Raw genomic sequence first — 228,540 nt, forward strand, 5'->3', positions numbered from 1 at the left:
CTCCACCACTCGGCTGACGCCGAGCGGTCCCCCTCCCCCTTGCGGGGGAGGATTTAAGCAAACCGCCCCGCGGCATAGCGCGCGACGTCGACCCCCTCGAACCCCGCCGGCAGGCCCGTCCCCAGCAACAGGCTCGCCGCAATCGCCGCGTCACTCGCCAGTTTGTCGACGCGTTCGTTGTCGGCGTTGCCGGCGTGGCCCTTGACCCAGATCCATTCGATCTCGTGCTTCTGCGTCTCGGCGAACAAAGCCTGCCAGAGTTCGGCATTCTTGACCGGCTTCTTGTCGGCGGTGCGCCAGCCGTTCTTGCGCCAGCCGTGGATCCAGCGGGTCAGGCCGTCCATGACGTATTTGCTGTCGGTGCTGAGCTTGATCCGGCACGGGCGGGTGAGCACGCGCAGCGCCTCGATCGCCGCGGTCAGCTCCATGCGGTTGTTGGTGGTCAGCGTCTCGCCGCCCGACAATTCCTTCTCGTGGCCGCCGAAGCGGAGCAGCGCGCCCCAGCCGCCCGGGCCGGGATTGCCCTTGCAGGCGCCGTCGGTGGCGATCTCGACGAGCTGGGGGGCGGCGGGGTCGGTCATGCAAAGGCCTCCGGATGGGCGTCGTACCAGTCGAGCCGGCGCAGATAGGCGAGCGGGTCCTTGCGCGTCACCAGCGCATCCGCCGGCGTGTCGAGCCAGTCCCATGCGCGGGTGAGCAGGAAGCGGATGCACGCGCCGCGCGCGAGCACCGGCAGCGCGGCGCGCTCGGCGGCGGACAGGCCGAGCGCCCCGGCATAGCCGGCGAGCAGCGCCGGGCCGACGCCGGCGAGCGGCGCGCCCTGCGGATCGAAGGCCCAGGAGGTGTGCATCACGGCGACGTCATAGGCGCGTATGTCACGGCAGGCGAAGTAGAAATCGATGAGTCCGGTCACCCGTGCGCCGAGCATCAGGACATTGTCGGGGAACAGATCGGCATGGATGACGCTGGTCGGCAGATCGTGCGGCCAGGCCACCTCGACCGCGGCGAGCGCGGTATCGACGCGCGCGAACAGGCCCGGCGCGATGGCGTCGAGATCGCTGCCGCAGCGCATCAGCAGCGGCCGCCAGTCGGCGATGCCGAGGCTGTTGGGCCGGCCGCCGTCGAAATCGGCGACCGCGGCGTGCAGCGCGCCGAGCGCGGCGCCGGCGGTGGCGGCCTGATCCGGCGTCGGGCGGGTCACCGAGACGCCGTTGAGGAAGCGGATCAGGCAGGCGGGGCGGCCCTCCAGCGTCTGGATCGCGACGCCGTCGCGGTCGCGGATCGCGGGTGGCACCGGCAGGCCGCGGTCCGCCAGATGATCGAGCAGGTCGAGGAAGAAGGGCAGGTCGCCGGCGTCGACGCGCTTCTCGTAAAGCGTCAGGATGAAGCGCGCGGTCGTCGTATCGACGAGATAGTTGCTGTTCTCGACGCCCTCGGCGATGCCCTTGGCGGAGACGAGCTCGCCGACCTCGGCGTAGCGGCGCAGGAACGCGGACAGCGCCTCGGCCGAGACGTGCGTGTAGACGGCCATGATCCCTCCCCAGTCTCCACGTCCCCCGGACGTGCGCCGGGGGACGGTCAGCCTATGCCGCGGCGTCGAGGCCGCGTGGCAGTTTGAATGCGATCGTCTCGCGCGTCGTTTCCTCCTCGCGCTCGGTGATCGCGAAGCGGGTGGAGAGCAGGTCGACCAGCTCGCGGACCAGCAGCTCGGGCGCGGAGGCGCCGGCGGTGATGCCGAGCGTGCCGACGCCGTCGAGGAACGTCCAGTCGAGCTCGCCGGCGCGCTGGATCAGCCGCGCCGGAATGCCCTCGCGCTCCGCCACTTCGACCAGCCGCACCGAGTTGGACGAATTGGGGGCGCCGATCACCAGCATCGCGTCGCACGCCGCGGCGATCGCCTTGACCGCCGCCTGCCGGTTCGAGGTGGCGTAGCAGATGTCCTCGCCGCGCGGCGGCAGCATGTTGGGGAAGCGGCGCTGCAGCACCGCGACCACCGCGGCGGTGTCGTCGACCGACAGCGTCGTCTGGGTGAGGAAGGCGAGATTGTCGGGATCGACTGGCGCGAAGATCTCGGCGTCGGCGGCGGTCTCGATCAGCGACATCGCGCCGGCGGGCACCTGGCCAAAGGTGCCGACGACCTCGGGATGGCCGGCGTGGCCGATGAAGATGATATGGCGGCCGGCGGCGACGAGCCGCTCGGCCTGACGATGGACCTTCGACACCAATGGGCAGGTTGCGTCGAGATAGTCGAGGCCGCGGTTCTGCGCGTCGACCGGCACCGACTTTGGCACGCCGTGCGCGGAGAAGACCACCGGCGCGCCGTCGGGCACCTGGTCGAGCTCCTCGACGAACACCGCGCCCTGCGCCTTCAGCGTGTCGACGACGAACTTGTTGTGGACGATCTCGTGGCGGACGTAGACGGGCGCGCCGTGCTTCTCGATCGCGAGTTCGACGATGCGGATCGCGCGGTCGACGCCGGCGCAGAAGCCGCGCGGTGCGGCGATCAGCAGTTCGAGGACGGGCTTGCCGCCGTCCGCGGGGAATTGGGAGGCCATGCCGGCGGTTCTACGCGATTGGTGCGGCGCACGGAAGTACGCGATTGGCTCACCGCGCGGAAGTACGCGATTGCTTGCACGCGGGAAAGCCGGTTCCTATGGTACGCCGCGCATCGCCCGGGTTCTCCGGCGGCGCATCACTGTCCGTTCGACAAAGGTACGCGTCCTCGTGAAAACCCCGGCTTTAGGCCTGTCCGCCCTCGCGCTGATCCTCTCGGGCTGCGCCAGCAAGGGCGAGATCGTCGAAGGCGGCATCTCCGCCGTGCGCTCCGCCTGCCCGACAGTCGGCGTCGCCGCCGGTACCGGCGACATCACGCTGTTCGATCCGGCGACGAGCCGCGACGCGAGCGCGATCGACGTCGTCGCCAGCATGACCAACGTGCGCGGCGCCTGCAACGACGCCGGCGAGCAGATCGCCACCAGCGTCACCTTCGACGTGCTCGCGCGGCGGACGCGTACCGAGGGCCCGCGCGACGTGGTGCTGCCTTATTATATCGCGATCGTCCGCGGCGGCTCGGCGGTGACCGCCAAGCGCAAGGGGCAGATCGCGGTGCATTTCGACGCCGGGCAGGCGCGCGCGCAGGCGCAGGGCACCGCCTCGACGCAGATCGCGCGGGCGGCGGCGACCTTGCCCGACGAGGTGCGCAACCAGCTCACCCGCAAGCGCAAGGCGGGCGACGAGGATGCCGCGACCGATCCGCTGGCGCGGCCGGAGGTGCGCTCCGCGGTGCTGCGCGCGACCTTCGAGGCGCTGGTCGGCTTCCAGCTCACCGACGACCAGCTGAAGTATAACGCGCAACGCTGATTCTCTTCCCTTCCCGCGCAGGGAGGGGAGGGCGTTTCCGCATTGACTAAGACCCCGCCGCCCGTCACAGCACCACGCGTCGATGCCGGGCGACCGGCATGGGCGGGCGCGGGAGAGAGCCTCTTCACAAGGAGGCCGCCGAAGGAGCAACCACCCCGGAATCTCTCAGGCAAACGGGACCGCGCGCTGCCTTATCGACACTCTGGAAAGCGTTCCTTTGAGGAGCCACCGAAGGGGTAAGCCCGCCGCGGACACGCGCCGGGTCAAAGCTCTCAGGTCACCGTGACAGAGGGGGTATGACGGATCGATTGCGGCCCCGTGCCGTCTTTGGTCCCGTGCCTTTCTTGGAGACGGTTGATGAGCGATTCGCTGCCAGACACCTTGCCCGACCCGCTCGACGACCTCGACGGCGACGAGCCCGCAATCCAGCTGCTGCCGCTCGACGGCTGGCACCGCGCCCGCGGCGGCCGCATGGTGCCGTTCGCCGGCTATGAAATGCCCGTCCAATATGAGGGCATCATGGCCGAGCATCTGTGGACGCGCGAATCCGCCGGCCTATTCGACGTCAGCCATATGGGCCAGGTCGGCTTCACCGGCGACGGGCTCGACGCCGCCGGCGTCGCCAGGGCGCTCGAAGCGGTGCTGCCGGGTGATATCGCCGGGCTCGCCGCGACCAAGATCCGCTATTCACTGCTGCTCAACGACGAGGGCGGCATCCTCGACGACCTGATGGTCACGACGCTGCCCGCCGAGGGCGCGCATCCGTTCGGCGCGGCGAGCCATTACGTCGTTGTCAACGGTGCGACCAAATATGACGATCTCGCCTATCTGCTCGACGTGCTGCCCGACGACCTGACGATGAACCTGATGGAAGATCAGGCCTTGCTCGCGGTGCAGGGGCCCAAGGCGGTCGCCGCCGTGTCGCGCCTGATCCCCGGCGTCGAGGACCTCGTGTTCATGACCGCGGGCGCGTTCGACTGGAACGGCCATGCGCTGTGGATCAGCCGTTCGGGCTATACCGGCGAGGACGGCGTCGAGATTTCGATCCCCGCCGAAGCCGCCGCCGATTTCGCCGATGCGATCTGCGCTGAGCCCGAGGTCAAGCCGATCGGCCTGGGTGCGCGCGATTCGCTGCGGCTCGAAGCCGGACTGCCGCTCTACGGCCACGATCTCGATCCCGAGACGACGCCGGTGATGGCCGACCTCGGCTTCGCTCTGTCGAAGCGCCGCCGCGAGGCCGCCGATTTTGCCGGCGCCGCGCGCATCCTCGGCGAGCGCACCGACGGTCCCGCGGTCAAGCGCGTCGGCCTGTCGGTCGCCGGGCGCCAGCCGGTGCGCGAGGGCGCGAGCGTCGTCGACGCCGAGGGCGCGGTGATCGGCCGCGTCACCAGCGGCGGCTTCGCGCCGAGCGTCGGTGCGCCGATCGCCATGGCCTATGTTCCCGCTGCGCTCGCCGAGGTCGGCACGCCGCTGCGCCTCGTCCAGCGCGGCAAGATCCACGAGGCGACGGTCGCACCGATGCCGTTCGTTCCCCACCGCTATGTCCGCGCAGGAGGCAAGTGATGAGCCGTTATTTCACCGAAGATCATGAGTGGGTCGATGTCGATGGCGACACCGGCACCGTCGGCATCTCCGATTATGCGCAGGGCCAGCTCGGCGACATCGTGTTCGTCGACGTTCCCGAGGCGGGCAAGCAACTCGGCAAGGGCGACGAGGCCGCGGTGGTCGAATCGGTCAAGGCCGCGTCGGACGTCTATTCGCCGGTGTCGGGGACGGTGACCGAGGGCAATGCCGCGCTGTCGGACGATCCCAGCCTGGTCAACTCGGATCCGGAAGCGGAGGGCTGGTTCTTCAGGATCACGCTCAGCGATCCGGCCGAGCTGGAGACGCTGATGGACGAAGCCGCCTACGCGGAGTTCGTCGCCAAGCTGTAACGATCAGCCTCGCAATTGGTGCTCCGCTCTGGTCGATGCTTCGCCGCGCTTGATACGTCACCCCGGACTTGTTCCGGGGTCCACGCGGCGGCGAGGAGGATGGTCTGAAACGATAGGGCGCCCCTGCTGCCCGGTGGACCCCGTAACTGGTCCGGGGTGACGGGACCTGCGGGGATGATCGATCGAACCTCAGCCCGTCGCCATAGGTAAAGGCCCTTCCCACAGGCGGGGCTCTCAAGGGAATGATGATGCGCTACCTGCCGCTTACCCAGCCCGACCGCGACGCGATGCTCGCGGTCATCGGTGCGGGATCGATCGACGATCTGTTCGTTGACGTGCCCGAGGCCGCCCGCCTGTCCGGCCCGATCCATGACCTGCCGAACCACGCCTCCGAACTGGCGGTCGAGCGGCACATGACCGCGCTCGCCCGCCAGAACACGGTCGCGGGCGAAGTGCCGTTCTTCCTCGGTGCGGGCGCCTATCGCCATCACGTGCCGGCGAGCGTCGATCACCTGATCCAGCGTGGCGAGTTCCTCACCGCCTATACGCCGTATCAGCCCGAGATCGCGCAGGGCACGCTGCAGATGCTGTTCGAGTTCCAGACGCAGGTCGCGCGGCTGCTCGGCACCGACGTGGCGAACGCGTCGATGTACGACGGCTCGACCGCCTGCTGGGAAGCGATCGGCATGGCGCGGCGCATCACCCGCAAGGGCAAGGCGATCCTGTCGGGCGGGCTCCACCCGCATTATGTCAGCGTCGCCAAGACGATGGCGAAATACACCGGCGATCATCTCGAAACCTCCGCGCCGGCGCTGACCGCCGAAACGGATATCGATGCGCTGATCGCCGCGATCGACGGCGATGCGTCATGCGTCGTCGTGCAATATCCCGACATCCTCGGCCGCATCGCCGACCTGACGCCGCTCGCCGATGCCTGTCACGCCAACAAGGTACTGCTGATCGCGGTCGTCACCGAGCCGGTGGCGCTGGGCGCGATCACCTCGCCGGGCGAGATGGACGCCGATATCGTCGTCGGCGAGGGCCAGTCGCTCGGCGTCGGCCTGCAGTTCGGCGGCCCGTACGTCGGCCTGATGGGCTGCAAGGAGAAGTATATCCGCCAGATGCCGGGCCGCTTCTGCGGCGAGACGGTGGATGCGGAGGGGCGCCGCGGCTTCGTGCTGACGCTGTCTACGCGCGAACAGCATATCCGTCGCGAAAAGGCGACGAGCAACATCTGCACCAATTCGGGGCTCTGTGCGCTCGCCTTCTCGATCCACATGACGCTGCTCGGCGAGGCGGGGCTGCGCCGGCTGGCGGGGATCAATCACGCCGCGGCGTGCCGCGCCGCGGATCGCCTCGCCAAGGTGCCGGGCGTCGAGCTGGTCACCGAGACCTTCTTCAACGAATTCACGCTGAAGCTGCCGGTCGAGGCGCGCCCCGTGGTGCGGACGCTCGCCGATCGCGGCATCCTGGCGGGCGTGTCGCTCGGCCGGCTGTATCCGGACGAGGCGGGCCTCGCCAACGGGCTGATCGTCGCGGTCACCGAGACGACGACCGCGGAGGACGTCGAAACCCTTGCCGCCGCACTCGAGGAGGTTCTGGCATGAGCATCAATCAGAGCGGCTGGCGTCCCGAGATGACCGCCGGCGGCGGCAATGGCGCCGCACCGACCTTCACCGGCAACAAGGCGCTGATGCTGGAAGAGGCGCTGATCTTCGAGATCGGTGATACGCAGACCACCGGCGTCGATTTCGCCGAGGGCGACGTCGCGGGGTCGCGGCTCGGCGATCTTAGCCGCAAGGCGCCGATCGGGCTTGCCGGCCTGTCCGAGCCCGAGACGATCCGTCACTATACGCGGCTCAGCCGCCAGAATTACGCGATCGACCTCGGCCTGTTCCCGCTCGGCTCGTGCACGATGAAGCACAATCCGCGGCTCAACGAGAAGATGGCGCGCCTTCCCGGTTTCGCCGACGTGCATCCGTTGCAGCCGGTCGACACCGTGCAAGGCGCGCTCGCGGTCATCAACGAACTGGCGGTGTGGCTGATCAAGCTCACCGGCATGCACGGCGTCGCCATGTCGCCGAAGGCCGGCGCGCACGGCGAATTGTGCGGCATCCTGTGCATCAAGGCGGCGCTGGAGAAGCGCGGCGAGGGCCATCGCAAGGTCGTCCTCGTGCCCGAATCGGCGCATGGCACCAATCCCGCCACGGCGGCCTTCGCCGGCTTCACCGTCGAGGATATCCCCGCCACCGCCGATGGCCGCGTCGATACCGCGGCGTTGAAGGCACGGCTGGGGCCGGACGTCGCCGCGGTGATGATCACCAACCCCAACACCTGCGGCCTGTTCGAGCGCGACCTGAAGTCGATCAGCGATGCGGTCCATGATGCGGGCGGCTACGTCTATTGCGACGGTGCCAATTTCAACGCCATCGTCGGCCGGGTGCGGCCCGGCGACCTCGGCGTCGACGCGATGCACATCAACCTGCACAAGACCTTCTCGACCCCGCACGGCGGCGGCGGACCGGGGTCCGGGCCGGTGGTGCTGTCGGAGGCGCTCAGCCCCTTCGGACCGCTGCCGTTCACCGCGCGCATGGCCGACGGGCATATCCAGCTCATCGAGGAAGAGACTGCGGGCGACGATCATCCCGACACGTTCGGCCGGATGACCGCCTTCCATGGCCAGATGGGGATGTTCACCCGCGCGCTGACCTATATCCTCAGCCACGGTGCCGACGGCCTCAAGCAGGTCGCCGAGGATGCGGTGCTCAACGCCAATTACGTGCTGCGCTCGCTGGAGGGAACGCTCGACGCGCCCTTCGCCAAGTCGGGGCCGTGCATGCACGAGGCGATCTTCTCCGACGCCAATCTCGCCGAGGGCTTCTCGACGCTCGACGTCGCCAAGGGGCTGATCGACGAGGGCTTCCACCCGATGACGGTCTATTTCCCGCTCGTCGTCCACGGCGCGATGCTGGTCGAACCGACCGAGACCGAATCGAAGGCGGCGCTCGACCAGTTCGTCGGCGCGCTGCGCAGCGTGGCGGAACGGGCCAAGGCCGGCGACGCCAGCCTCAAGACCGCGCCGCATTTCGCGCCGCGTGCGCGGCTCGACGAGACGCAGGCGGCGCGCAAGCCGGTGCTGGTGTGGAAGGAACAGCCGCTGGCGCAGGCGGCGGAGTAAAGGCAGCTCGCTCGTCACCCGGCCTTGAGCCGGGGTCCCGCTACCTTCGCGCTTCGGGCGTAGCGGGACCCCGGGTCGAGCCCGGGGTGACGGAGGTTGGGGTCAGTATGCCCCTTTCGTATCGATGCCGGCATCTGTAGTTTCTGCTCCGTAACGGGCGGGCGGGGACACGGACATATGCAGGGACAGCAACCGGGCGGGTGGATCAGCTATGCGATCCCGCTCGTCGTCGTCGCGGTGGTGATGGCGATCCGCTGGAAGCGGATGAGCCGGGTGCGGCCGCTCAAGCTCGAACATCTGTGGATCCTGCCGGCTTTCTATGCGGTGGTGATCGGCTTCACCTTCACGCGCTTTCCGCCGCGTGGCTGGGGCTGGGCCTTCTGCCTCGCCGCGGTCGGTCTCGGTGCGGCGCTGGGCTGGCAGCGCGGCAAGATGATGCGGATCACGCTCGATCCGGAGACGCATACGCTGGGCCAGACCTCGTCGCCGGCGGCGTTGCTGTTCATCGTGCTGCTGATCGTCGTGCGCAGCAGCGCGCGCGGCGCATTGAGCTATGCGGGGCCGGCGGGGCTCGATCCGATGGCGATCACCGACGTGCTGATGGCGTTGGCGCTTGGCCTGTTCAGCGCGCAGCGGCTGGAGATGTATCTGCGCGGCAAGCGAATGCTGGCGGCCGGCCCGGTCGTGACTCCGTAGCCCTTCCCACGTCGCGCGATCACGGATCGCGGCCAGTGCGCGAAGGGGGTGACGCGCCGAAGCGCTTTGGCTAGGCGTCCACCCCATGAAGCACGCTCTTTCCGTCACGCGCGACGCCGACTTCGCCGCCTGGTATCAATCCGTCATCGCCGAGGCCGATCTCGCCGAGGAATCGGGCGTGCGCGGCTGTATGGTCATCCGGCCGTGGGGCTATGGCATCTGGGAGCGGATCCAGCGGCTGCTCGACGACCGGATCAAGGCGACCGGCCATGAGAATTGCTATTTCCCGCTGTTCATCCCGCTCTCTTATTTCGAGAAGGAGGCGGAGCATGTTGAGGGCTTCGCCAAGGAGATGGCGGTGGTCACCCACCACCGGTTGATCCCCGACGGCAAGGGCAGACTGATCCCCGATCCCGCCGCCAAGCTGGAGGAGCCTTTGGTGGTGCGGCCGACTTCGGAGACGGTGATCGGCACGGCGTTCGCGCGCTGGGTGCAGTCGTGGCGCGATCTCCCCGTGCTGATCAATCAGTGGGCAAACGTCGTGCGCTGGGAGATGCGCACCCGCATGTTCCTGCGCACCAGCGAATTCCTCTGGCAGGAGGGCCATACCGCCCACGCCACCGCCGACGAGGCGCGCGAGGAAACGCTGAAGATGCTCGAAGTCTATCGCAGCTTCGCCGAGGACTGCCTCGCGCTGCCGGTCGTCGCCGGCGAGAAGCCCGAGAACGAGCGCTTCCCCGGCGCGGTCGCGACCTACAGCATCGAGGCGATGATGCAGGACGGCAAGGCGCTGCAGGCGGGCACCAGCCATTTCCTCGGCACCAATTTCGCGCATGCGCAGAACATCCGTTTCCAGAACGCCAGCGGCGAGCTGGAACTCGCCAATACGACGAGCTGGGGGGTCAGCACCCGGATGATCGGCGGCGTCATCATGGTGCATGGCGATGACGACGGCCTGCGCGTGCCGCCGCGGATCGCGCCGTGGCAGATCGTGATCGTGCCGATGCTGCGCGACCAGCCCGAGGACGAGGCGCTGATTGCCTATGCCAAGGACATCCAGTCGAACCTCGCCGGCCTGTCGGCGCTCGGCGAGCCGGTACGCGCGTTGCTCGACCTCAAGCCGGCCAAGGCGGCGACCAAGCGCTGGGGCTGGGTCAAGAAGGGCGCGCCGATCGTCATCGAGATCGGCGGGCGCGACATGGCGGGCGGCAACGTCTCGGTGATCCGCCGCGACCGGCTGTATCGCGAGGACGGCAAGCTCGATAGCCAGGTGATGGCGCGCGGCGATTTCGAGGCGGAGGCGCCGGCGTTGCTCGCGGCGATCCAGCAGGCGCTGCACGACGAAGCGCGGGCGCGGATGCAGGCGGCGATCGTGCCGGCGGCGGACTTCGCCGCGGTCGAGGCGCATTTCGCCGAGGGCGTGAAGAATCCCGGCTGGGTCGAGGTGCAATGGGCACGGCCGACCGGCGCGGCGCTCGACGCGGTGGTCGAGCGGCTCAAGGCGCTCAAGCTGACGATCCGCAACGCGCCGTCCGATGCGGCGGCGGCGGATGGCGCCTGCGTGTTCACCGGTGAACCGGCGGTCGAACGGGTGCTGCTCGCACGGAGTTACTGAGGCGTCTCGCTAAGCTGCTCAGCCCTCCTAAAGGAAGGGCGGGAGGATGAGGCTCGCTCGGGCTCGTCCAAAACTCGTCACCCCGGACTTGTTCCGGGGTCCACCGAGCCGCAAGAGGATGGTTTCCCCTCAAGCCGGTCTCCTCGCCGCGGCGTGGACCCCGGAACGAGTCCGGGGTGACGGAATATGCTTGGCGAGCGGGGGAGCGACATGCGACGGTGCGACGCACGGTCGTGAGACGTATCTCCAACGCGGGACCCCGGCCGCTGAGTTTCAGGAAGGAGAGGCGTCCTCTTCGTACCGCCGCCCGACATGCGCCTCGCCGCGTGCCTCGGCGAGCAGCGCCTGGCGGTGCCGTTCGGCATAGCGGGCGCGATCCGTTTCGCTGCGCGCGGCGTGGCAGCGTGGGCAGCTGACGCCCTCTTCGAACAGCGGCGAGGCGCGGTCGGCTGGCGACACCGGCATCCGGCAGGCGCGGCACAGGCCGTGGGTGCCCGGCGTCAGGCCGTGACCGACCGCGACGCGTTCGTCGAAGACGAAACATTCGCCCTGCCAGCGGCTCTCTTCCGCCGGCACGTCCTCGAGATATTGCAGAATGCCGCCCTTGAGGTGGAAGACGTCGTCGACACCCTCCGCCTTGAGGAAGGCGGTCGCCTTCTCGCAGCGGATGCCGCCGGTGCAGAACATCGCGACCTGCTTCGTGCCGGCGAGCAATTCGTCGCGATGCTCCCGGAACCACGCCGGGAATTCGCGGAAGGTGCGCGTCTGCGGATCGACCGCGCCGGCGAAGCTGCCGACCGCCACCTCGTAATCGTTGCGCGTGTCGATCACCAGGGTCGCGGGATCGGCGATCAGCGCGTTCCAGTCGGCCGGATCGACGTAATGGCCGGCGTCGAGCGGATCGATCGCGGGTTCGCCCATCGTCACGATCTCGCGCTTGAGCCGCACCTTGGTGCGGTGGAACGGCATCGCGTCGGCGCGCGCCTCCTTGACGTCGAGCGTCGCGCAGCCGGGCAGCGCGCGGATATGCGCCAGCACCGCCTCCATCCCCGCATCCGGCCCGGCGATCGTGCCGTTGATCCCCTCGCGCGCGAGCAGCAACGTGCCGCGCACGCCGGCCGCCTCGCAGGCGGCAAGCAGTGGTGCCTGCAAGGCCGCCGGGTCGGGGAAGGGGGTGAAGCGGTAGAGCGCACAAACGCGGATCGGCGGCATGGCGCGCCTGTAGACCCTCCGGCGCGTCCGCGCAAAGTTGGGGCATGACGGCGGCGGGTGCAGTCCCTATCTCTGGTCTGTGAAAAACAAGACCAGACCCGGCCTGCCGACGCAGGCGCAGATCCTCCAGTTCATCGAAACCTCGGACGTTCCCGCCGGCAAACGCGAGATCGCCAAGGCGTTCGGCTTGACCGCGCAGGAGAAGATCGCGCTGAAGGCGATGCTCAAGGACATGGCCGACGAGGGGCTGATCGACGGCGCCCCCGGCCGCGCCTTCCACAAGATGGGCGGCCTGCCCAAGGTCACGGTGCTGCGCGTCGCCGACGTCGACGACGGCGGCAACGTCTGGGCGGTGCCCGATCGCTGGGAGGCGGAGACGCCGCCGCCGCGGCTGCGTGTCCGCGAACGCAAGCGGGGCGCGCTGGGGATCGGCGAGCGCATCCTCGCGCGGACCGAAGAGGCCGGGAACGGCTGGATCGCGCATCCGATGAAGGTGCTCGCCAAGGCGTCCGAGCAGGTGCTCGGCGTGCTGCGCCGCGAGGGGGAGCGGTTCTGGCTGACCGGGGTCGAGAAGAAGGATCGGCGCGAATTTCCCGTCTCCGACACCGGCGGCGCCGAGGCGGGCGATCTGGTGATGACGGAGATGACCGGGCGGCCGCCCCGGATCAGCGTGCGCGTCGTCCAGCGGCTGGGTGATCCGTTCGCGCCGCGCAGCTTCTCGCTGATCGCGATCCACAAGCTCGGCATCCCCGACGTGTTCACCGCCGATACGCTCGACGAGGCGGCACGCGTGTCGCAGCAGCCGCTCGGCGACGATCGCGAGGACCTGACGCATCTGCCGATCGTCGCGATCGATCCGGCCGATGCGCGCGACCATGACGATGCGGTCTGGGCGGCGCCCGACGACGATCCCGCCAATGCCGGCGGCTGGCAGGCGGTGGTGGCGATCGCCGACGTCAGTTTCTACGTGCGGCCGGGGTCCGAGATCGATCGCGAGGCGCGGCGGCGCGGCAATTCGGTCTATTTCCCCGACCGCGTCGTGCCGATGTTGCCCGAGATCCTGTCCGCCGAAGTCTGTTCGCTCAAGGAGGGCGAGGATCGCGCGGCGCTGGTCTGCCATTTGCGGGTCGGCAAGTCGGGTGCGCTCAAGAGCTGGCGTTTTACGCGCGCGCGGGTGCGGATCGCGGCGAACCTGGCGTATGAGGATGCGCAGGCGATCGCTGACACATTCCTCCCTGGCACGGGGAGGGGGACCGTTGGCGAAGCCAATGGTGGAGGGGGGCTTCCACAAACGATGTCGTCTGAGGACGCCCCCCTCCACCATCCTGCGGATGGTCCCCCTCCCCGTGCCGGGGAGGAATTGAAGGAGTCCCTCCGCCATCTCTGGGCCTGCTGGCGTGCGCTCGCCAAGGCGCGGGATGCGCGCGAGCCGCTCGATCTCGACCTGCCCGAGCGGCGGGTGGTGCTCGACGAGACGGGGCGGATCATGTCGGTGGCGCCGCGCGAACGGCTCGACGCACACCGGCTGATCGAGGATTATATGATCGCCGCCAACGTCGCCGCCGCCAAGGCGCTGGAGGCGAAGAAGGCGCCGGTGATGTATCGCGTCCACGAACCGCCGAGCCGTGAAAAGCTGGTCGCGCTCAAAGAGTATCTGGAGACGTTCGACGTGCCGCTGGCGCTGGGGCAGGTGATCCGCCCGGCGACGTTCAACCACGTGCTCGATCGCGTCGGCGACGCCGATTTCCGGCCGCAGGTGATGGAACAGGTGCTGCGCACCCAGACGCAGGCCTATTATGCCCCGGCCAATCAGGGGCATTTCGGCCTGTCGCTCGGTTCCTATGCGCATTTCACCTCGCCGATCCGGCGCTATGCCGATCTGCTCGTCCACCGGTCTTTGGTGTCCGCCTATCGGCTCGGCGAGGGCGGGCTGGGCCAGACCGACGCGGCGGCGATGGACGTGATCGGCGAGACGATCAGCGGCCTCGAACGCCGCGCGATGGAGGCGGAGCGCGACACGATCGACCGCTATGTCGCGGCCTATCTCGCCGAGAAGGTCGGCGAGACGCTGTCGGCGCGGATCACCGGCGTGCAGAATTACGGCTTCTTCGCCACCGTCGAGGGGATCGGCGGCGACGGGCTGATGCCGGTGCGCGATCTGGGCGGCGAATATTTCCGCTTCGACGAGGCGGCACGCAAATTGGTCGGCGAACAGACGGGCGAGGAATATACGCTTGGCCAGCGCATCGACCTGCGGCTGGCGGAGGCGAATCCGGTGTCGGGCGCGCTGCGCTTCGAACTGCCCGGCGGCAAGGGCGCGGCACCCGGACCGCGACACGTCGGGTCGGGGCGCAAGGATCGCGTCATCAAGCATCGCGGCCGCCCGGCGAACGTCCGCCACCAGGGCAAGCGGCGATGAGCGGCCGGCTGACCCGCGTCGAGCCACGCGGCACGGTGCGCGACCGTTATCTGGTCCACGGCACGATCGCGCCGCGCTTCGTCGAGGCGCGGGCGGTGACCGCGTCGGATGCGATCCCCTTCACCCCCGCCGCGGGCCGCGAGGCGAAGGCGTTCGCGGCGATGATCGCCGATGGGTCGATCCGCATGCCGGCGGCGGGGCGCTTCTATTTCGACATGGATGCCTACGAAGCCGCCGCGGCCGGCCGTAGGGCGCGGCGCGTGCCGGTGCTGCTGATCGTATCGTTGCTGATCGTCGTAGTCGCGTTGGTGTTCTACCGCGGATAATCGCCGACATCGTCAAGTTTCGGCGCTGAACTGTCCTGCGCGAACAAGACGATCGCACAATCGATTTGTCACCTCGTCTTTCGCTCCATAGTCTTCGTCTTTCGGCGCGGGCGGCGGGGAAGGTCGGGGGGGGATGGCGGTCGGGAGAGGATATCGGCTCGCCGGCGTGGTGCTATTGGCGACCGCCCCGGCCGTGCAGGCACAGGAGGCTGCGGCGCCGGCAACCCAGAACGAAACGCCGCAGGACATCGTCATCACCGGCGAACGGCTGCGCGGGTCGGTGATCGGCGATGCCGCGCCGGTCGCGGTGCTCGACGCGCAGGCGCTCAAGGCGCTGGGTGCGACGCGGATCGACGACATCCTCAAATTGCTCAAGCCGCTGACCACCTCCAACAGTGGCGCCGACCCGGTGTTCCTGCTCAACGGCCGGCGAATATCGGGCTATGGCGAGTTGCGGACGCTGCCGCCCGAGGCGATCGAGCGGACCGAGATCCTGCCCGAGCAGGAATCGGCGCGGTTCGGCTTTCCGCCGACGGTACGGGTGACCAACTTCATCACCAAGAAGCATTTCCGCTCGCTCGCGGTCGAGGAGGGCGCGGGCACCACCACCGATGGCGGCGCGAGCACCGCCGCGCTCGAACTCGGCTCGACGCGGCTCGACGATGCGCGCCGCACCTCGGTGACGATCAATTACGACCGGCAGGACCCATTGTCCGGGGCGCGGCGGTCGACGGTGCCGGATGCAAGCAACCTGTTCGACCTGACCGGCAACGTCACCGGCATCGGCGGCGGTGCGATCGATCCGGCGCTCGATGCGCTGGCGGGCAGGGCGGTAACCGCGGCGGCGGTGCCGGGGGATCCCGTCGCGCGCGGCACGCTCGCCGGTTACGCCGCGGGGGTTCCCCGGGTCACCGATCTGGCGCCCTATCAGTCGCTCGCGAGCCGCGATCAGTTGCGGGTCGACGGCACGCAGTCGGTGCCGATCGGCAAGACGGTGACCGCGTCGCTCAACCTGACGATGGAGGCGCAGCGCGGCGTCGGGCTGGCGGGCCTGCCGACCGCGGTGCTGCGGGTGCCTGCAGGCAATCCGGCGTCGCCCTTCGCCACCGACGTGCTGCTCTATCGCTATCTGCCGGAGGCGGGGACGCTACGTCAGCGGACGCAGGCGCTTTCGCTTCATGCCGGCAGCACCGTGCAGGGCAGTCTGAAGCGGTGGATCTGGACGGTGACCGGCAGCTACGATCGCGCGCGGACCACCGCCGCGGTCGATCGCGGCATCGCGACCGACGCGATCCAGGCGGCGATCGACGCCGGCGCCGATCCGTTCCAGCCGCTCGGCGCGAATGCCGTCGTCGACCGGCTGGTCAGCCGCAGCCGCACGGTGGTGCAGACGCTGGTCGGCAAGGCGACCGTGGTCGGGCCGCTGCTGGCGCTGCCCGCGGGCGATGCGCAGATGACGTTGACCGGCGATTTCGCCCGTTCGTCCAGCGGCGGCGTCGCGACCGACACGCCGGCGGCGCTGCTCGACCTGCGCCGGGTGACCAAGAGCGGCAGCGTCGCGCTCGACCTGCCGATCGCCTCGGCGAGCCGCGGCGTGCTCGATGCGATCGGGTCGCTTTCCGCCAATGCATCGCTCGGCGTGTCGGCGGTGTCCGATTACGGCAGCCTCGCGAGCCGCAATCTCGGCCTGATCTGGACGCCGGTCGCGCCGTTGCAGGTCTCCGTCTCGACCAACGTCAGCCAGACGGCGCCTGATATCGCGTTGCTGACCAACCCGGTGGTCATCGTTCCCAATGCGCCGTTCTTCGATTTCGTCACCGGCACCAGCGGCCTCGTCGCGGTGACCGCGGGCGGCAATCCCGCGCTGGGGCCGGAGCGGCGGCAGGTCGATACCGCCGGGCTGGCGTGGCAGCCGATCAAGGGCAAGGAGCTGCGCTTCAACCTCGACTATATCGCGACGCGGATCGACGGCCAGATCGGCTATCTTCAGGCGGTGACGGTGGCGCTGCAATCGGCGTTTCCGGACCGGTTCGTCCGCGATGCGGCCGGGCAATTGACCAGCGTCGACGTCCGCCCGGTCAATCTGGCGCGCGAACGCGAACGCAAGATCCAGGGCAAGATGTCGCTCTGGACGATGATCGGCCCGGAGCCGAAACCGCCCGCCACGCCGCCGGCCAAGGACGCGCCGCCACCGCCGCCGCCCAAGCCGCGGCCGTCGCTCTATGCCTTCGCCACCATGACGGCACGGATCGACGACCGGCTGCTGGCGCAGCCCGGTCAGCCGACGCTCGATCTGCTCGACGGCCAGTCGATCAGCGGCAATGGCGGCCGGCCCCGCTACGAGGCGCAGGGATCGTTCGGTGGGGCCTACGGTCCGGTTCAGGGCGGCATCTTCTGCATGTGGCAGGCGCCGACGCGCATCCGCAGCACGATCGCGGCATCGGACCTGCGCTTCTCGGCGCGGACCTTCCTCGCGCTCTACAGTACGATCGACGCGGAGAAACTGACCAAGGCGAGCTGGGCGAAGAGCCTCAGCTTCCAGCTCCAGGTGAACAACATCCTCAACGACCGGATCGCGGTGCGCGACCGCAACGGCGTGACGCCCTATCGCTTCCAGCCGGCGTTCCTCGATCCCTATGGGCGGATCGTGAAGCTATCGGTGCGCAAGCTGTTCTGAAGCGGGCGCTGCGCCTTGTTCGCCAATCCGACGGTCGCGACACCCTACGAGCTCCACCAGTGCTCCCGCGTAGGCGGGAGCCCAGGGCCAAGTGAAACAACGTCTGATGGCGTGCGTGACTCCAGTGCTCCCGCCTGCGCGGGAGCACTGGAGGGGGGCGGGGGTAATCGCGCGTTCCGTATCGGTCCCGGCGCTTGCCGGGCTAACGGCCGCCACGAAAAAGGGCGGCCCGTTGCCGGACCGCCCCTTTCGGAACCGTGGTTCGCGAACCGCTTAGCGCTTCGAGAACTGGAAGCTGCGGCGTGCCTTCGCACGGCCGTACTTCTTGCGCTCGACGGTACGGCTGTCGCGGGTCAGGAAGCCTGCCGCCTTGACCGGGGCGCGCAGCACCGGCTCGAAGCGGGTCAGCGCCTGGCTGATGCCGTGCTTGACCGCGCCGGCCTGGCCCGAAAGGCCGCCGCCCTTGACGGTGCAGATCACGTCATACTGACCTTCGCGCTCGGTGATGCCGAACACCTGGTTGATGACGAGACGCAGCGTCGGACGCGCGAAATAGACTTCCTGATCGCGACCGTTGATCGTGATCTTGCCCGAACCCGGCTTCAGCCAGACGCGGGCGACGGCGTCCTTGCGGCGGCCGGTCGCATAGGCGCGGCCGTATTTGTCGAGGACCTGCTCGCGCAGTGGGGTGACCGGGAGCACCTGCGTCGGGGCGGCGGGCGCCTCACCGTCGGTGGTGATCGCGGGCGCGCCGGCGGCGGCCGGAGCGGGCTGCTGCGTCAGCGACGCGAGATCGGAAAGCGACTGGCGATTGTCGGTCATTACGCGCCCACCTTGTTCTTGCGGTTCATGCCGCCAATGTCGAGAACGTCCGGGTTCTGAGCTTCGTGCGGATGCTCGCTGCCCTTGAAGATGCGCAGGTTGCGCATCTGCTCGCGACCGAGCGGACCGCGCGGGATCATGCGCTCGACGGCCTTTTCGAGGACGCGCTCCGGGAAGCGGCCGTCGAGGACCTTGGCGGCGGTGATGCCCTTGATGCCGCCGGCATAGCCGGTGTGCTTGTAATAGACCTTCTTCGCGGCCTTGTTGCCGGTGAAGCGGATCTTGTCGGCGTTGATGACGATGACGTTGTCACCGCAATCGACGTGCGGGGTGAACGACGTCTTGTGCTTGCCGCGCAGGACGTTGGCGATGATCGTCGCCGCGCGACCGACCACCAGGCCGTCGGCATCGACGATATGCCACTTCTTCTCCACCTCGTGCGGCTTGGCCGACTTGGTGGTCTTCATGAGCGCCTTCATGGCGTTGGACCTTCCAGTTTGAAACGATGCACGCCGCCCCGGAGGACGGCGTGATTGACCGCGCTACTGCTGGATGGCCCCCCGAAAGTCAAGCAAAGCGCGGCGTTGCTGACGGGTAAAATAATACCATGGGCTCGTTCAGGCGGTCTGGCGGCCCACCGCATGGGCGGCGAAGACGGTGGCGATCAGCAGCAGGGCGGCATTGGCCTGATGCGCCACGGCGAGGTCGATCTGCACGCCGCTGAGCAGCGTCGCGATGCCGAGCACGATCTGCAACGCGACCAGCACGATCACCCACCAGCCCGCCTTCGCGCCGGTGCGCGTCGCGCGCACCGCCAGCCAGACCAGCCCGGCGGCGGTGACGAACGCCCACCAGCGGTGGATGAACTGCACGACCACCGGATTGTCGACCGCGTTGCGCCAGCCGGGATCGACCATCGGCACGTTGGCGGGGAACAGCGCATCGCCCATCAGCGGCCAGCTCGCGAAGGCATAGCCGGCGTCGAGCCCGGCGGTGAACGCGCCATAGAGGAGCTGGACGACGAGCAGCGCCAGCGCGGCGATCGCGACGCCGGTCAGCCGCGCCGGATGGGCGAGGGGGCTGCGATGCAGCGCGCGCAGGTCGAGCGCGGTCCAGACGATGCCGGCGAGGATGGTGAGCGCGGTGAGCAGGTGGATCGCGAGCCGCACGTGGCTGACGTCGGTGCGCACCGACAGGCCGGAGGCGACCATCCACCAGCCGATCGCACCCTGGAAGCCGCCGAGCGCGAGCAGGGCGACCAGTCGCCAGCCGTAGCCGGCGGGGATCTGCTTGCGGATCGCGAACCACAGCAGCGGCGCGGCGAAGGCGAGGCCGATGATCCGGCCGAGCAGGCGATGCGCATATTCCCAGAAGAAGATGTGTTTGAAGCCGGTCAGCGTCATCCCCTGGTTGAACGCGGCATATTCGGGGATGCGGCGATAGCCGGCGAATTCGGCCTGCCATTGCGCCTCGGTCAGCGGCGGGACGATGCCGCTGATCGGCTTCCACGAGGTGATCGACAGGCCCGATTCGGTGAGCCGGGTGATCCCGCCGACGACGACCATCGCGACGATGAGACCGGCGACGACGAACAGCCACCGCGCGACGCTGCGTGGCCGGGCACGCGAGAGGAAGGCGGCACTGGGCTGGAGCATGGCGCCGCCATACGCGCTTTGCGCGGGCGTCGCCAGCGCGTTGGGGGCTTGCCTGTCGAAGCGCGGTGGGACTCACCCGCCCTTCGACAGGCTCAGGGCTAACGGGGATTGATATTCAGGGGCTAAAGAAAAATCCTCCCCCGCCAGGGGGAGGTGGCAGGCCGAAGGCCTGACGGAGGGGGAGGACACGAAACAGACGTGGTCGCTTACCCCCCCTCCGTCACGGCTTCGCCGCGCCACCTCCCCCTGGCGGGGGAGGACTTTGAAAGAATGCCGGTTGATCCGATGGGGGCAGTAGCCGCGCCGGATCGATCGCCCTCACACCACCAATGGCGCGTGGTCGATGCGGGGGAGGACGTGGCGGGCGAACAGGTCGGCTTCGGCGGCATGCGGGTAGCCCGACAGGATGAAGGCATCGATCCCCGCGTCGCGATAGGCCGCCAGCTTGGCGAGCACCTGGTCGGGGTCGCCGACGATCGCCGCGCCGCAGCCCGATCGGGCGCGGCCGATGCCGGTCCACAGATTGGCCTCGGCATAGCCGTCCTGCCGCACCGCTTCCTCGCGCAGCTCGGCCTGGCGGCGGACGCCGGCCGATTGCGAGTCGAGCGAGCGGGCGCGGATCGCCGCGCCGGTGTCGTCATCGAGCTTCGACAGCAGGCGGTCGGCGGCAGCGCGTGCCTCCGCCTCGGTCTCGCGGACGACGACGTGGACGCGATAGCCGAAGCGCAGGGTACGGCCATGCCGCTCGGCCCGCGCGCGGAGGTCGGCGACGATCGCGCGGACGCCCTCCATTGTGTCGGGCCACATCAGATAGACGTCGCAGCCTTGCGCCGCCGCCTCGCGCGCCGCCTCCGACAGGCCGCCGAAATAGAGCGGCGGGCAGCGGCCCGAGACCGTGCCGATCCGCGGCGGATCGATCCTGAGTTGCCAGAATTCGCCCTGATGATCGAGCGGCTTGCCGTCGAGCAGGGTACGCAGGATGGTCATCGCCTCCAGCGTGCGGGCGTAGCGCGGGCCGCTCGCCAGCGTCTCGCCGGGCAGGTCGCTGGAGATGATGTTGATCGCCAGCCGCGCGAGCCCGCCGGCGCCGGCGCCGAGCATCCGGTCGATCGTCGCAATCTGGCGGGCGAGCTGCGGCGGCCAGCATTCGCCGATCCGCACCGCCATCAGCATCCGCATCCGCCGGAGCAGCGGCGCCATCGCCGCGGCGAAGGCGGTGGTGTCGATGCCGAGCGCATAGCCCGACGGCAGCAGCACGTTGTCGAAGCCGCCGCTCTCCGCCTGCAACACGATGTCGCGGCAATGGTCGAAGCTCGATTGCAGCCGGGGATCGGGGACGCCGAGGAATTCGTAATCGTCGTCGCACAGGGCCGAGAACCAGCTGATCTCGCAGGGGCCGCGCGCGGTCATGGCAGCCGCTCCGCCATGCCGGCCTGCAACACGTCGTACCAGGCGGTGCGCGTCCATTCGACCTTATAGGCGTCGGCGGAGGCACGGATGCGCGCCGGCGTCTGCGAACCGACGATCGGGATGATCCGCGCCGGATGCGCCATCGCCCAGGCGAGCGCGGTCGTCGCGGCGTCGACCCCGAACTGCGCGCCGTGCGCCGCCAGCGCCTGTGCCGCGGGATGGCTGCCGTCGGCGAGCCGGCCGCCGCCGAGCGGCGACCAGGCGAGCACCGCCAGATCGTGCCGCATCGCCTGGTCGAGCGTGCCGTCGAACAGCGGCGCGACGTGCAAAGGCGAGAATTCGGGCTGGACGCTGACGATCGGCCGGCCGAGAAAGGCTTGCAGCGTATCGACTTCGGCAGGGCTGTGGTTGGAGACGCCGATCGCGCGGACCTTGCCCGCGTCGACCATCCGGTCGAGCGCCGCCGCTACCTCTTGCGGGTGGGTGAGCAGGTCGCGCCGGTGGATCTGATAGAGATCGACGCGGTCGATCCGCATCCGCGCGAGCGAGTCGTCGAGCGCGGCGGCCAGATAGGGCGCGCTGCTGTTGTAGGGAATGCCGGGGCGGATGCCGCTTTTGGTCGCGATCACCATCGTGTCGCGCAGGGCTGGCGCCTCGGCGAGCGCGCGGCCGAACAGCGTCTCGGCCGAGCCGAAGCCGGCGGGCTGGTCGGCGCCATAGATGTCGGCGGTGTCGAACAGGGTGATCCCAGCTTCGAGCGCGGCGTCGATCCGCGCCCGTACCGCGGCAAGGTCGTCTCCGGCCAGCCGCCACATGCCCCAGGCTATCGGCGAAACGAGGATATCGCTCTTGCCGAGCGGGCGGGGTTGGCTTGAAAGGCGCAGCGTCGTCATGACCGGCGACATGGCATAGGGAGGCAAGCGATGGTAGCCGCGATCAGATACGCCGTGGTCGGCACGGGGATGATGGGCGTCGAGCATCTGCGCAACATCGCGCTCGTTCCCGGCGCGGAGGTGGTGGCGATCGTCGATCCGGTGGCGACCTCGCTCGGCTGGGCGCGCGACGCACTCGGCGAACACGCCGCCGGTGTCGCCGCCTATGACGATGTCGCCGTGTTCGCGCGCGAGGCGACGGTCGACGCGATCGTCGTCGCCGCGCCCAACCACACCCACCGCGCCGTGCTGGAGCCCTTGTTCGGCATGGATGCGGCGATCCTGTGCGAGAAGCCGCTGGCGACGACGATCGCCGACGCGCTCTGGATCGTCGCGCAGGCGGCGGGACGCGCGCGGCCGTTCTGGACGGGGATGGAATATCGCTTCATGCCGCCCGCCGCCGCGTTCATCGACCAGATCCATGCCGGCCGCGTCGGCCGGCTGCACATGCTGTCGATCCGCGAGCACCGCTTTCCCTTCCTGCCCAAGGTCGGCGACTGGAACCGCTTCGCGCGCAACACCGGCGGCACGATGGTCGAGAAATGCTGCCATTTCTTCGACCTGATGCGGCTGATCGTCGGCGCGGAGGCGGTGCGCGTCCATTGTTCGGGCGCGATGGACGTCAACCATCGCGACGAACGTTACGCCGGCGAGGCGCCCGACATCATCGACAACAGCTTCACGACGGTCGATTTCGCCAATGGCGTGCGCGCGATGCTCGATCTGTCGATGTTCGCCGACGGCGCCGAGCATCAGGAAGAGATGAGCGCGACCGGCGATGCCGCGCGTCTCGACGTGCTGATCCCGCCGGGCGAGCTGGTGTTCTCGCCGCGCGTCGGCTTCGGCAGCCCGAAGCGGGTCGAGCGGACGCGGGTCGCAATTGACCCGACCGCGCGCGCCGCCGGATCGCACGAGGGCGCGACCTATTACCAGCATCTCGCCTTCGCCGCGGCGGTGCGCGGCGAGGGGCCGGTGCTGGTCAGCGCCGAGGACGGCCTGCGCGCGGTCGCGATCGGCACCGCGGCCGAGATCAGCGCGCGCGAGCATCGCGTGGTGGAGATGACCGAGATCGCGTGACGGGAGGCGTGCATGACGTGGTTCGATCGGTTCGGATGTTCGGTGCCGCTGATCCAGGCGCCGATGGCGGGCGTGTCGACGCCGGCACTGGCTGCGGCGGTGTGCGAGGCGGGAGCGATGGGGTCGATCGGCGTCGGCGCGACCGATGCCGCGCGCGCGCGCGCGATGATCGCGGCGGTGCGGGCAGCGACCGGGCGGCCGTTCAACGTCAATCTGTTCGTCCATCGCACGCCGCGGGCCGATCCGGCGCGCGAGGCGGCATGGCTGGCGGCGCTCGCGCCGTTGTTCGCCGAATTCGGGGCGACGCCGCCGGCGACGCTGCGGACGATCTACCGCAGCTTCGCCGACGATCCCGGGATGCTCGCGATGTTGCTGGAGGTGGCGCCGCCGGTGGTCAGCTTCCACTTCGGCCTGCCTTCGGCGGAGGCGATCGCCGCGTTGCGGGGGCGCGGCATCGTGCTGCTCGCGACCGCGACGAGCCTCGCCGAGGCGCGGGCGATCGAGACGGCGGGGATCGACGCCGTCGTCGCACAGGGGATCGAGGCCGGCGGGCATCGCGGCATCTTCGACCCCGCGGCGCCCGACGACGAACTTGGCACGGTCGCGCTGACCCGGCTGCTGGTGCGCGAGACGCGTCTGCCGGTGATCGCGGCGGGCGGGATTATGGACGGCGCCGGGATCGCCGCGGGGCTCGATCTCGGTGCGCTCGCGGCGCAACTCGGCACCGCGTTCATCGGCTGCCCTGAATCGGCGGCGGACGACGCCTATCGGGCGGCGCTGGCGGGGCCGGGGGCCTATCACACGCGGATGACCGCGGCGGTTTCGGGGCGGCCGGCGCGGGCGCTGGCCAATCGCTTCACCGCGCTCGTCACCGATCGGCGGCCGCCCGATTACCCCATCGCCTATGATGCCGGAAAGGCGTTGCATGCCGCGGCGCGGGCGCGGGGCGAGCACGGCTTCGGCGCGCAATGGGCCGGGCAGGGTGCGCCGCTGGCACGGCCGATGCCGGCGGCGGCGCTGGTCGCCACGCTGCGGGCGGAATTGCAGGCGTGCCGCGCAGCTTACGCCGCCACGGCGTGATCCGCGGCGAGGCCTTCCTCGACGATCGCGATGAAATGGCGGCAGGGCAATGTGGCGGACTGGCGGTGGTGGATCAGCCACATGTCGGTGCGCGCCTGCGGGTCGAGCAGCGGCAGATAGGTGAGGCCGGTCGACTGCAAGGCGCATAGCGACGCGGCGACGATCGTCACGCCGACCCCCGCGGCGACGAGGCCGAGCAGGGTCGAGGCTTCGCCGACGCGCTGCGCGACCACCGGCTCGCCGCCGCCCTCGCGGATCATCGCGAAGATGCGGTCGCTGAAACAGCCGCTGCGGTCGCGACCGTAGACGACCATCGGCTCACCGGCGATATCCGTCAGCCGCAGCGCACTGCGCGTCGCGAGCGGGTGATCGGCGCGCATCGCGACGAACAGCCCCTCACTGAGCAGGCGTGTCGCCGCGACCCCCTCGGGCAGCGCCGGCGGCCCGAAGTGGCGGACGAAGCCGATGTCGAGCGCGCGGCTCTCCACCGCGGTGATCTGGTCGGGCGCGCCCATCTCGGTCAGCGACAATTGCACGTCGGGATAGGTGCGGCGGTAGGCGTTGATCGCCAGCGCGACCGGCGGGATGAACGGTGCCGACGGATTGAAGCCGATGCTCAGCGCGCCGATGTCGCCGCGCGCCGCCCGGCGGGCGATCTCCACCGCACGATCGGCCTGGCGGATCGTCTCGCGCGCGGCGTCGAGGAACAATGTGCCCGCGGGGGTCAGCGCGACGCGGCGGCTGGTTCGCTCGAACAATCGCACGCCGATCTCTTCTTCGAGCTGGCGGATCTGCTGGCTGAGCGGCGGCTGCGAGATGCCGAGCCGCGTCGCCGCCCGCGCGAAATGCAGATCGGAGGCGACCTGGATGAAATATCGGAGATGGCGAAGTTCCATGATCCATATCTACTACGTCTCGATCCGGCGTAAACCGATATTGGACAAGCGCATGGTTAACCGCGCAATCGCTGCGGTGCAGCAAGGGTTGCGCTGCGGTTCGAAGCCGATGGAGCAGGTCGTGTCCCACGCTGCGTTGAGAATGCCCGCCGCCCCGGCGCAGGGTCGGCCATGATCGGTCTCGTCCGCACCGCGCTGGCGCGCCCGCTCACCTTCGTGGTGATGGCGATCGTGATCGGCATCGTCGGCGTGCTCGCCGCACTGCGCACCCCGGTCGACATCTTCCCGGACATCCGCGTGCCGGTGATCGCCACCGCGTGGCAATATAGCGGCCTGTCGCCGGACGAGATGTCGGGACGGATCATCACCCCGTTCGAACGCGTGCTGACCACCACGGTCAACGGCATCGATCATATCGAAAGCCAGTCGCTGCCCGGCATCGGCGTGGTGAAGATCTATTTCCAGCCCGGCGCCGACATCCGCACCGCCACCGCGCAGGTGACCTCGGTCTCGCAGACCGTGCTCAAGCAGCTCCCGCCCGGCATCACCCCGCCTCTGGTGCTCAACTACAGCGCCTCGACCGTGCCGATCGTCCAGCTCGCGCTGTCGGGCAAGGGCCTGTCGGAGGGGCAGATGTTCGATCTGGCCAGCAACCAGATCCGCCCCGGCCTGGTGACGGTGCCGGGCGCGGCGATCCCCTATCCCTCGGGCGGGCGGCAGCGGCAGGTTCAGATCGATCTCGATCCCCAGGCGCTGCAGTCGAAGGGGCTGTCGGCGCAGGACGTCGGCAATGCCATCGCCGCGCAGAACCAGATCAACCCGGCGGGCTTCGCCAAGATCGGCGGCTTTCAATATGCGGTGCGGCTCAACAACGCGCCGGGCAGCGTCGAGGAACTGAACAATTTGCCGATCAAGGTCGTCGGCGGCGCGACCATCTACATGCGCGACGTCGCACACGTCCGCGACGGCTCCGCGCCGCAGACCAACGTCGTCCACGTCGACGGCGCGCGCTCCGTCATCATGACCGTGCTGAAGAACGGCGCGACCTCGACGCTGGCGATCGTGCAGGGGATCAAGGACGCGCTCCCCAAGCTGGAGGAGACGCTGCCGCCCGGGCTCAAGATCGTGCCGATCGGCGACCAGTCGTTGTTCGTGAAGGCGGCGGTGGAAGGCGTGGTCAAGGAAGGCGCGATCGCCGCCGCGCTGACCAGCCTGATGATCCTGCTGTTCCTCGGCTCGTGGCGCTCGACCGTCATCATCGCGATCTCGATCCCGCTGGCGATCCTCGCCGCGATCATCGGCCTGGCGATCACCGGCAATACGCTCAACACGATGACGTTGGGCGGCCTCAGCCTCGCGGTCGGCATCCTCGTCGACGATGCGACGGTGACGATCGAGAACATCAACTGGCATCTCGAACAGGGCAAGCCGGTGCGGACCGCGATCCTCGACGGCGCCGCGCAGATCGTCACGCCCGCCTTCGTCTCCCTGCTCTGCATCTGCATCGTCTTCGTACCGATGTTCTTCCTGCCGGGGGTCGCCGGCTTCCTGTTCGTGCCGCTGGCGCTGGCGGTGGTGTTCGCGATGATCGCCAGCTTCATCCTGTCGCGCACCTTGGTGCCGACGATGGCGATGTACCTGCTGCGCCCGCACGGCAGCGGCGACGACCACGACCAGCATAGCGCCGGCACGCCGCAGACGCGCAACCCGCTGGTCCGCTTCCAGCGTGGGTTCGAGGCGCGGTTCGAGGCGATCCGCACGCGCTACGGCGGGCTGCTCGAACGCGCATTGGCGACGCCGCGGCCGTTCGTGATCGGCTTCCTCGCGGTGACCTTGCTGTCGTTCCTGCTGGTGCCGTTCCTCGGCCAGAACTTCTTCCCGGCGGTCGATGCCGGACAGATGGCGCTGCACGTCCGCGCGCCGGTCGGCAGCCGTATCGAGGACACGTCGGCGCAGTTCGACCGGATCGCGCGCCGCATCCGCCAGATCATTCCGGCGAACGAGCTCGTCTCGGTGGTCGACAACATCGGCCTGCCGGTCAGCTCGATCAACACGACCTACAACAATTCGGGTACGGTCGGACCGCAGGACGGCGACATATTGATCCAGCTCGCCGAGGATCACGCGCCGACCGCGGATTACGTCCGCCGCTTGCGTGAGCAGCTGCCGCGCGACTTCCCCGGCGCGACCTTCTCGTTCCTGCCTGCCGACATCACCAGCCAGATCCTCAACTTCGGCGCGCCGGCGCCGATCGATATCCAGGTGGCGGGCAAGGATGCGGCGGCCAATGCCGCTTATGCGCGGCTGATCCTGCGCCGCATCCAGGCGATCCCCGGCGTCGCGGACGCGCGCATCCAGCAATCGGCGCGCTATCCGCAGCTCGACGTCGCGGTCGATCGCAGCCGTATAGGCCAATACGGCTTGACCGAGCGCGACGTCACCACCAGCGTCGCCAACTCGCTCGCCGGCACGTCGCAGACCGCGCCGGTGTTCTTCCTCAACCCAGAAAACGGCGTGTCCTACCCGGTCGTCGCGCAGGCACCGGAATATCGCGTCGGCTCGATCGACGATCTGTCGAACATCCCGGTGTCGGGCAGCGCGGGGCCGGCGCAGGTGCTCGGCGGGCTGGGCACGATCCGGCGCAGCACCGCCGCGGCGGTGATCTCGCACTATAACATCGCGCCGGTGGTCGACATCTTCGCGACCCCCAACGACCGCGATCTCGGCGCGGTGTCGGCCGATATCAACGCGGTCCTCGCCTCGCTGAACGATCAGGCGCCCAAGGGCGCGACGGTGACGCTGCGCGGCCAATATGCGACGATGAACAGCGCCTTCTCCGGCCTCGGCTTCGGGCTGATCGGCGCGGTGCTGCTGATCTACCTGCTGATCGTCGTCAATTTCCAGAGCTGGCTCGACCCCTTCGTGATCATCACCGCGCTGCCCGGCGCGCTCGCCGGGATCGTGTGGATGCTGTTCGTCACCGGCACGACGCTGTCGGTACCGGCGCTGACCGGCGCGATCATGTGCATGGGCGTCGCCACCGCCAATGCGATCCTCGTCGTCAGCTTCGCGCGCGAACGGCTCGCGGACCTGGGCGATGCGACCGCGGCGGCGCTGGAGGCGGGGATGACCCGCTTCCGCCCGGTGCTGATGACCGCGCTGGCGATGATCATCGGCATGCTGCCGATGGCGCTGGGACTGGGCGAGGGCGGCGAGCAGAATGCGCCGCTCGGCCGCGCGGTGATCGGCGGGCTGGTCGTCGCGACCTTCGCCACCTTGTTGTTCGTACCCGTCATCTTCAGCCTCGTGCACCGCCGCCGCGCCGCGGCCGCCGCACCCGAGGCAAATCGTCTGGAGGAAGTCCATGGCTGAGCAGGAGGCCGTGCAGCGCGCCGGCAAGCCGCTGCGCCCGATCGTGATCGGCGCGGCGTTGCTCGCGGTCGGCGTCGCCGGGGCCGGCATCGCGATCCGCTCGCGCGCGGAGCATCGGCTCGCGAGCTGGACCGACGCGCAATCGACGCCGGCGGTCACCGTGCTGCATCCGGCAGCGGCGACGACGCAGGGCAATCTGTCGCTGCCGGCGGCGTTGCAGGCGCTCAACAGCGCGCCGATCTTCGCGCGCACCAGCGGTTACGTCCGGCGCTGGTACGTCGATATCGGCGATCCCGTGCGGGCGGGGCAGGTGCTCGCGGTGCTCGACGCGCCGGAGGTCGACCAGCAGCTCGCCGCCGCGCGCGCCAACCTGCAGACCGCGCAAGCCAATCGCCAGCTCGCCGCCTCCACCGCGACGCGCTGGCGGACGATGCTCGCCGAGGATGCGGTCTCGAAACAGGAGACCGACGAGAAGATCGGCGATCTCGCCGCCAAGACCGCGGTCGCCGAGGCGGCGCGCGCCGACGTGTCGCAGCTGCGCTTCACCCAGGGGTTCACGCGGCTGGTCGCGCCCTTCGCCGGGGTGGTGACGAGCCGCGCCACCGATGTCGGCGCCTTGGTCACCGCCGGCACCGCGGGATCGACGCCGCTGTTCACCGTCGCCGATGTCAGCCGCATCCGCGCCTATGTCCGCGTGCCGCAGAGTTATTCGGCGCAGGTCCATCGCGGCCAGCACGTCACGCTGGCGCTGCCCGAATATCCCGGCCGCCGCTTCGACGCCGAGCTGACGCGCACCGCAGATGCGGTCGATCCCGCGTCAGGGACGGTGCTTGTCGAGGTGCAGGCGGCCAATCCCGATCGCGCGCTCAAGCCCGGCGCCTATGCGCAGGCGAGCTTCCCGCTGGCGAGCGGCGGCAATGCGCTGACGCTGCCGGCGAGTGCGCTGATCATCGGCCAGAAAGGCACGCAGGTCGCGATCGTCGGTGCCGACCGTCGCGCGCATCTGCGCACGATCACGATCGGTCAGGACCGTGGCGCGACGGTCGAGGTCAGCGCCGGGCTGAACCGGGGTGACGACGTGATCGACAACCCGCCCGATTCGCTCGCCGAGGGTGATTCGGTACGCGTGACGGGGACAGCCAAGGCGCCGGTCGATGCCAAACACTAGGAGCCTCTTCGCCGCCGCCGCCGCGCTGGCGATGGCCGCCTGTTCGACGGCGCCCGACTATCACCGGCCGACCGCGGCGACGCCGCCCGCATTCAAGGAAGCGGCGGGTTGGCAGACGGCGGGCACCGCGGTGCCGCCTGCGGGCAAATGGTGGCAGGCGTTCGGCGATGCGACGCTCGACGGCCTCGAAGAGCAGGTCGCGGGGGGCAATTTCGATCTCGCCGCCGCCACGGCGCGCTACGAACAGGCGCGCGGGCTGGTCCGTCAGGCCCGGTCCGATCTGTATCCCGAGATCGGCGTCGGCGCATCGGCGGGGCGCCAGCGCGTCTCGGCGGGACGGCCGCTGTCGCCGACCGATTCCGCCGCGACCTATACGGTGGCGACGGTCGGCCCTTCGCTCGATTACGAGGTCGATCTATTCGGCCGGGTGCGCAATTCGATCCGCGCCAGCACCGCCGCCGCGCAGGCCAGCGAGGCCGATGTCGCCGGGCTGCGGCTCGGCTTGCAGGCGCAACTCGCCACCGCTTATTTCGACATGCGTGGGCTCGACGCGCGGATCGTGCTGCTGCGCGAGACGGTGACCGCGTTCGAGCGCGCCTTCCGCCTCACCGACACGCGCCACAGCGGCGGCATCGCCTCGGGCATCGACGTCAGCCGCGCGCAGAGCCAATTGTCGAGCGCACGGGCGGAATTGTCGTCGGTGGCGATCGCCCGCCAGCGCGACGAGCATGCGATCGCCGTCCTCATCGGCCGCCCGCCCGCGGAGGTGACGATCGCGGTGGTCGATCGCCAGCTCGCACCGCCGGCGATCCCCGCCGGCCTGCCCTCGACGTTGGTCGAGCGCCGCCCCGATATCGCCGCGGCCGAGCGCCGTGTCGCCGCCGCCAATGCGCGGATCGGCGTCGCCCGCGCGGCGCTGTTCCCGTCGCTGACGCTCGGCGCGTCGGGCGGCTTCCAGGCGGCGACCGGCGCCTTGTTCAGCGCCTCCAACACCTTCTGGGCGCTCGGCCCGGTGTCGGCGGCGCTGGCGGTGTTCGACGGCGGCCGGCGTCGCGCGGGCGTCCGCATCGCCCGTGCCGACTATGATGAGACCGTCGCGACCTATCGCCAGACCGTGCTCGATGCGTTCCGCGAGGTCGAGGACGACCTGTCCGCCCAGCGCCTGCTCGCCGCGCAGGAGAAGGATCAGCATGTCGCGGCCGACGCCGCGGCGCGCACCCGCGATTCCGCGCTGACGCGCTATCGCGACGGTGCCGCGGACTATCTCGATGTCGTCACCGCGCAGACCGCCGCGCTCGACGCGCAGCGCGCGCTGCTCGACCTGCGCAGCCGCCAGTTGCAGACCGCGACCGACACGATCCGCGCGCTGGGCGGCGCATATTGACCCGGACCGACCGACCTATCGATCCGCCCCATCGCCCCCACGCTCCGCGGCACTCGCATCGCGGAGCGCCTTGAACTCCGAACCGGGCCGCCATGCCGAGCCGCCGCGCCGTCGAGGCGAAACGCACTGGTATTTTTCTCAATCGCCGCATTGCCGGATGGTAGCGCTATCGATAGGTCTGTGAAAACAAAGACATAACGATCTGCCGGCGCAAGACCGGCTCGACATCTGGAGGGATGCTTGTGGCACGAATGATCTGGAATGCCTTGCTCGGTTCGGTGAGCATCGGCGTCATTGCCGGCGCGGTCCACGCGCAATCGCTTACCGTCACGCCGTCGGAGACGCTGGAGACGCAGGGGCTGACGGTCATCGTCGACCAGAACCACTTCAGTCCGATCTTCTTCGACGAGAAGAACGCCGGCATCCAGATGGTGCTGCACGGCGAGCGCATCGCCACCGACGGCGCCGTGCGGCTCGACCGTACGCCCGAGCAATGGGCGCCGGTCCCCGCCTTCGTCGGCCGGACGCGCGGCAGCGAACCCAATCAGTTGGTCGTGCGCTCCGCCTACACGCAGCAGAAGCTGTCCTATAGCGTCAAGGTCACCGCCGAACCTGGCGGCTTCCGCATCGCGGTCGATCTCGATCAGCCACTGCCGGCCAGCCTCGCCGGCAAGGCGGGGTTCAATCTCGATTTCCTGCCGACCGCCTATTTCGGCAAGACCTATCTCGTCGATGCCGCGCCGGGGCTGTTCCCGCGCCATCCGACGGGGCCGATGGCCAAGGACGGATCCGGCGATCCGCTGCCGCTCGGGAGCGCTACCAAGACGATCACGCTCGCACCCGAGGACCCGCTGACGCGGGTCAGCATCACCTCCGACACCGGGCCGATCGATCTGTACGACGCCCGCGCGCGCGCGCAGAACGGCTGGTTCGTCGTCCGTTCGCTGATCGCCGCCGGCGCGAAGGAGAATGCGATCGTCTGGCACGTCCGGCCGAACGTGGTGAAGAACTGGACGCGCCAGCCGGTCGTCTCGTTCAACCAGGCCGGCTACACGCCGGGGCGGCCCAAGGTCGCGCTGATCGAGCTCGATCCCAATTTCAAGGCGCCGGGCGAGGCGGAACTGGTCCGGCTCACCGCGGACGGCGGCAAGCAATCGGTGTTCCGCGCCAAGGTGCAGTCGCGCGGCCACTGGACGCGCTACGATTATGCCGCCTTCGACTTCTCGTCGGTGCGCGAGCCCGGCCTGTATGCGATCAGCTATGCCGGGCAGACGACCAACCCGTTCCGCATCGCCGCCGACGCCTATCAGCGGATCTGGCAGACCTCGCTTGACACGTTCATCGCCGAACAGATGGATCACGTCGGCATCCGCGAGCAATATCGCGTCTGGTCGGCGCCCTCGCATCTCGACGACGCGCGGCAGGCGCCGCCGAACATCACCCATTTCGACGGCTACAAGATGGGGCCGAACCTCGATTCGCCGTTCAAGGCCGGTCAGCACATTCCCGGCCTCGCGGTCGGCGGCTGGCAGGATGCCGGCGATTACGACATCCAGACGCCGGAGAATGCGGCGGTGACGCGCGACCTCGTCTGGGCGCGTGAATTGTTCGGCCTCGACTGGGACGAGACGAGCATCGACGAGGCGGCCCGCAAGGTCGAGATCCGCAAGCCCGACGGCGTCGAGGACGCGGTGCAGCAGATCCGTCACGGCACGCTGCAATTGCTCGCGCAATACAAGGTGTTCGGCCACGCGATCGTCGGCATCGTCGATCCGGCGCTGCGCCAATATGCCCATCTCGGCGATGCCGGATCGCAGACCGACAATCGCCTCTACGACGCCAGGCTCGGCGCGGAGGAGATCAAGGGCGGTGCGTCGGGGACGCCCGACGATCGCTGGGCGTTCACCACCGATCTGCCTGCCAACAACCTCGCGGTGGCCGGTGCGCTCGCCGCCGCCAGCCGGGCGCTCGCCGCGAGCGATCCGAAGATGGCGGCGGAGGCGCTCGCCGCGGCCAAGGCGTTGTGGAGCAAGCAGCAGGGCGGGGTGGTCAAGGCCGGCGACGGGCGCGACGATTCGTCGTCGCCGCGTTCGGCCGAGGCCGCGAACGTCGTCGCCACCGTCGAGCTGCTGCTGACCAGCCGCGGCGATCGCGTCTATGCCGACCGGCTGCGCCAGTTGCAGCCGGTGATCCGGCAGAACTTCCCGTGGCTTGCCGGTGCCGCGGTGCGCGCCATTCCGCTGATGGGCGCGGACTATCGCGCCGCCCTCGTGCCGCTGGTGCAGGACATGAAGGCCAAGGCGGACGGCGGCATGACCAACAATCCGTTCGGCGTGCCGATCGCCGACGGCACCTGGGCGGGCTCCAACCAGGTGGTCAGCTTCGGCACGACCATGTACCTGTTGCACAAGGCGTTCCCCGAGATCGTCGGCACCGCCTACACGCTGAATGCGATCGATTACGTGCTCGGGCGGCATCCGGCGAACAACCTGTCGCTGGTCTCGACCGTCGGCACCGCGTCGAAGTTGATCGGCTATGGCCACAATCGCGCCGACTATAGCTTCATCCCAGGCGGGATGGTGCCGGGCGTGCTGATCGTCAAACCCGACTATCCCGAGGCGAAGGTCGACTGGCCGTTCCTGTGGTTCGAGAACGAATATACCGTCAGCACCACCTCCGCCTACATCCTCGCCGCGCGCGCGGCGATGGCGGTCGCCGCCGAGACGCAGTGAGGGCAGGGGCTGGCAACGGGACGCGGCGAGGAGACGAGATGCGGCAGTATCGGGCGCTGACGGTCGCGGCCGTCGTCCTCACGGCCATACCGGCGGCCGCGCAACTGCCCGCCGGGCCGGTGCTGCCGCGGGTCGCGCCGCCTGCCACCCAAACCGGGCCGCACCGGATCGTCATCCCCAACCGGCCCGATCCGGTGCCGATCGTCCTCCACGTGGCGCCCGAGGGGTCGGACGACGGCGACGGGTCGGCCGCGCGGCCGTTCGCCAGCCTGACGCGGGCGCAGGCGGCGGTGCAGCAGCGCAACAAAGACCATGACGTCACCGTGCGGATCGCCGCCGGCACCTATCGGCTGGCGGCGCCGCTGCGCTTTACGGCCGACGACGGCGGGCAGAACGGCTTCACCGTCCGCTGGGAGGGGGCGGCGGGCGCCTATCCGACGCTGTCGGGCGGCGTGCCGGTCGAGGGCTGGCGGCTGGCGGATCGCAAGCGTGGCATCTGGGCGGCGCCGATCCCGCCGGGCAGCGATCCCTTGCAACTCAGCGTCGGCGGCCGGCTCGCGCAACGCGCGGCGATCGAGATCCCGCGGGCGGCGGTGACGTTCGCGCCGTGGGGACTGACGATCACCGACCCGGCGTGGCGGACGCTCGCGCAACTGCCCGACCAGCGCCGCATCGCGGTGGAAGGGATGAGCTGGTTCACTCACCGCCACGCGATGGTCGAGCGGATCGAGGGCGACCGGATCGTGATGCAGCAGCCCGGCTGGCGCAACAATCTGGTCGGCTACGACACGTTCGCGCGTCCGGTCTCCGCGGAGGTGGCGCGCATGTTCCTCGTCAATGCGCTCGCCTTCCTGCGGGAGCCGGGCCAGTTCTACGCCGATCCCGCTGCCGGGCGCCTCTATTACAAGCCGCGCGCGGGTGAGGCGATGGACCGGATCGCGGTGGTGCTGCCGCGGCTCGACCATCTGCTGTCGATCGCCGGCAGCTACGATCGACCGGTGCGCGACCTTCAGTTTCGCGGGCTGGACTTCCGCGACACGAGCTGGCGGCAGCCCGCCGGGCCGGAGGGCTATGCGAGCCAGCAGAGCGGCTCCTATCTCGCCGGCGAACTGCCCGATTATCCCGGCGATCCCATCCGCGATTGCAGTTGGGGCTGCCGCCCGTTCGAGGCGATGCGCAACCGCTTCCACCAGCAGCCCGCCGCGGTGCAGGTCGCCGCGGCGAGCCGCATCATCTTCGACGACGACCGGTTCGCACAGCTCGGACAGGTCGCGCTCGGCATCGGCAACAACGCCGACGCCAATGCCGCCGGAGTCGGTCTCGGTACCAGCGCGATCGAGGTGACGCGCAGCCGCTTCGACGATCTCGCCGGCGGAGCGATCATGGTCGGCGGCGTCCAGCCCGACGCGCATCATCCCGCCCGGCCCGAGATGGGGCTGCGCGACATCCTGATCCGCAACAACCGGATCAGCGGCGTCTCGCGCGATTATAAGGAGCAATCCGCGATCCTCGTCACCTACGCCTCCGGCACCGTCATCATGAACAACGACGTGTCCGATGCGCCCTATGACGGGATCGACGTCGGCTGGGGCTGGGGGACCAACGATCCGGGCGGCAGCGCCGAATATTGGCGCGCGCAGCGCGGCTATTATGACGCGCCCGGCAACCGCATCTACGATACGCCGACGACGCTGCGCGACACGGTGATCGTCGGCAACCGCGTGTCGCGGGTTAAGCAATGGTTCCCCGACGGCGGCGCGATCTATCATCTCTCCGCCGATCCCGGCGCGCTGATCGCGGGGAATTACGTATCCGACATCGCCGGCTCGGGCGGCATCGCCATCTATCTGGACGAGGGATCGCGCTACGTCACGGTGCGCGGCAACGTCGTCGACCGGGTGGGGGGCGTCTGGCTCAACCTCAACACGCAGGATCATATCGCGCCCAAGCGCACCGCGATGGACAATCGCGCGATCGGCAATTGGTACAATTCCGGCCGGCTGCAGGGGAATTGGACCGACTATCTGAACAACGTCGCCGAGCAGAACGTCGCCATCGTCGGCGATGCCTGGCCGGAGGCGGCGCGCAAGGTGATCGCCGACAGCGGGGTGCAACCCGAGCCGCGGCGTCCCTGACTGCCCGTCTGGCGAAGGGATGGTGCGGTGCAACGATCGCAAGAGCGCTTCGTTCGTGCCGGCATCCCCTTTGATCGACTAGAAAGGCCGAAACATGTTCGGACACACCAAGAAGGTGCGCTACGCCGTCGTCGGCGGCGGCCAGATCTCGCAGCAGGCGTTCATGCCGGGCGTCGCGCGCACGAACAATTCGGAACTGGTGGCGCTTGTCACCGGCTATCCGGTGAAGGCCGACAAGCTCGCCAAGCTCTACGGCATCAAGGCGTGGACCTACGAGCAATATGCCGAACTGCTCGCCTCGGGCGAGATCGATGCGGTGTACATCGCGACGCCCAATTTCCTCCACATGCAATATGCGGTGCCGGCGCTCGAGGCGGGCATCCACGTCCTGCTCGAAAAGCCGATGGCGTCGAGCGTCGCGGAGGCCGAACAGATCCTCGCCGCGCAGAAGACCCGCGGTGCGAAGCTGATGATCGCCTATCGCCTGCACCACGAACCCGGCACGGTCGAGATGATCACCCGCGCACGCAACAACGAATTCGGCGAACTGCGCAGCTTCGTCTCGGCCTTCGCGCAGAACGTCGCCGAGGCCAATTCGCGCGGCCACAACGGCTATTGGGGCGGGCCGGTGCCGGACATGGGCACCTATCCGCTCAACGCGGTGCGTAACCTGTTTGGGCTGGAGCCGATCGCGGTCCACGCCGTCGGCACCAAGACGCCCGACCGCGGCTTCAACTTCCACGACACGGTCGCGGTGACGCTGCGCTTCCCCGGTGAACGCGTCGCGCAATTCACGGTAAGCTACGCCACCGCTTCGTCGGAATTCTTCGAACTGGTCGGCACCAAGGCGAGCATCCATGCCTCGCCGAGCTTCATGTTCGGCCCGAAGATCGGCATCCGCTACGTCGAGAAGACCAGCGAGGGCAGCAAGGAGCATAAGTTCGATCCCGTCGAGCAATTCGGCAACGAGACGCAGTATTTCTCGGACTGCATCCTCAACGACGCGCATCCCGAGGCGGATGGCGAGGAAGGCCTGCTCGACATGCGCGTGCTGGCCGCGGTCGAACGCTCGCTCGAAACCGGCGAGACGGTGACGCTGGAGCCGATGACGCGCAGCCGCCATGTCGAGCCCGATCAGGCGCTCAAGCTCAAGCCCGCCAAGGAGCCGGGCGAGGACGACATGATCAGCATTATCCCGCAGTCGGCGTAGGCGGGGCGGGCGGCGCCCGTCCATCCACCCGTCATGCCGGACTCGTTCCGGCATCCACCGACCCGCAGGAGCGGAAGGCGTTGCTCCTGCGCAACCGTGGACCCCGGAACGAGTCCGGGGTGACGGGGTATTCTGGGATGGGTCAGCGCGAAACCCTTCGCGCTCAGCCCCGCCGGGTCGGCGACGTAACTGCATCCGAAGCCTTTCCCCGTCGCGCGACACCTGCTTAACTCGCTGCATGCGCAACGCTTTCCTTCTCGCCCTGCTCCTGTCCGGCCCCGCTTTCGCACAGAGCGCGGGGGCGCCGATCGACGCGGTCGATCCGATGATCGGGACGGCGGGGGAGGGCCATACCTTCCCCGGCGCGACCGCGCCGTTCGGCATGGTCCAGCTGTCCCCCGACACCGATACCGGCTGCGAGATCCGCGCCTGCTACGGCCACGCCGCCGGCTATCGTTACGAGGATCCGACGATCCAGGGGTTCAGCCACACCCATTTCTCCGGTGCCGGCCATTCCGACCTCGGCGATGTGCTGGTCGCGCCACAGGCGGGGACGGTACGGCTCGATCCGGGCGATCCGGCGAAGCCCGGCTCGGGCTATCGCTCGCGCTTCGATCACGCCAGCGAGACGGCGCGGCCCGGCTATTATGCGGTGACGCTTGCCGACGGCGGCATCCGTGCCGAGCTGACCGCCGGCACCCGCACCGGCGTCCACCGCTACACTTTCCCCGCCGGCACGCCCGCGCATCTGGTCATCGACCTGCGCTCGTCGCTCTACAATTATCCCGGCAAGATCCTGTGGTCGGGGCTGCACCTGCGCCCCGACGGCACGCTGACCGGCTTTCGCGAGACGCGCGGCTGGGCGCCGGGCCGCAAGCTCTATTTCGCGATGCGCTTCTCCGCACCGCTGACCGGCCATGGCTTCGTCGATCGCGACGCCGCGGTGACCTACAAAGGCTTTCAGGGGCCGGGCCGGGGCAGCGAGGCGGTCGCCGAGAAACTCGGCAAGGCACTGGAGGCGCGGCTCGATTTCGGTACGCTCGCCGCCCCGCTGGAGGTGAAGGTGGCGCTGTCCGGCGTCGACGAAGCCGGCGCCGTCGCCAATCTCGAGGCCGAGGCGGGCGGCTTCGACGCGATCCGCGCGCGCACCGCCGCCGCGTGGACGCAGGCGCTCGGCGCGGTCGAGATCGCCGCCCCCGCGCCGATGCGCCGCACCGTCTATACCGCGCTCTACCATGCCCTGCTCGCGCCGAGCGTATGGAGCGATGCCGACGGTCGCTATCGCGGGCCGGACGACCAGGTGCATCGCGCCGACGGCTTCACCTTCCGTTCGACCTTCTCGCTGTGGGATACGTTCCGTGCCGAGCATCCGCTGCTGACGCTGGTCCAGCCGACGCAGACCACGGTCGACGTCGTGCGATCGCTCGTCGCCAGCCGCCGGTTCAGTCCCGACGGCATCCTGCCGGTATGGCAATTCGCCGGGCGCGAGACCTGGACGATGATCGGCTATCATGCCGCGCCGGTGATCGCCGACGCCTATCTCAAGGGCATCCGCGGCTTCGACGCCGATGCGGCGCTCGACGCGATGGTCGCGAGCGCAGACTATGCCCCCTATGGCGGGCTCGGCGACTATATGGCGCGCGGCTATGTGCCGATCGACAAGGAGCCCGAGGCCGCGTCGAAGACGGTCGAATATGCCTATGACGACTGGACGATCGCACGAATGGCGCGGGCGATGGGGCGCGACGCGATCGCCGCGCGCTTCGAGAAACGCGCCGCCAACTGGCGCAACAGCTTCGACACCAAGACCGGCTGGCTGCGCGCGCGCCTGTCGAGCGGCGCGTTCCGCACGCCCTTCGATCCCACCGCGATCAACTACGGCTCGGATTATACCGAGGGCAATGCCTGGCAATATAGCTGGTTCATGCCGCAGGATCAGGCTGGGCTGTTCCGCCTGCTGGGCGGCGACGCCAAGGCGATCGCCAAGCTCGATGCGATGTTCGACTATGACAATTCGAAGCTCGACTATAGCCATGCCGAGGATATCGCCGGGCTGATCGGCCAATATATCCACGGCAACGAACCCAGCCATCACGTCGCCTATCTCTACGACTACGCCGGGGCGCCGTGGCGGACGCAGGAGCGGCTCGCGCAGATCGTCGCGTCGCAATACAAGCCGACGCCGGACGGTCTGGCGGGCAACGACGATCTCGGCCAGATGTCGGCGTGGCTCGTCTTCACCGCGCTCGGCTTCTATCCGGTCGCGCCGGGGTCGAACGAATATGTCATCGGCCGGCCGTTCGTCGATCGCGCGACGCTCAACCTGCCCGACGGCAAAAGCTTCGTCGTCGTCGCCGACGGCTTGTCGACGACCAACCGCTATATCGCTGCGGTGACGTTGAACGGCGTGCCGCTGGCGCGCAGCTATCTGCGCGACGCGGAGTTGCGGGCGGGCGGCGAATTGCGCTTCACGATGGCGGCGGTCCCGAACAAAGGCTGGGCGACCGGGCGGGCGGCACGGCCCTTCTCGATGACCGCGCGGTGACGGCAGGGCGGCGGCGACGGGCCACTACGGCCTTGTTTGACCGCGGTTATGGCATAGATACTGGAGACGTCGTCCTCCCCGAGTGATGGCTCGGACGCGATAGGAGTAGGCGGTGGCCTGGTACGAGAAGCTGGCCGTGGTTGTCGGCATGGTGCTGTTCATGGAGTGTTTCGCCTGGGCGACGCACAAATATGTCATGCACGGCTGGGGCTGGGGTTGGCACCGGTCGCATCACGAGCCGCACGAGGGCGCGTTCGAAAAGAACGATCTCTACGCGATCACCTTTGCGGTGATCGTCGTCACCTTGTTCGTCGTCGGCCTGCGCTGGGAGCCGTTGTGGTGGGCGGCGCTGGGCATCACCGTCTATGGCGGTATCTACGCCTTCGTCCACGACATGATGGTCCACCAGCGGTTCGGCATGCGCTGGGTGCCGCGGCGCGGCTATTCCAAGCGGCTGTTGCAGGCGCACCGGCTGCACCATGCGGTGAAGGGCAAGGAAGGCGGCGTCAGCTTCGGCTTCCTGTTCGCCCCCGATCCGGCGAAGCTGAAGCGCAAGCTCGCCGATCGCGTCGGGCGATGAGCCCCGATCGGGGCAATACGCGCCACAGCCTGCTGCTCGCCGCCGCGATCGGCGCGGCCTGGCTCGCCATCCATATCGGCGGCATCTTCTTCTGGCAGTGGCGCGCCGCCACGGTGCCGGTCGCATTGCTGCTGATCGTGGTGCAGGCGTGGCTGAGCACCGGCCTCTTCATCGTCGCGCACGATTGCATGCACGGCTCGTTCGCCCCCGGACGCCGGGCGTGGAACGTCGTCGTCGGCACCTTGTGCCTCGGCGCCTATGCCGGCCTGTCCTATCGCGCGCTCTACCCGATGCACCACGCGCATCACGCCGCGCCCGGCACTGAGCACGATCCCGACTTCCACGCCGCCGCGCCGCGCCGCGCGCTGCCGTGGTTCGTCCATTTCTTCCGCGGCTATTACACCCACGGCCAGATCCTGCGGATCACGCTGGCGGCCATTGTCTACATGCTGCTCGGCGCGTCGCTGCTCAACATCGTGCTGTTCTGGGCGGTGCCGGCGCTGCTCGCGCTGGCGCAATTGTTCCTGTTCGGCACCTATCTGCCCCACCGTCACGGCGAGACGCCGTTCGCCGACACGCACAATGCCCGCAGCAATTCGTTGTCGCCGCTCGCCTCCCTGGCGACCTGCTTCCACTTCGGCGCCTATCACCACGAGCATCACCTCAGCCCGCAGACCCCGTGGTGGCAGCTCCCGCGCATCAAGCGCGGCTGACCGGCAAGGGGCTATCCCGACGGCAGACCGACGAGCCGGAAACCGTGATCGACGATACGACGGGCGAGCGCGTCGCTGCCGCCATATCGGCCGGCGTCGAGGATCACGCCATGCAGCGCGTTGAACAGGAAGATGGCGGTGAACCGCGGGTCTTCGAGCCGCCATGCTCCCGCAGCGTCGCCGGCGGCGAGCAGTTGCGTCAGACCGTCGATCAACGGATTGTCGGCCAGACCGGCGTTTGTCGGCGGCGGGACATCGCGGAACACCATGTCATGCAACGAGGCGAACGTCGCATAGCCCTCCGCACAAGCGGTCAGCCAGGTGGCCAGCCGTTCGCTGCAGTCATCCATGGCGACGCGATCGACCGCGCTGGTGATGATGCCGCCGACGCGCTCGGCGAAGCGAAGGCGTAACGCCGCGACGACATCCTCTTTGGCGGTGAAATGCAGATAGAAGCTGCCTTTCGCCACACCCGCCCCGGAGGTGATCTGCTCGATCGTCGTCGCGGCGACGCCCTGGTCGAGGAACAGGCGCTCGGCAGCGTTCATCAGATCGTCGCGCCGTTGATCGGCAGGCTTGGTGCGGGGTTTACTCGCCACGTCGGCTCCCATGATGGTGCAGGCGACGATCCCTGCCGCGAAACCGAGAGCAAGAGAAGAGCTCCGCGTATTGACTGACCACCAGTCATATCGGTAATTCGGTTTCACGGGCGCGGGTTTGATCGCGCCGATGATCGAGGAGCCGCGAATGACCAGCATGCCGAAATGCCGTCAGGTACGCCTTGCGCGCCACCCGGAGGCGATGATCCAGCCGTCCGATCTCGTGATCGCGGAAACGCAATTGCCGGCACCGGGGCCGACGGACGTCGTCGTGCGCAATCGCTGGTTCCGGGTTTCGATCTCGACGCGGCTGATGGCCGATCGCGACGCGCAGGCGGTCGAGGGGATACCTTTCCCGGCGCTCAGCCCCGGCGATACGCTGGCGGACGGTGCGATCGGTGAGGTGCTTGCCTGTCCGCCCGGCAGCGGCTTTGTGGTCGGCGAATTCGTCTCGCATCCGTTCGGCTGGCGGGACCATGCCGTCGTGCCGGTCGGGCAGTGCGTGGCGCTGGGACGCGGGCCGATCGAACCCGCGGCCTATCTCGGCCATGGCTGGACGGCCTATGCGGCGCTGACCCGCGGTATCCGGATCCGCCCCGGCGACACCGTCTTCGTGTCGAGCGCCGCCGGCGCGATCGGATCGATGGCCGGCCAGATCGCGCGGCGGCTCGGCGCGGCGCGGGTGATCGGCAGTACCGGGAGCCGCGACAAGGCGGACTGGATGCGCGCCGACCTCGGCTACGATGCGGCGGTGCTGCGCAACGGCGGCCCGCTCGCCGACCAGCTGGCGGCCGCGGCGCCCGACGGCATCGATGTCTTCGTCGACATGGTGGGCGGCGACCACCTCGTCGCCGCGGTCGGCGCCGCGCGTGAGGGCGCGCGCTTCGTGCTGCTCGGTGCGTTGACCGCGGAACTGGACCGGCAGGGCGCCAGCATCGTCGCTCCCGCGGCGCTCGACTCGTTCCAGCTCATCCTCAAGGACATCACGCTGCGCGGCTATAGTGCCGATCGCGACATCGCCGCCTTCGCCGAATGGATCGCGTGGCAGCGCGACGCCGGGCTCCACTTCGCCCGGACGATGGTGGCGGGCTTGGACGCTGCGCCGCAAGCTCTGCACGATGCCTGCGAAGGGCGGCTGCGCGGCGTCGTCATCGTCGCGCTATAGCAAGAGTGACCGCCTCACGGCGTCGTCTTCACCTCGCGGCCGCGCTCGTCGATCGGGGCCTTGGGCGCTTCGGACATCGGGCTCGAACTGCCGGTACCGCGGCCGCGGAGATGGTCGATCTCGGCCTGGCGGCGCTGCAGGTAGAAGGTGCGGGTGTTGGCGTAGGGATCGGCGGCGTCTTCGTGCAGCGTGCGCAGCGTGTCGTCGAACTCCGACCGGTGATCGAGCACGCCGAGTACCGCGGCGGGGATGACGAAGGCGGGCCTGGTCACGCGGCGGCCCGCGGCGATCGGCAAGACGAGCCGGTCGACGCCGCCGCCGATCAGGTCGCGCACCGTCGTCGGGCCGACCAGCGGCAGGAACATGAACGGTCCCGGCGGCACGCCGTAGAAGCCGAGCGTATCGGCGAAGCCGTTGCCGCGGCGGGGAAGTTTGAAGGGCTTGCGCTTGGCGATGTCGAAGGCGCCGAGCAGGCCGATCGTCGTGTTGATCCCGAAACGGCCGACCGTCTCGACCGCCTTGCCGATCTTGTGCTGGAGCAGGAAATTGATGAACACGACCGGCTCGCGCAGATTGTAGAGCACATTGTGGACGCCGTCGCGGAACGGCTTGGGCGCGGTCTTCTTATAGGCGCGCGCGATCGGCGCGACGAGCGCCTTGTCGACGGCCTGCGTCGCCTCGAACGAGCGCTCGTTGAGCGCGCGCAGCGGATCGATCTTGGCGGAATTCTCCCGTGCGGTGACGACGATGTCGGCGGAATCGGTGATCGTCGGCTCGACGCGGCGGGTGTCCTGCGCAGGCTCGGGTGCCGGCACCGCGGTCTGGACGGGCAGGGGCGCGATCAGCGGGGCCGCGACGGGATCAGCGGGGAGGGCGACGTCCTGCATCACGGGCGCAGGGGCCAGTGCCGATACCGTCGTCCACAACACTAGGCTCAGCATACCACCCCATCAGCCGCTTTCGACAATTGTAGGCGGACGAAGGACGATCAACCACAGCCGGACTTAACAAGCCACCAAGAAGCGGCAGGGCGCGTGACGATCTGCGCAAAAAGTACCGCTCCCGCCCGTTGTCGGCGGGAGCGGCGGGGTTATTAGAGGCGCGAGCCGGTCGTGTAGCGCGCGCGCTCCTCATGCACCTCGTCGGCGGTATAGGCCGGGGCGGTGTCGTCGAAGCTGGTCCAGCCGGACTCGCGATAGCTCGCGCCGCGGCTCTGCGCGTCGACCGAGCGATTGCGCTCGAGCGCGGCTTCCGCTTCGCTCACCAGCTCTTCGGGTACCTTGGCGCTGACCAACGAACCGCCGCGACGGACGCCCTCGGCATAGACGTGCGCGTCATTCTCGTCATGGCCGGCGTTCTTGAGCGCGCCGACGATGCTGCCGGTCGCTGCGCCGCCTGCCGCGCCGATGCCGGCACCGGCTGCGGTCGCGGCGAGCCAGCCGGCCGCGACGATCGGGCCAAGGCCGGGAATGGCGAGCAGGCCGAGACCGGCGAGCAGACCGCCGGCACCGCCGAGCACGGCGCCGGTCGATACGCCGCGGCTGACGTCGCCATGATCGTTGATGCTGTCATCGTCCTGGTCGACGTGCTCGCCGTGGCGCTTGTCGGCATTGCTGGCGACGATGCTGAGATGGTCGTGGGGGACGCCGATCGCTTCGAGCTCGCGGATCGCATTGGTCGCGTCGGCATAATCGTCGAACAGGCGCGTGATGGTCTGGGTCATGAAATCTCTCCTGGAAACAATGGGCTCGATCAGCGGCTGGTGACGTTGCCCTTGTAGTCGAGCATGACGGTCGCGCGCTTGCCGGCCTTCATCGCGGTGCCCTGCCAAAGGCCGTCGCGCTTGGTCAGCTTGGTGATGCCGGTATAGCCGGCCTTGGCGAGACGGCCGCGTGCCTGATCCTCGGTGAAGGAGTTCGCGCCCTTCGCGGGGGCGGCGATCGTGTGCGGCGCGCCATTCTTCACGGCGGGGTTGTGCGAGCCGGTCTGGGCGGTCTGCGCGACGGCACCGCCAGCGAACAGGGTCATGGCGGTTGCCGCGATCACATAACGAAACATGGACGTCTCCTCTTCAGATGCCGGCCAACGCGCGGCACCGAGAAAAGGGGACAAGCCCCTGAAAAGGAACGTTAGCGCTCGATCGCTGGTTGGCGGTGGGACGAGGTGGCCGATCGCGCCGCCGATTTTTTCCCCAATCATCGGACGCTTCATGCCCAAGCAGATCAAGGCCATCCTCTTCGACATCGACGGCACGCTGGTCGACAGCAATGATTTCCACGTGCTCGCCTGGGAAGAGGCCTTCGCCGGGATCGGCGCCCGCTTCGACCGGCAGACGATCCACGACCAGATCGGCAAGGGCACGGACAATTTGGTGCCGACGCTGCTTCCCGATCTCGACGACGACGCGGTCGAGAAGCTCGGCGACGCCCACGGCGCGGCGTTCAAGACCAAGTATCTCGATCGCGCCAAACCCTTCGCCGATGCGCGGGCGCTGCTCGCGCACGCTCATGGCAACGGCCAGCAGGTCGTGCTCGCCTCATCCGCGTCGGGCGAAGAGCTCGACCATTATCTCGGGCTGCTCGATGCCCGCGCGCTCGTCGGCGAGACGACCAGCGGCGACGACGTCGAACAGACCAAGCCGGCGCCGGACATCTTCGCCACCGCGCTCGCCAAGCTCGACGGGCTGGCTCCCGACGAGGTGATCGTCGTCGGCGACACCCCCTATGACATCGAGGCGGCGGCGAAATGCGGCATGGCCGCGGTCGCGGTGCGCTCCGGCGGCTTCCCCGATGCGGTGCTGACGCGCGCCGGTGCGGTGGCGATCTACGACGATGCCGCCGCGTTGCTGGCCGATTATGCGGCGTCACCGCTCGGCGCCGGTAACCCGACCGCCTGAAATTCGCCGGTCCGATGTAACCCATATGGGTCAGCGCGCGTTACATAGTATTGCTGATCCGAAGGACATCGATGCCGACACCCCGTCCCGCCGAACGCGGCGCCATCCTCGAAGCCAAGCGCAAGTTGAAGATGGCGCGTTCGACCCATGCCTATGTCCGGGGTAACACGGTCAAATTCTACGAATGGCTGGCGGAGTCGCGAGCGTCGCGGCACGTGCCCGAAGGACCGGCGATCTGGATCTGCGGCGATTGCCACCTCGGCAACCTCGGGCCGATCAACGACGGCGACGGACGGATCGCGATCCAGATCCGCGACCTCGACCAGGCGGTGATCGGCAATCCCGCGCACGACCTCATCCGCCTCGGCCTGTCGCTGGCGACCGCGGCGCGCGGCTCCGACCTGCCCGGCGTCACGACCGCGCATATGATCGAGGAGATGGTGACCGGCTATGCGCGGGCAATGCGCGATCCCGGCGGCGACGACAGCGGCCCCGAACCCGAGGTGGTGCGCAGCGTCAGGCGGCGCGCGCTCGGTCGGCGCTGGCGCCATCTCGCCAAGGAGCGGTTGCGTACCGAGGAGCCGACGATCCCGCTCGGCGACAAATTCTGGCCGCTCGACGGCGAGGAGCGCGGCGCGCTCGCGGCGGTGCTCGCCGAGCCCGACGTCACCGCACTGGTCCTCGCGCTCGACGACAAGGATCGCGATCGCGCGGTGCGGCTGGTCGATGCGGCCTATTGGATGAAGGGGTGCAGCTCGCTCGGCCTGTTGCGCTTCGCGGCGCTCGCCGGATTGAAGAACGCCAAGGGCCGGTCGGATTACGCGCTGATCGACCTCAAGGAAGCGACCGCGCCGATCGCACCGGCGGCGCGGGGCGCGACGATGCCGGCCGATCAGGCGGTGCGGGTGGTGACCGCGGCACGTGCGCTGTCGCCGCATCTCGGCAGCCGGATGGTCGCGGCGCGGATGCTCGACCGGTCGCTGTTCGTGCGCGAACTCTCGCCGCAGGATCTGAAGCTCGAGGTCGAGCAGTTCAGTGCCGGCCAGGCGGTGAAGGCGGCGCATTATCTCGCCTTCGTCGTCGGCAAGGCGCATGCGCGGCAGCTCAGCCGGGACGAGCGCGCCGATTGGACGCGGGTGCTCGATGCCGACCGGCGCGGCGCGATCGACGCGCCGGGCTGGCTATGGGAAAGCGTCGTCGCGCTGTCCGGGCTGCACGAGGCGGGCTATCTCAACCATTGCCGGCAATATGCGATGGGCGCCTGACGGCGCCCTTCGGATCACCGGAGCAGGCGCTGGAGCCGGGGGCGGATACGCAGGAAGCGGCGATACGCCCGTTCCATGACCCGCAACGCCAGCGGCCGGCGGGCGAGCAGGCCGAGTGGGCGCAGCAGCGGGATCGCACGCCACATCGCGGCGAAAGCGGCTGCGCCGGAGAGCAAGGTGCCGTTCTCGCTGGCGTGGAACCGGTCGAGCAGCGCGCCGCGGTCGATCGGGCAGATGCTGTCGGTGTCGGCCGCATCGACGAAGGTGATCGCGCCGCGACGGTCGAGCCGGCGCATCAACGCGATCTCCCGCCGGCATAACGGACAATTGCCGTCATGCCAGACGGTGACGCCGGTAGCGGGAATGGGGGGTGTCATTCCCCCTCAATGGCTCGGGCGTCGCGTCGTTCCTCCGGCCGCGGGACGCCGGCGTTCAAAAACGCCCCGTCATGCCGGATCATGTCCGTCATGACGGGGGAGGTGGGGGACGCCTTTAAAGGCTTAGTCCAGGTCAGAACCGCGCGCGGACACCCAGACGGTAGAAGCGGCCCAGCGTGTCATACAGCGCCGGATTGACGTCGAGGCCGGTGTTGGTCTGCGGCGAGGCCTCGGGATCGTGATCGAACAGATTGTCGACCTTGAAGAACATGCTGACCTGCTTGGTGACGTTGAGCGAGCCGCCGATGTCGAAGTAGAAGGCGCCCTTCATCTTGTTATAGTCGATCGTCGGATTGTTGGCGGTCGAGACCGGGCAGGCGGTCGAGCAGACGACATATTGATTGCCGAACACGCCGTCGCTGAACCAGCGCTCCTGCAGCAGCAGGCTGAACTGGTCGTTGTCGTAGCTTTGGATCGCCAGCCACTTCCAGCTCGGCGTCGCGCCCGAATTGGCGCCGGCGCTGTCGACCGGGATGGTACCGGGCAGACCGGGATCGGTGATGAAGTTGATGACGTGGGTGCCGAGGCCGCGCAGCGTGAAGTTGCCGCCGAGGCCCAGCGGATTGCGCCACTGGTAGCTCGCCTCGATGTCGAAGCCCTCGGTCTTGATCGAGGCGAGGTTGAACGACTGGACGTTGACGAATGCGGTCTGGTTGCTGCCGGGCGCGATGTCGAGATTGAACGCGCCGCAGGTGTCCGGCAGGTTCGAGATGTAGCACAAATTGACGATCTGCTGTGCCGACAGGCTGGAGACGACGTCGCTGACCTTGATCTTGTAATAGTCGAACGACAGGCTGAGCCCCGGCAGCCAGGACGGGCGCGCATAGACGATGCCGGCCTCGGTGCTGCGCGCGGTCTCGGGGCGCAGATTGGGATTGCCTATCGTGTTCTGGATGATGAGCAGCTGGCGCCCGTTGGGATTGGCCGCCGTCGTGCGCGGATCGGTGAAGTTGGGGACGGTGGTCGTGGTCGGTGCGGCGAACAGTTCGGACAGGTTCGGCGCACGTACGTCGCGCGACGTGACGGCGCGCAGGCGCAGGCCGTCGAGCGGGGTTTCCCAGGTGCCGCCGACCTTCCAGGCGTAGATGACGCCCGAGGTCGAATATTTGGTCGCGCGGCCCGCGCCGTTGATGCTGGCCTTGCCCAGCGCCGCCGAGTCGAGGATCGGCAGGTTGAGTTCGAGGAAGCTTTCGTAGACGTGATATTTGCCCGAACCGTTCTTGTAGTTCCCGGCGTACCAGTTGCTGCCGATCGTCGAGTTGAGGATCGGATCGGCCGGATAGTCGGCCGAATTGGGGCTGATCGCCGATACCCCGGCGCCGTAAGGATCGGCGTTCACGCGATAGGCCTCGCGCCGGTATTCGACGCCCATCGCGATCGCGAGCGGACCCGCCCACAAATCGATCGGCGTGCCCGAGATGCTGGCCGCGGCGGCATCCTGCGTCTGGCGGGTATGCTGGAACGGGCCGTTCTCGGGCACGACATAGGCGAGCGCCGCGGCCGACGGCGCCGCGCCGCCGAAGATGTTGATCGGCTGGCAGCCGTTGGCACGCGCGGTCGCATTGGCGCAGACGATCTGGCCGTTGAGCGTCGTCGCGTTGATCGCCTGATTGTACCGGCCGTTCAGGCTGATGTTGTCGACATTGATGTCGGTGATGTTGATGCCGTGTTCGTAATAGATGTCATAGGTCCAGTTGGACCCGAGCACATCGGCCTTGCCCTTCAGGCCGCCGACGAAGCGGTACTGGCGGCGATCGGTATTGACCTTGATGTTCGGCAGGATCGCGTTGCTGAGGCCGTAGCCGAAGGTGGTGATGCCGTTGGCGGCGCAGGCGGCGCTGACCGACGCGGGCAGATAGGGGTTCGAACACTGGATGGTCAGGCCGGTCTTCGAGGCACCGGGGTTGGGCTGGTTGCTGGTCTTGACCTGCGCGATATTGGCGGTGACGTACAGCTCCGTGTCCGGCGCGATGTCGTAGCCGACGCGGGTATAGCCGTTGATCCGCTCGAGCGCCGATTGCAGCGACGTGCCCGATCCGACATGGCCCGACTGATCGCCGCCGACGCAGAAGCCGACGTAGCAACCGATGACGTTGCCGCCCGCGGTCTTCGACGGCACGCCGTTCGATCCGTACTGGAACGGGAAGGGGTTGCCGTTGAAGTCGAATGCCGTGCCTTGCAGCGGGCCGCTGCTGATCAGGCCATATTTCGTATATTGATAGGCCTGGGCATGGTCGCGGTAGAGGAATTGCGGCGTGCCGCCGGCGCGGTTGCCGGTGTCGACCAGCGTCGAGGCGCGATACCAGTCGCGGCTGCCGGCGAGATCCTCGCCGAAATTGCCGGGGCCGACGCCCTGATCCTTGGCATATTCGCCGCTGAGGATGACGTGCAGCTTGTCGCCCGCGAACGCCTTGCCGACCGCGAGCTGCGCCAGCACCTGACCGTCGTCGCCGTACGTGGTGACGCCGGTCTGAAGGTTGCCCTTGACGCCGGTAAAGCGGGTATCGGTGATGAAGTTGACGACGCCGCCGACCGCATCCGATCCGTAGGAGGCGGAGGCGCCGCCGGTGACGATGTCGACGCGCTTGATGAGCAATTGCGGGAACTGGCTGATGTCGGTGACGCCGGTGACGTTGGCGCCGATGACGCGCTGTCCATCGAGCAGCGTCAGGGTGCGGATCGTGCCGAGGCCGCGCAGCGACAGCGAGCTCAGCCCCTGCTGGCCGCTCGACGTGCTGAACGTGCCCGTCGTCGCACCGGTCGATCCCTGCAGCGAGGGCAATTGCACGACGGTGTTGAAGATGTTCGCCTGGGCATTCTGCTGGATCTGCTGTTCGCCGATCACCGTCGTCGGGGTCGGCGCGTTGAAGCCGTTGGCGGTGATGCGCGTGCCGGTCACGACGATGTCGCTCGCCGGCGCCTCGGCCTGCGGCGCGTCGGCGGTGCCGTCGGTGGTGGTGGTCGGCTTGGTCAGCTGATCGGGCGCGGCGGGGTCGGCCGAACGGGTCGAATCGGGCACCGCCGACTGGTCCTGCTGCGGCAGCGGCCGCGCGAAGGCCGGCACCGACACCAGCATCACCGCAAGTGCCGCGACGCTGGTAACGTTACCTGAAATGCCTGCAAGCCGTCGCCGATCGCGCGTGACCATCTTCATCATCCATCCCCTTTTTCCGCAGGGTCCGCGCCGGGCTCCACCGGTCTGATTCCCTGATACCGCGATCATTCTAGCCAAAGACGGGCGCCGCGGCATCTACGACCAAAGTCGATTCGTACCGCTTCGGCAGGACGTCAGGGGCGTGCCGTGTAGAGCGCGTAGTGGGTCAGGATGAACAGCGTGCGACCGTCGGCGCCACCGAACAGCAGTTGCAGCGGCCGGTCGGGCACGTCGATGCGGCCCTGCTCGCTGCCATCGGCGGCATAGACGAACACCTGCCCGTTGGCGACGTAGACGCGCCCGTCGGGACCGGCGACGACGCTCTCGCCGCCGCGCGCCGCGAACGGCTTGAGATCGGTCACCGCACCGCCGGCACCGACCAGACCGCTGTAGGTGCGATCCTCCGAACCATTGGCGAGATAGACGCGCGTGCCCGGGCTGGCCGTGATGAGGCCATAAGTGTCGAGCGTATCCGAGAAGCGCCAGCCGCGGTGATCCGCCGGCCCCTGCTGCCAGACGCGGAAGGCGGGGAGGGCTAGGCTGCCGTCGGGCGAGACGTATTCGCGGGGCTTGGCGATCGCCATGTCGCGCGCGAACATCTCGGCGAGCGTGGTGAAGCGGTCGGTCGCCGGATCATATTGGTCGCGGAACTCGCCGTTGTTCCACAGGCTGCCCGGCAGGACGATCCGCGGGTGGGCTGCGGCCGGACGGGCGGCCAGCACGTCGACCGCGGCGGGGCGCCGGGGATCGAGGCTGTAGACGGTCGCGGCGGCTCCGGCGGAGGACAGCACCATCAGCCGGTCCGACCCGTCGACCGCGAGATTGACCGCATCGAGCGGCGCGTCGGACACCACCGACAGGCCCTCGCCGGCGCTCCAGCCGTGGATGCGTTGCATCGGCCGGTCGACGAAATAGAGCTTGCCGGCCCGGTCGACCGCGCCGCCGCCGAGCGCGTGAAAGCCGCCCGCGACCCGTGTCACCGGGATCGCGGTGGAGGGGGCGACGACGGGCGCGTCGGTGACGTCAAGCACCGCGAATTCGCGCTCGCGCACCTCGGCGCCGCGCGTGATGTCGCGAATCGCGTTTTCATACGGATATTTGCTCGCGCGCAGATAGGTGCCGCAGCCGGCGGCGTCGCAGGTCGAAAAGCCGCTTTCGGCATTCACGTGCACGTTGCGGAAGCGGATGCTGGTCGAGCCGGTCAGCGTGATCGCCGCCGGCGCGCCCTGCAGCGAGCGGGTGACGCGATAGGCGTGGAGGTTGGCGAACAGGATGTCGCGCGAGTTGCGAATCTCGAACGCCACCGTGTCGCGGCTCTCGCCCGCCTCCTCCTCGGTCTGCGGCGCGAGGAACTCCCAGTTGCGCACCCGGTCGAGCACGATCTCGGCGCGGCGGTGATGCTCGGCGGACATCTGGTAGACGTGGCCCGGCGTATCGGTGTCGGAGACGAGCAGCCCGGCGGCGGCATAGGTGCTCGGCGTCCACAGGCTGTTGAACGTGCCGCCGCCGCCGTCGGTCACCCACAGGCTCGCATATTGGCCGTCCCAGCGCTGCTTGGGATCGGCATCGCCGCTGTGATCGGCATTGTAGGGATCGAAGCGGCTGCCGTCGGCGCGGAAGGTGCCGTGACCGCCCTGGAACTTGACGTCGTCGACCAGCGACCGCTCGCCGGCGCGCCACAGCAAGGCGGTGGCGCGCGGGTTGCGGCCGCCGGTGGCGAGACCGAGGCCGGAGACGATCGCGTCGCCACCCTTGGCGCTGGTGAGCAGCGCGCGCGGGCTGCCGACGCCGCGGAAGGCGGGGCTGTCGTCGGCGAGGACGATCTGGGTCAGGCTGGGGTGGAGGCCGATCAGCACGCTGTCGGCGCGCAATGTCAGCGTATCGCTGACCCGGTAGAAGCCGGCGGGGAAATAGAGCACGCGCCGGCTGGCGATCGCGCGTTGCAACGCCGCGGTATCGTCGGTGCTGCCGTCGCCGGTGACACCGAGGTCGCGCACGTTGGTCCAGGCCGCGACCGGCGGCAGCGCGCGGATCGCCGGGGCGGGGCGTTTCGGATCGCGCGCGAGGGGGGCGGCGTCCATCCGGGTCGCGAAGCTGCCCGTCGCGCCGAGCGCCGGTACGGTGAGCCCGTAGTTGAAGGCGCGGACGCGATAGCGGGCACCCGATCCCGCCACCGTCCTGCCGCTGTCGCGGAAGCGCGCGAACACCGGCGTGCCGACCGCGGTCGCATCCTCGAAGCCGATCTGCGTATAGGCATTGCCTTCGTTGCTGATGACGACGCCGGCCTGCGAGACGTTCTCGAACCGGACCTGCTTGCCCCACAGCCAATCGCCATAGCCGCGGTCGATCTCGACGCCGACGGGCACGTTGCGGAACACGGTGTTGACCAGGGTCAGGCCCGCCTCATGCTCGCGGATCGCGGCGTCGCGCTGGCCCTCGAAGGTCGCGTCGAGCAGCGTATATTGCCACGCCGGCGAGGGCTTCTCGGTGAGGATACCGTAGCGGCCGCCGAAGAAGCGCAGATCCTGGCCGATGTTGCCGACCTGATAGATGCCGGCGAGGCCCGAGCCGAGATGGAAGTCGATATGGCTGAGATAGGCGTGCTGCGCGGCGTGGAAGCGCACCGCGGTCGCCGCCGGATTGCCGTCGCCGATCTCGAAATCGACGTTGGCCATCGCCGAATAGAAAGTGCCCGAATTGGCGTCGGCGATGCCCGGATCGAACGGCACGCTGGTCGGCGGCGGCACGGGCACCGGCGGGCGCGGCGGCTCGCCGGGGCGGACGGGCAGCGTGCCGGTGAAGAACACCATGCTGCCGACCCCGCGCTCGAAACCGGGCGTCTGCGGCGCAAGCAGGATGACGGGGCGGCGCTTGCCGACCCCGAACAGCCGCACGCCGGGCCGCATGAACAATGTGCGGGTGATGCGGTAGCGGCCGGTCGGCAGGAAGACGAGCCCGCCGCCGCCCTGCGCCGCGACCGAATCGATCGCGCGCTGGATCGCGGCGCTGTCGTCGGCCGTACCGTCGCCCTTGCCCGCGACCGTCACCGCACGCGGGTCGGCCGGTGCGGTCGCGAAGGTCGAGATCGACGGCGTTGCCGCAAGCGACGGCGTCGCGACGCCGGCGAGCAGCAACGCCGCGAGGAGGCGGAAGCGGCGTGCCGCGCGGGATTTGGCTGTCATCACGGCGTTATCCTTGAAGAAGTCGTGGGGCATCCGGCTATCGAACGGGAGTAGGATCGCGCGCGCGACGCGACGATTGCGACAAAGGTCGTAATGGTCAGCCGGGCACGGACGCGGGATAGCGGCGTTATCGTCACGCCGGCAGCTCGGCCGGCCTCGAACGCAAGGGTAGCGCGTGCAGGGACAAGCAGGGACCGATCGCGCATATGCCGTCGTCGTCATGGGCGTGAGCGGCAGCGGCAAGTCGACGCTGTCGACGCGGCTCGGCGCGGCGCTCGCCTGTCCGGTGCTGGAGGGCGACGCGTTCCACTCGCGGGCCAATGTCGCCAAGATGCAGGCGGGGCATCCGCTCACCGACGAGGATCGCTGGCCGTGGCTCGACCGGCTCGGCACGGCGCTCGGCGAGGCGGCGCAGGCGGCGCCCGGCCACGTCGCGGTCGCCGCCTGTTCGGCGCTCAAGCGCAGCTATCGCGAGCGGCTGTCCGCCGCCTCGGCGGTGCCGCTGCTGTTCGTGCTGCTCGACACCGGCGCAGCCGAGATCGCCCGCCGGATGGAGACGCGCTCGGGCCATTATATGCCGCCCAGCCTGCTCGGCAGCCAGCTCGCCACGCTCGAACGCCCGGCGGCGGACGAACCTGCGGTGACGCTCGACGCCGCCCGGCCGGTGGAGGTGCTGACCGCGGAGGCGCTGGCGTGGATCGGCAACCGGCAACCTTCGGTCGCAGATGCAGACCACCACATATCCCACCGTTCGCCCTGAGCCTGTCGAAGGGCAGGTGAGTCTCAGGCCCCTATACCGGCTGAAGGCGAACGGCGAGGATAGGGAAACGCTCGGCGACTGAGGAAACCCGGCCTGCCTCACGGCATCAGCCGCTTGCGCCCCTGCGACAGATGCCAGCGCATCGCCAGCGCGGCGCCGTCGGCATCGCGGGTGCGGATCGCATCGACGATCGCGTCATGCTCCGCCATCATCGCGCCGATCACCTCGGGCGGTCGCGAGCGCGAGATGTCGACGCCGGCACGCAGGATGCGCATCACCTCGTCCTGCAGATGGTCGAACACCGGCACGAAGGCGGAATTGCCCGTCGCCTCGACGATCGCGCGGTGGAGCAGCCAGTCCTCGTCATGCGCTGGCGCGTTCGACAGCAGGGCGCTGCGCAACGCCGCCAGCGTGCGTTCGATCTCGTCGAGCTGCTGCGGCGAGCGGCGCTGCGCCGCGAGCCTCGCCGCCTCCGATTCGAGCACGAAGCGGACCTCGTAGGTGCCGAGCGTCTTGGCGAGCGCGTCCATCGGCATGTGCGTGCTGAGCCGTTCGGACGGCCGCCGCTGCACGTAGGAACCGGCGCCGCGCCGCGCCGCGGTGATCCCGTCCGAGGCGAGCCGCGCCAGCGCCTCGCGGACGATCGTCCGCGACACGCCGAACGACGCGGCGAGCCGCGATTCGGAGGGCAGGCGGTCGCCGATCGCGAGCCGCTCGTCGTTGATGATGGCGACGATCGCGGTGTACGCGCGATCGACCAGCCGAACTTCGCTCATGGCTGTCTTCCCCCGCACGTGTCAGACGACATAACTGAGTGCGACCACCAGCGCGAGCCCGACCACCGAAATCGTCGTCTCGAGCAGCGACCAGGTCCTGAACGTGTCCGCGGTGCTGGTGCCGACATAGCTTTTCACCAGCCAGAAGCCGGGATCGTTGACGTGGCTGAAGAACACCGAGCCCGCGCCGATCGCCAGCACCACCAGCTCCGGCGAGACGCCCGATCCGGCGACGACGCCCGGCATGATGCCGACCGCGGTGATCGTCGCCACCGTCGCCGACCCGGCGGCGAGGCGGATGCCGACCGCGACCAGCCAGCCGAGCAGCAACGGCGACACCGCATACATCAGCACCAGCCGCGCGAGCAGATCGGACAGGCCGGCGCTGACCAGCACCTGCTTCAACGCGCCGCCGGCGCCGATCGCCAGCAGGATCGCGCCGGCGGCCGCCATCGTCTCGTGCCACACCGCATCCTGGATCTTCGCCTCGCGCAGCCGCCGGCCGAACAGCAGGGGGAGCGCGAGCAGGTTGGTGACGAGCAGCGCGATCACCGGATTGCTCGCCGCGACCAGCCAGCCGGTGCCCTTCAGCCCCGGCGCCAGCTGGCCGAGTTCGCCGGTGGCGATGAGCAGCACCGGCAGCAGCACGATCGCCAGCGACGCCAGCCGCCCCGGCGTCGCGAGATCGAGCCGGTGGTCGTGGAGCAGCGGCGGCGCGAGGCGGACCCCCGGGGTGACGAAGCGGGCGAGCACCGGCCCGGCGAGGATCGCGGTCGGGATGGCGATCAGGATGCCGTACAGCATCGTCTTGCCGAGATTGGCGCCGAGCGCCTCGACCGCGAGCAGCGGACCGGGATGCGGCGGCACCAAAGCGTGGACGACGCCGAGCCCGGCGAGCGCGGGCATGATCAGCCGCAGCTTGGCGGCGTCGCGATCGGCGTCGTCCGTGCCGGCCATCGCCTCGGCGGCGGCGACGACGATCGGCAGCAGCAGTACGAGCCCGGTCTCGAAGAACAGCGGCAGGCCGATGACGATCGCGATGCCCAGCGTCGCCCATGGTGCGGCGCGCGCGCCGGTCAGCCGCAGCGCGCTCTGCGCCAGCGCCGCGGCGGCGCCCGACAGGTGCAGCATCGCGCCGAGCGACAGGCCGAGCGCGACGACCAGCCCGGTGCCGCCGATGATGTCGCCGACGCCTTTCTGCACCGCCTTGGCGATATCGGGCAACGGCAGCCCGGCGAACAGCCCGACCGCGAACGCGCCGCACAACAGGCCGATGAAGGGATGCAGCCGCCCGCGCACGATCATCAGCACCGCGAGCAGGATGCCGGCCAGCGCCGCGACGACGAGCCGGATGTCCGCGCCGGTCATCGCGACACCGCCGCGGCGGGGGGGCGGTTCGACTGGGGGAGTGTGCCCACCCATCTCGTCACCCCGGACTGGTTCCGGGGTCCACTCCGCGGCGAGGAGAATGGCTTGAAGCGGTACGATGAGCCTGCGGCCCGGTGGACCCCGGAACCAGTCCGGGGTGACGGCGCGCGGGGGGAGGGCGTGGGAGTGCCACGATCCCGTGCGCGCGACGTCGCCTCACGTTCCAACCGCGGCGACATGCGCACTTCGGCGCTGGCCTGCCTGTGCCGCATCGACACCCTCCCTCCGTTTCGGCGACGCCTTCGTCTGCCGTTCTCCTTCTATCTGTAGGACAGGTTTTTGCCGTCCGCCAAGAAAAAAGGCTTGATCCCCACAGGTTGTCGAGATCATACAGGAAATCTGTCTAACCGAATCCGCCCAAACACCGGATCGATCGACCAAAATGGAGCGTCCGACACGGGCGACCGCCGGCTTATGGCCACCAGAGGAGGATGACGATGGAAGGGACTTCCCCGATCGCCCGCCAGCCCGCGATCAACGCCGCTGCGGCGCCGGTTGCGGCCTGTGCGCTCGACCAGTTGACGCCGACGCAGATGAAGGTGCTGCGCGGTGTCCACTCCGGCTTGCTCAACAAGCAGATCGCCTACGATCTCGGCATCGCCGAGGCGACGGTGAAGGCGCACATGACCGCGCTGATGCGCAAGCTCAACGTGCGCAACCGCACGCAGGTCGCGCTGGCCGCACAGACTTTGGGCCGCCGCGCCTCCTGAGCCTCTTCCGCCGGTCCGGCGGACCGTGCGGCACGACCGATCCCGGGGAGACCTTCATTGAAGCATATCTGGCTGCTCGGCGCAGCGGCGCTCGTCGCGCCTGCGCCCGCTCTGGCGGCGACGACGTCCGTCTACCTGACCGCGCCCAAGGACGCGCGGGCGATCACCGTCCGCGGCGTCGGCGACGGCCGCGCCGACGACAGCGTCGCGCTCCAGCAGGCGATCGACGCCGCGGCGCAGGGTGGGAAGGGCGGGATCGTCTTCCTGCCTTCGGGCCGCTACCGGATCAGCCGGACGATCTTCGTGCGGTCCGCGGTGCGCATCTTCGGCATCGGTGCGACCCGGCCGGAGATCGTGCTCGGCGACAATAGCGAGGGCTTCGGCGCAGGCGTGGCGGCGATGCTCGCCTTCACCGGCGAGGATCAATATCGCGTCGGCAAGGCGCCGGTGCCGCCGCGCACCAGCGTACCGTTCGATCCCGCCATCTTCGACGCCACGTCGAGCACCTTCTATTCGGCGCTCGCCAACGTCGATTTCCGCATCGGCGAGGGCAATGCCGGCGCGGTGGCGGTGCGCTTCCGCGTCGCGCAGCACGGCTATATCCGCCATGCCGACTTCCACATCGGCTCGGGCCTCGCCGGCATCTATCAGGCGGGCAACGAGTGCGAGGACCTGCGCTTCTTCGGCGGCCGCTACGGTATCATGTCGGAAAAGACCTCGCCCGCGTGGCAGTTCACGCTGATCGACTCTGACTTCCAGGGCCAGCGGGATGCGGCGATCCGCGAGCATGAGGTCGACCTGACCCTGGTCAACGTCGCGATCCGCGACACGCCGGTCGGCATCGAGATCGACCGCGGCTATTCCGATTCGCTGTGGGGCAAGGACGTCCGCTTCGAGAACGTATCGCAGTCGGCGGTGCTGATCTCGGAAGAGAAGAGCGTCTTCACGCAGATCGGCTTCGACAATGCGATCGGCATCGACACGCCGACCTTCGCGCGCTTCCGCGACAGCGGCACAACCGTCGCGGGCAAAGGCGCGCGCTACCGCGTCAGCGATTTCTCCTACGGCCTCAAGCTGGCGGGGCTGGGAACGATCGGCGATTATTCCACCGACGTGACGATGGCGCCGCTCGCCCGCGTGCCGGCGCGACCGCGGCCGGCGATCGCCGCGCTGCCGCCGGTCAAGGCGTGGGCGAACGTCCACGATCTCGGCGTCAAGGGCGACGACACCACCGACGACACCGCCGCGCTGCAACGCGCGATCGACACGCATCGGGTGCTTTATCTGCCGATGGGCCGCTATCGCGTCACCGATACGCTGAAGCTGCGCCCCGACAGCGTGCTGATCGCGCTCCATCCCAGCCTGACCCATGTCTATCTGCCCGACGAGACCCCCGCCTTCATGGGCGTCGGCGGCGCCAAGGCGCTGATCGAGAGCGCGAAGGGCGGCAATGCCATCGTCCATGGCCTCGGCCTGTGGACCGGCGGGGTCAATCCGCGCGCGACCGCCTTGCTGTGGAAGGCGGGCGAGGCGTCGATGGTCAACGACGTTAAGATCCAGGGCGGCGGCGGCACGCTGCTGACCAAAGGCAGTGCGATCGGCTTCGGCGATCCGCGCGCGCGCTTCGACGGCCAATATCCCAGCATCTGGGTGACCGACGGCGGCGGCGGCACCTTCTCGGCGCTCTGGTCGCCCAACACCTTGGCCTCGGCGGGCTTCTACGTCTCCGACACCAAGACGCCCGGCCACGTCTACCAGCTGTCGGCGGAGCATCACTACCGCCACGAGATCGTCCTCGACCATGTCGAGAATTGGGAGTTCCTCGCACCGCAGACCGAGCAGGAAGTCCGCGACGGCGTCAACGCGATCTCGACCGAATTCCGCAACTCGCGCAACATCCTCTTCGCCAATTACCATGCCTATCGCGTCACCCGCTCGATCAAGCCGATGGACACCGCGGTGCGGCTCTACGATTCGGGCGACATCCGCTTCCGCAACGTCCATGTGAACGCCGAGAGCGGCTTTGCGAGCTGCGACGCCAAGGGCTGCGGCACCTATTTGCGCGCGAGCAAATATCCGTTCGAGAATGCGATCAAGGACATGACGCGCCAGCAGGAGGTGCGCGAGCGCGAGTTCGCGAAGCTCGACGTGCCGGCCGCGCCAGCGACCGCGGCCGCCGCCTCGGCCATCCCGGTCTCACCGGGCGTGCGCAAGCTGGCCGACGGCTTCTATTCGATCGCGGGCGCGGCGACCGACAAGGTCGGCAAACTCTATTTCATCGACCGCTTCTTCCAGCGCATCCATGGCTGGTCGCCGGCGGAAGGACTGACGACGCTGGCCGACGCGCCGCTCGACGCGGTCAATCTCGCGGTCGACCGATCGGGATCGCTGCTCGTCCAGTCGTCGGCGGGGCGCGACGGCAGCGTCTACAGCATCGATCCCGCCAGGCCCGCCGAGGTCCGCGTCATCGCGCCGACCCCAGTGCGCGCCGGCCGCAAGGCGACGACGCTGCTGCCGGTCAACGTCTGGGCGAACGGCGAATTCGCCGATCGCATCGATCCCAAGACCTATACCTATCCGACGATCGCCGACTTCTTCACCGGCAAGATGGGCGAAGCCAAGGCGCAGGAATATGTCTCGCCCGACGGATCGCTCGCGCTGCCCGCGTTCCGCGTCTGGAACCAGGGGCCGGACGATCACCAGGGCTGGCGCTGGTCCGACACGCTCGATTCCTACGGCTTCGTCGCGGCGGCGCCGGGCAGCCGGGTGACGCTGACCAACGGGTCGGAGAACCGCACCTACAGCGGTCTGGTCGGCGAGGGCGGGCAGGTCACCGACCTCAAGGTCGTCGCCGACCGCGGCGGCGAGAGCGCCGCACGGGATGATGCGGGCAACCTCTACGTCGCCAACGGACAGGTGTTCGTCTACGGCGCCGACGGCGCGCTGCAGCGGCGGATCGACGTGCCCGAACGCCCGCTGCAACTGGTGATCGGCGGCACCGACCGCAAGACGCTGTTCATCCTGACGCACCACACGCTGTACGCGACGGACCTCTGATCAGCGGCCGGGGTGGGCGGGGGTTGCCTGCCCACCCGGTCAGACGCAGGCCGTCACCGCTCCATCTCTGGCGGTCGCTTCGATACCAATGTCGGATGTAGCCGCTGGTGACCCCTACGAGAATCGAACTCGTGCTTTCGCCGTGAGAGGGCGACGTCCTAACCGCTAGACGAAGGGGCCGTGTGCGGTGAGCGAGCGCCTCTAGGCCGCGGGGGCGGGGGCGTCAAGCGGCAATCGCCGACGCCCCCATATTCAACCGGCTTAGGCCGCGGCCTTGCGGCGTTCGGCCATTTCCTCGTTGAGCATCTCGGCGAGCAGGAACGCGAGTTCCAGGCTCTGGCCGGCGTTGAGGCGCGGGTCGCAATGCGTGTGGTAGCGATCGGCGAGGCTCTGCTCGGTGACGTCGATCGCACCGCCGGTGCATTCGGTGACATTCTGGCCGGTCATCTCGGCGTGAATGCCGCCGGCGTGCGTGCCCTCGGCGCGATGCACCGCGAAGAAGCCGCGCACCTCGGCGAGGATCCGGTCGAACGGCCGCGTCTTGTAGCCGGTCACCGCCTTGACGGTGTTGCCGTGCATCGGGTCGCAGCTCCACACCACCGGATGGCCTTCACGCGTCACCGCGCGGACCAGCTTCGGCAACGATGCCTCGATCTTGTCGTAGCCGTAGCGGGTGATCAGCGTCATGCGGCCCGGCACGCGGCCGGGATTGAGCGTGTCGAGCATGCGGAGCAGCGCGTCGGGGTCGAGGCTCGGCCCGCACTTCACGCCGATCGGATTGCCGATGCCGCGCAGGAACTCGACGTGCGCCGATCCTTCGAAGCGGGTGCGGTCGCCGATCCACAGGAAGTGCGCGCTGGTGTCGTACCAGTCGCCGGTCAGCGAATCCTGCCGGGTCAGCGCCTCTTCGAACGGCAGCAAGAGCGCTTCGTGGCTGGTGTAGAAATGCGTCTGCGCGAGCTGCGGCACCGTCTCGGGATCGATGCCGCAGGCCGCCATGAACTCGAGCGCCTCGCCGATGCGGTCGGCGGTCTCGGCATATTTCTTCGACCACGGGCTGCGGCCCATGAAGTCATGCGTCCAGCGATGCACCTGATGGAGGTTGGCATAGCCGCCCTGCGCGAAGGCGCGGAGCAGGTTGAGCGTCGCTGCGGACTGCGAATAGGCGCGGATCATCCGCTGCGGATCGGGGATGCGGCTTTCGGGGGTGAAGGCGATGTCGTTGACGTTGTCGCCGCGATAGCTCGGCAGCTCGACGCCATCGATCGTCTCGTTCGGGGCGGAGCGCGGCTTGGCGAACTGGCCGGCCATGCGGCCGAGCTTCACCACCGGCAGCTTCGACGCATAGGTCAGCACCACCGCCATCTGCAGGATGACGCGGAAGGTGTCGCGGATGTTGTTGGCGCTGTGCTCGGCAAAGGATTCGGCGCAATCGCCGCCCTGCAGCAGGAACGCCTTGCCGGCGGCGACATCGGCGAGTTCGGCGGTGAGATTGCGCGCCTCGCCCGCGAAGACGAGCGGCGGAAAGGCCGCCAGCGTGTCGGTCGCGCGGGTCAGCGCCGCGGCGTCGGGATAGTCGGGAAGCTGGCGGGCCTCTGCCTTGGTCCAGCTGTCGGGGGCCCAGTTCGCGGCCATGATCTGTCGTCCTTCGGGTCTAAACGCGTCGCGACATGCGCCCAAAACGGCCTTGACGCAATGAAGGAAGGCTTTGGCGTCGCATGGCGGGGGCTTTGTCGGTGCCGTCGGCGGCGACGGATGCTGGCGGAGTCGACCGCCGGTCTGCTAGCAGGCTGATCCGGTTTGGGGCCATGGGGGACGGGCGATGAGACGGGCGATGATGATCCTGGCGCTGGCGACCGCTGCGCCAAGTGCCGCGCGCGATTTGCCGGTGCCGCCGGACAAGAGCTGGCAACATGCGGAGACCGGATTGATCCTGCGGCCTCAGCTCGCCGGCCTGCCGCGCGGCGCGCTGACCGACGCCACGCAGAGCGAACACGATGTCGCCGCGCAATTCGAAGCGCCGGATGGCAGCGTCAGCGCGACGGTCTACCTCTTCCATCCGGCGGTGGCCGACGTCGCGCTGTGGTTCGACCGGTCGCGTACCGCGATCGAGAGCCGCGACCTGTTCCGCAATGCGGCGCCGGCGTCCGCGGACCCGATCGCCTTCGCCGCGCCGGGTGCGACCGCCGCGTCGTCCTTGCGGCAGGTGTATGCCAATGCCGGCAAGGGCTATCGCAGCACCGCGCTCGCGGTCGTCCCGGTGGGTGAGTGGATCGTCAGCATCCGGATGAGCGCCAAGGCGCTGACCGCCGAGCAGCTCGATGCGCAATTGCAGCAGGCGATCGCGACGATCCACTGGCCACGGCCGGCCGGTTCCGTGGCGCGTGCGGCGACGCCGATCAGGGCGTGCGCCACGCCGCTCGTCTTCGCGCACGCCAAGCCGATCAAAGCCGCGGGCGGCGACATGCTGATGGCGTTGCTCGCCGGGGGGATCGCGGCGAAGGCGAAGGCCGATCCCAAAACGCCGCCCGACCCGCGCATCGTGTGGTGCCGCGAAGGCGAGGCGCGCCTCGAATATGGCGTCTATCGCGCCACTGGGGCGGGCTATGAGATGGCGTTGTACGATGCGGGCCGGACGGTCAGCGTCTATCCGTCGCTGATGGGCCAGATCGACAAGAGCGGAACCTATACGGTGGCGCTGACCGACGTCGACGGCACGGTGTCGAGCTTCCCCTCCTTCGACGGATTGCCGACCCCCAAACAGGTGTGGGAGCTGGTCGCCAGCGGCAAGCGCACCGGCGTGTCGAAGGGCAATCAGGTGACCATCGATGCCAAGGCCGTTCGGTAGACGAAGCGTATCGAAGGTTTCGCAGGCGAACGCGCTGTTCTAGGGCGGCGGGATGAATAAGGCTCTCCTGTGCATCGCGTCCATATTGCTCGGAATCGGCAGCCCGTCGCCGGCCCAGGCGCAGGATAGCGCCGCGACCTTCACGGCGCTGCGCGCGGTGGACGGCCGGATGGCGGGGATCGCCTATCGGCTGACCACCGCCAACGTCACGCTGTGCCGCGAGACGGCGCCGACGCCGGGCTGGGCGATCCATGCGATCGACCAATATGACGCGCCGCTGCGCGACCAGGCGCGTCGCAGCTTCGGGTTCGAGACGCCGATCGCGGTCGAGGCGGTGGTGCCGGGCTCGCCCGCGGCCGCCGCGGGGGTGCGCGAGGGCGATTCGATCGTCGCGATCGACGGCAAGCGGGTCGATGGCGCGGCGCCGGGCAAGACCGCGACCAGCGCCGCGCGCGACGCGGTGACCGCGACGATCGCCGCCTTGCCCGCCGACCGGCCGCTGCGCGTCGACCTGTTGCGCGACGGCAAGCCGCGCAGCGTCAGCATCGCCGCGTCGCCGGGGTGTCGCAGCGCGTTCGAGGTACTGCTCGGGCCGGGGATGGACGCCTCGGCCGACGGGCGGATCGTGCAGATCGCGGTGCGCTTCTTCGAACGCTATACCGACGACGAGGTCGCGGTGGTCGTCGCGCACGAACTGGCGCACAACATCCTCCATCACGCCACGCGGCTCGATGCCGCCGGAGTGAAGCGCGGCTTGCTGTCGGAGGTCGGCCGTAACGGCCGGCTGTTCCGCCTGACCGAGGATCAGGCCGATCTGCTCGGCATGTATCTGCTGCGCAACGCCGGTTACGACCCACGGATCGCGGTGCGCTTCTGGCGCGACCATGGCGGCGACGTCGATGGCGGGCTGTTCCGCAGCCGCACGCATCCGTCCTCGGCGGCACGCGCTAAGGCGCTGGAGGCGGAGATCGCGCGCATCCCGGCGAATGCCCCGAAGCCGTACGTGCCGCCGATCATCGCGACGGTGGATCAGCCGCTGGAATAAGCGGTGCGAACCGTCTCCGGTTACGGCGCCACCTTCCAGTCCCAGCCGAGCGGATCGCCGTCCATCACCTCGACCCCAAGCGCGGCGAGTTCGTCGCGGATCGCGTCGGAGCGCGGAAAGTCCTTGGCCGCGCGCGCCTCGCGACGATCCGCGAGCCGTGCCGCGATGCCCGCTTCGTCGATGCCGGCGCTCGCCGGGCGGACGCGCAGGTCCTCGCGCGACAGCGTCGTCAGGCCGAGGCCGAGCACCGCATCGAAATCGCCGAGCGCAACCAGCCTGCCGGCGGGGCTGATCGCCTTGTCGGCGAGCAATTCGTCGAGCACCGGCAACGTCTTGGGCGTGTTGAGATCGTCGGACACCGCCGCATCAAGCCGCTCGATATAGGGCGCGGCGGACGCGGCGCCCTTGCCCTCGCCGCGCGCGCGGAGCGCCGCGACGGTCTGCACGTAGCGTTTCAGCCGCGTCTGCGCCGCGGCGAGATTCTCCCACGAGAATTCCAGCTCGCTGCGATAATGCGCCTGCAGGCACATCAGGCGATAGGCGAGGGGGTGGAAGCCACGCTCGACCAGCGTCGGCAGGATGAGGAACTCGCCCGACGATTTGGACATCTTGCCGGTGCGGTCGACGAGGAAGTTGTTGTGCATCCATAGCGTCGCGCCGGTGTCGGCGGTGCCGCTGAACGCCTGATTCTGCGCGATCTCGTTGGGGTGGTGGATCTCGCGATGGTCGATGCCGCCGGTATGGATGTCGAAATGCGCGCCGAGATACTGGCGGCTCATCACCGAACATTCGAGATGCCAGCCGGGCGCGCCGCGGCCCCAGGGACTGTCCCATTCCATCTGGCGGTGCTCGCCCGGTGCGCTGGTCCGCCAGATCGCGAAGTCGGCGGCGTGGCGCTTGCCCGCCACCGTCTCGATCCGGCCCTCGGCGGGGCCGTCGTCGCGCGTCCCGGCGAGCCGGCCGTAATCGGGGACGGTCGAGGTGTCGAAATAGAGGCCGTCGGGAAGCCGGTAGCAATGCCGTTCGGCGATCGCCTCGCCGAAGGCGATCATGCCGGCGACGTGATCGGTGGCGAGCGGGAAGCGGGCGGGATCGCGGACGTTGAGGTCCTTGAGGTTCGCCTTGAACGCCTGCGTATAATGCGCGGCGACCGCCCAGATGTCGCGACCGCTGGCGCGCGCCGCCGCCTCCATCTTGTCGTCGCCGGCGTCGGCGTCGCTGGTCAGATGGCCGACGTCGGTGATGTTGATGACATGGGTCAGGCCATAGCCCTTCCACGTCAGCACCCGGCCGAGCGTGTCGGTGAACAGATAGGCGCGCAGATTGCCGATATGCGCATAATGATAGACCGTCGGCCCGCACGAATAGATGCGGACGTCGGCGGGGTCGGCGGGCTGGAACAGCTCCGCCATGCGGGTCAGGCTGTTGTGGAGCGTCAGCGGCGTCATGCGGGCGCTCTAGCCCGGCGGAGGCGTCCGCGCCAAGGGGCCTGCGATCAGCGCCGCAGCGGCAGATCGTCGCGCAGATAGACGAGCAGATGCGCGTCCTCGCGCGGGACGGTCAACACGCGGCGATAGCTGGCGGCGACCGCCTGCGTCATCGCCGCCTGGCTGTCGCGGTTCCACGGCGCCATCGGCGCGTCCATCGTCACGATCACCGGCGGCCGCCCGGCGAGAATGCGGCGGACCTCGGCGGCCTCGTCGATGCCGGTGGCGCCCCGTTCGGCTTCATAGGCCAGCGTCGAGGGGAAGGCGTAGGCGGTCGGGATGCAGGCGTCGGCGAGATGGTAGAGGATGGCGTCGCCGGCAAAGACATAGGGACAGCCGCCGCGGTCGTTCGCGGCCATCACCCGCGCCACTGCGCGCGCCGATGCGGCCTCGGTGGGCACCAGCGCCACCCGTACGACGAACAGCAGCAGGCCGTAGCCGAGCAGCGCCACGGCTGCCGCCCGGTAACGGCCGAGCGCCACGCCGGCGATCATCGCCAGCGGCACCATCAGCGGCAGCGCATAATGATCGAAGAAGGCGCCGATCATCGCGAAGGCGACGAGCGCCGCAGCGAGCCAGCCGAAGGCGATCCCCATCTCGGGCCGGCGCGGCCGCACGCGCCACGCGAGCGCTGCGCAAGCGATGAACGGCAGCAATTGCGCGGTGGTGCCCGCGAGCCGTGCGGCGATCTTGGCGGCGGGATAGCCCTTGCGCAGCGACACCGAGGCGAAATTGGCGAACCAGAAGGCGTCGAACGCCGCCGGCCCCTGCCAGTGATAGACCAGCACGACCGCCGCGGTCGGCAGAATGCCGAGCACCGCCCAGACCGCCGCCGCCGTCGCGACTCGCGCCAGCGAAGCATCCGCGCGGCGAAGATACCAGAGATGGACGAGCCCGAAGAACGCGCCCTCGACCACCGGCGTATATTTGGTCTGGATCGCGAGACCCGCGAGCAGGCAGGCGGCGCAGCCATTGGCGACGATCGCGCCGCCGGCGCCACGCGCGGCGAGCTGCGGCAGGCGCAGCGTCAGCACCGCGGCGGCGGCGACGAACAGATTGTAGAAGACCGGCGACTGCCCGCCGCGCCCGCTGAGCAGCGACAGCCACAGCACATAGGCGAGGCCGGCGACCAGCGCCCCGCGCGGCGTCGCGCCGAGCCGCCGGCTGCTGCGCGTGACCAGCCAGGCGGTCGCCGCGGCGAACAGCGTCGCGACGAGCTGATAGGCGAGGATGCCGTCGCCGGGCAGCAGCCGCATCGCCGCGAAGATCAGGAACAGCCCCAGCGGCTTGCGGTCCCATAGATCGACATAGGGCAAGGCGCCGTGGAGCAGGCGGTCGCCGACGAGCAGATAATATTGCTCGTCGACGTGGATGATCGGATTGCCGAAGTCGCGACCGCGCAGCAGCAGCGCCCAGCCGAGCAGCAGCAGGAAGGTCGCCACGGCGCCGGGCCGGCTGGCGGGGACGCTCGTCGCTGCGGCCGGGGAACGCGCCATGGAGATCATGGCGCCCCCTTAATTCCGGCGATCCCTACCGTCATGCAGCATTTTTTTCGGGGACAGGTGTGGAATGTCCAGATCGGCATCGTCTGTCATTCGGGGCATCGCAGCGACTGACGCGCGGCGCCGACATGGCCTTCCGGGGGGTAGACCATGTCGGCATGCGTCGCAGTCCGCGATGCCGCCAGGACCGTCTGCCGGGGGCATCATGTTTCTGATCAACGACCACGATCCGATGTCCCGCAGCGCGGCGGGGTCGTCGATCGCCGCGCGGCGGCTGGATCGCCGGCCGACGCCGCTGTGGACGGTGCTGATCCCGTTCTTCAACGAACGCGACTATCTCGCCGCGACGATCGCCAGCCTCGCCGCGCAGAGCGTGCGCGCGATCGTGATCCTGGTCGACAACGGGTCGACCGACGGCAGTGCCGAGGTGGCACGCGCCGCGGTCCGCGCGCACGGGCTCGTTGCCCTCGTCATCACCGAGACGACGCCGGGCAAGGTCGCGGCGCTGCGCACCGGGCTCGGCTGGGTGCGGACACGCTATGTCGCGACCTGCGACGCCGACACGCTCTACCCGCCCCACTATCTCGCCGAGGCGGAGCGGCTGTTGCAGCGCGACCGCTGCGTCGTCGCCGGCGCCTATTTCGTCGACCCCGGCGCCGATCAGGCGGCGCTCGATGCCGAGGCGCGCAAGATCCTGTCGGCGGCGAAGCTGCTGCCGCGGCAATGTCATGCCGGCGGCGCCGGCCAGTGTTTCGACGTCGAGACGCTGCGCGCGGTCGGCGGCTTCGATGCCGCGATCTGGGGCTATATCCTCGAGGATCACGAGGTCATCCACCGCACGATGGCGCGGGGCCGGATGCTCTATTCGCAGGATCTGTGGTGCATGCCCTCGCCACGCGAGCGCGACCGCGATTCGATCCGCTGGACGCTGTTCGAACGGCTGGTCTATTCGGCGACCGCGCCGTGGGCGGGCAGCTGGTTCTTCTATCGCTTCCTCGCGCGCCGGCTGCAGCGCCGCAAGCTGCTCAGCGTCCAGATTCGCGAGCGCGCGCATCAATGTGTGGAGGGTGCGGCCGTTGCGTAACCTGGTCCTGTGCGCCGACGATTTCGCTTATTCCCGCGGCGTGAGCGAGACGATCGCCGAGCTGGCGGCGAACGGCAAGCTCAACGCGACGAGCTGCATGACGCTGATGCCTGGGTGGATGGACGATGCCGCATTGCTTCGCGACCTGCCGGCGCACGTCTCGATCGGGCTGCACCTGACGCTGACGCAGGAACGGCCGCTGACCGACATGCCGCTGTTCGCACCCGACGGCAGATTGCCCGAGATCGATCCGCTCGCCGGCCGCGCCGCACGCCGGCAATTGCCGCTGGAGGAGATCGCGGCCGAGATCGCCGCGCAGTTCGACGCCTTCACCGCGGCGATGGGCCGCGCGCCCGATTTCGTCGACGGCCACCAGCATTCGCACGCCTTGCCGGGCATCCGCGACATCGTGCTGTTCGAGACGGCGAGCCGCGCGCCCGATGCCTGGGTGCGCGACTGCACCGATCGGGTCGATGCGATGCTGGCGCGGCCGTTCGTCGGCAAGGCGATCGGCAGCGCCTTCCATTCGCGCGGGCTGCGCCGGGCGGCGGCGCGCTATCGCCTGCGCTGCAACGACAGTTTCGCCGGCCACTATGATTTCTCGACGGATTACAAGCGGTTGTTCCCGCGCTTCCTGCGGCGGGCGGCGGGCATGCATCTCGTCATGTGTCATCCGGGGGCGGGCAAGCGTGCCGGCGACGCGATCGCCGAGGCGCGGCCGCGCGAAGCGGACGTCTTGCGGAAATGGCCGATAGCGGACATGGCGGCGGCGGAAGGGCTGGCGTTTCCAGCCTGACGGGAGCGCGGACGCAGATTGGCCGACGGCGGACTTCGCGCCATCTTCCTCGAACAACGCGCGATGTTGTCGCGACTGTTGACGGCGCGGCTCGGGAACCGCGACGATGCGGAGGATGCGCTGCAGGACATGTGGTTGCGGATCGACCAGCTCGCCGATCAGCCGATCGCGCAGCCGGCCGCCTTCCTGTATCGCGTCGCCAGCAACCTGGCGACCGACCGGCGGATCGCCGCCGCGCGTCGCGGCGCGCGCGAGGCGGCGTGGCTGGAGGAGCAGCCGACCGCCGACGACCTGCCCGATGCGGAACGGACGCTGGTGATGCGCGACGAGCTGCGCGCGATCGAGGCGGCGATCGCCGACATGCCCGAACGGATGGCCACCGCATTGCGACTCTATCGCGTTGAAAACAGGCCGCAACGCGCCATCGCCGAGCAATTGGGGATCAGCGTCAGCGGTGTCGAGAAGCTGTTGCAGCGGGCGTACCGGATTATTCATGCCCGCGCCGAACAGAATGCTGCGGATATGCCGGTGGCGCATCGTCATGATGATGGAAGGGGGCAGCGCCTGTGAGCCGTGACGCACCGAACATCATCGACCAGGCGATCGCCTGGCATCTGCGCCAGGAGCATATGGCGGCGGAGGATTGGGAAGGCTTCGTCGCCTGGCTCGAGACCCCGGCCCATGCGCGCGCCTATGACGCGGTGGCGATGCGCGACCGGCTGGTCGCCGCGGCGGCGTTTCCCGAACCCGATGCGATGCCGATCGCGGCGAACGACGACCAGCCGGCCTCGCGCGGCTGGTGGCGGTTGGCGGGCGGCGGCGCGATCGCCGCGGCACTCGCCCTTTGGCTGGTGCCGACGACGTTCGGCTCGCACGCGGCCGAGACCGTCTATGCCACAAGCGACGGCGAGCGGCGCGACGTCCGCCTGGCCGACGGGACGCAGATTGCGCTCAACGGCGGCAGCCTGCTGCGGGTGAGCGGAACCGATCCGCGCAGTGTCGCGCTCGATCGCGGCGAGGCGATGCTTCACGTCGTCCACGATGCCGCGCATCCGTTCGAGCTGCGCGCCGGCGACCAACTGATCCGCGATCTCGGCACTACATTCGACGTGCTGCACACCGGCGAGCGCCTCTCGGTCGCGGTGGCGGAGGGGTCGGTGCTGTTCCAGCCCGACGGCGCCGGGCTGCGGCTCGGCGCCGGCGACACGGTGACGATGGCCGCCGACCGCCGCATCGTCCGCGGCACGCTGCCGACCGCCGCGGTCGGCGGCTGGCGCAGCGGCGATCTCAGTTTCGAGGGGATACCGGTCGGCGAGGTTGTGGCGAGCCTGCGCCGGCAACTCGGCGTCGACCTGCGCATCGTCGGCGACTTGTCGCGCCGCCCGTTTACCGGCATGATCCACGTCACAGGCGCTGCCGATCGCGACGTACCGCATCTGGCCGAACTGATCGGGGCGACATGGCGGCGTAATGGCGAAGGCTGGGTATTGGCGGAGCGCGCTACCGCGACACGTTAAGCTCGTTTCCGCCGCCTTCGCGGCCGCCGCTTGCCTGCCGTCGGTCGCGCGCGCGCGCGATGCGGCGATCACGGTCGCCATCCCGGCGACGACGCTCGACGTGGCGGTGTTGACGCTGGCGCGGAGCAGCGGCGTCGAGATCGTCAGTACCGAACCGGGGCTCCACGCCATCCGCTGCCGTGCTCTGCGCGGAACGATGCCCGTCGCGCGGGCGCTCGCGCGGCTGCTCGCCGACACCGGTTATCGCGCGGTGCCCGGGCCGGGCGGCGTCTATCGCATCGTCGCCGCGCCGCGTCGCGTGCGGCCGCCACGGCCGACGCCGCCTCGCCCCGTCCCGCCGGCCGACGTGCCCGCCGACATCGTCGTCACTGCGAGCAAGCAGCGCGTCCCCTTGCTGCGCTATCCCGGCAGCCTGACCCTGGTCGGCACGACGGCGCAGCCCAATGGCGCGACCGGGGCGATCAGCGACCTCACCAATGCGGTGCCGGTGCTGCAGAGCACGCAGCTCGGGCCGGGGCGCAACAAGGTGTTCATCCGCGGCATCGCCGACAGCAGCTTCAACGGCACCACCCAATCGACCGCCAGCGTCTATCTCGACGACGTCCAGCTCAACGCCTCCGGTCCCGATCCCGGCCTGCGCCTCTACGACATGCAGGCGGTCGAGGTGATGGAGGGGCCACAGGGGACCTTGTACGGGGCAGGCGCGATCGGTGGCGTGCTGCGGCTGACCTCGAACGCGCCCCTGCTCGACCGGGTCGCCGCGGCGATGAGCGGCGGCGTCGTCGCCACGCATGGCGGCGCGGCGGGCTACGATCTGTCGGCGATGGTCAACGTGCCGCTGCTCGACGAGCGGCTGGCGCTGCGCAGCGTCGCCTATGTAGTGCGCGACGGCGGCTATATCGACGATCCGGCACGCGGGCGCGACGTCAACCGCGTCGGCACCGTCGGTGCGCGCCTCGCGCTGCGCGCCGAGCCGGGCGGCGGCTGGCGGATCGACACCAGCGGCGTCGTCCAGCGCATCCGCGCCACCGACGGCCAATATGCCGAGGTCAGCGACGGCAGCTACCGGCGCAGCAGCCGGATCGCGCAGCCGTTCGCGGACCGCTTCCTGTTCGGCCGCGTCGTCGTCGCCAAGGACTGGGACAGCGGCCTGCGTCTCGTCTCGGCGACCGGGGTGGCGGATTATCACACCGGCGAGGTGTTCGACGCGACGCCGCGCGGCGTCGGACGGCCGGTCGCCTATAATGTCGACAACGCCAAATTGCTGCTGTCGCACGAGATGCGGCTGTCGCGTTCGACCGCGGCGGGCAATTCCTGGCTCGCCGGCTTCACCCTGGTCAGCGACCGGTCGGCGCTGTCGCGTGCGCTCGGCCTAGCCGGCAACCAGATGGACATCGTGGGCGTCACCAACGTCACCCGCGCCGCCTCCGCCTTCGGCGAAACGACGCTGGCGGTAACCCCCGACCTGTCGGTCACGCTCGGCGGACGCTTCACCAGCGCGCGGATCGACGGCGAGCCGTCGGCGACGCGGCGGCCCGGCGCCTATATCCGCGGCCGCTCGACGCAGCGCGCCGATCCGACGCTTGCCTTGTCCTACCGGCTCGCGCCCGATCTCGCGCTGTTCGCGCGCTACCAGACGGGGTTCCGCACCGGTGGGCTGGCAGTCGCGCAGGGGATCGGCCGCGTCGCCAATTATCAGGCCGATTCGATCGCGGTCGGCGAAGTCGGCATGCGCCGGCTGCGGCGCGGCACGACCGGCCTCGGCCTGTCGGTGAGCGCGTCGACCGCACGGTGGCGCGGCATCCAGGCCGATCTGCTCAACCGGCGCGGCCAGCCGTTCACCACCAATCTCGGCAACGCCAATATCCAGACGCTGGAGGCATCGCTCGACTGGGTGCCGCTCGCCGGACTGCGCCTCGATGCGGCGGCGCTCTACACCTACAATCGGGTGCGCGGGCCGGTCGCCGACCAGTCGCGCGAGGACAATCGCCGGCTGCCCGAGACACCGCCGTTCGCGGGTCATGCCGCGCTGAGCTACGCCTGGGGGCAGGGGCGAAGCGTCGCGCCGCGGGTCGGCGCGACGGTCGACTATGTCGGGCGGTCGGTGCTCGGCACCGGCGATCTGCTCGACGTCAGCCAGGGCGATTACACCACCTTCGGTGCCTCGGCCGGCGTGCGCTGGCGTAACCTCGACCTGACGCTCGGCCTCGACAATCTCACCGATGCGGCGGCCAATCGCTTCGCGTTCGGCAATCCCTTCGGCCTCACCGCGCGCAATCAGGTGACGCCCTTGCGGCCGCGCAACGTGCGTCTCGGCGTGTCGGCGGCCTGGTGAGCGGCTATCGCGCTGGCTCGGCGCGGTCGAGCAGGCGGCGCGCCTGTTTGAGATGCGGTGCATCGACCATCCGGCCGTCGACCTGCAACGCCCCCGCGTCGGGCGCCGCGGCGAAGGCGGCGACGATGCGCTGCGCCGCCTCGACCTGTTCGGCGCTGGGGGTGAAGGCGGCGTTGATCGCGGCGACCTGCGTCGGATGGATCGCCATCATCCCGGTGAAGCCGTCGCGCGCCGCACGCCGCGCATAAGCGGCGAGGCCGTCGAGGTCGCGGAAGGCGGGATAGACGGTGTCGATCGCCGCCACGCCGGCGGCATGCGCCGCGAACAGCGTCAGCGACCGCGCCATCTCATAGGGCGGCGTGTAGCGGCCGTCGTCCTCGCGGCTGGTCGCCGCGCCGATCGCGGCGGGCAGATCCTCCGCCCCCCACGTGATCCCGGCGAGTGCCACGCCCGCCGCCGCATAGCTGCCGAGCGCGAAGATCGCCGCCGGCGTCTCGGTGGCGATCGGCAGGATCGGCGCGTCGATACCGGCCGCGGCGAGCCGCTGCGCGAGCTCGCGGACGCTGGGTGCGCCCTCCGCCTTGGGCAGCACGATTGTATCGGGGGCGAGGCCGTGAAGCGCAGCGATATCCTCGGCGCACAATGCGGTATCGAGCGGATTGACCCGCACGAACAGCCGCACCGCGCCGCGCGGTTCGCGCAAGTGCGCCGCCACCGCCTCGCGCGCCGCCGCCTTGGCGGTGGCCGCCACCGAATCCTCGAGATCGAGGATCAGCGCGTCGGCGCCGCTCGCCGCCGCCTTGGCGAACCGCTCCGGCCGGTCGCCCGGCACGAACAGGAGCGAGCGCAGCCTCATGCCGCCGACCGTTTGAGCAAGGCGGTGCGCAGGCACTGGCAGACGATCTCGTCGCGCTGGTTGAGCATGCGATGCGCAAAGGTGACGATGCCCGCGTCGGGCCGCGAGCGGCTGTCCTTCAGCTCGACCACCTCGGTTTCGGCGCGCAACGTATCGCCGAGGAACACCGGCTTGGGCATCACCAGCTTGTCATAGCCGAGATTGGCGACGAGCGTGCCGAGCGTCGTGTCGCCGACCGACAGGCCGACCATCAGCGCGAAGGTGAAGGTGCCGTTGACGAGGATCTGACCGAATTCACTCGCCCGCGCTGCCTCGGCGTCGAGGTGGAGCGGCTGCGGATTGTGCGTCATCGTCGAGAACAGCAGGTTGTCCGTCTCGGTCACCGTGCGGCGGATGTCGTGGACGATACGGTCGCCGACCTGCCATGCGTCGAAGCTGCGTCCTGCCATCAAACCTCCTCCACTGCGATCCGCGCGAGCAACGTCCCCTCGGGCACCTGCGCGCCCTCCGTGACCTTGAGCTCCGCCACGACACCGTCGAACGGCGCGACCAGCGCCTGTTCCATCTTCATCGCTTCCAGCACGAGCAGCCGCTCGCCGCGCGCGACGGCCTGTCCCGCCGCGACCAGCACCGCGATGACGCGGCCCGGCATCGGCGACAGGATCGCGCCGTCGCCTTCGCCGCCGCCGGCGATCACATCGGCGCGCGGGGCGCCGAACGGCCACGCCTCGCCGTCGAGGAACAGCACGCCATCGGCGACGATTCCGCCGGCGACGGGATGCTCGACGCGATAGGGCTTGCCGCCGACCTCGACGTCGATCGCAGTCGCAATCGCACGATTGGCACGGAAGCCGCGCAGCGCCACCCACGGATCGTCACCCTGCGGCAGCAACGCCGCCGCCGCCGCGCCCAATAGGGCGGGGGAGGGTTCCGCCGCCGGGATCAGGTCGGCGGCATGGCGTTCGATGAAGCCGGTATCGACGCGCCCCGCGACGAAATCGGGATGCGCCGCCGCGCGCGCGAGGAAGGCGGCGTTGGTCTTGACCGGCCAGACCTGCGTGCCGCGCGCCGCCGCGGCGAGCCTCGCCGCCGCCTCTCGCCGCGAACCGCCATGGACGATCAGCTTGGCGATCATCGGGTCGTAGAAGGGCGTCACCGCCCCGCCTTCCTCTACGCCGCTGTCGACACGCACGTCGGCGGGGAAGCGCAGCCGGTCGAGCGGTCCGGTCGAGGGCAGGAAACCGCTCGCCGGATTCTCGGCATAGAGCCGCGCCTCCATCGCCCAGCCGTGTATCGACAGTTCATCCTGCCGGCGCGGCAGCGGTTCGTCCGAGGCGACGCGGAGCTGCCATTCCACCAGATCCTGCCCGGTGATCGCCTCGGTGACGGGATGCTCGACCTGCAACCGCGTGTTCATCTCCATGAACCAGATGCGGTCGGCGCGGAGCCCGTCCGAACCATCGGCGATGAACTCGATCGTGCCGGCCCCGACATAGTCGACCGCCTTCGCCGCCCGCACCGCCGCATCGCAGACCGCGGCGCGCGTCGCGGCGTCCATGCCGGGGGCGGGGGCCTCCTCGATCACCTTCTGGTGGCGGCGCTGGAGCGAGCAATCGCGCTCGAACAGATGGACGACCTGCCCGTGCGTATCGCTGAACACCTGCACCTCGATATGGCGCGGCGACAGGATGTACTTTTCGATCAGCACTTGCGTGTTGCCGAACGAGGCGGCCGCCTCGCGCTGGCAACTGGCGAGCAGTTCGGCGAAATCCTCGCGCGCATCGACCTTGCGCATCCCCTTGCCGCCGCCGCCGGCGACCGCCTTGATGAGCACCGGATAGCCGATCGCATCGGCCTCCGCCTGCAGGCGTTCGGGCGACTGGTCGGCGCCGAGATAGCCCGGCGTCACCGGCACACCGGCGGCGATCATCCGTTGCTTGGCGGCATCCTTGAGGCCCATCGCGCGGATGCTGGCGGGCGGCGCGCCGACCCAGACGAGGCCCGCGGCGACCACCGCCTCGGCGAATTCGGCATTCTCCGACAGGAAGCCGTAGCCGGGATGGATCGCCGCCGCGCCCGTCTCGCGGGCGGCGGCGAGGATGCGATCCTGCCGCAGATAGCTGTCGGCGGCGAGCGCGGTGCCGATGCACACCGCCGCATCCGCCTCGCGGACGAAGGGCATGGCGGCATCGACGTCGGAATGGACCGCGATCGTGCGGATGCCGAGCCGCCGCGCGGTGCGGATGATGCGGCGGGCGATTTCGCCGCGATTGGCGATGAGCAGGCTCTCGATCATGGCCATCACATCCGGAACACGCCGAAGGACGGCGATTGGGGAATGGGCGCGTTGAGCGCCGCGGAAAAGGCGAGGCCGAGCACGTCGCGGGTCTGGACGGGATCGATGATGCCGTCGTCCCACAGCCGCGCGGTGGCGTAATAGGGGTTGCCCTCGTCCTCGTATTTCTGGCGGATCGGCGCCTTGAACGCCTCCGCCTGTTCGGGCGTCCAGCCATCGGCGTCGCGATGCACGGTGGCGAGCACGCTCGCCGCCTGCTCGCCGCCCATCACCGAGATGCGCGCATTGGGCCAGCTGAACAGGAAGCGCGGGGAATAGGCGCGCCCGCACATGCCGTAATTGCCCGCGCCGAAGCTGCCGCCGATCAGCACGGTGATCTTCGGCACCGAGGCAGTGGCGACCGCGGTCACCAGCTTGGCGCCGTTCTTCGCAATGCCTTCCGCCTCATACTTCCCGCCGACCATGAAGCCCGAGATGTTCTGGAGGAAGAGCAACGGGACGCGGCGCTGGCAGGCAAGCTCGATGAAATGCGCGCCTTTCAGCGCACTCTCCGAGAACAGCACGCCATTGTTGGCGAGGATCGCCACCGGCATGCCCCAGATGCGCGCGAAGCCGCAGACGAGCGTGGTGCCGTACAACGGCTTGAACTCGTGGAAGTCCGAACCGTCGACGATCCGCCCGATCACCTCATGCACGTCATAGGGCGCGCGCACGTCCTGCGGCACGATGCCGTATAGCTCCTGCGGGTCGAGCTTAGGCGCCCGCGGCGCGGCGATCTCGATATCGACCGCCTTGGGCCGGTTAAGCGTCGCGACGATATCGCGGACGATCAGCAGCGCATGCTCGTCATTCTCGGCGACGTGGTCGACGACGCCCGACTTGCGCGCATGCGTGTCGGCGCCGCCCAGCTCCTCCGCCGAGATGACCTCGCCGGTCGCCGCCTTGACCAGCGGCGGGCCGGCGAGGAAGATCGTCCCCTGATTGCGGACGATGACGGTCTCGTCGGACATGGCGGGCACATAGGCGCCGCCCGCGGTGCAGCTGCCCATCACGCAGGCGATCTGCGCGATCCCCTCCGCCGACATCTGCGCCTGGTTGAAGAAGATGCGGCCGAAATGATCGCGGTCGGGAAATACCTCGGCCTGATGCGGCAGATTGGCGCCGCCCGAATCGACCAGATAGATGCACGGCAGCCGGTTCTCGCGCGCGATCTCCTGCGCGCGAAGATGCTTCTTCACCGTCATCGGGAAATAGGCGCCGCCCTTCACCGTCGGGTCGTTGGCGATGATGAGGCATTCGCGACCCGAGACGCGGCCGATGCCGGCGATCATCCCCGCGCCGGGGGCATCGCCGCCATACATGCCGTTCGCCGCCAATGCGCCCACCTCGAGGAACGGCGAGCCGGGATCGAGCAGCCGCTCGACGCGGTCGCGCGGCAGCAGCTTGCCGCGCGCGACATGGCGGGCGCGATGCTGGTCGGAGCCGCCGAGCGCGCTGGTCGCAACCGTCTCGCGCAGCGTTTCGGCGAGCGCGCGATTGTGCGCGTCATTGGCGGCGAAGTCGGTGGAGGCCGCGTCGATCGCGGTACGCAGCACCGTCATTGCGCGCGCGGCGCGTCATGGCCGATCAGCTCGCGGCCGATCAGCATGCGGCGCACCTCGTTGGTGCCGGCGCCGATGTCGAGCAATTTGGCGTCGCGCCAATAGCGTTCGACCGGCCAGTCCTTCGTATAGCCCGCGCCGCCCAGCGCCTGGATCGCCTCGCCGGCGACCTTCACCGCGCTTTCCGAGGCGAGCAGGATGCAGCCCGCCGCATCGAAGCGCGTCGTCCGCCCCGCGTCGCACGCCTTGGCGACGGCGTAGACATAGGCCCGCGCCGAGTTGAGCGCGACATACATGTCGGCGACCTTGGCCTGCATCAGCTGGAACTCGCCGATCGGCCGGCCGAACTGCTTGCGCTCGCGGACATAGGGCAGGACGACGTCGAGGCACGCCTGCATGATGCCGAGCTGGATGCCCGACAGCACGACGCGCTCGTAGTCGAGCCCCGACATCAGCACCTTCACGCCGCCGTTGAGCGGCCCCATCACCTGATCGTCCGGGACGAAGCAATCGTCGAACACCAGTTCGGCAGTCGGCGAGCCGCGCATGCCGACCTTGTCGATCTTCTGCCCGATCGAAAAACCGGCGAAATCCTTCTCGATCAGGAAGGCGGTGATCCCCTTCGATCCGGCATCGGGGATCGTCTTGGCATAGACGACCAGCGTGTCCGCATAAGCGGCGTTGGTGATCCAGAATTTGGTCCCGTTGAGCCGCCAGCCGCCGTCGACCTTGTCGGCGCGCAGCTTCATCGAGACGACGTCCGATCCCGCGCCCGCCTCCGACATGGCGAGGCTGCCGACATGCTCGCCGGAAATCAGCTTCGGCAGATACTTGGCCTTCTGCTCGGCGTTGGCCCAGCGGCGGATCTGGTTGACGCACAGATTGGAATGCGCACCGTAGCTGAGGCCGATCGCGGCGGACGAGCGGCTGATCTCCTCGCAGGCGATGAGATGTTCGAGATAGCCGAGGCCGAGTCCGCCATCCGCCTCCTCGACGGTGATGCCGTGCAGGCCCAGCTCGCCCATCATCGGCCACAATTCGCGCGCGAAGCGATCCTCGGCGTCGACCGCGGCGGCGATCGGTTCGATCCGGTCGAGCGCGAAGCGGCGCGTCGTCTCGCGGATCGTGTCGGCCATCTCGCCGAGCGCGAAGTCCAGTTCAGCCATCAGTCTCTCCACCGTCTTTTGCGGCCTTGTAGCCGCTCGTCCGTCACATGGAAAATTGAAAGACGTGCAAGAACATCATAGAAACCGTCTATGATCGATCGCTACCATCTTCGCTATTTCCTGTCGGTGGTCGACACCGGCAATTTCTCGCGCGCCGCGGCGGCGTGCAACGTCTCGCAGCCGACCCTGTCGGTCGGCATCGCCAAACTGGAGAAGACGCTGGGCCGAAGCCTGTTCGACCGCACCAACCGCCGCGTCGCGCTGACCGACGCCGGCGCGCGGCTGGTCGCCTCGGCCCGCGCGATCGAGGCCGGTTTCGCCGAGGCGGAGCGCGCGGTGGCGGAGACCGCACCGGTGCGCACGCTGCGGCTGGGCGTGCTGGTGACGACGCCGCGGCGCTGGATCGAACGCCTGCTCGCCGACCAGCGCAGCGCGCCCGGCGGCGACCGGCTCGAGATCGTCGAGGGCAAGGAGCGCGACCTGCGCGAGCGGCTCGCGCGCGGCCGCATCGACCTCGCCCTCACGCTGCTGCGCGACGGCGACCCGCCCGAGGCGCGGCTGAAGTTGCTCGGCGAGGGCTATGCGCTGGCGCTGGGTCAGGCGCATCCGCTCGCCGGCACGCCGGTGATCCGCGCCGAACAGCTCGTCAACGATCCGATGATCGTCCGGCGCCATTGCGAATTGCTCCCCGAAACCAGCCGCTTCTTCACCACCCGCGGCGTCCGCCCGGTGTTCGCCGCGCGCACGACCAGCGACGACAAGGCGTTGAGCTACGTCCGCGCCGGGCTCGGCGTCACCGTCATGCCCGAGGGGTTCCGCGAGGATGGCGTGGTGCTCGCACATCTCGACGGCTTCGATTTCAGCCGCGACATCGGTCTGGTGTTCGCCGCGCATGCCGATGCCGAGGCGCTGCGCCACGGCTGGCTGGCGACGTCGCTGGCGCGGGCGGTCGAGCCGCCCGCGCTGGACTGACTTTCAATACATCGGCATGCCGCCGGTCACCGGCACGATCGCCCCGGTGATGTAGCTGCCCTCGTCCGAGGCGAGCAGCACATAGGCCGGCGCGAGTTCGCCCGGCTGCCCGGCGCGGCCGAGCGGGGTCGATTCGCCCAGCGTCTCCAGCTCGTCGCTCGGCTTGGCGATCGGCTGGATCGGCGTCCACACCGGTCCCGGCGCGACCGCGTTGACGCGGATGCCCTTGGGCGCGAACAGGTTGGACAGGCCGATCGTCAGGCTGCTGATCGCACCCTTGGTGGTCGCATAGACGATCATGTTCTCGGTCGCGGTCTTCGCCTGGATGCTCGTCGTGTTGACGATCGCGGAGCCCGGCTTGAGGTGCGGCGCCGCCGCCTTGGCAAGGCGGATCATCGCGAAGACGTTGGCGGCGAAGGCGCCCTCCATCTCGGCATCGTCGATACTGTCGATATCCTCGTTGATCGTCTGCGCGGCGGCATTGTTGACGAGGATGTCGAGCTTGCCGAGCTCCGTCACCGTCTGGTCGACCAGGGCGGTGCACTGCGCGACGCTGCGGATGTCGCCGGGCAGCAGCAGGCAACGCTTGCCCGCCTTCTCGACCCACGCTTTGGTATCCTCGGCGTCGACCTGTTCGTCGGCGAGGTAGGAGATGGCGACGTCGGCGCCTTCGCGGGCATAAGCGATCGCCACCGCCTTGCCGATGCCCGAATCGCCGCCGGTGATCAGCGCCACCTTGCCGTCGAGCAGGCCCTTGCCGCGATAGCTGTCCTCGCCGTGATCGGGACGGTTGCGCATCTTCGCCTCGACACCGGGGGCGGGCTGCTGCGGCTCGTCGGGAAAACGGGTGGGGGCGCTGGTGCGGGGATCGTTGGTCATCGGGGTTCCTGTCTGGGGCGTGTCGCAGCAGGAACGAGGCAGGCCGGCGTTCGGTCCGTGCCCCGCGCGATCACGTCTGCCAGCCGCCGCCGAGCGCGAGGAACAGCTGTACCTGATCGGCGGCGAGCCGGCTTTCCGCCGCGGCGAGCGTCTGTTCGGCACCGATCGCGGTGCGCTGCGCGTCGAGCACCGGCAGGAAGCCGGTCCGCCCGGCGCGGAACAGCGTCTCGGCATCGCGTGCCGCTTTGCCCGCCTGACGGCTCGCCTCGCGCAGCGCCGCCACCCGGTCGAGATCGCGCGCATAGACGGTCAGGCCGCTCTCGGTTTCGCGCAGCGCGGTCAGCACCGCGCCGTCGAACCGCCCATAAGCGGCATCGCTCTCCGCCTGCGCCGCGGCGATCCGCGCCCGCACCCGCGTCCGGTTGGGGAATTGCCAGCTGATCAGCGGTCCGAGCGAGAATTTGAACGTGTCGCTGCCCAATGCCCGCTCGGCAAGGCCGACCGAACCGACCGAGGCGCCGAGCGCGATGCGCGGATAGAGATCGGCGGTGGCGACGCCGATCCGCGCGGTCGCCGCGCGCAGCTCCCATTCGGCGCGGCGCACGTCGGGGCGACGGCGCAGCAAGGCGGCCCCGTCGCCGATCGGGATCGGCCGGTCGAGATGCGGTTCGCCGGTACAGGCGGCGACATCGCGGTCGAATTCGGCGGGCGGTCGGCCGGTCAGCGTCGCCAGCCGGTACAGCGCCAGCCGCTGCGCCGCCTGCAAGCCTGGCATCGTCGCACGCACCTGCGCCTCCTGCGTCGTCGAGCGCGTCGCATCGAGCGAGCCGCTGCGCCCGGCGCGGACCAGCCGCTCGGTCAATCGCGTCGTCCGGCTTTGCAGATCGAGCGCGCGCTGCGCGACGCCGATCTCGCGTGCCGACGAACAGGCGTCGAGATAGGCGCGGGTGGTGTCCGCCGCGACGGTGATGCGGACGCTGTCATAGGCGGCGCGGGTCGCGGCGACATCGGCATCCGCCGCCTCGATCGCGCGGCGCACCTGCCCGGCGAGATCGAGCTGATAGGAGATGCCGGCGCTCGCCGCATAGACGAAGGAGCGGGGCAAAGCGGCGCCGGGCCGCAATTCCTCCTCCGCCGAACGCTGCGCATAGCCGGGCGACGCCTGCACCTGCGTCTGGACGCGCCGGCCATCCTCGGCGACGTCGAGCGACGCTTGCGCGCGCGCGATATTCGCCGTCGCGACGCGCAGGTCGGTGTTGGCGGCGAGCGCCTGTTCGACCAGCCGGTCGAGCCGCGGATCGCGATAGAGCTGCCACCAGCGGTCGGGCACCGGCGCCATCGCCGCGAACGCCGCCTCGTCGCCGCCGACGAACGGTGCGGTGGCGCTCGGCCGCGCGATCACCGCGGCGCCGGGCCGATGGTAATCGGGTCCGGCGGTGGTGCAGCCGGCGAGCAGCGTGGCGGCCAGCAGCGCGAGGCGGCGCGTCATGCCCGCGCTCCCGCCGCCACCGGCCGGGCGCGCGGCAGCACCTCGACCGTCGCGGTACGTCCGACCACCAGCATCTCGTCGCGCGGCAGCCGGTCGATCGCCACCCGCACCGGAATGCGCTGCGCCAGCCGCACCCAGCTGAAGGTCGGGTTGACGTTGGCGAGCAGATTGGCGCCGGCGCTGCGATCGCGATCCTCGATGCCGCCGGCGATGCTCTGCACATGGCCGGCGATGATTTGATCGTCCCCCATCAGCCGGACGCGGACGGGATCGCCGACATGCACGCGTGGCAGCTTGGTCTCCTCGAAATAGCCGATGATGTGCAGCGAGCCGCGGTCGATGATCGCAAATTCGGGATGGCCCGCGGTGGCATAATCGCCGGGCCGCAGATCGAGGTTGCTGACCGTGCCGGCGACGCTCGCGCGCACCTCGGTCCGGGCGAGGTTGAGCTGCGCGGTCTGCAACGCGATCTGCGCCTGCGACACTGCGGTGGCGAGCTGCGCCACCTTGGCGTCGCCCTGTTCGCGCACCTCGCCCGCGACGAGGTCGCCGAGCGTGCGGTTGCGCTGCGCCTCGCGCCGCGCCTGCGCCAGTTGCACCCGCTGCGCCGCCACCGCCGCCGCCGCCTGCGCCACCGCCAGCCGGTAGCGCGGCCGGTCGACGCGGAACAGCGGCGTCCCCGCCGCGACCGGCTGGTTGTCGCGGACCAGCACCTCGGTGACGAGGCCGGAGACGTCCGGCGCGACCTGGACGATATCGGCGCGCACGCGGCCGTCGCGCGTCCACGGCTCGGTCTCGTAATGCGCCCAGAGCCGGCGACCGGCGACCACCGCGAGCAGCACGACGGCGAGCGTGACGCCGATCCGCAGGACGACGCGCAGGGAAGGATGTGGAGTCATGGTCTTTCTAGCTGAAAAAAGCCGCGGCGGGGTCGCCGCCGGTGATCAGGCCGGCGATCCCGGCCCACAGGACGATGGTCAGCGCGACGTCGAACAGGCCGCGATGCCAGACGAAACGATACAGCCGGGCCCGCGCCAGCGCCCAGCCGATCGCCTCCGCCAGCACGAAGGCGAGGATCGCGGCGAGCAGCAGCGGGTGGACGAACACGCCGCCGATATCCAGGTCGGCGGTCATGCCGCCGCCTGCGCTTCGTGCCAGTCGGGCGCGGCGGGGAAGACGTTGCGCCGCAATCCGACGAGATTGACCAATTGCCCGCGGCGTTCCTCGGGATCGGCGATCGTGCGGCCGGCGGCGATCGCGCCGTCGATCCGGTCGAGCAGCTCGGCCGGCGGCGCGACATCGTCGCCGCTCGCCAGCATGCGGAAGTGGCGGGCCAGCGCGGCGCGCAGCGCGGCATGGTCGGCGACCGGCGCGATCTGCGCGATGCTCAGCCCCATGCGCAATTCGCGCAGCGTCGCGGCGGCGGCGTCGCGCTCCTCGTCCTCCACCTCGCCGATGCGGCTGGCGAGCAGGCCGACGCGGTCGAGCATGCGGCTGCGCCATGCCGCGATCTGCGCCACCGCCGGGTCCGCTGGGTGTTCGGCGAGCGCGGCGAGGTCGCGCCAGCCGGCGCGGCGCAGCCGGCGGATCGCGGTGCCGGCGCCGATGCTGCGGATCAGCCGCGTCATTACCATCGCCGCGGCGATGCCGATGATCTGCGCGACATTGGCGTTGAAGAAGCTCGCGGCGTCGACGGTGAAGCTGTTGGTCAGCGCCAGCCCGCCCGCAAAGCCGAGCATCATCGGCACCATCCGCCCGTACCAGCTCGGGTTCGCCATCACCGCGCCCATCACGAGCAGCGGCGGCGCCATCGCCAGCGTCAGCATCGCAAAGCCGTCGATCGCCGGCAGGATCGCGAACAGATAGAGCGCGGCGAGCGGCAGCGACGCGATCGTCCACAGCAGGAAGCCGCGCTGCGCCGGCACCGGATCGTCCAGCGTCGCGAAGAAGCAGCAGACCACCGCCGCGATCATCGCCGCGACCGCCCCCTCCGGCCAGCCGGTGACGATCCAGAACAGGCAGCAGCCGAGCACGGTCAGCAGCGTCGCGGTCGCGGACAGCAGTGCCAGCCCGTAATCGCGATGCAGCGGCCGTGCGGCAACGGCGCCGACCGCGGGCGGCGGACGGCCGGCGGGATCGGCGACCGCCGCCACCAGCGTCCGCGTCTCGGCCAGAGCGAGCACCAGCTCCTCCAGCCGGGCGAGCAGGTTGAGCGCAAGCAGGTCGCGCCAGCCGTCCGCCGCCACCGCGTCGCGCGCAATCCGGAGCGTGGCGATCACCGGCGCGGCGGGCAGGGCGGGGGTCGTCACCCAGTCGCGCACCGTCGCCACCGCATCGGCCAGCGGCGCGGGCAGCGGCCCGGCGGCGATCAGGCTGCGCCAGCGGTCCTCGACCGCGGAGACCAGCGGGATCAGCAGCACCAGCCGGTCCTGCATCCCGGTCAGCAGCGCGCGCGTCGGGCGGATGCGCGCGGTGTCGAACGGAATATGCGTCGCGGTGACGTGCAGGTCGGTGATGTCGCCGGCGAGCTTGCGCCGCTCGCGTCCGGTGCTCGCCACCGGCGCGGCGGCGAGCACGTCAGCGATCCACGCCTCCGCCTCCGCCAGCACCCCGGCGACGCGGCCGCCGAACACCTGGCTGACGCTGCGCGGCCATATCACCGCATGGATGAACGCGGCGCAGAGCACGCCGATGCCGATCTCTTGCACGCGCAGCACCGCGGTGTCGAAGATCGCCTCGGGATGCGTCACCGACGGAAAGCCGATCAGCGCCGCGGTATAGCCCGCCAGCATGAACAGATAGGATCGCGGCGTCCGGTCGAGCAGCGAGACGAACTGGCACAGCGCCACCCACGAAGCGAGCGCCAGCGACAGCAGCACCGGCGCATTGACCAGCGCCGGCACCAGCAGCACGGTGACGATCCCGCCGACCGCGGTGCCGGCGAGCCGGAACACCGCCTTGGACCGGACCGCGCCGCTCAACGGCTGGCTGGTGATATAGACCGTCGCCATCGCCCAGAACGGCCGCTCCAGCCCGAGCGAGAAGGACACGAACAGCGCCAGCATCGCCGCCGCGAAGCAATTGACCGAGAATACCGTCTCGCGCAGCCCGATCCGCATCGCCGTGGCTCAGCCCTGATCGTCGAGGCGCGTCATCGTCGCATGGAGCCGGTCGAGCACCCGCGTCGCGACCACCAGCTCCTCCGCCTCGATACAGGCGAGCAGCGTCTGGCGGATCTCCGCGGTACGCGACTCGACCTGCGCGGCGAGCGTCGTGCCCGCGGCGGTCAGATGGAGCAGGCGCGCGCGCTTATCGGTGGTGTCGACGCGCCGCTCGACGAGGCCGCTGCGTTCGAGCTGGTCGATCAGCGGCACCACCGAGGGCGCCTCGACGCCGAGCTGGTCGGCGAGCGCGCCCTGGCGCAGCCCTTCGGCGGCGCGGCCGATCAGCATCACCGCCAGCGCCGGCGTATGCGACAGCGACAGGCCGGCGAGGCCGTCGTCGAGCGCGCGCCGATAGCGACGGCCGAGCGGCACGAGGTGCGCCGAAAAGGCGCGCATCTGGGCAGGGGTAGGACGGGTCACTCGGTTCAGATAGATAGGTATCTAACTAATCGCAAGGGTTATGTTGCGGCGCGGTAGGCGTCGCGCACGTTTCACAATCGCATTGCATGGGCGGCGCAACGACACCGGAGCACCATCATGATTCTCGATCGCCGCATGCTTATGAAGACCGCCATGATCGGGCTGGGCGCCACCGCGCTGCCCGGCGGCGCGCTCGCGCTCCAGGCACTGGGCAACGCCCGCGGCTTCACCCATGCGGTGGCGAGCGGCGAGCCCGCCGCCGATTCGGTGCTGCTGTGGACCCGCTTCGTCCCCGCCGACGGCGGCCCCGTCGAGCTGCGCGTCGAGGTCGCGGAGACCCCCGACTTCGCCCGCGTCGTCACCGGCGGGGCGCAGATCACCGGCCCGTGGCGCGACCATACCGCCAAGATCACCGTCGACGGCCTCCAGCCCGGCCGCAGCTATCACTATCGCTTCGTCGCGCCGGACGGCAGCCACTCGCCGGTCGGCCGTACCGCGACGCTGCCCGAAGACGGCATGAAGACCTGGCGCGCCGCGATCTTCTCCTGCTCGAACATCGGCTTCGGCTGGTTCAACGCGTATGCGCACGCCGTCGCGCAGGGCGGCTTCGACTGCGCCATCCATCTCGGCGATTATCTCTACGAATATGCGCCGGCGCATTATCCGCTGCCCGCCGACGCCGTCCCCGGCCGCACCCCGGCGCCGCAGAGCGAGATCATCCACCTCGCCGATTATCGCCTGCGCTACGGCAGCTACCGCGCCGATCCCGATCTGCAGGCGCTCCACCGCGCCATGCCGATGATCGTGCAATGGGACGATCACGAGAGTGCCAACGACAGTTGGGAGGGCGGCGCCGAGAACCATACGCCCGAGACCGAGGGCGACTGGAATGCCCGCCGCGCCGCCTCGATCCAGGCCTATCGCGAATGGATGCCGGTCTCCGACGAGCCGTGGAAGGCCTATGACATCGGTGGCCTCGCGACGCTGTTCCGCACCGAGACGCGGCTGCTCGCGCGCACCCGCCAGCCCGATGTCGCGCCGCTGTTCCGCGCCGCCGACCCCGTCGCCGCGCTCAAGGCGTTCCGCGACGGTCCGTGGCAGGACCCGGCGGTGACGATGATGGGCAGCCAGCAGGAGGTGTGGCTGAGCCACGCGATGCGCGCCTCGGTGCGCAGCGGCCGGCCGTGGCAGATCGTCGGCTTCGGCACGATCATGGGTGCCACGGTGATGCCGCCCGAGACGCAGGGCTGGCTCGCCGCGATGAAGCCGGAGGCGCGCGGCTACGTCAGCGCCGGCGTCGCCGCCGGGGCGCTGGGCCTGCCGTTCAATTACGACAATTGGGGTGGCTATCCCGCCGCCCGCGCGCGCTTCCTCAAGTCGGTGCAGCAGATCGGCGGCAACACCGTGCTGATCTCCGGCGACAGCCACAACGCCTGGGCCTACGACCTCGTCCAGGACGGCCGCCCCGCCGCGGTCGAATTCGCCGGCCACAGCGTCACCTCGCCCGGATTCGAGAGCAGCGTCGGCACCGATCCCGCGCAGGTCGCCGCCGCGCTCGTCCGCGCCAATCCCGAGCTGAAATGGTGCGACACGTCGCGCCGCGGCTATATGGCGATGACCGTCGCCGCCGATCGCGTCACCAACGAATGGATCATGGTCGACGGCATCAAGGCGCGCAACGCCCGCGGCACGGTCGGTCATCGCGCGACCGTGTTGCGCGATCGCCACACGATGGCATGATCCGTACGGCCACCTCACAAACGTTTGCGACAAACTTGATACCGCAATCAAAACGACGCCGAAGCGTCACACCCTGCCCCTAACCGCACGGTCGACCGCGGTCGTGCGGTCGCATTGGGGAAAGTCATGTCATTGCCGTTCATCGCCGCGCGCCATCGCCGCGGCGCGTTGTTGCTCGCCGTCTCCATCGCCGCGCTCGGCCAGGCCTCCGCCGCCGCGGCACAGACGGCGCCGGATGCCGCCGCGCCTGCCGCCGCGGCGCAGGGTGACGATCAGGACGGCGTGGTCGTCGTCACCGCCGCGCGCACCACGCGCTCGGCGGTGACGATCGACGGTGCCGAGATGCAGAAGGTGCTGCCCGGCGTGAACCCGGTCAAGGCGATCCAGACGCTGCCCGGCGTCCAGTTCGAGACCGCCGATCCGTGGGGCAACAACGAACAGAACATCTCGCTGATCGTCCACGGCTTCAACCAGAACCAGCTCGGCTTCACCCTCGACGGCGTGCCGCTCGGCGACCAGTCCTACGGCAATTACAACGGCTTGTCGCCGCAGCGCGCGGTGATCAGCGAGGATGTCGGCTCGGTCCGCCTGACCTCGGGCGCCGCCGATCTCGCCACCGCCTCGGCGAGCAACCTCGGTGGCGGGCTCGAGACCTATACCAGCCAGCCGACCGCGCGCGCCGGCCTGCGTTTCGCGCAGACGCTCGGCAGCTATGACGCGCAACGCACCTATCTGCGCCTCGACAGCGGTGATGCCGAGGCGTTCGGCGGCACCAACAGCGGCTATCTCTCGATCGTCCGCCAGAAGGCGCGCGCCTGGGAATTCCCGGCGCGACAGGGCGGCTGGCAGGCCAATGCCAAATTCGTCCACAAGGGCGAACACGGCACGCTGACCGGCTATGCGGCGCTGTCCGACAAGGCCGAGCCCAATCAGGATTCGGTCGCGCACAATGCCGGCGGGCTGGAGCCTTATTACCGCTCGTTGCTGTATCCCGATTGGCAGGCGGCGCTGCGCTACGTCGACGCCAACGGCAAGCCGCCGGCGAACAACCCCAACAATTACGCCAATTATTACGGCGACGCGCAGCGCACCGATTACCTGTTCTACGTCAAGTACGACTATCGCTTCAGCGATGCCGTCACCTTCAGCAACCAGGTCTACGGTCATCACGACGAGGGGCAGGGGCAGATCGTCGGACCGGTGTCGGCGGCGGGGCTGCCGGCGCTGTTCTCCGTCTATTTCCCCGGCCAGAACCTCAAATCGGTCTTCGGCAATTCGGGCTATGCGCTGCGCACGACCGAATATGGCATCGATCGCAAGGGCGTGCTCTCGTCGCTGGCGATCACCGCCGGCGATCACGAGATCGGCCTCGGCGGCTGGTACGAGCACAATCGGAATACGATCTTTCGCAATTGGTATGCGGTGCCGGTCGATGCGCCGCCGCCGTCACCCTATGAATGGGCCGACCCGGCGCTGCTGAAGCTGACGCAATATGCCAGCGTCACGAGCTACGACGTCGTCCAGCTGCATTTGCAGGATCGCTGGCACGTCACGCCGACGCTGACGATTGAGGGCGGCTTCAAGTCGAGCCTGCAATTCGCCAATGGCCGCGTCCTCGTCCAGCCGCTGCCGAACGCCATGCCGCTGCCCGGCGGCACCTCGACGCGCTATCCCGAAGGGCAGCTCAACACGCGCAAATGGTTCCTGCCGGCGATCGGCGCGGTGTGGGACGTGACGCCCGACGATCAGCTCTTCGGTCACATCCAGCGGAACGTCCGCCAGTTCCAGGCGTCGATCGCCGGCGGCCTGTCGCCCTATAACGTCGGCAGCCAGGACCTGTTCGACGCGATCAGGAAGAACACCCAGCCGGAAAGCTCGTGGACCTACGAAGCCGGCGTGCGCGCCCGGCATCACGTCGATGCCGGCCCGCTGACCGCGATCGAGGGCCAGATCAGCGCCTATCACGTCGACTTCAGCAACCGGCTGCTGCAGATCAGCTCTACGCAGGTGATCGGCTCGGTGCTGGGCGGCGCGAGCATCCTCCAGAACGTCGGTGCCGTGCGCACCAACGGCATCGACGCGGCGGCGACCCTGCGCTTCGGCCCGTCGGTATCGCTCTACAATGCGCTGTCGTACAATCGCTCGCGCTACGCTGACGATTACAAGAGCGGCAGCAGCGTCATCGCGACCGCCGGCAAGGACGTGCCCAACGTCGCGCGCTGGCTGAACAAGACCGTGCTGACGCTCAACTCGGGCCCGTTCGAGACGCAGGTGATCGGCGATTACGTCGGCCCGCGCTTCGCGACCTACACCAACGACCAGTCGGTGCCGGGGCGGTTCCTGCTCAACCTGCAAGCCGCCTACACGCTGCCGCAGGACGTCGTCGCGGGGCTCCACAACCTGCGGTTCGCGGTCAACATCACCAACCTGACCGCCCGCCGCGGCATCTACGAGCTCGCCGGCGTCGGCGTCGTCAAGACCTACAACACCTACGCCCAGCCGCCGCGGATGGCGTTCTTCACTTTGTCGGGGGGCTTCTGACGAAGCGGGTTCCCGCACGCCCCGGGCACCCGCAGCATTTCATCGTTTGTCACGCATTGGGGGGTCAATGTCCGTTCGTCACACCATGTCGGCGCGTCTGCTCGCGTCCGCGTCGCTGCTCGTCGTCGCGCCGCCCGTCGCCGCGCAAGCCGCCGAACCGAGCCAGGCCGAAGCGGCCGCCGCGCCCGAGGAGAAGGCGCCGGCCGACATCGTCGTCACCGGCATCCGCCGCGCCAATGCCGCGGCGATCGAGAGCAAGCGCAACGCCACCAACATCGTCGACGTGGTCAGCGCCACCGACGTGCGCGCGCTGCCCGACAATACGATCGTCGAGGCGCTGCGCCGCGTCCCCGGCCTGTCGGTGCTGCCGGCGACCGACAACGAACATCCCCGCGACGAAGCGGCGACGCCGGTGCTGCGCGGCCTTGGGCCGAGCTACAACAACGTCACGATCGACGGGCTGACCATCGCCTCGCCGGGCACGCCCAACGGCACGCTCGGCTCGATCACCCGCGGCGTCCGGCTCGACATCCTGCCGTCCTCGATGGTCAGCGAGATCCAGGTGGTGAAGAGCTTCACCGCCGATCTCGATCCCAACGCCACCGGCGGCGCCATCAACCTCAAGACGCGCTCGGCGTTCGAGAATCACGGCAGGCCGTTCTTCACCGCCGAGGCGTCGCTCGGCCACGCCAACGACACCGGCAAGCCGCGCGACCAGAGCGATCCCGGCTTCCGCCTGATCGCCACCGGCAGCACCACCTTCGGCGCCCAGCATCAGTTCGGCGCGACGCTCTCGGCCAATTACCAGAAGCTGTCGAGCTACACCGAAACCCACATGACCACCGATACGGTGCATTACAGCTTCTACGACAAGGCCGGCGTCCTGCAGAGCGGCACCAATGTCGGCAACGGCTATGCCGTGCCGCAGCAGGACAAATATTGGTACGTGATGGACGTCCGTGATCGCTACGGCATCACCGGCAAGCTCGAGACGCGGCTGACCGACGGGTTCGATGCCTTCGTCACCGGCGGCTATTATCTGTTCCGCGACGATATGCAGCGCAACGAGATCATCATCGATCCGCGCAACCGCAATACCGTGTTCGCCCAGACCCCGACGTCGGGCGTCTACCCCGGCGGCGATGTCGAGGTCGGCTACGCCAACCAGATCACCACGACGCGCACCCGCGTCGGCCAGACCGGCTTCAACTGGCATCCGGCGCCCAACCAACTGCTCAGTGGCCGCGCCTCGGTGTCGAAGGCGACCTATGACGAGCCGATCTTCATGGTCAAATACGCCACCAACGTCACCCGTTCGGCGGCGGCGCCGACCACCACCACCGGCAAGGCCGCGACGATCGTCGCCACGCCCGAATATGGCTTCACCTACGACACGTCGGGATTCGACCAGCGTTTCCCGATCACCGCCGCCGCGTACAACGACCTCGGCAAATACAGCCTGCTCTACTGGCGGCCGGCGAGCGACTATCGGCGGCAGGCGGCGAACCGCCTCGCCACCGGCCGGCTCGATTACGGCATCAACCAGGGTCTCGACGATCGCGGCTTCGGCGCGGCGATCGGGATGGTCTACACCGACGACCGCCCGCGCTTCAGCATCGGTCGTAGCGAATATCAGCCCAACGCCACCGCGCCCGCGCTCGGCATGGCCGACGTGCTCGGGCCGTCGAACGCGATCATGCCCTATCTCGGCCTGAACCTGTTCGCGCTCGATCCCGCCAAGGCGCGCGCGCAGGTCGAGGCGGCACCGCGCAGCGCCTATAATGCCACCGACCAGTACAGCTTCAGCAATCAGGACAATTTCACCCACCGCGAGCAGGTGTTCGGCGCCTATGCGCTCGTCTCGCAGCGCGGCGAACAGCTCAATCTGCAGGTCGGCCTGCGGTACGACGACACCAGACAATCCACCGTCGGCCGCCAGCGCCAGCTCGACAGGGCGAGCGGCACGTACGTCTATGTCGACAGGCAGACCGGCTCCTCCTACCGCTATCTGCTGCCCTCGACGGTGCTCACCGTCCATGCGACGCCGCTGCTCGACCTGCGCGCCGCGGCGAGCCGCACCCTCGGCCGGCCGCCCTATGACGCTTATGCCGCCCGCACCTCGATCGGCTTCGTCAATCCGGCCGATCAGGGCAATCCCGCCGCGACCGGCGTCACCGTCACGATCGGCGCGCCCGATATCCGGCCGCGCGTGTCGGACAATCTCGATCTCGCGGCGGACCTGCGCATCGTTCCGTTCGGCGGCATGCTGTCGCTCGCCCTGTTTGACAAGCAGATCCACGACGAGATCTTCACGCTGACCAACGTCGGGCCGTTCACCTTCGACGGCACCACCTACGCCAGTGCCGCGATCAGCACGCCCGCCAACGCCGCCTCGGCGCGGATACGCGGCGTCGAGGGGTCGCTGATCGTCAACACGCTGCGGCCGATCGCGCCCTTGCTCGCCGGCTTCGGCTTCTCCGCCAATCTGGCGCTGCTCGACGGGCGGATCACCGTGCCCTATTCGACCGGCTCGACGACGACCAGCCGGTCGATCGACCGCCTCGTCGGACAGCCCGGCTACACTGCCAATGCGACGGTCTTCTACAACGCCGGCGGGCTCGAACTGCGCGCCGCCTACAACCGGCAGGGCAAGGCGTTGCGTGCGGTAATCAGCAACATCACCTGGCAGGACCTCTATTGGGCGCCGCGCGAGCAGGTCGACCTCTCGGCGACCTATGCAGTCAATCCGGCGGTCAGCCTGATCGGCCAGATCGGCAACGTCACCCATCGCCGCATCACCAGCGTCACCGGCCCCGGACAGGATCTGCTCAAGGACAGCTATTCGGTGCCGACCACCTTCTGGCTCGGCCTGCGCATCACGCCCACCTTCTGACGGAGCAAAAGACGATGATGAAGACGATCCTGACGCTCGCGCTCGGCCTCGCCGCCGCGCTGCCGGCCGGCGCGGGCGCGGCGCCCGCCGGTGTCGTCGCGGCGATCCAGGCGCGGCTCGCCGATCCGAAGGGCGGCTTGGTCGTGGTCGCGCATCGCGGCTGCCATAATCCCGCGCCGCGCCATGGCATGCCGCAGTCGGTGCCGGAGAATTCGCGCGCCGGGCTCGAACGCTGCGTCGCGCTCGGCGTCGACCTGATGGAGACCGACGTCCGCCGCTCCGCCGACGGCGTGCTGGTGATGATCCACGACGCCACGCTCGACCGCACCACCGACGGCAGCGGCGCGGTCGACCAGCAGCTCTGGGCGGACCTCGCCAAGCTCCGCCTGCGCGACGACGAGGGCGGTGCCAAGGCGGCGCTGACCGACGAACATATGCTGACGCTCGACCAGATGCTGGCGCTGGCCAAGGGGCGGATCATGCTCAACCTCGACGTCAAGGCGAGCATCTATCCCGAAGTCGCCGCGGCGGTGTTGCGCGCCGGCATGGAGAAACAGATCGTCATCAAGTCCGAAGTCGGCCCAGACACGCCGGCGATGGCCGCGCAACCGCCGTTCGACCGGCTGCTCTACATGCCGATCCTCCTCAACCCGCGCGGGCAGGCCGATCTCACCGCGATCGCGAAGCACCAGATGACCGGCGCACACCCCGCCGGCATCGAACTGCCGCGGCTCGACGAGGCACAGCTCGCCCCGCTCGCAACCGCGGCGCGGGCGCACAATGTCCGCTTGTGGATCAACAGCCTGTGGGAGGGGTTCGTGCCCGGCTATGGCGACGTTCAGGCGCTGCGCGATCCGGACGCCGTCTGGGGGCGCCTGTACCGCGACGGCGTCAGCATCATCCAGACCGACGAACCCGAAGCGCTGCTCCGCTACCGCGCGACGCTGCACTGAAGGGAGGGGCTATCGCAGACGGCGGCAATGATGAGGCTCGATCGCTTTCCTCATGAGATTCGTCACCCCGGACACGTTCCGGGGTCCACCCAGCAACAAGAGAACGGTGTCCCATCAAGCCTTTCTCCTCGCCGCGGGGTGGACCCCGGAACGAGTCCGGGGTGACGGAGTGGCTTTGGAAACGCGTCTCGAACACTCGCACGCTCGCATCCGATAGCCCAGCACTTCGGGGAAAATGGACTCCCCCCCTAGCGCACCCGCCGCAGCCGGCCGCGGAACAGCCCGCGATGCGTCACCGACTCGAACATCTCGCCCGGCCCCTCGGGGTCGAGCACCTCATTGTCCGCCAGCCATTTCTCGACGCCGTCCAGATCCGGCACCGTATAGGGCCTGAGCGAGCGGCCCGGCCCGCGCAGCCGCTCGATCGTCTCGATCAGCGACCCGGTCTGCTCGATCAACTGGCCGACGCGCTCCGCCGGCACGTCGAGATGCTCGGCGATCAGGTCGTTGCGCACCGCGACGATCTTCGCCTCCAGCCCGTCGTCCGGATGCCGCGCGGCGTCGAGCACCACGTCGCATTCGGTGTCGAGCCGCAGCGAACGGTTGTTGATGTTCGCCGAGCCGACGCGCAGCTGCCGGTCGTCGACGATGGTGATCTTGGCGTGGCAATAGATCGCCGTGCCGCCGCGGGTGAACGGATGGTACAGCCGCAGCCGCCCGTGCGTGTCACGCCGCCGCAGCGTCTCGACCAGCCGTGCGCGTGCGGTGTCCATCGCCAGCGGCTCGAGCCAGCCTTGCGCGGTCAGCGGGTTGACGATGACGATCTCGGGCCCGTCCGCCTCGTCCAGCCGCGCCGCGATCGCCTCGGCGATCCGGCGCGAGGCGAAATACTGGCTCTCGCAATAGATGTGGCGGCGCGCGCTGCGGATCTGGTCGAGGAACAATGCCTCGATCTCGGTCACCGGCGCCTCGTCGGGCATCTCTGGCTGGCTGCGCGCGATGCCGAGGTCGACGCCCTCGAAGGTCGCTTCGAGCGACGCCGGCCAGCAGCTGCCCTCGCTCGCGACCGGCGGCAGCATCACCCCCGTCGCCAGTTTCCAGCGCTGCCGGCACAATTCGCCGAGCGCCGCCGCCGCCGGACCGGTGATCGCGGTGGTCGCATCGTGCCACGGCTTGTACGGCTTGCCCCCCGGCAGCTTGCGGCCGGGATCGTCGTCGCGGTGCGCGCGCGTGTCCCAGCGCTCGGCGGTCATGTCGATGCCGCCGCAGAAGGCGAGGCAATCGTCGATCGAGACCAGTTTTTGGTGATGCGACGAGGCGGTCGGGTGGTGGTGGTCGAGCTTGACGTGGATGCGCGGATGGCGCGCCCATTTCAGCACGGTGAACATCGTCTTGCCGCGGAACACCGACTTCATCGCGCCGACGTCCCAGCGCAGCAGGTACAGCTCCAGCTCGGGATTGCGCTCGACCAGCCAGTAGAGGAAATCGCCGACCGTCTCCGGGCCTTCGGTGGTGCCGGTGCTGCCGACCAGCCGGATGCGCGCGTCAAAGTCCCAGCCGACCAGCATGATCCGCCGCTTCGCCTGCGCGAACGCCTCGCGCGCGACCCCGAAATAGCGATCGGCATCGACGATCACCGACAGCCGCTCGGCGCGGGCCACCCGCCATACGTTGCGGCCGGGCTCGAACACCCCTGACGATGAAGTGGCTGGTTCGCCCATGGTCGTGCGCTAAGTCCCGTTAACGGCCATAGATGCGGTCGAGCACCTCGGCGCTGCGCGCGAACAGCGTCGCGGCTGGATCGAATGCGGGCGAGGCAGCGAGCTGCTCCGCCCAGACGGCGGCCGACCGTGCACCCCAGGCATCGGGTGGCGCGGTCAGCGTGGTCGCGTGCGTACCGGTGAAATGCTGCGCCGTGAAGTCATAGAAGGAGCCGGCGACGTTGCGCAGCGCCGCGCCGCCCCTCGTGCCGTAGAAAGCGGCCTCGATCACCGCGTCGCTTTCCATTCCGCCTCGCGCGTCACCCTCCACGTCACGCGCCGCCCAGCTCGAAGTGCATCTCGGCCGCGATTCGAGCACGGCTCGCCATCGCGATCGGCACGCGTCCGACGCCGGCTTGCGCGGCGACGTGAAGCTTGCGATGGAACGTTACGCCACCGATTCCTGTTAGAGTGTGTTGATGAGAGACGATCCGACGGACACCGTGAACACCCAGGACGATCTAGGTCAATTTCCGCGGACCGGCCGCTTCCTCATGGGCCGTAGCCGCATGCGGATGACGCCCGAGGAGCGTCGTGTGCTCGAGGATGCGGCGGCGACGGTGAAGGACTATCCGGCGCGCCACCACCTCGTCCGGCGCGGCGAGCCGGTCGAGACCAGCATGATGCTGATCGAGGGCTACGTCACCCGCTATATGGACGATCGGGAGGGCTATCGGCAGCTCGTTTCGGTCCATATCCCGGGCGATTTCGTCGATCTCCATGGCTTCCCGACCGGCCGCCTCGATCATGACATCGGCACGCTCGGCCCGGTCAAGATGGCGCTGTTCGATCATCAGACACTGGTCGGCATCACCGAACAGCATCCCGCCTTGACCCGCTTCCTGTGGTTCGCGACCCTGATCGACGCAGCGATGCATCGCGAATGGATCTTCCGCCTCGGCCGTCTCGGTGCCGAGGGCCGGCTCGCGCACTTCTTCTGCGAGCTTTACGCGCGGCTGGAGATGGTCGGACTGGCGCGGGACGGCAAGTTCGACCTGCCGCTCACCCAGCCCGATCTCGCCGAGGCGTGCGGGCTGACCGGCGTCCACGTCAACCGCACCTTGCGCACGTTGCGCGAGCGGGCGCTGCTTACGTTCAAGAACGGCCGCGTCGAAATCCTCGACCACCGCGGGCTCTGCGCCGTGGCCGAATTCGCCAGCGACTATCTCTATTCGGATGTCGGCGTTTGGAAGACGGGATGACCTTCGCCGACGAGCAAGCCGGCCGTCCCTATGCCGTCCAGACCGAGGCGGGGATCGTGTCGGTGGAGAACGGGCAGGTGCTGCTCGATGGTCCCGGCGGCGTGGCGGTGGCGATGACCCCCGCGGCCGCCGCGGAGACGGGGCGCCGCCTGCTCGCCGCGGTGCACGCGGCGCAGGCGCAGGCCAATCAGCCGGGGTGACGTGCCGGGATCAGCGGCTATGCTAGGTCGCTGAACGATCCGGAGAACGTCTTGCTGCAATATCTCGTCGCCGCCGCATTCGGCCTGCCCCTCATCGGTGCCGGTACGCTGATCGCCACCGACGCGCTGGCGCAGTCGCCCACGGCCAACCCGCTGCTCGCCGAGTGGACCGGTCTCTATGGCGGCGTTCCCCCCTGGGACAAGGTGAAGCCGGAGCTGTTCCCCGTCGCGTTCGAGGCAGCCCTTGCCGAGCGCGCCGCCGACTATCGCCGCATCGCCGACGACCCCGCCGCGCCGACCTTCGCCAACACCTTCGTGCCGATGCAGCTCGCCGGCCAGCGCTACGGCCGGGTGATGACGCTGTTCGGCGTGATGACCGGCAATATGAACAGCCCGGCCTATCAGGCGCTCGACCGCGAATGGTCGCCCAAATTCGCCGCCGCGTCGGACGCGATCACCTTCGATCCCAAGCTTTTCGCGCGGATCGAGGCGGTCTATAAGGCGCGCGCCAAGCTCGACGCGCAGCAGCAGCGGCTGGTGACGCGCACCTATGACAGCTACGTCCGTCAGGGCGCGAAGCTGAATGCGGCGCAGAAGGCGCAGCTTTCGGCCTATAACCAGCAGCTCGCCAGCGCGTTCAGCGACTTCTCCAAGCGCCTGCTCGCCGACGAGGGGACCGCGATCCTCGTCCCCGACGAGGCGCAGCTCGCCGGCGTCCCCGACAGCGTCAAGGCGGTCGCCAAGGCCGCCGCCGCCGAACGCGGCCAGACTGGCTGGGCGATCGTCAACACGCGCTCCGCGGTCGATCCCGTGCTCACTTTCGCGAGCGACCGCGACCTCCGCGAGAAGGTGTGGCGCGCCTTCACCAACCGCGGCGACAATGGCGACGCGAACGACACCAATGCGGTGATCGCGCAGATCGTCAAACTGCGCGCCGACCGCGCGCATCTGCTCGGCTTCAGGACGCATGCCCACTGGCGGATGCAGGACACGATGGCGAAGACGCCGGCGGCGGCGATGGACCTGATGCTGCGCGTCTGGCCCGCCGCCAAGGCGCGGGTCGGCGAAGAGGTCCGCGACATGCAGGCGATCGCCGACAAGAGCGGCGCGAAGATCACGATCGCGCCGTGGGACTATCGCTTCTATCAGGAGCAGGTGCGCAAGGCCCGCTACGACCTCGATCAGGCGCAGCTCAAACCCTATTTCGAGCTCAACAACATCATCCAGGGCTCGCTCTACGCCGCCAACCGGCTGTACGGGCTGAATTTCAAGGAGATCACCGGCACCGTGCCAGTGTTCGAGCCAAACATGCGCGTCTGGCACGTCACCGACCGCAACGGCAAGGAAGTGGGCCTGTTCTACCGCGACGATTTCGCGCGGACCGGCAAGCGCTCGGGCGCCTGGGCCAACACCTATCGGGGCCAGCGCAACCTCGCGCCGGCGCAAAATGTGCTATCGTCGAACAACAACAATTTCGCCAAGGGTGCCAAAGGCGAGCCGATCCTCATCAGCCTCGACGATGCGCAGACGTTGTTCCACGAATTCGGCCACGCGATCCACGCGATGCTGCAGAACGTCACCTATCCCGGCCTCGCCGGTACGCCGCGCGACTTCGTCGAATATCCCAGCCAGGTGAACGAGCATTGGCTGCTCACCCGCGACGTGCTCGACAAATATGCGCGCCATTACCAGACCGGTGCGGCGATGCCGCAGGCGCTGCTCGACAAGATCGAGGCGTCGAAGACGTTCAACCAGGGCTTCGCCACCACCGAATATCTGTCCTCGGCGATTGTCGACATGAAGCTGCACACCGTCGCCGACGGAATCGTCGATCCCGACGCATTCGAGCGCAAGGCGCTCGTCGAGATCGGCATGCCGCGTGAGATCGTGATGCGGCACCGCCTGCCGCAGTTCAATCATCTATTCTCGTCAGACAGCTATTCGGCGGGCTATTACAGCTATCTGTGGTCGGAGACGATGGACGCCGACACGTTCGCGGCGTTCGAGGAGGCGGGCAGCCCGTGGGACAAGACGACCGCGGATCGCTTCGCCAAGATCCTGCTGTCGACCGGCAACGAAACCGACCGCGCCGAAGCCTATCGCGCGTTCCGCGGCCGTGACCCCGACGTCAACGCCTTGCTGCGCAAGCGCGGTTTCCCCACCGGAGCGGCGAAATGAGCGGCGCGGCGGCGGCGCCGGCGGGCCGGCTCAAGTCGATCCTCGGCGGTTCGGCGGGCAATCTGGTCGAATGGTTCGACTGGTACGTCTATTCCGCGTTCGGCCTGTATTTCGCGCCGCATTTCTTTCCGAAGGGCGATCCCACCGCGCAATTGCTCAACACCGCCGCGGTGTTCGCGGTCGGCTTCGTCATGCGGCCGATCGGCGCGTGGATCATGGGCATCTACGCCGACCGTAAGGGTCGCAAGGCGGGGCTGACGCTGTCGGTGACGCTGATGTGCGCCGGCGCCTTCCTGATCGCGATCTGTCCGAGCTATGCGACGATCGGCTGGGGCGCGCCCGCGCTGCTCGTCTTCGCGCGGCTGATGCAGGGCCTGTCAGTCGGCGGCGAATATGGTGCGAGCGCGGTCTATCTGTCGGAGATGGCGGGGAAGAACCGGCGCGGCTTCTTCTCGTCCTTTCAATATGTCACGCTGATCGCCGGCCAGTTGCTCGCGCTCTTCACGCTGCTGCTGTTGCAAGCGGTGCTGAGCGAGGGGCAGCTCGAGGAATGGGGCTGGCGCCTGCCGTTCGCGCTGGGTGGGCTGCTCGCAATCGTCGTCTTCCGCATCCGGCGCGGGCTGATGGAGACCGAGGCGTTCACCAATGCCAAGGACAAGCCCAAGTCGAGCGGCTGGCTGCTCTTCTCCAAACATCCGCGGCAGGCGGCGACGGTGGTGCTCTTGACCGCCGGCGGTACGCTCGCTTTCTATGCCTATACGACGTACATGCAGAAGTTCCTGGTCAACACCAGCGGCTTCAGCCGCGAGACCGCGACCTGGGTGATGACCGGCGCGCTCGCGCTCTATGCGGCGTTGCAGCCGCTGGCGGGGGCCTTGTCCGACCGGATCGGCCGCCGGCCGCTGATGATCGGCTTCGGTATCGCCGGCGTGCTGGCGACGGTGCCGATCTTCACCGCGCTGGAGACGGTGAAGAATCCGCTCGCCGCCTTCGCGCTGGTGATGACCGCGCTGGTGATCGTGACCGGCTATACCGCGATCAACGCGGTGGTGAAGGCGGAGCTGTTCCCCGCGCATATCCGCGCACTCGGCGTCGCCTTGCCCTATGCGCTGGCCAACACCGCGTTCGGCGGCACCGCCGAATATGTCGCGCTGTGGCTCAAGAATGCGCAGATGGAGCGCGCCTTCTACTGGTACGTCACCGCGATGATCGCGGTATCGCTCATCACCTATTGGCGGATGCGCGATACGCAGGCGCACAGCCAGATCGCGGAGGATTGACCCCCGACCGGTCGTGCTGAGCCTGTCGAAGCACCTTGGGAATCAAGCCCTTCGACAGGCTCGCGGCGAACGGCGTGAGACAGGCGGGCGCGAAACTTCGCTCACCGCGGCAGTTCGATCGTCGCGCACAGGCCGCCGCCGTCGCGGTTCGCCAGCCGCACGTCGCCGCCCGCCTCGCGCACGATCGTTCGCGCCAGCGCCAGCCCCAGACCGATCCCGCCGGTGTCGCGATTGCGCGACGTCTCCAGCCGGGTGAACGCCTCGAACACGTCCCCCAGCCGTTCCTCCGGAATGCCGGGCCCGCGATCCGCCACCTCGATCCGCACCATGGTCGTCTCCGCGACCAGCCGCACCTCGGCGCCGTCGCCGTATTTGACCGCATTTTCGATCAGGTTGCGGATCGCGCGGCGGATCAGCGACGGCCGCAGCCGCATGCGCAGCCGGTCCGCCTCCTCGAAGGCGACGTCCTGGCCGAGATCGCGGAAATCCTCGACCACCGCATCGACCAGCGCGGCAAGATCGACCTCGGTCAGCGGCTCGCTCGGCCGTCCCATCCGCGCCAGCGACAGGATGTCGTCCAGCGTCCGGTTCATCTCGGCGATCGTGTCCGCCATCCGTGTGCGGTCGGTGTCGTCCTCGACCGATTCGATCCGCACGCGCAGCGCGGCCAGCGGCGTGCGCAGATCGTGCCCGATCGCGCCGAGCATGCGGTCCTTCTCGTCGAGCATGGCGGTGACGCGCAATTGCAGCGCGTTGAACGAGCGCACCAGCCCGACGATATCCGCCGGCCCGTGCTCCTCCACCGCCACCGGTGTCTCGCTGCCGCCGCGGCCGAAGCGCTGCGCCGCCGCGGTCAGTTCGCGCAGCGGTCGGGAGATCCGTCGTGCGATCCACAAGACCGGCAGCAGTACGACGCCGTAGAGGATCAACGTCTGCGCGAACAATCGCCAGAACAGGTGCATGCCGCCAGCGTCGCCCCATGGCACGATCACCGCCAGCCAGCCCGATCGAGGTCGCTCGATCGCGATCAGCAGCGCCTGCTCAGGCCGGTCGCCGTCGCGCCGCGTCCGGCTGGCACGCGCGATGCTGCGGCCGAGCACCGCATCGTCCATGGCGGTCCAGTTGCGCACGCCCGTATCAATCCGCCCGACCTCGACGCCCTGCTCGCGTAATTGGTCGCGCAATTCGCTCGCCAGTTCGGGCAGACGCGGCAGCCCGGCGGGGATATCGTTGCGGTCGGCACGCCGGATACGGCCATGGTCGCGCGGGATCGGCCGGCCGCCCTGCGCCTCGCGCTCCATCGCATCGGCGATGCGGATCGCGACGGGCCGCGTCGCCTGCGCCAGTCGAAACGCCGCGCGCTCGCGCAGCGCCAGACCGAAATTCACCGCCTGCGCGACGAACAACGCCAGCGCGATCAGGACCGCCATTTGCCCGGCAAGGCTGCGCGGCCAGAGTCTCACAGCGTCGGCCTCACAGCCGGGTAACTTCCGCCGCCAGCGTATAGCCGCCGCCCCATACCGTCTTGATGATCTCGGGCAGCTTGGCATCCGCCTCGATCTTGCGGCGCAGGCGGCTGATCTGGTTGTCGATCGCGCGATCGAACGCCGCCGCCTCGCGCCCCTGCGTCAGATCGAGCAACTGGTCGCGGGTCAGCACCTGCCGCGGCCGCGTCACCAGCGCCAGCAGCAGATTGTATTCGCCGGTCGACAACGGCACCGACACGCCCTCGCGATCGACCAGCGCACGCTCGCCGGTCTTGAGCACCCAGCCGGCGAAGGCATAGGAGCCGCTCTCGGGCGCATGCTGGCGCGCGCCGCCGGCGGTGAGACGACGCAGCACCACCTTGACCCGCGTCGCCAGTTCGCGCGGCGAGAAGGGTTTCACGACATAATCGTCGGCGCCCATCTCCAGCCCGACGATGCGGTCGGTCTCCTCCGCCTTGGCGGTGAGCAGAATGACGGGCGTATCGCTGGTCGCCGCGATATGCCGGCACAGCGACAGGCCATCCTCGCCGGGCATCATCACGTCGAGGATGACCAGATCGATCGCATAAGCCGCGAGCCGCGTCCGCGCGCTCTCCGCATCCGCCGCCTGGGTGACGCGAAACCCCTGTTTGGTCAGATATTGCGCGAGCGGTTCGCGGATCGAACGCTCGTCGTCGACGAGCAGCAGGTGCGGCATGTCTCCCATCGGTTCGGCATTAGCCACGGCGCGCCCTTCCTGCAAAGTCCGGGCGGACAATCGCCCGCCCGGTCAAGATGTTACTGTGCCGGCGGGGCGGGCGGGGGCATGTCGCCGCTGCCGTGCGGGCCGCGCATCGGTCGCGCCGCGGCGAGTTCGGTCGCGTCGAGCTTGCCGTCATGATTGGCGTCGAGCCGGTCGAAGCGTTTGGCCGCCCGATCGAGTGCGTCGGCACGCGTCATCTCCCGGTCGCCGCCGGCGCGCATCCCGCCGCCGCCGCGCGGTCCCTCACCGCCGCCGCGTTGCGCGCGCATTGCCTCACGCGCGGCGTCGCGTTCCTCGGGCGTCACCTTGCCATCCTTGTTGGTGTCCATCGCGGCGAAGCGCGCTTCCGCCTCGGCGATCATCTCCGCCCGCGTGATGACGCCATCGTGGTTCGCGTCCAGCCGCATCATCCCGCCGCCGGGCGGCGGGGCAGGGGGCATGGTTTGCGCGACCGCACCCGTCGCCAACAACCCGCTCGCGATCGCAAGCCCGAACCGCATCGATATCATGACGTCCTCCACCCCCGGCGGGCCGATCCCTGCCGCATCATCTCCTTATGGCCGCTGCATGTCGCGGCCGTATGTCCCGGGAGCCGGAATTTGTCGCAATCTGTCGCATGCGGCCGTCGCCGATCGCGTCAGGCGAACACCGCGACGCTCTGCATCTGCTCGGCGACCGGCGTTCCGTCCGTCGCCCAGATCGCCATCGCCTGGCTCGAACTGCCCGCCGACGCGTAATCGCTCGTCGAGCGCAGCAGCCACCAGCCGTCGTCGGTCGTCGGCGCTGCGCCCAGCAGGTTGAGCTGCCACGTCATCGAACTCACCGGCGCCGGCCGGCCGAGCAGCTTCAGCGCCACCGGCGGCAGGCAGTCCGCCACCGCGAGCAGCGCGACGAGGGGATGCACGCCGTCGCGGTCGCGCAACCGGACCCAGCGCAGCCATTCGGCCCCATCGGCGTCATGCCGGTCGATCATGTCGAAATGCTGCGAGAAGGCGACCGCCGGATGGCCGCGCAAGATTGTGTCCGCCGGTCCCGGCGGGGCGACGTGCGGCGCGCGGCCGACCCGATGCTCCACCCCCGACTCGACCGCGCGCATGAACACGAAGGTCGCGCGCAACCCCAGGCCAGCCTTGCCCGACACGTCCGCCTGCACGAACGCCGCGTTGCGCCCGCGCCGCAGCACCTCGGCGCGCACCGTGATCGCGCCGCTCAGCGGCCCGACGAACGCCACCAGCGCCGAACGCAGCGGCGGCAGGTCGACGTCTGCGCCCATCGCCGCATGCAGCGCCAGCGCCGCGGACAGGCCGCCATAGGCGGTCCGCCCCTGCAACCACGTATCCGGCACCGTGCCGCGCCAGCCCTGCACCGCCGGCTCCAGTCCGGCGATTACCGCGCCAAGCGTCGTCACCGCAACGCCCTGTCGTCGAACAGCCCGAACAGCAAGGTCGAGGCATACATGGCCACGGCGCGTTCGCGCGGCATCGCCGCCGCCCATTTCCGCATGTCGAACGCGGCATTCTGCAACGCCATCAGCGCCTGCGCCGCGACCAGCGCGTCGACCGCGCGGATCGACCCTTCGGCGATGCCGTCCATCATCGTGCCGGCAAAGCGGCGCGCGATCCGGTTCGACCGGTCGACCATCGCGGTGCGCACCACACCGGGCAGCCCCGACAACGCGGTCGTGCGCAGCAGCGGCGTCCGCTCGGCGAACTGCACGTCGAGCAAAGTCGCGATCGTGCTCGCCAGCCGCTGCCAATGCGTCCCGCCCGCCGCGTCGGCGAGCCGCTGCGCGTCGGAGATCGTGTCGAAGCTGCGCCGGTAGCAGGCGATGACCAGATCGTCCTTGGCGTCGAGATGATGGTAGAAGCTGCCCTTGGTGACGTTGAGCTCCGCCGCGATCCGCTGCACCGAGGCGCCACGATAGCCGAGCTCGTTGATCAGCCGCGTCGCCGCCAGCAGGAACGCCGCGCGCCCGGGCTCGCTCTCCTCGTGGGTCAGGTCGATGGGTTGCGGCGCCCAGCGACCGTCCGGCACGGCGATGCCGTGGTCGAACACGTCCATCAGCCGCGCCTCGACCCGCGCATATTGATCGGGCTCGTAGCGGACCAGCCACACCGGCAGCCAGAAGGTGTTTTCGAGCAGCACGTGCGCCCGCGCACCGAACAGGTCGGTCTCGGCACGATTGGCCGGCGGACCCCACAGGCCGCGCGTCCGCCGGAACACTTCGCGCCAGCGATTCATCAATCGGGTACGGTTCGGCTCCTCGGTGGCGCGCAGGTCCGACAGGACCGCCATCGCGCGTTCCTCGCCGCGCTGCACCCGTGCGAGCCGCTCCATGTTGAGCGCGAGATAGCGCCGCACGCGTTCGCGCGGGGTCGTCGCATGTCCCGCCTCGTCGATCATCGCCAGCAGCTGGTCGAGCGTATGCTCGAACGCCGCCGCCGCCAGATCTTCCTTGCGCTTGAAGTAATAGGTGACGCTGGTGGTGTTGAGCCCGACGCGCCGCGCCACGTCGGCGAAGGTCATCCCCTTCGCGCTCTGCTCGTTGATCGCCTCGGCGGCGGCGGACAGGATCGCGTCGCGTTTCGCGCGGAAACGCTTCGTCCCCTGTTCCTCGTCTCCCGTGGCGCTGCCGGCGTCCGCCTCCGTCTCATCCATCCCGCCCGTCTACCAAGGCCGGTTTAGAAGAAACAGTGTTTTCTCCATCGCCCGGGATCAGGCGTGAAAAACGCCCGGTTCGTCCCCTCCCGCCACTTTACCGAATGTGCGGTACGGCCTAGACCATGTGCAGACACGTCGGAGAGAGGCGCATGGACTTCACGCTGAGCGAACGCGAAACCTATTTCCGCGACCGGGTGCGCGCCTTCATCGATCAGGAGATCCGCCCGCGCCAGGCCGAGCATGACGCGCAGGCGCATGCCGGCGAGCGGTGGAAGGTGATCCCGGTCATCGAAGCGTGCAAGGAAAAGGCGAAGGCGGCGGGCCTGTGGAATTTCTTCATGCCGCCCAACTCAGGCCAGACGCACGTCGACGATACTTTCCCGTTCGAGGGGACACAGCTCACCAACCTCGAATATGCGCTGTGCGCCGAGGAGATGGGCAAGGTCGACTGGGCGTCGGAGGTGTTCAACTGCTCCGCGCCCGACACCGGTAACATGGAGGTGTTCCACCGCTACGGCACGCGCGACCAGAAGGAGCGCTGGCTCGGCCCGCTGATGCGCGCCGAGATCCGCTCGGCCTTCCTGATGACAGAGCCGGCGGTCGCCTCGTCCGACGCCACAAATATCGAGACGTCGATGGTCCGTGACGGCGATCATTACGTCATCAACGGCCGCAAATGGTGGTCGTCCGGGGTCGGCGATCCGCGCTGCAAGGTCGCGATCGTGATGGGCAAGACTGATACCTCGGCCAAGCGCCATGCGCAGCAGAGCATGATCCTGATGCCGATGGACGCGCCCGGCGTGACGATCGAGCGGATGCTCAGCGTTTATGGCTACGACCACGCGCCGCACGGCCATGGCGAGGTGGTGATGAACGATGTGCGCGTGCCGGTGGAGAACGTGCTGCTCGGCGAGGGCAGGGGGTTCGAGATCGCGCAGGGGCGGCTCGGGCCGGGGCGCATCCATCACTGCATGCGCACGATCGGCGTTGCCGAGACGGCAATCGAGGCGATGGCCAAGCGGCTGCTGTCGCGCGTCGCCTTCGGCAAGCGGATCGCCGACCATTCGGTGTGGGAACAGCGGATCGCCAAGGCGCGCATCGATATCGAGATGACGCGGCTGCTCTGCCTCAAGGCGGCGGACATGATGGACAAGGCGGGCAACAAATCGGCGCAGCTCGAGATCGCGATGATCAAGGTCGCCGCGCCCAATATGGCGCTGCAGATCCTCGACGACGCAATCCAGGCGCATGGCGGCGGCGGCGTGTCGCAGGATTTCCATCTCGCCCACGCCTGGGCGGCGATGCGCACGCTGCGCTTCGCCGACGGCCCGGACGAGGTCCACAATCGCGCGATCGCGCGGGCGGAGTTCGGCAAATACGGGGACTATGCGGCCGAGCGGCCGGTGCGGTAACCGATCTCACCCTCACCCTTCCGACGCTTCGCGTCTCCCTCCCTCTCCCGGCGGCAGAGGGAAGAGCCGGCGGAGCCGGCGAAGGGTGAGGGTGCGCGCGATCCGCTGATTGCGAAAGGAACATCCGATGAAAGCCGCCATCCTCTTCGAACCCAAACAACCGCTCGGCATCGAGGAGGTCACCGTCTCGGCGCCTGCCGCACACGAAGTCCTCATCCGCACCGCCGCGGTCGGCGTCTGTCGCTCCGACCTGCATTTCGTCGACGGCATCTACCCGCATGCGCTGCCGACGATTCCCGGCCACGAGGCCGCCGGCGTCGTCGAGGCGATCGGCAGCGAGGTGCGCACGGTCAAGGTCGGCGATCATGTCGTCACCTGCCTGTCGGCCTATTGCGGCCAGTGCGAATTCTGCGTCACCGGCCGCATGGCGCTGTGCGTCGACGCCGCCGTCCGCCGCCCCAAGGGGGCGCCGCCGCGGCTGATGCTCGGCGACCGGCCGGTCGCGCAGATGCTCAACCTGTCGGCCTATGCCGAACAGATGCTGATCCATGAACACGCCTGCGTCGCGATCGATCGCGATATGCCGCTCGACCGCGCGGCGTTGCTCGGCTGCGCGGTGACCACCGGCGCGGGTGCGGTGTTCAACACCACCGACGTGACGCCCGGCGAGACGGTGTGCGTCGTCGGCTGCGGCGGCATCGGCCTCGCCGCGATCAACGCCGCGAAGATCGCGGGCGCGGGCAAGATCATCGCGCTCGATCCGGTGGCGGAGAAGCGCGCGCTCGCCGAAAAGCTCGGCGCGACGCACAGTATCGACGCCGGCTCCCCGACCGCGGCCGACGAGGTGATCGAACTCACCCGCGGCGGCGTCCATCACGCGATCGAGGCGGTCGGTCGGCCGCAGAGCGCCGCCACCGCGGTCAAGGTGCTGCGCCGCGGCGGCACCGCGACGATCCTCGGCATGCTGCCGCCTAGCGAGTCGGTCGGCCTGTCGGCGATCGACCTGCTCTCGGGCAAGAAGCTGCAGGGCGGACTGATGGGCAGCAACCGTTTCCCGGTCGACATCCCGCGCCTCGTCGACTTCTACCTGCGCGGCGCGCTCGAACTCGACACGATCATCGCCGAGCGCCTGCCGCTGGAGCGGATCAACCACGCCTTCGCCGAACTCCGCAAGGGCGACGCGACGCGCACCGTCATCACCTTCGGGTGAGGATCATTTCCTTCACCGTCTTGGCGGCGAGGAGCCGAGCATCATGACCATCGCATCCGACACCATCCCCGTCGCCGACAAGGACCGCCTCGATGAGGCGAAAGTTACCGCGTGGATGGAGGCGAACGTCGCCGGCTTCTCCGGTCCGCTGACCTACGCCAAATTCGCCGGCGGCCAGTCCAACCCGACCTATCGGATCGACAGCCCGTCGGGCGCCTATGTGCTGCGTCGCAAGCCGTTCGGCGTGCTGCTGCCGTCGGCGCATGCGGTCGACCGCGAATATCGTCTGATCGCCGGCCTCCACCCCACCGGCTTTCCCGTCGCCAGACCCTATGGCCTGTGCACCGACGAGCGCGTCGTCGGCGCGATGTTCTACGTGATGGCGCTGGTCGAGGGCCGCAACCTGTGGGACGGCACGCTCCCCGATTACGCCCCGGCCGAGCGCACCGGCCTCTACAATGCGATGGTCGACACGCTCGCCGACCTGCACAATACCGACCACGTCGCCGCCGGCCTCGGCGACTATGGCAAGCCCGGCAATTATTTCGCGCGGCAGGTCGAACGCTGGACGAAACAATATCGCGCCAGCGAAACCGAACTTATGCCCGAGGTCGAACGCCTCATCGCCTTCCTGCCGCGCACCGTTCCCGAACAGACGCGCACGTCGATCGTCCACGGCGACTATCGCATCGACAATATGATCTTCCACGCCACCGAGCCGCGCGTCGTCGCGGTCCTCGACTGGGAGTTGTCGACGCTCGGCGATCCGCTCGCCGATTTCTCCTATTTCCTGATGAGCTGGGTCACCGAGCCCGAGGGACGATCGGGCGTGAAGGGGCAGACCGGGCCGGAAACGGGCATCCCGACGATCGAGGATATGGTGGAGCGCTATTGCGCGCGCACCGGCCGCGACGGCGTTCCCGATCTCAACTGGTATTTCGCCTACAACCTCTTCCGCCTGACCGGCATCGTCCAGGGTATCAAGAAGCGGATCGTCGACGGCACCGCGTCGAGCGCGCAGGCGGAGCGGTCGGCGGCGCAGGTCCATCGCCTCGCCGCGGCGAGCTGGCATTTCGCGCAAGCCGCAGGAGCCTGACGCCATGGCCCGTTTCACCGACCGATCGATCGTCGTCACCGGCGCGGGGAGCGGCATCGGCCGCGCCGCCGCCCTGTTGTTCGCCGCGGAGGGCGGCCGCGTCGTCGTCGCCGATCGTACCGAGGGCGCCGACGAGACCGCCGCGCTGATCGCCGCCGCCGGTGGCACCGCCCGCGCGATCCGCATCGACGCTGGCGACGAGGACGACGTGATCCGCGCGATCGCGCTCGCCCGCGATGCGTTCGGCGGGCTCGACGTGATGTTCGCCAATGCCGGTATCTCGGGCGGCATGGCCAATATCTTCGATACCGATGTCGCGCTGATCACCGAGGTGCTGCGCGTCAATCTGGTCGGACCGTTCCTCGCGATCAAACATGCCGCGCCGCATATCGCCGAGCGTGGCGGCGGCGCGATCGTGCTGACCGCCAGCGTCGCCGGCATCCGCTCGGGCGCGGGCTCGCCCGCCTATTCCGCGTCCAAGGCGGGCGTCATCAACCTCGCCGCGGTCGCCGCGCAGCAGCTTTCGGGCAGCAACGTCCGCGTCAATGCGCTGTGTCCCGGTCTGACCGAGACGGGCATGACGCAGCCGGTGTTCGATTATGCCCGCGACGTCGGCAAGGAGGATCGGATCGGCCGTCTCAACCCGCTGCGCCGCGGCGCGCAGCCGGAGGAACTGGCAAAAGTCGCGCTGTTCCTCGCGTCGGACGACGCCAGCTATGTCAACGGTCAGGCGATCGCGGTCGACGGCGGCCTGTCGTCGAGCCACCCGGTCACCCGGCAAGAGTATGGCAAGACTGCGGTATGAGCGACTTGCCGCCGTCATCATAGCGGATCAGGATGACGGCATGCTCGCGCTCCTCACCGTCGTCGCCCTGGCAGCCGCCGACATCCCGCCGCCGCCCGCGCCGCCGGGCGAACAACAGCTCGTCAGTTGGGTGATGAGCCCGGCGCTATGTCGTGGGAGCGGCGACACGCCGCGCGCCGAGCGCATGGTCCGCCCACCCGACCCGCAGCATGCGCTCGCCTGGCTATATCCGGCCGTGTTGCGACCGGTGACGCTGGATTTCCGTATCGATGCGACCGGCCGTCCCTTGTCGATCGTCCGCGTGAACCCGGACTATCAGTTCGCGATGGCCGACGTCGTGCCGGCGTTCGCCGCGAGTCGCTTCGCGCCGGGAGGCGAACGCAGCCGCTGCACCGTGACCTTCACCGCCCGGACCGATGCGATCGCCGTCGCGCCGGTTGCCGACCTCGTCGCTTACAGCGTGTTCCCCAATGAACCGCCGCCGCGGGCCGTGTGGGATCGCGTGCGTCCGCCGGGATCGACCTGCACCGATCCGGTCCCCGAGGTGTTGCTCCGCGCCTTCCCCCATTTCAAGGCGCTGCCCGATCAGCCCGGTTACCGTAGCTGGTCGATGGTCGGCTACGATCTCGATCGCTCCGGCAAGCCGGTCAGGCCGCACATCACCACCACCAGCGGCACGCCCGCATTGGATCAGGCATCGGTGCGTGCCGTCGCGACATCGCGTTTCGAGCGCGGCGCCCGCACGGGCTGCTTCTTTCCTTATTGGAAGGGGGCGGCGACTCTGCCTGCGCCGCCGGCGCCCGAAGAGGACAGCGTCCGCCCCGCCGACGCCACCTGTCCCAAGGAGCATGACTTCGATCGCAAGCCGGCGCTGCTCTACCCCGAGCGCTATAGCCGGCGCAGCATCGAAGGCTGGGCGATCATCGCCTTCGACGTCGCCTCCTGGGGCGCGACCGGCAACATCCGCACACTGGCGTCCGAGCCAACGAGCGAATTCGGGGAGGCTGCCAAAGCAATGATCGGCAACGTCACGTTCAAACCGTCGCCGCACGGCTATACCGGCTGTATCGAACGGGTCTTCTATCGCATGCCGGCAGTCAAAAAGGCCGTCCCGGGCTAGACCGTCCGCCGGCGGATCAGCCCTTCCTGCGCCGTCGTCGCGACCAGTCGCCCGTCCTGCGTGAAGATGCTGCCGCGGTTCATGCCGCGCGCGTGGCCCGCCCAGGGGCTGTCGGTGGTATAGAGCAGCCATGCGTCGGCGCGGAACGGCTCGTGGATCCACAGCGCATGGTCGAGGCTGGCGGTCTGCATCTCGGGCATCAGCCAGTTGACGCCATGCGGCATCATCGACGTCGCCAGCAGCGCCATGTCCGAGGCATAGGCCAGCGCGGCGCGGTGCACCGCCGGATCGTCGCCGATCCCCGCCGCGGTGCGGAACCAAGCGGCGTTGCTCGGCGCGCGCTTCTCGGGCGCGAACCAGCTGCGCGGATAGAGCGGCCGCATCTCGATCGCATTCTGCCGCCGCGTGAAGAAGTCGCGAAACTTTTCCGGCACCTGATCCGCAATCGCGAGGCGCAACTCGCGTTCCGACTTGAGCGTTTCCGGACCCGGTACGTCGGGCATGGCGTCCTGATGTTGCAGCCCTTCCTCGGGCATCTGGAACGAGGCGGCGAGGTTGAGGATCGGTTGACCCATCTGCACCGCGACCACGCGCCGCGTCGCGAAGCTGCGACCGTCGAAGTCGCGCGTCACCCGATAGATGATCGGGAAATTCTCATCCCCCGGCCGCATGAAATAGGCGTGGAGCGAATGCGCGTCCTTGCCCTCGACCGAGCGCTGCGCCGCCTGCAACGCCTGCGCGATCACCTGTCCGCCGAACACCCGGCCGCGGCCGCCCGGCTGGCGCGAACCGCGGTACAGGTCGGTATCGATCTCCTCGACGTCGAGCAGCGTGACGAGCATCGCCGCCAGTTCCTCGGGTGTGCGCTCGCCCATCAATAGCCTGCCGCCTTCGCCAGCCGGTCGGCATGGAAGCCGATGTCGCCGAACATCTCGGCGAGCACGCGGGCGCGTTTCATGTAGAAGCCGATGTCATATTCGTCGGTCATGCCGATGCCGCCGTGCATCTGGATGCCCTCCTGCACGCTGAGCGTCGTCGCCATGCCGGTCATCGCCTTGGCGATCGACACCGCGGCGTCCGCTTCGGCGCCGGTATCGAGCAATTGCTGCGCCTTGAGCACGGCGGCGCGCGCCACCTCCATCTCGGCATAGAGATGCGCGGCGCGGTGCTGCAACGCCTGGAAGCTGCCGATCGCGACGCCGAACTGCCTGCGCTCCTTGAGATAGCCGACGGTCATGTCCATCGCGCGGCCGCCGACGCCGAGCAGCTCCGCCGCCGCGCCGGTCCGGCCCGCGCGCAGCAACCGGTCGAGCGGCCCGCGGCCGCCGTCAACCTCGCCGATCACCGCGTCGGCATCGACCTCGACGCCCTCGAAGGCGATCCGCGCGGCGAGGCTCGAATCCGCCAGCCGCTCGGGCGTCGCGGTGAGGTTGGCGGCGTCCTTCGGCACCGCGAACAGCGTGACGCCCTCGGCCTCGTCGGGCGACCCTGCGGTGCGCGCCGCGACGATCAGCAGATCGGCGACATGGCCATGCGTGACGAACTGCTTCGCGCCGGTCAGGCGGAAGCCGTTGCCGGAACGCTCCGCGGTCATCGCGATCCGGTCGCGATGCTTTGCGCCCTCGTCGATCGCCAGCGCCGCCACCGTCTCGCCGGCGACGATGCCGGGAAACCAGCGCTCCGCCTGCGCCGAGCCCTTCAGCGCCTCGACCGCCGCGACCGCGGTGGCGAGGAAGGGGGAGGGGGACAGGTTGCGGCCGATCTCCTCCAGCACCACGCCCGCCTCGACATGGCCGAGCCCGAGCCCGCCTTGCGCCTCGGGGATCAATACGCCGTTGAGGCCCATTTCGGCGAACTGCTTCCACAGGTCGCGGCTGAAACCGGTCGGGTCGTTGCCGTCGCGCAAGGACCGCAAATGGCCGACGGGAGCGTGTTCGGCGATGAAGTCCTTCGCCGTATCGCGGAGCATCGTCTGTTCGTCGTTGAGGTAGAGGGGCATCGGGAAACTTTCGTGTTCCGGCGGAAGCCGGAACCCAGGGTTCCAGGCGTTCCGCTATGTGGCTCCGGGCTCCTGCTTGCGCAGGAGCACAAGGGATCAGGCGCCGGGCAGCTCGAGGATCCGCTTGGCGATGATGTTGAGCTGGATCTCGCTCGTCCCGCCCTCGATCGAATTGGCCTTGGTGCGCAGCCACGCGCGCGGCATCGCGCCGGTGCGCGAACGCTCGCTCTCCCATTCGAGCGCATCCGACCCGCCCGAGGCCATCATCAGCTCGTAGCGATCCTTGTTCAGCTCGGTGCCGACATATTTCATCATGCTCGGCTGCGCGGGATGCGCGCGTCCCGCCTTCAGCTCGTCGATGAACCGTTCGGACATCGCCGCGAACGCCTTGGCGCGCACCTCGAACAGCGCGATCTGCGTGCGCAGCACCGGGTCCGCCAGCCGCCCGTCATGATCGAGCCCGATCGTCGCGATCGCCCCCTCGACCAAGGGATTGCGCCCGCCGGTCGCCAGCCCCATGCCCGAGATCATCTCGCGCTCGTGGCCGAGCAGATATTTGGCGACGTCCCAGCCCTTGTTCTCGTCGTGGATGCGGTTCGCCTTGGGCACCTTCACATCGTCCATGAAGGTCTCGCAGAAGGGCGAATAGCCGCTGATCAGCAGGATCGGCTTGGTCGAGACGCCCGGCGAGGCCATGTCGAACAGCACGAAGCTGATCCCGCCCTGTTTCGATGCCTTGCTGGTGCGCACCAGACAGAAGATCCAGTCGGCCTTGTCGGCATAGCTGGTCCACACCTTCTGGCCGTTGACGATATAATGATCGCCCGCATCCTCGGCGCTGGCGGCGAGGCCGGCGAGGTCGGACCCGGCATTGGGTTCGGAATAGCCCTGGCACCAGCGGATCTCGCCGCGGGCGATCTTGGGCAGATGCTCCAGCTTCTGCTCCTCGGTGCCATATTTCAACAGTGCCGGCCCGAGCATCGAGATACCGAACGAATTGAGCGGATTGCGCGCACGGATCGCCGCCATCTCCTCGCGCAGGATCTTGGTCTGCGCCGCCGACAGCCCGCCGCCGCCATAGGCCTTGGGCCAGTCGGGGACGGTCCAGCCGCGCGCCGCCATCCGGTCGAGCCAGTCCTTCTGTGCCGGCGACGACGGCGCGAAATTACGCCCGCCCCAGCAGACGTCGGTGTCGGATCGCACCGGCTCGCGCATCTCGGGCGGGCAATTCTCCGCCAGCCAAGCGCGGGTGTCCGAGCGGAAGGTGTCGAGGTCGGTGTCGGTCATGTCATGTCCTCTCCGCCGTTCGTGCTGAGCCTGTCGAAGCACGGTGGGTCACGCGGCCCTTCGACAGGCTCGGGGCAAACGGACTGTTACTTGATGGTGCCGCTCTTCAGGCTTTTGGCGACCGGGAAGCCGTGCTTCTCCAGCCCTGCGACGACCTTCTCGTATCCTTCGGTCTTCGCCCAGAACATCGGCCCGCCGCGATAGACCGGCCAGCCGTAACCGTAGATCCACACCACATCGATGTCGGACGCGCGCTGCGCCATCCCCTCCTCGAGGATCAGCGCGCCCTCGTTGACCATCGTGTAGAGCGTGCGCTCGATGATCTCCTCGTCGGTGACGTCATGCTGCGGCGTGTTCGTCTTCGCCCGCCATTCGTCGATGATGTCGGCTACGCGGGGTGAGGGGGTGGGGTTTCGCTTCTCGTCGTAATCGTAAAAGCCCGCCTGCTTCTTCTGTCCCCAGCGCCCCTCGGCGGCGAGCGCGTCGCGGATGTTCTCGATCCGATTGGGATCGCGGTGCCAGCCGATATCGACGCCGGCGAGGTCGGCCATCTGGAACGGCCCCATCGGCATGCCGAAGGCGACATGGACGCGATCGATCTGCTCCGGCGTCGCGCCTTCGAGCAGCAATTTGTTCGCCTCGACCTGGCGCGGCATCAGCATGCGGTTGCCGATGAAGCCATAGGTGACACCGGCGACCACCGCGACCTTCCTGATCGTCTTGGCGAGGTCCATGACCGTCGCGAGCACGTCGGGTGCGGTCTTCGCGCCGCGCACCACCTCGAGCAGCTTCATGACGTTGGCCGGCGAGAAGAAATGCATGCCGACTACGTCCTGCGGCCGGGCAGTGCAGGCGGCGATCTCGTCGATGTTAAGATAGGAGGTGTTGGAGGCGAGGATCGCGCCGGGCTTGGCGATCGTGTCGAGCCGGGTGAAGATCTCCTGCTTCACCTCCATATTTTCATAGACCGCCTCGATGATGAGGTCGCACTCGCCCAGCGCGTCGAAATCGAGCGTCGGGGTGAGCGCGGCCATCGCCGCGTCGACCTGTTCGGGCTTCATCCGGCCCTTGGCGGCGGTCGCCTCGTAATTCTTGCGGATCGTCGCGACGCCGCGGTCGAGCGCCTCCTGCTGCATCTCGACGATCGTCACCGGAATCCCGGCCGACAGGAAGTTCATCGAGATGCCGCCGCCCATCGTGCCGGCACCGATCACGCCGACGCGGTTGATCGGGCGGCGCGGCGTATCGGCGGGCACGTCGTCGATCTTGGCGGCCTGCCGCTCGGCGAAGAAGATGTGGCGCTGCGCGGCGGACTGGTTGCCCATCATCAGCCGCATGAATTCCTGCCGCTCGAAGGCGATGCCCTCGGCAAACGGCAGCTCGGTCGCCTTGACGACGCAGGCGATATTGGCGGCGGGCGCGTCGAAGCCGCGGAAGCGGCGGGCATTCTCCTTCTGGAACGCGGCGACCGCTTCGGGATCGGGTTTCGCCTCGCGCTCCGACGCGCGCGGGATCGGCCGCTTCGCCTTGACCTCGCGGGCGAAGGCGATCGCATCGGCCTCCAGGCTGTCCTCGCCGACGATCCGATCGATCAGCCCGGCCTCCTGCGCCTTCTTCGCCGGAATCGGATCGCCCTTGGCGGTCAGTTCGAGCGCGACGCGCACCCCCGCGATCCGCGGCAGCCGCTGCGTGCCGCCCGCGCCGGGCAGCAGGCCGAGCTTCACCTCGGGCGTACCGATCTTCGCGGAGGGCACCGCGACGCGGTAGTGGCAGCCGAGCGCCACTTCGCAGCCGCCGCCGAGCGCGGTGCCGTGGATCGCCGCGACCACCGGCTTGGTCGATGCCTCGATCATGTCGACCACCGTTGGCAGGCCAGGCTCGACCATCGGCTTGCCGAATTCGGTGATGTCGGCGCCGGCGAAGAAGGTGCGGCCGTCGCAGCGGATCACCATCGCCTCGACCGTCGCATCGGCGACGCCTTCCTTGATCGCCGCCTCGAGGCCCTGCCGCACCGCCGCGCCGAGCGCGTTGACCGGCGGATTGTCGGATATGATGACGAGCACCTCGCCATGGCGTTCGGTGCGGATCGGTGAAGTCATGGAACGGTCCTTCGCTAATCGTCAGTTGAGCGCGGCGTAGATCATCGTCTTCAGCTCGCGGCGGATCGGATAGAGGCTCGACGGGCTGAACTGCGTCATGAACACCATGTGCAGCCGCTCGACGGGATCGATGAAGAAGGCGGTCGAGAACATGCCGCCCCAATAATATTCGCCCTGCGACCCCGGGATCATCGTCTTCGCCACGTCCTGCGTCACCGCGAAGCCTAGGCCGAAACCGGTGCCGGCATTCTGCGTCTCGCTGAACAGCGAGCGCGACAGGCTGGCGAGATCCTTGCCGCCGGGCAGATGGTTCATCGTCATCAGGTCGAGCGTCTTGCGCCCGACGATGCGCACGCCGTCCAGCGTCCCGCCATTCTCGCACATCCGGCAGAAGCGGTGATAATCGAGCGCGCTCGACACCAGCCCGCCGCCGCCCGACAGCAAGCGGGGACTCCGGCTCCATGCGCTCGCCTCGCCGCGATCGTAGAGCTGGCGCTGCCGGTCCTCGCCGAGCGTGTAGCAATCGGTCAGCCGGTCGATCTTGTCGGCCGGCACCTGGAAGAAGGTGTCGTCCATGCCGAGCGGCGCGAAGATCCGCTCCGCGAAGAAGGCGTCGAGCGTCTGGCCCGACACCCGCTCGATCACCGCACCGAGCACGTCGGTGGCGACCGAATAATTCCAGCCCTCGCCCGGCGAGAATTCCAGCGGCAATTTGCCCAATGCGGCGACGAAGCCGTCGAGGTCGAGATTGCCGTGCCAGCTTTCGATCCGCCCCTCGCGATAGGCGGCGTCGACGTTCGAGCGGTTCTGGAAGCTGTAGGTCAGCCCGGAGGTATGCCGCAGCAGGTCAAGCATCCGCATCGGTTCCGCGGTCGGCTTCGTCGCGAACGGCACCCCTGCGCCCCCGCCATTGTAGACGCCGAGCTGCTTGAATTCGGGCAGGACGTGATGGACGGGCGTATCCACCGCCACCTTGCCCGCCTCGACCAGCATCATGAACGCAATCGAGGTGATCGGCTTGGTCATCGACGCGATGCGGAACAGCGACCGGTCGTCGATCGCCGCGCCGCCCTCGCGCGCCGCACCCTGATGCGAGAAATGGACGATCTCGCCGTCGCGCGCGATCAGCAGCTGCGCGTGCGGGAGCAGCCCGGTGTCGAGATACCGCGCCTTTAGAAAGGCATCGATCGCGGCGAGGCGGCCGGCATCGAAACCCGTCGCGGAGGCGGTCGCATTGGTCATCCTGTTGCCATACCCCGATTTCTAAACTTTGTCCTCTATTGCCTTGAGCGGGGCCGGAATCAACAGTAACCTTTCGTCGAAACGCAGGTCGCTGCAGGCCTCGCCGACGAAAGGATGCAGTTTTGCCAAGCGCTTCGGTTGTCCCGCTGCCGGCGTCATGGCCGGCGATGTCCATCGCGCAGGCGCATGCGCTGCTGACCGCGCCGGGCGCGAAGTTCGAGATGGAGACGATCGTCCTCCAGGGCGTCGCGACCCGCGTCTGGAAGAACGCGCCGCCGACGCTGCGCGATCTGGTTTCGGCGAGTCGCGCGCATGGCGACCGGCTGTTCGTCGTCTTCGAGGAAGAGCGGGTGACGTACGACGCGCATCATCGCGCCGTCGCCGCGCTCGCCGCCGATCTGGTCGCGCGCGGGGTGGGCAAGGGCGACCGCGTCGCGCTGGCGATGCGCAACCTGCCCGAATGGCCGGTCGCCTTCTTCGCCGCGGTTTCGATCGGCGCGATCGTCGTCCCGCTCAACGCCTGGTGGACCGGAGCGGAGCTGGATTACGGCCTGCGCGACTCGGGCGCGACGGCGCTGATCGCCGATGCCGAGCGCCACGACCGGCTGGCGCCTTTCTATGCCGGCTTGCCCGATCTCCAACACGTCCTCGTCACCCGCGCCGCCGCGGATGTCACCGGTGCGACGCGGCTCGAATCGGTCATCGGGACGCCGGGAGACTGGCCGGCCTTGCCCGATGCGGCGCTCCCTGCAGCGGCGCTGGCCCCCGAGGATGACGCGACGATCTTCTACACCAGCGGCACCACCGGTGCGCCGAAGGGGGCGTTGGGCACGCACCGCAACCTGACCAGCAACATCCTGTCGAGCGGCTTCACCGCCGCGCGCGCCTATCTGCGTCGCGGCGAGGCGCCGCCCGATCCGACGCCGCGCGTCGCGCTCACCGTCATCCCGCTGTTCCACGTCACCGCCTGTTCGGCGGGGATGATGGGGTCGGTGGCGACCGGATCGACCTTGGTCTTCATGCGCAAATGGGATGCGACGCAGGCGCTTGAGATCATCGCGCGCGAGCGGGTCAACCTGACCGGTGGCGTGCCGACCATCGCCTGGCAGCTGCTCGAACATCCCGATCGCGACCGCTACGATCTCTCGTCGCTCGATTCGATCGCTTATGGCGGCGCGCCCTCCGCGCCCGAACTGGTCCGGCGCATCTATGAGGAATTCGGTGCGCTGCCCGGCAACGGCTGGGGGATGACCGAGACGACCGCGACGGTGACGCAGCATGGCGGCGAGGATTATCTCAACCGCCCCGACAGCGCCGGCGCGGCGGTCGCGGCGGCGGACATCGAGGTGCGCGGCGAGGATGGCGTCACCGTGCTGCCGCCCGATACGATCGGCGAATTGTGGGCGCGCGGGCCGATGATCGCCAAAGGCTATTGGAACAAGCCGGAGGCGACCGCGGCGACCTTCGTCGACGGCTGGGTGCATACCGGCGATCTGGCGCGAATCGACGCCGACGGGTTCCTGTTCATCGCCGACCGCGCCAAGGACATCGTCATCCGCGGCGGCGAGAACATCTATTCGATCGAGGTCGAGAACGTCCTCTACGCCCACCCCGCGGTCACCGACGCGGCCTTGGTCGGCATTCCGCACCGGACGCTCGGCGAGGAGCCGGCGGCGGTGGTCCATCTCTGCCCCGGCTGCACCGCGGACGAGGCCGAGCTGCAGGCCTTCGTCCGCGCCCGGCTGGCCGGGTTCAAGGTCCCGGTCGCGATCCGTTTCATGGCCACGCCGCTGCCGCGCAACGCCAATGGCAAGATCCTGAAGAAGGAGCTGAAAGCGCTGTTCGCCTGTGCCGGCTGACCAATCGCAAGAACCACGGTGGCGGTGGCCGAAAATGCGCTAGGGTGAAGGGCTATGGCCGACGATCCCGCTTCGATATCCCCCGCTTCCGTCATCACGCCCGAGGAGCAGGTCGCGCTCGGCGCGCCGCTGCTGCCCGGCACGCGCAGCGAGATCGGCCGCATCGCGCAACGCCGCGACCGGCTGCTCGCCGCGCTGACGCTTATCGCCGGCATCGGCCTGACGCTCGGCATTCCGTTCGCGCTGAAATCGGGAGCGGAATTCTTCATGCCGCTGACCATCGCGCTGGTCATCGCGATCGCGCTGGTGCCGGTGCTCGAATGGCTGGAGCGGCGGCGCATCCCCTCGGCGATCGCGGCGCTGTTCTGCGTCCTCGTGTTCCTCATCATCGTCAACGTCGTGATCGCGGCGATCGTCGTCCCCGCGACCGACTTCTTCCAATTGCTCCCCAGCCGGATCAGCCGCATCCAGCACAATCTGTCGCCGCTGCTCGACCTCTATTCGACGCTCGAAAAGTCGGTGAACAAGATGTTCCGGCAGATCGCCTCCACCCCGGTGCGCCAGCCGCAGACCGCCGCGGTCGCGCCGCCCAGCTCGATCCTCGAACTCGCCGCCACCTCGGCGCCGACGGTGATCGTCCAGTTCTTCTTCGGCATCCTGATCGTCTTCTTCTTCCTCTCCGGCTGGACCGGCATGCGCAAGAAGACGATCACCGGCCGCACCAGCTTCGACGGCGCGATGGCGACCGCGCGGGTGATCCAGGACGTCGTCGACGACGTCTCGGCCTATCTCGGCACGATCACGCTCATCAATCTGACGCTGGGCGGCGTCGTCGCCGGCGCGCTGTATTTCATCGGCATGCCGTCGCCGCTGATGTGGGGCGGCATCGTCGCCCTGCTCAACTACATCCCCTATTTCGGGCCGATCATCGCCGCCTTCCTGCTGGCGATCGGCGGGATGATGACCTTCACCGACATCTGGGTGGCGATGCTGCCGCCGGCGGTGATGATCGGCTGCCATTTCCTCGAGGCCAATGCGATCACGCCGCTGATCGTCGGCCATAGGCTGACGATCAGCCCGCTGATGATCCTCGTCTCGATCAGCTTCTGGGGCTGGGTCTGGGGGACGGCGGGGGCGCTGCTCGCGGTGCCGCTGCTCATCATCATCCAGACCGTGCTCGGCGCGGCGGGCAAGCCCGATATCGCCGGCTTCCTGTTCGAGCACGGCACCTTGGTGCAGCAGGAACGCGCCCGCCGGAAGCGCGATGAGGGCGGGAACGATCCGGCGCGCGAATAGGCCGTTGACACCCCCCCGCGCCTCGCCTAGTTGGCGCGCCTCAACGCTTTCAGCGGGTGTAGCTCAGTTGGTTAGAGCGCCGGCCTGTCACGCCGGAGGTCGCGGGTTCGAGCCCCGTCACTCGCGCCATTCCCTCCTCGGGAACGGGAAAGTCTTCGGAAACATGCGGGAGTATGTCGCGTCGCCGGTCGGGCGGACGATCTGCTCCGACCGCGTATCACGCGGGTGTAGCTCAGTTGGTTAGAGCGCCGGCCTGTCACGCCGGAGGTCGCGGGTTCGAGCCCCGTCACTCGCGCCATCCGGTTCACGGATGATGCCCCCCCCGATCCCTATCGCCAGCGCCCGGTCTCCATCCAGAGCAGCAGCGGCTTCATCGGCATGATCCACACGATTCCGGTGACGAGATAGAAGGGCAGTTGCAGCCACCACGGCCAGCCGCCGATGATCCCCGACGCGCTGACCACGATCGCGCACCACAGGCCGATCAGCATCAGGATGAGCAGGACGCCTGCGGGTTTGCGCCAACTGGGGGTCATGGGACGATCCAATCCGATTCGGTAGCGATGGCGTGCAGCGGCACGTCCCACGGGTCGGTGGGGCAGGCGTCGACCTGCTGCACCGACCAGGCGATGCCGACCCGCCAGGCGTCGGGGAGCTGCGCGAAGACGCGGTCGTAATAACCCGCCCCCTGTCCGAGCCGCCAGCCGGCGCGGTCGAAGCCGACCAGCGGCGTCAGGACGATGTCGGGCCGCAGTTCGGGGGCGTCGGCCGGGGGCTGGAGCAGGCCGTAGAGCCCCGCGACGAGCGGTGCCGCCGCGTCCCATGCGAGGAAGCGCATCGGTGCGCTGCGGCCGGTGACATGGGGCAGCGCGATGCGGCATCCGGCGGCACGGGCGGCGGCGATGAGCGGGGCAGGATCCGCCTCGCTGCCGAGGGGCATATAGCCGGCGACGACGAGGCCCTCGCGCAGCCGCGCACGGAACGCATCCGCGACGAAGATGACACCATCGCGCGCGAAGCCGTCGCGGACGGCGCGCAATCGGGCGCGAAGGGCGAGCTTGTCGGTCATCGCTCCGGTTCGCTGCGCGCGGGAGGGAAGGGGCGGGTGGCGGGACCGCCGTGGCCGTGTGCCAAAGTATCCGCCGACGCCTGGTAACGTCAGGTGGGGACCATATACTTCGGACCAGGGTCCTAGCAGGGACAGCCCCCTTGGATGATGAATAGCCTCAGGGATAAAGTAAGGCTCGTACCGGGCAGAACCCGCCACGGCATGATCTAGTGCGTCGCGGGGGTGGTGGCAATGGGTGCGGCCACGTATCCCGCCCCCCAATCACCCCGGATCGCGCTCCAGCGCGTTGGCGAGCGCCTCCAGCCGGTCGGCGATCCGTGCCAGGGCCGGCTCGCTCACCGCCGCGCCCTCGGGCGGGCGCTGCTGAATCTCGTCGAGATTGTCGGCCAGCATCAGCGCGACGAACAGCATCGCCCGCTCGCCGGGAATGTTCGCCGCCGCGCGCAACGCCGTCGGCCAGCGCTCGTCGAGCATCCGCCCGAGCTGTTGCAGCCGCGCTTCCTCGCCGTCGCGGCAGGCGACGGTGAACGGCCGGGTGCCGATGGTCAGCGTGACATTGGCCATCAGGAGGCCGTGCCGCGCGCGATGACGTCGTCCAGCGCCGCCACCGCCTCGGCCATCCGCGCCTTCAGCGCGGCGTGGCGGCGGGCGAGCGCGTCCCCGGCCCGGGCGCGGGAGTCGATGGCGGATTCGATTCGGGCGATCGCGGCATCGATGCGATCGACCGCGCTGGGAGTGTCGGGCATGGCAGGCGACGTAGGCGCGGCCGGGGCGAGCGGCAAGCGGGCAAAGCCCGTCCCGCAATCGGACCGGCGCACGCCGCGCGCGGTTGACAGAATGGGCCGCACCCTCGCAAAGGCTGGCGCGCCCAGCGCGGCCCGATGCGTCGCGCAGTTCATGCACACGCGAGGAGAGACCAGATGACGGTGAAGGTTGCGATCAACGGCTTCGGACGCATCGGACGTCTCGTCGCCCGCGCGATCATCGAGCGCAACGCCGGCGACCTCGAGCTGGTCGCGATCAACGACCTGGCCGACGCCAAATCGAACGCGTGGCTGTTCAGCCGCGACAGCGTCCACGGCAAATATCCCGGCACCGTCGTCGCGGAAGGCAACGACCTCGTCATCGATGGCAAGCGCATCCGCGTCACCGCCGAGCGCGATCCTGCCAATCTGCCGCACAAGGAACTGGGCGTCGAGCTGGTGCTCGAATGCACCGGCTTCTTCACTGACAATGTCGCCTGCCAGAAGCATATCGATGCCGGCGCCAAGAAGGTGCTGATTTCGGCGCCCGGCAAGGGCGTCGACCTGACCGTCGTCTACGGCGTCAACCACGACAAGCTGACCGCCGAGCACACGATCGTCTCCAACGCCTCGTGCACGACCAACTGCCTCGCGCCGGTCGCCAAGGTGCTCAACGACGCGATCGGCATCGAGCGCGGCCTGATGACCACCGTCCACGCTTACACCAACGACCAGAAGATCCTCGACCAGATCCACCCGGACCTGCGCCGCGCCCGCGCCGCCGCGATGTCGATGATCCCGACCACCACCGGCGCCGCCCGCGCGGTCGGCGAGGTGCTGCCCGAGCTCAAGGGGAAGCTCGACGGGTCGGCGATCCGCGTGCCGGTGCCGGACGTCAGCCTGATCGACCTGACCTTCACACCGAAGCGCGACACGACCAAGGACGAGGTCAATGCGATCCTCAAGGCGGCGTCGGAAGACGGCCCGCTCAAGGGCGTGCTGGTCTATTCGGACGAGCCGCTTGTCTCGATCGACCTGATGCATTCGCCGCAGTCGTCGACCGTCGACAGTCTCGAAACCGCGGTGCTCGACGGCAAGCTCGTCCGCGTGGTGAGCTGGTACGACAATGAATGGGGCTTCTCCAACCGCATGGTCGACACCGCGACCGTGATGGCGAGCTTCCTCTAAGCCGATGGCCATGCCGGGCGGCGTGCTGGTCGGGATCGCCCGGCATGCCCGTCCCAAGGGGCCGATGGAGCTGCTGGAGACGGTCGAGGTGACCGTCGACGGCGGTCTCGACGGCGATTGTCGCGGGCGGGTCAAGCCCAATGGCCGCGGCCGCCGTCAGGTAACGCTGATGGAGCGCGGCGACTGGCAGGCGGCGATGGCCGAACTCGGTCAGGCGATCCCGTGGCAGGAGCGGCGGGCCAATCTGCTGCTCGACGGCATCGACATTCCGCAGGTGCCGGGGACGCGGATCCGGATCGGCACGGTCGAGCTCGAGATCACCGTGGAATGCGATCCCTGCTTCCGCATGGAGGCGGTCGCGCCCGGTCTTGAGGCGGCGCTGACCCCCGACTGGCGGGGCGGCGCCTGTACGCGCGTCAAGGCGGGCGGGCGGATCGCGCTCGGCGATGCGGTGACGGTGATCCGGCCCGGCATCACATAGCCCTCCACCGTTCGCCCTGAGCCTGTCGAAGGGCATTGGGACTCACCGTACTTCGACAAGCTCAGTACGAACGGGTCGATAGTTCAAGAGATGAAGGAAGACGATGTGACCAAGGCCTTCAAGACGCTCGACGATATGGGTGAGATCAGCGGCCGGCGCGTGCTCGTCCGCGAAGACCTCAACGTGCCAATGGCGGATGGTGCGGTGACCGACGATACGCGGCTGCGCGCGACGCTGCCGACCGTCACCGAACTCGCCGACCGCGGCGCGATCGTGCTGATCCTCGCCCATTTCGGCCGTCCCAAGGGCGTGCCGAACCCTGAGATGTCGCTGGCGATGCTGACGCGGCCGTACAGCCATGTACTCGGCCGCGAGGTCCGCTACATCGACTGGGAGGGCGCCGAGGACGCGGTCGCGATGCTCCAGCCCGGCGATATCGCCATCCTCGAAAACACGCGCTTCTTCGGCGGCGAAGAGAAGAACGACCCGCAAGTCGTTGAACGCTTTGCAAAACTCGGCGACCTCTACGTCAACGACGCCTTCTCCGCCGCGCATCGGGCACACGCCTCGACCGAGGGGCTGGCGCATGTGCTGCCCGCTTTCGCCGGCCGCGCGATGGAGGCCGAACTCGTCGCGCTCGAAAAGGCGCTCGGCAACCCCGAACATCCCGTCGCCGCGGTGGTCGGCGGCGCCAAGGTGTCGACCAAGCTCGACGTGCTCAAGCATCTCGTCACCCGCGTCGATCACCTCATCATCGGCGGCGGCATGGCCAACACCTTCCTCGCCGCGCGCGGCGTCAACGTCGGCAAGTCGCTGTGCGAACACGACCTGACCGGCACCGCCGAGGAGATCCTCGAAGCGGCGGATCGCGCCAATTGCACCGTCCACCTGCCGTACGACGTGGTGGTGGCGAAGGAATTCCGTGCCAATCCGCCGGTGCGCACCGTCAACGTCCATGAGGTCGCCGCCGACGAGATGATCCTCGACGTCGGCCCTAGCGCGGTCGAGGCGCTGGGCGACGTGCTCAAGAATTGCCGTACCCTGGTGTGGAACGGCCCGATGGGCGCGTTCGAGACGCCGCCCTTCGACGTCGCCACTGTCAGCCTCGCGCGCACCGCCGCGGCGCTGACCCAGGACGGCAGCCTCGTCTCGGTCGCGGGTGGCGGCGACACCGTCGCCGCGCTCAATCAGGCGGGTGTCGCCGACCGCTTCACCTTCGTCTCCACCGCTGGCGGCGCCTTCCTCGAATGGATGGAAGGCAAGGACCTGCCCGGCGTCGCCGCGCTGATCGGCCGCTGATGCTTAGCGAGGCACCGCTCAGGCGGGCGGCGCCTCGTTCAACAACGGTGTCAGGATCGTGTTGAGGTCGTCCAGGTCGAATGCCGCGGCCTTGGCGTAGCGGACGATCCTGGCGCGATCGATGATGTAATTGGTCGGCACCGCCCCGCCGATCAACTCATAGCGGCCCTTGACCCGTTTGGTCGGCGTGATCGCCATCGCCGCGAACAGCGGCTTCATCAGCCGCGCCGGCACCGAATCCTCCGTCGCCACCGCGAAGACGCGCAGCCCATGCTGCTTCTGCAGGCGATAATAACCGTCGAGCAGCGGCAATTCGCGGCGGCACGGCCCGCACCATGTCGCCCAGAAGTTGAGCACGACGACCTGACCGCGCAGATCGGCGAGCCTGACCTTGCCGCCATCGATCAGCGTCAGTTCGAAATCGGGCGCCGGCTGGCCGATCAGTCCGGACCGCGGCGCGGCCTCCGCCGACACGACGGGCGTGGTCGCCAGCGCCAAGGCCGAGGCCAGATGAAGCAGCCGCATGATGATCTCTCCCCCCGGGCGCCGATTGATCACGACATCCGCGGCATCGTCAATATCGCCGACCTAAGCGGTTGATCGCCCGCCACGACCGGGCTATGTTAAACGCGTTTAACAGGCAGGTGGCATGCTCGGCGTACGACTCGATACCGAATTGGAAGAGCGGCTCGCCGCGGTCGCGCGCACCCAGGGGCGCAGCAAGAGCGATATCGCACGCGAGGCGGTGCGCCGCTACGTCGATCTGCACGACGACGCCTATCGTCGCGAGGCCCGCCGCCAGTCGACCCGCGCCTCCGCCCGCGCCTCGGTCGAGGATGTCGTGTTCTGGCAGGACGGTGCCGCGTGGAGATAGCGCATGGCGCCATCGCTCTGGTCGACGGACCTGACGGCGAAGCGGCGCGGCCCTGCGTCGTCGTCCAGTCCGACCTGTTCAACGCGACGCATGCGACGATCACCGTCTGTCCGCTGACCAACGTCATCGGCGGCGAGGCCCTGTTCCGGGTGGTGATGTCGCCGCGCGAGCACAATGGCCTGACCGCGGAATGCGAGGTGCAGATCGACCGGATCTCCAGCGTCGCGCGCGAGCGGATCACCCGGGTGATCGGTCACGCCAGCCCCACCCGCATGGAGCAGATCGACCAGGCGCTGCGCCGCTGGCTGATGCTCTGACCCTATCCGACCCAAGGAGCCGACCCATGACCACCACCGTCACCCCCGCCGTCAAGGTGATCCTCGACAAATACGAAGCGACCAGCCCCGCTGTGAAGGCGAACCTCGCCCGCATCCTGATGCAGGGCAAATTGGGCGGCACCGGCAAGCTGGTGATCCTGCCCGTCGATCAGGGCTTCGAGCACGGCCCGGCGCGCTCCTTCGCGGTCAACCCGCCCGCCTACGACCCGCATTACCATTATCAGATCGCGATCGACGCCGGCCTGTCGGCCTATGCCGCGCCGCTCGGGCCGCTCGAGGCGGGCGCCGACACCTTCGCCGGGCAGATCCCGACGATCCTCAAGCTCAACAGCTCGAACAGCTGGGCGACCACCATCGATCAGGCGGTGACCGCCAGCGTCTCCGACGCGTTGCGCCTCGGCTGCGCCGCGATCGGCTTCACCATCTATCCGGGCTCGGACGGCATCTTCGAGCAGATGGAGGAGATCCGCGAGCTCAGCGAGGAGGCCAAGTCGGTCGGCATCGCCACCGTGATCTGGAGCTACCCGCGCGGCGGCAAGCTGTCGAAGGACGGCGAGCTGGCGCTCGATGTCGGCGCCTATGCCGCGCACATGGCGGCGCTGCTCGGCGCGCACATCATCAAGGTGAAGCTGCCGTCCGCGCATATCGAGCAGGAAGAGGCCAAGCGCGTCTATGAGGGCACCGACTGGTCCAACCAGGCCGACCGTGTCCGCCACGTCGTGCAGGCGAGCTTCGCCGGCCGCCGCATCGTCGTCTTCTCGGGCGGCGCCGCCAAGGGCGCCGACGCGGTCTATCAGGACGCGCGCGACATTCTGGCGGGCGGCGGCAACGGCTCGATCATCGGCCGCAACACCTTCCAGCGCAGCCGCGAGGACGCGCTCGACATGCTCGGCAAGCTGATCGCCATCTACAAGGGCGAGGCGGCCTGACCCGATGGCAGGCGCTGCACCGGACACGGATCGCGATCCGTCCGGCGCGGCGCCTGCTACGTTGCCCTTGCGCTTTGCGTATCACCGGGCGGTCGCCCCGTTGGTCTGGGCGCTCGTCGCGGTCGGGCTGGTCGAAATGACGGTCACCCATCTGTTGGTCGCTCTGTGGAGCCATACCGCGGCACTGGCGCTGTCCGTTCTTACGCTCGGCGGGCTGGTCTGGCTGGTGCGCGCATTGCTGGCGATGAAGCGCCGCCCGGTGCTGCTCGACCGCGAACGGCTGATATTGCAGGTCGGCACGATCCGTCGCGTCGACATCCCGCTGCAGGCGATCGCAGGCTTGCGGCCCTCGATCGAGCACGCCGCGATGAAGCGGCGGTCAGTGCTCAACCTCGCCCTGCTCGCTTATCCCAATCTGGTCGTCGATCTGGTCGCGCCGTTGCCGGGCCGGCGTGGCATCACCACGATCGCGCATCGCTTGGATGATCCGGCGGCTTTCGCCGCCGCGTGGAAGGCGCTAGGCGCTGGCGGATGACCGAAGACGATCCCCTCGGGCCGCTGGACCCGGACTTTGCCGCCAACTTCCGGCGCAACGACCGCCGGCCGCCGTGCCAGCTCTATCTGATCTCGCCGCTCGACGTGACGGGCGGCTTCGCCGACCGGCTGGCGCGCGCGCTCGATGCCGGCCCGGTCGCCGCCTTCCAGTTCCGCGTCAAGGACGTCGACCAGCATATCGCCGCCAAGCTTGCCGAGCCGTTGCAGCGGATCTGCGCCGATCATGAGGTCGCGTTCATCGTCAACGACAGTATCGCGCTGGCGAAGCGGCTCGGCGCCGATGGCGTCCATCTCGGCCAGGAGGACGGCGACCCGCGCGAGGCGCGCGACGCGCTCGGGCCGGAGGTGCAGATTGGCGTGACCTGTCACGACAGCCGTCACCTCGCGATGGAAGCGGGCGAGGGCGGCGCGGACTATGTCGCCTTCGGCGCTTTCTATCCAACGACGACCAAGGCGGTCGAACATCACCCCGAACCCTCGATCCTGTCGTGGTGGGCGTCGATGTTCGAGCTGCCCAGCGTCGCGATCGGCGGCATCACGCCGGCCAATGCGCCGGCGCTGGTCGCGGCGGGAGCGGACTTTCTTGCCGTATCCGGTGCGGTATGGAGCGGCGACGAGGCGGCCGCGGTGCGTGCGTTCGCCGAGGTGCTGCGCGGCTGACCGGCAGGCGATCGGGATAAAACGCCGCCTACGAAACCACAATTGCTGCGGACCGTTTGATCCACCAGCGTAACGGTTGAAGGGATTGGCGACATGAAGATGGTTCTGGCTACGGCGCTGCTTGCGGGCGCCGCGCTCGCCGCCCCGACGATCGCACAACGGACGGTCGCACAGCCGGTCCCCCAGGCGGTCCCCCAGCCGGCCGCCCCGGCGCTCGATCGCAACATCCTCCACGTGCAGGTGATCCTCGACTCGCTCGGTTTCGGCCCTGGCGTGCTCGACGGCAAGGGCGGCCAGTCGCTCACCGCCGCGCTCAAGGGCTTCCAGGAGGCCAAGGGCCTGCCGCGCACCGGCAAGCCCGATGCCGCGACGTTGCAGGCGCTCTACCCGTATCGCGCCAAGCGCCCCACCGCGCGCTTCGTGCTGACCCGCGAGGCGCTCGCCGGGCCGTATTACAACCCGCTGCCCAAGGATTACGGCGAACAGGCCAAGCTGCCGAGCCTCGGCTATGCCACGCCGATGGAGAAGCTGGCGGAGATGTTCCACACCCAGCCGGCGGTGCTGATCGCGCTCAACTCGCCCGACACGCGGCTCAAGGTCGGCAGCACGATCGTCGTTCCGAACGCCTTGCCCGCCAGCCGCGCCTATGATCCCAAGCTGCCGGATCACTGGCGCCAGACGCTCAACATGCTCAACGTCGACGCCACCCAGCCGGTCGCCGACCATATCGTCGTCGACAAGTCGGAGAAGGTGCTGCGCGTCCTCGACAAGAACGACAAGCTGATCGCGCAGTTCAGCGCCACCATGGGCTCGGAGCACGACCCGCTGCCGCTCGGCACGTGGAAGATCTACGGCGCCGACTACAATCCCAAGTTCCACTTTAACCCGGCGCTGTTCTGGGACGCCAAGAAGGGCGATCAGAAGGAGATGCTGCCGCCGGGGCCGAACGGCCCGGTCGGCGTCGTCTGGCTCGATCTGTCGAAGGAGCATTACGGCATCCACGGCACGCCGCATCCCGAGCTGATCGGCCGCACCGAAAGCCATGGCTGCATCCGCCTGACCAACTGGGACGTCGCGCGCCTCGCGCAGATGGTGAAGCCGGGGACCAAGGCGGTGTTCCAAGCGTGAGCGGCCGATGCTCCGTCACCCCGGACTCGTTCCGGGGTCCACTCTGCGGCGTGGAGCGGCGGCACGCGGCGGATACGATTTCCCTGCGGATGGGTGGACCCCGGAACACGTCCGGGGTGACGAGGTGGATGAGGCAGGGCGCATGACCCGCCTCGGCTGGATCATCCTCGCCGTCGTCGTCCTGCTCGGCGCCGCCTTCGCGGCGATGACCAGCTTCGGCACCGCCTCGCGCACCACCACGCCCCGCGTCGACGTAGCGGTCGGCGAACCCTCGGCGCGAGACGACGCGCCGCTCGCCGTCCCCGTCGCCGGCGTCCGCCGCGCGGCGATCGTCGACAGCTGGATGGACCCGCGGGGCGGCGGCAGCCGCGGCCATCACGGCACCGACATTCCCGCCGCCGCCGGCACGCCGGTGATCGCCGCGGCCCCCGGCACCGTCGAGAAGCTGTTCGAATCCAACCTCGGCGGCACCACCGCCTATATCCGCTCGCCCGACCGCCGCTGGATCTATTATTACGCGCATCTCGCCGGCTACGCCCCCGGCCTGCACGAGGGTCAGCAGGTCAGGACCGGCCAGCCGATCGGCTATGTCGGCGACACCGGCGATGCCGGCGCGGGCAATTACCACCTCCATTTCGGCCTGCAGCGCATGCAGCCCGGCGAGCGCTGGCATCAGGGCGAGGACGTCAATCCCTTCCCGCTGCTTGCCGGCCGCGCGCGGGGACGGTAAAGGGGCGCCACCGGGCGTGCGCCAGCCGCGCGCCTATCTCGCTCTTTCCAATAGGTTCAGATCCATGAAGATCAGCGGCGTGGACATCCGTCCCGGCAACATCATCGAATATGAGGGCGGCATCTGGCGCGCCGTCAAGATCCAGCACACGCAGCCCGGCAAGGGTGGTGCGTACATGCAGGTCGAGATGAAGAACCTGATCGACGGCCGCAAGAACAACGTCCGCTTCCGCTCCGCAGAGACGGTCGAGCGCGTCCGTCTCGACACCAAGGACTTCCAGTTCCTGTTCCGCGACGGCGATGCGCTGACCTTCATGGACAAGGACAATTACGAGCAGATCACGCTCGACGCCGGCATCCTCGGCGATGCCGCCGCCTTCCTGCAGGACGGCATGGACGTGGTGCTCGAACTCTATGACGAAAAGCCGATCTCGGTCGAGCTGCCGAGCACGATCGAGGCGATGATCGTCGAGGCCGACGCCGTCGTGAAGGGGCAGACCGCCTCGTCGAGCTACAAGCCCGCGATCCTCGACAATGGCGTGCGCGTCATGGTCCCGCCGCATATCGGCGCCGGCACGCGCATCGTCGTCGACGTCTACGAACAGACCTACGTCCGCCGCGCCGACTGATCGATATCCCTCTCCCTGTGGAGAGGGTGGCCGAGCGTAGCGAGGTCGGGTGAGGGCAGGGCCTTCCTTCGACCTCACCTTCCCACCGCCCGACGGCGGCGGGCCCCTCCCTCTCCCGAATGGGAGAGGGGTATAGAGAAATCCCCATGCCCTCCCATTCCGGCCTCTTCACCGTCATCGAGCGCGCGGCCCGCAAGGCCGGCACCGCGCTGCGCCGCGACTTCAACGAGGTCTCGCATCTCCAGGTCAGCCGCAAGGGCCCGGCCGACTTCGTGTCGATCGCCGACAAGCGCGCCGAGCAGACGCTGTTCGAGGAACTGCGCCGCGCCCGCCCCGACTGGGGTTTCCTGATGGAAGAGGGTGGCGAGGTCGCGGGCGATCCCGACAAGCCGCGCTTCATCATCGATCCGCTCGATGGCACGTCGAATTTCCTCCACGGCATCCCGCATTTCGCCATCTCGATCGCGGTCGAGGAGCCGACCCCGTCGGGCAAGCGCGAAATCACGACCGGCCTCGTTTACCAGCCGCTCACCGACGAGAGCTTCTGGGCCGAGAAGGGCCGCGGTGCGTGGCTCACCGACCAGCGGCTGCGCGTCTCGGCCCGCCGCGACCTGTCGGAGGCGCTGATCGCCACCGGCATCCCGTTCCTTGGCCATGGCGATTTTGTCCAGTGGAGCCGCATCTTCGGTGCGATCGCTCCGGAAGTCGCCGGCATCCGCCGGCTCGGCGCGGCGGCGCTCGATCTCGCGTGGGTCGCCGCGGGCCGCTTCGACGGCTATTGGGAATCGGGTCTCAAGCCGTGGGACACGGCGGCGGGCATGCTGCTGGTCAAGGAAGCCGGCGGCTATGTCACCGACTTCCGCGGCGCCGACAAGGCGATGGAGCGCAACGAGTTCCTCGCCGGCAACGATGGCCTGCACGTCAAGCTCCACAAGCTGGTCGCCGGCGCGCTCCGCTAAACCGGATCGTACGGCCCGCAAGATGCGCCAACTCCTCCCCCGCCAGGGGGAGGAATGAGGTGCTGTCCCCGATCGCCGCTCCACCAATTGAGAGTGATTCTCACACCCTCCGCGGCCTTGCCCGTACCCCCTTGGGGGCCTAAAGCGACCCCCACATCCTTCGCACCTGCGAGAAGCCCTTTGGTCGATCTGTCGCAATATCTGCCTATCCTGCTGTTCCTGGGTGTCGCCCTGGCGCTGTCGAGCACGTTCGTGTTCCTGCCCATGGTCGTCGCCCGGCTGACCGGCACCAACAAGCCGAACGAACAGAAGCTGTCGGAATATGAGTGCGGCTTCCCCGCGTTCGAGGATCCGCGCAGCCAGTTCGACGTGCGATTTTATCTGATCGCCATCCTGTTCATCATCTTCGATCTCGAAGCCGCCTTCCTATATCCTTGGGCAGTATCGGTTTTCAGCATCGGCTGGACCGCATGGATCTCCATGATGATCTTCATCGGCGAGCTTGCACTGGGCCTCGTCTATGCCTGGAAAAAGGGAGCGCTGGATTGGGAATGACCGCTATGTCCGGACCCGTCGAACTCGAACGCCCGGCGACCGCCACGTCGCTGGTGCCGCCCGACCAGGGCTTTTTCGACAGCCTCAACGGCGAGCTCAACGACAAGGGCTTCCTCGTCACCTCGACCGAGGAGCTGTTCCAGTGGGCGCGTACCGGCTCGCTGTGGTGGATGACCTTCGGTCTCGCCTGCTGCGCGGTCGAGATGATCCACGTCAACATGCCGCGCTACGATCTCGAGCGCTTCGGTGCGGCGCCGCGCGCGTCGCCGCGTCAGTCTGACGTGATGATCGTCGCGGGTACGCTGTGCAACAAGATGGCGCCGGCGCTGCGCAAGGTCTACGACCAGATGTCGGAGCCGAAATACGTCGTCTCGATGGGCAGCTGCGCCAATGGCGGCGGCTATTACCATTACAGCTATTCGGTGGTGCGCGGCTGCGACCGCGTCGTGCCGGTCGACATCTACGTCCCCGGCTGCCCGCCGACCGCCGAGGCGCTGCTTTACGGGATCATGCAGCTGCAGCGTAAAATCCGCCGTCAGGGGAGCGTCGAACGGTGAGGGCGCCCGCTCCTGCCTGGGCCGCCGATCTCAACGGCGAGACGATCGAGATCGTCCGGGCGACGCTCGGTTCGGCGCTGCTCGACGCGGTCGATCAGGTCGGCGAGGTCGCGCTCTACGTCGAGCGCACCGCGATCGTCGATGCGCTGACCAAGCTGCGCGACACCCCCGGTCTCGAATATCAGCAGCTGATGGAGATCGCCGGCGTCGACTATCCGAGCCGCCCGGAGCGGTTCGAGGTGGTCTATTGCCTGCTGTCGCTGACGCGCAACCATCGCCTGCACGTCCATGTCGCCACCGACGACGTCAAGCCGGTGCCGTCGGTGACGGGCATCTGGCCGGTCGCCGGCTGGCTGGAGCGCGAGGTGTACGACATGTACGGCGTGCTGTTCACCGGCAACGCCGACCTGCGCCGTATCCTCACCGATTACGGCTTCCGCGGCCATCCGCAGCGCAAGGACTTCCCGCTCTCGGGCTTCGTCGAGATGCGCTATTCGGAAGAGGCGAAGCGCGTGATCTACGAGCCGGTGAAGCTGGCGCAGGATTTCCGCAACTTCGACTTCCAGAGCCCCTGGGAGGGCGCGGCCTATGTGCTGCCCGGTGACGAGAAGGGCATGCTGCCCGAGGCCAAGGGCGCACCGACGCCGTTGAAGGCGGACGATATCGTCAAGGCCGATGCCGCGCGCACGCCGACGCAGGCGCCCAAGGCCGGCAGCGAACCCTATGCCAAGAACGATTCGACCGGCACCGCGAACACCGGCGCCGGCGATGCCGGCCCCGGCAACGCCCGGCAGGACAAGCCCAAGGATTCGGACGTTGTGCCGACCAAGGGCGGAGGACAGAATCAGTGAGCCAGGACCCGCATCTCGCGCCCGCCACCACCACGGTCGATCCCTATGTCGACGAGCTGATGCACGTCACCAGCCCGGCGCATCCGACCGAGGGTGACGTCACGATCCAGAATTACACGATCAATTTCGGCCCCCAGCATCCTGCCGCGCACGGCGTACTGCGGCTGGTGATGGAGCTGGACGGCGAGATCATCGAGCGGATCGATCCGCACGTCGGCCTGCTGCATCGCGGCACCGAGAAGCTGATCGAATACAAGACCTATGCGCAGGCGATCCCCTATTTCGATCGCCTCGATTATTGCTCGCCGATGTGCATGGAGCATACGTTCGTGCTCGCGATCGAGAAATTGCTCGATATCGAGGTGCCGATCCGCGCCCAGTATCTGCGCGTCTTCTTCGCCGAGCTGACCCGCATTTCCAACCACATGCTGAACCTCGGCAGCCACGTGATGGATGTCGGCGCGATGACGCCGAACCTGTGGATGTTCGAGATCCGCGAGGATTGCTACAATTTCCTCGAGCGGGCCTCGGGCGCGCGCATGCATCACAATTACATGCGGCCGGGCGGCGTCCATCAGGACGTGCCGCTCAAGCTGCTCACCGATATCGCCGACTGGCTCGACACGCGCCTGCCGCGTCTGTTCGAGGATGCGATCAGCCTCGTCGCCGACAACCGCATCTTCAAGCAGCGCAACGTCGATATCGCGACGGTGAGCCGCGAGGATGCGATCGCCTGGGGCTTCTCGGGGCCGATGATCCGCGCCGCGGGCATCCCCTGGGACCTGCGCAAGTCGCAGCCCTATGACGTCTACGACCGGATGGAGTTCGACATCCCCGTCGGCACCCGCGGCGATTGCTACGATCGCTTCATGGTGCGCGTCGAGGAGGTCCGCCAGTCGGCGCGGATCATGAAGCAGTGCCTGCGCGACATGCCGGAGGGGCCGATCGCCTCGACCGACCGCAAGGTGGTGCCGCCCAAGCGCGCCGAGATGAAACAGTCGATGGAAGCACTGATCCATCACTTCAAGCTGTACACCGAGGGCTATCACGTCCCCGCCGGCGAAGTGTATGTCGCGACCGAGAGCCCGAAGGGCGAGTTCGGTGTGTTCCTCGTTTCCGACGGCTCGAACAAGCCCTATCGCTGCAAGATCCGGCCGACCGCGTTCAGCCATCTCCAGGCGATGGACTTCATGAGCCGCGGCCACATGCTGGCCGACACCACCGCGATCCTCGGTGCGATGGATATCGTGTTCGGCGAGTGCGACCGGTGACCGGTAACGTGGAAAACCTGATCCTGGAGCGGTTGCGCCGGATCGATGATCGCTTGTCGAATATCGAAGGTGATATGCACGACATCAAGTTGCGCATGACCGTTGTGGAAGAGCATCTGGGCAACATGGTGCTGTCGATTTCCGGTTTGAACGCCCGCATGGACCGCTTTGACGAGCGACTGACCCGGGTGGAGCGCCGCATGGAATTGCGGGGTGGAGAATAATGGCTGAAGCAGCACACATTCCCGACGAAGCCGAGACCCGCGCCCGCTGGGGTGGCTTCGTCTGGAACGAAGAGAACCAGAAGAAGGCGAACGAGATCCTCGCACGCTATCCCAAGGGCCGCGAACAGTCCGCGTCGATCCCGTTCCTCGACCTCGCCCAGCGGCAGGTCGGCGCCGAGACGCAGACGCAGGGTTGGCTTCCCGTGCCGGTGATCGAGTTCGTCGCACGTCAGATCGGCGTGCCGTATATGCGCGTGTTCGAGGTCGCGACCTTCTACACGATGTTCAACCTCGCGCCGGTCGGCCGCTATCACGTGCAGGTCTGCGGCACCACGCCGTGCATGCTGCGTGGCTCGGACGACGTGCTCGCCGCCTGCAAGAACCGCGGGCTGGTCAAGGGGGGCACGACGCCGGACGGCATGTTCACGCTGACCGAGGTCGAGTGCCTCGGCACCTGCGCCAACGCGCCGATGGTCCAGATCAACGACGACAATTACGAAGACCTCGACTACGACCGTACCGTCGCGGTGCTCGAGGCGCTTGCCAATGGCGAGACGCCCAAGGCCGGGTCGACGATCGGCCGCCAGACGAGCTGCCCGGAGGGTGGCCCGACGACGCTGACCGCGATGGTCGACGCCAATCATGATTATCGGGGGGAGTGGGCATAATGTCTGACGAACATCCGACGGTCGGCGATCTGACCTATGAGCTCTTGAAGAAGATGCGGGCTGAACAGCAGGAAATGCGCCTCGATATTCTCGACCTCAAGATGCGGGCTTCGGCGAGCGAGGAGCATCTCGCCGGGCTCGTCATGTCGAATTCCAGCATCAATCATCGGCTCGACCGCGTCGACGAGCGGCTTGGTCGTGTCGAGCGACGCCTCGAACTTCGTGATGGGGCACACGCCTGATGCTTGCCGATAAAGACCGCATCTTCACCAACGTCTACGGGTTCCAGCCGTGGAACCTCGAAGCGGCGCTGAAGCGTGGCGACTGGGACAATACCAAGGCGCTGATGGCGCTCGGCCAAGACGCGATCATCGACGTCATCAAGGCGAGCGGGCTGCGCGGTCGTGGCGGCGCAGGCTTCCCCACGGGGACCAAATGGTCGTTCATGCCCAAGGAGCCCAAGCCCGACCGGCCGAACTTCCTCGTCATCAACGCCGACGAATCCGAGCCCGGCTCGTGCAAGGATCGCGAGATCATCCGCCACGATCCGCACAAGCTGATCGAGGGCGCGCTGATCGCCGGCTATGCGATGCGCGCGCGGGCGGCCTATATCTACATCCGCGGCGAATATATCCGCGAGGCGGAGACGCTGTTCGCCGCGGTCGCCGAGGCGTACGACAGGGGGCTCATCGGCAAGAACGCCAGCGGTTCGGGCTATGACTTCGACGTCTTCGTCCATCGCGGCGCTGGCGCCTATATCTGCGGCGAAGAGACCGCGATGCTCGAAAGCCTCGAGGGCAAGAAGGGCCAGCCGCGTTTGAAGCCGCCGTTCCCGGCCGGCGCGGGCCTCTACGGCTGCCCGACGACGGTCAACAACGTCGAATCGATCGCGGTCGCACCGACGATCCTGCGCCGCGGGGCATCGTGGTTCTCGGGCTTCGGCCGCGAAAACAACAAGGGCACCAAGCTCTATCAGATCAGCGGGCATGTGAATAAGCCGTGCGTGGTCGAGGATGCGATGGGCCTGACGTTCCGCGAGCTGATCGAGACGCATTGCGGCGGTATCCGCGGCGGCTGGGACAATCTGCTCGCGGTGATCCCGGGCGGCTCGTCGGTGCCACTGGTGCCGGCGACGGACATCATCGACGCGCCGATGGACTTCGACGGCCTCAAGGCGGTCGGATCCGGCCTCGGCACCGCGGCGGTGATCGTCATGGACAAGTCGACCGACATCGTCCGTGCGATCAGCCGCATCTCGTACTTCTACAAGCACGAGAGCTGCGGCCAGTGCACGCCGTGCCGCGAAGGCACTGGCTGGATGTGGCGCGTGATGGAGCGGCTGCGCACCGGCGACGCCGACATCGCCGAGATCGATACGCTGCATCAGGTCACCAAGCAGGTCGAGGGTCACACGATCTGCGCGCTCGGCGATGCCGCGGCTTGGCCGATCCAGGGTCTCATCAAGCATTTCCGCCCCGAGCTGGAGCGCCGGATCAACGAACGTAGCGGCGGCGATCTGACGCCGATGCAGGAAGCTGCCGAGTGAGGTCTTCGCTCGCCCTGGCAATGGTCGGACTGTCGATCGCCTCCGGGGCGATCGCACAGAAGCAGACCGAGGCGGATACCGGGACCAACATCCCGATCCCCCGCCGCGCGCGGCTGCCGGAGACGCCGGGCCTGTCGGCGGCCGATCGCGGCCGGATTGCAATGGCGGAGTTCGCACGCTGCACCGTCGATCGCCAGTCGGGCCGTGTTGCCCGGTTGCTCACCCTGCCTGCCGAGGACGTGAACACGAGCGCGTTGGCGCCGATGGCGGATAGCGAGTGTCTGGCAAGCGGCATGATGCGGTTCAAGCCGATGTTGCTGCGCGGAGCGCTGTTCGTCGAATTGTATCGCCGTCGGTCCGAGGCTGGGATAAGAAAGGTGGCGTGGCAGTTGCCGGCGGTGCCGTTCGACGCCAACACGCAGGCAACGACGGTCGATGGCGATCGCAATATCCAGATGGGTTTGCTCGTTCTGGCGCAATGCGTCGTCGAGCATGATCCTGTAGACGCGAAAGCGGTGGTCATGGCACGGACCGCCAGTCCGGCGCAGAATGCCGCATTCGCCGCATTGGCCCCGAATATCTCGCAATGTCTGCCGAGTGGACAGAAGTTGACTTTGGGCAAGATCATTCTCGAGGGCGCGTTGGGCGAAGTTCTTTATCGCGGTGTCGTGCCACCGGTGCGTCCCGCGTCGCAGGAATCCAAGTAATGCCGAAGCTGAAAGTAGACGGGATCGAGGTCGAGGTGCCGCAGGGCGCGACGGTCCTCCAGGCGTGCGAAGCCGCGGGCAAGGAAATCCCGCGCTTCTGCTATCATGAGCGGCTGTCGATCGCCGGCAATTGCCGCATGTGCCTCGTCGAGGTGAAGCCGGGGCCGCCCAAGCCGCAGGCCTCGTGCGCGCTGCCCGCCGCGGACAATCAGGAAGTCTTCACCACCACGCCGATGGTGAAGAACGCCCGCGAGGGCGTAATGGAATTCCTGCTCATCAACCATCCGCTCGACTGCCCGATCTGCGATCAGGGCGGCGAATGCGATCTGCAGGACCAGTCGGTCGCTTATGGCAAGGGCCATAGCCGCTATACCGAGAATAAGCGGGCGGTGACCGAGAAGTATATGGGTCCGATCGTCAAGACGATCATGACCCGCTGCATCCAGTGCACCCGCTGTGTCCGTTTCGCCGAAGAGGTCGCCGGGGTCGAGGAGATCGGCGCGATCTATCGCGGCGAGGACATGCAGATCACGTCCTATCTCGAACAGGCGGTGACCAGCGAGCTGAGTGGCAACGTCGTCGACCTCTGCCCGGTCGGCGCGCTGACCTCGAAGCCTTATTCGTACGAGGCACGGCCGTGGGAGCTCAAGAAAACGCTCACCATCGACGTGCAGGATGCGGTCGGCACCAACATCCGCCTCGACAGCCGCGGCCGTCAGGTGCTGCGCTGCGTCCCGCGCATCAACGAGGACGTCAACGAGGAATGGGCGCACGACAAGACGCGCCATCATGTCGACGGCCTCGTCCGTCGGCGCCTCGATCGCCCCTATGTGCGTCGTGACGGCAAGCTCGCCCCGGTCAGCTGGGACGAGGCGTTCGCGGTCATCAAGACCAGGGTCGAAGCCACGGGCGCGAACGTCGCCGCGGTGGCGGGCGATCTGGTCGACTGCGAGACGATGTACGCCGCCAAGGCGCTGCTCGCGAAGCTCGGTTCGTCGCTGCTCGAAGGGCGGCAGACGGGCATGGACTATGACACGTCGAGCCTCGCCGCGGTCAATTTCAACACGACGATCGCCGGCGTCGAAGAGGCCGATGCGATCCTGCTGGTCGGCACCAATTTGCGCTGGGAAGCGCCGCTGGTGAACACCCGCATCCGCAAGGCGATCAAGAAGGGCGCCAAGGTCTTCGCGATCGGGCCGGAAACCGAGCTGACCTACAAGGTCGAATGGCTGGGTGCCGATCTGTCGCTGCTCGGCAATCTGCCCGAGGCGGTCGCCAAGCTCTTTACCGATGCCGTCAAGCCGATGGTCATCGTCGGCGGCGGTGCGCTAAAGGGCGGCCATGGCGCCGCGCTCGCCTTCGCCAAGCAGTTCAATCTGGTGCGTGACGGCTGGAACGGCTTTAACGTCGTCCATATGGCGGCGAGCCGGATGGGCGGGCTGATGCTCGGCTATGCGCAGAAGGGCGGCATCGCCGATCTGTCGAACGCGGCGGTGACCTTCTTCCTCGGCGCGGACGAGGTTGATTACACCAAGTTCGGCGGCTTCAAGGTCTATGTCGGCCATCACGGCGACACCGGCGCGCATCATGCCGACGTCATCCTGCCGGGCGTGACCTATGCCGAGAAGTCGGGCACCTGGGTCAATCTCGAAGGCCGCGTCCAGCGTGGCGAGCGCGCGGTGTTCGCACCGGGCGATGCGCGCGAGGACTGGACGATCTTCCGTGCCTTGTCCGAGGCGCTCGGCGTTACGCTGCCCTTCGACAGCCTCGCCGGGCTGCGCGAGGCGATGACCGTCGAGGTCCCCGCATTGCGCAACGTCGGCGAGCTCGCCGGCTATGCGTGGAACCCGCCGGCGCTCGACGGCGCCGGGCAGGGGAGCCTCACCGGCTATCCGATCAAGGATTTCTATCTGACCAACGCCATCTGCCGCGCGTCCCCGACGATGCAGCGCTGTTCGGCCGAACTGGTCCATGGCGAGACGTTCGCGGAGGCGGCGGAGTGATGAGTCCCTTTTATCGTAAGGTCATCCATGTGGGGCCGGCCGTGCTGCTCGTGATCGCGGCGGTCAATTTTGTCGGGTCGCTCGCCTTGGTTTTCGGGGTGCCAGTGCGGCCGAATCCGTTGTTCGGGTTGTCGGCGTCGCTGACGTCGGCGCTGCTGCCGCTGATCGCAGCTTTCGTCTTGCTGCGGTTCGACCAGTGGTTTGCGTCGACCCAGACTGGAGTCGACCAGTGACCGAATTCTTCAACACGACCGTCGGCATGTCCTACGGCTGGGCGTGGTTCGTCGCGACGATCGTCGGCATCCTCGTCATCGCGCTGCCGCTGATGCTGGCCGTCGCGATGATCATCTATGCCGATCGCAAGATCTGGGCGGCGATGGCGCTGCGCCGCGGCCCCAACGTCGTCGGGCCGTTCGGCCTGCTCCAGTCGTTCGCCGACGGCCTCAAAGTCTTCCTGCAGGAAACGATCGTTCCCGCCGCGGCGAACCGGACGTTGTTCCTGCTCGCGCCGATCATCACCTTCACGGTGGCGCTGATCGTCTGGGCGGTGGTGCCGTTCGGGGCGGGTGTGGTGCTCGCCGATATCAACGTCGGCCTGCTCTACGTGCTCGCCGCCTCGTCGCTCGGCGTCTATGGCGTGATCCTGTCGGGCTGGGCGTCCAACTCCAAATATCCTTTCTATTCGGCGCTGCGTGCCGCGGCGCAGATGGTGAGCTACGAAGTCGCGATCGGCTTCATCCTCATCTCGGTGGTGATGTGGGCGGGGACGTTCAACCTCAGCGGTATCGTGCTGGCGCAGACCAGCACGCTCAACCTCCACATCAACGCCTTCGGCATCAATCCGCTGCTCTTCCCGATGGCGGTGATGTTCTTCATCTCCAGCCTCGCCGAGACGCAGCGCGCGCCTTTCGATCTGACCGAGGCGGAGAGCGAGCTCGTCGCCGGTTATCAGACCGAATATAGCTCGATGAGCTTCGCGCTCTTCTGGCTCGGCGAATATGCCAACGTGCTGCTGATGTGTGCGCTCAACGCGACGCTGTTCTGGGGCGGCTGGCTGCCGCCGATCGACTGGGCACCGCTTTATTACGTGCCCGGGATCATCTGGCTGTTCGCGAAGATGCTGTTCTTCTTCTTCGTGTTCAGCTGGGTCAAGGCGACGGTGCCGCGCTACCGCTACGACCAGCTGATGCGGCTGGGGTGGAAGGTGTTCCTGCCGCTGTCGCTGTTCTGGGTGTTCCTGGTGTCGGGCGTGCTGATGCTGATCCGCGTGCCGGTCGGCGGATGAGCCGGGCCAGCGAATGGATGAGCGCCCGTGGCCTTCGGCCGCAGGCGTTACGGGATCGGGCGCTGATCGGCGTCGCGATCGGATTGATGGTCGTCGTGATCGACCGAATGACGGGATTGGGCTCTTGAGCGTCGCACAGATCATCAAGTCGTTCACCTTGTGGGAGTTCGTGAAGGCGCACGCCCTCACGCTGAAGTATTTCTTCAAGCCCAAGGCGACGATCAACTACCCCTATGAGCGCAACCCGGTCAGCCCGCGGTTCCGCGGCGAGCACGTGCTGCGCCGCTATCCGAACGGCGAGGAACGCTGCATCGCGTGCAAGCTCTGCGAGGCGGTGTGTCCGGCGCAGGCGATCACGATCGAGGCCGAACCGCGCGACGACGGCAGCCGCCGCACGACGCGCTACGACATCGACATGACCAAGTGCATCTATTGCGGTCTGTGCCAGGAGGCCTGCCCGGTCGATGCGATCGTCGAGGGCCCGAATTACGAATTCTCGACCGAGACGCGCGAGGAGCTGATCTACGACAAGGCCAAGCTGCTCGACAATGGCGACCGCTGGGAAAGCGCGATCGCGGCGAACCTTGCCGCCGATGCGCCATACCGTTAATGCGCGCCGCATTCGATTCCGGGCTTAGGGGGCCGACCAACTCGTGATCCAGGCCATAGCCTTTTATCTCTTCGCGATCATCGTGATCGGTTCGGGGGCGATGACGATTTCGTCGCGCAATCCGGTCCATTCGGTGATGTGGCTGATCCTCGCCTTCTTCAACGCGGCGGGGCTGATGGTGCTCGTCGGGGCGGAGTTCATCGCGATGCTCCTCGTCATCGTCTACGTCGGTGCGGTCGCCGTGCTGTTCCTGTTCGTGGTGATGATGCTCGACATCGAGGTCGCGCAATTGCGCGCTGGTGTCGCGCGCTATGCCGCGCTCGGCCTCGCGCTCGCGGTCGCGCTGGCGGCGGAGATCCTGATCGGCATCGGCGCCTGGAGCGCCGGCGGCCTCAAGATCAGCCGCCGCATCGCGCCGATCGACGGCGACGTGCCCAACATCCAGGCGATGGGGCAGCTGCTGTATACGCGCTATCTCTTCGTGTTCGAGGCAGCGGGCTTCGTCCTGCTCGTCGCGATGATCGGCGCGATCGTGCTGACGCATCGCCAGCGTGGCGGCGTCCGCGGCCAGAACATCAGCCGCCAGAACGCGCGCCGTCCGCAGGATGCGACGCGCAACGTCCAGCCGACGGTCGGCGAGGGGGTGCAGTTGTGATTGGGTTGACGCATTATCTGGTCGTGGCGGCGATCCTGTTCACGATGGGTGTGCTCGGCATCTTCCTCAACCGGAAGAATTTGATCGTCATCCTGATGGCGATCGAGCTGATCCTGCTCGCGGTGAACCTCAACCTCGTCGCCTTCTCCGCCTATCTGCACGATCTCGTCGGGCAGGTGTTCGCGATGTTCGTGCTGACCGTCGCCGCCGGCGAGGCGGCGATCGGGCTGGCGATCCTGGTGATCTATTTCCGTGGCCGCGGCACGATCGCGGTCGACGATGTCAATCGGATGAAGGGCTAAATACAGGTGACCTCCATCCTCTTCATCGTGTTCCTGCCGCTTCTGGCAGCGATCGTTGCCGGGCTCGGCAACAAGGCGATCGGCTTCGTGCCGGCCAAGGCGATCACCACCGGCGCGCTGTTCCTCTCGTGCCTGCTGAGCTGGCCGATCTTCCTCGGCTTCCTCGCCGGCACCAACACCGCGACCGTCGTGCCGGTGCTGAAATGGATCGTCAGCGGCGACATGGCGGTCGACTGGTCGCTGCGTGTCGACCAGCTCACCGCGATCATGCTGGTGGTCATCACCAGCGTGTCGGCGCTCGTCCACCTCTATAGCTGGGGCTATATGAGTGAGGACCCGGACCAGCCGCGCTTCTTCGCCTATCTGTCGCTGTTCACCTTCGCGATGCTGATGCTCGTCACCGCGGATACGCTGGTGCAGATGTTCTTCGGCTGGGAAGGCGTCGGTCTCGCCTCCTACCTGCTGATCGGCTTCTGGTTCCGCAAGCCGTCCGCCAATGCCGCCGCGATCAAGGCCTTCGTCGTCAACCGCGTCGGCGATCTCGGCTTCATGCTGGGTATCTTCGGCACCTTCCTGGTGTTCGGCACCGTCTCGATCCCGGCGATCCTCGCCGCGGCGCCGACGATGGCGGGCTCGACGATCGGCTTCCTCGGCATGCGCGTCGATACGATGACGGTGCTCTGCCTGCTGCTGTTCGTCGGCGCGATGGGCAAGTCGGCGCAGCTCGGCCTGCACACCTGGCTGCCCGACGCGATGGAAGGCCCGACCCCGGTGTCGGCGCTGATCCACGCGGCGACGATGGTCACCGCCGGCGTCTTCATGGTCTGCCGCCTGTCGCCGATGTTCGAAATGTCGCCGACCGCGCTGCACGTCGTCATGGCGGTCGGCGCCGCGACCTGCCTGTTCGCCGCGACCGTCGGCATGGTGCAGACCGACATCAAGCGCGTCATCGCTTATTCGACCTGCTCACAGCTCGGCTATATGTTCTTCGCGGCGGGCGTCGGCGCCTATGGCGCGGCGATGTTCCACCTGTTCACGCACGCCTTCTTCAAGGCGCTGCTGTTCCTCGGGGCGGGCTCGGTGATCCACGCGATGCACCACGAGCAGGACATGCGCTATTACGGCGGGCTGCGCAAAAGCATCCCGCTGACCTTCTGGGGCATGATGATGGGTACGCTGGCGATCACCGGCGTCGGCCTGCCCGCGGTGTTCGGCAATCCGCTCGGCATCGGGTTCGCGGGCTTCCATTCGAAGGACGCGATCATCGAGGCCGGCTGGGCGGCGGGCGAACCGGGCGTGTGGTTCGTCGGCGTGCTCGTCGCGTTGATCACCAGCTTCTATTCGTGGCGGCTGATGTTCCTCACCTTCTGGGGCAAGCCGCGCTGGGCCGCGTCGGAGCATATCCAGCACGCGTTGCACGACGCGCATGGCCACGGCCATGACGATCATGCGCATGAAACGCACGGCCACGATGCGCACCACGCGCATGGCCATGACGCACACCATGCCGACGAGGCGCACGGCAATCCGGCGCAGGCCGAGGACAGCGGCGATCGCCCGTCGATGCACGGCGCATCGCAGCAGGACCTGCCCGCGGGGACCGGCGGCTATCATCCGCACGAAAGCCCGTGGCCGATGCTGGTGCCGCTCGTCATCCTGTCGATCGGCGCGATTGCGGCGGGCTTCGTCTTCCACCGCTATTTCGTCGAACCCGATGCGGGCGAGCTGTTCTGGAAGGGCGACATCGCCTTCCGCGAACATCTGATGCACGCGATGCACGAGGTGCCGGTGCCGATCAAATTGTCGGCGACGATCGCGATGCTGCTCGGCCTGTTCACCGCCTGGTATGCCTATATCAAGGCACCGAGCTTCCCGGCGGCGGTCGCGGACCAGTTCCGCATCCTGTACCGCTTCCTCGTCCACAAATATTATTTCGACGAACTCTACCACCTGATCTTCGTCCGTCCCGCCTTCGCCATCGGCCGTCTGCTGTGGCATCGCGGTGACGAACAGACGATCGACCGGTTCGGGCCGAACGGCTCGGCCTGGGTGGTGCAGCTCTCCAGCCGGCTCGCGGGCCGGCTCCAGAACGGATATGTCTATACCTATGCCTTCGTCATGCTGATCGGTCTGACCGCCGTCGTCACCTGGGCGATCGCACAGTGAGCGGGCTGCCCATCCTCTCGATCATGCTGCTGATCCCCGCGCTTGCGGCGATCGCCTGCCTGTTCGTACCCGCCGCCACCGCCCGCATGCTGGCGCTGGCCGCCACCTTCGTCGATCTGGCGCTCGGCATCCTGCTGTGGGCCAATTACGACATCGGCGGCGCGCAATGGCAGTTCGTCGAGCAGGGCCCGGCGTTCGGCTTCTTCCGCTGGGATCTCGGCATCGACGGTTTCGCGCTGATGCTCATCATGCTCAGCGTGTTCCTGATGCCGATCTGCATCGGCGCGAGCTGGCGTTCGGTCACCAATCGCGTGCCCGAATATATGGCGGCGTTCCTGCTCACGGAAACGCTGATGATCGGCACCTTCGCGGCGCAGGATCTGTTCCTCTTCTACCTGTTCTTCGAGGCAGGGCTGATCCCGATGTATCTCATCATCGGGATCTGGGGCGGGGTGAACCGCATCTACGCCTCGTATAAATTCTTCCTCTACACGCTGCTCGGCTCGCTGCTGATGCTGATCGCGATGCTCTACATGGCGCAGACCGCCGGTACGTCGAGCATCCCGGCGTTGCAGGCCTATGACTTCCCGGCGCACGTGCAGACCTGGCTGTGGCTCGCCTTCTTCGCCTCGTTCGCGGTGAAGATGCCGATGTGGCCGGTCCATACCTGGCTACCCGACGCGCACGTTCAGGCGCCGACCGCGGGTTCGGTGATCCTCGCGGGCGTGCTGCTCAAGCTCGGCGGCTACGGCTTCCTGCGCTTCAGCCTGCCGATGTTCCCCGAAGCCTCGGGCCAGCTTACCTGGCTCATCTTCGGCCTGTCGGCGGTGGCGGTGATCTACACCTCGCTCGTCGCGCTGGTGCAGTCCGACATGAAGAAGCTGATCGCTTATTCGTCGGTCGCGCATATGGCGATCGTCACCATCGGCCTCTTCGCCTTCAACCGGCAGGGGATCGAGGGCGCGATGATCATGATGCTCAGCCATGGCCTGGTGTCGGGCGCGCTCTTCCTGTGCGTCGGCGTCATCTACGACCGGCTGCACACGCGTGAGATCAGCCGCTACGGCGGTCTGGCGATCAACATGCCGCGCTACGCGCTCTTCTTCCTGTTCTTCACCATGGCGTCGATCGGCCTGCCCGGAACCAGCGGCTTCGTCGCCGAATTCCTGGCGCTGATGGGCACCTATCAGGTGTCGACCTGGATCGCCTTGCTCTGCACGACCAGCATCATCCTCGGCGCGGCCTATATGCTGTATCTCTATCGCCGCGTCGTCTTCGGTGAGATCAAGTCGGACGACGTGCGCGAGATGCAGGATCTGTCGCATCGCGAATTGTGGCTGCTCGCGCCGATCGCCGCCGTCGCTTTGTGGATGGGTGTCTATCCGGAGAGCTTCATGGCGCCGATGCGCAAGGATGTCGGCGTGCTGCTCGCCCGCATCGATCGCGCGACGCCCGTCTCCGATTCCCAGCCGACTGCCGGCAAGCCCCTCGCCACGGCGCCTGCCGCCCACGGAATTGCTCACTGATGGATTACGCCGCCAATCTCGCCATGACCCTGCCCGAGGTGATCCTCGGCGCGGGCGCCGTCGTCCTGATGCTGGTGTCCGCCTGGGGCGGATCGGCGTCGACGCGGGCCGTCTCGTGGACCGCGGTCGCGGTGCTCGCCGGCGCCTGTCTCGCCTTGCTCGGCCCGGCCAGCTACGGCGGGGCGGCGTTCGACGACCTGTATCGTGCCGACGCCTTCGCCGCCTTCGCCAAGGTGCTGATCTTCGTCGCCGCGGCGGTGAGCATCGTGATCGCGCCCGACTTCTTCCAGCGCACGCACGGTGACGATCTGCGTCCCGAATATCCGGTGCTGATCCTGCTGTCCGCCGCCGGCATGGGCCTGATGGTTTCGGCGAGCGACATGCTGACGCTCTACGTCGGCCTCGAACTCCAGAGCCTCGCCGCCTATGTGCTGGCGAGCTTCATGCGCCGCGACACGCGCTCGGCTGAGGCGGGCCTGAAATATTTCGTGCTCGGCGCGCTGGCGAGCGGCATCCTGCTGTACGGCATCAGCCTGGTCTACGGCTTCTCGGGCACCACGCTGTTTACCGGCATCGCCGCCGCTTATGCAGGCCCGCAGTCGCTCGGCCTGCTGTTTGGCCTGGTCTTCGTCTTCGCGGGTATCGCCTTCAAGATCGCCGCGGTGCCGTTCCACATGTGGACGCCGGACGTCTACGAAGGCTCGCCGACGCCGGTCACCGCCTTCTTCGCCTCCGCGCCCAAGGTGGCGGCGATGGGCCTCGCGGTCCGCGTCGCGGTCGAGGCGATGGGGCCGGCGACCGACCAGTGGCGCCAGATCGTGATCTTCGCCGCGCTTGCCTCGATCCTGCTCGGCGCGGTGGCGGCGATCGGCCAGACCAACATCAAGCGGCTGCTCGCTTATTCGTCGATTAACAACGTCGGCTTCGCGCTGGTCGGCCTCGCCGCCGGCACGCCCGAGGGCGTGTCGGGCGTGCTGATCTATATGACGATCTACATCGCGATGACGCTGGGCTCGTTCCTGATCGTGTTGCAGATGCGCGACGACGAGGGCCAACCCGTTGAAAGCATTGCGGCTTTGTCCGGCATGTCGCGCACCCGCCCGGGCCTTGCGGCAGCGCTCGCCATCTTCATGTTCAGCCTCGCCGGCATCCCGCCGCTGTTCGGCTTTTACGCGAAGTTTGCGGTGTTTGACGCCGCGGTGCGCGCCGGCCTGTTCCCGCTCGCGGTGATCGGTATCGCCGCCTCGACGATCGGCGCTTACTACTATCTGCGCGTCGTCAAGACGATGTACTTCGACGAGCCGGCACCGGCCTTCCCCAAGGGCAACAACCCGGTCGAGGGCGGGCTGATCGTGCTGACCGCCGCCTTCGTCTCGCCGCTCGGCTATCTGGCGATCCCGCTGCTCGGCGGCTGGACGATGGCTGCGGCGCGCGCGCTGTTCCCGGCGATTTGACGATCCGGACCGTCGCGGAGACGGGCTCGACCAACGCCGACATGCGCCTCCTCGCGCGCGAGGGCGCCGAGGAGGGGCTCTGGCTCCGCGCCGAGCGCCAGACCGCCGGCAAGGGCCGGCTCGGGCGCCCGTGGGTGTCCGAACCCGGCAATCTCTACGCCAGCACGTTGGTCCGCCTCCGCCCCGCCGATCCCCCGGCTGCGACGCTGGCGCTGGTCGCCGCGGTGGCGCTGCAACGGGCGGTGAGCGTCTTCCTGCCCGACGCCGCCCGGCTGAAATGGCCCAACGATCTGCTGATCGGCGACGCCAAGCTCTCCGGCATCCTGCTCGAACGCTGCGAGGACGCGGTGGTGGTCGGCATTGGGGTCAATCTGGCGCATCACCCCGATCTTCCCGATCGCGCGACGACGAGCCTCGCCGCCGCCGGGGCCGTGGTGACTGCGGAGGCTTTCCTCGACGTACTGGCGGAAGCCTTCGGCCGCTGGCTGACGGTGTGGCGCGGGCAGTGGCTTGCCGCGGTCCGCGATGCCTGGCTCGCCGCAGCGCATCCGGTCGGCACCGCGCTCAGCGTGCGACTGCCGGACGGCGGCACGCGCGACGGCCTGTTCGACGGGCTCGACGCGGACGGCGCGCTCATCCTGCGCTTGGCGTCGGGCGAGCGGCATGTCATTCACGCCGCCGACGTTTCTGTCCTGAAGGATTGACGATGCTGCTCGCGGTGGATGCCGGCAATACCAATGTCGTCTTCGCGCTGGTCGAGGGGCGGACGATCAAGGCACGCTGGCGCATCGCCACCGATCCGCGGCGCACCGCCGACGAATATGCCGTCTGGCTCAGCCAGCTGCTCGCGCTCGAAGGCTATGACCGCAGCCAGGTCGACGCGGTCGTCATCGCCACCGTCGTGCCCCGCGCGCTGCACAATCTTCAGGTATTGGCCCAGAAATACTTCCACAGCGAGGCGCTGATCGCCGGCCGCGCGCCGGTGGAATGGGGCATCGTGCTCGACGTCGACGAGCCGCAGAGCCTCGGCGCCGACCGCGCGGTCAACACCATCGCCGCGCATGCGCTGCATGACGGCGACCTGATCGTCATCGACTTCGGCACCGCGACCACTTTCGACGCGAGCGATTATTCGGGCGCGTACAAGGGCGGGATCATCGCGCCCGGCATCAACCTGTCGCTCGACGCCCTGGTCAGCGCCGCCGCCAAGCTGCCGCGGATCGCGATCGAGGCGCCCAAGAACAACGGCAGCGTGATCGGCCGCAACACGGTCGATCAGATGACCATCGGCATCTATTGGGGCTATATCGCAATGATCGAAGGGCTGGTCGGACGGATGAAGGCGGAGATCGGCCGCCCGGTCAAGGTCATCGCCACCGGCGGCCTCGCCACGTTGTTCGAACAGCATACCGACGTGTTCGACGTCATCGAGCCGGACCTGACGATACAGGGGCTGGCGATCATGTACCAAAACGCCCATATCGGCTGAGACGCGCTCGCGCCATCCATCGGCCCGCCGGGCGCCACATTCTTTGAAAGACCTAAATGACTCCCAAGACCAACGAACTTCTCTTCTGTGCTCTCGGCGGCTCCGGCGAGATCGGCATGAACGTCAATCTCTACGGCCATGCCGGCAAATGGCTGATGGTCGATTGCGGCGTGACCTTCGCCGATGCGGCCTATCCCGGCATCGACATCGTCCTGCCCGATCTGTCGTTCATCGAGGATCGCATCAACGATCTCGTCGGCATCGTGCTGACCCACGGCCATGAGGATCATATCGGCGCGCTGCCGTATCTCGCCGAGGACCTCGGCGTGCCGCTCTACGCGACGCCGTTCACCGCCGGGCTGATCCGCGGCAAGCTGGAGGAAGAGGGCAACGCCAATCGCGTCAAGCTGCGCGTCATCCAGCCGGGCAAGGACGGCGGCATCGCCGGCGTGCAGATCGGGCCGTTCGGCGTCAGCTTCATAGAGCTGTCGCACTCGATCCCCGAGCCCAATGCGCTGGTCATCGAAACCAAGGCCGGCCGGGTGTTCCACACCGGCGACTGGAAGCTCGATCCCACCCCGGTGATCGGCAAGCCGACCAGTCCCGAACAGCTCAGTCGGATCGGCGATGCCGGTGTCGACGTGCTCGTCTGCGACTCGACCAACGTCTTCAACAAGGACGCGTCGGGGTCGGAAGCGTCGGTGCGGGTCGGGCTCGCCGAACAGGTCGCCAAGGCCAAGGGGCGGGTGCTCGTCACCACCTTCGCCTCGAACGCTGCGCGGCTGCACACGCTGGGTCAGGTGGCCAAGGAGACCGGGCGTAAATTGTGCGTCACCGGCCGCTCGCTCGACCGGATCCTGAAGGTCGCGCGTGCCACCGGCTATCTCGGCGACTTTCCGGAGACGGTCGATCCCGAGACGGCGATGCGCCTGCCCAAGAACAAAGTGCTGATCGTCGCCACCGGCGGCCAGGGTGAACCGCGCGCCGCGCTGGCCCGCGTCGCCGACGGCTCGCACACGATCAAGCTCGACCTCGGCGACACGGTGATCTTCTCGTCGAAGCAGATCCCCGGCAACGAGGTGGCGATCGGCAAGATACAGAACACGCTGGCGGGCAAGGGCGTGGTGATGATCACCGAGCGTCAGGCGCACGTCCATGTCTCCGGTCACCCGGGCCGCCCGGAACTCGCGCAGATGTACAAGTGGATCCGCCCCGAGGTGCTGATCCCCGTCCACGGCGAGATGCGCCACATGATGGAGCATGCCCGTTTCGCACTGAGCGAGGGCGTGCCGCAGTCGATCGTGCAGAGCGACGGCGACATCCTGCGCCTGCTGCCGGGCAAGGTCGAGAAGATCGGCAATGCCGGTGTCGGCCGGCTGGTGCTCGACGGCGACGTGATCCTGCCGGCGGACGGCTCGACGATCAACGAGCGGCGCCGTCTGGCGATCAACGGCCAGATCTCGGTCGCGGTGGCGATCGGTCGCGACGGGCGCGCGCTCGGCCGGCCGCAGATTCGCGTCCAGGGCGTGCCGGTCGAGGAGGATCGCGCCGCGTTCGTCGAGGATGCCGCCGAAGCCGCTGCCGAGGCGATGAAGGGCCAGAAGCGCGAGCTCGACCGCCGTCGCGAGGACATCCGCCTCGCGGTGCGTCGCGTCGCGACGCGCTGGACCGGCAAGAAGCCGATCGTCGACGTGCTGATCGTCGAGGCCTGATCTCCCGTGCGCTGGACGTCGATACTGGCGATCTACGTCCTGTTCTGGGCGTTTTCGGTCTTCCTGGTCCTGCCTTGGGGCGTCCGCACGACGCGCGAGGTGGGGGGCGACTATGTCGCCGGGCAGGCCGAAAGCGCCCCGCACGACTTCCGCCTCGGCCGGCTCGCGATCCGCGTGACGATCGTCGCGACCCTGCTGTTCGTCCTGTTCTTCGCCAATTACCGCTTCGGCTGGGTCACGCCGCAGATGCTCGACCTCTTCAATCGCGAGGCGGTGTATAACGCGGTGTGAGCATGCGAGATGACGCCGATGTCACCTCGCCGCCAGCATTCCGCGTCCTGAATCTGTTATGGTGCGGGACGGGGTGGCCGCCGGGGCCGCCCGATCGTGGAAGGCCGCGCGCGTGACCCCGACCAGCCTTCAGACGCTCGATCTGCTGACCCGCGCGCTCGTGCTGATGGACGAGGAGGGGCGGCACCATATCGCCGCGCGCATCGCGATGGCGATCGACGATCTCACCGACGATCGATCCTCTCCGGAACATACGACGATCAACTGATCGCCGTGCCTGTGGCTCAGCGCAGCCGCTCGATCGCCTGCGCCAAGGCGACGTACAATTTGCCCATGTCGGACGACAGCAAGGTCACGCTCAGCGGCGAGCCGTCGCGCTGGGCGAGGATGTTGCGCAACATGCTCTCGAAGTCGTGGATGTAGCGATTGACCGCCTCGCGGAACGTCTCGTCGTCGTCGTACAGCCGGGCGATGTCGCGGGCGTCGGCGGGGTCGAGCACGCGGACCGCACGGCGGGTGAAGACGCCGCGGTCCCCCTTCAGATAGGCCGCCCAGGCGCTGTCCGAGATTTCGGGTGCGAACGCCTTGGTGATGTCGATCGACGCCGAGTGAAGCGATTCGATCAGCAGCGATGCGCGACGGGCGAACGTATCGTGTTCGGCTTCGTCGCGCTCGTTGCGTGCCTGATCGATCTTCGTTTCGACCAGCGCGGTCTGTTCGAGGATCTGGCGGACCTGTGCGGACAGCCGCTCGGTCGCGCGGGTCGCCGCCTCGACCGCTTCGCCGGTCGCATCGGCGATGGCGCGGACCTGACGCTCGACGGTGTCGCCGGTGGCGCGGCGCATCGCCTCGGCGCCCGCCTGCTCCCATTGCGCGGCGGCATCGGGGATGACCGCGGAAAGCGTTTCCCGCGCCTTGTCGGCAGCGACCGTCGCGGTCTCGCGGACGCGGAGCAAGGCGTCGACCAGCCGCGGCGCGGCGTCCTCGGCGAAGCGGTGGGTCCGTTCGATCGTTTCGTCGACCATCATGCCGAGCGCATCCGCCTTGGCACGCCCCTCGCTCAACGTCTGCAGCAGGGTGCCCGAGAGCTGATCCAGCGTGCCGCTCTGTTCGGAGATGACGCCGGCGATCGCCTCGATCGCCTCGTGCGTGCTTTCCGCGGCGGCGACCAAAGCCAGCAGCTCGGGCTTGGCGGCGACGACGACCTGCTTGCTGGCGAGGACCTTGGCATCGAGTCGGCCGAGCGCCTCGGGCAGCGTCTCGTCGATCTCGCGCGCCGCGGCATCGAGCGCGATCAGCAAGGATTCGGTGGTGGAGATCGTCCGCGATGCCATGACGTCGCCGGCGCGCAACGCCTCGGTCATTGCGTCGGCGGAGCCGCCGAGCGCGCTGATCGACGCGGCGAGCATCTGCGATCGATCGACGCCGTGCACGTGAAGCTGGTCGAGGCGGGTCTCGACCTCCCCGATGCCGCCGTCGAGTCCGGCGAGCAGTTCCTCGCTTGCCATCCGCTGGTCGTGCAGGCGCAAGGTGACGCGATCGATCACCTCCTCCAGCCCCGCGACCCGCTCGGTAAGCGCATCGACGCTGTCGCGCGCGGCGCTGTCGAGCGCCGCCTGATTGACGCGCAGCATCGCCAGCATCGCCTCGCCCTGCACGGCGATGCCCTTGCGCGCCTCGTCTACGGCATCGGCAGTACGGTCGAGCAGGCCATCGACCGCGTCCGACATGCTGCCGGTAACGGCTTCGAGCCGTGCGCTCGCGGTTTCGCTGGTCGCCTCCATGCGGGCGATATGCGCTGCGAGCTTCTGCGCCGCGCTACCGGTGACGTTCTCCGCCTCGCGGCCACGTTCGGCAAGCGCCGCGAGCTGCGCCGACAGCGCCGCGGCATGCTCGCTCGCGGCAAGCCCGGTATCGTCGAGCAGATGCTGGATATCGAGGACATCGGCCTGCGCGCGCGGCAAGGAGGCAAGCAGCACGCCGAGGCTCTGCTGCGCATCGGTGGCGGCTTGGGAGAGGGCGTAGGCGTGGGCCTCTGCCTGGTCGATTTGCTGGGCCATGCCCCGGCTGACCGACGTGAGGCGTTCGCTGGCGGTGTCGCCCATGGTTTTGAGCGTCGCGACCTGTTCGGCGAGCTGGCGGCGGTTGCCGTCGAGCGCGTGCGAAAGCATCGCGACGGTGCGTTCGAGGCTCGCGGCCTCGGCGCGCATCGCCGCGGCGGTGGCGCCAAACCGCCGCGCCTCGCGCCGGCTGGTCCGCATCGCAAGAAGGTAGACGATGCCGATCAGCACCGGCACGACCGCGAGCGCGGCGATGAACTGCGCGAGGTCGACGGGCAGCAGGAACGGCAGCTGATCGCGCGCCAGCCACAGCATGCCGCCCAGCCAGAGCAGCGAGACGAGCAGCGCGAGCACCGGCGGCAGCCATGCGGACCGGGGTGACTCCGGCTCGGCCGCGTCCGTCCAGGGAAGCGGCTCGGCCTGCCATTCGCCTTCGTTTTCCGCCATATAGCCGCCGATCCGATCGTGCTCACCAGAGGCGTAAGCGTCGCTGGTGGCGCTGTCTGCCCGCATGTCGATGATCATGGAACCCCCGTTCTTCGATGGCGAACCTATCCGTCTTCGCGACCCTCATAAAGCAAAACCGCAACACTTGGTTAAGCAGCGCGGCGCTACATACCGGCGATGGCTTATGATCCAGGTGCGATCGATGCGGCGCTGGCCGCGGCAGTGGGGGACGAACCGGCGCTGATCGCCGAGTTGCGGCTGGCGTTCGTCGAGAGCGCGCAGCGCGGCCTGGTGGCGCTGGAGGCGGCGCAGGACGATGACGAATGGCGCGGTGCGGCGGCGCGGTTGAAGGGGCTGGCGGCGAGCTTCGGCGCGGTCCGTCTGATGGCGCTCGCGACGCAGGCGGCCGAACTGCCCCACGATGCGGCACTGCTCGCCAAGCTGCGACGGTCGATCGACCGGCTCTGATGCGACGCGCGACAAAGCGCGCGTGGCTCTAGGCAGGGGCGGCATCACCGCCTAACAGCGGCCGGATGCTCGCCGGCCTTCTCTTCGCCATGCACGACGCGGATGATCGGCCCGCGATGCTGACCGCGACGCTGCCGTTCGGCGGCGTGACGCTCATCGAATATCAGGCACGCCTGCTGATCGCATCGGGCGCGTCGCAGATCGTGATCCTCGTCGCGCGGCTGACGCCGGAATTGCTCGGGGCGATCAGCCGGATCGGCAAGCGCGGTGTCGCGGTCGATACGGTCCGCACCGCGGCCGAGGCGGCGGAGAAGCTCCACCCGCTGGCCCGCGTGCTGATGCTCGCCGACGGCCTGACGACGACCGCGGAGACGCTGGTGGCGCTGGCGCGGGACGGCGGCGACGCGCTGCTGGTGATGCCCGAGGATCAGGCGGCGCTCGGCTATGAGCGGGTGGGCAGCGGCATGGTCTGGGCGGGGGTGGCGCGGCTCGATCCGCGCCGGCTCGCGGAACTGGCCGCGATGCCGCGCGACTATGACGTCCAGTCGACGCTGGTGCGCCTCGCCTCGCAGGCGCATGCGGTGCACGTGCTGCTGCCGCAGGAGGCGATCCGCGGCGGCCACGGCGTCGGCCATGCCGCGGCGGCGCTGGAGGCGCGGGGGCGGACGGTGCTGGCGGCGATGATCTCCGGCCGCAGCGGCTGGTTCGAGCGATTCGTCACGGCGCCGCTCGCGCGCGCGGTGATCCCGTTGCTCGTCCCGCGCGCGGTGCCGGCGACCGCGGTGGCGGCGGGCGCGGGAGTCGTCGGCGTGCTCGGGCTGACGTTGATCGCCATCGCCTATCCCGGATCGGGGCTGTTGCTGACGGTGCTCGGCACGCTCGGCCTGTCGCTGGCCGCGACGCTGGCGGACCTGCGCGACGAGCCGGCGGCGGAGCGCTGGTTGCAGCGGCTTGCCGGTGGCCTGCCGGCGCTGGCGGCGTTGTTCTACGGTCGACAGGCTGCGCAGGCACAGGCGGACGGCGCGCCGGAGGTCCTTGCGATCGGTCTCGTCCTTCTCGCGGTGCTCGGCGAACGCGCGCTCGGGCATCGACCGCGGCGGAGCTGGTGGGGCAGTGCGCCCGCCTATCTGTTGCTCGTCTGGTGCGGTGCGATCGTCTCGGCGCCCGCCGTCGGGCTCGGTCTCGCCGCCGTCTACGCCGCCGCCACGCTTGCCGCTGCAATCGAACGATTGCGGCGGCACCCTTAGCGCTGTCTTAATGATAGAGAGGTAGCGTCAGGCCATGGCGGTCGGACCGGAACAGACGGAGCGGGATGTGCTGGACACCCGTATCAATGCAGCGCGCCGGCTCGCCGCGCGGGCGGACGCGCGCCTGACGGGAGCGATCGCGGACTTCTTCCTCGCCGAAGAGGCGCGGCTCGACGAGCGGACGCGGCTGACGCTGGGCCGGGTGCTGAGCGGCGTCGTGCAGGGGATCGAGACGGAGATCCGTCGTCATGCGGCGCGCATCCTGTCCGGACGCGGTGCCGAAACACGCGCCGAGCATTTGCTGACGGCGCAGGACGACGTGGTGCGGCGACTGTCCCGCGCCGGGCTGCTGCGCGACCGGCTGCTGATCGACGAGCTGCTCGCCCAGGTGTCCTGCGATCTTATCGCCGCGCGCCTCGCGCCCAGCGCCGCGACCCCGGAACAGGCGAGCCTGCTGGTCCGGCTCGCCGAGGTCGACGACGGCGTCGTCGCCGCAGCCGCGCGCGCGTTGCTGTCGGCGGAGACCCGGCGCCGCGCCGCTGCCGAGCAGGGCGGGGTGGTGACCGGCATCCTGCCCGCCGAACGCCATCATCAACTGGTCTGGTGGGTCGCGGCCGCGATCCGCGAGGCGCAGGTCGCTGCGGGCGGCGAGGACGGCGGCGTCGACCGCGCAATCGTTGAGGCGGCACAACGCAATCTCGCCGCACACGACGAGGGGCAGCGCCCCGAAGCTGCCGCGGTGCGGCTGGCGGCGGCGATCGACGCGCGCCCGCACGAGGTCGGCGAACTGCTGATCGAAACGCTGGGCGACCGGCGGCTGTTGCTGTTCATCGCGGTGCTCGGCCGGGCGGTCGATCTCGACTTCGAGGGCGCGCGGACGATCGTCCTCGAACCCGAAGGCGACCGGCTGTGGCTGGCCTTGCGGGCGGCCGGGCTCGACCGGAGCGCGATCGCACGGATCGCCCTCGCCTTGGCGGATGCTGACCCGCGCCGCGACATCGAGGCGTTCGCCGACGATCTCGACGCGATCGTCACGGTGTCGGCGGAGGCGGCGCGGTCGGCGCTGGCGCCGTTGACGCTGCACCACGATCTGCGCATGGCGATCGCGGCGCTCACTCGCGAGGCGGTGCGATGAGGGTCGACAGCATTCCCGACATGCCGCTGAGCCATGCCTCGCTCGACGGCGAGGGGCGGTTGATCGCCGCCGACCCGGCGCTGATGGCGCTCAACGATCAGGCCGGCGGGGCGATCGGGGCGACGCTGGCGATCCCGCAGCTGGCGACGGTGGTGCGGCTCGCGCGGCGACTCGGCATCCTGGTGTCGCGGTCGGTGACGGTCGCCGATCAGGACGCGGACCTCGAACTCTGGGTGCGGGTGCAGCCGGACGGCGAGGGGGTGCGGATGGCGGTGAGCGGCTGGCGCGGCTTGCGCCCGCAGCCTGTCGCGGAACGACCGCTGGCGACGGTGATCGAGGATGGCGCGATGTCGTGGGAGACCGACGCCGGCCTGCGACTGACCTTCGTCTCGATCGATCCGGCGCGGCGGCTGGGGCTCGATGCGCTCGGGCTGCTCGGCCAGCCGCTGACTTCGCTGTTCACGCTCGATGCGACCGAGAGTGGCGCCTTGCCGATCCTCGAGGCGGTGGCGCGGCGGCGCCCGTTCGACGAGCAGCGCGCGCGGCTACGCAGCGGCGATACGCGCATGCTGCTGACCGCGACGGTCAAGGAAGATGCCGCGGGCGATTTCGCCGGGCTGGCCGGCGTGGCGCGCGTCGCGGAAACCGCGCCTGCGCCGGTCGAGGCGACGATCTCGACCCACTTCACCGAGGGGCTCGATCGCGCGTTGCGCTCGCCGCTCGCGCGGATCATCGCGCACGCCGACACGATCCACGCCGAGGCGGAGGGGCCAGTGCAACGCGACTATGTCGATTATGCATCGGATATCGCCAATGCCGGTCGCCATCTGCTCGGACTGGTCGACGACCTCGTCGATCTGCAGGCGGTCGAGCGCGCCGATTTCTCACTGGAAACCGAGGCGATCGATCTTGTCGACGTCGCCCGGCGCGCGGCCGGCCTGCTGTCGGTTCGCGCCGCCAATGCCGGCGTGGCGATCGCGCGCCCCTTGCCGGACCTGCGCGTGCCGGCCTCCGGGGATTTCCGCCGGGCCTTGCAGATCATGGTCAATCTGATCGGCAATGCGCTGCGCTATTCGGCCGAGGGTGGCGTGGTGAGCGTCACCGTCAGCCGCAGCGGCGACATGGCCGAAGCGGTCGTCGCGGATCAGGGCAAGGGCATCGCGCCGGAGGACCAGGCGCGCATCTTCGAGAAGTTCGAGCGGGTCGATCCGAGCGAGGCGGGCGGCAACGGCCTCGGCCTCTATATCGCGCGCCGGCTGGCGCGGGCGATGGGGGGCGATCTTGGCGTGGAGAGCGTGCCGGGAGACGGTGCGCGGTTCACATTGTCGCTGCCGATTTAGGGGCATCGCCACGGGCTGTCGGGGATCGGCAGCGTTTGGAACCGGCGGAGTTATACGGGATACTCCTCCCCCGCTAGGGGGAGGTGGCACGGCGAAGCCGTGACGGAGGGGGAGGAAAGGGTGGGAACCCGCTTATAAAGCTCCCGCTTTTCTTCCCCCTCCACCATTCAGCTGGCGCCGACCGGTCCCCCTCCGCCTGGCGGGGGAGGAATTAGGCGATCGACGCTTCTACCGCCGCATCCGTCGCGCCACCAGGATCAGCAGCAGCCCTGCGACCGCCAGCGCGACGCCGCGGTCGGCCCACGGCCGCTGGTCGAGCATGAAGCTCGATTCGGGCCAGTGGACGTAGCCCAGGCCCTGACCGATCCACAGCATCCCCATCAGCGCCATCAGCACGCCGATGGAGAGCAGGACCGGCCGGGCGCGGCGCATCAGCGCTGGTCCACCGGAACGTAGCTACGCTGCGTCGGGCCGGTGTAGAGCTGGCGCGGACGGCCGATCTTCTGGTCGGGATCGGTGATCATCTCGTTCCACTGCGCGACCCAGCCGACGGTGCGGGCGAGCGCGAAGAGCACGGTGAACATCGAGGTCGGGAAGCCGATCGCCGACAGGATCACGCCCGAGTAGAAGTCGACGTTCGGGAACAGCTTCTTCTCGATGAAATAATCATCGCTGAGCGCCAGTTCCTCGAGCCGCAGCGCGGTGTCGAACAGCGGATCGTTGACTTTGAGTGCGTCGAACACCTCGCGCACGGTCTTCTGCATCACCGTCGCGCGCGGATCGTAATTCTTGTACACGCGATGGCCGAAGCCCATCAGGCGGAACGGATCGTTCTTGTCCTTGGCGCGGGCGATGAACTCGGGGATGCGCTCGGGCGTGCCGATCTCGCGCAGCATGTTGAGCGCCGCCTCGTTGGCGCCGCCATGCGCCGGGCCCCACAGACAGGCGATGCCCGCCGCCATGCACGCGAACGGATTGGCACCCGACGAGCCGGCGAGGCGCACGGTCGAGGTCGAGGCATTCTGCTCGTGGTCGGCGTGGAGGATGAAGATGCGATCCATCGCCTTCTCGACCGCCGGATTGACCTCATAAGGCTCGGCCGGGACGCCGAAGGTCATGCGCAGGAAGTTGCCGGTGTAGCTGAGCGAATTGTCCGGATACAGGAAGGGCTGGCCGACGCTGTACTTGTACGCCATCGCGGCGATCGTCGGCATCTTGGCGATCAGGCGGTGGCTGGCGATCGTACGCTGCACCGGATCGTGGATGTCGGTCGAATCGTGGTAGAAGGCCGACAGCGCGCCGACGACGCCGCAGAGGATCGCCATCGGATGGGCGTCGCGACGGAAGCCGCGGAAGAAGGTCGCGAGCTGCTCGTGCACCATCGTGTGCCGCGAAATCGTATGCTCGAACTGCGCCAGCTCGCCCTTCTCGGGCAGCTCGCCGTTGAGCAGCAGATAGGCGACCTCCATGAAGCTGGAATTTTCCGCCAGCTCGCCGATCGGATAGCCGCGGTGCAGCAGAACGCCTTCGTCCCCGTCGATATAGGTCAGCTTCGATTGGCACGACGCCGTCGAGGTGAAGCCCGGATCGTAGGTGAAGTCGCCGGTCTGCGCATAGAACTTCCGGATGTCGACGACATCCGGCCCGACCGTGCCGGACATGACCGGGTAGTCGAAATCCTTACCGTCCACGGATACTTTGGCGGCGTCGGTCATGTCGTTGTCCTTCCTATCAGACTGCCATTCGGTCCGCGATCCGGCCGAGGCTTTCCTCTTTGCCGAGAAGCGCGAGCACGTCGAAGATTCCGGGCGATGTCTTGCGCCCGGTGAGAGCGGCGCGGAGCGGCTGGGCGACCTGCCCGAGCTTGACGCCCTGGGCCTCGGCGACCTGCCGTACCGCTGCTTCGAGAGCCTCCTGATCCCACTGCTGCACCGCGTCAAGCGCGGCGTGCAGCGCAGCGAGAAGCCGGGGTGCGGTGCCGCCGAGCAGGTCCGAAGCTGCCTGATCGAGGTCGAGCGGGCGGTTGGCGAACAGGAAGCGCGCGCCCTCGCTCAGTTCGTTGAGGTTGGCGGCGCGCGCCTTGAGCACCGGCATCGCGCGGGTCAGCAGCTCCGTGTCGGCATAGCCGCCGATCGGCGCGATCAGCGCGGCGAGGCGGGCATCGTCGGCGGCGCGGATATAATGACCGTTGAGATTCTCGAGCTTCTTGAGGTCGAAGCGCGACGGGCTCTTGCCGACGCCGGCGAGGTCGAACCATTCGGTCGCCTGCTCGCGGCTGATGATCTCGTCGTCGCCATGGCCCCAGCCGAGGCGCAGGAGGTAATTGTCGAAGGCTTCCGGCAATATGCCCAATTCGTCGCGATAGGCTTCGATGCCGACCGCGCCGTGACGCTTCGACAGTTTGGCGCCGTCGGTGCCGTGGATCAGCGGAATGTGCGCGTAGATCGGCTCGGGCCAGCCGTTCGCCTTGTAGATCGGCAGCTGGCGGAAGGCGTTGTTGAGATGGTCGTCGCCGCGAATGACGTGCGTCACGCCCATGTCATGGTCGTCGACCACCACCGCGAGCATGTACGTCGGCGTCCCATCCGAGCGCAGGAGGATCAGATCGTCGAGTTCGGCATTCTGGACGGTCACCGACCCCTGGACGCGATCCTCGATCGTCGTCGCGCCGTCGCGCGGCGCCTTGAGGCGGACGACGAAGGGCTGGCCCGCAGGTGCCGTCGCCGGATCGGCGTCGCGCCATGGCGAGCGGATGCGCAGCGGCTGCTTCGCCGCCTGCGCCGCTTCGCGCTGCGCGGTGATCTCCTCGGCGGTCATGTAGCAGCGATAGGCATGGCCGCTGGCGACCATCTGATGCGCGACTTCGGCATGACGGTCGGCGCGGGCGAACTGGAAGACGGCGTCGCCGTCCCAGTCGAGGCCGAGCCATTTGAGCCCACCGAGGATCGCGTCGATCGCCGGCTGGGTGGAGCGGGCGCGATCGGTGTCCTCGATGCGCAGCAGGAACGTGCCGCCATGATGGCGCGCGTAGAGCCAGTTGAACAGCGCGGTGCGCGCACCGCCGAGATGCAGATAGCCGGTCGGCGACGGCGCGAAGCGCGTGACGATCGTCGCAGGATTATCGTTCGTGGCGCTCAACCGCGCTTGCTCCCAAGGTTCGAGACGTGACGGCCGGAGCGGCCGCCGCGGGCCCTAGCACGCGGCTTCTGCGCCTTCAAATGCCCCGCGCCATGGAACGGTTGCGCGTCGGTATCGAAGAATGGCTGGAGGCGGAACGCGATCAGTTGGTGCTGTGGCTGCCGGTGGCATTCGGTGGCGGGATCGCGGCGTGGTTCGTGCTGCCCGATCCGCGGACGTGGACGACGACGCTGCTGCTGTGCGCCGCCGTGGCATTCGCCGCCATCGGGTTGGCACGCGGCGACCGGGCTGCGCGGGTCGTCGCGCTCGGTGCCGTGGCCGTCGCCGCCGGGTTGGCGCTGATCTGGTGGCGGGCGGAGCGGGTCGCCGAACCGGTGCTCGCACGCCCGGTCGTCGCGGTGGTACGCGGCAGCGTCGAGCGGGCCGAGCCGTTGATCGCGCGCGGACTGATGCGGCTGACGATCCGCGCCGACGCCGGCCAGGGCCTGCCGACGCGGCTGCGGGTCAATCTCGCCGCGGCGGACGTACCGGCGGACCTGGGGGCGGGTGCGGTCGTCCGGCTGCGGGCGCGACTGATGCCGCCGCCCGACGCCGCGGTGCCCGGCGCCTATGATTTCGCACGGGTGGCGTGGTTCGCGGGTATCGGCGCGACCGGGCGTGGTTTCGCGCCGGTGACGGTGATCCGGCCCGCCCCGGCGGGGGGTGGCCTGCGGACGCGGCTGACCGATCATATCACCGCCCGGCTGGACGGCAGCCGCGGCGGGATCGCGGCCGCGCTTGCCACCGGTGACGAGGGTGCGATCACCCCGGACGATTCGGAAGCGATGCGCCGTGCCGGCCTCGCGCATCTCTTGTCGGTCAGCGGGTTGCACATCACCGCAGCCGTCGGTGCGACGATGCTGCTGGTCATGCGGCTGCTCGCCTTGTGGCCGTGGCTGGCGATCCGCGTCCGGTTGCCGCTGGTCGCGGCGGCGGCAGGAGCGCTGGCGGCGATCGGCTATACCTGGCTCACTGGCAGTCAGGTGCCGACGATCCGATCCTGCGTCGCATCGCTGCTGGTGCTGGGGGCACTGGTGCTCGGGCGCGAGGCGGTGACGTTGCGGCTGGTCGCCGCGGGCGCGATGACGGTGCTGCTCGTCTGGCCGGAGGCGATGACCGGCGCGAGCTTCCAACTGTCCTTCGCGGCGATCGCGGCGATCGTCGCGCTGCACGAGCATCCGCGTATCGAATCGTGGTTCGCGCCGCGCGAGGAGGGGCGAATGGCTCGCGTACTGCGGTCGCTGGTGTCGCTGCTGCTCACCGGGCTGGTCGTCGAGGCGGCGCTGATGCCGATCGCGGTCTATCATTTCCACAAAGCGGGGCTCTACGGCGCGGCGGCGAACATCGTTGCGATCCCGCTCACCACCTTCGTGGTGATGCCGCTGGAGGCGCTGGCTTTATTGCTCGACGCCGCGGGCTGCGGCGGGCCGGTCTGGTGGGCGACCGACCTTGCCCTGCGCGTGTTGCTGATCCTCGCCCATGCCGTCGCCGCGGCGCCGGGATCGTCGCTTGCGCTGCCGTCGATGCCGGCGGCGGCATTCGCGCTTCTCGTGGCCGGGGGATTGTGGTTGGCCCTGTGGCGGACGCGATGGCGGCGGCTCGGCGTGGTACCGCTCGTTATCGGGGCGGGCTGGACGTGGCTGACGCCCGCGCCCGACCTGCTGGTGACGGGCGACGGGCGGCATATGGCGGTGCGTGTCGGCGGCGGGCTGGCGCTGCTGCGTGATCGGGCTGGGGACTATACGCGGGACATGCTCGCCGAAAATGGCGGCGCCGACGCGGGGATGCTATTGGGGGAGCAGGCGGCGGCGCGCTGCACGCGCGATGCCTGTGCGGTCGATGTGGATGCGGGCGGGCGGCGCTGGCGGGTGCTGGCGACGCGGAGCCTGTATCCGGTAAACCGCGACGAGCTCGCGACGGCCTGCGCGCGAGCGGATGTGGTGGTGAGCGAACGCCATCTGCCGCGGGCGTGCCGGCCGCGCTGGCTCCGGCTGGACGCACCGATGCTGCGGCGGACCGGCGGGGTCGCGGTGACCTTCGCGGGTGGCGAGGTGCGGACGGTGCGACGCGACGGGGATGCGCATCCGTGGTTCGCTGCCGTGCGGGTCATGCCGGCGGTGACGGGCGAGCACCATAGAAAGCGTCGATGGGGTGCCCCGTGAAAGTCCGCCAGTGCTCCTGCGGACGCAGGAGTCCAGAGCCAAGCAGAACAACGGCGTATGGCGTTCCGGGCTCCTGGGCTCCTGCTTTCGCAGGAGCACTGGGATGACGTTCGCAGAGGTCTCGAACAAGTCCGGGGTGACCGAGAGAGGGTGGAAAGCGTTCGGCCTACATGGAGGCCCATATGCGATCCCGCCGGCGGCTCAATCGTAGCGGCGCAGGATGCCCGACAATTTGCCTTGCACGCGGACGTGCGAGGGCACGTAGCGTTGCGGTTCATAGGCGCGGTTGGCCGGATCGAGCCGGACCATCGCGCCCTCGCGACGGAAGTATTTGAGCGTAGCCTCGCTGTCGTCGATCAGCGCGACGACGATCTCGCCGTCGCGGGCGACTTCGGTCCGGCGGATCAGCGCATAATCGCCGTCGAGGATACCCGCCTCGACCATCGAATCACCCGATACTTCCAACGCATAATGTTCGCCCGAACCGAGCAAAGCGGCCGGCACCGCGAGCATCGAGCTTCCCTCGAACGCCTCGATCGGCACGCCGGCGGCGATGCGGCCGTGCAGCGGGATCTCGATGACGTCGTTAGCCGGCGTCGCCGCGGGGCGGACGTTGCCGGTCTTGGCAGGGGGCGCGGCCGGAGCTGCCGGCGCGGGCTTGCGTTCCGACCGTTCCGGCATGCGCAGCACTTCGAGCGCGCGGGCGCGGTTTGGCAGGCGGCGGATGAAATGCCGTTCCTCGAGCGCGCTGATCAGGCGGTGGACGCCCGATTTGGATTTCAGGTCAAGCGCTTCTTTCATCTCCTCGAACGAGGGCGAGATGCCGGTTTCTTCCAGCCGGTCGTTGATGAAGCAAACGAGCTCGTGTTGCTTGCGCGTGAGCATGAGCGGACCTTCCCCGTCGGAACAGACGCGGAACTTCTAGGGAACAGGATGGCGCCCGTCAAGCGATGACGAGGATTTCTGCCGAGTCGCCCGCACTGGCGGCAGGCGCGTCCACCGGCCGCACGATCAGGCAGTGCGAGCGGGCGAGCGTGAGGAGCATCGAACTGTCCTGGATGGTCGAGGCAAAGGCGCGACCGTCGCGCAGCTCGGCGCGCAGATAGTCGGTGCGCGGCCCGTTCGCGGGCAGGTCCTCGCCGAGGATGGTCATCGTCGTGCGCGGTAGCGGGTCGGCGGCGCCGGCGAGGTGCGCGACCAGCGGTTTGACGAACAGCAACGCGGTGACGAACGCGGACACCGGATTACCGGGCAGGCCGAGCAGGATCGTGTCGCCGAGCCGGCCCGCCATCATCGGCTTGCCGGGGCGCAGCGCGATCCGCCAGAAGTCGATGCTGCCGCCGGCCGCCTCGAGCGCCGGGCGGACGAGATCGTGGTCGCCGACCGAAGCGCCGCCGGTGGTGACGAGCAAATCGGCTTCGACACCGGCGAAGGCGTCCCGCAACGTGGCGAGATCGTCGGGGAGGATGCCGAGATCGATCAACTCGATCGGCAGGTCGGCGAGCAGCGCCGCCAGCATCGCGCGGTTCGATTCGGGCAGCACGTCGGGCGAGGCGCCGCTGCCGGGCTCGACCAGTTCGTCGCCGGTCGCGCAGATCGCGACCCGCACGCGGCGGTGGACGGCGATCGTCGCCACCCCGCCGGTCGCCGCGACCGCGATCCGCGCGGCGGTCAGCCGCTCGCCCTGCGCGATCAGCCGGTCACCGGTGGTGAAATCGAGGCCGCGGCGGCGGGTGTTGCGGCCGTGCGTCGGCGGACCTTCGCCGGTCAGTCGGATTGCCGTGCCGTCGGCGGCGACTTCCTCCTGGATCATCACCGTGTCGGCGCCCGCGGGCATCGCCGCGCCGGTGAAGATCCGAACCGTTTCGCCCGGGCCGACCGCGCCGGCGAAGGGGCGGCCGGCGGCGCTTTCGCCGATCAACGTCCAGGGACCGGGGAGGTCGGCGAAGCGGATGGCATAGCCGTCCATCGCCGACAGATCGGTCGCCGGCTGCGTCCGGTGGGCGCCGACGTCGGCGGCGGCCCAGCGTCCGTGCGCCTGAGCGAGCGGCACCTCTTCGACGGCGACCGGGGCCGCCGAGGTGAACAGGCGGGCTTGCGCCTCGGCGATCGGCAAGAGCGCCATGGCGTCAGGCGCGCCAGTCGCCGGACTTGCCGCCGGCCTTTTCGAGCAGGCGGATGCCGGTGATCGTCATGCCGCGGTCCATCGCCTTCGCCATGTCGTAGACGGTCAGCAGCGCGACCGAGACGGCGGTGAGCGCCTCCATCTCGACGCCGGTCTTGCCGTCGGTCGCGGCGAGCGCGGTGGCGGTGATGCCGGTGTCGTCGAGCACCAGATCGAGCGTGACGCGGGTGAGGGGGAGAGGATGGCAGAGCGGGATGAGCTCGGCGGTCTTCTTCGCCGCCATGATGCCGGCGACGCGGGCGACGGCGAGCACGTCGCCCTTCTTCGCCGCACCGTCGCGGATCGCGGCGAGCGCATCCGCGGCGACCGCGATATGGCCGGTGGCGACGGCGCGGCGGCTGGTCACCGCCTTGTCGCCGACATCGACCATATGCGCGGCGCCATCGGCGTCGAGATGGGTGAGGCCGCTCATCCGATCATCGCGCGGGTCGCGGCCTCGACGTCGTCGGCGCGCATCAGCGCCTCGCCGATCAGGAAGCAGTGCACGCCATGTGCGGCCATCGCGTCGAGATCGGCGCGCGTTTCGAGCCCGCTCTCCGCGACGAAGGTGCAGCCCTCGGGCGCCTTGTCGACGAGTTCGTAGGTGCGGGCGAAATCGACGGTGAAATCGCGCAGGTCGCGGTTGTTGACGCCGATCAGTCGCGACTTGAGCTTGAGCGCGCGGTCGAGTTCGTGCGCGTCGTGCACCTCGACCAGCACGTCCATGCCGCAGTCGCGCGCCGATGCCTCGATCTCCGCCATCTGGTTGTCGTCGAGCGCGGCGACGATGATGAGGATCGCGTCGGCGCCGATCGAGCGGCTTTCGGTCGCCTGCCACGGATCGACCATGAAGTCCTTGCGGATCACCGGCAGGTCGCAGGCGGCGCGCGCGGCGACGAGATAGTCGTCGGAGCCCTGGAACCATTGCTCGTCGGTGAGCACCGACAGGCAGGCGGCGCCGCCCGCCTGATAGGCGCGGGCGTGGGCGGGGGGATCGAAATCGGTGCGGATCAGGCCCTTCGACGGGCTCGCCTTCTTGATCTCGGCGATCAGCGCATGGCCCGGCCTGGCGTCGAGCGCGGCGCGGAAGCCGCGCGGTTTGGTCACCGCGGCGATGCGTGCGTCGAGATCGGCGAGGCTGGTCGTCGCCTTGCGTGCGGCGACCTCGGCGCGTTTGGTTTCGATGATGCGGGAGAGAATGGTCATCGGTAGGCGATCCAGCGGTCGAGCAGCGCGCCCGCGCGGCCGTCGTCGAGCGCGGCCGCGGCGGCGTGCGCGCCGGCGGTGAGATGGGGACTGTGGCCGGCGACGACCAGCGCGGCGGCGGCGTTGAGCAGCACCGCGTCGCGATAGGCGCCCGCCTCGCCGGCGAGCAGGCGGCGCAGTGCGGCGGCGTTATAGGCAGGGTCGCCGCCGCGGATCGCGGCGAGCGGGTGGCGCGGCAGGCCGGCATCCTCTGGCACGATCGTGCGCGGCAGCGTCGCACTGCCGACGTTGACCGCGATGCTCGGGCCGGCGGTGGAGAGTTCGTCGAGCCCCTCCTCGCCCGAGATCACCGCGGCGCGGGCGGTGCCGAGCTGGTCGAGCGCCTCGGCATAGAGGCCGGCGTAATCGGGGCGGGCGATGCCGATCAGCTGATGCGTGACATGCGCCGGATTGGCGAGCGGCCCCATCAGGTTGAAGATGGTGCGCTTGCCGATGCGGCGGCGGATCGGGGTGATCCGCGCCATTGCGGGATGATGGTTGGCGGCGAACAGGAAGGCGATGCCGAGATCGGCGAGACTGCCCTCGGCGGTGGCGCCGGCGACCTCCATGTCGAGGCCGATCGCCTCGAGCGTGTCGGCGGCGCCCGCCTTGGACGAGGCGGCGCGGTTGCCGTGCTTGGCGACGGGCACGCCGCAGGCGGCGACGACCAGCGCCACCGCGGTCGAGACGTTGAGCGTGTGATGGCCATCGCCACCGGTGCCGCAGACGTCGATCGCGCCGGCGGGGGCGGCGATCGGGATGAGGCGGGCGCGAAGCGCGCGCGCCGCCTCGGCGATTTCGATGCTGGTCTCGCCGCGGTCGGACAAAGCGATGAGGAAGGCCGCGATCGCCTCTTCCGACACGCGCGCGTCGAGGATGTCGGCGAAGGCCTGCGCCGCGCTCTCGCGCGACAGCGGCGTCGCCGGATCGGGCAGCAGCGTCAGGATCGTCACGCCGGCGCCTTGACCGCGATGCCGGCGATACGCAGGAAATTGGCGAGCATCGCATGGCCGTGTTCGGTGGCGATGCTTTCCGGGTGGAACTGGACGCCGTGGATCGGCAGCGTCGCGTGGCGGAAGCCCATGACGTTGCCGTCGTCGGCGCGTGCGTTGACGATCAGCGGCGCGGGGACGTCGTTGACGATCAGGCTGTGGTAGCGCGTCGCGGTGAACGGGGAGGGCAGGTCCTCGAACAGGCCGGTGCCGTCGTGGGCGACGGGCGAGGTCTTGCCGTGCATCAGCCCGCCGCGCTCGACACGACCGCCGAAATGCTGGCCGATCGCCTGATGGCCGAGGCAGACGCCGAGCAACGGCCGGCCGGCATCGGCAGCGGCGGCGACGAGATCGAGGCTGACCCCCGCTTCGGTCGGCGTGCACGGACCGGGGGAGATCAGGAACGCCTCGGCGCCCGACGACAGCGCCTGGCCCGCCGAAATGGCATCGTTGCGCACCACCTCGACCTCGCTGCCCAGCTCCATGAGATAGTGGACGAGGTTCCAGGTGAAGCTGTCGTAATTGTCGACGACCAAGATCATCGCGCCGCCATAAACGATGCCCGCGCCGGTGCAACGCCTGTTGCGTCCCGGCAATCCTGTAGCAATCTGCGGGCGCTTATAACCGCTCCGTGTCGCGCGCCGGGAGAAACTGCGTCGCCTGCACGTTGAGGTCGCAAAGGAGACGCATGCCATGTTCCGCCCGTTGATGATTGCCGCTTTGATCGCGCTGCCCGCGGTTGCCGGTGCGCAGAGCGCGCCGGTGGCGGATACGGCAGGGTCGGGCACGCCGCCGCAGCGCGTCCGCGCGGTCACGCTCGGCGTCGGCCAGAAATGCCCGCAAAGCAGCGATACCGAGATCGTCATCTGCTCGACGCTCGAACAGCCCTATCGCATCCCCAAGCAGTTCCGCGACAGCGGTCCGATCCCGGCCAAGAACCAGGCATGGGGCAATCGCGCCGCGACGATGGATCAGGTCGGCCGGGCTGCCGGCGGCCTTCCCGACACCTGTTCGCCGGTCGGCACCGGCGGTCAGAGCGGCTGTGCGCTGGCGACCAACCGCCAATGGGCGGCGGAACGCCGCGCCAAGCAGGATGCCGATGCTTCGGTCCCCTGATCGCTAATCCTCTGCCGCCGCGTCTCGACGCGGCGGCGGTTACTGGCCGAAGCCGCCTTCGGCGGCGCGGCTGACCGCATCGCGCGCGGCGGCGAGGATGGCGCCGGCCTTGGCCTCGCATTCGCGCTGTTCCGACGCGGGATCGCTATCGGCGACGATGCCGGCGCCGGCCTGCGCGTGGATGGTGCCGTCCTTCACCACCGCGGTGCGCAATACGATGCAGCTGTCCATCGAGCCGTCGGGCGAGAAATAGCCGACACCACCGGCATAGGCGCCGCGGCGTTCGGGTTCGAGCTCGGCGATGATCTGGCAGGCACGCACCTTGGGGGCGCCGCTGACCGTGCCGGCCGGAAATCCGGCGAGGAGCGCGTCAATCGCATCGGCGGTGGGCGACAGGACCCCGACGACGTTCGAGACGATGTGCATGACATGGCTGTACAGCTCGATGCCATAACTCGCCGTCACCCGCACCGAACCGGGCGCGGAGGACCGGCCGACATCGTTGCGACCGAGATCGAGCAGCATGAGATGCTCGGCGCGTTCCTTGGGATCAGCGAGCAGGCTGTCGCGGTTGCTCTCATCCTCGGCGGCGGTCTTGCCGCGGGGACGGGTGCCGGCGATCGGGCGGATGGTGACCTCGCCGTCGCGGACGCGGACGAGGATTTCCGGGCTCGACCCGATCAGCGCGAAGCCGGGCAGGTCGAGATGGTAGAGGAAAGGCGACGGATTGATCCGGCGGAGGCTGCGGTACAGCTCGAACGGCGGCAGCGCGAACGGCGCCGAGAAGCGCTGCGCCAGCACCACCTGGAAGATGTCGCCGGCAGCGATATAGGCCTGCGCGCGCTTCACCATGCGGGCGTAATCGGCAGGCGGGATCGCCGGGGTATAAGCGAGATCGTCCGGAACCGCCTGTACCGGTGCGGGCAGCGGCGTATTGGCGAGGCGGGCGGCGACGCCGTCGAGCCGTTCCTCCGCATCTGCGACGAGCTTCGCCGGGTCGCGTGCCGCATCGGGCCACACCGGCGCGACGAGATAGAGCGCGTCGGCGAGCCGGTCGAACACGCAGATCACCGTCGGACGGACGAACAGCATGTCGGGCAGGCCGAGCGGATCGGCGGCGGGCGCGTCGAGCCGTTCGACCAGCCGGATCGTCTCATAACCGAAATAGCCGACGAGGCAGGCGAGCGCCTTGGGCAGTTCGGCGGGCACGTCGCCCCGGCACTCGGCGACCAGCTTGCGCAGCGCCTCGAGCGTCGGGATGCCGGTCGGTACGAAAGCGTCGCGGTCGGTGGCCCAATGTCGGTTGATCTCGGCGGTATCGCCGTGCGCGCGGAAGACGAGGTCGGGGGCGAGGCCGATCAGGCTGTGCCGCCCGCGCGTCGCGCCGCCTTCGACCGACTCGAGCAGATAGTCGCCGCGGCCGGGCTCGATCAGCTTGAGCGCGGCGGCGACCGGCGTTTCGGTGTCGGCGACCTGCCGCCGCCAGACGAACGCCGGGCGACCGGCGGCGAGCGTCTCGACGGCGGCGGTCGTCGCCGTCATCTCAATTGCCGCCGGTGTTGCCGGCGAGATCGGCACGGACGCGCGCCAGCGCCGCGGCATCGGTCTTGACGCCGACCGCATTGCGGACCGCGCGCGCGAATTGCTCGGCATATTCGCGGCCGACGACGCGGGCGATGCTGCCACGTGCGCCAGCGACGGCGGCGGGCGTGCCGGCGGCATTGCCGGTAACGATCGTATCGAGCTTGACGATCAGCCAGCCGGCGTTGTTCGGCGCCTCCAGCAGCTTGGCATTGCCCTTCGCCATCGAGAAGAGCAGCGCGAGCGGCGGCTGGACGTTGCCCTGTGCCGCGGCGAGCTGCGCACGGCTGGCGCCGGCGGTCTGCACCGGCGGCAGCGCGCGGCCCGAGGCGGCCATCGCCTGCGCCAAAGGCGTGCCCTTGTTGACCTTGGCGAGGATATCCGTGGCGAGCTTGCGCGCGGCGGTGCGTGCGCGATCGGCGGTGACGTCGGCGATCACCTGCGTCTTCACCTGATCGAGCGGCCGCGGCGCGGCACGGACGACGCGACCGATCGCAACGACCGCAAAGCCGCCGTCCTGGCCGACCGGCACCAACTGCGCCGGATCACCCTCCGCCATCTGGAAGGCGGCGGCGACGATCGGCGCCACCGCCGGGTCGGGCCGTGCCGCCGGGGCGTCGGGGTTGGTGCCGTTGGCGAGCAACGGCGGCGTGGTCTGCGCGCTGAGCTTCTGGTCGGCGACGGCCTCGTCGAAGGTGGCGTTCTTGCCGAGCGCGGTGTCGAGCGAATCGTGCACGTCGGCGAGGGCCTGTTGCAGCTTGCGCGTCGACAATTCGGCGACGAGTTCCGGCTTCGCCTGTTCGAGCGTCTTGCCCGGCACCTGTTCGATCTTCTCGACGCGGGCAACGACCCAGCCGAGCGGACCACGCACCGGGCCGATCACCCCGCCGCTGGGCGCGGCGAAGGCGGCGTCGGCGATACCCGCGCTGCTCGTGGCGGCATAGGCCGGCTTGGTGAGACCGGTCTGCACCGCGGGCTCCAGCCCGGCGGCGCGTGCGGCATCGGCGATCGGCGTGCCGGCCTTCACCTTGGCGGCGAGCGCATTGGCCCCCGCCTGATCGGCGACGACCACTTGGCTGATGTCGCGCTTCTCGGCGGCGGCGAAGCGGCTGCGCTGCTGGTTGTAGGCGGCGGCGATCTCGGCGTCGGTCGGCACCGCGCGCGCCTTGACCTGCTCCGGCGTCACCACCGCATAGCGGACGACGCGCCGCTCGGGCACGGTGTAGCGCTGGATGTTGCGGCGATAGAAGGCCTGCTGCTCGGCGTCGGTCGGCGCCGGGCCGGTGTCGACCGCCTTGGCCGGGACGAAGGCGACCTGCCCCGAGCGCTTTTCGAGCATCAGCGAGGCGTAGGGCAGCGCGACTTTCATCGGCACCTGCGTCGCGCCCTGCGTCGGCAGCATGAGCTGCTGCGCGATGATGTCGCGGGCGATGTCGGTGCGGACCTGCGCGTCGGTGAGCTTCTGGTCGGCGAGCAGGCGCTGGTAATTGGCGGGATCGAACTGGCCGTTGGGGCCGCGGAGGCCGGGGATGCTGGCGATCACGCCGTCGACCGAGCGCTTGCTGACGATCATATGCTGGCCGCGTCCGAACGCTTCGAGCGCGAGGCCATTGATCGTCCGGTCGAGCGTCGCCTGCAATCCGCCCTGGTCGAGCAGTTGCTGCATCGTCGGCGCCGGCTGCTGCTGGCGGGCGGCTTCCTGCGATGCCGCCTGCAGCTCGGTCTGGACGCGGCCGCGCAGCTCGGTGGCGGTGACCTTCTGACCGCCGACGGTGGCGACGCTGTTGCCCGACAGGCTGGTGCCATTCCCCGCCAAGCCGGTGATGTCGCCCGCCGCAAAGGCGAGCGCGATCACGCCGAGGACGATGAAGGTGACGACGATGCCGGCCTTGGAATTGATGATCCGGCGGAAAAAGCTGAGCATGAAAAGGCCGATCGTCCCTCTTGAAGTGCAGCGTCTTTAGGGGCGCAGCGGCTTGCCATCAAGCGCGCGGGCGGGCACAGTTTGTTGAACATGTAAAACAGGAGGTCGGATGACGCGGCGCAAGCTGGTGGCGGGCAATTGGAAGATGAACGGATCGCGTGCCGCGCTCGCCGAACTCGACGGCATCGCGGCGGCGGCGGCCGGCGCGCCGGGTGTCGACGTGATGGTCGCGGTGCCGTTCACGCTGATCGCGCCCGCGGCGGAACGGGCACCGGGGCTGCTGATCGGCGCCGAGGACGTGCACGAGGCGGACAGCGGCGCGCATACCGGTTGCGTCTCGGCGGCGATGGTCGCCGAGGCGGGCGCGCGCTTCACCATCGTCGGCCACAGCGAGCGACGGATGGACCAGGGCGAGACCAGCCACGACGCCTGGGCGAAGGCGGCGGCGGCGCGGCGGCAGGGGCTGCACGTCATCTCCTGCTGCGGCGAGACCGAGGCGGAGCGCGACGCCGACCGCGCCGAACGCGTGGTGCAGGCGCAGATCGAGAAGTCGGTGCCCGACAATGCCGACGGCAGCTGGTTCACGCTCGCCTACGAACCGCGTTGGGCGATCGGCACGGGCCGCACGCCGACGCTGGAGCAGATCTGCGCGATCCACGCGATCGCCCGCGCCAAGCTGCGCACGCTGATCGGCGATGCCGCCGACGGCGTGCGCATCCTGTACGGTGGGTCGGTGACCGGCGAGAATGCCGCGACGATCCTCGCCTGCGACAATGTCGACGGTGCGCTGGTCGGCGGGGCGAGCCTGACCGCCGCGAAGTTCGTGCCGATCATCGAGGCGGCGGCCGGGGTGTAGCGCGCGCGCGACCACCGGACCCCGGTCAGCGTTGCGAAAGGCGGGATGCGGCATCATCTTGCCATCGTGATCGCGCCTGCTCCCCTACGCGAACGGCTCGGCGCCGCCGCTCTGACCGCCGTCATCGTCGCGGCGCTCGGCTATGCCTTGTGGCTCGGGCTTGCCTTCCGGGGCGGCGTCACGCCGATGCAGAGCGCGCTGGCCACCTTCACCGTCGCGCCCGAGCCGCCGCCGCCGGAGCGCGTCATACCGCCGCCCAAGCGGATCAACCGGCCGAGCGGCCGGGCGGCGCCGCCCAATCTCCGCTCCAAGGCGACCGAGGTCACCGCGCCGGTGCCGATCGTCCAGATCGCGCCGCCGCCGCCGATCGTCGTCGCGCCGCTGCCCAATATCGGCGCGCAGGCGACCTCCGGCGCATCCGACCGGGCGGGGCCGGGCACCGGCGCCGGCGGGATCGGCGACGGCAATGGCGCGGGCGGGGACGGCGATGGCGACGGCAGCGGCTGGGAAAAGGTGCCGCGGCTGGTCAGCGGCCGGATCAAGGGATCGGACATCCCCGACGCGATCCTCGACACCGGCTTTCGCGGCGTCGTCGGCGTCCGCTATCGCGTCGAGACCAACGGCCGCGTCACCGGCTGCACGATCGCGCGATCGAGCGGCAGTGCGCTGATGGATCAGGTGACCTGTGCGGCGATCGAGAAGCGCTTCCGCTACGATCCGTGGCGCGATGCGGCCGGGCGGCCGGTGCGATCAACGGTGCTGCGCGACCAGCAATGGGACATCGATCCGCCGACGATCGATCGCTGACCACCGTCAGTCGGCGACGAAGCCGGCGGCTTCCGCGCGTCCGAGGCTCGATCGGACGACGAGATGGTGGAATGGCGTTATCGCGGCGAGATAGGCACGGCCGAGCCGGTTGCGACAATGGACCACCGTCGTGGCGAACACGGTGGCGGCCCCGTCCGCGCCGCGCTCCGTCAGCAGCGAGAGGCGGAAATCGAGGTGCCGGTCGTCTTCGCCGAGGATGATCTCGTCCGCCGATTGGGCGCGGATCGGGAAGAAGGCGACGCGCGTCTCGGCGGAAACCGCGCGGCGGATATCCCCCGTCGTCTGCAGGCCGGCGCTGCGCGCGAAACCGTCGCGTATCCCCAGCAGCGCGCGGAACCACCAGCTCGGCCGATCGAGGATCGCCCGCGCGATCGTGCGGATATCGCCGTCATGCCCGGGCGGCAGCGGCGCGGCATAGCAATCGAGCAGGTCCGCGCCGTCATACCAGTCGGCGATACGGCTCGAGTGGGGCGGATCGCGGCGGGTGACGCTCACCGCGTGCCATAGCGCCGCTTGAGCAGCGCGTAGCAGGCGCGCAGCGCATAGGCGTCGCCGCCTTTCGGGCGACCCGGTCTGGCGGAGGGGCGCCAGGCGAAGACGTCCATATGCGCCCAGATCGTGTCCTTCGGCACGAAGCGGCGCAGGAACAGCGCGGCGGTGATCGCGCCGGCGAAGCCGCCGTCAGGGGCGTTGACCATGTCGGCGATGTCCGACTTGAGCATCTCGTCATAGCCGTCCCACAGCGGCAATCGCCACAGGGGGTCGTCGAGCGCGGTGCCGGCGGCGAGCAGGTCCGCCGCGAGGGTCTCGTCGTCGGTGAACAGCGGCGGCAAATCGGGGCCGAGCGCGACGCGCGCCGCGCCGGTCAGCGTCGCGAAGTCGAGGATCAGCTCGGGATGCGCCTCCCCGGCGCGGGTGAGCGCGTCGGCGAGGATCAGCCGTCCTTCGGCATCGGTGTTGGTGTTCTCGATCGTCGGGCCGAGGCGGCTGCGCAGCACGTCGCCGGGACGGAAGGCATTGCCGGCGATCGCATTCTCCACCGCCGGGATCAGCAGGTGCAGGCGCACCGGCAGCCGCGCCGCCATGACGAGGCTGGCGAGCGCAAGCGCATGCGCCGCACCGCCCATATCCTTCTTCATTAGCCGCATGCCGGCCGATGGCTTGATGTCGAGCCCGCCGGTATCGAACACCACGCCCTTGCCGACCAAGGCGATGCGCGGATGCGCGGGGTCGCCCCATTCGAGCTCGATCAGCCGTGGCGCGCGCTCCTTGACCGCCGCCTGTCCAACCGCGTGGATCAGCGGATAGCCGGTGGCAAGCGCGTCGCCGCGGGTGATGGTGACGCTCGCTTGATGATCGCGCGCCAGCCGTTCGGCGGCGGCTTCCAGCTCGGCGGGGCCGAGGTCGCCCGCGCCGGTATTGACGAGATCGCGCACCCAGCCGGTCGCGGCGGCGAGGCGCAAGGTCTCCTCGATACCTGCGGCGTCCTGCGTCAGGAGGATGCGCGCGCCGGTGTCGTCCGCCCTGCGATAGCGATCGAAGCGATATTGGCCGAGCAGCCAGCCGAGCGCGGCGGGGCCGATCGCACCGCCGACGCGATAGGTGCCGGCGGGGAGCGCCTCGGCGAGCTTCGCCAACGTCCAGACGTCGGGTGCGGCGGCGACGACGATCGCCTGCACGTCCTCGTCGGCGTAGATGGCGTGGCTGCCGGACTTGCCGGTGAAGCGTTGCGCGGCGAGCGCGGTGCGGACGCGTGGCGGCTGGGCGGCGAGCCATTCGTCATAGGCGTCGGGCGCGATCAGCGCGATGGAGCGGGCGGGCTGGCCGCGGTCGGGCTGGAGCAGGGTGTCGGGCATATCAGGTCGCCGGGCTGACGAGGAATTGCTCGTAGCGCTCGGTGCCGTCGGGCTCGGCGAAGGTGCCGATCGACAGCTTCCGGTCGGGATAGGTGACGGTGTAGCGGCGCTGCACGAAGCCGCCGCGCAATTGCGTCTGTCCCGCTTTCTCGAAGCTGGTCGGCGCGCCGAGCACCGACAGGCTGGTGCGATAATCCGCGAGCACCTGCGGCGTGAAATAATAAGAGGCGTTGGCGGTGAGCAGCGTGCGGTCGAGCGTGCCGCCGCGCAGCGCGTCGAACATCGCGCGCGCCGCCTTCGTCTTCGCCGCCTCGGTGGCGTCGGCATCGGCGGGAAGGACGACTTTGGCGATGCCCTGCGCGATGCTGACGAAGGCGTTGCCGAAATCGGCGTTGGTCAACACGACGATCGCCGCTTTCTGCTCGGGATAGACGATATTCTCCGACAGGAAACCGACCGCCTCGCCGCTATGCTCGACATAGGGCTGGCCGGCGCGCTTACCGAGGCTGACGCCGAGGCCGTAATTGGTGGTGCTGCCGTCGGCGAGCAGCACCGGCTTCTCCTGCGCTGCCCAGTCGTCGGCGGGGAGCAGGCCGCGGTTCAGACGCGCCACGTCCCATTTGGCGAGGTCGCCGGCGCTCATCGACAGCTCACCCGCGGCATAGAGCCAGCCGTCGGCGGCGGGACGCGCGACGCGGACCGGGCCGAGCGCGTTGCGGTGATAGCCCGAGGGGAAACGGGCGCCGATCGCCTTGTCTTGATCGATCGCGGTGATGCCGAGCGGCTTGAAGACGCGGCGTTCGAGGAGGGTCAGCAACGGCTCGCCCGCGGCCTTTTCGGCGATCAGGCCGGCGACGACATAGCCGGTGTTGGAATATTGCCATTGCGTGCCGGGCGCGAAGTCGAGCGGCTTCTTCGCCCAGCGATCGACGATCGCCTGCGGCGTGGTCGGCGTCTCCATCGCCTTGAAGCTGTAGTCCTGCGGCCAGTAATCCTGCAGGCCCGAGGTGTGGCTTAGCAACTGGCGGATGGTGATCCGATCGCCGCCGCTGATCCCCGGCAGCCATTTGGCGACGGTGTCGTCCAGCGACACTTTGCCGTCGTCCTCGAGCAGCAGCAGCGCGGCGGCGGTGAACTGCTTCGAGATCGAGGCGATCTGATAGGGCGCGTCGGGGCGTGCGGCGTCGCGGTCCGATTGCTTGCCATAGGCCTTGGTCAGCACGATCCGCCCGCCGCGCACGATCGCGACCTGCGCCGAGGGCGTGCCGGTCGTGGCGAGCGCATCGGCGACGACCGTGTCGACCGCGGTCCGTTCGGCGGGGGTGAGCGTCTGGGCGGCGAGGGGGCTGGCGGTGAGGAGGAGAGCGAGCGTCGCGAGCGTCTTTGGAAACATCGCGGAAGGCTGCCACATCCGGGTGGTCTGGCGAAAGTGAAATCGGCGGGCGGGCGTCGAGCGCGGCTGGCGGTGTCCTACGGTGATATCAGGAAGCGGCACCGTCGTGGTTCGAACACCGGCCTTCGATGCCATCTCACGCTGGACTAGCGAAAGGAGGGGTGGCATCTTCGTGCCATGCCTTTCGTCATTCCCATCGCGATTGCGAACAGCGGACGAATTAACCACCCGGCCTGATGCGTCGGGCCGGGTCTATCCGCTTGTGACTATCACGATGCTGCGTGCATCTGCGAAGGGTATCGAACCATGTCTTTGGAACAACCGACGCTGCACCTCATGTGCGGCAAGATCGCTGCCGGGAAATCCACGCTGACGACGGCTTTGGGACAACAGCCCCGCACGATCGTCGTGAAGGAAGATTACTGGCTGGCACGCCTGTATCCGGGCGAGCAGAACAGTCTCGCCGACTATGTTCGGAACGCAGCGCGCCTGCGCGATGCGATGCGCGCGCATCTGGTCGATCTGTTGCGGGCGGGATTATCCGTGGTGTTGGACTTTCCGGCGAATACACCGGCAAGCCGGGCATGGATGCGCGCCGTGTTCGAAGAGGCGGGATGTGCTCACCAACTTCATTATCTCGACGTTCCGGATGACGTCTGCAAATCCCGATTACGCCGGCGGAATGACGACGGCACGCACGAATTTACCGTGAGCGACGACGATTTCGCGCAGATCACGAAGCATTTCGTTCCGCCGGCACCCGAGGAAGGGTTCGACGTCGTTCTGCATCGACCCTAGCCATCCGTCCTCTCCCGCGACGTTAACCGCGCAACGGGAGAGGACCCGAACCGCCTCGCGTCAAACCGGTACGCCGTACAGGTCGTGCTCGTCGGCATCCTCGATCGCCACCGGGACGATGTCGCCGACCGCCAGATGCGCGGCGTCGCGCAGGAAGACCTGGCCGTCGATCTCGGGGGCGTCGGCCTGGCTGCGGCCGGTGGCACCTTCTTCACCCACTTCGTCGATGATGACGGGGAGGGTGCGGCCGATCTTCGCGGCGAGCTTGGCGGCGCTGATCGCGGCGGTCTTCGCCATGATCCGCTGGTAGCGCTCCTCCTTCACCTCCTCCGGCACGTGATCGGGCAGGAGGTTGGCGGCGGCGCCCTCGACCGGCTCGAAGCGGAACGCGCCGACGCGGTCGAGCTGCGCCTCGTCGAGCCAGTCGAGCAGGTATTCGAAGTCCGCCTCGGTCTCGCCGGGGAAGCCGACGACGAAGGTCGAGCGGATCGCGATGTCCGGGCAGATCTCGCGCCACTGGTGGATGCGACTCAGGACCTTGGCGTCGTTGCCGGGGCGCTTCATGCGCTTGAGCACCGACGGCGCGGCATGCTGGAACGGAATGTCGAGATAGGGGAGCACCAGCCCCTCGGCCATCAGCGGGATGACCTGATCGACGTGCGGATAGGGATAGACGTAGTGGAGGCGGACCCAGGGGGCGATCCTGCCGAGCTCGCGGGCGAGGTCGGTCATGTGCGGCACGACCTCCTGCCCCTTCCACAGCCGCGGCTCCTTGCGGATGTCGATGCCGTAGGCGCTGGTGTCCTGGCTGATGACCAGTAGTTCGCGCGTGCCGGCGGCGACGAGCTTTTCCGCCTCGCGCAGGATCGCGTCGGGGCGGCGGCTGACGAGATCGCCGCGCAGGCTCGGGATGATGCAGAACGAACAGCGGTGGTTGCAGCCCTCCGAGATCTTCAGATAGCTGTAATGGCGCGGGGTCAGCTTGAGCCCGGCGTCGGGGATCAGGTCGATATAGGGCGAGAGGTGAGCGGGCGCCGCCTCGTGCACCGCCTCGACGACCTGTTCGTACTGATGCGCGCCGGTGACCGCGAGCACCTGCGGGAAGCGGGCGCGGATCACCTCGGCCTCCTTGCCCATGCAGCCGGTGACGATGACGCGGCCGTTCTCGGCGATCGCCTCGCCGATCGCCTCGAGGCTTTCCTCCTTCGCCGAATCGAGGAAGCCGCAGGTGTTGACCAGCACGACGTCGGCGCCGGCGTAATCGGCGGACATCTGATAGCCGTCGGCGCGCAGCTGCGTGAGGATGCGTTCGCTGTCGACCAGATTCTTGGGACAGCCGAGCGACACCATGCCGACGCGCGGCGGGGAGGGGAGACGAGTTGCCATGAGAGAGGCGCACATAGGCGTTTCGCCGCGCTTTTGCCAGATGGTGCCGTGTCCGGCGTCGTTCGTCGCTCGACACCGGCGGGGGCAGGCGGCACAGCGGCGGCAGGGGAGTGACGTTTGATGCTGGCAATAGGGTTGATGTCCGGAACGTCGCTCGACGGGATCGATGCGGCGCTGCTCGAGACCGATGGCGAGGGACAGGTGCGCGCCCTGGCGTTTCGCGGCGAGGCCTATTCGGATGCGGCGCGCGCGCAGCTCGCCGCGGCGACGACGCTGGCGCTGACCTTCGACCGGCCGCGCGCGAGCCCCAATCTGGTCGCGGCGGGCGAGCTGATCGACCGGACGCATGCCTTCGCCGTCCACAAATTGCTGCGCGAGGCGGGCGTCGAGGCGGCGGACGTCGGGGTGATCGGCTATCACGGCCAGACCGTCGCGCATCGCCCCGATCGCGGCTGGACGTGGCAGATCGGCGACGGCGCGGTGCTGGCGCGGGCGACGGGCATCACCGTGGTCAGCGACTTCCGCAGCGCCGACGTCGCCGCGGGCGGGCAGGGGGCGCCGCTGCTACCGGTCTATCATGCCGCGCTGGTCGCGGGGCTGGACAAGCCGGTGGCGGTGCTCAACCTCGGCGGGGTGGGGAACATCACCTTCGTCGGCGCGGACGGGACGCTCGTCGCCTTCGATACCGGGCCGGCGAACGGGCTGATCGATAGCTGGGTCGAGGCGGAGACCGGCGCGCGCTTCGATGCGGGCGGCACGCTGGCGGCGGCGGGGCAGGTCGACGAGGCGGTGCTGACCGGCATGCTCGACCATCCCTTCTTCGAATTGGCTCCGCCGAAGAGCCTCGATCGCAACGATTTCAGTGTTCAGCCGGCGCGCGGGCTGGCGGCGGCGGACGGTGCCGCGACGCTGACCGCCTTCACCGCGGCGAGCGTCAACGAGGCGATCGACCGGCTGCCGGCGCGGCCGCGGCGGCTGATCGTCGCGGGCGGCGGCCGGCATAATCCCATCTTGCTGCGGATGATCGGCGAGCGGACCGGGCTGACGCCCGAGCCGAGCGATGCGCTGGGCTGGAACGGCGATGCGATGGAGGCGGAGGGCTTCGCCTATATGGCGGTGCGGACGTTGCGCGGTCTGCCGATCAGCTTTCCGGGGACGACCGGGGTGGCGGCACCGCTGACCGGTGGGGTGGTGAGCCGGCCGTAGTGCGTGCCGCGTTGGACGACATGGACGCCACAATGGCAGCGATCGGCTCAGTGATGCTCTGCTTGACGCCACCTCCAGTGTTCCCGCGAAAGTGGGAACCCAAGATCAAGCAGAGCAACGCCTGACGCCGTTCCTGACTCCTGGGCTCCCGCTTTCGCGGGAGTACTGATAGGGACTCGCCCTTCGCGGAGCATGTGGTCGCGAAGCGTTCCGAGAGTTCAGCGCGGGCGAACGCTGACCGGGGTCGGGCAGCCGTCGATCTCCCGGACCACGGTGTAGATCGGCTTGGCCGGCGGCAGTTCGCCGAGCTTGTGGAGGCCGGGCTTGACCGCGCCCGACACCTGGCGGGCGCTCGGCCGTTCGCATCTGTCGACGAGCGGCGGTTTCGGCTTCGTCGGCTGTGCCGCGGCAAGCGTGGGAACGAGTGCGATGAGCAACGGCAGGCAACGCATCATGAGTCTCACCGATATGGACCTATTCTATCAAAGACGCCGACCGTGCGCTACCGTTTGCGGGTCAGTTCGCGCATCGCGTCGTCGAGTCCGGCGAGCGTCAGCGGGTACATGCGCTCGCTCATCAGCTCGCGGATCATGCGGATCGACGGACTGTAGCCCCATTGCGGTGATGGGAGGGGATTGAGCCATACCGCCGCGGGATAGGTGTTGGTCAGCCGCTGCATCCACGTCGCGCCGGCCTCTTCGTTGTTATGTTCGACCGAGCCGCCCGGATGGCTGATCTCATACGGACTCATCGATGCATCGCCGACGAGGACGAGCTTGTAATCGTGGCCGAATTTATGGAGCACGTCCCACAACGGCGTGCGTTCGGAGAAGCGCCGGCGATTGTCCTTCCACACACCTTCATACGGGCAATTGTGGAAGTAGAAGAATTCAAGGTTCTTGAACTCGGCGGTGGCGGCGCTGAACAATTCCTCGCACAGCGTCACCCACGGGTCCATCGAGCCGCCGACGTCGAGGAACAGCAGCAGCTTGACCGCATTGCGCCGTTCGGGTCGCATCCGCACGTCGAGCCAGCCCTGGCGCGCGGTGCCGTCGATCGTGCCGTCGATATCGAGTTCGTCCGCCGCGCCCTCGCGTGCGAAGCGGCGCAGGCGGCGCAGCGCGACCTTGATGTTGCGCGTGCCGAGCTCGCGCGTCGAATCGAGGTTGCGGAATTCGCGCTGGTCCCAGACCTTGATCGCGCGATGGTGGCGGCTCTCGCCGCCGATGCGGACGCCTTCGGGATTGTAGCCGCCGTTGCCGAACGGGCTGGTGCCGCCGGTGCCGATCCATTTGCTGCCGCCCTGATGGCGCCCTTCCTGTTCGGCGAGCCGCTGTTTGAGCGTCGCCATGATCTCGTCCCACGAGCCCAGCGATTCGATCCGCGCCATCTCCTCGGGGGTGAGATATTGCTCGGCGACCGCCTTCAGCCAGTCTTCGGGCAGATCCGCCGTCTCGGCGCCGTAGCTGGTGGCGATGCCGCGGAAGACCTTGGCGAAGACCTGGTCGAACCGGTCGAGCAGCCCCTCGTCCTTCACATAGGTGGCGCGGGCGAGATAGTAGAAGGCCTCCGGCGTGCGGTCGATCACCTCGGCGTCGAGCGCCTCGAGCAGGACGAGATGCTCCTTGAGGCTGGCCGGGATGCCGGCGGCGCGAAGCTCGTCGAGGAAGGCGAGGAACATGGCGGCATCTTAGGGGTGCCGCGGCGCGTGTCTACCGGCCGGCGCCGGGGACGTAGGCGTCGATCAGCGCGCCGACGTAATCGGGGTTGCGGCTGGTGAGTTGCGGCGAGGGGTGGCCGCCGTAGATGAAGCCCTTGACCGGGTAGATGCCGCCGCCGAGTCCCTCGACATCGCGATACCAGACCTTGACCTCGCTCCAGTCGTTGCCCGGCGATACGTCGTACAGCGTGACGTCCTGTTCGGCATGGCCGCGCTTGCCGTTCTGGCGCGACCAATTGGCGTGGGTGAGCATCAGCACGCGACGCTCGACGACGCGGCTGACCACCGCGACATGACCGAGCGGCAGGCGGCCGGTCTTGGCGAAGACGATCACCGAACCCTGGCGCGGACGATGGCCACGGTCGTAGCGACCCTCGGCCTGGTTCCACCACGTCCAGGCATCACCGTAGATCTCGATCCCCGATGCGGCACGCGCGAACGGCACGCACTGCCCGACATAGTCGAGCAGCCCGGCCGACGCGCCGAGAGGGGCGGCAAGCATTGCCGCCTGTGCGGCAGCGACCAGCAGGCCGCATCTGGGAAAAAAGCCCCGCATTGGGGCGAGTTAAGTCACTGCGGATGACTGGCAGATTGGCAGTCATGGTTAACGCGCAATAAAGCGGCAAAAAGTTGCCGGTCGTTGCAGGGGCGGAACGATAGATGGTGTAAGCGGCTCAGCGCTGCCGCTTGGCCATGAACGCCAGCCGCTCGAACAGCATGATGTCCTGTTCGTTCTTCAGCAGCGCGCCGTGCAGCGGCGGGATCGCCTTGGTCGGGTCGCGGTTCTGGAGGACGTCGAGCGGCATATCCTCGTGGAGCAGCAGCTTGAGCCAGTCGAGCAATTCGCTGGTACTCGGCTTCTTCTTGAGGCCCGGCACGTCGCGGACCTCGTAGAAGACGTCCATCGCCTTGCTCACCAGGATCTTCTGGATGCCCGGGAAGTGGACGTCGACGATCGCCTGCATCGTCTCGCGATCGGGAAATTTGATGTAATGGAAGAAGCAGCGGCGCAGGAAGGCGTCGGGCAGCTCCTTCTCGTTGTTGCTGGTGATGACGACGATCGGCCGTTCGACCGCGCGCACCGTCTCCTTCGTCTCGTAGACGTGGAATTCCATCCGATCGAGTTCCTGCAACAGGTCGTTTGGGAATTCGATATCCGCCTTGTCGATCTCGTCGATCAGCAGCACCGGCGGGGTCGGCCGGGTGAACGCCTCCCACAATTTGCCGCGGCGGATGTAATTGGCGATGTCGTGGACGCGTTCGTCGCCGAGCTGGCCGTCGCGCAGCCGGGCGACCGCGTCATATTCGTACAGGCCCTGCTGCGCCTTGGTGGTCGACTTGACGTTCCACTCGATCAGCTCGGCACCGGTCGCCTTGGCGATCTCATAGGCGAGGACGGTCTTGCCGGTGCCCGGCTCGCCCTTGACCAGCAAGGGCCGGCGCAGCGTCACCGCGGCGTTGACCGCGACCTTCAGGTCGTCGGTCGCGACATAGCTTTGCGTGCCTTCGAAGCGCTTCATGGCCGTTCCCGACGGTGGAGTGTCGGCAATCTGGTTGGCGCATCGCGTCGCGCCGCGCAAGCGACGCGAGGGCCGGCTCAGCCGTTGCGCGCGCTGGCGCGGGCTTCGAGCAGGTCCCACAACGCGCGATGCTGCGCGAGCAACTGCTGCGCGCCGAAGCGAACCGCCCGCTCGGTGGCCAGCGTCGCGCCGAGCATCGTGACGCTCGACGCGGTCTCGGCGAGCGACGGGAAGCCGGCGGGGACCGGCTCGACCCCGAACCGTTCGGCGGCGTGATCGAGCAGCAGGCGGATCGTCGTCCAGTCGTGCACCAAGGCGGCGACCGCGCCGGTCGCGCAGCCGCGGCGTTCCGAGCGAGCGAGCGTTTCGAGCGCGTGGCGGCTGGCGATCAGCGCCGCCTCGGTCTCGGCTTGGCCCGGCGTCGAGGGGGTGGGGCCGGCGGCGGCGGCGAGGCGGGCGATATAGCTGCGCTCTCCGACGAAGGCGTCGGCGACCGCGGTCAGCCAGTCGCAGGCGTCGGGCTGGACGCAGAAGGTGCGCGCCTCGACCGCGAGGCCGGGCGGGTCACCGTGGACGGCGCAGAGCGCGTGGACCGCGTCGGACAAATCGCGCGAGGCGGCGGCGGGCGAGATGAGCAGGCTCAGATGCGGATGCGCCACGCTGCCGTCGGCCTCGCCGAGCTCGGTCACCACGTCCCAAGCGCTCGCTTGCCCACCCTTCTGTGCCGTGTCCAACATGCTGTCCCGCTAATCGATATCGTGCCGCCAAGCCGGTCCGACTTGGTCCCTTGTCTACCCACTAACTATACCGAAGCGAGTAAAGAGACGGTTTATGCGTCGGTAACCCTGTCTCATTCCGTCTTTACGCGGGCGGGCCGTGCCGTAAGAACGCCAACTCGTTGTTTTTGGAGAAGGTGGATGCGGGGATGGATCGTGGCCTTGGCGCTCGCGTCGGTGGGGAGCGTGGCGATGACCGTTGAGGCGGGGGCGCAGACCGGCGCGACTCGGCCCGCGGCGGCTCCCGAAGGCAGAGCGCTGACGCTGGCGCGGGTGTTCGGCAGCCCCGATCTGTCGGGGTCGCAGTCGCGCGGCGTGCGGCTGTCGCCCGACGGGACCCTGCTCACCTTCCTGCGTCCGCGCGCCGACGAGAAGGAGCGCACCGATCTGTGGGCGCGCGACACGCGCACCGGCGCCGAGCGGATGCTGGTCGACAGCAAGAAGGTCGGCAGCGGCGCCGAGCTGAGCGAGGCGGAGAAGATGCAGCGCGAGCGCGCCCGCATCGGCGGATCGAAGGGCATCGTCGCCTATGATTTCTCGCCCGACGGCAAGGCGATCCTCGTGCCGCTCGACGGCGATCTGTATCTCGCGTCGCTCGACGGGCAGGTGCGGCGGCTGACGCAGACGCCGGGCGGCGAGCTCAACCCGGTCGTGTCGCCGAAGGGCGGCTATGTCAGCTTCGTGCGCGACCAGAATCTGTTCGCGCAGCCGCTCAATGGCGGGGAGGCGCGGGCGGTGACGCAGGGCGGCGGCGGCACGATCCACTTCGGCGAGGCGGAGTTCGTCGCGCAGGAGGAAATGCATCGCACCACCGGTTATTGGTGGTCGCCCGACGAACGGTTCATCGCGGTCGAGAAGTTCGACGAGGCGCCCGTCCACGTCTTCACGCGCGCATCGATCGGCGCGGCGGGGACCAAGACCTACGAGCAGCGCTATCCCGCGGCGGGGACGCCCAACGTGCTGGTCGAGCTGTACGTGATGCGGCCGGACGGATCGGGTCAGGTCAAGGTCGACCTCGGCAGCGACCCCGACATCTATCTGGCGCGCGTCGACTGGACACCCGACGGCCGGACCTTGCTGGTGCAGCGGCAGAGCCGCGACCAGAAGACGCTCGACATGCTGCGCGTCGACCCGGAGACGGGCAAGGCGAGCGTGCTGTTCACCGAAAAGGCAGGCGCGAAGAGCTGGCTCAACCTGTCGGACGATTATCAGCCGATGAAGGACGGCAGCCTGATCTGGCGCTCCGAGCGCGACGGCTATGGCCATCTGTATCGCTGGACGCCGGGCGGCAAGTGGACGCAGCTGACCAAGGGGCCGTGGGTGGTGACCGGGCTGGTCGGCGTCGACGAGCAGAAGGGTCGGCTGTATTTCACCGGGCTGAAGGACGACGTGCTCGAACAGCATCTCTATGCGGTCGACATCGCCAAACCCAATGTGATCGAGCGGCTGACCGAGCGCGGCTGGACCAACAGCGCGTCGATGGACAAGGCGGCGAGCCGCTTCATCGTGTCGCGGTCCAATTCCGCGCAGCCGGCGCAGGTCTATATGGCCGACACCAGCGGCAAGCGGATCGCGTGGATCAACGAGAATGCGGTGGTCGCGGGCCATCCCTATTTCCCGTTCCTCGCGCAGCATCAGCCGACCAAGTTCGGGACGATCAAGGCCGCCGACGGCACGACGCTCTATTGGGAGATGATTACCCCGCCGCTCGCCGCGGGCAAAAAGTATCCGGTGTTCTTCGAACATTACGGCGGACCGGGGACGGGTCAGCAGGTAACGCGCGGCTGGCAGGGGGCGCTGCCGCAATATCTGGTCAGCCAAGGCTGGGTCTATTTCAAGATCGACAATCGCGGCTCGTACAATCGCGGCAAGGCCTTCGAGGACCAGATCTATCATGCGATGGGGACGGTGGAGGTCGAGGACCAGCTTGCCGGGACCAATTACCTGAAGTCGCTGCCGTTCGTCGACGGCGGCAGGATCGCGACCTATGGCTGGTCCTATGGCGGCTATATGTCGCTCAAGATGCTGGAGAAGACGCCGGGGGTCTATGCCGCGGCGGTATCGGGCGCGCCGGTGACCGACTGGCAGCTGTACGACACGCATTATACCGAACGCTATCTCGGCGATCCGGCGAAGGACCCGCAGAGCTATGCGGGTTCGGCGGCGGTCGAGGAGGCGTCGAAGATCCGCGACCCGCTGCTGCTGATCCACGGCATGGCGGACGACAACGTCTTCCTCGACAATTCAACCAAGGTGGCGGCGCGGATGCAGGCGACCGCGACGCCGTTCGAGATGATGTTCTACCCCGGCTATACGCACCGCGTGGCGGGGCCGGGGGTGAGCCAGCATCTGTGGGGGACGATCCTCGAATTCCTCGACAGGACCGTGAAGAACAAGAAATAGGGGCGTTCAATTCCTCCCTCGCTTTGCGAGGGAGGAATGACCGGTGACATGATTTCGTCGCGCAGCGCCGCTACATGCCGCCGATGCGTTTCCTGACCCTCTTCCATCTCTGGCCGTTCCTCGACACGTTGGTCAGCTACGTCACCGCCTTCGTCCTCGGCACGGCGATCGGTGCCGAGCGGCAGTATCGTCAGCGCACTGCGGGGTTGCGTACCAATGCGCTGGTCGCGATCGGCGCGGCGGCGTTCGTCGACCTCGGCCAGCGGCTGGGCGGCGACGTCGAGTCGATCCGCATCATCGCCTATGTCGTGTCGGGGATCGGCTTCCTCGGCGCCGGCGTCATCATGAAGGAGGGGATGAACGTCCGCGGGCTCAACACCGCGGCGACTTTGTGGTGTTCGGCGGCGGTCGGCGCGATCGCGGGATCGGACATGGTCGTCGAGGCGGTGCTGCTCACGCTGGTCGTGCTCGCCGCCAACACGCTGCTGCGCCCGCTGGTCGATGCGATCAACCGCATCCCGCTCGTCGGCCATTCGGTGGAGGCGACCTATATGGTGACGATCACCGTCGATCCCGCGCAGGCGGGGCCGCTGGGCGACATGCTCGTCGCGCATCTCGAAAACGCGCAACTGCCGGTCGCCGAACTGGATAGCGAGGCGCGGGGCGACGATCTGGTCGAGGTGACGGCGACGCTGGTCAGCACCAACGTGCCCGACAAGGAGCTGGATTCGCTGGTCGATCACCTTGCCCGCGTCCACGGTATCAGCCACGCGACCTGGCAGCTCAGCACGCACGATTAGCAAAGCGGATGGACGCAGCCACGCAACCGTATTAGGCGGCGCTGCAACGCAGCGGAGGATTTCATGGGTTATCGGGTGGTGGTCGCGGGCGCGACGGGCAATGTCGGGCGCGAGATGGTCAACATCCTCGCCGAGCGCGAATTCCCCCTCGACGAGATCGCCGTGCTGGCGTCGAGCCGCAGCCAGGGCGAGCAGATCGAGTATGGCGATACCGGCAAGATGCTCAAGGTGCAGAACATCGAGCATTTCGATCCAGCCGGCTGGGACATGGCGCTGTTCGCGATCGGCAGCGACGCGACCAAGGTCTACGCACCGAAATTCGCCGCCGCCGGCTGTACGGTGATCGACAATTCGTCGCTCTACCGCATGGACCCCGACGTGCCGCTGATCGTGCCCGAGGTGAATGCCGCGGCGATCGACGGCTATAAGGTGAAGAACATCATCGCGAATCCGAACTGCTCGACCGCGCAGATGGTGGTGGCGCTGAAGCCGCTGCACGATGCGGCGACGATCACCCGCGTCGTCGTCTCGACCTATCAATCGGTGTCGGGCGCGGGCAAGGTCGGCATGGACGAGCTGTTCGAGCAGAGCCGCAACATCTTCGTCGGCGACAGCGCCGAGGCGAAGAAGTTCACCAAGCAGATCGCCTTCAACGTCATCCCGCATATCGACAGCTTCCTCGACGATGGTTCGACCAAGGAAGAGTGGAAGATGGTGGTCGAGACCAAGAAGATCCTCGATCCCAAGATCAAGGTCACCGCGACCTGCGTGCGCGTGCCGGTGTTCGTCGGCCATTCGGAATCGATCAACATCGCGTTCGAGAACGAGCTGTCCGCCGACGACGCCAAGCGCATCCTGCGCGAAGCGCCCGGCGTCATGCTGATCGATAAGCATGAGGACGGCGGCTATATCACCCCGATCGAGGCGGCGGGCGACGACGCCACCTATGTCAGCCGCGTCCGCGAGGACCCGACGATCGAGAACGGCCTCAACCTGTGGTGCGTCAGCGACAATCTGCGCAAGGGCGCGGCGCTGAACGCGGTGCAGATCGCGGAACTGCTCGGCCGGCGGCATCTCAAGAAGGACGGTTGAGGGGCGGCTTTTCCGTGCATGCCCGTTCGTGATATAGAACGGGCATGCACGACGGTTTCGCCACCCGGATCGACGCCATTGCCGCCGACGTTATCGCCGAGCGCGCTGCTGCGTTCGGCCATACGGTAGAGCAGGAAGTCTCCGCGTTGCGCCGGGACTTGAGGGCGCTCACCGTCGCCGAGAAACTGGCGCTGTCAGCGCAGCAACGTGCCATGGCATCGACAGATTGCCTGTCGGACGACAGCACGTTGATCATCCGCTGGTATCGCGACACTTCGGGCGGTCGCGACACGGACGATGGCTGGGCGGATGACGACGGTCGTTGACGCCAGCGTGGCGGTCAAATTCTCTGTGGAGGAATTGGGATCGGCGGCGGCATCGGATCTGATCCGTTCCGAGCCGCGACTGGTGGCGCCTGACCTGATCCTTACGGAGGTGGCCAATGCCTATTGGGCGATGGTCCGGGGCAGTCGCTTGCTGATGATCCATGCCGAGCGCAATCTGGAGGATCTGCCGCGTTATTTCGATCGCCTCTATCCGACCGGGACCTTGATCCAGCAGGCGTTGAAGATCGCCTTCCACCTTCGCCATCCGGTGTATGATTGCGTGTATCTGGCGCTTGCGACGAAACTCGAATGCCGGTTGATCACGGCGGATCGCAAGTTCCACCTCAAGGCTGCCGACCATTACCCGATCGACCTGCTACCGTTCGATACCGACTGAGAATCAATGCCCGATATAGCGCCCCGGTCGGTGCCAGGCGATCAGGATGAGGCTCATCGCGGCGGCGCTGAGCGCCGACCAGGCGAGCTGCGTGCCGGTGATGACCGGCGCGGAGACGGCGAGGATCACCACGTCGATCGCGATCTGCGAGCGGCCGGCGTTCCAGCCGCGGGTGCGTTGCAGCCATAAGGTAAGGACCCCGGTGCCGCCGACACCGGCCTGATGCCGGGCGAGCGACAATATCCCCATACCGATCACCGTGCCGCCGACGACCGAGGCGAAGGCGGGATGGATATCGACGACGTGGATCGACGCGCGCGCGAGGGCGGACAGGCTGGCGATGCCGAGATTGACCAGCACCGACTTCACCGCGAAGCGCGCGCCCATCACCTTGTGCGCGAAGGCGAAGAACGGGATGTTGATGAGCGTGAACAGCACGCCCGCGGGCAACGGCACCTTGTAGGAGATCAGCAGCGCGATGCCGGCGACACCGCCGGTGACGAGACCGGCGGCCTTCAGGAAGATCAGCCCGACGACGATCAGGATACACCCGATCAGCAGGGCATAGGCGTCCTCGGCAACGCTGTGCGGGCGGCCGTGGGAGAAGGCAATGTCGCGGGACTGCATCGGACCTCATGCGTGATGGGTCAGGCGCCTCTCCCGGCGATACCGCTCTCGGGGGCGGTATCGTGCGCTATACAGTCTCGGGCGGTGAACGGAAGACGGTCAGATCCGGCGGTGCTTGCCGCCATAGCGATGGCCGACGTAATCACCGATCCGCGCCATCTCGCGCGCCGCGCCCTGCGTCGCTTCGGAACAGCAGGGCAGGGGATCGCGCTCCGCCTGTGCGGCCCGCATCGCGACGCGGTCGGTCAGTTCCTCGATATCGGCGCGGCTGAGCACGTTCTTCTCGCGCAACAGGCACAACAGGCTCTGGAGGATCACCAGGCTCTCGTCGCCCGCCGGCGTCATGCCGTGGGTTTGCAGACCATTGTCCATCATCGCTCTCCTACAAGCTTTGAAGGCAGAGTATGCCTGTTTCACCCCTTTGGAAAGATCGATTTTCGACGATCTCGTCCGGCAGATCCCGGTCCCCTTCGACCGCACCGGCGGCGATCGAGGCTGGACATCGCGCCGCCCGCAACCCAACGGGTATCGCCATTCCGTATCCGCAGCAGCAGGACCCTAGATCGTGGCCGACTCGCCGACCGACCCGCAGTATTTTGAAAGTTTCGACGGCACCCGCATCGCCTGGCGCGAGCTGGGCGAGGGGCGGCCCGCCGTGCTGATCCACGGCTATTTCTCGACCGCCGAGGTCAATTGGCTGAAATACGGCCATGCCGCCAAGCTCGCCGCGCGCGGCTTCCGGGTCATCATGCCCGATCTGCGCGGCCACGGCCTGAGCGACCGGCCGCATGACGTCGCCGCCTATCCGCCGGACGCGCTGATGCGCGACGGCATGGCACTGATCGCGCATCTCGGCCTCACCGATTATGATCTCGGCGGCTATTCGCTCGGCGGGCGGACGACGATGCGGATGCTGGTCAATGGCGCGACGCCGCGGCGGGCGGTGATGGCCGGCATGGGGCTCACCGGCATCCTCACCACCTCGGGTCGCGGCGACTATTTTCGCAAGGTGCTGACCAACCTCGGCAGTTTCGAGCGCGCCAGCAACGAATGGATGACCGAGGCCTTCCTCAAGACGACCAAGGGCGATCCGGTCGCGCTGCTCAACGTGCTCGAGACGTTCGTCGATACGCCGCTGGACGCGGTCGAGGCGATCGCCGTGCCGGTCGCGGTCATCACCGGCGCGGAGGACGACGACAACGGTTCGGGTGCGGCACTGGCCGATGCGATTCCGCAGGCGGTCTTTCGCGAGATCCCCGGCGGCCATATGAGCGCGGTCGCCAAGCCCGAACTGGGGCAGGCGATCGCCGACTATCTCGCCGGCTGAGCGATGGCTTGACCCGCGGACGATGACGCGGCCATCCTGACGACAATCACAGGATCGTCAGGGGGTTTCATCCATGCGTCTCGTTTCCACCGCCGCGCTCGCCGCGGCCCTGTTCGTCATGCCCGTCGCCGCCCAGACCGGCGCCAACACCGGCGCCAAGCCGACCGCGGCGGAGGCCGACGCCTATGTCGCCGCGGTCGAAAAGGAGGCCGCCGACCTCTCGGTGCCGGCGCAGCAGACCGCCTGGGTCAACGCCACCTATATCACCGACGACACCGACGCGCTCGCTGCCAAATCCGGTGCCGAACTGACCGAGAAGGCGGTGCAATGGGCGAAGGGCGCGGCGCGGTTCAACGGCGTGTCCGGCGTGTCGTTCGACACGCGTCGCAAGCTCGACCTGCTCAAGAACGGCGTCGGCCTGCCCGCGCCGACCACGCCGGGCGCCGCCACCGAACTGGCGACGCTGACCACGCGGATGTCGTCGAGCTACGGCAAGGGCAAGGGCACGCTCGACGGCAAGCCGATCAACGGCTCCGATATCGAGGCGGCGATGGGCACGTCGCGCGATCCCGCCAAGCTCAAGGAAATGTGGGTCAGCTGGAACGACAATGTCGGCGCGCCGATGCGCAAGGACTATACGCGGATGACCGCGATCTCCAATGCCGGTGCCAAGGAACTGGGCTTCGGCGACGTCGGCGCGATGTGGCGCTCGGGCTATGACATGACGCCCGCGCAGTTCGAGACGCTGACCGACCAGATCTGGAAGGAGGTCGAGCCGCTCTATTTGTCGCTGCACACCTATGTCCGCTGGAAGCTCAACGCGAAATACGGCGATGCGGTGCAGCCGAAGACGGGGCCGATCCGCAGCGACTTGCTCGGCAATATGTGGGCGCAGGAATGGGGCAATATCTACGACATCGTCGCGCCGAAGGGGGCGGGCGACGTCGGCTACGACACCGGCGAGCTGCTCACGGCCAAGGGCTATGATCCCGTGCGGATGGTGAAACAGGGCGAGGCCTTCTATTCGTCGCTTGGCTTCGCGCCGCTGCCCAAGACCTTCTGGGAGCGGTCGCAGATCGTCAAGCCGGCTGACCGCGAGGTGATCTGCCACGCCTCCGCCTGGGACATCGACAATGCCGACGATATCCGCATCAAGATGTGCACCAAGGTAAACGGCGACGATTTCGTCACCATCCACCACGAACTCGGCCACAATTACTATCAGCGCGCGTACAAGGCGCAGCCCTATCTCTATAAGAACGGCGCCAACGACGGCTTCCACGAGGCGATCGGCGATACCGTCGCGCTGTCGATCACGCCCGATTACCTCGTCAAGATCGGCCTGCTCGCGCCGGCGCAGGTGCCGAGCGCGGACAAGGACATCGGCCTGCTGCTGCGTCAGGCGATGGACAAGGTGGCGTTCCTGCCGTTCGGCCTGCTGGTCGACAAATGGCGCTGGGACGTCTTCTCGGGCAGGATCGGCAGCGGCGATTACCAGAAGGGCTGGGACGCGCTGCGCCTGCGCTATCAGGGGATCACGCCGCCGGTGGCGCGCGACGAGACCAAGTTCGATGCCGGCGCCAAATATCATATCCCGGCGACGGTGCCCTATACGCGCTACTTCCTCGCGCGGGTGCTCCAGTTCCAGTTCTACAAGGCGGCGTGCGATCAGGCCGGCTGGAAGGGACCGCTGCACCGCTGTTCGTTCTACGACAACAAGGCGGTGGGGACGAAGCTCAACGCGATGCTGGCGATGGGCCAGTCCAAGCCCTGGCCCGATGCGCTGCAGGTGATGACCGGATCGCGCCAGATGTCGGGCAAGGCGCTGGTCGACTATTTCGCGCCGCTCAAGACGTGGCTCGACCAGCAGAACAGGGGCAAGCCGTCGGGCTGGTGAGGGGCGAGCATTGTCCTCCCCGCGAGGGCGGGGCTATCGCATCGGATCGATCGGAATGTCGCGACGGCGCCTACATCCCGTCATGCCGGACTTGATCCGGCATCCCGCTTCTTCTCGCCGTCCGAAGAAGCGGGACCCCGGCGCAAGGCCGGGGTGACGGAGCGGGGTTGGCCACCCGCATACTCGGACCCTCGTTCGCGATAGGCCTCCCCCACAAAGGGGAGGAATCGGATCAAGTCTTGTCCGGGATCGTATTCTCGTCGGCGATGCCGGCTTCGAACGACTTGGAGGCGTCTTCGCCCGTCGGGCCGTGCGCCTTCTTGCCGTCCTTGGGCGTGCTGCCGCGCAGCGACAGCAGCGCCGCCGCCGCCACCGCGCCGACCGTCGCGACGCCTGCACCGATCGCGGCGATACCCCATTTGCTGGTGCCGTCGGAGTCGCGCTTCTTGGCTGCGGGCTTTTTCGTCGCGGCGCGCGGCGTGGCGCGCTTGGTCGAACGGGGCTTCACCGTCTTGGCGGCGGCGGAGACCGCGCCTTCGGCCTTGGTCACCGCGGCCTTGGCGCGGCGCGTCGTCTTGGCGGCGGCGTCGCTCACCGCAGTCTCGACCTTCTCGACCGTCGAGGGTTCGGCGGGCTTGGCACGCGGCCCGCGCGGCTTTGCCGGAGCCTTGGTCGCGGCCGCGCGCGTCGTGGTCGTCTTGCGCGGCGCACGGCGGCGCGGCGTCACCGCGGGCGTGTCGGACTTCGGCGTGTCGTCGGTTTCATCGGCCACGGCAGCAACTCCCTGATTGGTTCGCAAGCGTAACGCATTAGCCCGGGTTGGTTTCCGAGTCCGGTGACGACCCTGCTCGACTCAGCGGAACGGCGGCTCGTCGAAGGCGCGCAGCTTGCGGCTGTGCAGCTTGGCGCCCTCCAGCCGCAATTGCTCGCAGGTCTCGATGCCGATCCGCATATGCTCGCTGATCGCGCGCTCGTAGAAGCGGTTGGCCTGACCGGGCAGCTTGAGTTCGCCGTGCAATGGCTTGTCCGAGACGCAGAGCAACGTGCCGTAGGGCACGCGGAAGCGATAGCCCTGCGCCGCGATCGTCGCCGATTCCATGTCGATGCCGACCGCGCGCGACAGCGAGAAGCGCAGCGCCGAGGCGGAATAGCGCAGCTCCCAGTTGCGATCGTCGGTGGTGACGATCGTACCGGTGCGCAGCCGGCGCTTGAGCTCCTCGCCCGACTGGCCGCTGACGATCTCCGACGCGCGCGCGAGCGCCTGCTGCACCTCGGCGATCGCCGGCACGGGGATCTCGGGCGGCAGCACGTCGTCGAGAACGTGATCGTCGCGCAGATAGGCGTGGGCGAGGACATAATCGCCGATCCGCTGGGACGGGCGCAGGCCGCCGCAATGGCCGATCATCAGCCACGCCTCGGGGCGCATCACCGCGAGATGGTCGCAGATCGTCTTGGCGTTGGACGGGCCGACGCCGATGTTGACGAGCGTGATGCCGGTGCGATCGTCGGCCATGAGGTGATAGGCGGGCATCTGGTGCCGCCGCCACGCGCTGTCATTGACCAGTTTGTCTACGTCGCCGGGATGATCGATGACGATATTGCCGGCGCCGGACAGCGCGGTGAAGCGGCTTTCCGGCCCGAGCTGCGACGCGCCCCAGCGGACGAATTCGTCGACGTAGCGGTGATAGTTGGTGAACAGCACGAAGCGCTGCGTATGTTCCGACGGCGTCCCCATATAATGGCGCAGCCGCGCGAGGCTGAAGTCGGTGCGCAAGGCGTCGAACAGCGCGAGCGGGCGCGTGCCGCCGTCCGAGATCCACAGGCCGTCGGCGATCTCGTCGCCGATATGCGCGAGCTCGGTGGCGGGGAAGTGACGCGACAATTCGGTCGCCGAGACGGTGTCGAGGCTCAGCGCATGACCCGGATCGAGGACATAGGGGAAGGGGATTTCCTGCCGGCCCGGCACCGCCTCGACCTCGACGTCATAATCCTCGAGCAGCAGCGTCAGCTGTTCGGTGAGATAGTCGGCGAACAGCGCCGGCTTGGTGACGCTGATCGTATAGTCGCCGGGCGAGACGAGCCGGCCGAACGAGCGCAGCGGCGCCGGGCGGTCGCCGACGCTGGCGTAGCGCAAATGGATGACGGGATAGGCGAACGACCCGTCGACCCGGCTTTCGGGCGAGGGCGGCGTACCGTCGGTCAGATAGGCGTTGAGTGCGGTCTGCAACCGCTCGACGGAGGCGCGGTAGAGGGTGTCGAGGTCGGCGACGATCCGGGATGCGAGTGTCATCCCGGATGGTTACGCGGCGGTGGTGACGCTGGCAAGACAATGGCATGTCCGCAGGCCCTCCCCCTTGCGGGCGGGCAGTCGCCTATGAGCGTCCGAGTGTTTCGGACGCATTCCAAACCCGATCCGTCACCCCGGACTTGATCCGGGGTCCCGCTTCTTCGGGCGGTGCCGGTGAGCGGGATGCCGGATCAAGTCCGGCATGACGGAGATATCAGGGCGGTTGCGACACCCTCGCTGCCCCCCTTTTTGTGGGGGAGGGCGATGGGGTCAAAGCTCGCCGAGCAGATATTCCGCGCTGCTGACCTTGAACTCGCCGGGGGCCTCGACGTGGAGCTGCTTCACGACGCCGTCCTCGACCAGCATCGTGTAGCGCTGGCTGCGCTTGCCCATCGCGAACTTGCTGCCGTCCATCGTCAGGCCGATCGCCTCGGCGAAATCGGCGTTGCCGTCGGCGAGCATCGTGATGCCCTCCGCATTCGCAGACTTCGCCCAGGCGCCCATCACGAAGGGGTCGTTGACCGAGATGCAGGCGATCTCGTCGATGCCCTTGGCGGCCAGTTCCTCGCGCTTGTCGACGAAGCCGGGCAGGTGCTTGGCCGAGCAGGTCGGGGTGAAGGCGCCGGGCACGGCGAACAGCGCGACGGTGCGGCCGTCGAACAACGCGTTGGTCGTGATCTGATCCGGGCCATCGGAGGTGACCTTGGTCAGGGTGGCGGCCGGTATCTTGTCGCCGACGGTGATCGTCATCTTGGGTCTCCGATGCTGGAATGCGGGTGGTCGCCGGACGGCGCCACGCCGCGGGAGGTCGGGCATGACGGCGTTGATTTCAAGCATGGCAGAAGCCGTGGCGCAGCTTATGTTCGCCGCGATGCACTATCGACCCTTCCTTGCCGGCCAGTTCCTTCTCGCGATGCCGGGTATGCGCGACCCCAGCTTCGACCATGCGGTGATCGCGATGTGCGCGCACGACGCCGATGGCGCGATCGGCATCGGCGTCGGCGCGACGATCGAGGGGCTGAGCCTGCACGATCTGCTCGACCAGTTCGAGATCCCGCACGGCGTCGCGCCCGACGCGCCGGTGCATTTCGGCGGCCCGGTCGATCCGCGGCGCGGCTTCGTCGTCCATTCGAGCGACTGGAGCGGACAGGATACGATCGACGTCGCCGGCCGCTGGTCGCTGTCGAGCACCGTCGACGTGCTGCGCGCGATCGCCGAGGGCAGCGGTCCGACGCGCTATCTCGTCGCGCTCGGCTATGCCGGCTGGGGCGACGGGCAGCTCGAAGGCGAGCTGACCCGGCCGGGCTGGTTCCATGTCGCCGGCGACGAGGATCTGCTGTTTGACACCCCTGCCGGACGGCGTTGGACCGCGGCCTTCGGCAAGGCGGGGATCGACGCGCGACTGCTCGTCCCCGACGCCGGCACCGCCTGACCGCGCCGCGGCCGACGACATATAAAGATATCTTTATATTTGATCCGCGCGGCCGGAGCGGCTAAGGGGCCGGCATCCATCTTCTTCAGGAGCATGACACGTGGCTACTGCGCTCGCGGTCGAACAGAACGATTACGTCATCAAGGACATCGGCCTCGCCGATTTCGGCCGCGCCGAAATCCGCATCGCCGAGACCGAGATGCCCGGCCTGATGGCGCTGCGCGACGAGTTCGGCGCGAGCCAGCCGCTCAAGGGCGCGCGCATCACCGGTTCGCTGCACATGACGATCCAGACCGCGGTGCTGATCGAGACGCTGACCGCGCTCGGCGCCGACGTGCGCTGGGCGACCTGCAACATCTTCTCGACGCAGGACCATGCCGCCGCCGCGATCGCCGCGACCGGCGTGCCGGTGTTCGCGGTGAAGGGCGAGAGCCTGGCCGAATATTGGGATTATGTCGGCGACATCTTCTCGTGGGATCGTGACGTCGAGGGCCAGACCGCCAACATCATCCTCGACGACGGCGGCGACGCCACGATGTTCGCGCTCTGGGGTGCGAAGCTCGAGGCCGGCGCGACGCTCGGCGAGCCCGAGAATGAAGAAGAGGTCGAGTTCCAGCGCGCGCTCAAGGCGTTCATCGCCAAGAAGCCGGGCTATCTGACCGAGACGGTCAAGAACCTGAAGGGCGTGTCCGAAGAGACGACGACCGGTGTCCACCGCCTGTACGAGATCGCCAAGAAGGGCGAGCTGCCGTTCCCGGCGATCAACGTCAACGACAGCGTCACCAAGTCGAAGTTCGACAACCTCTACGGCTGCAAGGAATCGCTGGTCGACGCGATCCGTCGCGCCACCGACGTGATGCTCGCCGGCAAGGTCGCCGCCGTCGCCGGTTTCGGTGACGTCGGAAAGGGCTCGGCGCAGTCGCTGCGCAACGGCGGCGCCCGCGTGATGGTCACCGAGATCGATCCGATCTGCGCGCTGCAGGCGGCGATGGAGGGCTTCGAGGTCGTGACGATGGACGAGGCGGTGAAGCGCGCCGACATCTTCGTCACCGCGACCGGCAACGCCGACGTCATCACCGCCGATCACATGAAGGCGATGAAGCCGATGTCGATCGTCTGCAACATCGGCCACTTCGACAGCGAGATCCAGATCGCCGCGCTGTCGAACTACAAGTGGAGCGAAGTGAAGCCGGGCACCGACCTGGTCGAATTCCCCGACGGCAAGCAGATCATCGTCCTCGCCAAGGGTCGTCTGGTCAATCTCGGCTGCGCGACCGGCCACCCGTCGTTTGTGATGAGCGCGAGCTTCACCAACCAGACGCTCGCGCAGATCGAGCTGTGGACCGCGGGCGAGAAGTACAAGAACGAAGTGTACGTCCTGCCCAAGCATCTCGACGAGAAGGTGGCCGCGCTCCACCTCGAGAAGCTCGGCGTCAAGCTGTCGAAGCTCAGCGAGAAGCAGGCGAGCTACATCGGCGTGCCGGTCGAAGGGCCGTTCAAGCCGGATCATTATCGCTACTGATCGCTCGCGATCGTGGTGGGAAAGGGCGGTGCCGAAAGGCGCCGCCCTTTTTCTTTGCACGCGCCCCGGCGGAGACGCTGCCACCAACTCTCATTGCTGCTGCCGTAGGTTGCGTTCTACACTCGGGCCGTGCACGCCGTGTCGGGCGTGACGAGGGGTAAGCGTTGATCCAGCTTTCGGTGATGGCGGCAGTCCTGTGTGGCGCGGTGCTGGCGGCGCTGGTCGCCGCCGGCGGCTTCGCGCTGTTCGTCGGCTGGCGGCTGCGCGGCGAGGCCGCCGCGGTGATCGCGCGCAGCCGCGAGGCCGAGGTGTTGCGGAGCGTTTCGCCGGCGATGGCGATGCTGGTGCGCGCCGATGGCCGAATCGAGATGCCGCCGCGACTGGTCGAATGGCTGGGACTGTCCGTCGCGCCGCGCTTCCTCGGCGATCTTGCCGCGGAGGGGGCGGGGTTGCCCGCCGAGGAGGCCGAGGCGCTCGCCACCGACGTGCAGGCGGCGCAGCGCGCGGGACGCGGCTTTGTCCGGGCGCTGCATCCGATCGGCTCGGGCCGGGCGATCACGATCCGCGGCAGCCGTGCGCCGGGCGAGCTCGGCGCGACGGGGGCGGTGGTCATCTGGACGCTCGACGCCACCGACAGCGAGGCGGAGATCACGCATCTGCGCGATCAGGTCGAGCAATTGTCGATCGCCTTCGAGGCGCTGACCGGGCTGATCGAGGCGGCGCCGTTGCCGATGTGGTATCGCAGCGGCGACATGCGGTTGGCGATGGTCAACAGCGCCTATGTCCGCGCGGTCGATGGCGTCGACGCCGCCGACGTCATCGGTCGCCAGCTCGAGCTGGTCGAGGGATCGGGGCGCGGCGGTCCACGCGCTGGCGCCCATGCCGCGCGGGCGTCGGGAGCGCCGCAACGCGAGGTCCTGCCCGCGACCATCGGCGGCGAGCGCCGCTCGCTCGAAGTGCACGACGTGCCGTTGCCGACCGGCGGGGTGGCGAGCTTCGCGGTCGACATCGAGGATCTCGAACAGTCGCGCGCGGGCGCCAAGCGCTTCGCCGACGCGCAACGCGCGCTGCTCGACCGCCTGTCGGCCGGTGTCGCGCAATTCGGCCCCGACCGCGGCCTCGTCTTCTGCAACCAGCCGTTCCGGCGGATGTTCGCGATGCGTGCCGAATGGCTCGCCGATCGGCCCGAATTCGACCGCGTGCTCGAACGGATGCGCGAGGCGAGCCGCGTGCCCGAGGTGCGCGACTTCCCGAGCTGGAAGGCGGAACGGCGCGGCTGGTTCGTCCCCGGCGAGACGGCTAGCGAGGAGAATTGGCATCTGCCCGGCGGCACCCATCTGCGCGTCGTCGCGCAGCCGCTGCCCGACGGCGGCCTGCTGACGATCTTCGAGGACCGTACCGAGGAGGTGCAGCTCGCCAGCGCGCGCGACACGCTGCTGCGCGTGCGCACCGCCACCTTCGACAATCTGTTCGAGGCGCTGGCGGTGTTCGCCGCCGACGGCAAGTTGCAGCTTTGGAACAACCGCTTGCGCGCGGTCTGGGGGTTCGAGGAGGAATTCCTCGCCGGCCATCCGCGCGTCGATGCCTTCGCCGCGGCGGCGGCGTCGAAGCTCGCGACGCCCAATCGCGCCGCGCTGATCCCCGAGCTGGTCCGCTCCGCCACCACCGAACGCCAGCAGCGCGGCGGTCGCGTCGCCTTCGCCGACGGACGGCATTTCGCCTTCGCCGCGGTACCGCTGCCCGACGGCAATGCGTTGCTGACGATGCTCGACATCACCGACAGCCGGCGCGCCGAGCAGGCGTTGCGCGACCGCGCCAATGCGCTGGAGGCGGCGGATCGGGTCAAGACGCAATTCGTCGCCAACATGAGCTACGAATTGCGCACCCCGCTGACCTCGATCAGCGGCTTCGCCGAGATGCTGCACGCGGGCTTCGCCGGCAAGCTGACCGCGGACGCGGACGGCTATGTCGAGGCGATCCTGCAATCGGTCGAGCGGCTCGGGCTGCTGATCGACGACGTGCTCGATCTGACGCAGGGCGGCGACGATGCCGAGATCGAGCGGGTCGACGTCGATCTCGCCGCCACCGCGCGTGCCGCGGCGGAGACGATCCGGCCGGCGGCGAAGCGGCGCAAGCTCGACTTCGCGGTGGAGCTGGCGCGCTCGACCGGCCGGGTGCGCGGCGATCCCAAGCGGTTGAAGGAAGTGGTCGAGCATCTGTTGCGCCATGCGGTCGCCTCGACGCCGGAGGGAGGGCGCATCCTGCTGCACGCCGACGGCAGCGCGACGGGCGCGCGGATCGTCGTCTCGGACAACGGCTTCGGCATGGATGCGGAGAGTATCGCGCGTGCGTTCGACCGGTTCGGCGAGCCCGGCATGCAACCGACCGGCGAACGTGCGCTGGGGCTGGGGCTGCCGCTCGCGCGCCAGTTCGTCGAGGCGCATGGCGGGCGGATCGAGCTGGTCTCGCAGCCCGGCGAGGGCACGCTGGTGACGGTGGAGTTGCCGCGGCGATGAGGGGGCTGGGCGTGAGCACGACTGGTAAACGGTTTGCCGATCCGGCCGCGATGGAAGCGTTCGATGCGTCGTTTGCGGCTACCGTGTTCCTGCGGACGCAGGAACCCAGGGCCAAGCAGAGCGACGGACGGCGGGTCGCGGGACTCCTGGGCTCCTGCGTTCGCAGGAGCACGGTGGAGTGGCATGCGACCCGCCGCGGTGCATTCCGGAGGTCGGCATGACCGGCATCCGGCTTGCCGATCCCGTCGCCACCGAGGCGTTCGGCGCCTCGCTCGCCGCGCGCGTCCGGCCCGGGGACGTCATCACGCTGCAAGGCGATCTCGGCATGGGCAAGACGAGCGTCGCGCGCGGCCTGCTCGCCGCGCTCGGCCTCGCCGGCGAGGCGCCGAGCCCCAGCTTCGCGATCGTCCAGCCCTATGAGCCGCCCGAGGTCCGTCTGCCGGTGCTGCACGTCGATCTCTACCGGATCGAGGATGCGGAGGAACTGGAGGAACTCGGTCTCGCGGAGGCGCTGACCGATACGCTGCTGCTGGTCGAATGGCCCGAGCGGGCGCCGGGCTATTGGCCGCAGGCGCTGGCGCTCACCTTGCAGCCGGGGCCGGACGGCGGACGAATCTTGACAGCCGACGTCCCGGCGTCATGGAAGCCGCGATGGCCGATATGACCCCGCCCGCCGGCGCGCCGGCGTTCCTCGCTACGCATGGCTGGTCGGGGGACATCTCCCCCGTCGCCGGCGACGCCTCGTTCCGCCGCTATTTCCGCGTCGCCAGCGCCGGGCGCAGCGCGATCCTGATGGACGCGCCGCCGCCGCACGAGGACCCGCGGCCGTTCATCCGCATCGCGCAATGGCTGACCGACCACGGCTTCGCCGCGCCCGCGATCCACGCCGCCGACCTTTCGCAGGGCCTCGTCCTGCTCGAGGATTTCGGCGACGTGCGGCTGCGCGAGACCGCCGATGCCGGCGAGGCGGCGGCGTTGCCGCATTATGCCGCGGCGATCGACCTGCTGGTGGCGCTGCGCGCGCATCCCGCCGGCGACCTGCCGCCATATGATCGCGCGGTGCTGCATCGCGAGGCGGGGCTGTTCGTCGACTGGTATTGCCCCGCGGTCGGGCTCACCGTCGACGAGCCGGGCTATCGCGCCGCCTGGGACGCGGTGTTCGACCACGCGCTGACCGAGTCGCCGGTCACCGTGCTGCGCGACTATCATGCCGAGAATCTGATGCTGGTCGGCGCGGAGCGGCGGCTCGGGCTGCTCGACTTCCAGGACGCGCTCGCCGGGCATCCCGCCTATGATCTCGTGTCGTTGCTGCAGGACGCGCGGCGCGACGTCGATCCGACGCTGGAGGCGGCGATGCTGGCGCGCTACCGGACCGCGACGGGGGCGGGCGACGATTTCCTCGCCGCCTATCACGTGCTCGGCGCGCAGCGGAACGCCAAGATCATCGGCATCTTCACCCGGCTGTGGAAGCGCGACGGCAAGCCGCGCTATCCGACCTTGTGCCCGCGCGTCTGGCGCTATCTGGAGCGCGATCTGGCGCAACCGGCGCTGGCACCGGTGGCGCGCTGGTTCGATGCCAACGTGCCGCCTGCCTTGCGCGGTGATCCGGCGGCGTTGAGCGCATGACGCGGCAGCGCATCCTGCGTCCCGATCCCGGCGGCGTCGTGCCGGCGACCGCGATGGTGATGGCCGCGGGCCTCGGCAAACGGATGCGGCCGCTGACCGCGACGCGGCCCAAGCCGTTGGTCGAGGTCGCAGGCAAGCCGCTGATCGATCACGTCTTCGACCGGCTCGCCGCCGCCGGGGTGCAGCGCGCGGTGGTCAACGTCCATTATCTCGCCGATACGCTAGAGGCGCATGTCACCAACCGCGACGACGGCATCGCGGTGGCGATCAGCGACGAGCGCGCGCAATTGATGGAGACCGGCGGCGGGCTGGTGCAGGCGCGCGGCCTGCTCGGCGACGATCCGGTGCTGGTGATCAACAGCGACAATCTGTGGTTCGACGGACCGGTCGACACGTTGAAATTGCTCGCGTCGCGCTGGGACGATGCGACGATGGACGTCTTGCTGCTGGTGGTGCCCTATGCGCGCGCCAACAACCATCGGGGGCAGGGCGATTTCCGCATCGGCGCGGATGGCCGGATCATCGCGCGACGCAAGGCGGCGACGGTCGCGCCCTTCGTCTATACCGGCATCCAGATCCTCCATCCGCGCCTGTTGCGCGACTGGCCGGAGGGGCCGTTCTCCACCAACCTGTTCTGGAACCGCGCGATCGAGGCGGGCCGCGCCTATGCGCAGGTCCATCAGGGGCTGTGGTTCGACGTCGGCACGCCCGCGGCGATTCCGAAGACCGAAGCGCTGATCGCCAATGGCTGAGGCGCGCAGGCCGCACCTCTATTCGATCCCCTCGCACAAGGCGTTCGCCGACACGCTCGTCGCCGGGTTGCTGCGGCGGGCGGGGGGCGATGCGATGACATTGGCCCGCGGGCTGGTGCTGCTGCCCAACAATCGTGCGGTGCGCGCGGTGACGAGCGCCTTCGTCCGCGCGAGCGGCGGCGGCCTGCTGCTGCCGCGGCTGGTGACGCTTGGCAGCCCTGATCTCGGCGAGGCGGTCGGCGCGGCGCTCGATCCGGCGGACGAGGGCGCGCCGCCGCCGCCCGCGGTCGCGCCGATGCAGCGGCGGATGATCCTCGCCCGGCTCGTCTTCGAGGAGCGCGCGCGCGCCGGTGCGGCGATCGACGCGACGGAGGCGGTGCGGCTGGCGGGCGAACTCTGCCATACGCTCGACCAGTTGCTGGTCGAGGAGGTCCCGCCGACGGCGCTGCGCGATATCGACCTCGCCCCCGAACTGACCGAACATTGGCAGCGCGCACTGTCGACCTTCACGATCGTGCTCGAACGCTGGCCCGCGGAACTGGCGCGGCTCGGGCTGATCGACGCGGCGACGCGGCGGCGGATGCTGCTCGACCGGGTCGCCGAGCGGTGGCGCCAGCAACCGCCGCAGGGGATCGTCTGCGCCGCCGGCGTCACCGATCCGGCACCGGCGGTGGCGCGGCTGCTGCGCTGCGTCGCCGAGGCGCCACAGGGCATGACGGTGTTCGCCGGGCTCGACCTGGCGATGCCGCAGGAGGAATGGGATGCGCTCGGGCCGCACCGGCCCGATCCCGTCACCGGCCACATCCGCCGCTCGCTCGAGACGCATCCGCAATATCACCTCAAGCTGATGCTGGAGCGGATGAGCGTCGGCCGCGGCGAGGTGGCCAATTGGCCCGGCACCGCGGGGCCGGATGCCGGCGCGGTGCGCGGGCGGGCGATCGCCAACGCACTCGCGCCCGCCGCCTTCACCGGCAAATGGACCGAGCTGAAGGCGGAGGACCGGCGGCTGACCGGCGTCGCCGCTGCCGAACTGGCGACACCGGCGGAAGAGGCGCAGACGATCGCGCTCGCGCTGCGCGGCGCACTGGAAGAAGAGGGGCGGACCGCGGCGTTGGTCACGCCCGATCGGGCGCTGGCGCGGCGGGTGGCGGTGCATCTGCGCCGCTGGGGGATCGAGGCCAACGATTCGGCCGGGCGGCCGCTTTCGATCCTGCCGCCGGGGACGCTGCTGCTCGCGCTCGCCGAGGCGGCGGCGCAGCGCTTCGCGCCGATGGCGTTGCTCGCGCTGCTCAAACATCCGCTGGTGCGCAACGTGCCGGGCGACCGCGCCATCCGCGGCGCGTGGCTCGACGGTGTGCGCGGGCTCGACCGTGGCCTGCGCGGCCCGCGGCCGGCGGCGGGGCTCGACGGGATCATGGGCCATCTGCTGACCAACAAACGTGATCGCGCCGCGGCGTGGTTCGCTGAGCCGGTCGGGTTGCTCAAGCCGATCGAATTGGTCTTCGAACAGGGTATGCAGCCGCTGCCCGCCTTGCTCGCGGTGCTGCGCGAGACGGCGCAGGCGCTGTGCGGAGACGACCTGTGGTCGGGGCCGGCGGGGCGTGCTGCCGCGGAGTTCCTCGACGCGCTCGAAGCCGATGCGCCCGCCGGGCCGCCGCGGATCGCGCCCGATGGACTGGCGCCGCTGCTGCGCGGGCTGCTCGACGAGGTTGCGGTACGGCCGGGGTCGGGCGTCGGCCACCCGCGCATCGCCATCTACGGCCTGATCGAGGCGCGGTTGCAGACCGCCGACCTGATGGTGCTCGGCGGGCTCAACGAGGGCGTATGGCCGGGGCGGCCGGCGCCCGACCCGTGGCTGGCGCCGCGTATCCGTGCGACATTGGGGCTGCCGGGGCTTGAGCGCGCGGTCGGCGTCGCGGCGCATGAATTCGGCCAGGCGCTCGGCGCGCCGCAGGCGATCGTGACGCGCGCGCGGCGCGATGCCGCCTCGCCGGCGCTGGCGTCCCGCCTTTGGCTGCGCCTCCAGGCGATGGCGGGCGAGCGGTTCGTTCGCGCGCACGATCTCGAACGCTGGGCGCATGCGCTCGACGATCCGCGCGAGCACGTCCCCGCCGACCGGCCGGCGCCGCTGCCCGATCCGGCGCGCCGCCCCAAGGCGATTTCGGTCACCGAGATCGACCGGCTCAAGGCCGACCCCTACGCCTTCTATGCACGGCGGGTGCTCGGGCTGATGCCGCTCGATCCGGTCGATGCCGACCCGAGCGCGGCGTGGCGCGGCACCGCGGTGCACGACATCCTCGAACAATGGTGGAAGCGCGACCGTTGCGCCGCCGACGCGCTGCTGCCGCGCGCCACCGCGATGCTCGACGACGAGCGGACGCATCCGATGATGCGTGCGCTCTGGCGGCCGCGGCTGGTCGAGGCGATCGACTGGATCGCAAAGACGGTTGCCGTGCAGGACGCGGAGGGGCGCAAGGTCGCCTCCGCCGAGGGCAAGGGGCATATCGAGGTGGCGGGGGTGAAGCTGTCCGGCCGCTACGACCGCGTCGATCGCCTGCCCGACGGCAGCCTCGCGATCGTCGACTATAAGACTGGCAAGCCGCCGTCCGCCGCCGCGGTCAAGGCCGGCTACAGCCTCCAGCTCGGCCTGCTCGGCGCGATCGCCGAGCGTGGCGGGTTCGACGACGTCTCGGGCCGTGCGGGCGGTTTCGAATATTGGTCGCTCGGCAAGAAGCGCGACCAGTTCGGCTATATCGAAACCCCGGTCGACGCCGAGGGCAAGCGCGACCGGATCGTCACCACCGATTTCACCACGATCGCGATGAGCAATTTCATCGAGGCGGCGGGCCATTGGCTGACCGGCAATGCGCCGTTCACCGCCAAGCTCGTGCCGGATTATGCGCCTTATGCCGAATATGACCAACTGATGCGCCGGGACGAATGGTATGGCCGGGACTGACCTCGCCACTTTGCCGCGGCTGAAGGGCGCGCAGGCGGCGGCGAGCGATCCGCACGCGCACGTCTGGCTGTCCGCCTCCGCCGGCACCGGCAAGACGCAGGTGCTCGCCGCGCGTGTGTTCCGGCTGCTGCTGGGCGGCACTCAGCCGGCCGCCATCCTCTGCCTGACCTTCACCAAGGCGGGCGCGGCGGAAATGGCACAGCGGATCAGCAACCGGCTCGCCGCCTGGGTGCGGATGCCGGGGCCGCAGCTCGCCGCCGATCTCGAAGCGCTCGGCGAGCGTGCGACGCCGGACTTGCAGGCGCGCGCGCGCACCTTGTTCGCCGGCGTGCTCGACGCGCCGGGCGGCGGCCTGCGCATCCAGACGATCCACGGCTTCTGCCAGAGCCTGCTTGCCGCCTTTCCGGTAGAGGCGGGGCTGACCCCCGGTTTCCGCCCGCTGGAAGCACGCGAGGAGGCGGTGCTGGCGCGCGAGACGCTGGCGACTTTGCTGGTTGAGGCGGAGCGCGACGGCCGCCTCCGCCCGATCGAGACGATCGGCGCGCTGTCGTTGCGCCTGGGCGAAGGCGGGGCGGAGAGCTTCCTGCTCGCCTGCGCGCGCTCGCTGATCGCGCTGGAGGCGTTGCCGAGCGGCATCCAGCCGTGGCTGCGCCGCGCGCTCGACCTGCCGCAGGGCGATATCGGCGAGGCGCTGGCGTCCGGCTGCGACGCGATCGACGTCGATATGGTCGAGCGGCTGGCGGCGGCGAACAAGGCGTGGGGCGCGGCGACGGGCCTCGGCCATGCCGAGACGCTCGATCGCTGGCTCGCCGCCGCGCCCGAGGCGCGTACGGCGACCTTGCAGGAGCTGGCCGGCGTGGTGCTGACCGGCAAGAACGAGCCGCGCAAGGCGTCGAAGAAGCTGGTCGATGCCGAACCCGATTATCCCGAACTCGCCGCGGCGCTCGGCGACCATTGCCTCGATCTGCTGTCGCTGACGCAACGCGCGGCCTATGCCGATCTGCTCGCCGATGCGCTCGACGTCGGGCGTGACTATGCCCGCGCCTATGCCGCGGCGAAGCGGCGCAGCGGCGCGGTCGATTTCGACGATCTGATCGGCGTGACGGTGCGGCTGCTCGAACAACCCGGCATCGGCGAATGGGTGCGCTACAAGTTGGATCAGGCGACCGAGCACGTGCTGATCGACGAGGCGCAAGACACCAACCTCAACCAGTGGCGGATCGTCACCGCGCTGGCGGGCGAGTTCTTCGTCGGCCGCGGCGTCCATGCGCCCTCGACGCGCACGCTGTTCACCGTCGGTGATTTCAAACAGGCGATCTTCGGCTTCCAGGGCACCGACCCGATCAACTTCCGCTGGGCCGAGGGCCATTTCGCCACCCGCGCCGCCGAGGTCGAGGGGACCGAGGACTGGCCCGAGTCCGAACGCGGCCTGCCGTTCCAGCGTCTGTCGCTGACCCATTCCTTCCGCTCGACGCGCCCGATCCTCGAATTCGTCGATGCCGCGGTCGCGGCGGCGGGCGAGCCGGGCCTCGGCGCGATCGGCGCGCTGGAGGATCATGCCAGCGAGGTGCCCGGCCCCGGCACCGTCGAGATGTGGCCGCCGGTGGTGGCGGGCGGCAGCGACGAGGACGAGGAAGCGTGGATCGACGACGCGGTCCGCGAACAGGCGGTGCGGATCGCGCGCGCGGTGCGAGACTGGATCGACGGCGGGCTGATGCTCGAGAGCAAGGGCCGGCCGCTCCGCCCCGAGGATGTGATGATCCTCGTCAAGCGGCGTGGCGATCTCGCCTCGCTGATCGTCGCGCGCCTCTATGCCGAGGGCGTGCCGGTCGCCGGCGTCGACCGGTTGCGGCTCAACGCGCCGCTGGCGGTGCAGGATCTGCTCGCCGCGGTGCGCTTCGCGTTGCAGCCGGAGGATGACCTGTCGCTGGCGTCGCTGCTGGTTTCGCCGCTGATCGGCTGGACGCAGGACGAATTGATGCACGCCGCGCCGCGCGATCACGGCAGCCTGTGGCGGCATCTGACGCTCACCCAGTCGGACGAACGGCTGGCGCCGTTGCGGTCGATGCTGCTGCGTGCGGATATCGCCACGCCCTATCAGTTCCTCGACGAGCTGTTGTCCGGTCCGCTCGACGGACGGCGCAGGCTGCTGCGCCGGCTGGGTGCCGAGGCGCGCGATCCGATCGAGGAATTGCTCAACGCCGCATTGGCGTTCGAGACGACCTCGACGCCGTCGATGCAGCGTTTCCTCGACTGGTTCGATCGCGGTGACGTCGAGATCGTCCGTGATCCTTCCGCGCCGCTCGATGCGGTGCGGGTGATGACCGCGCATGGTGCCAAGGGCTTGCAGGCGCCTTTGGTGATCCTCGCTGATGCGACGGTCGATCCGACCGCCGCGCCGCGCGCGCTGGTGCGCTGGTCGCCCGAGCCCGGCGCGCAGCCGATCCCGATCTTCCGTCCGCGTTCCGCCGAGCGCGGCGGCCCGCTTGACGTGGCGATCGGCGAGGTCGAACGGCGCGAGCTGGAGGAACATTGGCGGCTGTTCTACGTCGCCGCGACACGTGCCGAGGAACGGCTGGTGATCGGCGGCGCGCTCGGCCCGCGCGCCAAGGGCGAGCCGCCGGTGGCGAGCTGGTATGCCGCCGCGTCGCGCGCCTTCGATGCGCTGGGCGTCGCGGGGGAGGGGCCACGCATCTTCATCGGCCGCATCCCGCAGCCGCCGGTGAAGACGCGTCCCGCGGCAAAGGCGCAGCGCGTCGAGACCGTCGTCCTGCCCGACTGGGCGCAGCGCCCCGCGCCGATCGAGAGCCGGCCGTCGCGGCCGCTCGCGCCGTCTGCGATCGGCGAGGACGAGGTGAGCGATCCGCCGCCCGGTCCGGCGCTGCGCGCCGCCGCGGAGCGCGGGCGGCTGTTCCACGCTTTGTTCGAGCGTCTTCCGGCGGTCGCGCCCGAGGCGCGCGCCGCCAGTGCCGAACGCTGGCTCGCCACCGCGGGCGGCGTCACCGACCCTGCGGTACGCGCGGAGATCGCCGCCGGCGTGCTCGCCGTGCTCGACGATGCGCGTTTCGCCGACCTGTTCGGCGGCGACGCGCTCACCGAGGCGCCGATCGCTGCGACGCTCGCCAACGGCCTCGTCGTGTCGGGGACGGTCGACCGGCTGTTGATCGCGCCGGATCATATCCGCGTCGTCGACTTCAAGACCGGCCGGCGCGTCCCGGGGGCCGTGGCCGATATCCCGCCCTATCACCTCGACCAGATGGCCGCCTATGCTGCGGCACTGGCGACGATCTTTCCGGAGCGGCGGATCGAGGCGGCGTTGCTCTACACCGGTGGACCCCGTCTGTTCGTGCTCGACCCGGCGCTGCTCGACGCGCACAAGCCGCGCTTTCGCCTCCGGGAGCAAAGCTAGGGCGCCGACGGTTGAGCCGGGGTCCGCGCCATCCTAGATGGGCTGCAAAGGAGATTGAAATGGCTACCAAGGCGATTACCGACGCGAGCTTCGACACCGACGTGCTCAAGGCCGACGGTCCGGTGCTGGTCGACTTCTGGGCGGAATGGTGCGGCCCGTGCAAGATGATCGGGCCGAGCCTCGAGGAACTGTCGGAAGAGCTCGGCGAGCAGGTGACGATCGCCAAGCTCAACATCGACGAGAATCCGGATGCGCCGGGCAAATACGGCGTGCGCGGCATCCCGACGATGATCCTGTTCAAGGGCGGCGCCCCGGCGGCGACCAAGGTCGGTGCCGAGCCCAAGGGCCGGCTGAAGGCCTGGCTGGAAGGCGCGCTGGCGTAAGCGATGCAAGTCCCTCCCCTTTTGGGGGAGGGGTAGGTTTTGTATCACGGAAACCTGTTCTTAGTGTCCTCCACCCCAACCCCTCCTCCGAAGAGGAGGGGCTTTTTCTATCCGAACAGCAACTTCGCCGCCTGGTCCCACAAGGTGGGCGATGCGGCGGCGAGCATGCCGCGGCGCTGATCGCCGACATGATAGTTCTCGCCATCCGGCCAGCGCGCTACGCCGCCCGCCTCGCGCAGAAACAGCGAGCCGGGCGCATGATCCCAGGGCAGCGTCTTCTGGAACAAGGCGACGTCGTTCGTCCCCAGCACCAGCCGCGGATATTGCTCGGCCGCGCAGCGCGGCATCGGCGCGACGGTAAACGCGCGCTCGGCGCGGGCGTAGAGTGCCGCGATCTCCGCCTCGCTCATATAATAGGTCGCGAGCACCGCCGACGGGCGCTCTCCGCCGCTCGGCCGCGCCTGCACGCGTACGTCGTCGATATAGGCGCCGCCGCCGCGCACCGCGTGGCAGAGCCGGTCGGCGACCGGATCGAGGATCCACCCCGCCTGCGTCTCGCCATCCTCGACCAGCGCGATCATGATCCCGAAGGTGGCGATGCCGCTCGCGTAATTGTTGGTGCCGTCGATCGGGTCGATGATCCACACCCGGCCGTGCTCGATGCCGTCGACCAGCGACGCATCCGCCGCCACCGCTTCCTCGCCGACAACGCGGATGCCGGGATCGAGCGCCGCCAGCCCCGCGGTCAGCGCCGCCTCGCTCTCGCGATCGGCGACGGTCACCATATCGTCGGCGGCCTTCTCCTCGATCTCGTCGGCGGCGAGATTGCGGAAGCGCGGCAGGACGATCTCCGCCGCCACCCGGCGCATCAGGGTGACGACCGCGTCGTGGTGCGGATGGTGCATGTCAGCTCCGATAGTCGGCGTTGATCGAGATATAGCCGTGGGTGAGGTCGCAGGTCCAAACCGTCGCCACCCCGTCGCGGAGGCCGAGATCGACGCCGACCTCGATCTCCTGCCCCTTGAGATGCGCGGCGACCGGCGCCTCGTCATACCCCTCGACCGCGAGGCCTTCACGCGCGACCTGCGTCTCGCCGAAGCGGATCGACAATTTGTCGCGCTCGGCGGGCTCGCCGGCCTTGCCGACCGCCATGACGACGCGACCCCAATTGGCATCCTCGCCCGCGATCGCGGTCTTCACCAGCGGCGAATTGGCGATCGACATGGCGATGCGATGCGCCGAGGCGTCGCTTTCCGCGCCGGTGACCGCGATCTCGATCAGCTTGGTCGCGCCCTCGCCGTCGCGCACGACGAGCAACGCGAGCTGCGCGCAGAGGTCGGCGAGCGCCGCGGCGAAGGCGTCCGCACCGTCGCTGTCGGCATCGCCGAGCGGCGCATTGCCGGCCGCGCCGGTGGCGAAGGCGAGCACCGTGTCGCTGGTCGAGGTGTCGCCGTCGACAGTAATGCACGAGAAGGTGTTGCGGTTGGCGGCGTTGAGCGCGGCCTGCAGGAAGCCGGGCGTCACCGCCGCATCGGTGAAGACGAAGCCGAGCATCGTCGCCATGTCCGGCGCGATCATCCCCGAACCCTTGATGATGCCGACCAACGTCACCGTGCGACCATCGACGATGGCGGTCGTCATCGCACCCTTGGGATAGGTGTCGGTGGTGCCGATCGTCTCCGCCGCGGCGCGCCAGTCGCACGGCGTCGCCGCGAAGGCGGCGTCGAGGCCCGCCTCCGCCTTGTCGATCGGCAGCGGCACGCCGATCACCCCGGTCGAGGCGACGAACACGTCCGATGGCTGGCAACCGAGATGCTGCGCGGTGCGCGCCGCGATCGCCTCGACGGCAGCGCGGCCGCGATGGCCGGTGAAGGCGTTCGAATTGCCCGCGTTGACCACCAGCGCGCGCGCCGTGCCGAGGGTCAGCGCCTTGCGGCACCATTCGACCTCGGGCGAAGGGCATTTGCTCTGCGTGACGACGCCGGCGACGCTGGTCCCTTCGGCGAGCGTGACGAAGGTGAGATCGCAGCGGTCCCACGTCTTGTAGCGCGCGCGAGCGACGTGCGGCACCACGCCGGCGATCGCGGGCAGGGCGGGGAAGGGGGTGGCGAGCGGGGAGATGGACGAAGACATGGCGCTGCCATAGGCTGCTTCCAAGACAGGGCAAAGACGGATGATCGACGAACCCTCGCATGCTTGACCACCGGCACGTGCCGCGCCACCTATAGGTCATGGCGATGCACGTCCCTATCGGTGAGGCGAAGGCGCGGCTTCCGGAGCTGGTCGCGGCGGCGATGCGTGGTGAGGATGTCGTGCTCGATAGTGTCGACGCACCCCAGGTTCGCCTCGTGATGGTCCCGCCGTCCGATGTGGAGCAACGTGCCGCGAAGCGGCGGTCCGCGATCGGGATGTTTGCAGATCTCGTCGGGGATCGTGACATCGACATCCGCTCTCTAAAGGCGGACGATCGTTGGAATGAACATTACGGGCGCAAATTTGGCGATCCTAATTGATACGCAGGCGCTCGTCTGGATCGCTACCCGTAGTCCGCGGCTCAGTGTGGCGGCGACGGCTGCGATCACCGATGGTGCTACGCCGCTGTGCGTCAGTGCGGTAACCGCATATGAATTTGCCGATCTGAACCGCCGCGGCAGGTTTGGCGCTGATCTTCCGTTGGATTCGCTCGTCGCCCGCCTCGATGCCGAGATACTCGAATATCCGGCATCCGCGTGGCGGATCGTAGATACGCTGCCAGACCTGCATCGCGATCCGGTGGATCGCATGCTGATCGCCCATGCGCTGCATCTCGATGCGACGTTGGTCACTGCGGACGTCACGATGCGTCGCTATCCGGTACGTTGCTTGTGGTAATACAGCCGCTTCGCATGTGGACGCCCGCGGACCTTGTCCTTATGGCGAGGCTGCGATGAATTTGCTGCTGCTCCTGTCCGCGCTGCTGTCCGCCCTTACCGGCGGTGGATCGGCGATGCGTACGCCGGCGGCAGCGCATGCGGTCGCGAGCGCGGCGACCGTGGTCGAAGCGCAGGTGCGCCCCGCGGCCGTCGCCAGCCGGCCGCAGCAGGCGCTGCCGACGCTGGTCGCGTCCGCGGCCTGGGGCCTCGCCGCCGCCGCTCCGGTCGTAGCCGCCGCCGAACCGCTCTACGCGCGCCGCCGGCGCGAATAGCGCCCGTCGCAGCCCGGCTGCGACCCATATCTTCGTGACCAACGACGCTGCGCGCCCCCGCATCCCTGGGGCCGCGCGCGCTTATTCAGGAACCATCCCTATGTTCGGCGGCTTCGCTAAATCGCTCTTCGGCTCGTCCAACGACCGCTACGTCAAATCGCTCAACCCGATCGTCCAGAAGATCGCCGCGTTCGAGCCGACGCTCCAGGCGCTCTCCGACGACCAGCTCGCCGCGCAGACCGCCAAGTTCCGCGAGCAACTCGCCAATGGCGCCAAGCTCGACGACCTGCTGCCCGAGGCGTTCGCGACGGTGCGCGAATCGGCGGTGCGCGTGCTCGGCATGCGCCATTTCGACGTGCAGATGATCGGCGGCATCGTCCTCCACCGCGGCGAGATCGCCGAGATGCGCACCGGCGAGGGCAAGACGCTCGTCGCGACGCTGGCGACGTATCTCAACGCGCTGCCCGGCGATGGCGTCCACGTCATCACCGTCAACGACTATCTCGCCGCGCGCGACGCCGAATGGATGGGCCAGGTCTATCGCTTCCTCGGCCTCACCGTCGGGACGATCATCCCCAACCTCACCGACGAACAGCGCCGCGCCGCCTACAACAGCGACATCACCTACGGCACGAACAACGAATTCGGCTTCGACTATCTGCGCGACAACATGAAGTACGAGCGCAGCTCGATGGTGCAGCGCGCCTTCAGCATGGCGATCGTCGACGAGGTCGATTCGGTGCTGATCGACGAGGCGCGCACGCCGCTCATCATCTCCGGCCCGACCGACGACAAGTCGGAGCTGTACATGAGCGTCGACGCGATCGTGAAGCAGCTCGAGGCGGACGATTACGAGAAGGACGAGAAGCAGAAGTCGATCATCCTGACCGAGAGTGGCACCGAGCGGATCGAGCGGATGCTCGAGGCGGCGGGCCTGCTGGAGGGCGCCAACCTCTACGATTTCGAGAACACGCAGGTCGTCCACCACGTCAACCAATCGCTGCGCGCGAACATGATGTTCAAGGCGGACACCGATTACATCGTCAAGGATGGCAAGGTCATCATCATCGACGAATTCACCGGCCGCATGATGGACGGGCGCCGCTGGTCCGACGGCCTGCACCAGGCAGTCGAGGCGAAGGAGGGCGTGACGATCGAGCCCGAGAACCAGACGATGGCGTCGATCACCTTCCAGAATTATTTCCGCATGTACCCGAAGCTGTCGGGCATGACCGGCACCGCGGCGACCGAGGCGGCGGAATTCTACGACATCTACAAGATGAACGTCGTCACCATCCCGACCAACGTCGGCGTCCGCCGCGTCGACGAGGAGGACGAATTCTACAAGGACACCACCGACAAGTTCCGTGCGATCGCCAAGAAGATCCGCGAACATGCCGCGCTCGGCCAGCCGGTGCTGGTCGGCACCGTGTCGATCGAGAAGTCCGAGCTGCTCAGCGAATTCCTCACGCAGGAGGGCGTCGATCACAAGGTGCTCAACGCGCGCTACCACGAGATGGAGGCGCATATCGTCGCGCAGGCCGGGCGCAAGGCGGCGGTGACGATCGCCACCAACATGGCGGGCCGCGGCACCGACATCAAACTCGGCGGCAACCTCGAATTCCGCATGCTCGACGAGCATCCCGATCTCGTCGAGGGCACGCCCGAATATGAGACGGAGGCGGCACGGATCCGTGCCGAGATCGAGGTGGAGAAGCAGGAGGTGCTCGCCGCCGGCGGTCTGTTCGTGCTCGGCACCGAGCGGCACGAGAGCCGCCGCATCGACAACCAGCTCCGCGGCCGTTCGGGCCGTCAGGGCGATCCCGGCCTGTCGCGCTTCTACCTCAGCCTCGACGACGATCTGCTCCGCATCTTCGGCCCGGACACGCTGTTCGCCAAGATGATGCGCAACAATATCGAGGACGGCGAGGCGATCGGCAGCAAGTGGCTGTCGAAGGCGATCGAGACCGCGCAGAAGAAGGTCGAGGCGCGCAACTACGACATCCGCAAGCAGGTCGTCGAATATGACGATGTGATGAACGACCAGCGCAAGGTCATCTACGAACAGCGCGCCGACATCATGGACGCCGATGCGGTCGGCGATGTGGTCAGCGACATGCGTACCGAGACGGTCAACGTCATCGTCGGCGGTGCCTGCCCGCCCAATTCCTATCCCGAGCAATGGGATATCGCGGGCATGAAGGCGGGGCTGACCGAGATCCTCAATCTCGACCTGCCGGTCGACGACTGGCTGACCGAAGAGGCGATCGATCCCGAGATCGTCGAGGAGCGCGTCCGCGAGGCCGCCGATGCGGCGATCGCCACCAAGGCTGCCGAGCTCGAGCCGGAGACCTGGACGCAGGTCGAGAAGTCGATCCTGCTCCAGAACCTCGACCATCACTGGAAGGAGCATCTCGCGACGCTCGACGCGCTGCGTCAGGTCGTCCATCTGCGCGCCTATGCGCAGAAGACGCCGATCAACGAGTATAAGCAGGAGGCGTTCTCGCTGTTCCAGCGCATGCTCGACTCGATCCGCGAGGACGTCACCAAGACGATCGCGCACGCACAATTCCAGATGCAGGAAGCGCCGGACCTGCCCGAGCTGCCCGATTTCATCACGACGCACTTCGACCCGTTCACCGGCGAGGACAATTCGAACGATATCGACGCGGGCACGCTGGGCCGGATCACGACGCAGATCCCGCCGCTGCAGATGATGCAGCCGGATGCGGAGGCGATCCTCGGCGACAATCCGGAACATTGGGAAGGCCGCGTCAACCGCAACGCGCCATGCCCGTGCGGCTCGGGGCGCAAGTACAAGCACTGCCACGGCGCCGTCACCGCCTGACGCTCCGCCGTCGGTCCCACCCCGTCACCCCGGCCTTGCGCCGGGGTCCCGCTTCTTCTCCGCGACGGCTGACGAAGCGGGATGCCGGAGAGCGCGGCAGCCGTCGCTGTCACCATCTCACGAAAAAGGCCGGATCACCGCAAGGTGACCCGGCCTTTTGTCGTTACGCGAACGGCACGTTACTTCGGCAGAACCACCGTCGGGCCGATGCTGTCGACCACGGCGCGGGCGTTGAACGCGCGCAGATTGTCGCGCGGGATCGGTCCCTTGCGCATCACGATCTCCGCGGTTGCCTCGTAGCGGTCGATCGTGCGGATGTCGAAATCGTTGCCCCACGGGCCACCGCCGAAGCCGCCGCCGAACCACGGGTCCCAGCTGCGCCAGCCGAAACCGCGGCCGTAATAGCGCCACGACGGGCCCCAATAGCCGCCGAAGCCGCCATAGCCCCAGCCGCCGCCGACTCCCGGCGTGCTGTACGTGCGCGACTGCAAATCGGTGTCGCGATTGGCCATGACGAAATAATCATAGCCGTTCTGCAGCGTCAGTTCGGCGGCGCGGAACAGCAGATAGCGTTCCACCGTATCGCGCGAGGTGACGCTGTTGCCGGCGAAGCTGACGAGATAGCGGTCGGGTTCGATCCGGCGATCGCTGTAGCCGGTGCGGTTGAAGCCCTGCCCGGTGGCGGGGCGATAGGTGGTCTCGGTCGCGCAGCCGGCGACCATCAGCGTGGAGGCGGCGAGCGCCGCGACCACGGCCTTGCGGCCCAGATGACTCATGACTCCAATACTCCATTCGCTCGCGGATGCGGCGAACCGTGCCGCCTATACATCGTCCGAGTGGAACGAGCGATGAACGACTTGGCTCCCGTCTGCAACGCTTCGCCGCGGCTCACGCGCCGATCAGGTGCAGCGCCAGGCTGCGCCGATGCGGACTGGTGCGATGTTCGAACAGATAGATGCCCTGCCACGTCCCCAGTGCAGGCGCACCGTCGATGACCGGGATCGACAGCTGCACGCCGGTCAGTGCGGTGCGGAGATGCGCGGGCATGTCGTCCGGCCCCTCGTCGTCATGTTCATAGTCGCGGCTTTCCGGCGCGAGGCGGGCGAAATAGGCCTCCATGTCGCGGCGCACCGCCGGCGCGGCATTCTCCTGGATCACCAGCGACGCCGACGTATGCCGGCAGAAGACGGTGAGCAGCCCGGTATCGATGCCCTGCGCCGCCACCCAGCGGACGACCTCGCCGGTCACCTCCAGCAGGCCCTGCCGCCGCGTCTCGAAGCGCAAGATGGTCGTGGCTTGCCGCATGTCAGCTCCCGTTCCGGTTCGGGCCACGCGGCCCGGCCGCCGCCCGCTCAGGCAAGCTTGGCGATCTCGGCGGCGTTGAGCGTGCGGCGGAGGTTGGGCTCGGGCCCCTCAAGCACGAGATAGGCCGACTCGCGTGCCGTCGAGTCGAGGCGCAGCCAGCGGTCGAGGCATTCGCGCACCGATGCGCGCCAAGGCTGGTGGATCGAGGCGACGAGCTGGGCGGTAACGGGGCAGGGCGAATCCACGATGAGGTCCTGTGCCAGGGTGGTGCGGTAGCGACCATCCTAGACCCAATTCGCGACGCATGCATTAACGCTGGTGACCCCGCCGCCGCGGGGCGGCGTTTATTCCGGTCTGGTCATCTTGCGCTTATCGGTCAGCGCGATGAAGACAGGCGTGGTCAGCAGTGCGAGGCCGAGGGCGCCGATCGCGACTTCCAGGAAGATCATCATGCATCTCTCTCCGGCGGGAACGTGTCGTTCCTCGTCGGGCTGGATGATGTCGCGTTCGCCATAGGGGTGCAAGTGCTATTATTACTATCCCGCGTATTGCGCTGCAATATAATTGCTTATGTTGAAAGCTCAGGCATTCGCTCTGAGCGACAGGTCCTGCGCCGCCCGTTCCTTGACGTGGACGATCTTCATTCACTCGGCGCCCGATGCTGACGTCGATGTCGACCTGTCCGGTCGTTCGCACATCGCCGGAGGGGGGGGAGAGATCATGCCGCGTCAGCCGACCTCTCCATACCCGAGACCCGGTCGGTCTCCCGCGTCAGTAGCTGTTGGCGCCGCTGCTGCGGATGGTGCCGTTGACGCCGGCCGGGAAGAAGGCCCCCGACGCCACTGAGGTTTGGGATGCATACAGAACGTTCAACGCCTGTTCGGGCGTGCGGCGGATCATGATCCAGTTGCTATCCTTGAACATGATGTTCGACGCGATCCCGTCCTTGTTGACGAAGCGGCCGAGATTCTGGTCGAGGCTGCGCGGCCCATCGAAATAGTTGCGCGTGTCGCTCATCTGCGCGGCGCGGGCGAACAGCGTCGGGCTGTTGTCCGGCAATTTGGTCGGCTGGAGATTGGCCCGTGCGAACAGCGCGTTGCGCAGGATCGAGTCGCCCGCCACGACACCGGCGACGAAGGCCCCCATCGCACCCCGCAGCGTCGCGCCGACCGCCCATGTCAGGTCGGTGGTGGCGGTCGAAGCCACCGCAAACAATGCCGTCGCACCGAGCAGGAAATCCTCTTCCGACGCATAGGGATCGAAATAGGTGGTGGGCGGCTGGTCCTGCGGCCCCGTGACCAGCGTGATCGCCTGGAACGGGCTGCCTTGGCCACCCGCGATGTTGATCGCCGGCTGCGCCGTGGCGGCGCTGCCCAGCGTCCGCCGCAGGAAGCCGATCCGCGCCACCGTGGCGGTGGTCACCTCGCGCACGGATGCCTTCAACGTCGAATCCGAGAAGGAGACGGCCCGCCCGCCGGACACCGTCCCCCGCGTGCCGGTGCCGGCGGTCAGCGTCGTCCCGTCGAGCGTCGTCCCGTCCAGCGATCGCTGCAGATAGGCGGCGAGCAGATACTGGAGTTGCAGGCCGAAGTTGAGCCGGTCGGCGTCGGACGCGGAATAGGCCGCGGGCGTCGTTGCCGGTGCCGTTGCCGACGCCTGCGGCGCGGGCACGTGCTCGGCTCCGACGACATCGTCGTTGCACGCCGCCAGCAAGGTCAGGCCGCCGGCGGTGGCCGACGCCTGGCCGCATAGCCGCAGAAATCCCCGGCGGGTCGCGTCGCGCGGGCCGGCAGTCGGTTCGATTGTCATGCTATCATCCCCCCTAAAGTGATCGCGCCGGTCAGTTGGCGGCGCTGCGCGTGATCGCGCCGTTGATCCCGGTCGGAAAGAAACCGCCGGTGGTGACCGCGCCCGACGTCATGAACAGCACGTTCAACGCCTGGGCCGGCGTGCGGCCGATCAGCAATCCATCGGCATCGGTGAACGCGATCCGCGTCATCGCATTGCCGTTCGTCGTCGTCGCCGACAGGCCGCGATCGGTCACCGCGGTGCCATCCACGCGATCGCGCCACGCCGCGAGCTTGTCGATCGCCACGGCCTGTCCCTGCGCGTAGAGCATCGACCGGATCGTCGCTGCGTCGCCGCCGACGCTGGCGGCGAAGGCGGCCATGGTGGCGCGGAGGATGTCGTTGTCGAAGCTCGGCAGCATCGCGCTGATCACGCTGGCCTGAACCGAGATCAGCGTCTCGGTGGCGAGCAGCAGGTTGAGCGGCGAGCTATATGGATCGAATGTCGCGCCGGCATCGATCACGCCGGCGAGCCGGAACATGGCGGTGAAGGTGGCCGGCGACAGGTCGATCGTCTTCTGCGCGACGACGTCGGCGCGCAGCAGCGCGCGCAGCAGCAGGTTCCGATACCAATGCTCGTCGCCGATTTCCTGCACCCGCGCTTGGATGTCACGAGTCGCCGCCGGAAAACGGACCTGTTTTGCGGTAGTTACCACCACGCCCGGCTCGCCGCCCAACTCTCCGCCGCGAATGTTGTCGGCCTGCAACTGGCGTCCGTCGCCATAGATCGCCGCCTGCAGAAAGTTCGTCGTAAGATACTGTAGGTTAAGTGCAAACTGTAATGCGGCGATTTCACCGGCAGCCAGCCCCTCTGCCTGTGCGGTGCCGATGAAGCCGGCCAGTGCCACACCGCCGAACAATGTCGCCAATGCCGTTCTGCGTAGCATAAGTGATTGTCCGGTATCGAAATCACTGATCGATAATATACCGTTCATTATACCCTGCCCCCCTCCTTGTCTGCTCACGATCAAAGTGCGCCGCATCATCCCAAGTGCGGCGGCATCGTAGCCGTGGTCGGCGTCTAGCTGACCCAACATTTATTGCCTGAAACTAAATGTTGGACAAGACGAAAAACGTATACCATATTTTGTCCGTGAGGAGGCGTGGAGGGGCCACGTACTCCCAACAACAGGGGGAGGGTCGACGTATGACGTCGAAATGGAAATTGGTGGCGGGCGTCGCCTATGTCGCGCTGGGGGCAGGGTTGGGAGTGTCGGGTGCGGTCGCTCAGTCGCTGCCGGCAGCAACGCGCAAGACCGCCGTACAGGGGGAAGGCAAGGCGAAGTCGGGCAAATCTGCGAAGAAGGCTGCAAAGGCCGTCGCAACTGCCAAGAAGACGGCCGAGCCGGAAGAATATCAGCCGCAGCTCAGGGATGAATCGGGGCGGCTGGAGGGCGACATCATCGTCACCGGTCTGCGCGAGAACGTGAAATCCGCGCGCAACGCCAAGCGCCACGCGCAACAGATCGTCGACGTCGTCGTCGCCCAGGATATTGGCAAGCTGCCCGACAAGAACGTGCCGGAGGCGCTCGCGCGCGTCCCCGGCGTCCAGATTGATCGTGACCGGGGCGAGGGCGGGTCGTTCGAGGAAGGCGGCGGCATCCGAATCCGTGGCCTGAACAACGTCATGACGACGATCAACGGCTCACCCAGCTTCTCGGCAGACAAGCGAACCACCTTCGTCCAGGATATCTCCTCCGATCTCGTATCGAGCATCGAGGTCTACAAGACGCGCACGCCCGATCAGGTCGAGGGAAGCCAGTCCGGCGTCATCAACATCTCGCTACGCCGACCGACCGACTTCAAGCTGGGCGCGACCTATGCATTGAGCGCGCGCGCCGACTATGCCGACCAGGTCAAAAAGGTGAATCCCTATTACAGCGCGCTGATCGCCTACAATGCGGAGACGCCGGTCGGGCGGCTCGGTTTCTCGGTCAACGGCAACTACAATCACCTGACCTATAACGAGGGTATCCGCTACAATGCGCTGCCCGACTGGTCATGGGACAGGCGCCAGATCATTTCGCCGAGCACGATGCCGGGTAACATCTATCTGCCGCGTGACGTCGGCTTCGCCGGGACCAATGGTTGGTCGGAGCGCGCCGCATTCCAGGCCTCGACGCAGTGGAAGCCCGACGATCACTGGAGCATCACGCTGGAAGGTGGCTATGCCAATCAGAAGATGCTCTGGGCGGACAATTATTTTGTCTTCCCGATCACCTCTTCCCAATCCGACGCGCCGCCGCCGCGCCTGTCGAATATCGTGATGACCGATGACGGTCGTCTCGTAAAATCGGTTTCGGTCGACTCGATCGATCCGTTTGGTCCGGAGCGGCATTCCTATCTGCACGAAACCAGCGATTACAACGGTCGGCTGCAAATGGATTATACCAGCGCCCGCATCGAATTCTCGTCGTGGGTGAATTATCGGCGATCTGACAACGATTCGAACGATCTCAGTCACTATATTCGGTTCAGCCAGCAGCCGAAATTCGACGTAATCTTCGATACGCCGAACAATCCCGAGGGTGGGTCGGAAATCGTGTTGAAGAACATCGATCTTACCGACCCTAAGAATTACCTGTACATCGATGGTGTCACGCAGGTCCGGCAATACACCTACGGTGCGGAGTCGGAAATGAAGGCGGACCTGAAATTCAACACCTTCTTCAAAGTGATGGACTGGTTCAAAGTCGGGTTTCGGCGTACGAAGCGCTCGTATGAGCGAGGTTATGTAAGCCGTGGCCTTCGAAATCTGCGCCTGCCGTTGAGCGAACTGCCCGACTATCATCTCGCAGCGAACGGCCAGACGTTCCCCGGATCCACCGCGCGATGGCTGATCGGCGACACCAACTCGATCCGCAAGAGTTGGCCGGCGATCGTCGCCCGCGTCAATCAGATCGTACCGGACTTCAAGGGTTATTATCCGGCCTATGGGCCGCTGTCGGGATATCGAGGGTCGGAAGGCAGCTATGCCTTTTACGCCATGGCGCATTACGATGTGAAGCTGCTGTTCCCGATCGAAGGAATCTTCGGGATTCGCGCCGTCAATTCGCTGGTCGGACTGAACTCGACCGAGGAAGTGACCAAATTCGAGAATATCGACGGAAAGCTGACCAAGGTCGTGACCGACACCGTCTCCCGTCCGAAGGGCAACGGCCTCGACCTGCTGCCGAGCTTCAGCGCGATCATGCATTTGACCCCAAAGATGCAATTGCGGGCGTCGTGGACGCATGAGGTCGCCCGACCGGTGGCAAACGATCTGAACCCGATGCTCGTGCTCAATCTCGAGAACGAGGCCAAGCCGGTTGCGAGGGGAGGGAATTCCAAGCTGGGGCCGATCACGACCGACAAATACGACGCCTCGCTCGAATGGTATTTCGGCAATACCGGATCGATCACCCTCGCGGTCTGGCAGTGGAATCAGAACGGCTATATCGGGCGGCGGCAGGGGCTCGAGTATCTTCCGGACTCGCCCGATGTGGCGACGCTGGTCGAAAGGCCGCAGAATCTCGGCAAGGGGCGCCATCGCGGCATCGAGGCGTCGGCGACCACCTTCTTCACCTTCCTGCCCGGGCTGCTCAAGTCGTTCGGCGGTTCGGTGAACGGCACGGTGAACATCACCCGCCAGGCTTTTCCGACCATCGATGCGTCGGGTAACACCGTCTACAATTATGGACCCTATCTCTGGGTGTCCAAATATCTCTACAACGTCGTTGGTTTCTTCGAGCGCGACGGATTGAACCTACGGGTCGCCTATAATTGGCAATCCCGTCGCCAGCGTTGGGTCGATGCCTACAATCCCTACAAGAACGAGTTCCTCGATCCCGTCGAGCGGCTCGATGCCTCGATCAACTACGACGTCAACAAGCATCTGACGCTGGCGCTGGAGGCGGCCAACCTGACGCATGCGGGCGTCCAGAGCTACTGGGGTTCGACGAACCTGAAGCGCGACGTACATTATTACTCCCGCAACTTCAGCTTCTCGGTCCGCTCGCGGTTCTGAGATGCGGCCCGGTAGACGATGGCAGGCGTCTTCTACCGGGCCTACCGCCGCGGTGATATCGGCAGGTTACCGGTATGGGCGCCACGTAACGCTCACCGGTCGTGACGGACCAGCCAGTCCCGCACCCCTTGCAGGGTTCGGAACTGATCGACGGCGCGGACGCGCGCGTCGGGCATCGCGGCGGATGCCATCTCCGCGAGGGCGGAGCCCGGGCCGAGGTCGAGGACCTGATCGACGCCGCGCTCGGCCAAAGCGTCGAGCAGCGCGGCCCAGTCGATCGTCGTCATGACCTGTCTGGCGAGGCCCGCAGCGGCGTGGGCGGGCAGGCTGACGAGGCTTTGGTCCGTCGCGGTCATCAGGCGGAGCGTCGGCCGGGCCATCGCGGTTGCGGCGAGCGTCTGCGCGAGCGGCGCGACGGCGGCGGCGAGACGCGGCGTGTGCGAGGCGACGTGAACCGGCATCGGGGCGGCGCTCACCGCACCATCGGCCAGTGCCGCCGTGCATAACGCGGCGATAGCGTCACGCGTGCCGCCGCAGACGAACAGGCGGCCGGGGTTGACGATCGCGACGGCGCAGCCGCACCGGTCGGCCAGCGCGGCGACATCGTCATGCGGCAGGCCACGGATATAGCCGAGCCCGTCATCCGGCCCGCTCGCGGCGTCCATCGCGACGGCGCGCGCATCGACGACGGCGAAGGTATCCGCCGGCGACCAGACGCGCGCGATCCCCCATGCTGCAATCTCCCCGACGCTATACCCCGCGACGATCGTATCCGCCGGTGCGCCATCCGGAAACAGCGCCTCCGCCACCGCCATCGCGCCGGCGACGCAGACGATCTGGCCGGCGCGATTGGCATGCAGATCGGCATCCGACGCGGTCCGCACGAAATCGCGGACGTCGCTCCCCAGTGTCGCCGATGCGGCGGCCAGAACCGGGGTTGCCGCATCGGCGACCAGGTCGAACATCGCGCGATGCTGCCGTCCCTGACCCGAACAGAGCAGCGCGAGGCTCATCGCTCCACCGCCGCGACGAACAGCGCCATCGCGAGCAGATCGGCGCAGCCGCCGGGGCTCAGCCGGCGCGCGACGAACGCCGCATGGATCGCGGCGGCGCGAGCGCGCCAGCCGGCGGCGCCGACCCCGCCATCGGCGAGAAAGGCGCTCGCCTGTCGCTGCGCGAAGGCAAGGCCGGCGGGGCCGCCGCGATAGAGGAGGTTGCTGTCCGCGACTCCGGCGATCAGCGCCATACACGCCTGTACGCGAGCGGCTTCGTCGTCGTCGGCGAACCGGCGCGCGTCGGCGAGCGCGGGCAGTGCGACGTCATAGACGGCGGGGAAGCCGGCCGCCGCTTCGGCGCGCGCGCCGCCCGCGCGATAGCGGCGCGCGACGACGCTGCCATGGCTGTGCAGATCGACGGGGCCGCCGAGGATGCCCGTAGCCCAGCGCGCCGCGACGATCCGTCCGAGCGGCGCCGCGACGCCGTACCGCATGCGGAACCCTGCCGCTGCCGCGAGCAGACCGAGCCCGAAGATCGCGCCGCGATGCGTGTTCACCCCGGCGGTAGCGGCCAGCATCGCCGCCTCCGCCGCCATCCCGATCGCGCGCAGCCGGTCCATGTCGCCCCCGGCCGCCCCGGCGGCGGCGAGATCGGCGAAATAGGGCGCGAGGACGCGGGCGCTGCTTCGGAGCAAATCGGCGTCCATGTCGTCGTGCGCGCCCTGGTCGACGTGGCTGACCAGTCCGGGCTTGGGCCAGGTCTCGACCTCGCGGATCAGGCAGTCTGCGGCGGTGTCGCCGATCGCCGCGGCGCTGCGGTCCTCGCCGTGGCGGGCAAGGGCGATCATAAGAAGATCGCCGCACGATCGACGAGGCGCGCCGCGCCGGGCGATTTCGCGAGCACGTCGGGCGCGCCCGACCGCCATTCGCGCCATTGCACGGCGGCGCCGTCGGCCGCGACCAGTTCGGCGTCGACGCGCATCGGTGCGTCGGCGGCGATCACCGCAAGCTGCGCCGCGCGGGCGTCGGCGTCCGCAGCGGTAGCGCAGGCAAGGATGAGGTCGATGTCCGACGTTTCGGCAAGATAGGCGAGCCCGGTCAGATGCTGCCACGCGAGGCTGCCGAAACAGCGTATCGCCGGATCGCACAGCAGCAGCGCGGCGATCGTCACCTGCCATTCGCGCGGGGCGGCGGCGGCCGCGTCGCGGAGCAGCGGCGGCGCCGCGGTGCGCAGGATCGCGTGCGGCGGGCAGCGCAGCGCGACGCGCCGCTTGCCGAGCGCGGGGGGCAGCGGCACGCCGAGCGGCACCGCGTCGCCATCGTCGCACAGCGTGCGCCGGACAATCGCCGGCCGCCCCGCCGCGGCCCAGTCGCGCAGTGCCGCCGGCGCGTCGGCGCCGACCATCATCGCCCAGGCGTCGGGCGCGACATAAGCGACCATATGGCGCGCCAACTCAGCCATGCGCCAGCGCCAGCCGCTCCACCTCCGCCGCGATCGCCGCGGCCTTGGGTCGGCCGCCACGCGCGGCGCCGAGCGTAGCGCGCGCGTCGCCGGCCGGTGGTTCCGCGAGCAAGACGGCGAGCTGATCCGACAGCGGCCGGTTCGGGTCCCAAACCGCGGCGATGCCGCCGGTCGCGACGATATTGTCGAGCCCCGGCGCGAACACCGGGGTCGCCGCCGCCTTCTCCTCCAGCACCGCGAGCGGCAGCTTGGTGACGCGCGCCATCGACGGCAGGTCCATCACCGCCGGATGCGCACCGGGCAGCGCGACCAGCGTGTCGCAGGCGAGCGCGGTGGCGATGAACGCGCCCGCCGCGGTGCCGCCATAGAGCAGCCCGATCGTGCGATGGCCCCGCGCCGCCGCCAGCCGCAGCGCCTTGGCGAGATGCGCCAGCGTCTCGCTGAGCCCGAGCAGTTCGTCGCGGCGGCTCATCCGCTGGCTGCCCGAATCGAGCAGGAACAGGATCGGCGCGCCGTCGTCGTGCGCGGCGATCGCGAGGACGTCACCGGCGAGCGCGACCGCTTCGTCGACGCCGGGAAAGGCGCCGTCGACGATGCCGAGGACGTGGATGCCATCACCCGTGCCGCGCAGCAGCGCGCCGGTCGCCGTGACGTCATGGCCGGCGGGGAAGAGCGAGGCGAGGATATCAGCGGGCGTCATCGGCACTCTCCCGGTGGCCGGCGGCAGCGGCGAGGAAATCGGTGGTCGCCAGATCGGGGACGGTCGCCGCATCGGCGATGCCGAGTGCGGTCCACACGTCGCGACCGTCGGGCGCGTCGCCGAAGCGCGCCAGCCGGCGTTCGAGCCGCGCCTGTTCGGCCGCGAGCATGGCGGCGTCCAGCGTCGCGGGGCGATGCAGCGCGTCCAGCGTCGCGGTGCGAAAGGCGGCGGCATCGTCGTCGACGTAGAAGTCGACCCCACCGATCAGATAGCGGTGCTTGCCGCCCATCGTCCGCCACACCAGCGCGCGGTCGCGCGAGTCGAATTCCTCGACGCCGCGATTGGTTTCGATCACCTCCGGCCCGGAGACGCTGAGCCGCCCCTGTTCGGAGATGACCAGCGCCGAGCAGCAGCCGGCGATCAGGCTGCCGCCACCATAGCAGCCGGCGCGCCCGCCGATCAGCCCGACGACGCGCACGCCCGCCAGCCGTGCGTCGAGCACGGCGCGCATG

Annotated in this window: 205 protein-coding genes, 3 tRNA genes and 2 riboswitches (1 of these 210 only partly in view); of the genes, 119 read left to right on the plus strand and 89 right to left on the minus strand. The window is 68.5% G+C overall.

Annotation, left to right across the window (positions count from 1 at the left end):
* Positions 1–53 precede the first annotated feature (53 nt).
* Genes rnhA through ispH form a run of 3 tightly spaced genes read right to left on the minus strand, consistent with a single transcriptional unit; the run spans position 54 to position 2,555 of the window.
* Complete coding sequence (rnhA, locus tag FFS23_RS00005) at positions 54–581, minus strand: ribonuclease HI (protein WP_249340450.1); 528 nt, start codon at positions 579–581, stop codon at positions 54–56.
* Positions 578–1,531: a homoserine kinase gene (thrB, locus tag FFS23_RS00010; protein WP_137896900.1), complete on the minus strand. Its 954-nt coding sequence runs from the start codon at positions 1,529–1,531 to the stop codon at positions 578–580. Before thrB ends, rnhA begins: the two co-directional genes overlap by 4 nt.
* A 52-nt stretch (positions 1,532–1,583) precedes the next feature.
* The gene (gene ispH, locus FFS23_RS00015; RefSeq protein WP_038660586.1) at positions 1,584–2,555 is read right to left on the minus strand and encodes a 4-hydroxy-3-methylbut-2-enyl diphosphate reductase; all 972 of its coding nucleotides are present in this window, start codon (positions 2,553–2,555) and stop codon (positions 1,584–1,586) included.
* A 169-nt stretch (positions 2,556–2,724) separates the two neighbouring features.
* Here ispH and FFS23_RS00020 point away from each other — a divergent pair, with 169 nt between their 5' ends.
* The 7 genes from FFS23_RS00020 to proS all read left to right on the plus strand — a co-directional run bounded on the left by FFS23_RS00020 (position 2,725) and on the right by proS (position 10,783).
* Positions 2,725–3,360, plus strand: a complete 636-nt coding sequence (locus FFS23_RS00020; RefSeq protein ID WP_249340451.1) for a hypothetical protein — start codon at positions 2,725–2,727, stop codon at positions 3,358–3,360.
* A 99-nt stretch (positions 3,361–3,459) separates the two neighbouring features.
* A riboswitch (glycine riboswitch) is annotated at positions 3,460–3,552 on the plus strand.
* Positions 3,553–3,659, plus strand: a riboswitch (glycine riboswitch).
* Positions 3,660–3,717: 58 nt separating this feature from the next.
* A complete protein-coding gene (gene gcvT / locus FFS23_RS00025) occupies positions 3,718–4,923 on the plus strand; it encodes a glycine cleavage system aminomethyltransferase GcvT (protein WP_137896901.1) in 1,206 nt (401 codons plus the stop codon).
* Positions 4,923–5,294, plus strand: coding sequence for a glycine cleavage system protein GcvH (gcvH, locus tag FFS23_RS00030; RefSeq protein ID WP_137896902.1), 372 nt, complete (start codon positions 4,923–4,925; stop codon positions 5,292–5,294). The genes gcvT and gcvH overlap by 1 nt, the downstream gene beginning before the upstream one ends.
* Positions 5,295–5,542: 248 nt before the next feature.
* On the plus strand, positions 5,543–6,901 hold the full coding sequence (gene gcvPA, locus FFS23_RS00035; protein WP_137897057.1) for an aminomethyl-transferring glycine dehydrogenase subunit GcvPA: 1,359 nt from the start codon (positions 5,543–5,545) through the stop codon (positions 6,899–6,901).
* Complete coding sequence (gene gcvPB / locus FFS23_RS00040; RefSeq protein WP_137896903.1) at positions 6,898–8,472, plus strand: aminomethyl-transferring glycine dehydrogenase subunit GcvPB; 1,575 nt, start codon at positions 6,898–6,900, stop codon at positions 8,470–8,472. The genes gcvPA and gcvPB overlap by 4 nt, the downstream gene beginning before the upstream one ends.
* Before the next feature lie 177 nt (positions 8,473–8,649).
* On the plus strand, positions 8,650–9,168 hold the full coding sequence (locus tag FFS23_RS00045; RefSeq protein WP_137896904.1) for a CcdC protein domain-containing protein: 519 nt from the start codon (positions 8,650–8,652) through the stop codon (positions 9,166–9,168).
* An 85-nt stretch (positions 9,169–9,253) separates the two neighbouring features.
* The gene (proS, locus tag FFS23_RS00050) at positions 9,254–10,783 is read left to right on the plus strand and encodes a proline--tRNA ligase (protein ID WP_137896905.1); all 1,530 of its coding nucleotides are present in this window, start codon (positions 9,254–9,256) and stop codon (positions 10,781–10,783) included.
* A gap of 273 nt (positions 10,784–11,056) precedes the next feature.
* On the opposite strand, the gene trhO is transcribed toward proS, so the two are convergent.
* The gene (gene trhO, locus FFS23_RS00055; RefSeq protein ID WP_137896906.1) at positions 11,057–11,995 is read right to left on the minus strand and encodes an oxygen-dependent tRNA uridine(34) hydroxylase TrhO; all 939 of its coding nucleotides are present in this window, start codon (positions 11,993–11,995) and stop codon (positions 11,057–11,059) included.
* 79 nt (positions 11,996–12,074) lie between these two features.
* Between trhO and FFS23_RS00060 the strand changes: the two genes are divergently transcribed.
* The 3 genes from FFS23_RS00060 to FFS23_RS00070 all read left to right on the plus strand — a co-directional run bounded on the left by FFS23_RS00060 (position 12,075) and on the right by FFS23_RS00070 (position 17,417).
* Entirely contained in the window at positions 12,075–14,414 is a 2,340-nt protein-coding gene (locus FFS23_RS00060; protein ID WP_137896907.1) for a ribonuclease R family protein, read from the plus strand.
* Positions 14,411–14,740 carry a hypothetical protein gene (locus tag FFS23_RS00065; RefSeq protein WP_137896908.1) on the plus strand — a complete coding sequence of 110 codons (330 nt, stop codon included), beginning with the start codon at positions 14,411–14,413 and terminating at the stop codon, positions 14,738–14,740. The genes FFS23_RS00060 and FFS23_RS00065 overlap by 4 nt, the downstream gene beginning before the upstream one ends.
* Before the next feature lie 133 nt (positions 14,741–14,873).
* A complete protein-coding gene (locus FFS23_RS00070; RefSeq protein ID WP_171009293.1) occupies positions 14,874–17,417 on the plus strand; it encodes a TonB-dependent receptor in 2,544 nt (847 codons plus the stop codon).
* Positions 17,418–17,690: 273 nt separating this feature from the next.
* On the opposite strand, the gene rpsI is transcribed toward FFS23_RS00070, so the two are convergent.
* The 5 genes from rpsI to FFS23_RS00095 form a co-directional block, all read right to left on the minus strand.
* Entirely contained in the window at positions 17,691–18,239 is a 549-nt protein-coding gene (rpsI, locus tag FFS23_RS00075; protein WP_038660557.1) for a 30S ribosomal protein S9, read from the minus strand.
* A complete protein-coding gene (gene rplM, locus FFS23_RS00080; protein ID WP_038660554.1) occupies positions 18,239–18,718 on the minus strand; it encodes a 50S ribosomal protein L13 in 480 nt (159 codons plus the stop codon). The genes rpsI and rplM overlap by 1 nt, the downstream gene beginning before the upstream one ends.
* Positions 18,719–18,856: 138 nt before the next feature.
* The gene (locus FFS23_RS00085) at positions 18,857–19,894 is read right to left on the minus strand and encodes a COX15/CtaA family protein (protein ID WP_137896909.1); all 1,038 of its coding nucleotides are present in this window, start codon (positions 19,892–19,894) and stop codon (positions 18,857–18,859) included.
* A gap of 318 nt (positions 19,895–20,212) precedes the next feature.
* Positions 20,213–21,304 (minus strand): LLM class flavin-dependent oxidoreductase, encoded by a 1,092-nt coding sequence (locus FFS23_RS00090; RefSeq protein ID WP_137896910.1) that lies wholly within the window; start codon positions 21,302–21,304, stop codon positions 20,213–20,215.
* Positions 21,301–22,197 (minus strand): aldo/keto reductase, encoded by an 897-nt coding sequence (locus FFS23_RS00095; protein WP_137896911.1) that lies wholly within the window; start codon positions 22,195–22,197, stop codon positions 21,301–21,303. The genes FFS23_RS00090 and FFS23_RS00095 overlap by 4 nt, the downstream gene beginning before the upstream one ends.
* A gap of 30 nt (positions 22,198–22,227) precedes the next feature.
* On the opposite strand from FFS23_RS00095, the gene FFS23_RS00100 reads away from it, so the two are divergent.
* Together FFS23_RS00100 and FFS23_RS00105 are read left to right on the plus strand one after the other, a co-directional pair.
* Positions 22,228–23,313, plus strand: a complete 1,086-nt coding sequence (locus FFS23_RS00100; RefSeq protein ID WP_171009294.1) for a Gfo/Idh/MocA family protein — start codon at positions 22,228–22,230, stop codon at positions 23,311–23,313.
* Positions 23,314–23,325: 12 nt separating this feature from the next.
* Positions 23,326–24,393 (plus strand): NAD(P)H-dependent flavin oxidoreductase, encoded by a 1,068-nt coding sequence (locus tag FFS23_RS00105; RefSeq protein WP_137896912.1) that lies wholly within the window; start codon positions 23,326–23,328, stop codon positions 24,391–24,393.
* Here the strand turns inward: FFS23_RS00105 and FFS23_RS00110 are convergent.
* Positions 24,375–25,289: a LysR substrate-binding domain-containing protein gene (locus FFS23_RS00110; protein ID WP_137896913.1), complete on the minus strand. Its 915-nt coding sequence runs from the start codon at positions 25,287–25,289 to the stop codon at positions 24,375–24,377. The two genes, FFS23_RS00105 and FFS23_RS00110, sit on opposite strands and share 19 nt — an antisense overlap.
* On the opposite strand from FFS23_RS00110, the gene FFS23_RS19945 reads away from it, so the two are divergent.
* The 10 genes from FFS23_RS19945 to FFS23_RS00155 all read left to right on the plus strand — a co-directional run bounded on the left by FFS23_RS19945 (position 25,288) and on the right by FFS23_RS00155 (position 41,128).
* Positions 25,288–25,464 carry a hypothetical protein gene (locus FFS23_RS19945; protein ID WP_171009295.1) on the plus strand — a complete coding sequence of 59 codons (177 nt, stop codon included), beginning with the start codon at positions 25,288–25,290 and terminating at the stop codon, positions 25,462–25,464. The two genes, FFS23_RS00110 and FFS23_RS19945, sit on opposite strands and share 2 nt — an antisense overlap.
* A complete protein-coding gene (locus FFS23_RS00115) occupies positions 25,461–28,661 on the plus strand; it encodes an efflux RND transporter permease subunit (RefSeq protein ID WP_137896914.1) in 3,201 nt (1,066 codons plus the stop codon). The genes FFS23_RS19945 and FFS23_RS00115 overlap by 4 nt, the downstream gene beginning before the upstream one ends.
* A complete protein-coding gene (locus FFS23_RS00120) occupies positions 28,654–29,829 on the plus strand; it encodes an efflux RND transporter periplasmic adaptor subunit (protein ID WP_137896915.1) in 1,176 nt (391 codons plus the stop codon). The genes FFS23_RS00115 and FFS23_RS00120 overlap by 8 nt, the downstream gene beginning before the upstream one ends.
* Positions 29,816–31,213, plus strand: a complete 1,398-nt coding sequence (locus FFS23_RS00125) for an efflux transporter outer membrane subunit (RefSeq protein WP_137896916.1) — start codon at positions 29,816–29,818, stop codon at positions 31,211–31,213. The genes FFS23_RS00120 and FFS23_RS00125 overlap by 14 nt, the downstream gene beginning before the upstream one ends.
* A 251-nt stretch (positions 31,214–31,464) precedes the next feature.
* A complete protein-coding gene (locus FFS23_RS00130) occupies positions 31,465–33,945 on the plus strand; it encodes a glycoside hydrolase family 9 protein (protein WP_038660525.1) in 2,481 nt (826 codons plus the stop codon).
* A 38-nt stretch (positions 33,946–33,983) separates the two neighbouring features.
* Positions 33,984–36,080, plus strand: coding sequence for a right-handed parallel beta-helix repeat-containing protein (locus tag FFS23_RS00135; RefSeq protein WP_137896917.1), 2,097 nt, complete (start codon positions 33,984–33,986; stop codon positions 36,078–36,080).
* 94 nt (positions 36,081–36,174) lie between these two features.
* A complete protein-coding gene (locus FFS23_RS00140; RefSeq protein WP_137896918.1) occupies positions 36,175–37,290 on the plus strand; it encodes a Gfo/Idh/MocA family protein in 1,116 nt (371 codons plus the stop codon).
* A gap of 238 nt (positions 37,291–37,528) precedes the next feature.
* Positions 37,529–39,835 (plus strand): GH92 family glycosyl hydrolase, encoded by a 2,307-nt coding sequence (locus FFS23_RS00145; protein WP_137896919.1) that lies wholly within the window; start codon positions 37,529–37,531, stop codon positions 39,833–39,835.
* Positions 39,836–39,947: 112 nt separating this feature from the next.
* Positions 39,948–40,415 carry a sterol desaturase family protein gene (locus FFS23_RS00150; protein ID WP_038660516.1) on the plus strand — a complete coding sequence of 156 codons (468 nt, stop codon included), beginning with the start codon at positions 39,948–39,950 and terminating at the stop codon, positions 40,413–40,415.
* Entirely contained in the window at positions 40,412–41,128 is a 717-nt protein-coding gene (locus FFS23_RS00155; protein WP_137896920.1) for a fatty acid desaturase, read from the plus strand. Before FFS23_RS00150 ends, FFS23_RS00155 begins: the two co-directional genes overlap by 4 nt.
* Positions 41,129–41,139: 11 nt before the next feature.
* Here the strand turns inward: FFS23_RS00155 and FFS23_RS00160 are convergent, their stop codons facing one another.
* Positions 41,140–41,886 carry a TetR/AcrR family transcriptional regulator gene (locus FFS23_RS00160; protein WP_212742878.1) on the minus strand — a complete coding sequence of 249 codons (747 nt, stop codon included), beginning with the start codon at positions 41,884–41,886 and terminating at the stop codon, positions 41,140–41,142.
* Between FFS23_RS00160 and FFS23_RS00165 the strand changes: the two genes are divergently transcribed.
* Positions 41,876–42,892: an MDR family NADP-dependent oxidoreductase gene (locus FFS23_RS00165; RefSeq protein ID WP_137896921.1), complete on the plus strand. Its 1,017-nt coding sequence runs from the start codon at positions 41,876–41,878 to the stop codon at positions 42,890–42,892. The genes FFS23_RS00160 and FFS23_RS00165 overlap by 11 nt on opposite strands.
* 14 nt (positions 42,893–42,906) lie before the next feature.
* On the opposite strand, the gene FFS23_RS00170 is transcribed toward FFS23_RS00165, so the two are convergent.
* The 3 genes from FFS23_RS00170 to FFS23_RS00180 all read right to left on the minus strand — a co-directional run bounded on the left by FFS23_RS00170 (position 42,907) and on the right by FFS23_RS00180 (position 44,950).
* Positions 42,907–43,833, minus strand: a complete 927-nt coding sequence (locus tag FFS23_RS00170; RefSeq protein ID WP_137896922.1) for an MlaA family lipoprotein — start codon at positions 43,831–43,833, stop codon at positions 42,907–42,909.
* Positions 43,834–43,985: 152 nt separating this feature from the next.
* Positions 43,986–44,615, minus strand: a complete 630-nt coding sequence (locus FFS23_RS00175) for a hypothetical protein (protein ID WP_137896923.1) — start codon at positions 44,613–44,615, stop codon at positions 43,986–43,988.
* Positions 44,616–44,644: 29 nt separating this feature from the next.
* The gene (locus FFS23_RS00180) at positions 44,645–44,950 is read right to left on the minus strand and encodes a hypothetical protein (protein ID WP_038660502.1); all 306 of its coding nucleotides are present in this window, start codon (positions 44,948–44,950) and stop codon (positions 44,645–44,647) included.
* Between the two features lie 151 nt (positions 44,951–45,101).
* On the opposite strand from FFS23_RS00180, the gene FFS23_RS00185 reads away from it, so the two are divergent.
* Positions 45,102–45,788 (plus strand): HAD family hydrolase, encoded by a 687-nt coding sequence (locus tag FFS23_RS00185; protein ID WP_171009296.1) that lies wholly within the window; start codon positions 45,102–45,104, stop codon positions 45,786–45,788.
* Between the two features lie 71 nt (positions 45,789–45,859).
* Positions 45,860–47,053, plus strand: a complete 1,194-nt coding sequence (locus FFS23_RS00190; protein ID WP_137896925.1) for a DUF2252 family protein — start codon at positions 45,860–45,862, stop codon at positions 47,051–47,053.
* Positions 47,054–47,067: 14 nt separating this feature from the next.
* On the opposite strand, the gene FFS23_RS00195 is transcribed toward FFS23_RS00190, so the two are convergent.
* The 3 genes from FFS23_RS00195 to FFS23_RS00205 all read right to left on the minus strand — a co-directional run bounded on the left by FFS23_RS00195 (position 47,068) and on the right by FFS23_RS00205 (position 53,826).
* Positions 47,068–47,430 carry a thiol-disulfide oxidoreductase DCC family protein gene (locus FFS23_RS00195; RefSeq protein WP_137896926.1) on the minus strand — a complete coding sequence of 121 codons (363 nt, stop codon included), beginning with the start codon at positions 47,428–47,430 and terminating at the stop codon, positions 47,068–47,070.
* Positions 47,431–47,563: 133 nt separating this feature from the next.
* Positions 47,564–50,644 carry a TonB-dependent receptor plug domain-containing protein gene (locus tag FFS23_RS00200; RefSeq protein WP_038660493.1) on the minus strand — a complete coding sequence of 1,027 codons (3,081 nt, stop codon included), beginning with the start codon at positions 50,642–50,644 and terminating at the stop codon, positions 47,564–47,566.
* 134 nt (positions 50,645–50,778) lie between these two features.
* A complete protein-coding gene (locus FFS23_RS00205) occupies positions 50,779–53,826 on the minus strand; it encodes a glycosyl hydrolase family 28-related protein (RefSeq protein ID WP_137896927.1) in 3,048 nt (1,015 codons plus the stop codon).
* A 175-nt stretch (positions 53,827–54,001) separates the two neighbouring features.
* On the opposite strand from FFS23_RS00205, the gene FFS23_RS00210 reads away from it, so the two are divergent.
* A complete protein-coding gene (locus tag FFS23_RS00210; protein ID WP_502702104.1) occupies positions 54,002–54,586 on the plus strand; it encodes a gluconokinase in 585 nt (194 codons plus the stop codon).
* Between the two features lie 98 nt (positions 54,587–54,684).
* Here FFS23_RS00210 and FFS23_RS00215 read toward each other — a convergent pair whose 3' ends face one another.
* Positions 54,685–55,362, minus strand: a complete 678-nt coding sequence (locus FFS23_RS00215; protein ID WP_038660491.1) for a FadR/GntR family transcriptional regulator — start codon at positions 55,360–55,362, stop codon at positions 54,685–54,687.
* Between the two features lie 21 nt (positions 55,363–55,383).
* The gene (locus FFS23_RS00220; protein ID WP_137896928.1) at positions 55,384–56,730 is read right to left on the minus strand and encodes a GntT/GntP/DsdX family permease; all 1,347 of its coding nucleotides are present in this window, start codon (positions 56,728–56,730) and stop codon (positions 55,384–55,386) included.
* A gap of 497 nt (positions 56,731–57,227) precedes the next feature.
* Between FFS23_RS00220 and FFS23_RS00225 the strand changes: the two genes are divergently transcribed.
* Entirely contained in the window at positions 57,228–57,500 is a 273-nt protein-coding gene (locus FFS23_RS00225; RefSeq protein ID WP_038660485.1) for a response regulator transcription factor, read from the plus strand.
* A 57-nt stretch (positions 57,501–57,557) separates the two neighbouring features.
* Positions 57,558–60,557, plus strand: a complete 3,000-nt coding sequence (locus tag FFS23_RS00230) for a glycosyl hydrolase family 28-related protein (RefSeq protein ID WP_249340452.1) — start codon at positions 57,558–57,560, stop codon at positions 60,555–60,557.
* Positions 60,558–60,662: 105 nt separating this feature from the next.
* Here the strand turns inward: FFS23_RS00230 and FFS23_RS00235 are convergent.
* Positions 60,663–60,737 (minus strand) — tRNA-Glu (locus FFS23_RS00235).
* A gap of 81 nt (positions 60,738–60,818) precedes the next feature.
* Positions 60,819–62,192 carry a class II 3-deoxy-7-phosphoheptulonate synthase gene (locus FFS23_RS00240; protein ID WP_137896929.1) on the minus strand — a complete coding sequence of 458 codons (1,374 nt, stop codon included), beginning with the start codon at positions 62,190–62,192 and terminating at the stop codon, positions 60,819–60,821.
* A 199-nt stretch (positions 62,193–62,391) separates the two neighbouring features.
* On the opposite strand from FFS23_RS00240, the gene FFS23_RS00245 reads away from it, so the two are divergent.
* Together FFS23_RS00245 and FFS23_RS00250 are read left to right on the plus strand one after the other, a co-directional pair.
* Positions 62,392–63,405 (plus strand): hypothetical protein, encoded by a 1,014-nt coding sequence (locus tag FFS23_RS00245; RefSeq protein WP_249340453.1) that lies wholly within the window; start codon positions 62,392–62,394, stop codon positions 63,403–63,405.
* 52 nt (positions 63,406–63,457) lie between these two features.
* On the plus strand, positions 63,458–64,450 hold the full coding sequence (locus FFS23_RS00250) for a M48 family metallopeptidase (RefSeq protein ID WP_137896931.1): 993 nt from the start codon (positions 63,458–63,460) through the stop codon (positions 64,448–64,450).
* A 20-nt stretch (positions 64,451–64,470) separates the two neighbouring features.
* Here the strand turns inward: FFS23_RS00250 and cysS are convergent, their stop codons facing one another.
* On the minus strand, positions 64,471–65,898 hold the full coding sequence (gene cysS, locus FFS23_RS00255) for a cysteine--tRNA ligase (RefSeq protein ID WP_137896932.1): 1,428 nt from the start codon (positions 65,896–65,898) through the stop codon (positions 64,471–64,473).
* A 47-nt stretch (positions 65,899–65,945) separates the two neighbouring features.
* On the minus strand, positions 65,946–67,433 hold the full coding sequence (locus tag FFS23_RS00260) for a glycosyltransferase family protein (RefSeq protein ID WP_249340454.1): 1,488 nt from the start codon (positions 67,431–67,433) through the stop codon (positions 65,946–65,948).
* A 211-nt stretch (positions 67,434–67,644) separates the two neighbouring features.
* On the opposite strand from FFS23_RS00260, the gene FFS23_RS00265 reads away from it, so the two are divergent.
* The 5 genes from FFS23_RS00265 (at position 67,645) to FFS23_RS00285 (ending at position 73,171) form a co-directional block, all read left to right on the plus strand.
* Positions 67,645–68,523: a glycosyltransferase family 2 protein gene (locus FFS23_RS00265; RefSeq protein WP_137896933.1), complete on the plus strand. Its 879-nt coding sequence runs from the start codon at positions 67,645–67,647 to the stop codon at positions 68,521–68,523.
* Positions 68,507–69,319, plus strand: a complete 813-nt coding sequence (locus FFS23_RS00270; protein WP_249340455.1) for a ChbG/HpnK family deacetylase — start codon at positions 68,507–68,509, stop codon at positions 69,317–69,319. The genes FFS23_RS00265 and FFS23_RS00270 overlap by 17 nt, the downstream gene beginning before the upstream one ends.
* A 63-nt stretch (positions 69,320–69,382) precedes the next feature.
* Positions 69,383–69,889, plus strand: a complete 507-nt coding sequence (locus tag FFS23_RS00275) for an RNA polymerase sigma factor (RefSeq protein WP_137896935.1) — start codon at positions 69,383–69,385, stop codon at positions 69,887–69,889.
* Positions 69,886–70,836, plus strand: coding sequence for a FecR family protein (locus FFS23_RS00280; protein WP_249340456.1), 951 nt, complete (start codon positions 69,886–69,888; stop codon positions 70,834–70,836). Before FFS23_RS00275 ends, FFS23_RS00280 begins: the two co-directional genes overlap by 4 nt.
* Positions 70,790–73,171 carry a TonB-dependent receptor gene (locus FFS23_RS00285; protein WP_137896936.1) on the plus strand — a complete coding sequence of 794 codons (2,382 nt, stop codon included), beginning with the start codon at positions 70,790–70,792 and terminating at the stop codon, positions 73,169–73,171. The genes FFS23_RS00280 and FFS23_RS00285 overlap by 47 nt, the downstream gene beginning before the upstream one ends.
* 4 nt (positions 73,172–73,175) lie before the next feature.
* On the opposite strand, the gene FFS23_RS00290 is transcribed toward FFS23_RS00285, so the two are convergent.
* The 5 genes from FFS23_RS00290 to FFS23_RS00310 are packed head-to-tail and all read right to left on the minus strand — an operon-like array spanning position 73,176 to position 79,090.
* Complete coding sequence (locus FFS23_RS00290) at positions 73,176–74,027, minus strand: HpcH/HpaI aldolase/citrate lyase family protein (RefSeq protein ID WP_137896937.1); 852 nt, start codon at positions 74,025–74,027, stop codon at positions 73,176–73,178.
* Positions 74,024–74,476, minus strand: a complete 453-nt coding sequence (locus FFS23_RS00295) for a MaoC family dehydratase (protein ID WP_137896938.1) — start codon at positions 74,474–74,476, stop codon at positions 74,024–74,026. Before FFS23_RS00295 ends, FFS23_RS00290 begins: the two co-directional genes overlap by 4 nt.
* On the minus strand, positions 74,476–76,323 hold the full coding sequence (locus tag FFS23_RS00300; RefSeq protein WP_137896939.1) for an acetyl/propionyl/methylcrotonyl-CoA carboxylase subunit alpha: 1,848 nt from the start codon (positions 76,321–76,323) through the stop codon (positions 74,476–74,478). Before FFS23_RS00300 ends, FFS23_RS00295 begins: the two co-directional genes overlap by 1 nt.
* Before the next feature lie 5 nt (positions 76,324–76,328).
* Entirely contained in the window at positions 76,329–77,924 is a 1,596-nt protein-coding gene (locus FFS23_RS00305) for a carboxyl transferase domain-containing protein (protein ID WP_137896940.1), read from the minus strand.
* Positions 77,921–79,090, minus strand: coding sequence for an isovaleryl-CoA dehydrogenase (locus tag FFS23_RS00310; RefSeq protein ID WP_137896941.1), 1,170 nt, complete (start codon positions 79,088–79,090; stop codon positions 77,921–77,923). The genes FFS23_RS00305 and FFS23_RS00310 overlap by 4 nt, the downstream gene beginning before the upstream one ends.
* A 90-nt stretch (positions 79,091–79,180) precedes the next feature.
* Between FFS23_RS00310 and FFS23_RS00315 the strand changes: the two genes are divergently transcribed.
* Complete coding sequence (locus tag FFS23_RS00315) at positions 79,181–80,062, plus strand: LysR family transcriptional regulator (protein WP_137896942.1); 882 nt, start codon at positions 79,181–79,183, stop codon at positions 80,060–80,062.
* A gap of 3 nt (positions 80,063–80,065) precedes the next feature.
* On the opposite strand, the gene FFS23_RS00320 is transcribed toward FFS23_RS00315, so the two are convergent.
* The 6 genes from FFS23_RS00320 to FFS23_RS00345 form a co-directional block, all read right to left on the minus strand.
* Positions 80,066–80,941, minus strand: a complete 876-nt coding sequence (locus FFS23_RS00320) for an SDR family oxidoreductase (RefSeq protein WP_137896943.1) — start codon at positions 80,939–80,941, stop codon at positions 80,066–80,068.
* 70 nt (positions 80,942–81,011) lie between these two features.
* Complete coding sequence (locus tag FFS23_RS00325) at positions 81,012–82,430, minus strand: efflux transporter outer membrane subunit (RefSeq protein WP_137896944.1); 1,419 nt, start codon at positions 82,428–82,430, stop codon at positions 81,012–81,014.
* Positions 82,427–83,329, minus strand: coding sequence for an efflux RND transporter periplasmic adaptor subunit (locus tag FFS23_RS00330; RefSeq protein WP_137896945.1), 903 nt, complete (start codon positions 83,327–83,329; stop codon positions 82,427–82,429). Before FFS23_RS00330 ends, FFS23_RS00325 begins: the two co-directional genes overlap by 4 nt.
* 7 nt (positions 83,330–83,336) lie before the next feature.
* On the minus strand, positions 83,337–83,564 hold the full coding sequence (locus tag FFS23_RS00335) for a DUF1656 domain-containing protein (RefSeq protein WP_137896946.1): 228 nt from the start codon (positions 83,562–83,564) through the stop codon (positions 83,337–83,339).
* Complete coding sequence (locus FFS23_RS00340; protein ID WP_137896947.1) at positions 83,561–85,549, minus strand: FUSC family protein; 1,989 nt, start codon at positions 85,547–85,549, stop codon at positions 83,561–83,563. Before FFS23_RS00340 ends, FFS23_RS00335 begins: the two co-directional genes overlap by 4 nt.
* 9 nt (positions 85,550–85,558) lie before the next feature.
* Entirely contained in the window at positions 85,559–86,014 is a 456-nt protein-coding gene (locus FFS23_RS00345) for a MarR family winged helix-turn-helix transcriptional regulator (RefSeq protein WP_137896948.1), read from the minus strand.
* Between the two features lie 141 nt (positions 86,015–86,155).
* On the opposite strand from FFS23_RS00345, the gene FFS23_RS00350 reads away from it, so the two are divergent.
* The 4 genes from FFS23_RS00350 (at position 86,156) to FFS23_RS00365 (ending at position 94,141) form a co-directional block, all read left to right on the plus strand.
* Entirely contained in the window at positions 86,156–87,754 is a 1,599-nt protein-coding gene (locus tag FFS23_RS00350; protein ID WP_249340457.1) for an alkaline phosphatase D family protein, read from the plus strand.
* Between the two features lie 126 nt (positions 87,755–87,880).
* Positions 87,881–90,295 (plus strand): TonB-dependent receptor, encoded by a 2,415-nt coding sequence (locus tag FFS23_RS00355; protein ID WP_137896950.1) that lies wholly within the window; start codon positions 87,881–87,883, stop codon positions 90,293–90,295.
* 85 nt (positions 90,296–90,380) lie between these two features.
* On the plus strand, positions 90,381–93,188 hold the full coding sequence (locus tag FFS23_RS00360) for a TonB-dependent receptor (RefSeq protein ID WP_212742880.1): 2,808 nt from the start codon (positions 90,381–90,383) through the stop codon (positions 93,186–93,188).
* Between the two features lie 14 nt (positions 93,189–93,202).
* Positions 93,203–94,141 carry a glycerophosphodiester phosphodiesterase family protein gene (locus FFS23_RS00365; protein WP_212742881.1) on the plus strand — a complete coding sequence of 313 codons (939 nt, stop codon included), beginning with the start codon at positions 93,203–93,205 and terminating at the stop codon, positions 94,139–94,141.
* Between the two features lie 248 nt (positions 94,142–94,389).
* Here the strand turns inward: FFS23_RS00365 and FFS23_RS00370 are convergent, their stop codons facing one another.
* Complete coding sequence (locus tag FFS23_RS00370) at positions 94,390–95,862, minus strand: phospholipase D-like domain-containing protein (RefSeq protein ID WP_171009297.1); 1,473 nt, start codon at positions 95,860–95,862, stop codon at positions 94,390–94,392.
* Positions 95,863–95,881: 19 nt separating this feature from the next.
* A complete protein-coding gene (locus FFS23_RS00375) occupies positions 95,882–96,148 on the minus strand; it encodes a hypothetical protein (RefSeq protein WP_137896952.1) in 267 nt (88 codons plus the stop codon).
* Positions 96,149–96,410: 262 nt separating this feature from the next.
* Here FFS23_RS00375 and FFS23_RS00380 point away from each other — a divergent pair, with 262 nt between their 5' ends.
* Genes FFS23_RS00380 through FFS23_RS00395 form a run of 4 tightly spaced genes read left to right on the plus strand, consistent with a single transcriptional unit; the run spans position 96,411 to position 100,761 of the window.
* On the plus strand, positions 96,411–97,103 hold the full coding sequence (locus FFS23_RS00380) for a Crp/Fnr family transcriptional regulator (protein ID WP_249340458.1): 693 nt from the start codon (positions 96,411–96,413) through the stop codon (positions 97,101–97,103).
* Entirely contained in the window at positions 97,100–97,303 is a 204-nt protein-coding gene (locus FFS23_RS00385; protein ID WP_137896954.1) for a hypothetical protein, read from the plus strand. The genes FFS23_RS00380 and FFS23_RS00385 overlap by 4 nt, the downstream gene beginning before the upstream one ends.
* Before the next feature lie 51 nt (positions 97,304–97,354).
* Complete coding sequence (locus tag FFS23_RS00390; RefSeq protein ID WP_349303941.1) at positions 97,355–99,481, plus strand: M3 family metallopeptidase; 2,127 nt, start codon at positions 97,355–97,357, stop codon at positions 99,479–99,481.
* Positions 99,478–100,761, plus strand: a complete 1,284-nt coding sequence (locus tag FFS23_RS00395) for an MFS transporter (protein WP_137896955.1) — start codon at positions 99,478–99,480, stop codon at positions 100,759–100,761. Before FFS23_RS00390 ends, FFS23_RS00395 begins: the two co-directional genes overlap by 4 nt.
* 101 nt (positions 100,762–100,862) lie before the next feature.
* On the opposite strand, the gene FFS23_RS00400 is transcribed toward FFS23_RS00395, so the two are convergent.
* The 5 genes from FFS23_RS00400 to FFS23_RS00420 all read right to left on the minus strand — a co-directional run bounded on the left by FFS23_RS00400 (position 100,863) and on the right by FFS23_RS00420 (position 105,648).
* Positions 100,863–102,191: a sensor histidine kinase gene (locus FFS23_RS00400; RefSeq protein WP_171009298.1), complete on the minus strand. Its 1,329-nt coding sequence runs from the start codon at positions 102,189–102,191 to the stop codon at positions 100,863–100,865.
* A 43-nt stretch (positions 102,192–102,234) separates the two neighbouring features.
* Entirely contained in the window at positions 102,235–102,954 is a 720-nt protein-coding gene (locus tag FFS23_RS00405; RefSeq protein ID WP_038660416.1) for a response regulator, read from the minus strand.
* Positions 102,955–103,025: 71 nt separating this feature from the next.
* Positions 103,026–103,499, minus strand: a complete 474-nt coding sequence (locus tag FFS23_RS00410) for an EF-hand domain-containing protein (RefSeq protein WP_249340459.1) — start codon at positions 103,497–103,499, stop codon at positions 103,026–103,028.
* A 128-nt stretch (positions 103,500–103,627) separates the two neighbouring features.
* Complete coding sequence (locus FFS23_RS00415) at positions 103,628–104,398, minus strand: thioesterase family protein (RefSeq protein ID WP_249340460.1); 771 nt, start codon at positions 104,396–104,398, stop codon at positions 103,628–103,630.
* Complete coding sequence (locus FFS23_RS00420) at positions 104,395–105,648, minus strand: TetR/AcrR family transcriptional regulator (RefSeq protein ID WP_137896958.1); 1,254 nt, start codon at positions 105,646–105,648, stop codon at positions 104,395–104,397. Before FFS23_RS00420 ends, FFS23_RS00415 begins: the two co-directional genes overlap by 4 nt.
* Positions 105,649–105,800: 152 nt before the next feature.
* On the opposite strand from FFS23_RS00420, the gene FFS23_RS00425 reads away from it, so the two are divergent.
* From FFS23_RS00425 to FFS23_RS00445, 5 genes are all read left to right on the plus strand, one after another.
* Positions 105,801–107,063: an acyl-CoA dehydrogenase family protein gene (locus FFS23_RS00425; protein ID WP_137896959.1), complete on the plus strand. Its 1,263-nt coding sequence runs from the start codon at positions 105,801–105,803 to the stop codon at positions 107,061–107,063.
* Between the two features lie 127 nt (positions 107,064–107,190).
* Positions 107,191–108,273, plus strand: a complete 1,083-nt coding sequence (locus FFS23_RS00430) for a Zn-dependent alcohol dehydrogenase (RefSeq protein WP_137896960.1) — start codon at positions 107,191–107,193, stop codon at positions 108,271–108,273.
* Between the two features lie 43 nt (positions 108,274–108,316).
* On the plus strand, positions 108,317–109,369 hold the full coding sequence (locus FFS23_RS00435) for a phosphotransferase family protein (protein WP_137896961.1): 1,053 nt from the start codon (positions 108,317–108,319) through the stop codon (positions 109,367–109,369).
* A 4-nt stretch (positions 109,370–109,373) separates the two neighbouring features.
* Positions 109,374–110,174, plus strand: a complete 801-nt coding sequence (locus FFS23_RS00440) for an SDR family NAD(P)-dependent oxidoreductase (protein ID WP_137896962.1) — start codon at positions 109,374–109,376, stop codon at positions 110,172–110,174.
* 40 nt (positions 110,175–110,214) lie between these two features.
* A complete protein-coding gene (locus tag FFS23_RS00445; protein ID WP_171009299.1) occupies positions 110,215–111,294 on the plus strand; it encodes an energy transducer TonB in 1,080 nt (359 codons plus the stop codon).
* On the opposite strand, the gene FFS23_RS00450 is transcribed toward FFS23_RS00445, so the two are convergent.
* The 5 genes from FFS23_RS00450 to FFS23_RS00470 form a co-directional block, all read right to left on the minus strand.
* On the minus strand, positions 111,291–112,169 hold the full coding sequence (locus FFS23_RS00450) for an acyl-CoA thioesterase (protein ID WP_137896964.1): 879 nt from the start codon (positions 112,167–112,169) through the stop codon (positions 111,291–111,293). The two genes, FFS23_RS00445 and FFS23_RS00450, sit on opposite strands and share 4 nt — an antisense overlap.
* Positions 112,169–113,293, minus strand: a complete 1,125-nt coding sequence (locus FFS23_RS00455; RefSeq protein ID WP_137896965.1) for an acyl-CoA dehydrogenase family protein — start codon at positions 113,291–113,293, stop codon at positions 112,169–112,171. The genes FFS23_RS00450 and FFS23_RS00455 overlap by 1 nt, the downstream gene beginning before the upstream one ends.
* A gap of 96 nt (positions 113,294–113,389) precedes the next feature.
* On the minus strand, positions 113,390–114,580 hold the full coding sequence (locus tag FFS23_RS00460; RefSeq protein ID WP_137896966.1) for an acyl-CoA dehydrogenase family protein: 1,191 nt from the start codon (positions 114,578–114,580) through the stop codon (positions 113,390–113,392).
* An 86-nt stretch (positions 114,581–114,666) separates the two neighbouring features.
* Positions 114,667–116,679 carry a 3-hydroxyacyl-CoA dehydrogenase NAD-binding domain-containing protein gene (locus FFS23_RS00465; protein ID WP_137896967.1) on the minus strand — a complete coding sequence of 671 codons (2,013 nt, stop codon included), beginning with the start codon at positions 116,677–116,679 and terminating at the stop codon, positions 114,667–114,669.
* Between the two features lie 21 nt (positions 116,680–116,700).
* A complete protein-coding gene (locus tag FFS23_RS00470; protein WP_137896968.1) occupies positions 116,701–117,921 on the minus strand; it encodes a serine hydrolase domain-containing protein in 1,221 nt (406 codons plus the stop codon).
* A 167-nt stretch (positions 117,922–118,088) separates the two neighbouring features.
* Here FFS23_RS00470 and FFS23_RS00475 point away from each other — a divergent pair, with 167 nt between their 5' ends.
* The 4 genes from FFS23_RS00475 to FFS23_RS00490 all read left to right on the plus strand — a co-directional run bounded on the left by FFS23_RS00475 (position 118,089) and on the right by FFS23_RS00490 (position 121,374).
* The gene (locus FFS23_RS00475) at positions 118,089–119,780 is read left to right on the plus strand and encodes a class I adenylate-forming enzyme family protein (RefSeq protein ID WP_137896969.1); all 1,692 of its coding nucleotides are present in this window, start codon (positions 118,089–118,091) and stop codon (positions 119,778–119,780) included.
* A gap of 54 nt (positions 119,781–119,834) precedes the next feature.
* On the plus strand, positions 119,835–121,076 hold the full coding sequence (locus FFS23_RS00480; RefSeq protein WP_038660377.1) for an AI-2E family transporter: 1,242 nt from the start codon (positions 119,835–119,837) through the stop codon (positions 121,074–121,076).
* 52 nt (positions 121,077–121,128) lie between these two features.
* A tRNA-Asp gene (locus tag FFS23_RS00485) sits at positions 121,129–121,205 on the plus strand.
* Positions 121,206–121,297: 92 nt separating this feature from the next.
* Positions 121,298–121,374: transfer RNA gene (locus FFS23_RS00490), tRNA-Asp, on the plus strand.
* Positions 121,375–121,405: 31 nt separating this feature from the next.
* Here FFS23_RS00490 and FFS23_RS00495 read toward each other — a convergent pair.
* The 4 genes from FFS23_RS00495 to FFS23_RS00510 form a co-directional block, all read right to left on the minus strand.
* Positions 121,406–121,612 carry a DUF2842 domain-containing protein gene (locus FFS23_RS00495; RefSeq protein ID WP_038660374.1) on the minus strand — a complete coding sequence of 69 codons (207 nt, stop codon included), beginning with the start codon at positions 121,610–121,612 and terminating at the stop codon, positions 121,406–121,408.
* Entirely contained in the window at positions 121,609–122,145 is a 537-nt protein-coding gene (locus FFS23_RS00500; protein WP_137896970.1) for a 5-formyltetrahydrofolate cyclo-ligase, read from the minus strand. The genes FFS23_RS00495 and FFS23_RS00500 overlap by 4 nt, the downstream gene beginning before the upstream one ends.
* A gap of 261 nt (positions 122,146–122,406) precedes the next feature.
* Entirely contained in the window at positions 122,407–122,709 is a 303-nt protein-coding gene (locus tag FFS23_RS00505) for a cell division protein ZapA (protein WP_137896971.1), read from the minus strand.
* Positions 122,709–122,891, minus strand: coding sequence for a hypothetical protein (locus FFS23_RS00510; RefSeq protein WP_038660364.1), 183 nt, complete (start codon positions 122,889–122,891; stop codon positions 122,709–122,711). Before FFS23_RS00510 ends, FFS23_RS00505 begins: the two co-directional genes overlap by 1 nt.
* A 174-nt stretch (positions 122,892–123,065) precedes the next feature.
* On the opposite strand from FFS23_RS00510, the gene gap reads away from it, so the two are divergent.
* From gap to FFS23_RS00525, 3 genes are all read left to right on the plus strand, one after another.
* Positions 123,066–124,076: a type I glyceraldehyde-3-phosphate dehydrogenase gene (gene gap / locus FFS23_RS00515; RefSeq protein ID WP_038660361.1), complete on the plus strand. Its 1,011-nt coding sequence runs from the start codon at positions 123,066–123,068 to the stop codon at positions 124,074–124,076.
* A 4-nt stretch (positions 124,077–124,080) separates the two neighbouring features.
* A complete protein-coding gene (locus tag FFS23_RS00520; RefSeq protein ID WP_502702105.1) occupies positions 124,081–124,557 on the plus strand; it encodes an MOSC domain-containing protein in 477 nt (158 codons plus the stop codon).
* 90 nt (positions 124,558–124,647) lie between these two features.
* Positions 124,648–125,856, plus strand: a complete 1,209-nt coding sequence (locus tag FFS23_RS00525) for a phosphoglycerate kinase (protein WP_137896972.1) — start codon at positions 124,648–124,650, stop codon at positions 125,854–125,856.
* Between the two features lie 18 nt (positions 125,857–125,874).
* Here FFS23_RS00525 and FFS23_RS00530 read toward each other — a convergent pair whose 3' ends face one another.
* On the minus strand, positions 125,875–126,381 hold the full coding sequence (locus FFS23_RS00530) for a TlpA family protein disulfide reductase (RefSeq protein WP_137896973.1): 507 nt from the start codon (positions 126,379–126,381) through the stop codon (positions 125,875–125,877).
* 124 nt (positions 126,382–126,505) lie between these two features.
* Here FFS23_RS00530 and relB point away from each other — a divergent pair, with 124 nt between their 5' ends.
* From relB to FFS23_RS19950, 32 genes are all read left to right on the plus strand, one after another.
* Positions 126,506–126,730 (plus strand): type II toxin-antitoxin system RelB family antitoxin, encoded by a 225-nt coding sequence (gene relB / locus FFS23_RS00535; RefSeq protein WP_038660352.1) that lies wholly within the window; start codon positions 126,506–126,508, stop codon positions 126,728–126,730.
* A complete protein-coding gene (locus FFS23_RS00540) occupies positions 126,721–127,047 on the plus strand; it encodes a type II toxin-antitoxin system PemK/MazF family toxin (protein WP_171009300.1) in 327 nt (108 codons plus the stop codon). The genes relB and FFS23_RS00540 overlap by 10 nt, the downstream gene beginning before the upstream one ends.
* 26 nt (positions 127,048–127,073) lie before the next feature.
* The gene (locus FFS23_RS00545; protein WP_038660349.1) at positions 127,074–127,997 is read left to right on the plus strand and encodes a class I fructose-bisphosphate aldolase; all 924 of its coding nucleotides are present in this window, start codon (positions 127,074–127,076) and stop codon (positions 127,995–127,997) included.
* 4 nt (positions 127,998–128,001) lie between these two features.
* Positions 128,002–128,532 carry a hypothetical protein gene (locus FFS23_RS00550; protein ID WP_137896974.1) on the plus strand — a complete coding sequence of 177 codons (531 nt, stop codon included), beginning with the start codon at positions 128,002–128,004 and terminating at the stop codon, positions 128,530–128,532.
* Positions 128,529–129,212, plus strand: coding sequence for a thiamine phosphate synthase (thiE, locus tag FFS23_RS00555; RefSeq protein WP_137896975.1), 684 nt, complete (start codon positions 128,529–128,531; stop codon positions 129,210–129,212). Before FFS23_RS00550 ends, thiE begins: the two co-directional genes overlap by 4 nt.
* 93 nt (positions 129,213–129,305) lie before the next feature.
* Positions 129,306–130,340: a L,D-transpeptidase family protein gene (locus FFS23_RS00560; protein WP_137896976.1), complete on the plus strand. Its 1,035-nt coding sequence runs from the start codon at positions 129,306–129,308 to the stop codon at positions 130,338–130,340.
* 142 nt (positions 130,341–130,482) lie between these two features.
* On the plus strand, positions 130,483–131,070 hold the full coding sequence (locus FFS23_RS00565; protein WP_137896977.1) for a M23 family metallopeptidase: 588 nt from the start codon (positions 130,483–130,485) through the stop codon (positions 131,068–131,070).
* Positions 131,071–131,134: 64 nt separating this feature from the next.
* Positions 131,135–131,698, plus strand: coding sequence for an elongation factor P (gene efp / locus FFS23_RS00570; RefSeq protein WP_037530700.1), 564 nt, complete (start codon positions 131,135–131,137; stop codon positions 131,696–131,698).
* Positions 131,699–131,844: 146 nt separating this feature from the next.
* Complete coding sequence (locus FFS23_RS00575; protein ID WP_038660333.1) at positions 131,845–132,657, plus strand: inositol monophosphatase family protein; 813 nt, start codon at positions 131,845–131,847, stop codon at positions 132,655–132,657.
* A gap of 180 nt (positions 132,658–132,837) precedes the next feature.
* The gene (locus tag FFS23_RS00580; protein WP_038660330.1) at positions 132,838–133,212 is read left to right on the plus strand and encodes an NADH-quinone oxidoreductase subunit A; all 375 of its coding nucleotides are present in this window, start codon (positions 132,838–132,840) and stop codon (positions 133,210–133,212) included.
* A 5-nt stretch (positions 133,213–133,217) separates the two neighbouring features.
* The gene (locus FFS23_RS00585) at positions 133,218–133,769 is read left to right on the plus strand and encodes a NuoB/complex I 20 kDa subunit family protein (protein ID WP_038660327.1); all 552 of its coding nucleotides are present in this window, start codon (positions 133,218–133,220) and stop codon (positions 133,767–133,769) included.
* Positions 133,766–134,620, plus strand: a complete 855-nt coding sequence (locus FFS23_RS00590; RefSeq protein ID WP_038660325.1) for an NADH-quinone oxidoreductase subunit C — start codon at positions 133,766–133,768, stop codon at positions 134,618–134,620. The genes FFS23_RS00585 and FFS23_RS00590 overlap by 4 nt, the downstream gene beginning before the upstream one ends.
* 59 nt (positions 134,621–134,679) lie before the next feature.
* Positions 134,680–135,891, plus strand: coding sequence for an NADH-quinone oxidoreductase subunit D (locus FFS23_RS00595; protein ID WP_038666501.1), 1,212 nt, complete (start codon positions 134,680–134,682; stop codon positions 135,889–135,891).
* Positions 135,888–136,115: a hypothetical protein gene (locus FFS23_RS00600; RefSeq protein ID WP_038660323.1), complete on the plus strand. Its 228-nt coding sequence runs from the start codon at positions 135,888–135,890 to the stop codon at positions 136,113–136,115. The genes FFS23_RS00595 and FFS23_RS00600 overlap by 4 nt, the downstream gene beginning before the upstream one ends.
* The gene (locus FFS23_RS00605; protein WP_137896978.1) at positions 136,115–136,783 is read left to right on the plus strand and encodes a complex I 24 kDa subunit family protein; all 669 of its coding nucleotides are present in this window, start codon (positions 136,115–136,117) and stop codon (positions 136,781–136,783) included. The genes FFS23_RS00600 and FFS23_RS00605 overlap by 1 nt, the downstream gene beginning before the upstream one ends.
* Entirely contained in the window at positions 136,783–137,025 is a 243-nt protein-coding gene (locus FFS23_RS00610) for a hypothetical protein (RefSeq protein ID WP_137896979.1), read from the plus strand. The genes FFS23_RS00605 and FFS23_RS00610 overlap by 1 nt, the downstream gene beginning before the upstream one ends.
* Positions 137,025–138,329, plus strand: coding sequence for an NADH-quinone oxidoreductase subunit NuoF (gene nuoF, locus FFS23_RS00615; protein ID WP_137896980.1), 1,305 nt, complete (start codon positions 137,025–137,027; stop codon positions 138,327–138,329). The genes FFS23_RS00610 and nuoF overlap by 1 nt, the downstream gene beginning before the upstream one ends.
* 20 nt (positions 138,330–138,349) lie before the next feature.
* Complete coding sequence (locus FFS23_RS00620; RefSeq protein ID WP_171009301.1) at positions 138,350–139,036, plus strand: hypothetical protein; 687 nt, start codon at positions 138,350–138,352, stop codon at positions 139,034–139,036.
* Complete coding sequence (gene nuoG / locus FFS23_RS00625; RefSeq protein ID WP_137896982.1) at positions 139,036–141,039, plus strand: NADH-quinone oxidoreductase subunit NuoG; 2,004 nt, start codon at positions 139,036–139,038, stop codon at positions 141,037–141,039. The genes FFS23_RS00620 and nuoG overlap by 1 nt, the downstream gene beginning before the upstream one ends.
* Entirely contained in the window at positions 141,039–141,272 is a 234-nt protein-coding gene (locus tag FFS23_RS00630; RefSeq protein WP_137896983.1) for a hypothetical protein, read from the plus strand. Before nuoG ends, FFS23_RS00630 begins: the two co-directional genes overlap by 1 nt.
* A gap of 26 nt (positions 141,273–141,298) precedes the next feature.
* Complete coding sequence (gene nuoH / locus FFS23_RS00635; protein WP_137897071.1) at positions 141,299–142,324, plus strand: NADH-quinone oxidoreductase subunit NuoH; 1,026 nt, start codon at positions 141,299–141,301, stop codon at positions 142,322–142,324.
* Positions 142,325–142,448: 124 nt separating this feature from the next.
* Complete coding sequence (gene nuoI, locus FFS23_RS00640) at positions 142,449–142,934, plus strand: NADH-quinone oxidoreductase subunit NuoI (protein ID WP_038660298.1); 486 nt, start codon at positions 142,449–142,451, stop codon at positions 142,932–142,934.
* Positions 142,935–142,977: 43 nt separating this feature from the next.
* Positions 142,978–143,589 carry an NADH-quinone oxidoreductase subunit J gene (locus FFS23_RS00645; RefSeq protein ID WP_038660296.1) on the plus strand — a complete coding sequence of 204 codons (612 nt, stop codon included), beginning with the start codon at positions 142,978–142,980 and terminating at the stop codon, positions 143,587–143,589.
* Positions 143,586–143,891 (plus strand): NADH-quinone oxidoreductase subunit NuoK, encoded by a 306-nt coding sequence (gene nuoK, locus FFS23_RS00650; RefSeq protein ID WP_038660292.1) that lies wholly within the window; start codon positions 143,586–143,588, stop codon positions 143,889–143,891. Before FFS23_RS00645 ends, nuoK begins: the two co-directional genes overlap by 4 nt.
* Positions 143,892–143,897: 6 nt before the next feature.
* A complete protein-coding gene (nuoL, locus tag FFS23_RS00655) occupies positions 143,898–146,057 on the plus strand; it encodes an NADH-quinone oxidoreductase subunit L (protein WP_137896984.1) in 2,160 nt (719 codons plus the stop codon).
* Positions 146,054–147,583, plus strand: coding sequence for an NADH-quinone oxidoreductase subunit M (locus FFS23_RS00660; protein ID WP_038660287.1), 1,530 nt, complete (start codon positions 146,054–146,056; stop codon positions 147,581–147,583). The genes nuoL and FFS23_RS00660 overlap by 4 nt, the downstream gene beginning before the upstream one ends.
* Positions 147,583–149,037 carry an NADH-quinone oxidoreductase subunit NuoN gene (nuoN, locus tag FFS23_RS00665; RefSeq protein WP_137896985.1) on the plus strand — a complete coding sequence of 485 codons (1,455 nt, stop codon included), beginning with the start codon at positions 147,583–147,585 and terminating at the stop codon, positions 149,035–149,037. The genes FFS23_RS00660 and nuoN overlap by 1 nt, the downstream gene beginning before the upstream one ends.
* Positions 149,034–149,741, plus strand: a complete 708-nt coding sequence (locus tag FFS23_RS00670) for a biotin--[acetyl-CoA-carboxylase] ligase (RefSeq protein ID WP_137896986.1) — start codon at positions 149,034–149,036, stop codon at positions 149,739–149,741. Before nuoN ends, FFS23_RS00670 begins: the two co-directional genes overlap by 4 nt.
* A gap of 2 nt (positions 149,742–149,743) precedes the next feature.
* Positions 149,744–150,526 carry a type III pantothenate kinase gene (locus tag FFS23_RS00675; RefSeq protein WP_137896987.1) on the plus strand — a complete coding sequence of 261 codons (783 nt, stop codon included), beginning with the start codon at positions 149,744–149,746 and terminating at the stop codon, positions 150,524–150,526.
* 56 nt (positions 150,527–150,582) lie between these two features.
* Complete coding sequence (locus FFS23_RS00680; protein ID WP_038660279.1) at positions 150,583–152,238, plus strand: ribonuclease J; 1,656 nt, start codon at positions 150,583–150,585, stop codon at positions 152,236–152,238.
* Positions 152,239–152,244: 6 nt separating this feature from the next.
* Positions 152,245–152,529, plus strand: a complete 285-nt coding sequence (locus FFS23_RS00685) for a DUF1467 family protein (RefSeq protein ID WP_137896988.1) — start codon at positions 152,245–152,247, stop codon at positions 152,527–152,529.
* A 112-nt stretch (positions 152,530–152,641) separates the two neighbouring features.
* On the plus strand, positions 152,642–152,797 hold the full coding sequence (locus tag FFS23_RS19950; protein ID WP_169742522.1) for a hypothetical protein: 156 nt from the start codon (positions 152,642–152,644) through the stop codon (positions 152,795–152,797).
* Positions 152,798–152,813: 16 nt separating this feature from the next.
* Here the strand turns inward: FFS23_RS19950 and FFS23_RS00690 are convergent, their stop codons facing one another.
* On the minus strand, positions 152,814–155,114 hold the full coding sequence (locus tag FFS23_RS00690) for a coiled-coil domain-containing protein (protein WP_137896989.1): 2,301 nt from the start codon (positions 155,112–155,114) through the stop codon (positions 152,814–152,816).
* Between the two features lie 99 nt (positions 155,115–155,213).
* Between FFS23_RS00690 and FFS23_RS00695 the strand changes: the two genes are divergently transcribed.
* The 4 genes from FFS23_RS00695 to FFS23_RS00710 all read left to right on the plus strand — a co-directional run bounded on the left by FFS23_RS00695 (position 155,214) and on the right by FFS23_RS00710 (position 159,226).
* Positions 155,214–155,504: a hypothetical protein gene (locus tag FFS23_RS00695; protein WP_038660267.1), complete on the plus strand. Its 291-nt coding sequence runs from the start codon at positions 155,214–155,216 to the stop codon at positions 155,502–155,504.
* A gap of 89 nt (positions 155,505–155,593) precedes the next feature.
* Positions 155,594–156,751, plus strand: coding sequence for a nucleotidyltransferase family protein (locus FFS23_RS00700; RefSeq protein ID WP_249340461.1), 1,158 nt, complete (start codon positions 155,594–155,596; stop codon positions 156,749–156,751).
* A 67-nt stretch (positions 156,752–156,818) separates the two neighbouring features.
* On the plus strand, positions 156,819–157,886 hold the full coding sequence (locus tag FFS23_RS00705) for a DUF2336 domain-containing protein (RefSeq protein ID WP_245640844.1): 1,068 nt from the start codon (positions 156,819–156,821) through the stop codon (positions 157,884–157,886).
* Positions 157,883–159,226: a sensor histidine kinase gene (locus FFS23_RS00710; RefSeq protein WP_137896991.1), complete on the plus strand. Its 1,344-nt coding sequence runs from the start codon at positions 157,883–157,885 to the stop codon at positions 159,224–159,226. Before FFS23_RS00705 ends, FFS23_RS00710 begins: the two co-directional genes overlap by 4 nt.
* A 228-nt stretch (positions 159,227–159,454) precedes the next feature.
* Here FFS23_RS00710 and FFS23_RS00715 read toward each other — a convergent pair whose 3' ends face one another.
* From FFS23_RS00715 to gltX, 3 genes are read right to left on the minus strand one after another with little or no spacing between them, the layout of a single operon-like run.
* The gene (locus tag FFS23_RS00715) at positions 159,455–159,658 is read right to left on the minus strand and encodes a hypothetical protein (RefSeq protein WP_137896992.1); all 204 of its coding nucleotides are present in this window, start codon (positions 159,656–159,658) and stop codon (positions 159,455–159,457) included.
* Positions 159,658–160,941, minus strand: a complete 1,284-nt coding sequence (locus FFS23_RS00720; RefSeq protein WP_137896993.1) for a citrate synthase — start codon at positions 160,939–160,941, stop codon at positions 159,658–159,660. Before FFS23_RS00720 ends, FFS23_RS00715 begins: the two co-directional genes overlap by 1 nt.
* Before the next feature lie 16 nt (positions 160,942–160,957).
* Entirely contained in the window at positions 160,958–162,364 is a 1,407-nt protein-coding gene (gene gltX, locus FFS23_RS00725) for a glutamate--tRNA ligase (protein ID WP_137896994.1), read from the minus strand.
* Between the two features lie 92 nt (positions 162,365–162,456).
* Between gltX and FFS23_RS00730 the strand changes: the two genes are divergently transcribed.
* Positions 162,457–164,565, plus strand: a complete 2,109-nt coding sequence (locus FFS23_RS00730; protein ID WP_171009302.1) for a ComEC/Rec2 family competence protein — start codon at positions 162,457–162,459, stop codon at positions 164,563–164,565.
* Between the two features lie 201 nt (positions 164,566–164,766).
* On the opposite strand, the gene lexA is transcribed toward FFS23_RS00730, so the two are convergent.
* Genes lexA through FFS23_RS00760 form a run of 6 tightly spaced genes read right to left on the minus strand, consistent with a single transcriptional unit; the run spans position 164,767 to position 169,508 of the window.
* Positions 164,767–165,450 (minus strand): transcriptional repressor LexA, encoded by a 684-nt coding sequence (lexA, locus tag FFS23_RS00735; protein ID WP_137896995.1) that lies wholly within the window; start codon positions 165,448–165,450, stop codon positions 164,767–164,769.
* Positions 165,451–165,508: 58 nt separating this feature from the next.
* The gene (locus FFS23_RS00740; RefSeq protein ID WP_137896996.1) at positions 165,509–166,690 is read right to left on the minus strand and encodes a molybdopterin molybdotransferase MoeA; all 1,182 of its coding nucleotides are present in this window, start codon (positions 166,688–166,690) and stop codon (positions 165,509–165,511) included.
* A gap of 4 nt (positions 166,691–166,694) precedes the next feature.
* On the minus strand, positions 166,695–167,162 hold the full coding sequence (moaC, locus tag FFS23_RS00745; RefSeq protein ID WP_137896997.1) for a cyclic pyranopterin monophosphate synthase MoaC: 468 nt from the start codon (positions 167,160–167,162) through the stop codon (positions 166,695–166,697).
* Positions 167,159–167,935 carry an indole-3-glycerol phosphate synthase TrpC gene (gene trpC, locus FFS23_RS00750; RefSeq protein ID WP_137896998.1) on the minus strand — a complete coding sequence of 259 codons (777 nt, stop codon included), beginning with the start codon at positions 167,933–167,935 and terminating at the stop codon, positions 167,159–167,161. Before trpC ends, moaC begins: the two co-directional genes overlap by 4 nt.
* On the minus strand, positions 167,932–168,927 hold the full coding sequence (gene trpD / locus FFS23_RS00755; protein WP_137896999.1) for an anthranilate phosphoribosyltransferase: 996 nt from the start codon (positions 168,925–168,927) through the stop codon (positions 167,932–167,934). Before trpD ends, trpC begins: the two co-directional genes overlap by 4 nt.
* A complete protein-coding gene (locus FFS23_RS00760) occupies positions 168,924–169,508 on the minus strand; it encodes an anthranilate synthase component II (RefSeq protein ID WP_137897000.1) in 585 nt (194 codons plus the stop codon). The genes trpD and FFS23_RS00760 overlap by 4 nt, the downstream gene beginning before the upstream one ends.
* A 151-nt stretch (positions 169,509–169,659) precedes the next feature.
* On the opposite strand from FFS23_RS00760, the gene FFS23_RS00765 reads away from it, so the two are divergent.
* On the plus strand, positions 169,660–170,082 hold the full coding sequence (locus tag FFS23_RS00765; protein WP_038660231.1) for a hypothetical protein: 423 nt from the start codon (positions 169,660–169,662) through the stop codon (positions 170,080–170,082).
* 39 nt (positions 170,083–170,121) lie between these two features.
* Here FFS23_RS00765 and trpE read toward each other — a convergent pair whose 3' ends face one another.
* Positions 170,122–171,624, minus strand: a complete 1,503-nt coding sequence (gene trpE / locus FFS23_RS00770) for an anthranilate synthase component I (RefSeq protein WP_137897001.1) — start codon at positions 171,622–171,624, stop codon at positions 170,122–170,124.
* Between the two features lies 1 nt (position 171,625).
* On the minus strand, positions 171,626–173,587 hold the full coding sequence (locus FFS23_RS00775; protein WP_137897002.1) for a peptidylprolyl isomerase: 1,962 nt from the start codon (positions 173,585–173,587) through the stop codon (positions 171,626–171,628).
* A gap of 109 nt (positions 173,588–173,696) precedes the next feature.
* On the opposite strand from FFS23_RS00775, the gene tpiA reads away from it, so the two are divergent.
* Together tpiA and FFS23_RS20565 are read left to right on the plus strand one after the other, a co-directional pair.
* Positions 173,697–174,443, plus strand: a complete 747-nt coding sequence (tpiA, locus tag FFS23_RS00780; protein ID WP_038660224.1) for a triose-phosphate isomerase — start codon at positions 173,697–173,699, stop codon at positions 174,441–174,443.
* A 66-nt stretch (positions 174,444–174,509) separates the two neighbouring features.
* Positions 174,510–175,250 carry an energy transducer TonB gene (locus tag FFS23_RS20565; RefSeq protein WP_281177482.1) on the plus strand — a complete coding sequence of 247 codons (741 nt, stop codon included), beginning with the start codon at positions 174,510–174,512 and terminating at the stop codon, positions 175,248–175,250.
* Between the two features lie 6 nt (positions 175,251–175,256).
* Here the strand turns inward: FFS23_RS20565 and FFS23_RS00790 are convergent, their stop codons facing one another.
* Genes FFS23_RS00790 through FFS23_RS00800 form a run of 3 tightly spaced genes read right to left on the minus strand, consistent with a single transcriptional unit; the run spans position 175,257 to position 178,520 of the window.
* On the minus strand, positions 175,257–175,766 hold the full coding sequence (locus tag FFS23_RS00790) for a DUF2867 domain-containing protein (RefSeq protein WP_137897003.1): 510 nt from the start codon (positions 175,764–175,766) through the stop codon (positions 175,257–175,259).
* A complete protein-coding gene (locus FFS23_RS00795) occupies positions 175,763–177,127 on the minus strand; it encodes a leucyl aminopeptidase family protein (protein ID WP_137897004.1) in 1,365 nt (454 codons plus the stop codon). The genes FFS23_RS00790 and FFS23_RS00795 overlap by 4 nt, the downstream gene beginning before the upstream one ends.
* Position 177,128: 1 nt before the next feature.
* On the minus strand, positions 177,129–178,520 hold the full coding sequence (locus tag FFS23_RS00800) for a serine hydrolase domain-containing protein (RefSeq protein WP_249340462.1): 1,392 nt from the start codon (positions 178,518–178,520) through the stop codon (positions 177,129–177,131).
* Positions 178,521–178,826: 306 nt separating this feature from the next.
* Between FFS23_RS00800 and FFS23_RS00805 the strand changes: the two genes are divergently transcribed.
* Positions 178,827–179,318 carry a P-loop nucleotide/nucleoside kinase family protein gene (locus FFS23_RS00805; protein ID WP_137897006.1) on the plus strand — a complete coding sequence of 164 codons (492 nt, stop codon included), beginning with the start codon at positions 178,827–178,829 and terminating at the stop codon, positions 179,316–179,318.
* A gap of 60 nt (positions 179,319–179,378) precedes the next feature.
* Here the strand turns inward: FFS23_RS00805 and rimO are convergent, their stop codons facing one another.
* Positions 179,379–180,704, minus strand: coding sequence for a 30S ribosomal protein S12 methylthiotransferase RimO (gene rimO / locus FFS23_RS00810; RefSeq protein ID WP_038660213.1), 1,326 nt, complete (start codon positions 180,702–180,704; stop codon positions 179,379–179,381).
* 120 nt (positions 180,705–180,824) lie between these two features.
* Between rimO and FFS23_RS00815 the strand changes: the two genes are divergently transcribed.
* Positions 180,825–181,910, plus strand: coding sequence for an anhydro-N-acetylmuramic acid kinase (locus FFS23_RS00815; RefSeq protein ID WP_137897073.1), 1,086 nt, complete (start codon positions 180,825–180,827; stop codon positions 181,908–181,910).
* Between the two features lie 218 nt (positions 181,911–182,128).
* Here the strand turns inward: FFS23_RS00815 and FFS23_RS00820 are convergent, their stop codons facing one another.
* The 5 genes from FFS23_RS00820 to FFS23_RS00840 all read right to left on the minus strand — a co-directional run bounded on the left by FFS23_RS00820 (position 182,129) and on the right by FFS23_RS00840 (position 185,887).
* Complete coding sequence (locus tag FFS23_RS00820; protein WP_137897007.1) at positions 182,129–182,365, minus strand: hypothetical protein; 237 nt, start codon at positions 182,363–182,365, stop codon at positions 182,129–182,131.
* 47 nt (positions 182,366–182,412) lie between these two features.
* The gene (locus FFS23_RS00825) at positions 182,413–183,591 is read right to left on the minus strand and encodes a vWA domain-containing protein (RefSeq protein WP_038660204.1); all 1,179 of its coding nucleotides are present in this window, start codon (positions 183,589–183,591) and stop codon (positions 182,413–182,415) included.
* A gap of 31 nt (positions 183,592–183,622) precedes the next feature.
* Positions 183,623–184,186, minus strand: coding sequence for a CHAP domain-containing protein (locus FFS23_RS00830; RefSeq protein WP_137897008.1), 564 nt, complete (start codon positions 184,184–184,186; stop codon positions 183,623–183,625).
* A gap of 118 nt (positions 184,187–184,304) precedes the next feature.
* Positions 184,305–185,150 (minus strand): AAA family ATPase, encoded by an 846-nt coding sequence (locus tag FFS23_RS00835; protein WP_137897009.1) that lies wholly within the window; start codon positions 185,148–185,150, stop codon positions 184,305–184,307.
* 77 nt (positions 185,151–185,227) lie between these two features.
* Positions 185,228–185,887 carry a DUF6975 family protein gene (locus FFS23_RS00840; RefSeq protein ID WP_137897010.1) on the minus strand — a complete coding sequence of 220 codons (660 nt, stop codon included), beginning with the start codon at positions 185,885–185,887 and terminating at the stop codon, positions 185,228–185,230.
* Between the two features lie 231 nt (positions 185,888–186,118).
* Here FFS23_RS00840 and FFS23_RS00845 point away from each other — a divergent pair, with 231 nt between their 5' ends.
* From FFS23_RS00845 to FFS23_RS00865, 5 genes are all read left to right on the plus strand, one after another.
* Entirely contained in the window at positions 186,119–188,329 is a 2,211-nt protein-coding gene (locus FFS23_RS00845) for a S9 family peptidase (RefSeq protein WP_502702106.1), read from the plus strand.
* A gap of 83 nt (positions 188,330–188,412) precedes the next feature.
* Complete coding sequence (locus FFS23_RS00850) at positions 188,413–189,129, plus strand: MgtC/SapB family protein (protein WP_137897012.1); 717 nt, start codon at positions 188,413–188,415, stop codon at positions 189,127–189,129.
* A 63-nt stretch (positions 189,130–189,192) separates the two neighbouring features.
* Positions 189,193–190,221, plus strand: a complete 1,029-nt coding sequence (locus tag FFS23_RS00855) for an aspartate-semialdehyde dehydrogenase (RefSeq protein ID WP_137897013.1) — start codon at positions 189,193–189,195, stop codon at positions 190,219–190,221.
* A gap of 44 nt (positions 190,222–190,265) precedes the next feature.
* A complete protein-coding gene (locus FFS23_RS00860; RefSeq protein WP_137897014.1) occupies positions 190,266–190,547 on the plus strand; it encodes a hypothetical protein in 282 nt (93 codons plus the stop codon).
* Between the two features lie 7 nt (positions 190,548–190,554).
* Positions 190,555–190,944 (plus strand): type II toxin-antitoxin system VapC family toxin, encoded by a 390-nt coding sequence (locus tag FFS23_RS00865; protein WP_171009303.1) that lies wholly within the window; start codon positions 190,555–190,557, stop codon positions 190,942–190,944.
* A 3-nt stretch (positions 190,945–190,947) separates the two neighbouring features.
* On the opposite strand, the gene FFS23_RS00870 is transcribed toward FFS23_RS00865, so the two are convergent.
* Together FFS23_RS00870 and FFS23_RS00875 are read right to left on the minus strand one after the other, a co-directional pair.
* Positions 190,948–191,571 carry a YitT family protein gene (locus FFS23_RS00870; RefSeq protein ID WP_137897016.1) on the minus strand — a complete coding sequence of 208 codons (624 nt, stop codon included), beginning with the start codon at positions 191,569–191,571 and terminating at the stop codon, positions 190,948–190,950.
* Between the two features lie 99 nt (positions 191,572–191,670).
* Positions 191,671–191,946 carry a hypothetical protein gene (locus FFS23_RS00875; protein WP_038660181.1) on the minus strand — a complete coding sequence of 92 codons (276 nt, stop codon included), beginning with the start codon at positions 191,944–191,946 and terminating at the stop codon, positions 191,671–191,673.
* 190 nt (positions 191,947–192,136) lie between these two features.
* Between FFS23_RS00875 and FFS23_RS00880 the strand changes: the two genes are divergently transcribed.
* Together FFS23_RS00880 and FFS23_RS00885 are read left to right on the plus strand one after the other, a co-directional pair.
* A complete protein-coding gene (locus FFS23_RS00880) occupies positions 192,137–192,898 on the plus strand; it encodes an alpha/beta fold hydrolase (RefSeq protein ID WP_137897017.1) in 762 nt (253 codons plus the stop codon).
* Positions 192,899–192,971: 73 nt separating this feature from the next.
* Positions 192,972–194,795: a M2 family metallopeptidase gene (locus tag FFS23_RS00885; RefSeq protein WP_137897018.1), complete on the plus strand. Its 1,824-nt coding sequence runs from the start codon at positions 192,972–192,974 to the stop codon at positions 194,793–194,795.
* 232 nt (positions 194,796–195,027) lie between these two features.
* On the opposite strand, the gene FFS23_RS00890 is transcribed toward FFS23_RS00885, so the two are convergent.
* The 3 genes from FFS23_RS00890 to FFS23_RS00900 form a co-directional block, all read right to left on the minus strand.
* Complete coding sequence (locus FFS23_RS00890) at positions 195,028–195,567, minus strand: hypothetical protein (protein WP_137897019.1); 540 nt, start codon at positions 195,565–195,567, stop codon at positions 195,028–195,030.
* A gap of 81 nt (positions 195,568–195,648) precedes the next feature.
* A complete protein-coding gene (locus FFS23_RS00895; protein ID WP_038660170.1) occupies positions 195,649–197,085 on the minus strand; it encodes an AMP nucleosidase in 1,437 nt (478 codons plus the stop codon).
* Positions 197,086–197,352: 267 nt separating this feature from the next.
* Positions 197,353–197,832: a peroxiredoxin gene (locus FFS23_RS00900; protein ID WP_038660167.1), complete on the minus strand. Its 480-nt coding sequence runs from the start codon at positions 197,830–197,832 to the stop codon at positions 197,353–197,355.
* Between the two features lie 121 nt (positions 197,833–197,953).
* On the opposite strand from FFS23_RS00900, the gene FFS23_RS00905 reads away from it, so the two are divergent.
* From FFS23_RS00905 to trxA, 9 genes are all read left to right on the plus strand, one after another.
* The gene (locus FFS23_RS00905; protein WP_038666475.1) at positions 197,954–198,514 is read left to right on the plus strand and encodes a YqgE/AlgH family protein; all 561 of its coding nucleotides are present in this window, start codon (positions 197,954–197,956) and stop codon (positions 198,512–198,514) included.
* 100 nt (positions 198,515–198,614) lie between these two features.
* Positions 198,615–200,036 (plus strand): adenosylhomocysteinase, encoded by a 1,422-nt coding sequence (gene ahcY / locus FFS23_RS00910; RefSeq protein ID WP_038660164.1) that lies wholly within the window; start codon positions 198,615–198,617, stop codon positions 200,034–200,036.
* A gap of 164 nt (positions 200,037–200,200) precedes the next feature.
* Positions 200,201–202,552 carry a sensor histidine kinase gene (locus tag FFS23_RS00915; RefSeq protein ID WP_038660161.1) on the plus strand — a complete coding sequence of 784 codons (2,352 nt, stop codon included), beginning with the start codon at positions 200,201–200,203 and terminating at the stop codon, positions 202,550–202,552.
* A gap of 217 nt (positions 202,553–202,769) precedes the next feature.
* The gene (gene tsaE, locus FFS23_RS00920; protein ID WP_137897020.1) at positions 202,770–203,216 is read left to right on the plus strand and encodes a tRNA (adenosine(37)-N6)-threonylcarbamoyltransferase complex ATPase subunit type 1 TsaE; all 447 of its coding nucleotides are present in this window, start codon (positions 202,770–202,772) and stop codon (positions 203,214–203,216) included.
* On the plus strand, positions 203,213–204,178 hold the full coding sequence (locus FFS23_RS00925; RefSeq protein WP_171009310.1) for an aminoglycoside phosphotransferase family protein: 966 nt from the start codon (positions 203,213–203,215) through the stop codon (positions 204,176–204,178). The genes tsaE and FFS23_RS00925 overlap by 4 nt, the downstream gene beginning before the upstream one ends.
* Positions 204,175–204,930, plus strand: a complete 756-nt coding sequence (locus tag FFS23_RS00930; RefSeq protein WP_137897022.1) for a nucleotidyltransferase family protein — start codon at positions 204,175–204,177, stop codon at positions 204,928–204,930. The genes FFS23_RS00925 and FFS23_RS00930 overlap by 4 nt, the downstream gene beginning before the upstream one ends.
* Positions 204,923–207,889: a double-strand break repair protein AddB gene (gene addB / locus FFS23_RS00935; RefSeq protein WP_137897023.1), complete on the plus strand. Its 2,967-nt coding sequence runs from the start codon at positions 204,923–204,925 to the stop codon at positions 207,887–207,889. Before FFS23_RS00930 ends, addB begins: the two co-directional genes overlap by 8 nt.
* Entirely contained in the window at positions 207,876–211,298 is a 3,423-nt protein-coding gene (gene addA / locus FFS23_RS00940; RefSeq protein ID WP_137897024.1) for a double-strand break repair helicase AddA, read from the plus strand. The genes addB and addA overlap by 14 nt, the downstream gene beginning before the upstream one ends.
* Before the next feature lie 59 nt (positions 211,299–211,357).
* On the plus strand, positions 211,358–211,681 hold the full coding sequence (gene trxA, locus FFS23_RS00945) for a thioredoxin TrxA (RefSeq protein ID WP_038660146.1): 324 nt from the start codon (positions 211,358–211,360) through the stop codon (positions 211,679–211,681).
* Between the two features lie 107 nt (positions 211,682–211,788).
* Here the strand turns inward: trxA and FFS23_RS00950 are convergent, their stop codons facing one another.
* Together FFS23_RS00950 and argJ are read right to left on the minus strand one after the other, a co-directional pair.
* Positions 211,789–212,586 carry an inositol monophosphatase family protein gene (locus FFS23_RS00950; RefSeq protein WP_137897025.1) on the minus strand — a complete coding sequence of 266 codons (798 nt, stop codon included), beginning with the start codon at positions 212,584–212,586 and terminating at the stop codon, positions 211,789–211,791.
* 1 nt (position 212,587) lies between these two features.
* A complete protein-coding gene (gene argJ, locus FFS23_RS00955) occupies positions 212,588–213,814 on the minus strand; it encodes a bifunctional glutamate N-acetyltransferase/amino-acid acetyltransferase ArgJ (RefSeq protein WP_137897026.1) in 1,227 nt (408 codons plus the stop codon).
* Between the two features lie 98 nt (positions 213,815–213,912).
* Here argJ and FFS23_RS00960 point away from each other — a divergent pair, with 98 nt between their 5' ends.
* The 4 genes from FFS23_RS00960 to secA all read left to right on the plus strand — a co-directional run bounded on the left by FFS23_RS00960 (position 213,913) and on the right by secA (position 217,713).
* A complete protein-coding gene (locus FFS23_RS00960; protein ID WP_137897027.1) occupies positions 213,913–214,194 on the plus strand; it encodes a type II toxin-antitoxin system Phd/YefM family antitoxin in 282 nt (93 codons plus the stop codon).
* Complete coding sequence (locus FFS23_RS00965; protein WP_137897028.1) at positions 214,157–214,552, plus strand: type II toxin-antitoxin system VapC family toxin; 396 nt, start codon at positions 214,157–214,159, stop codon at positions 214,550–214,552. Before FFS23_RS00960 ends, FFS23_RS00965 begins: the two co-directional genes overlap by 38 nt.
* A gap of 55 nt (positions 214,553–214,607) precedes the next feature.
* Positions 214,608–214,865 (plus strand): hypothetical protein, encoded by a 258-nt coding sequence (locus FFS23_RS00970; RefSeq protein ID WP_137897029.1) that lies wholly within the window; start codon positions 214,608–214,610, stop codon positions 214,863–214,865.
* Between the two features lie 100 nt (positions 214,866–214,965).
* On the plus strand, positions 214,966–217,713 hold the full coding sequence (gene secA, locus FFS23_RS00975; RefSeq protein ID WP_137897030.1) for a preprotein translocase subunit SecA: 2,748 nt from the start codon (positions 214,966–214,968) through the stop codon (positions 217,711–217,713).
* A 179-nt stretch (positions 217,714–217,892) separates the two neighbouring features.
* Here secA and FFS23_RS00980 read toward each other — a convergent pair whose 3' ends face one another.
* From FFS23_RS00980 to FFS23_RS01000, 5 genes are all read right to left on the minus strand, one after another.
* A complete protein-coding gene (locus FFS23_RS00980) occupies positions 217,893–218,489 on the minus strand; it encodes a CC0125/CC1285 family lipoprotein (RefSeq protein ID WP_038660133.1) in 597 nt (198 codons plus the stop codon).
* A 112-nt stretch (positions 218,490–218,601) separates the two neighbouring features.
* Positions 218,602–219,018: a secondary thiamine-phosphate synthase enzyme YjbQ gene (locus FFS23_RS00985; RefSeq protein ID WP_137897031.1), complete on the minus strand. Its 417-nt coding sequence runs from the start codon at positions 219,016–219,018 to the stop codon at positions 218,602–218,604.
* Between the two features lie 47 nt (positions 219,019–219,065).
* Positions 219,066–219,263 carry a hypothetical protein gene (locus tag FFS23_RS00990; RefSeq protein ID WP_038660127.1) on the minus strand — a complete coding sequence of 66 codons (198 nt, stop codon included), beginning with the start codon at positions 219,261–219,263 and terminating at the stop codon, positions 219,066–219,068.
* 526 nt (positions 219,264–219,789) lie between these two features.
* Positions 219,790–220,827, minus strand: a complete 1,038-nt coding sequence (locus FFS23_RS00995) for a ferritin-like domain-containing protein (protein ID WP_137897032.1) — start codon at positions 220,825–220,827, stop codon at positions 219,790–219,792.
* A 31-nt stretch (positions 220,828–220,858) separates the two neighbouring features.
* Positions 220,859–221,752, minus strand: coding sequence for a ferritin-like domain-containing protein (locus tag FFS23_RS01000; RefSeq protein ID WP_171009304.1), 894 nt, complete (start codon positions 221,750–221,752; stop codon positions 220,859–220,861).
* 167 nt (positions 221,753–221,919) lie between these two features.
* Here FFS23_RS01000 and FFS23_RS01005 point away from each other — a divergent pair, with 167 nt between their 5' ends.
* The gene (locus FFS23_RS01005; protein WP_137897034.1) at positions 221,920–224,871 is read left to right on the plus strand and encodes a TonB-dependent receptor; all 2,952 of its coding nucleotides are present in this window, start codon (positions 221,920–221,922) and stop codon (positions 224,869–224,871) included.
* 92 nt (positions 224,872–224,963) lie between these two features.
* Here the strand turns inward: FFS23_RS01005 and FFS23_RS01010 are convergent, their stop codons facing one another.
* The 5 genes in view from FFS23_RS01010 to FFS23_RS01030 are tightly spaced (each overlapping or abutting the next) and all read right to left on the minus strand, a layout consistent with a single transcriptional unit that may run on beyond the window.
* A complete protein-coding gene (locus FFS23_RS01010) occupies positions 224,964–225,884 on the minus strand; it encodes an ACP S-malonyltransferase (RefSeq protein ID WP_137897035.1) in 921 nt (306 codons plus the stop codon).
* The gene (gene mdcB / locus FFS23_RS01015) at positions 225,881–226,714 is read right to left on the minus strand and encodes a triphosphoribosyl-dephospho-CoA synthase MdcB (protein ID WP_137897036.1); all 834 of its coding nucleotides are present in this window, start codon (positions 226,712–226,714) and stop codon (positions 225,881–225,883) included. The genes FFS23_RS01010 and mdcB overlap by 4 nt, the downstream gene beginning before the upstream one ends.
* Complete coding sequence (mdcG, locus tag FFS23_RS01020) at positions 226,711–227,328, minus strand: malonate decarboxylase holo-[acyl-carrier-protein] synthase (RefSeq protein WP_137897037.1); 618 nt, start codon at positions 227,326–227,328, stop codon at positions 226,711–226,713. The genes mdcB and mdcG overlap by 4 nt, the downstream gene beginning before the upstream one ends.
* A complete protein-coding gene (locus FFS23_RS01025) occupies positions 227,321–228,028 on the minus strand; it encodes a biotin-independent malonate decarboxylase subunit gamma (RefSeq protein WP_137897038.1) in 708 nt (235 codons plus the stop codon). Before FFS23_RS01025 ends, mdcG begins: the two co-directional genes overlap by 8 nt.
* Positions 228,015–228,540, minus strand: partial view of a biotin-independent malonate decarboxylase subunit beta gene (locus FFS23_RS01030; protein WP_137897039.1) — the 3' portion only. Its footprint extends 377 nt past the window's final position; 526 of the gene's 903 nt are visible here — the last part of the coding sequence; its start codon lies beyond the right edge, outside the window; its stop codon occupies positions 228,015–228,017. Before FFS23_RS01030 ends, FFS23_RS01025 begins: the two co-directional genes overlap by 14 nt.

The sequence above is a fragment of the Sphingomonas sp. 2SG genome (assembly GCF_005503285.1).
Classification (GTDB): domain Bacteria; phylum Pseudomonadota; class Alphaproteobacteria; order Sphingomonadales; family Sphingomonadaceae; genus Sphingomonas; species Sphingomonas taxi.

Bases quoted from the DNA above. Each gene is read 5' to 3' on its own strand.
- rnhA (WP_249340450.1), bottom strand. From the start codon at position 581: ATGACCGACCCCGCCGCCCCCCAGCTCGTCGAGATCGCCACCGACGGC.
- thrB (WP_137896900.1), bottom strand. From the start codon at position 1,531: ATGGCCGTCTACACGCACGTCTCGGCCGAGGCGCTGTCCGCGTTCCTG.
- ispH (WP_038660586.1), bottom strand. From the start codon at position 2,555: ATGGCCTCCCAATTCCCCGCGGACGGCGGCAAGCCCGTCCTCGAACTG.
- gcvT (WP_137896901.1), top strand. From the start codon at position 3,718: ATGAGCGATTCGCTGCCAGACACCTTGCCCGACCCGCTCGACGACCTC.
- gcvH (WP_137896902.1), top strand. From the start codon at position 4,923: ATGAGCCGTTATTTCACCGAAGATCATGAGTGGGTCGATGTCGATGGC.
- gcvPA (WP_137897057.1), top strand. From the start codon at position 5,543: ATGCGCTACCTGCCGCTTACCCAGCCCGACCGCGACGCGATGCTCGCG.
- gcvPB (WP_137896903.1), top strand. From the start codon at position 6,898: ATGAGCATCAATCAGAGCGGCTGGCGTCCCGAGATGACCGCCGGCGGC.
- FFS23_RS00045 (WP_137896904.1), top strand. From the start codon at position 8,650: ATGCAGGGACAGCAACCGGGCGGGTGGATCAGCTATGCGATCCCGCTC.
- proS (WP_137896905.1), top strand. From the start codon at position 9,254: ATGAAGCACGCTCTTTCCGTCACGCGCGACGCCGACTTCGCCGCCTGG.
- trhO (WP_137896906.1), bottom strand. From the start codon at position 11,995: ATGCCGCCGATCCGCGTTTGTGCGCTCTACCGCTTCACCCCCTTCCCC.
- FFS23_RS00065 (WP_137896908.1), top strand. From the start codon at position 14,411: ATGAGCGGCCGGCTGACCCGCGTCGAGCCACGCGGCACGGTGCGCGAC.
- FFS23_RS00070 (WP_171009293.1), top strand. From the start codon at position 14,874: ATGGCGGTCGGGAGAGGATATCGGCTCGCCGGCGTGGTGCTATTGGCG.
- rpsI (WP_038660557.1), bottom strand. From the start codon at position 18,239: ATGACCGACAATCGCCAGTCGCTTTCCGATCTCGCGTCGCTGACGCAG.
- rplM (WP_038660554.1), bottom strand. From the start codon at position 18,718: ATGAAGGCGCTCATGAAGACCACCAAGTCGGCCAAGCCGCACGAGGTG.
- FFS23_RS00085 (WP_137896909.1), bottom strand. From the start codon at position 19,894: ATGCTCCAGCCCAGTGCCGCCTTCCTCTCGCGTGCCCGGCCACGCAGC.
- FFS23_RS00090 (WP_137896910.1), bottom strand. From the start codon at position 21,304: ATGACCGCGCGCGGCCCCTGCGAGATCAGCTGGTTCTCGGCCCTGTGC.
- FFS23_RS00095 (WP_137896911.1), bottom strand. From the start codon at position 22,197: ATGACGACGCTGCGCCTTTCAAGCCAACCCCGCCCGCTCGGCAAGAGC.
- FFS23_RS00100 (WP_171009294.1), top strand. From the start codon at position 22,228: ATGGTAGCCGCGATCAGATACGCCGTGGTCGGCACGGGGATGATGGGC.
- FFS23_RS00105 (WP_137896912.1), top strand. From the start codon at position 23,326: ATGACGTGGTTCGATCGGTTCGGATGTTCGGTGCCGCTGATCCAGGCG.
- FFS23_RS19945 (WP_171009295.1), top strand. From the start codon at position 25,288: ATGATCCATATCTACTACGTCTCGATCCGGCGTAAACCGATATTGGAC.
- FFS23_RS00110 (WP_137896913.1), bottom strand. From the start codon at position 25,289: ATGGAACTTCGCCATCTCCGATATTTCATCCAGGTCGCCTCCGATCTG.
- FFS23_RS00115 (WP_137896914.1), top strand. From the start codon at position 25,461: ATGATCGGTCTCGTCCGCACCGCGCTGGCGCGCCCGCTCACCTTCGTG.
- FFS23_RS00120 (WP_137896915.1), top strand. From the start codon at position 28,654: ATGGCTGAGCAGGAGGCCGTGCAGCGCGCCGGCAAGCCGCTGCGCCCG.
- FFS23_RS00125 (WP_137896916.1), top strand. From the start codon at position 29,816: ATGCCAAACACTAGGAGCCTCTTCGCCGCCGCCGCCGCGCTGGCGATG.
- FFS23_RS00130 (WP_038660525.1), top strand. From the start codon at position 31,465: ATGATCTGGAATGCCTTGCTCGGTTCGGTGAGCATCGGCGTCATTGCC.
- FFS23_RS00135 (WP_137896917.1), top strand. From the start codon at position 33,984: ATGCGGCAGTATCGGGCGCTGACGGTCGCGGCCGTCGTCCTCACGGCC.
- FFS23_RS00140 (WP_137896918.1), top strand. From the start codon at position 36,175: ATGTTCGGACACACCAAGAAGGTGCGCTACGCCGTCGTCGGCGGCGGC.
- FFS23_RS00145 (WP_137896919.1), top strand. From the start codon at position 37,529: ATGCGCAACGCTTTCCTTCTCGCCCTGCTCCTGTCCGGCCCCGCTTTC.
- FFS23_RS00155 (WP_137896920.1), top strand. From the start codon at position 40,412: ATGAGCCCCGATCGGGGCAATACGCGCCACAGCCTGCTGCTCGCCGCC.
- FFS23_RS00165 (WP_137896921.1), top strand. From the start codon at position 41,876: ATGACCAGCATGCCGAAATGCCGTCAGGTACGCCTTGCGCGCCACCCG.
- FFS23_RS00160 (WP_212742878.1), bottom strand. From the start codon at position 41,886: ATGCTGGTCATTCGCGGCTCCTCGATCATCGGCGCGATCAAACCCGCG.
- FFS23_RS00170 (WP_137896922.1), bottom strand. From the start codon at position 43,833: ATGCTGAGCCTAGTGTTGTGGACGACGGTATCGGCACTGGCCCCTGCG.
- FFS23_RS00175 (WP_137896923.1), bottom strand. From the start codon at position 44,615: ATGACCCAGACCATCACGCGCCTGTTCGACGATTATGCCGACGCGACC.
- FFS23_RS00180 (WP_038660502.1), bottom strand. From the start codon at position 44,950: ATGTTTCGTTATGTGATCGCGGCAACCGCCATGACCCTGTTCGCTGGC.
- FFS23_RS00185 (WP_171009296.1), top strand. From the start codon at position 45,102: ATGCCCAAGCAGATCAAGGCCATCCTCTTCGACATCGACGGCACGCTG.
- FFS23_RS00190 (WP_137896925.1), top strand. From the start codon at position 45,860: ATGCCGACACCCCGTCCCGCCGAACGCGGCGCCATCCTCGAAGCCAAG.
- FFS23_RS00195 (WP_137896926.1), bottom strand. From the start codon at position 47,430: ATGACACCCCCCATTCCCGCTACCGGCGTCACCGTCTGGCATGACGGC.
- FFS23_RS00200 (WP_038660493.1), bottom strand. From the start codon at position 50,644: ATGAAGATGGTCACGCGCGATCGGCGACGGCTTGCAGGCATTTCAGGT.
- FFS23_RS00205 (WP_137896927.1), bottom strand. From the start codon at position 53,826: ATGACAGCCAAATCCCGCGCGGCACGCCGCTTCCGCCTCCTCGCGGCG.
- FFS23_RS00215 (WP_038660491.1), bottom strand. From the start codon at position 55,362: ATGAGCGAAGTTCGGCTGGTCGATCGCGCGTACACCGCGATCGTCGCC.
- FFS23_RS00220 (WP_137896928.1), bottom strand. From the start codon at position 56,730: ATGACCGGCGCGGACATCCGGCTCGTCGTCGCGGCGCTGGCCGGCATC.
- FFS23_RS00225 (WP_038660485.1), top strand. From the start codon at position 57,228: ATGGAAGGGACTTCCCCGATCGCCCGCCAGCCCGCGATCAACGCCGCT.
- FFS23_RS00240 (WP_137896929.1), bottom strand. From the start codon at position 62,192: ATGGCCGCGAACTGGGCCCCCGACAGCTGGACCAAGGCAGAGGCCCGC.
- FFS23_RS00245 (WP_249340453.1), top strand. From the start codon at position 62,392: ATGATGATCCTGGCGCTGGCGACCGCTGCGCCAAGTGCCGCGCGCGAT.
- FFS23_RS00250 (WP_137896931.1), top strand. From the start codon at position 63,458: ATGAATAAGGCTCTCCTGTGCATCGCGTCCATATTGCTCGGAATCGGC.
- cysS (WP_137896932.1), bottom strand. From the start codon at position 65,898: ATGACGCCGCTGACGCTCCACAACAGCCTGACCCGCATGGCGGAGCTG.
- FFS23_RS00260 (WP_249340454.1), bottom strand. From the start codon at position 67,433: ATGGCGCGTTCCCCGGCCGCAGCGACGAGCGTCCCCGCCAGCCGGCCC.
- FFS23_RS00265 (WP_137896933.1), top strand. From the start codon at position 67,645: ATGTTTCTGATCAACGACCACGATCCGATGTCCCGCAGCGCGGCGGGG.
- FFS23_RS00275 (WP_137896935.1), top strand. From the start codon at position 69,383: ATGTTGTCGCGACTGTTGACGGCGCGGCTCGGGAACCGCGACGATGCG.
- FFS23_RS00285 (WP_137896936.1), top strand. From the start codon at position 70,790: ATGGCGAAGGCTGGGTATTGGCGGAGCGCGCTACCGCGACACGTTAAG.
- FFS23_RS00290 (WP_137896937.1), bottom strand. From the start codon at position 74,027: ATGAGGCTGCGCTCGCTCCTGTTCGTGCCGGGCGACCGGCCGGAGCGG.
- FFS23_RS00295 (WP_137896938.1), bottom strand. From the start codon at position 74,476: ATGGCAGGACGCAGCTTCGACGCATGGCAGGTCGGCGACCGTATCGTC.
- FFS23_RS00300 (WP_137896939.1), bottom strand. From the start codon at position 76,323: ATGATCGAGAGCCTGCTCATCGCCAATCGCGGCGAAATCGCCCGCCGC.
- FFS23_RS00305 (WP_137896940.1), bottom strand. From the start codon at position 77,924: ATGACGGTGCTGCGTACCGCGATCGACGCGGCCTCCACCGACTTCGCC.
- FFS23_RS00310 (WP_137896941.1), bottom strand. From the start codon at position 79,090: ATGGCTGAACTGGACTTCGCGCTCGGCGAGATGGCCGACACGATCCGC.
- FFS23_RS00315 (WP_137896942.1), top strand. From the start codon at position 79,181: ATGATCGATCGCTACCATCTTCGCTATTTCCTGTCGGTGGTCGACACC.
- FFS23_RS00320 (WP_137896943.1), bottom strand. From the start codon at position 80,941: ATGACCAACGATCCCCGCACCAGCGCCCCCACCCGTTTTCCCGACGAG.
- FFS23_RS00325 (WP_137896944.1), bottom strand. From the start codon at position 82,430: ATGACGCGCCGCCTCGCGCTGCTGGCCGCCACGCTGCTCGCCGGCTGC.
- FFS23_RS00330 (WP_137896945.1), bottom strand. From the start codon at position 83,329: ATGACTCCACATCCTTCCCTGCGCGTCGTCCTGCGGATCGGCGTCACG.
- FFS23_RS00335 (WP_137896946.1), bottom strand. From the start codon at position 83,564: ATGACCGCCGACCTGGATATCGGCGGCGTGTTCGTCCACCCGCTGCTG.
- FFS23_RS00340 (WP_137896947.1), bottom strand. From the start codon at position 85,549: ATGCGGATCGGGCTGCGCGAGACGGTATTCTCGGTCAATTGCTTCGCG.
- FFS23_RS00350 (WP_249340457.1), top strand. From the start codon at position 86,156: ATGAAGACCGCCATGATCGGGCTGGGCGCCACCGCGCTGCCCGGCGGC.
- FFS23_RS00355 (WP_137896950.1), top strand. From the start codon at position 87,881: ATGTCATTGCCGTTCATCGCCGCGCGCCATCGCCGCGGCGCGTTGTTG.
- FFS23_RS00360 (WP_212742880.1), top strand. From the start codon at position 90,381: ATGTCGGCGCGTCTGCTCGCGTCCGCGTCGCTGCTCGTCGTCGCGCCG.
- FFS23_RS00365 (WP_212742881.1), top strand. From the start codon at position 93,203: ATGATGAAGACGATCCTGACGCTCGCGCTCGGCCTCGCCGCCGCGCTG.
- FFS23_RS00370 (WP_171009297.1), bottom strand. From the start codon at position 95,862: ATGGGCGAACCAGCCACTTCATCGTCAGGGGTGTTCGAGCCCGGCCGC.
- FFS23_RS00375 (WP_137896952.1), bottom strand. From the start codon at position 96,148: ATGGAAAGCGACGCGGTGATCGAGGCCGCTTTCTACGGCACGAGGGGC.
- FFS23_RS00380 (WP_249340458.1), top strand. From the start codon at position 96,411: ATGCGGATGACGCCCGAGGAGCGTCGTGTGCTCGAGGATGCGGCGGCG.
- FFS23_RS00385 (WP_137896954.1), top strand. From the start codon at position 97,100: ATGACCTTCGCCGACGAGCAAGCCGGCCGTCCCTATGCCGTCCAGACC.
- FFS23_RS00395 (WP_137896955.1), top strand. From the start codon at position 99,478: ATGAGCGGCGCGGCGGCGGCGCCGGCGGGCCGGCTCAAGTCGATCCTC.
- FFS23_RS00400 (WP_171009298.1), bottom strand. From the start codon at position 102,191: ATGGCGGTCCTGATCGCGCTGGCGTTGTTCGTCGCGCAGGCGGTGAAT.
- FFS23_RS00405 (WP_038660416.1), bottom strand. From the start codon at position 102,954: ATGGGAGACATGCCGCACCTGCTGCTCGTCGACGACGAGCGTTCGATC.
- FFS23_RS00410 (WP_249340459.1), bottom strand. From the start codon at position 103,499: ATGATATCGATGCGGTTCGGGCTTGCGATCGCGAGCGGGTTGTTGGCG.
- FFS23_RS00420 (WP_137896958.1), bottom strand. From the start codon at position 105,648: ATGGATGAGACGGAGGCGGACGCCGGCAGCGCCACGGGAGACGAGGAA.
- FFS23_RS00425 (WP_137896959.1), top strand. From the start codon at position 105,801: ATGGACTTCACGCTGAGCGAACGCGAAACCTATTTCCGCGACCGGGTG.
- FFS23_RS00430 (WP_137896960.1), top strand. From the start codon at position 107,191: ATGAAAGCCGCCATCCTCTTCGAACCCAAACAACCGCTCGGCATCGAG.
- FFS23_RS00435 (WP_137896961.1), top strand. From the start codon at position 108,317: ATGACCATCGCATCCGACACCATCCCCGTCGCCGACAAGGACCGCCTC.
- FFS23_RS00440 (WP_137896962.1), top strand. From the start codon at position 109,374: ATGGCCCGTTTCACCGACCGATCGATCGTCGTCACCGGCGCGGGGAGC.
- FFS23_RS00445 (WP_171009299.1), top strand. From the start codon at position 110,215: ATGCTCGCGCTCCTCACCGTCGTCGCCCTGGCAGCCGCCGACATCCCG.
- FFS23_RS00450 (WP_137896964.1), bottom strand. From the start codon at position 112,169: ATGGGCGAGCGCACACCCGAGGAACTGGCGGCGATGCTCGTCACGCTG.
- FFS23_RS00455 (WP_137896965.1), bottom strand. From the start codon at position 113,293: ATGCCCCTCTACCTCAACGACGAACAGACGATGCTCCGCGATACGGCG.
- FFS23_RS00460 (WP_137896966.1), bottom strand. From the start codon at position 114,580: ATGACCGACACCGACCTCGACACCTTCCGCTCGGACACCCGCGCTTGG.
- FFS23_RS00465 (WP_137896967.1), bottom strand. From the start codon at position 116,679: ATGACTTCACCGATCCGCACCGAACGCCATGGCGAGGTGCTCGTCATC.
- FFS23_RS00470 (WP_137896968.1), bottom strand. From the start codon at position 117,921: ATGACCAATGCGACCGCCTCCGCGACGGGTTTCGATGCCGGCCGCCTC.
- FFS23_RS00475 (WP_137896969.1), top strand. From the start codon at position 118,089: ATGTCCATCGCGCAGGCGCATGCGCTGCTGACCGCGCCGGGCGCGAAG.
- FFS23_RS00480 (WP_038660377.1), top strand. From the start codon at position 119,835: ATGGCCGACGATCCCGCTTCGATATCCCCCGCTTCCGTCATCACGCCC.
- FFS23_RS00495 (WP_038660374.1), bottom strand. From the start codon at position 121,612: ATGACCCCCAGTTGGCGCAAACCCGCAGGCGTCCTGCTCATCCTGATG.
- FFS23_RS00500 (WP_137896970.1), bottom strand. From the start codon at position 122,145: ATGACCGACAAGCTCGCCCTTCGCGCCCGATTGCGCGCCGTCCGCGAC.
- FFS23_RS00505 (WP_137896971.1), bottom strand. From the start codon at position 122,709: ATGGCCAATGTCACGCTGACCATCGGCACCCGGCCGTTCACCGTCGCC.
- FFS23_RS00510 (WP_038660364.1), bottom strand. From the start codon at position 122,891: ATGCCCGACACTCCCAGCGCGGTCGATCGCATCGATGCCGCGATCGCC.
- gap (WP_038660361.1), top strand. From the start codon at position 123,066: ATGACGGTGAAGGTTGCGATCAACGGCTTCGGACGCATCGGACGTCTC.
- FFS23_RS00520 (WP_502702105.1), top strand. From the start codon at position 124,081: ATGGCCATGCCGGGCGGCGTGCTGGTCGGGATCGCCCGGCATGCCCGT.
- FFS23_RS00525 (WP_137896972.1), top strand. From the start codon at position 124,648: ATGAAGGAAGACGATGTGACCAAGGCCTTCAAGACGCTCGACGATATG.
- FFS23_RS00530 (WP_137896973.1), bottom strand. From the start codon at position 126,381: ATGCGGCTGCTTCATCTGGCCTCGGCCTTGGCGCTGGCGACCACGCCC.
- relB (WP_038660352.1), top strand. From the start codon at position 126,506: ATGCTCGGCGTACGACTCGATACCGAATTGGAAGAGCGGCTCGCCGCG.
- FFS23_RS00545 (WP_038660349.1), top strand. From the start codon at position 127,074: ATGACCACCACCGTCACCCCCGCCGTCAAGGTGATCCTCGACAAATAC.
- FFS23_RS00550 (WP_137896974.1), top strand. From the start codon at position 128,002: ATGGCAGGCGCTGCACCGGACACGGATCGCGATCCGTCCGGCGCGGCG.
- thiE (WP_137896975.1), top strand. From the start codon at position 128,529: ATGACCGAAGACGATCCCCTCGGGCCGCTGGACCCGGACTTTGCCGCC.
- FFS23_RS00560 (WP_137896976.1), top strand. From the start codon at position 129,306: ATGAAGATGGTTCTGGCTACGGCGCTGCTTGCGGGCGCCGCGCTCGCC.
- FFS23_RS00565 (WP_137896977.1), top strand. From the start codon at position 130,483: ATGACCCGCCTCGGCTGGATCATCCTCGCCGTCGTCGTCCTGCTCGGC.
- efp (WP_037530700.1), top strand. From the start codon at position 131,135: ATGAAGATCAGCGGCGTGGACATCCGTCCCGGCAACATCATCGAATAT.
- FFS23_RS00575 (WP_038660333.1), top strand. From the start codon at position 131,845: ATGCCCTCCCATTCCGGCCTCTTCACCGTCATCGAGCGCGCGGCCCGC.
- FFS23_RS00585 (WP_038660327.1), top strand. From the start codon at position 133,218: ATGTCCGGACCCGTCGAACTCGAACGCCCGGCGACCGCCACGTCGCTG.
- FFS23_RS00595 (WP_038666501.1), top strand. From the start codon at position 134,680: ATGCACGTCACCAGCCCGGCGCATCCGACCGAGGGTGACGTCACGATC.
- FFS23_RS00605 (WP_137896978.1), top strand. From the start codon at position 136,115: ATGGCTGAAGCAGCACACATTCCCGACGAAGCCGAGACCCGCGCCCGC.
- FFS23_RS00610 (WP_137896979.1), top strand. From the start codon at position 136,783: ATGTCTGACGAACATCCGACGGTCGGCGATCTGACCTATGAGCTCTTG.
- nuoF (WP_137896980.1), top strand. From the start codon at position 137,025: ATGCTTGCCGATAAAGACCGCATCTTCACCAACGTCTACGGGTTCCAG.
- FFS23_RS00620 (WP_171009301.1), top strand. From the start codon at position 138,350: ATGGTCGGACTGTCGATCGCCTCCGGGGCGATCGCACAGAAGCAGACC.
- nuoG (WP_137896982.1), top strand. From the start codon at position 139,036: ATGCCGAAGCTGAAAGTAGACGGGATCGAGGTCGAGGTGCCGCAGGGC.
- FFS23_RS00630 (WP_137896983.1), top strand. From the start codon at position 141,039: ATGAGTCCCTTTTATCGTAAGGTCATCCATGTGGGGCCGGCCGTGCTG.
- nuoH (WP_137897071.1), top strand. From the start codon at position 141,299: ATGTCCTACGGCTGGGCGTGGTTCGTCGCGACGATCGTCGGCATCCTC.
- nuoN (WP_137896985.1), top strand. From the start codon at position 147,583: ATGGATTACGCCGCCAATCTCGCCATGACCCTGCCCGAGGTGATCCTC.
- FFS23_RS00675 (WP_137896987.1), top strand. From the start codon at position 149,744: ATGCTGCTCGCGGTGGATGCCGGCAATACCAATGTCGTCTTCGCGCTG.
- FFS23_RS00680 (WP_038660279.1), top strand. From the start codon at position 150,583: ATGACTCCCAAGACCAACGAACTTCTCTTCTGTGCTCTCGGCGGCTCC.
- FFS23_RS00690 (WP_137896989.1), bottom strand. From the start codon at position 155,114: ATGATCATCGACATGCGGGCAGACAGCGCCACCAGCGACGCTTACGCC.
- FFS23_RS00695 (WP_038660267.1), top strand. From the start codon at position 155,214: ATGGCTTATGATCCAGGTGCGATCGATGCGGCGCTGGCCGCGGCAGTG.
- FFS23_RS00700 (WP_249340461.1), top strand. From the start codon at position 155,594: ATGCACGACGCGGATGATCGGCCCGCGATGCTGACCGCGACGCTGCCG.
- FFS23_RS00710 (WP_137896991.1), top strand. From the start codon at position 157,883: ATGAGGGTCGACAGCATTCCCGACATGCCGCTGAGCCATGCCTCGCTC.
- FFS23_RS00715 (WP_137896992.1), bottom strand. From the start codon at position 159,658: ATGCGCCGCGCCCGGCCGGTCCTGCTCTCCATCGGCGTGCTGATGGCG.
- FFS23_RS00720 (WP_137896993.1), bottom strand. From the start codon at position 160,941: ATGACCGACGCCGCCAAAGTATCCGTGGACGGTAAGGATTTCGACTAC.
- FFS23_RS00730 (WP_171009302.1), top strand. From the start codon at position 162,457: ATGGAACGGTTGCGCGTCGGTATCGAAGAATGGCTGGAGGCGGAACGC.
- lexA (WP_137896995.1), bottom strand. From the start codon at position 165,450: ATGCTCACGCGCAAGCAACACGAGCTCGTTTGCTTCATCAACGACCGG.
- FFS23_RS00740 (WP_137896996.1), bottom strand. From the start codon at position 166,690: ATGGCGCTCTTGCCGATCGCCGAGGCGCAAGCCCGCCTGTTCACCTCG.
- moaC (WP_137896997.1), bottom strand. From the start codon at position 167,162: ATGAGCGGCCTCACCCATCTCGACGCCGATGGCGCCGCGCATATGGTC.
- trpC (WP_137896998.1), bottom strand. From the start codon at position 167,935: ATGACCATTCTCTCCCGCATCATCGAAACCAAACGCGCCGAGGTCGCC.
- FFS23_RS00760 (WP_137897000.1), bottom strand. From the start codon at position 169,508: ATGATCTTGGTCGTCGACAATTACGACAGCTTCACCTGGAACCTCGTC.
- FFS23_RS00765 (WP_038660231.1), top strand. From the start codon at position 169,660: ATGTTCCGCCCGTTGATGATTGCCGCTTTGATCGCGCTGCCCGCGGTT.
- trpE (WP_137897001.1), bottom strand. From the start codon at position 171,624: ATGACGGCGACGACCGCCGCCGTCGAGACGCTCGCCGCCGGTCGCCCG.
- FFS23_RS00775 (WP_137897002.1), bottom strand. From the start codon at position 173,587: ATGCTCAGCTTTTTCCGCCGGATCATCAATTCCAAGGCCGGCATCGTC.
- tpiA (WP_038660224.1), top strand. From the start codon at position 173,697: ATGACGCGGCGCAAGCTGGTGGCGGGCAATTGGAAGATGAACGGATCG.
- FFS23_RS00795 (WP_137897004.1), bottom strand. From the start codon at position 177,127: ATGCCCGACACCCTGCTCCAGCCCGACCGCGGCCAGCCCGCCCGCTCC.
- FFS23_RS00800 (WP_249340462.1), bottom strand. From the start codon at position 178,520: ATGTTTCCAAAGACGCTCGCGACGCTCGCTCTCCTCCTCACCGCCAGC.
- FFS23_RS00805 (WP_137897006.1), top strand. From the start codon at position 178,827: ATGTCTTTGGAACAACCGACGCTGCACCTCATGTGCGGCAAGATCGCT.
- rimO (WP_038660213.1), bottom strand. From the start codon at position 180,704: ATGGCAACTCGTCTCCCCTCCCCGCCGCGCGTCGGCATGGTGTCGCTC.
- FFS23_RS00815 (WP_137897073.1), top strand. From the start codon at position 180,825: ATGCTGGCAATAGGGTTGATGTCCGGAACGTCGCTCGACGGGATCGAT.
- FFS23_RS00820 (WP_137897007.1), bottom strand. From the start codon at position 182,365: ATGATGCGTTGCCTGCCGTTGCTCATCGCACTCGTTCCCACGCTTGCC.
- FFS23_RS00825 (WP_038660204.1), bottom strand. From the start codon at position 183,591: ATGTTCCTCGCCTTCCTCGACGAGCTTCGCGCCGCCGGCATCCCGGCC.
- FFS23_RS00830 (WP_137897008.1), bottom strand. From the start codon at position 184,186: ATGCGGGGCTTTTTTCCCAGATGCGGCCTGCTGGTCGCTGCCGCACAG.
- FFS23_RS00835 (WP_137897009.1), bottom strand. From the start codon at position 185,150: ATGAAGCGCTTCGAAGGCACGCAAAGCTATGTCGCGACCGACGACCTG.
- FFS23_RS00840 (WP_137897010.1), bottom strand. From the start codon at position 185,887: ATGTTGGACACGGCACAGAAGGGTGGGCAAGCGAGCGCTTGGGACGTG.
- FFS23_RS00845 (WP_502702106.1), top strand. From the start codon at position 186,119: ATGACCGTTGAGGCGGGGGCGCAGACCGGCGCGACTCGGCCCGCGGCG.
- FFS23_RS00850 (WP_137897012.1), top strand. From the start codon at position 188,413: ATGCGTTTCCTGACCCTCTTCCATCTCTGGCCGTTCCTCGACACGTTG.
- FFS23_RS00855 (WP_137897013.1), top strand. From the start codon at position 189,193: ATGGGTTATCGGGTGGTGGTCGCGGGCGCGACGGGCAATGTCGGGCGC.
- FFS23_RS00860 (WP_137897014.1), top strand. From the start codon at position 190,266: ATGCACGACGGTTTCGCCACCCGGATCGACGCCATTGCCGCCGACGTT.
- FFS23_RS00870 (WP_137897016.1), bottom strand. From the start codon at position 191,571: ATGCAGTCCCGCGACATTGCCTTCTCCCACGGCCGCCCGCACAGCGTT.
- FFS23_RS00875 (WP_038660181.1), bottom strand. From the start codon at position 191,946: ATGATGGACAATGGTCTGCAAACCCACGGCATGACGCCGGCGGGCGAC.
- FFS23_RS00885 (WP_137897018.1), top strand. From the start codon at position 192,972: ATGCGTCTCGTTTCCACCGCCGCGCTCGCCGCGGCCCTGTTCGTCATG.
- FFS23_RS00895 (WP_038660170.1), bottom strand. From the start codon at position 197,085: ATGACACTCGCATCCCGGATCGTCGCCGACCTCGACACCCTCTACCGC.
- FFS23_RS00900 (WP_038660167.1), bottom strand. From the start codon at position 197,832: ATGACGATCACCGTCGGCGACAAGATACCGGCCGCCACCCTGACCAAG.
- FFS23_RS00905 (WP_038666475.1), top strand. From the start codon at position 197,954: ATGCACTATCGACCCTTCCTTGCCGGCCAGTTCCTTCTCGCGATGCCG.
- tsaE (WP_137897020.1), top strand. From the start codon at position 202,770: ATGACCGGCATCCGGCTTGCCGATCCCGTCGCCACCGAGGCGTTCGGC.
- FFS23_RS00925 (WP_171009310.1), top strand. From the start codon at position 203,213: ATGACCCCGCCCGCCGGCGCGCCGGCGTTCCTCGCTACGCATGGCTGG.
- FFS23_RS00930 (WP_137897022.1), top strand. From the start codon at position 204,175: ATGACGCGGCAGCGCATCCTGCGTCCCGATCCCGGCGGCGTCGTGCCG.
- addB (WP_137897023.1), top strand. From the start codon at position 204,923: ATGGCTGAGGCGCGCAGGCCGCACCTCTATTCGATCCCCTCGCACAAG.
- addA (WP_137897024.1), top strand. From the start codon at position 207,876: ATGGCCGGGACTGACCTCGCCACTTTGCCGCGGCTGAAGGGCGCGCAG.
- trxA (WP_038660146.1), top strand. From the start codon at position 211,358: ATGGCTACCAAGGCGATTACCGACGCGAGCTTCGACACCGACGTGCTC.
- FFS23_RS00950 (WP_137897025.1), bottom strand. From the start codon at position 212,586: ATGCACCATCCGCACCACGACGCGGTCGTCACCCTGATGCGCCGGGTG.
- argJ (WP_137897026.1), bottom strand. From the start codon at position 213,814: ATGTCTTCGTCCATCTCCCCGCTCGCCACCCCCTTCCCCGCCCTGCCC.
- FFS23_RS00960 (WP_137897027.1), top strand. From the start codon at position 213,913: ATGGCGATGCACGTCCCTATCGGTGAGGCGAAGGCGCGGCTTCCGGAG.
- FFS23_RS00965 (WP_137897028.1), top strand. From the start codon at position 214,157: ATGAACATTACGGGCGCAAATTTGGCGATCCTAATTGATACGCAGGCG.
- FFS23_RS00970 (WP_137897029.1), top strand. From the start codon at position 214,608: ATGAATTTGCTGCTGCTCCTGTCCGCGCTGCTGTCCGCCCTTACCGGC.
- secA (WP_137897030.1), top strand. From the start codon at position 214,966: ATGTTCGGCGGCTTCGCTAAATCGCTCTTCGGCTCGTCCAACGACCGC.
- FFS23_RS00980 (WP_038660133.1), bottom strand. From the start codon at position 218,489: ATGAGTCATCTGGGCCGCAAGGCCGTGGTCGCGGCGCTCGCCGCCTCC.
- FFS23_RS00985 (WP_137897031.1), bottom strand. From the start codon at position 219,018: ATGCGGCAAGCCACGACCATCTTGCGCTTCGAGACGCGGCGGCAGGGC.
- FFS23_RS00995 (WP_137897032.1), bottom strand. From the start codon at position 220,827: ATGACAATCGAACCGACTGCCGGCCCGCGCGACGCGACCCGCCGGGGA.
- FFS23_RS01000 (WP_171009304.1), bottom strand. From the start codon at position 221,752: ATGCTACGCAGAACGGCATTGGCGACATTGTTCGGCGGTGTGGCACTG.
- FFS23_RS01005 (WP_137897034.1), top strand. From the start codon at position 221,920: ATGTTGGACAAGACGAAAAACGTATACCATATTTTGTCCGTGAGGAGG.
- FFS23_RS01010 (WP_137897035.1), bottom strand. From the start codon at position 225,884: ATGAGCCTCGCGCTGCTCTGTTCGGGTCAGGGACGGCAGCATCGCGCG.
- mdcB (WP_137897036.1), bottom strand. From the start codon at position 226,714: ATGATCGCCCTTGCCCGCCACGGCGAGGACCGCAGCGCCGCGGCGATC.
- mdcG (WP_137897037.1), bottom strand. From the start codon at position 227,328: ATGGCTGAGTTGGCGCGCCATATGGTCGCTTATGTCGCGCCCGACGCC.
- FFS23_RS01025 (WP_137897038.1), bottom strand. From the start codon at position 228,028: ATGACGCCCGCTGATATCCTCGCCTCGCTCTTCCCCGCCGGCCATGAC.